Here is a 230686-nt window from a genome sequence, read left to right as displayed (position 1 = left end):
GATCGGCACCGCTACGGTGGGCGCCAACGGCACCTTCGTCATCGAGCTGGATAACCCAGTGTTGCCCGGCGAGAACCTCAGCCTGACCCAGACCGACCCAAGCGGCAACGTCTCACCCGTGCTGGAGTACGAAGTCCCGCTGACTACCGCGCCAGCAAGCCCAAGCGACCTGCTGATTTCTGCTGACGGTTCCTCTATCAGCGGCACAGCACCCGCCGGCAGCGAAGTGGAAATTCGCGACGCCAACGGCAACGTGATCGGCTCCGTGGTGGTCGGCGACGACGGCACCTTCGTCGTCGCGCTCAACCCGCCACAGGCCAACGGTGAGCTACTCGACGTCGTCGCTGTCGATGCCGACGGCAACAGCTCGCTGCCTGTGCAGCTGACTGCACCTGACATCACCGCCCCGGCGATCCCTACCGAATTGGCCGTCAGCGCCGACGGCAGCGTCCTGACTGGCCGCGCCGAACCTGGTAGCACCGTACGTGTGGTCGGTGCAGATGGCGCCGAACTGGGCAGCGTGCTGGTCGGCCCGACCGGCATCTTCAGCATTGCCTTCGCGCCGCCGCTGATCGACGGCGAGGCACTGCAAGTGTCAGCCACGGACGCCCAAGGCAATACTTCTGGCTTCGCTGCGGTCAATGCGCCGGACATCGATAACCCCGTCGACACCACGGCGCCGCTGCAACCCACCGACGTGCTGGTCAGCGGTGACGGCCGCACCGTCAGTGGCCGAGGTGAAGCCGGCACCACCGTGAAAGTCCTGGACGCCGACGGCAACGTCCTGGCCAGCGCCACGGTCCTGCCCGATGGCACCTTCAGCGTGCAACTACCGAACGAGGTAATCGATGGCTCGGCACTGCAAGTCACCCTTACCGATGCCGCGGGCAACGTATCGACGCCGGCGACGGTCGCTAGCCCAGACCTGCTGGCGCCTGAGCAGCCTACCGAGCTGGTCCTGACCGATGGCACCAGCCTTACCGGTAGCGCAGAAGCCAACGCCCGGGTTGAAGTCCGTGATGCCGCCGGCAATGTAATCGGCAGCGGCACCGTTGGTGCTGACGGCAGCTTCACCCTCACCCTCGACCCTGCTCAAGCCAATGGCGAAGCGCTGGACATTCGCGTCATTGATGCGGCCGGCAATGTCTCCGTGCCGCTGGCCTACACTGCGCCGGATATCACTGCGCCGACCGCTATTACCGACGTTACCGTCGGTGCCGGCGGCCTGACGATCGCCGGGCGTGGTGAAGCGGGTGCCACCGTGGAAGTGCGCGATGCCGATGGCAATGTGATCGGTAGCGGTACCGTGGGTGCCAACGGCACCTTCCTGATCGACCTGGATAGCGCCGTAACCCCGGGTGAAACGATCGCACTGGTGCAGACTGATGCCGCCGGCAACGTTTCCCCTGAACTGTCATTCGACGTGCCGAATACCCCCGTGCCGGCAAGCCCAAGCGACCTGCTGATTTCTGCTGACGGTTCCTCTATCAGCGGCACAGCACCCGCCGGCAGCGAAGTGGAAGTTCGCGACGCCAACGGTAACGTGATCGGCTCGGTGGTAGTCGGCGACGACGGCACCTTCGTCGTCGCGCTCAATCCGCCACAGGCCAACGGTGAACTGCTCGACGTCGTCGCTATCGATGCCGACGGCAATAGCTCGCTGCCTGTGCAACTGACTGCGCCTGACATTACCGCCCCGGCGATCCCGACTGAACTGGCGGTCAACGCTGACGGCAGCGTGCTGACTGGCCGCGCCGAGCCTGGCAGCACCGTACGTGTGGTCGGTGCCGATGGCGCCGAACTCGGCAACGTGCTGGTCGGGCCGACCGGCATCTTCAGCATCGCACTCGACCCGCCACTGATCGACGGCGAAGCACTGCAAGTTTCGGCCACTGATGCCCAGGGCAATACCTCTGGCGTCGGCACAGTCAACGCACCCGATATCGACAACCCGATCGACACCACCGCGCCGCTGGCGCCGACCGATCTGCTCTTTAGCAGTGACGGTCGCACGGTCAGTGGTCGCGGTGAAGCCGGCACCAGCGTGAAACTGCTGGACGCCGATGGCAACCTCTTGGCTGAAGGCACAGTGCTACCTGACGGCACTTTCAGCGTGCAACTGCCAAGCGGGGTGACCGATGGCTCGGCCCTGCAAGTCACCCTCACCGATGCCGCAGGCAATGTCTCGCAGCCTGGCTCTGTCACCTCCCCTGACTTGCAAGCGCCTGGCCAGCCTGCCGACTTGACCCTGACTGATGGCACCAGCCTCACCGGTAGCGCAGAAGCCAACGCCCGGGTTGAAGTACGCGATGCCGCCGGCAATGTGATCGGCAGCGGCACCGTTGGTGCTGACGGCAGCTTCACCCTCACCCTCGACCCTGCTCAAGCCAATGGCGAAGCCTTGGACATCCGCGTCATCGATGCAGCCGGCAACGTCTCCGTGCCGCTGGCCTACACCGCGCCGGATATCACTCCGCCCACCATCATCAGCAATGTCACCGTAGGTGCTGGCGGCCTGGTTATCGCCGGGCGCGGTGAAGCCGGTGCCAGCGTGGAAGTGCGCGACGCCGATGGCAATGTGATCGGTAGCGGTACTGTCGGTGCCAACGGCACCTTCCTGATTGACCTGGATGCTGCCGTTGCCCCAGGCGACTCCATCGTGCTGGTGCAAACCGATGCCGCCGGCAACGTCTCGCCTGAACTCTCGTTCGACGTGCCGAATACCCCTGTCCCAGCAAGCCCAAGCGATCTGGTGGTGGCCGCTGACGGTTCCTCGGTCAGCGGTACCGCGCCCGCCGGCAGCGAAGTGGAAGTTCGCGACGCCAACGGCAACGTGATCGGCTCCGTAGTGGTCGGCGACGACGGCACCTTCGTCGTCGCGCTCAACCCGCCACAGGCCAACGGTGAATTGCTCGACGTCGTCGCTATTGATGCCGACGGCAACAGCTCGCTGCCTGTGCAACTGACTGCACCAGACATCACCGCTCCTGCGATCCCTACCGAACTGGCCGTTACCGCCGACGGCAGCGTCCTCACCGGCCGCGCCGAACCTGGCAGCACCGTACGTGTGGTCGGTGCAGATGGCGCCGAGCTCGGCAGCGTGCTGGTCGGCCCGACCGGCATATTCAGCATTGCACTCGACCCGCCACTGATCGACGGCGAGGCACTGCAAGTTTCGGCCACTGATGCCCAGGGCAATACCTCTGGCGCAGGGACGGTCAACGCACCCGATATCGACAACCCGATCGACACCACCGCGCCGCTGGCGCCGACCGATCTGCTCTTTAGCAGTGACGGTCGCACGGTCAGTGGTCGCGGTGAAGCCGGCACCAGCGTGAAAGTGCTGGACGCCGATGGCAACGTCTTGGCTGAAGGCACAGTGCTTCCTGACGGCACCTTCAGCGTGCAACTGCCAAGCGGGGTGACCGATGGCTCGGCACTGCAAGTCACCCTCACCGATGCCGCGGGCAATGTCTCGCAGCCTGGCTCTGTCACCTCCCCTGACTTGCAAGCGCCTGCCCAGCCTGCCGACCTGACCTTGACCGATGGCACCAGCCTCACCGGTAGCGCAGAGGCCAACGCCCGTGTGGAAGTACGCGATGCCGCCGGCAATGTGATCGGCAGCGGCACCGTTGGTGCTGACGGCAGCTTCACGCTCACCCTCGACCCCGCTCAAGCCAACGGCGAAGCCTTGGACATCCGCGTCATCGATGCAGCCGGCAACGTTTCCGTGCCGCTGGCCTACACCGCGCCGGATATCACCCCACCGACCGTTATTACCAATGTCACCGTCGGTGCTGGCGGCCTGGTCATCGCCGGGCGCGGTGAAGCAGGCGCGACCGTGGAAGTGCGCGACGCCGATGGCAATGTGATCGGTAGCGGTACTGTCGGTGCCAACGGCACCTTCCTGATTGACCTCGATGCTGCCGTTGCCCCAGGCGACGCCATCGTGCTGGTGCAAACCGATGCCGCTGGCAACGTCTCGCCTGAACTCTCGTTCGACGTGCCGAATACCCCTGTCCCAGCAAGCCCAAGTGATCTGGTGGTGGCCGCTGACGGTTCCTCTATCAGCGGCACAGCACCCGCCGGCAGCGAAGTGGAAGTTCGCGATGCCAACGGCAACGTGATCGGCTCCGTGGTGGTCGGCGACGACGGCACCTTCGTCGTCGCGCTCAATCCGCCACAGGCCAACGGTGAGCTGCTCGACGTCGTCGCTATTGATGCCGACGGCAACAGCTCGCTGCCTGTGCAACTGACTGCGCCTGACATCACCGCTCCAGCGATCCCGACTGAACTGGCCGTCAGCGCCGACGGCAGCGTGCTGACTGGCCGCGCCGAACCTGGCAGCACCGTACGCGTAGTCGGTGCCGATGGCGCCGAACTCGGCAGCGTGCTGGTCGGCCCGACCGGCATCTTCAGCATCGCACTCGACCCGCCATTGATCGACGGCGAGGCACTGCAAGTTTCGGCCACTGATGCCCAGGGCAATACCTCTGGCGCAGGGACGGTCAACGCACCCGATATCGACAACCCGATCGACACCACCGCGCCGCTGGCGCCGACCGATCTGCTCTTTAGCAGTGACGGCCGCACGGTCAGTGGTCGCGGTGAAGCCGGCACCAGCGTGAAAGTGCTGGACGCCGATGGCAACGTCTTGGCTGAAGGCACAGTGCTTCCTGACGGCACCTTCAGCGTGCAACTGCCAAGCGGGGTGACCGATGGCTCGGCCCTGCAAGTCACCCTCACCGATGCCGCAGGCAATGTCTCGCAGCCTGGCTCTGTCACCTCCCCTGACCTGCAAGCGCCTGGCCAGCCTGCCGACCTGACCTTGACCGATGGGACCAGCCTCACCGGTAGCGCAGAAGCCAACGCCCAGATTGAAGTACGCGATGCCGCCGGCAATGTGATCGGCAGCGGCACCGTTGGTCCTGACGGCAGCTTCACCCTCACCCTCGACCCTGCTCAAGCCAACGGCGAAGCGCTGGACATCCGCGTCATTGATGCGGCCGGCAATGTCTCCGTGCCGCTGGCCTACACCGCACCGGATATCACCCCACCGACCGTTATTACCGATGTCACCGTCGGTGCTGGCGGCCTGGTTCTCGCCGGGCGTGGTGAAGCCGGTGCCAGTGTGGAAGTGCGCGACGCCGATGGCAATGTGATTGGTAGCGGCACTGTCGGTGCCAACGGTACCTTCCTGATCGACCTCGATGCTGCCGTTGCCCCAGGCGACGCCATCGTGCTGGTGCAGACCGATGCCGCCGGCAATGCTTCCCCTGAACTGTCCTTCGACGTACCCAACACCCCGGTACCGGAAAGCCCAAGCGACCTGGTGGTGGCGCCTAACGGCGCCTCGATCAGCGGCACGGCGCCAATTGGCAGCGAGGTTGAAGTTCGCGACGCCAACGGCAACGTGATCGGCTCTGTCGTAGTCGGCGCCGATGGCACCTTCGTCGTCGCACTCACCCCGCCGCAGGCGAACGGCGAGCAACTGGACGTAGTAGCCATCGATGCGGACGGCAACAGCTCGCTGCCAGTACAACTGACTGCACCTGACATCACCGCTCCGGCGATCCCTACCGAACTGGCCGTCAGCGCCGACGGCAGCGTCCTCACCGGCCGCGCCGAACCTGGTAGCACCGTACGTGTGGTCGGTGCCGATGGCGCCGAACTCGGCAACGTATTGGTCGGGCCGACTGGCATCTTCAGCATCGCACTCGACCCGCCACTGATCGACGGCGAGGCTCTGCAAGTTTCAGCCACTGATGCTCAGGGCAACACCTCTGGCGTGGGTACCGTCAATGCTCCGGACATCGACAACCCGATCGACACCACTGCCCCCGTGGCACCAACCAATCTGCTGATCACCAGTGATGGCCGCACGGTCAGTGGCCGCGGTGAAGCCGGCACCACCGTAAAAGTGCTGGACGCCGATGGCAACGTCTTGGCTGAAGGCACAGTGCTTCCTGACGGCACCTTCAGCGTACAACTGCCAAGCGGGGTAACCGATGGCTCGGCCCTGCAAGTCATCCTCACCGATGCCGCAGGCAATGTCTCGCAGCCTGGCTCTGTCACCTCCCCTGACTTGCAAGCGCCTGCCCAGCCTGCCGACCTGACCTTGACCGATGGCACCAGCCTCACCGGTAGCGCAGAGGCCAACGCCCGTGTGGAAGTACGCGATGCCGCCGGCAATGTGATCGGCAGCGGCACCGTTGGTCCTGACGGCAGCTTCACCCTCTCCCTCGACCCTGCTCAAGCCAACGGCGAAGCGCTGGACATTCGCGTCATTGATGCGGCCGGCAATGTCTCCGTGCCGCTGGCCTACACCGCACCGGATATCACCCCACCGACCGTTATTACCGATGTCACCGTCGGTGCTGGCGGCCTGGTTCTCGCCGGGCGTGGTGAAGCCGGTGCCAGTGTGGAAGTGCGCGACGCCGATGGCAATGTGATTGGTAGCGGCACTGTCGGTGCCAACGGTACCTTCCTGATCGACCTCGATGCTGCCGTTGCCCCAGGCGACGCCATCGTGCTGGTGCAGACCGATGCCGCCGGCAATGCTTCCCCAGAACTGTCCTTCGACGTACCCAACACCCCGGTACCGGAAAGCCCAAGCGACCTGGTGGTGGCGCCTAACGGCGCCTCGATCAGCGGCACGGCGCCAATTGGCAGCGAGGTTGAAGTTCGCGACGCCGACGGCAACGTGATCGGCTCTGTCGTGGTCGGCGCCGATGGCACCTTCGTCGTCGCACTCACCCCGCCACAGGCGAACGGCGAGCAACTGGACGTGGTCGCCATCGATGCCGACGGCAACAGCTCGTTGCCAACCCTGATCACCGCCCCCGATTTCACCGCACCAGAAGTCCCGACCGACTTAGTGGTCAGCGCCGATGGCAGCACTCTGAGCGGCCGTGCTGAGCCCGGCAGCACCGTACGCGTAATCGGCGTCGGCGGAACTGAGCTGGGTAGCGTACTGGTCGGCCCGACTGGCGCCTTCAGCGTCGCCTTCGCGCCGCCGCTGGTCAACGGCGAGGCGCTGCAGGTCTCGGCCACTGATGTTCAAGGCAACATCTCCGGCTTCGGTACGGTCAATGCACCGGATATCGACAGCCCGATCGACACCACCGCGCCGCTGGCGCCGAGCAACCTGCTGATCAGCAGTGACGGCCGCACCCTCAGCGGTCGCGGTGAAGCCGGCACCACGGTGAAAGTGCTGAATGCCGACGGCACGGTCCTGGTCAGTGCCACAGTACTGGCCGATGGCAGCTTCAGCCTGCAACTGCCTACAGCCATCACCGATGGCTCGGCACGGCAAGTTACCCTCACCGATGCGGCAGGCAATGTGTCGCCGTCGGCCTCGGTCACCAGCCCTGACTTGCAAGCACCTGAGCAACCTAGCGACCTGACCCTGACCGATGGCAACAGCCTCACCGGTAGCGCCGAGGTCGGTGCCCGAGTGGAAGTACGCGATGCCGCCGGTGAGCTGATCGGCAGCGGTACCGTCGGCGAAGACGGGACCTTTACCCTGATCCTCGACCCACCTCAGGCCAACGGCGAAGCGCTGGCCGTCAGCGTGATCGACGCGACCGGCAATGCCTCGGCCCCGCTCGCCTTCGACGCACCGGACATTACCCCGCCGGGCATCATCAGCAACGTCACTGTCGGCACCGGTGGCCTGGCGATTGCCGGGCGCGGTGAAGCCGGCGCCCAGGTACAGATACGCGACGCCGACGGCAATCTGATCGGCGAAGGCACGGTAGGCGCCAACGGCTCCTTCCTGATCAACCTGGACGCCGCGGTAGCGCCGGGTGAACCGATCGTTCTGGTGCAAACCGATGCCGCTGGCAACGCCTCGCCTGAACTGTCGTACAACGTGCCGAACACCCCGGTTCCGGCTAGCCCGAGCGACCTCAGCGTGGCGCCGGACGGCTCCTCGATCAGTGGCACAGCGCCTGCTGGCAGCGAGGTACAGGTACGTGACGCCGACGGCAACGTGATCGGCTCCGTAGCGGTCGGTGACGATGGCACCTTCGTACTGCCGCTCAGCCCGGCACAGGCCAACGGCGAGCTGCTCGACGTCGTTACCGTCGACGCTGACGGCAACAGCTCACTGCCGACTGCCATCACCGCGCCAGATATCACCGCCCCGGACATCCCGACCGCCCTGGCGGTCAGCGCCGACGGCACGCAAGTCACCGGTCGCGCCGAACCCGGCAGTACCGTGCGCGTCGTCGGCGCCAACGGCAGCGAACTGGGCAGCGCCCAGGCCGGCGCCAATGGCGTATTCACCATCACGCTTGACCCCGCGCAGGTCGGCGGCGAGGCACTGCAGGTCTCGGCCAGCGATGCCAAGGGCAACACCTCTGGCTTCGCCAGCGTCAACGCACCCGACATCGACAACCCGATCGACACCACTGCACCGCAACCGGCCAGCAACCTGCTGTTCAGCGGTGACGGCCGGACCATTACCGGTCGCGGTGAAGCGGGCGCTACCGTCAAGGTGCTGAATGCCGATGGCACGGTCCTGGCGAGCAGCGTGGTGCTGGCTGACGGCAGCTTCAGCGTGCAGTTGCCCGCGTCGGTAACCGATGGTTCGACACGGCAAGTCACCCTCACCGATGCCGCCGGCAATGTGTCGCAGCCTGCCACCGCCACCTCCCCTGACCTGGAGGCGCCTGCGCAGCCGACCGGGCTGAGCCTGACCGATGGCGACAGCCTGAGCGGTTCCGCAGAGGCCAACGCCCAGGTAGAAGTGCGCGATGCCGCTGGCACCGTGATCGGCAGCGGTACCGTCGGCCCTGACGGCACCTTCACCCTGACCCTCGACCCACCGCAGGCCAATGGCGAAGTGCTGGACATTCGCGTGATTGATGCCAAAGGCAACACCTCGGTACCACTGGCCTTCGACGCACCGGACATCACCCCGCCGACCGTCATCAGCGACGTCACCGTTGGCGCCGGTGGCCTCACCTTGGCCGGGCGCGGCGAAGCGGGCGCCCAGGTACAAGTGCGCGACGCCGACGGCAATCTCATCGGCGAAGGCACGGTGGCCGACAACGGCACCTTCCTGATCGACCTGGAAGCCGCCGTCGCCCCAGGCGATGCCATCGTGCTGGTACAGACCGATGCCGCTGGCAATATCTCTCCTGAACTGTCGTTCGACGTGCCGAACACGCCAGTACCGGCCACGCCCAGCGAGCTGGTCCCCGCTGCCGACGGCACGTCGATCAGCGGCACCGCGCCGGCCGGCACCCGCGTGGAAGTGCGCGACGTCGACGACAACGTGGTCGGCACCGTGGTGGTCGGCGCCGAAGGCACCTTCGTCGTTGTCCTCACCCCGCCACAGGCCAACGGCGAACAGCTGGACGTGGTCGCCATCGATGGCGACGGCAACAGCTCGCTGCCTGCGCAAGTGACGGCGCCGGACATCACCGCGCCAGCGATCCCGACCGAACTGGCGGTCAGCGCTGACGGCACGCAACTGACGGGTCGCGCCGAGCCCGGCAGCACCGTGCGGGTGGTGGATGCTGACGGCACCGATCTGGGCAGCGCCGAGGCCGGCACCAATGGCGTGTTCACCCTCACCCTCGATCCGCCTCAGGTAGACGGCGAAACACTCCTGGTCACGGCCAGCGACGCTCAGGGCAATGAGTCTGACACCGCCACCGTCACTGCACCCTTCATCGACACGCCGATCGACAACACGCCACCCGAGCAGGCCAGCAATGTGCTGATCAGCCCAGACGGGCGCACCATCAGTGGCCGCGGTGAAGTCGGCGCCATCGTCAAGGTTGTCGATGATCAAGGCCAGGAGCTGGTCAGCGGCACGGTACAGCCCGATGGCAGCTTCAGCGTGCAGCTGCCAACTGCGGTAACCGATGGCTCGGACCTGCAAATCACCCTGACCGATGCCGCTGGCAACGTGTCGCCTCCCGCTACGGTTACCTCACCTGACCTGACCGCACCCGAACAGCCGACCGGGCTGACCCTGATCGACGGCAACAGCCTGAGCGGCAGCGCAGAGCCCGCTGCCAGGGTAGAAGTTCGCGACGCCTCGGGTGATCTGATCGGCTCGGCTGAGGTGGCGCCTGACGGCACCTTCAGCCTGATCCTCGAGCCCGCCCAGGCCAATGGCGAAGTGCTGGACATCCGCGTCATCGATGCCGATGGCAATACTTCCATTCCGCTGGCGTACGACGCCCCGGATATCACCCCACCCGCTCCCGCTACCGACATCACCGTCGGCAGCGGTGGCCTGGCCGTGTCCGGGCGCGGGGAAGCCGGCGCCAGCGTGCAAGTGCGCAACGTTGACGGCGATGTGATCGGCAACGGCGTGGTAGGCCCCAATGGCACCTTCCTGGTTGACCTCGACCCTGCCGTTGCCCCGGGTGATACGATCGTCGTGTTCCAGAGCGATGCCGCTGGCAACCTCTCCGTTGGGCAGTCGTTCAACGTGCCAAACACGCCGGTCCCGGACAGCCCGAGCGAGCTGGTCCCTGCCGCTGACGGCTCGTCGATCGGCGGTACGGCGCCCGCCGGAACCGAGGTGCAGGTACGCGATGCCGACGGCAATGTGATCGGCTCTGTAGTGGTCGGTGACGACGGCACCTTCGTGGTGCCCCTCACCCCTGCGCAGGCCAATGGTGAAGTGCTGGATGTGGTGGCCATCGACCCGGACGGCAACAGCTCGTTGCCAACCCAGGTCACTGCGCCCGACATCACTGCGCCAGACCCTGCAACCAACCTGCAACTGAGCGCCGACGGCGTGACCCTGGTCGGCAACGGCGAGCCCGGTGCCAACGTCGAGGTCACCGATGCCGACGGCACGGTGATCGCCAGCGGGGTGGTCGGCCCGAACGGGGTGTTCACCCTGACCCTGTCGCCTGCCCAGGACGATGGCCAGGCGCTGGAAGTGCGCCTCAGCGATGCCGAGGGCAACACCTCGGCCGCCACCGCCATCACCGCGCCTGATCTGGATGGGCCACTGCTGCCGTCCGGGTTTGCCATCGACGCCAGCGGCACCCTGCTTACCGGCGTCGGCCAGGCGGGTTCTACCGTTACCGTGCGCAGCGCGGCCGGTGACCTGCTCGGTACCGCCATCGTGGCTGCCGACGGCCGTTTCAGCGTGACCCTCGGCCAGCCGCAACGTGACGGCGAGAGCCTGGCGATCAGCGCCGACGACCCGCGTGGCAACACCGCCGGGCCGGTCAACTTCAACGTACCGGACACGCTGGCGCTGCCGGTCACCGATGAGGCGATCAGCCCTGACGGTAGCCTGGTCAGCGGCCAGGGCGAGCCGGGCGCGACGATCACCGTGCGCGGTCCTGCGGGCGAGTTCCTCGGCAGCGGCGTGGTCGGCCCGCTGGGTGATTTCGAAGTCACCCTGATCCCGGCGCAAACCAATGGTCAGGCACTGACCATCGACCAACGCGACCTGGCCGGCAACCTGTCCACCGCCGTGGCCGTCACCGCCCCCGACACTGAAACGCCAGACGCGCCGACCGGCCTGGGCCTGTCTGCCGACGGCAGCGTGCTCAGCGGCTCCGGCGAACCGGGCGCCACCGTTACCGTGACCGGCACCAATGGCGTCGAGCTGGGTAGTGCCGTGGTGCAAAGCGATGGCAGCTTCCAGGTCACCCTGGATCCGCCACAACTCAACGGCCAGACCTTGTCCGCCACGCAGGCTGATGCCGCAGGCAATGTCTCTGAAGCCTCTGACCCGCTCAATGCGCCCGACCTGCAAGCCCCAGCGCCTGCACAGGGCGTGGTACGGGACGACAGCGGCAGTGTGATCAGCGGCCAGGGCGAGCCGGGCACTACTGTTGAAGTCCGCGACCCCAATGGTGGACTGATTGGTAGCGACGTGGTCGGCCCCGACGGCACCTTCAGCGTCACCCTCAACCCTGTGCCGAACAATGGCGAAACCTTGTCGGTGGTGCTCGTCGATGACGCAGGCCTGATTTCCGGCAGCGTTCCCGTGACCGCTATCGACACCACGCCACCTGCCTTGCCCACCGGCCTGCAGGTGAACAACGACGGCACCCTGGTCTGGGGTACCGGCGAGGTGGGGACTACCGTAGAGGTACGCAACGCCGATGGCGATGTACTGGGTACGGTCACCGTACCGGCAGGCGGCACCTTCGCCGTGCCGCTGGACCCAGCCCAGCGCGACGGCGAGACGCTCGACGTGGTGCTGATCGATGCCTCTGGCAATGAGACTGTGCCTGTCGCCACCACCGCACCTGATCTCACCGCACCGGCGCAGCCTACCGATGTGACCGTTAGGGTTGATGGCACCGTTACCGGCAATGCGCCGGGTGCCACTGAAGTGATCATTCGCGATGGCAACGGAGATGTGCTGGTCAGCGCACCTGTAAGCCCTGACGGCAGCTTCACCGTTACCCTGCCAACCGACCAGGACAACGGCCAGTCGCTGACCCTGGAAGCCATCGACGCCGCGACCAATAGCAGCCCGCTGGTGCCGATCACTGCACCCGATACCACCCCACCCGCAGCAGCCACCGACATCACTGTCAGCCCTGGCGGTGACACCGTTGGCGGTACTGCCGAACCTGGCAGCACGGTGATCGTGCGCGATGGCAACGACGAGCTGGGCAGCGTGGTAGCAGGCCCGGACGGTACCTTCGTGATACCGCTCGACCCACCCTTGAGCAACGGCGACACCGTCCAGGTAGTGGTTCGTGACCCTGCCGGCAATGAAACGTCAGTCGACATCAGTGGCCCGGACGGCACCGAAGTGGCGGCACCGTCGGACCTTGCAATCAGCGCCGACGGCTTCCTTCTCACCGGCCAAGGCACCGTCGGTGCACTGATCACCGTTACCTCGGGCGGCACCACGCTGGGCACCGCGATCGTAGGCACCGATGGCGTGTTCCGGGTGTTCTTCACCAATGCCCAACTTGACGCGCAGACCTTGCAAGTCAATGCGCGCCTGGGTGCTGGTGGCAAACCTTCGATACCGGTCACTATCGTGGCCGACGACAGCACCGCGCCGGATGCACCAACCCAACTGCAGGTCGACCGCAGTGGCAGCACCCTGACCGGTCGAGGCGAAGTCGGCGCCACCGTGACGGTGGTCAACGCCGCCGGAACGCAAGTAGGCACCGGCACGGTCGGCAGCAATGGCCTGTTCAGCATCACCTTCGACACGCCGCAGGCCAACGGTCAGACCTTGACCGTGACCCAGGCCGATGCCGCGGGCAATGTCTCGCTGGCCAACACCGTGCCGACGGTTGATCTGCAGGCGCCAATTGCCGCCACAGAGGTCACCCTCAACACCGCTGCCACAGTAGTAAGTGGCAGCGGTGAGGCCGGCGCGCAGGTCACTGTGCGTGATGCCAACGGTAACGTGCTGGCCACCGGCAACGTCAATGCCAGCGGTCAGTTCCAGATCACCCTGCCTAGCGCACAGACCACCGGCGCACCGCTGCAGGTCACCCTCAGTGATAGCGCAGGCAATAGTTCGCCGCCAACCAGTGTCGCCACGCCAGACCGCACGCCTCCGGCAGCGGTCAGCGACACGCTGCTCAGCGCCGATGGCCGGCAACTCGCCGGTAGCGGTGAAGTCGGCGCCACGGTACAGGTGCGCAACGCCGCCGGGACCCTGCTGGGCTCGGCCACGGTCGGCGCCGACGGCCGCTTCACGGTGGTCTTCGACACGCCGCAAGCCAGCGGCCAGCCGATTGGCGTGACCCAGGTGGATGCGGCCGGCAATACCTCGCCAGCCATCTCGGTCACCACCAGCGACCTGACCCCGCCAGCGCCGCTGACCAACCTGGTGCTCAACAACAACGGCCTGACCCTCACCGGCCTCGGTGAAGCCGGCGCCAGCGTTACCGTCCGCGGGCCAGACGGCACCATCATCGGTACCGGCCAAGTCGCCGCCAACGGCAGCTTCAGCTTGACTCTCGACACTGCGCAGCTCAATGCACAGCGCCTGAGCGTGACCCAGGCCGACGCGGGCAACAATACCTCGACCGCGGTGAACGTCACCGCGCCAGACCTGACCCCACCCGCCGCGCCAAGCAACCTGGCCCTGGCCCCTAGTGGCGTGCAACTGACCGGCAGCGCCGAAGCGGGCAGCACGGTGTTAGTTCGTGACAGCCTTGGCAACGTCATAGGCACCACCGTGGCCGCCAGCAATGGCACCTTCCAGGTCGACCTGAGCAGCGTTCAGGCCAACGGTGAGACCCTGCGCGTCACTGCCACCGATGCCGCCGGCAACGTCTCCCCAGCCGGCTCGTTCACCGCACCGGACACCACGCCGCCGGCAGCCGTCGGCAACCTGGCGGTGTCCGCCGACGGCAACAGCCTGGCAGGTGTCGGCGAAGCCGGCGCCACGGTAACCGTCAGCGCTGCCGATGGCACTCCGCTGGGCACCACCACCGTGGCCGCCGATGGCAGCTTCACAGTACCGTTGAACCCCGCCGCCACCCCTGGCGAAAGCCTCAGCGTGGTGCAGACCGACACCAGCGACAACCCATCGCCGGCACAGACCATCACCGCGCCGGGCAACCTCGCGCCTGATGTGCCAAGCAACCTGGAGCTGGCCGACGACGGGCTCAGCGTCACCGGCTCGGGCACCATTGGCAGTACTGTCAGCGTCTACGGCCCGGGCGGCGTCCTGCTCGGCAGTGGCGTGGTCGGCAACGACGGTACCTTCAACATCGCCCTGGGCAGCGTCCAGGCCAATGGCGAAGTGTTGCAGGTCAGTGCAGTCGGCACCGACAACAGCGCCTCCCTGCCAGCCACCCTGCAGGCGCCGGATACCACCGCCCCGCAACCGCTCAGCGACCTGCAGTTGTCCACTGATGGCCTGACCCTCACCGGTCGTGGCGAAGTGGGCGCCCGCGTGACCATCATCGGCCAGGGCGGTGTCGACCTGGGCGAAGGGATCGTGGCTGCCGATGGCACCTTCAGCATTGACCTGGCTGTCGCGCAGATAAACGGCGAGACGATCACCGGCAGCCAGTTCGACGCGGCCGGTAACGAGTCCAACAGCATCAACCTGACCGCGCCTGACCGGGTTGCCCCTGATGCGCCGGAGAACCTGGCCTTTGCCGGCAGCGGGACGCTGCTCAACGGTACCGGCGAGGCCGGCGCCAAGGTCAATGTACTGGCCGCCGATGGCACTTCACTGGGCAATGGCACGGTGCGCGCCGACGGCAGCTTCCAGGTCACCTTGACGCCGCCACAAACCAATGGCCAGACCGTCAATGTGGTGCTGACCGACGCCGCTGGCAACCAGTCAGCGGCCAGCAGCCTCGGCGCGGCGGATACCACCGCGCCTGACCCGGTCACGACGCTGGCAGTCAGCAGCGATGGTGCGCTGTTGACCGGTCGTGGCGAAGCGGGTGCAACTGTAACGGTGACCGGCCCGAACGGGCTGAGCGAGTCGATACAGGTCGACCCTAATGGCTACTTCGCCATCACCCTTGATCCGCCGCTGGGCAACGCACAGCTGCTGAGCCTCACCCAGGCGGATGCCGCTGGCAACGTATCGGCGCCAGCCACCGTGCTCTCGCCGGACTTCACCCCGCCGGCCCTGCTCACTGAAGTCGCGCGCAATGACGACGGCAGCGTGGTCACCGGGCGCGGCGAGGTAGGGGCCACGGTCACCGTGACCAATGCCGCAGGCACCGAGCTGGGCAAAACCACAGTGCTCGCCGACGGCAGCTTCCGGGTAGAACTGACTCCGGCCCAGATCAACGGTGAAGCCCTGTCGGTGCAACAGGCCGACCCACCCGGCAACATCAGCCTGCCGGTGGTGATCAATGCGCCAGACCTGACCCCGCCGGAGGCACCGACGGAGCTGCGCCTCAATGCAGCGGGTGACCAGCTGTCCGGCGTCGGCGAGCCCGGCACGACCGTAACGGTCTACCTGGGCCTCGGCCAGACCAAGACCACCGTGGTCGGCGACGACGGCACCTTCCAGGTTGCTCTGGACGCCCCTCAACTCAACGGCCAGCAGTTGCTGGTAACCCTCACCGATATCGCCGGCAACGTTTCGCCGTTCGGTACCTACACCGCTCCCGATATCACCCCGCCGCAAGCCGTCGTAGCGGCGATCAATGACAGCGGCACCCAGCTCAGAGGCACCGGTGAAGCGGGCGCGAAGCTAACAGTCATCAACGACAAAGGCGAACAGGTCGGCACGGGTTCGATCGATGCCGACGGCACCTTCGTGGTCAACCTGTCGCCCTCGCAGGTCAATGGTGAGGTGCTGAGCATCATTGCCCAGGACGCTACGGGCAATCCGTCCGCGCCCACCTTTGTCGATGCAAGCGATCTGACCCCGCCCGAACAGCCCATCGACCTGATTCTGAGTAACGCGGGTGCCACGCTGAGCGGCACCGCCGAAGCGGGTAGCACGATCACCGTGCTCAGCCCCGACAACACGCAGATCGGCGTTATCCTGGTACCGGATAACGGCAGCTTCAGCGTTACCCTGAACCCTGCGCAGAGCAACGGCCAGACGCTGACCGTAATTGCCACCGATGAGGCCGGCAATGCCTCGGTGCCGGGTTCGGTGACGGCGCTGGACACCACCGCACCTGACCAGGCGACCAACATCACGATCAACACCGATCGCAGCGTGCTGAGCGGCCGTGGCGAGCCGGGGGCCGAGGTTTCGGTCAGCCGTGGCGGGAATGTTCTGGGCACTGGCCGCGTCGCTGCCAACGGCACCTTCGAGATCACGCTCGACCCACCCGCTACCGGTCTGCTTCCGGTACTCACCATTAAACAGACCGACGAAGCAGGCAACTCGTCGGACACCGGCTATACCGTTCCGCTGATTGCGGCCCCCGCAGCGCCGACCAATGTCGAATTGGCGGGCGATGGCCTGACCGTGACGGGTTCGGCAGCGGCCGGCTCGCAAATAAGGGTCTACGACTCCGCCAACCAGCTTATCGGTAGCGGCGTCACTTCCATCAACGGCGGCTTCAATTTCCAACTGGATACGCCACAACTCAACGGTGAAACAATCTCGGTGGTGGTCTTCATCGCCTTGGGCAATGAATCGCCACCGGTCATCATCGACGCCGCCGACATCACCCCTCCGGCGGCACCGCTGGTCGCCAACCTGTCGACCAACGGCCTGGTGCTGACCGGTACCGGGGAGCCGGGTGCCAGCGTGACGGTACGTGATGCCAACGGCGACGTGCTCGGCACGGGTACGGTCAACGCCGGCGGTGCATTCAGCGTCAACCTCAATACGCCGCAATTGAATGGCCAGGTCCTGGCGGTCACTCAGGCTGACGCGGCCGGCAACGTCTCTGACGACACCAGCTACACCGCACGGGACGTACAGGCCCCCGGCGCGCCGACCGAGCTGGCCGTCGATGGCACCGGCACCGTACTGACCGGCAAGGGTGAACCGGGCGCGACCATCAGCATCGTCGGCCAGGCAGGCACGGCCATTGTCGGCAGCGATGGCAACTTCACCTTCACGCTCAGCCCGGCCCAGCTCGACGGTCAGTCGCTCACCGTGCGTCAGGCGGATGCCGCCGGCAACCTCTCGGGTGCCGGCAGCGTCACCGCGCCCGACAGCACGGCGCCAGCAGCACCGATCGCTACCATCAACACAACCGGTGCAGTGGTTTCAGGTTCGGGGGTAGCCGGCAACACCATCACCGTGCGCAACAGCAGCGGTACCGTGCTGGGCAGCGCGGTGGTCGCCGCCACCGGCGCCTACGCCATCACCCTCAACCCACCGCAGACCGACTTCCAGGCACTCAGCGTCACCCAGAGCGACCCGACCGGCAACACCTCCGCCGGTACCGCGCTGACCGCACCGGACTTCACTCCACCGGCGGCAGCCACTGCTCTGGTGATCAATGCCGACGGCAGCGTGCTCACTGGCCGCGGTGAACCGGGGGCGACGGTTACCGTACGTGGACCGACCGGCACCGTGCTGACAACGGCGCCGGTTGAAGCCGACGGCACCTTCCGGGTGGTCCTGAACCCTGCCCAGGACAACGGCCAGTCGCTGTCGGTCACCGTTACCGATCCGCGCAACAACACCTCGGCCAGCGCCAGCATCACCGCGCCGGACGTGGACGCCAACACCCCCGTGGTGGCCAGCGACAACCTGGCAACCGCCACGGTCGAACTCGCCGCGGTGAGCAGCAGCAAAACCTACGCCGACAGTTTCACCACCGTACTTGCCGGCTTCCAGAAAACCTACACCTGGACCGTCGCTGCCGGGACCACAGCCGATCCGACGTTGACCCTCAACACCGACAGCGTGGTGGCGCTGCTGGATAACACCACCTTCACATTGCAAGTGAAAGACGCCAGCGGCGCCTGGGTGACTTTGGCCAGCGGTACCAGCCAAGGCTTGCTCGACCTGATCCTGCTGCCACTGGGCCAGGGTCTCCAGGTCGACATCGGCACACTGCAGGCGGGTGACTACCGCCTGACCGTGGGCAGCGGCGGCATCGGCGTGCTGACGACGGTCACCACCACCCTGGACATCACCAGCACTTCGCTGACCGAGTTCACCGGCACCGGCACAGCGGCCACCGGCAACGTGATCACCGACCCAGGCATCGACGGCACCACCGACGTGCGCGGGCCAGACAGCGCGGCCGTGCTCCAGGTGCTGAAAAACGGCGTGTATGTCGACGCCGGTGCCGGCACCACCGTGCAAGGCCTGTACGGCACGCTGGTGATCCGCGCAGATGGCAGCTACACCTACACCCCGAGCGGCAGCCCGTCGAGTGTCGGTAAAGTCGACGTGTTCAGCTACCAACTGGCCACTGACGGCGGCCTGAAGGACACCGCCAACCTGTATGTGCGGATCGATAGCCCACAAGCTACTGAAATCTGGAGCGACACCAACTACAGCGCACCGGCAACCGTGGTCGACGCTGTCAACGATGTCGACAACACCGGCATCAGCCTGATCAACCGCGAAACCACCAGCACTGCCAACCTGGCGACGCTGAACTTGCCGGTGCTCGGTAGCCGCTCGATCACGTCGGCGGCCAATATGGTCGCGCTCGACACCACGGCGGACCTGCAAGTAGTGCTCAACTCGAACAACCTGCTCGGCCTGCTCAACGGGACCAAGATCGAACTGCTCAAGGCCAACGCTTCCGGCACCTTCGTGGTGGTCGACACCGTCAATGGCGGGTCACTGATCAGCCTGCTCGGCGGTGGTGCAGCGCATACCTTCCAGGATCAAGGACCGGGTAGCTACCAGATCAAGGTTACGGCGGGGGGCATCGGCCTGCTTAGCTCGATCAACACCACCATCAACACCACCACCACCTACAACAAGGAGTTCATGGTAAGCGGCTACACCCCAGTGAGCGGCAACCTGATCAACGACACCAGCGGCACCGGCAGCGACACCCTCGGTTCGACCCTGACCGTGCTCAGCGTGCTGGTTGCAGCCAACACCTACTCGATCCCGGGTTACAACGGGGTCAGCGTGACCGGTACCTACGGCACGCTGCTGGTGCATGAGGACGGCAGCTACACCTACACCTTGAAGTCGGGCCTGACCTCGGCAGTGATTGGCCAGCACGACACCTTCACCTACCAGCTGACCCACCCCAACGGCACCAGCGACACCGCGCAGTTGACCGTCAACCTGACGGAAGCCGGAACGGTGACGGCGTTCTCCTCGTTGCTCGCCGATACCAGCGGCGACGATGGCGCAGCGCAGATGGCCAGCCTCGCCGCAGTATCGTCCAGCGACCTGATCCAGGGCAGCGAGGGCAATGACCATCTGGACGGCAGTCAAGGTGGGGCGATCAGCCTGCAGGGCGGTGCCGGTGACGACACCCTGGTGATCGTCGACCAGCAGTTCACCAACGTCGACGGCGGCAGCGGTACCGACACACTGCTGTGGGCCGGTGGCGATGCCAGCATCGACCTGGGCAACCTGGTCGGCCGTGTACACGACATCGAGATCATCGACCTCAACGACACCAGTGCGGTCACCCTGAGCCTCAACCTGGCGGATGTGATCGCGGTCACAGAAACCGGCAATGACACCCTGTTGATCAAGGGTGGCAGCGAGGATTCGGTGCAGTTGACGGATAACTGGACCGTAAATGGTAACCAGACTGCCGACGGAATCGACTATACCCAATACACAGCCCAGGAGGATCCGAGCCACCACTTGTGGGTGCAGAACGGCATCCATGTCGTCTGAGGCTGATGCACACCGCCGGGATTCGTCCCGGCGGCAAGGACGAACAAGCAGTAAGGGAATGATGTGAAGCGATGCTGTCCGCTGTCACCGCTGTTGCTTGGAGCCCTCGGGCTCCTGGCCTTCCAACTTCACCCGGCCGCCCTCGCGGCCGATGACATCGAACCCCAACTGCGCACAATCGGGCCATCGCTGTTACGCGATGCGCCCGACGCCGTGCCTGCGCGGGCGCCGCTCGGGCAGTCCGCCGAGGTTGGCGACCGGCTCGGCCTCGACGAGGCAGTACTGGTCGCGGCGCAGTGGCACCCAAGCCTTGCCGAAGCAGTCGGCAACCTCTACAAGCAGGGCGAAGGAATCAATGTCGCCCGTGCCGGTTATTACCCTCAGATTTCAGGCGGCGTGCGCGCCGGCTACGACACCGGCAACGGTGCCGACCGTGGCAGCCAGGCCTTCAACCTGTCGCTCAAACAGATGCTGTACGACTTTGGCAAAGTCGACTACGCCGTCAATGCTGCGCGCGCCGCCGCCGCACGCGCCCAGGCCAACATTTTGCTGGTACTCGACGAACTGGCCCGCGACACGGCCTACGCCTGGATCGAGACACGCCGCTACGAACAGCTGATGGTCATCGCCCGCGATCAGATCCGCGGCGTCGGCGACATCGTCGGGCTGGCCCGCCAGCGCAGCGACATGGGCGCCAGTGCCCGCTCCGACACGGTCCAGGCCGAGTCGCGGGTAGAAGGCGCCAGGGCGACCTTCGAGGAATACCAGGCGCAGTATCAGCGCTGGCGTTCGACACTCGCAGCGTTGCTCGGGCGCATCTCGCCGCCGGCCTTGGCCGAGGAACCACCGGCGCAGCTATCAGGCGCCTGCACGCGCTCGATGGAAGGCGATGATCGCTTGCCCGCGGTATTGATGGCCCTGGCCCAGCGTGCGCAGTCCCAGGCCGAACTGGCTCAGGCCAAGGCCGAAGCCTACCCGACCCTGTCGTTGCAGCCACAACTCACCCACTACCTGGACAACGAGTACGACCGCGACAACTCGCGGCTCGACCGCACCCAGGCCGGCATTTACCTGAACCTTGAAGTACCGATCTATCAAGGCGGGGCGATCAGCGCACGCACGCGCGCCGCCGGCCATGCACTGACCTCCGCCGATGCCGCCGAAGACGCCGCGCGCCTGCAGGCACGCCGCGGCCTGGCCGAAGCCAAGGCGCAGACCGCGGGCCTCGGCCGACGCCTGCGCTCGCTCGAGGCACGCCAGGTCAGCATCCAGGAAGCGCGCATGCTCTATGGCCGGCAATACCTGGACTTGGGTACCCGGCCCCTGCTCGACCTGCTCAATGCCGAACAGGAGATCTACCAGTCGCGCTTCGAGCTCGCTGGCACCCGCTCCGACCTGCTGCGACTCGACATCGATTGCCTGTACAACAGCAGTGCGCTGCGCTCGGCCTTTGGCCTTGAGGGTCGCAGCCTGCAAGGCGTGGAGATTCAACCATGACTGATGCCGTCAACCTGACCCAGCAACCGCAACAGGCCGCAGCCGCACCACCGCCGCCGCGCGCCGATCTCGGGCCGTGGCTGGAGGTAATGCTGCAAGTCGCCCACCACTACCGCCTGGACGTCTCGCCGCAGCGCATTCGCCTGGCGGCGGTCGAGGACGCCCGGCCGCTGGATGAGATCCTCCGGCACATGGCACGCCAAGCCGGCCTGACCCTGCGTTTCGTGCGTTTCGATGCCAAGGGCCTGCGCCAATGGCGCACACCGATGGTGCTCGAACTCGACGATGGGCAACTGGCCGTGGTCGAAGCGGTCACCGAGCAAAACGACCTGGCGGTGGTGTTCGCTGGCGACCAAGGGCTGACCTCACGCATTGAGCGCGAGGCCCTCACCGGGCGCATCGTGCGGGTTGCCCTGCTGCGCCCGGCACGACCACTGCGCGATGTGCGCACCGACGATTACACCGCGCCTTATGACCGCCACTGGTTTGCCCGCATCGTCCTGCGCGACCTGCGCCCCTACGGGCAGGTGATGGTCGCTTCGATGGTGGCCAACGTGCTGGCCTTGGCCGGCGTGCTGTTCTCCATGCAGGTGTATGACCGGGTGATCCCCGCCGAATCGATGCCTACGCTGTATGTGCTGTTCGGCGGTGTGGTACTGGCCCTGATATTCGATTTCAGCATGCGCCTGTTGCGCCTGAAGGTCACCGACCTGCTCGGCAAGCGGGCCGACCTGCGCATCTCGGACCTGGTCTTCGGCCACGCGCTGCGCCTGCGCAACTCGGTGCGGCCGAAATCCACCGGCTCGTTCATCTCGCAGTTGCGCGAGCTGGAACAGATTCGCGACCTGATCACCTCAAGCACCGCCACCGCCCTGGCCGACCTGCCGTTCTTCCTGCTGTTCCTGCTGGTGTTCTGGCTGATCGGCGGGGTGCTGGTGGTCATTCCGCTGGTGGCCCTGATCGCCATGATTCTGCCCGGCCTGCTCGCCCAGCGACGGCTGGCGCGGCTGGCCAACGCCTCGATGCGTGAGTCGGCGCTGCGCAACGCCATGCTGGTGGAGAGCATCCAGGGCCTGGATGAAATCAAGGCACTGCAGGCCGAAGCGCGCTTCGAGCGTCAGTGGAACCAGTACAACGCCGCCTGCGCCCATAGCAACCTGCGCCTGCGCACCCTCACCAACGGCCTGGTGACCTGGACCCAGAACGTCCAGGGCGCGGTGTTCGCCGTGGTGATCGTGGTCGGTGCGCCGATGGTCATCGCCGGCGACCTGACCACCGGTAGCCTGGTAGCCGCCTCGATGCTGGCTTCGCGGATGATGGCGCCGATGGCCCAGCTGACCCACGTGCTGACCCGCTGGCAACAAGCCAAGGTCGCCCTCGAAGGGCTGGACAAGCTCATGCAGTCGCCGGTGGACCACCCTGAAGGCGAAGCCCGCGTGCACCTGCCGGCCATCCGCGGCGAGTACCAGTTGCGCCAGGCCAACTTCCGCTACAGCGCGGAGGCGCCGCCGTCCTTGAGCATCAACCAGTTGAACATCCAGCCGGGTGAACGCATCGCCGTGCTGGGGCGCAACGGCGCCGGGAAATCCACCCTGCTGCAGGCCCTTGGCGGGGCGATGGACCTGGTCCAGGGCGAGATCACCCTGGACGGTATCGCCCTCGCCCACCTCGACCCGGCCGATCTGCGCCGCGACGTCGGCCTGCTGCCGCAATACGCCCGGCTGTTCCACGGCACCCTGCGCGAGAACCTCACCCTTGGCGCGGGGCAGGCCAGCGACCAGGAGCTGGTGGCCGCGCTGGCCGCGACCGGCGCGCTGGAGTTCGTCCGGCAACTGCCCAAGGGCATGGACCATCTGGTGCTTGAGGGCGGCACCGGGCTATCCGGTGGCCAACGCCAGGCGTTGGTGCTGACCCGCCTGCTGGTGCGCCAGCCGCAAGTGCTACTGCTCGATGAACCAACGGCCTCGCTGGATGACGTCACCGAGCGCAGGTTGCTCGACAACCTCGAGCGCTTCAGCCAGGGCCGCACCCTGGTGATCGCCACCCACCGCATGAGTGTGCTGCAGCGGGTCGACCGGATCATTGTGCTCGATGGCGGGCGGATCATCATCGACGACAGCCGCGACGCCGCTCTGGCGCGCTTGAGTCAAGGAGCCAAAGCATGAGTGCCGATCAACTTCCGGCTTCTTATCTGGATGGCCAGGATGACCACGCGGTGTTGCGCGCCGGTCGCCTGATCAGCGTGTGCGCAATCATGCTGGCGCTGTTTCTGGCCTGGGCTGCGTGGTTCGAGGTGGTCGAAGTGTCGACCGGCACCGGCAAGGTAATCCCCAGCTCGCGTGAGCAGGTGATCCAGTCGTTCGAAGGCGGCATCGTCGCCGCCATGAACGTTGCCGAAGGCGATCTGGTCGAGCGCGGGCAGATCCTCGCCCAGCTCGACCCGACCAAGACCTCCTCCAGCGTTGGCGAAAGCGAGGCCAAGTACCGCGCGGCGCTGGCCAGTGTCAGCCGGTTGCGCGCGGAGGTCACCGGCAAGCCCCTGACCTTCCCCGCCAGCCTGAACGATTCGCCTGACCTGATCGAGGCCGAGCAGGCGCTCTATCAGACCCGGCGGCGAGGCTTGGAGCAGACCCTGGCCGGGATCGAGGACTCGCTGCGGTTGGTCCGCAGCGAGCTGAAGATCACCGAGAACCTGGCCAAGATGGGCGCATCGAGCAGGGTCGAGGTGATTCGCCTCAACCGCCAGCGATCGGAGCTCGAGCTCAAGGCCAACGAGGCACGCTCGGATTATCTGGTGCGCGCCCGCGAAGACCTGGCCAAGGCCAGCGCCGAGGCCGACAGCCTGTCGCAGGTGATCCGTGGCCGCAACGATTCACTGACCCGGCTGACCCTGCGTTCGCCGGTGCGCGGTATCGTCAAGGACATCGAGGTCAATACCCTGGGCGGTGTCGTCCAACCTGGCGGACAGGTGATGAAGATCGTACCGATGGACGAGCGCCTGGTGATCGAGACCCGCATCGCGCCACGGGACATTGCCTTTATCCATCCTGACCAGGCAGCCAAGGTCAAGATCAGTGCCTATGACTACTCGGTGTATGGCGGGCTGGAGGGCAAGGTGGTCGGGATCTCGCCGGATACCTTGCAGGATGAGGTCAAGCCGGAGATCTACTACTACCGGGTGTTTATCCGCACCGAACAGGACAGCCTGCAGAACAAGGCCGGCAAACGCTTTGCGATTGTCCCTGGGATGATTGCCACGGTGGATATTCGCACGGGGCAGAAGACCATTCTCGATTACCTGATCAAGCCGCTGAATCGGGCCAAGGAGGCGCTGCGCGAGCGGTGATCGCCGGGGCTGGGTTTTGTCCTGCCAGTACTGGCCTCTTCGCGATCCGACGTGCCCCGCGAAGAGGCCGGTAGATCCACCCGACAATCCGCCTAAAGCCTCGCTCCAGCAGGCCGATAACCCTGGCATCCTCTCTTTTTCAAACAGACCCAAAGGTTGCCCATGGCCACGCAAAATGCCCGCGCGGACTCGTTGTCCCTGCTGCTCTTCACCTTGCGTAGCGGCAAGCTGATGGCTATCAACCTGCTCAAGGTCAGCGAGATTATCACCTGCCCGGCGCTGACCAAGCTGCCCGAGTCGCACCCCCACGTCAAAGGCGTGGCAACCCTGCGTGGCAACTCGCTGTCAGTCATCGACCTGTCGCGTGCCATCGGCGAGCGGCCACTGGCCGACCCCGACGGCGGCTGCCTGATCGTCACCGAGATCAGCCGCTCGCGCCAAGGCCTGCACGTGCAGGCGGTGAGCCGTATCGTCCATTGCCTGAGCACCGACATCAAGCCGCCACCGTTCGGCTCGGGCAACCGCTCGTTCATCACCGGCGTGACCCGGGTCGACAACGCCCTGGTGCAGGTGCTGGATATCGAAAAGGTCATCCACGCCATTGCACCACCGCCGCACGAGGCGCAGCCCGGCGCTCTCAGCGAGGAAGACGCCAGCTTGCTCGCCGCCGCCAATATTCTCGTGGTCGATGACAGCCACGTGGCCCTGCAACAGTCCGTGCATACCCTGCGCGGCCTGGGCATCGACTGCCACACCGCACGCAGTGCCAAAGACGCGATCAACGTCCTGCTGGAACTGCAAGGGACCGACAAGGAGATCAACATCATCGTTTCCGACATCGAGATGTCGGAAATGGACGGCTACGCGTTTACCCGCACCCTGCGCGAAACGCCGGACTTCCAGCACCTGTATGTGTTGCTGCACACCTCGCTGGACAGCGCCATGAGCAGCGAGAAAGCCAAGACTGCAGGGGCCAATGCGATCCTGACCAAGTTCTCTTCGCCAGACCTGACCGATTGCCTGGTGACGGCAGCGCGCAGCGTGGTATTCGCCGAGCACTGATGCTGGCTATGGGGCCCGATGGCTTTTGTCAGTAGGGACAATCTGACGACGCTGATATATTCAGCGACAAACTCCCAGACTTGATGCCTGGGATGTCTGGGGCATAATTCATGTCCTTCAGCTGTCTTTTGTCGGTACCGTGTATGAAGTTTTCCCGCTACCTCCTGATCGCCTGCGCCCTGTTCAGCGGGGTCGCGCAAGCCTCCAGCAGTCAGGCCTGGAACGAGTATCGCCAACAGATGCTCAAGGACTGCCTGGCCGCCAGCCAGCTCAAGGACGCCCACGCCCGTGGCAAGCCGGCCGAGTTCGATGACCGGGTCGGTTTCAGCGTCTTGCTGATCGAAGGCGTCTATCCGCAGAAGCACATGAAGCGAGCCACCGGCACCGAGCTGTGCCTTTACGATCGCCAGCACAAGCAGGCCTTCGTCAGCGAGTGGAAACCGGGCGCCTGAGTGAACGAGTCGATCCGTTTTGCCTGCACCGGCTGTGGCAAATGCTGCACCGGCCATCATGTCCCGCTGACCTTGGCTGAGTCGCGCCAGTGGGCCGCTGCGGGCGGCCAGGTGGTGGTGTTGATCGAAGGGTTCCTCGCCGATGGCCCGGGCATGCCGCCCGAGCAACGCGAGCATGTTCACGGCCGCTCGCACCCGGTCAGTTGCGGCGCCGCCGAACTGCGCGTGTCGGTGACGTTTGCGGCGTTCAACCCGGGGCGCTGTCGCAACCTCGACGAACACGACCTGTGCACGATCTACGACACGCGGCCGCTGGTCTGTCGTATCTATCCGGCAGAGATCAACCCGCACCTGCCGTTACGCCCGGAAAACAAGGATTGCCCGGCAGAAGCCTGGGGCCAGGGTCCGGAGCTGATCCATGGCCAGGTACTGGCCGATCCGCAGCTGGTCGCGCTGATCGCTGCCTCGCGTCAGGCAGACCGCGACGACATTGCGGCCAAGGTTGCGATCTGCCAGGCGCTGGGCATGACCACCAGTGCGCTCAAGGGCAAGGGCTTTACCGCGTATCTGCCCGACATGGGTGCTTTTGCCAGCGCACTGGCGCAGACGCTGGCTGAGCAGGGCAGTGCCTGGAGCCTGCATGTGGCGACTCCTGACCTGGCCGAAAGCCTTGCAGCGCATGGCCTTGACACGACCACCGAGACGCCGGTGTATTACGCCTACATCGGCTTCTAGGGCGGCATCACAATCCTGTAGGAGCGGGCTTGTCCCGCGAAGAGGCCAGCCCGGTCACAGTGGTGTATGGGATCGGCTAAATTGCCGAAACTGTCAGCGCTGTCAGCCAGGCGTCACCCTCCCGACCCGATCAAAGCGCTATAAGCTTGCATAGACCCCACTGTTTTCCCACCGGTGCCCGACCTGATGCGACGCTCCTCCCGCTCTGTAGTGTTTGCCGCCCTGGCGATTATTCTGCTGGTGGCCTTGGGCTGGTGGCTGACTCAGCGCCAGGCCGCACCCGTGGCCCGCAGCCAGAACGCAGTGCCGGTACGGGTGATCAGCGTCACCGAGCAAGACGTGCCGCGCTACGCCAGCGCCATCGGCTCGGTGCTGTCGCTGCACAGCGTCGAGATCCGCCCGCAGGTCGAAGGGGTGCTGACCCAGGTGCTGGTCAAGGAAGGCCAATGGGTCAAACAGGGCGACCTGCTCGCCACCCTCGATGACCGCTCGATCCGCGCCAGCCTCGACCAGGCCCGCGCCCTGCTCGGCCAGAGCCAGGCGCAGTTGCAAGTCGCCGCGGTCGACCTCAAGCGCTATCGCCTGCTCAGCAGCGACGACGGCGTCTCCAAGCAGACCCTCGACCAGCAGCAGGCGCTGGTCAAGCAATTGCAGGCCACCGGCAAGGGTAACCAGGCGGCCATCGCCAATGCCCAGGTGCAACTGTCATACACGCAGATTCGCTCACCGGTAACCGGCCGGGTCGGCATTCGCAATGTAGACCCCGGTAATCTGGTGCGTGCCAGCGATACCCAGGGCCTGTTCAGCGTGACTCAGATCGACCCGATCGGCATCGAGTTCGCCCTGCCGCAACAGATGCTGCCCACCCTGCAAAAACTGCTCACGGCTGCCACCCCGGCCGTCGTCCAGGCCTACCTCGATGCCGAAGGCGAAAGCCGCCTGCTCGGCGAAGGCTACCTGGCGTTGATCGACAACCAGATCTCAGCCACCACCGGCACCCTGCGGGTCAAGGCCGAGTTCGACAACAAGGACGGCCTGCTCTGGCCTGGCCAACTGGTGACCATCAAGCTGCAGACGGCGCTCGACCAGCGCGCATTGGTGGTTCCGCCACCGGTGGTCCAGCGCGGTGTCGACGGCCACTTCGTCTACCGCCTGGACGGCGACAAGGTTACCAGTGTGCCGGTCAAGGTTCTGTTCCAGGACAGCACCCTGAACATCATTGCCGGGGTCAAGGCCGGTGACACGCTGGTGCTCGACGGCCAGTCGCGGCTAAAGCCCGGGGCCAGGGTCGAAGTGCTCGGCGATGCCCCCGGCAGCGCCGAGATGGCCGACCACAAGGCGCAGCCATGAACAGTCGCAATGGCCTCTCGGCCTGGTGCATCGACCATCCGGTGGCCACCCTGCTATTGACCTTTGCCCTGGTCCTGCTGGGTGCCATCGCCTTCCCTCGCCTGCCGGTGGCGCCGTTGCCGGAGGCAGATTTCCCGACCATCCAGGTCACCGCGCAACTGCCTGGGGCCAGCCCCGAAACCATGGCCTCCTCGGTGGCAACACCGCTCGAGGTGCAGTTCAGCGCCATCCCCGGCATGACCCAGATGACCAGCAGCAGCGCGCTGGGTTCGACCAACCTGATCCTCCAGTTCAGCCTCGACAAGAATATCGACACCGCCGCGCAGGAAGTCCAAGCGGCGATCAATACCGCCACCTCGCGCCTGCCGCAGGACCTGCCCAACCCACCGACCTGGCGCAAGGTCAACCCGGCGGACAGCCCGGTGCTGGTGCTTACCGTCAGTTCTGCGCAAATGCCCGGGCACGAACTCAGCGACTACGCCGAGACCCTCCTCGCGCGCCAGCTGAGCCAGATCGACGGGGTCGGCCTGATCAACATCTCCGGGCAACTGCGCCCGGCCATCCGCGTTCAGGCCCAGCCGGAGAAACTCGCCGCCATCGGCCTGACCCTGGCCGACCTGCGCCTGGCCGTTCAGCAGACCAGCCTCAACCTGGCCAAGGGCGCGTTGTATGGCGAGCACAGCGTGTCGACGATTGCCGCCAACGACCAGTTGTTCCATCCCGAGGACTACGCTCGGCTGATTGTCTCCTACCGCGACGGTGCCCCGGTGCACCTGTCGGATGTCGCCAAGGTGATTCAGGGCGCCGAGAACGCCTACGTCAAGTCATGGTCCGGCGATCAGCCAGGGCTCAACCTGGTGGTGTTCCGCCAGCCAGGGGCGAACATCGTCGAGACCGTCGACCGCGTGCTCGAAGCGTTGCCACGGCTGCAAGAGATGCTGCCGGCCTCGGTCGAGGTGTCGGTGCTGCAGGACCGCACGCAGACCATCCGCGCCTCGCTGCACGAGGTCGAGCTGACCCTGCTGATCGCGGTGATCCTGGTCATCGGGGTGATGGCACTGTTTCTTCGCCAGTGGTCGGCGACCCTGGTGGTGTCGAGCGTGCTTGGCGTATCGCTGATCGCCACTTGCGCCCTGATGTACATTTTCGGTTTCAGCCTGAACAACCTGACCCTGGTGGCCATCGTCATCTCGGTGGGCTTCGTGGTCGATGACGCCATCGTGGTGGTGGAAAACATCCACCGTCACCTGGAGGCCGGCGACGACAGCCGCACCGCGGCGATCAAGGGCGCGGGTGAAATCGGCTTCACGGTAATCTCGATCAGTTTCTCGCTGATCGCCGCCTTTATTCCGCTGCTGTTCATGGGCGGGGTGGTTGGCCGGCTGTTCAAGGAGTTTGCCCTGACCGCCACCTCGACCATCCTGATTTCGGTGGTGGTGTCGCTGACCCTGGCGCCGACACTCTGTGCGCTGTTCATGCGCCAGGCGCCCAAGGCGCATCAGGATGGCTTCGGCGAGCGCCTGGTGCGCTGGTACGAGAAAGGCCTGAACCGCGCCCTCGCCCATCAGCGCCTGACCCTCACCGTGTTCGGCCTGACCCTGGCGCTGGCCGTGGTCGGTTACGTAGCGATCCCCAAGGGCTTCTTCCCGCTGCAAGACACCGGTTTCATCCTTGGTACCAGTGAGGCTGCGGCCGACGTCTCGTACCCGGCGATGATCGACAAACACCAGGCACTGGCCAAGGTCATCGGCGCCGACCCCGCGGTACGCGCTTTCTCGCATGCCGTGGGGGTGACCGGCAACAACCAGACCATCGCCAACGGCCGCTTCTGGATCGCGCTGAAACCGCGCGGCGAGCGCGACGTCTCGGCCAGTGAGCTGATCGATCGGCTACGGCCCAAGCTGGCCCAGATCCCCGGGGTGGTGCTGTACATGCGTGCTGGCCAGGACATCAACCTCAGCTCCGGCCCGTCGCGCACCCAGTACCAGTACGTGCTCAAGAGCAACGACGGTGTCGCGCTCAACCTGTGGACCCAGCGCCTGACCGAGCGCCTGCGCGAAAACCCGGCCCTGCGCGACCTGTCCAACGACCTGCAGCTGGGGGCCAGCGTCACCCGGATCGACATCGACCGCCAGGCCGCCGCGCGTTTCGGCTTGACCACCAACGACATCGACCAAGCGCTGTACGACGCCTTCGGCCAACGCCAGATCAGCGAATTCCAGACCGAGACCAACCAGTACAAAGTGATTCTCGAACTGGACGCGCGCCAGCGCGGCAAGGCCGAGAGCCTCAACTACTTCTACCTGCGCTCGCCGCTGAGCAACGACATGGTGCCGCTGTCGGCCGTGGCCCACGTTGCCGCGCCCAGTACCGGGCCGCTGTCGATCGCCCATGACGGGCTGTTCCCGGCGGCCAACCTGTCGTTCAACCTGGCCCCAGGCGTGGCCCTCGGGGATGCCGTGCGCATCCTTGAACAGACCCAACGCGAACTGGGCATGCCCGACTCGATCAGTGGCAACTTCCAGGGCGCAGCGCAGGCGTTCCAGAGTTCGCTGTCGAGCCAGCCGTGGCTGATCCTCGCTGCACTGGTAGCGGTGTACATCATCCTTGGCGTGCTCTACGAGAGCTTCGTCCACCCCCTGACGATCATCTCCACCCTGCCCTCGGCCGGGCTCGGGGCGCTGATCCTGCTCTGGGCGATGGGCCAGGATTTCAGCATCATGGGCCTGATCGGCGTGGTGCTGCTGATCGGCATCGTCAAGAAGAACGGCATCCTGCTCATCGACTTTGCCCTGGACGCCCAGCGCCAGCATGGCTTGACCCCCGAGCAGGCGATTCACCAGGCCTGCCTGACCCGCTTCAGGCCGATCATCATGACTACCCTGGCCGCCCTGCTCGGCGCGGTGCCGCTGATGTTCGGCTTTGGTACCGGCGCCGAACTGCGCCAGCCGCTGGGCATCGCGGTGGTCGGCGGATTATTGGTGAGCCAGGCGCTGACGCTGTTCACGACGCCGGTCATATACTTGGCCCTGGAGCGTCTGTTCCATCGCCGCCAGCCCGCCGTTGCGGCCGCGCCGAACGCCAGTTGAGACAAAAGCATGCGTGTACTGATCATCGAAGACGAAGAAAAAACCGCCGACTACCTGCACCGTGGCCTGAGTGAACAAGGCTTTGCCGTCGACCTCGCCCGCGATGGTATCGACGGCCTGCACATGGCCCTCGAAGGCGACTACGCGGTGATCGTCCTCGACGTCATGCTGCCGGGCCTGGACGGCTATGGCGTGCTGCGTGCGCTGCGCGCGCGCAAGCAGACGCCGGTGATCATGCTGACCGCCCGTGAGCGGGTCGAAGACCGCATCCGCGGCCTGCGCGAAGGCGCCGACGACTACCTCGGCAAGCCGTTCTCGTTTCTCGAACTGGTCGCCCGCCTGCAGGCCCTGACCCGCCGCAGCAGCAGCCACGAGCCGTTGCAGGTGCAGGTCGGCGATTTGTGGATCGACCTGATCAGCCGCAAGGCCAGCCGCGCCGGCCTGCGCCTGGAGCTGACCGCCAAGGAATTCTCGCTGCTCAGCGTGCTGGCGCGGCGCCAAGGCGAGATCCTGTCCAAGACGGCCATCGCCGAGCTGGTCTGGGACATCAATTTCGACAGCGACGCGAACGTCGTCGAGGTCGCCATAAAACGCCTGCGCGCCAAGCTCGACGGGCCGTTTGAAAACAAGCTGCTGCATACCATTCGAGGCATGGGCTATGTTCTGGAAAACCGTGCCGGCTAACTCCATCGCGCTGCGCCTGGCGGCGCTGTTCATGCTGGTGGCGATGGCGGTATTTTTGCTGATCGGCGCGGCGCTGTACCGCCAGGTCGACCGCAGCCTCGACCTGCTGCCGGCCGCCGAACTGGACGCGCGCTACAGCGTGCTCGAGTCGACCCTCAACCGCTTCGGTAACGCCGAGCACTGGGCCAAGATCCACAACAAGCTGAACCTGCTCGCTGAAGAAGACCGGCGCATCCGCTTCTGGGTGGTCAGCAGCGACCCGACCTTCGAGTACGGCCAGCCCACCGAGCAGCTGCGTCAGCTCGCCGAAGGCCCACAGGGCATGCGCGACCTGCGTCTGGCCGACAGCCCCTACCCGTACAAAGTGCTGGTCAGCGAGCTGCCCGCGCTGGGGGAGCGGCCGGCACTGCACTTCATGATCGGCATCGATACCGAGACGTTCTGGCAGGCCCAGCACAGCCTGCTGGTGGCCATCGTCGGCCTGGCGGTGCTCGGCGTGCTGCTGGCGGCTGTGCTGGGTTATTGGGTCGCGCGGATCGGCCTGCGACCGTTGCTGGCGTTGTCCAACGAAGCCCAGGCCCTGGCTCCGCCTCGCCTGGACGGGCGGCTGCAAACCCAGGCGCTGGCACCGGAGCTGGCGCAGTTTGCCAACGCCTTCAATGCCGCGCTGGATCGGGTCAGCCTGGCCTATTCGCGGCTCGAGGCGTTCAACGCCGATGTCGCCCACGAGCTGCGTTCTCCGCTGACCAATCTGATTGGTCAGACCCAGGTGGCCCTGACCCGCGGCCGCAGTGCCGAGCACTACTTCGAGGTCTTGCAATCGAACCTGGAAGAGCTCGAGCGCCTGCGCAGCATCATCAACGACATGCTGTTCCTGGCCAGCGCCGATCAAGGCAGCAAGGCCACTGCATTGACCCAGGCTTCGCTGGCCGAAGAAGTCGCCACCACCCTCGACTACCTCGACTACATCCTCGAAGACGCGCAGGTGCAAGTCACGGTCTGCGGTGATGCCCTGGCACCGATCGAGAAAGCCCAATTGCGCCGGGCGCTGATCAACCTGCTGAACAACGCCGTGCAGCACACCGCGCCCCACCAGGTCATCGCGGTGCACATCGAGGCCGGGCCCGAGCAGGTCAGCATCGCCGTGAGCAACCCCGGCCCGACCATTGCCGACGAGCACCTGGCCCTGCTGTTCGAACGCTTCTACCGGGTCGACGCTGCGCGCAGCAACCACGGCGGCAGTAACCACGGCCTGGGCCTGGCGATCGTCAAAGCCATCGCGCTGATGCACGGCGGCAGTGTCTTCGTGCGTAGCACGGGTGGCGCCAACACGTTCGGTATTTGCCTGCCAAACGCTCAAACACGCGGGTTTGCGGGCAAACTCTGAACTTTTCGACGCGTATCCTTACCTTTTGCGCAACAGTGCTTATCCCGCCAAGCGCTGTTTCTGCGATGTTATTGGGACTAACTTAGCCCTGTCTCCACTAACACTTGCCCCGCAAGAAGGTTGTTGCAAATGTCCAACAGTATGGGTGTTGCCAGCGTATTCGTTCTGTCTTCCCTGTTGTTGTCGCCCCTGGCCATGGCTGAAGAATCGCCGGCCTTTGTCGCTCGAAACGCAGCACTTGCCGCTGTTCACCAAGATGCACGTGAAGGCTATGCCGCACAGCAGGCAGAATCCGCAAAAGACGCACAGCAGACCGCTGCAAAGGTCGTCAAAGACGACAGTGCCGATAGCTGATCGGCGTTATCCCGAGGTTTACTTCGCCTTGGGACATGGCATGGGCGCATCCCCTGCCAATATGTTAGCCTCTAAAAGCCGCTGCCGATCAGCGGCTTTTTTTTATGTGTCGAAAGGTTCAGCCTGACTGTTACGAATCCCTCTAAAAAGATTTGCAATTCCGACAATAAAAACTGCACCACCGTCAGATAAAGGAGCTCTTACCGGTGACTTCCGCTTTTCGTTTCTCCCCGCTTTTCATTGCATTCGCCGCAACGATGCCACTCAGCGCACACGCCGATGAAGCCAAGGCTGAAGGCTTTGTTGAAGGCTCGTCGCTGAACCTGCATTTCCGCAATGCCTACTTCAACCGCAACAACCTCAATACCGGCGTACGTGACAACCGCGAGTGGGGCCAGGGCTTCCTCGCCCGCTTCGAGTCCGGTTACACCCCCGGCACACTAGGTTTCGGCCTCGACGCCCACGCCATGCTCGGCCTCAAGCTCGACGGCGGTGGCGGTTATGCCGGCACCAGCATCCTGCCTGAACACGTCAAGGATGATGGCGAGCTGGGCGCTGCGCCGCACTCGTTCTCCACTGCGGGGGCAGCGATCAAGCTCAAGGCGTTCGACACCGAACTCAAGGCCGGCGACCTGTTTCTGACCAACCCGGTGATCGCCGGTGGTGAGACGCGCATGTTGCCGCAGACCTTCCGCGGCGTCAGCCTGACCAACACCAGCGTGGACGGCCTGCTGCTCGAGGGCGGCCAGGTGAGCTTCACCAAGCCGTACAACCAGAGCGGTCATCGGCGCATCGATACCTACTATGGCGCGCTGCAAGACAATCGCGACAGCGACCACCTGAGCTGGGCGGGCGCGTCGTGGAGCGGCAGCGAGAACATCACCAGCAACCTGTATGCCGCCGAGCTGAAGGACATCTGGAATCAGTACTACGCCGACTTTGACTACACCTACGTGGTCAACGACCTGGTCAGCCTGAATCCGGGCGTGCACTTCTACCACACTCAGGACACCGGCCAGGCGCTGCTCGGCAGCATCGACAACAACACCTTCAGCCTGCACTTCACGGTCAATGCCGGTTATCACAGCATCACCGCCGCTTACCAGCGGGTGAATGGCGACACGCCGTTCGACTACATCAACCTGGGTGACAGCATTTACCTGGACAACTCGCGGATGTACTCGGACTTCAACGCCCCCAACGAGCGGTCGTGGAAGCTGCAGTATGGCTATGACTTCGCCGGTGTCGGTGTGCCGGGCCTGAGCTCGTCGCTGTCGTACTCGCGCGGTGAGGCCGACCTGACCAAGGCCGACCAGAACACCACCTACTACGACTACTACAACCCGCAAGGCAAGCACGCAACCCACTGGGAACGTGACCTGGATGTGAAGTACGTGTTCCAGCAAGGTCAGCTCAAAGACCTGTCGGTACTGCTGCGCTACGCCAGCCACCGCGCCAACCAGGCCTATGGCTCGGGGCAGGACAACGATGAACTGCGGGTGATCGTGGATTATCCACTGAACGTGTTCTGACCGATTGCCCTAGCGCCACTGGGGCCGCTGCGCGGCCCCAGCATTCTTGAATGTCTGCGCCAAGCGCTGCACCATCAGCTCATTCCGTCGGACAACCTGATTAAATCTTGTCCGACAATACCCGCTTCCCTACACTACCGCCGCCGCGAATCCGCCCTACCCTCAGGGACATGGAGGGACTTATGCAGTTGCGAGCATGACGTTACCCAATCGAGCACCGCGTTACGCCCTGTACAAGTCACACCCTGAACTGTTCCTCAACCTGGGCAGTTGTTTCGCCGTGCTCGCCATCCTCGCTATCGTCAGCTACCTGCTGGCCCGCGAGCGTGACAGCGTCGAGCAGTCGGCCATTCGCTCGTCGAGCAACATCGTCCAGCTGATCGAGAGCGATATCCTGCGCAACGTCGAACTCTACGATCAGTCGCTGCAAGGGCTGATCTGGGCGGTCGGGCGCAAGGAACTGCCAGAAGTGCCCAGCCAGCTGCGCCAGCGCCTGCTGTTCAATGAAGCCTTCGTCGATCGGCGCAAGGGCGATGTACTTTGGCTCGACCGCCAGGGCAACGTGGTCGGTGACTCGGCCAACAGCGTGCCGCGCCAGGCCAACTTCGGCGAAACCGGGGTGTTCAAGGCGCACATGCACAACCCCGACCTGGGCCTGCTGATCGGTCCGCCGTTCAGGGCCCAATTCGGTGACATGGAATGGTCGATCAGCTTCAGCCGGCGGATCAACGATGCGCAAGGCGCGTTTGCCGGCCTGGCTGCCGGGGCGTTGCGCCTGAGCTACTTCAGCGAGCTGTTCCAACGCCTGGACATCGGCAAGGACAGCAGCATCAATCTGTTCAATACCCAAGGGCAACTGCTGGCCCGCCAGCCCTCGCGTGCCGATGACCCGTTGATCGGTTCCGACTACAGCAAACGAGTGAACTTCCAGCGCATCCTCAGCGAGCACAGCGGTAATTTCACTGCCAAGTCAGGCGTCTCGGACGAACAACGCATGTTCACCTTCTCGCGGGTTGCCGACCTGCCGCTGATCGTACTGGTCGTGCATGGCAGCGATGAGGTGTTCGAGTCGTGGCGGCGCACGGCGATCGTGGTCAGCTTGGCCACCGGCGTACTGTGCATCGGTATCCTCTGGCTGACGCTGCTGCTTGGCCGCGAGCTGCGCCGTCGGCACGATGCCGAGCAAGGCTTGGCGACCCTGGCCGCGACCGATAGCCTGACCGGCCTGGCCAACCGGCGCCGACTCGACCAGGTGCTGCGCCAGGAATGGGCACGCGCCCAGCGCAATCGCAGGCCATTGGCGGTGCTCATGGTGGATGTCGACTACTTCAAGGCATTCAATCAGCGCCATGGCCATGCCGGTGGCGATCATGCCCTGCGCGAAGTAGCAAAGACCATCGAGCGCTGTATCCGCCGGCCGTCGGACCTGGCAGCGCGCTACGGGGGAGAGGAATTTCAGGTGGTGCTGCCGGAGACAGAATTGCCCGGCGCCTTGATGCTTGCAGAACGGATCAGGGCGGATGTGGCGGCGCTGGCGCCATTCGGTGCGGATACGCAACCGGTGACAGTCAGTATCGGTATCGGCCTGTACATGCCCGGCACCCAGCAAGACCTGACCGGACTGCTGGGTGAGGCGGATGAAGCCCTCTATCGGGCCAAGGCCGAAGGCCGTAACCGGATAGAGGGGCCGCTCGCTTAAGAGCGTGCGCGTGCGGCGTCACGCAGGGCTTTTACCTGGTCGTGATTACGCTGAACGCCTTGCAGCTGCTTTTCAACCAAGGTGTAGGTCGGATCACTCACGCTACGACCCAGCTTGACCAGCTTCTCACGAGCGTCCTTGTAGGCTTTGAGGGCATGGTCTTCGCCACGCTCAACTTCGTTGAGCACCGCCTCCTCGTCCTTGCCGGTGACCAGCGACTTGAGGTTGACCCAGCCACGGTGCAGGTCGCCGCTGAGGCTGGTAGAGGTTTCTGGATCGCCACCCAGACGACGCACTTCGCCTTGCAGCTCGGCGGCGGCGCTGGAGCACTCAGTGCCACGTTGGGCGAAGAACGCCTTCAGCTCTGGGTTTTTCACATCACCGGCAGACTCTTTGAAGCCTTTCTCGCCATCCTTGCTGAATTCGATGAGGTCGTTGAGAACGTCAATCACGTCTTTGTTTGGATTACTCATGGCTCAAACTCCTTGGCAGATGATAGTCCTAATGAATAGAGCAGCCTTCGTGCCAAGCCGCCGATAAAAAATAAAACTAATAAAATCAATGAGTTGAGTTTATGCGAGACAGAGGCCTAACCGGCGTTCTGCATGATCGCCGCTTGGGCGCTCGTGCAGTTTGCAGTATGGTCGCGGCTTTCCCTTCAGACGGGCATGACGATGAATCCCGAATCGCTGCAACTGCTGGTCACGCGGACCATGCCCTTCGGCAAATACCAGGGCCGGCTGATCGCCGACCTGCCCGGCGACTACCTGGGCTGGTTTGCCCGCAAGGGCTTTCCGCCAGGGGAGCTGGGGGCGTTGCTGGCATTGATGCACGAGATCGATCACAACGGGTTGGGGGAGTTGCTGGTGCCGTTGCGGCACAAGCAGCGGCGCTAGATGCGTATAGATCAGTCGACTGCGCCGGCTATCGTGGTGTATGGCACCGGCTTCGCCGGTTTCGCGGGGCAAGCCCGCTCCTACAGGATTTGCAGCACGCCACAATCCTGTAGGAGCGGGCTTGCCCCGCGAAGAGGCCGGTATAGCAACTGCCTCAGGCTTTGGCGGGCGCAACCGCCAGCTCGACCTGCTCCGGGCGCTTGATCAGCGCATACACCAGCGCCGTCACCAGGCTCCCGGCAACAATCGCCAGCAAGTACAGCAAGGCATGGTTGATGGCATTCGGGATCAGCAGCACAAACAGCCCGCCATGCGGCGCCATCAGCTTGCAGCCAAAGTACATCGACAACGCACCGGTCAGCGCGCCACCGGCAATACTCGCCGGAATCACCCGCAGCGGGTCCTTGGCCGCAAACGGAATTGCCCCCTCGGAGATGAAGCACAAGCCCAGCGCCAGCGCCGCCTTGCCAGCCTCGCGCTCACTCTGAGCGAACTTGCTGCGGGCAATGAAGGTAGCGATGCCCAGGCCAATCGGCGGCACCATGCCCGCCGCCATGGTCGCCGCCATCGGTGCATAACTGTGGGTCGACAGCAGGCCCACCGAGAAGGCATAGGCGGCCTTGTTGATCGGCCCACCCAGGTCAACGCACATCATGCCGCCAAGCAGCAGCCCGAGCAGGATGGCATTGGTGGTGCCCATGCTGTCGAGAAACTGGGTCAAGCCGGCGAGCATGGCCGCCACGGGCTGGCCGACCACGTAGATCATCACCAGGCCGGTAAACAGGCTGGCCAGCAGCGGAATGATCAGGATCGGCTTGAGCGCATCGAGGCTGCTCGGCAAATTTACCCAGCGGCTGATGGCCTTGGCGCTGTAGCCGGCGAGAAAGCCTGCGACGATGCCGCCAATGAAACCCGCGCCAAGGGTGGTCGCGAGCATCCCGCCAATCATGCCCGGGGCCAGCCCGGGACGATCAGCGATCGACCAGGCGATATAGCCCGCCAGCAGCGGCACCATCAATTTGAACGCGGCACCGTCACCAATCTGCATCAGCGCTGCCGCCAGGGTGCCGGGCACTTCGTGGGCATTGATGCCAAACACATAGGACAACGCGATCAGCAGGCCGCCCGCCACCACCATCGGCAACATGAACGAAACGCCGGTCAGCAGGTGTTTGTAGACGCCGGCCTTCTCGCCTGTATTCGACGCTTCGCCAGTGGCCTCGGCCGCGCTCTCCAGCTTGCCTTCGAGCAGGGCCTTGTCGAGGGTGGCCTTGGCCTGCTTGAGGGCGATGCTGGTGCCGCAGCGGTAGATACGCTTGCCGGCGAAGCGCGCGGTCGGCACTTCAATGTCGGCCGCCAGCAGCACCACGTCAGCCTCGGCGATCGCCGCTGCCGACAACGGATTGCGCGCGCCGACCGAGCCCTGGGTTTCCACGATCAATTCGTAGCCCAGCTGCTGCGCAGCCTGTTGCAGGGCTTCGGCGGCCATGAAGGTGTGCGCGACGCCGGTCGGGCAGGCCGTGACCGCAACCAAACGCGGCACGCCGAGCGTAGCCGGGGTCTCGGCCGCAGTGCTGGCGACGTGCAGCTGGGCATTCGCTGCCGCCTCGTCGAGGAAGCCTTCTCGGTCTGCCAGGGCCTGGGCCGGTGTGCTCTGGAACAGGCGCTTGCCGACAAACCGCGACAGTTCGACCGGCCCGGTGCTGATCACCAGCACCCAGTCGGCTTCGGCGATCTGCGCCGCGCTCAGGCGTCGTTCTGGATGCTCGGCATCCTGTACTTCGACGCTGGTGCTCCAACCCCGCCGCTGCGCGGCAGCCGCCAACAGGCGTGCACTGAGCACACTCGACACTTGGCCATTCGGGCAGGCAGTAACGATGGCAATGTTCATCAGCAACCCTCTTGTTGTTCTGTCAGCTGCACGGCGGCCTCAAGGCGCGCCAGATGATCGCGATCGCGAATGCCAAAGCCGACCTGCGTCACTGCCTGAGCTGCAATAGCCGTGGCGCGGCGCAGGGTCAATCCAGCGTCTTCGCCCAGCAGCAGGCCGTGGAGCATGCCGGCCACCAGCGAGTCGCCAGCGCCGACAGTACTCGCCACGCTGACCTTGGGCGGCTGCGCGTGCAACCGCCGGCCCGGGCTGAACCAGCTCACGCCCTGCTCGCCCTGGGATACCACCACGTGCTCGACACCGCTGGCCAGCAGGCGCTCGGCGGCGGCCTGCTGCTCAGCTGCGGTGTGCACGGCAAGACCGAGCGCTTCGCCGAGCTCTTCAGTGTTCGGCTTGACCAGCCAGGGCGCTGCTTGCAGACCGGCGCGCAGTGCTTCACCACTGCTGTCCAGTACCACTTTCAAGCCTTGGCCCTTCAGTTGCAGGAGCAACTGGCAGAACCATTCGGGGTCGATCCCGCGCGGCAGGCTGCCGGCCACGACCACCGCATCATGGCCCGCGGCGACCTGCTCCAGGTCGCGCATCAGGGCGATGCGCGCGGCCTCGTCGACCTGCGGACCCTTGCCGTTGATATCGGTCACCTGGCCATCGGCCTCGACCAGCTTGATGTTGCTGCGGGTTTCGCCCGGCACCCGCACAAAGCAGTCGGTGAAACCGCGCCACTCGATCAGCGCCTCGAACGGCTGCAGGTTGTCGCGCCCAAGAAAGCCCGCGACGGTGACGCTGTGGCCAAGGTCAGCCAGCACCTGGGCGACGTTGAGGCCCTTGCCGGCGGCGTGGCTATGCTGGGCCTGACTGCGGTTGACATGCCCCGGGCGCAGCCTGTCGAGGCTGACGGTAATGTCCAGCGCCGGGTTGAGGGTCAGGGTGAGAATCTTGGCCATCAGTAACGCTCCACCAGCGCCCGCACTGCGGCGGCGCTGTCCTGTTGCAGGGCTTCGCACGCCAGGGCGCGAGCCGTACGATATTCGGCCTGGCGAACCAGTGCCTTGACTTCGGCCACGCTGCGCGCGGCAACACTCAGCTCGTCGACCTCCAGGCCGAGCAGCACGGCCACCGCCTGCGGGTCAGCGGCCAACTCGCCACAGACGCCGACCCACTTGCCCTCGGCATGGGCGGCGCGCACGGTCATGTCGATCAGGCGCAGTACGGCCGGATGGAGGCCGTCGGCCTGGGCCGAGAGGCTCGGGTGGCCGCGGTCGATCGCCAAGGTGTACTGGGTCAGGTCATTGGTGCCGATGCTGAAGAAGTCCACCTCGCGGGCCAGCTGTGGCGCCAGCAAGGCCGCCGAAGGCACCTCGACCATGATTCCCAGCTGCAGGTCATCAACGGGGATTTCTGCGCGCAGGCGCTCGACCATGGCCTTTGCTTCACGCCACTCGTGAACCTGCCCGACCATGGGGAACATGATCCGCAGCGGGCGGCCATCGGCCGAGCGCAGCAGCGCACGCAACTGGTCTTCCATGAGCTGTGGCCGTTGCAGGGTCAGGCGAATGCCGCGCACGCCGAGGAAGGGATTGTCTTCGGCGGCGATCGGCCAGTACGGCAAGGGTTTGTCGCCACCGACGTCCAGGGTGCGCACCACCAACGGCCGGCCGCCAAGACCATCGAGCACACGGCGGTACTCAGCCTCTTGGGTGGCGACATCGGGCGCTTGCGTATGGCCCATGAAAATCAGTTCGGTGCGCAGCAGGCCGATGCCTTCGGCGCCCTGCTCGACCACCTTGTCGATGCCGCTGCTGTCGCCGATGTTGGCGAACACTTCGACGGCATGGCCATCGCCGGTCACTGCCGGCTCATGGCGCTGGGCCCAGGCAGCCTGCAGGCGCTGCTCGCGCGCGTCGCGTTCGGCCAGGGCACGTTGCAACTCGTCGGCCGGCGGTGCAACGCTGACACGACCGCGCTGGCCATCGAGCAACAACGGCGTACCGGCTTCAAGCATGAGGATCGCCGCGCCGGCGCCGACCACCGCCGGGATGCCCAAGGCACGGGCGACGATGGCACTGTGGGCAGTAGCGCCGCCATGCGCGGTAACGATGCCGGCGACCCGTGCAGGGTCCAGCCGGGCCACGTCGGAGGGGCCGACTTCGGCCATCACCAGCACGTAGGGCTCGGCAGGCTCGGGGGTGTCTTGTACGCCACACAGCTGGGCCAGCACACGCCGACCAATGTCGCGCAGGTCCGCGGCGCGCTCGGCGAGCAGCGCGTCGTGCAGGGCCTCCTGCTGACGCGCGGCGGCCTCGATCACCGCCATCCAGGCCGCCGCCGCGCTTTCTCCCTGGGCCAGGCGCTGTTCAACATCATCGGTCAGGGCCGGGTCAGCGAGCATCTCCTGGTGGGTGATGAAAATTTCGCCGATGGCCTTGGCACTGCGCTGGACCAAGATGTGCAACTCGTTATTGACCGCCTCCAGCGCGGACCGCAGCTTGCTCCGCTCCTGGGCCGGCGACTCACCGCGCAAGGGGTAGTCGATCTCACGCTCGACACACACGTGGGCCGGGCCACTGGCGATCCCCGGCGCCGCCGCAACGCCCTGAATCAGGCTACCCGGCAGCGGCGCAACGACTGCCAGCGGGGCCTCCTGGACGACAGCCTGCTCAGCTTCCGGCAACGGCTCGACCTCTTCGCCCAGGCCTTGCTCGATGGCCGCCAGCAGTACCGGCAAGGCATCGGCCGCGATGCTCGGTTCAGCGATCAGCTCCAGGGTCTGCCCACGCCGCGCGCCGAGGCCGAGCAGCTTGCTCAGGCTTTTGACCGACACCGCCGGCTGGACGCTGTCGAGCAGGCGAATGCGGATCTCACCCTCGAAGCCTTTGGCCAACTGCGCCAGCACCTTGGCCGGGCGCGCATGCAAACCATGCGGGTTGGCCAGCACGATGCGCGCGCTGGGCCAATCGGCGGGCACTTCCCCGCCCAGCACTTCCAGCACGGTGCGGCTGCTGGTCGCCTGGTAGAGCATCTGCCCGCGGCCTTCGATCAGTACTTCGCACAGGCGCTCGAGCAGGACCTGGTGGGCCGCGCCCAAGCTGGCCAGGCAGAACAGGCCGTTGAGCGGTTGGTCACGATAGCGCAGCGGTTGCTGTGGCGTCATGAAAGCCAAGCCCGGTTGGCGCACCTGGCGCTCGCTGTGCAGCCACCACAAGCCCTCGCCCAACGGCAGCGGCTCGGCCTGTTGCAATACCGCGGCGAAGCCGCTGTCGACGCAACCGGCACGTTGCAACAGTCGGGCACCGCGCCAGGCCAACTCGTCAAAGTCTTCTGCCGGCAAGTTGAGCCCGACCAGTTGCGCATCCAGCGCCAGCGCCTGTGGCGCGCCCTGCAGCAGCTTGAGCAAGGCCTCGGCGGAGCTGGCGCGGCGCAAGGCCTGGGCAAGGTCGGTCTCGCCCAGGGCGCGGGTCAGCAATTGCAGCAGGCGCAGGTGTTCATCAGAGCGGGCGGCAATGGCGATGGCCAGGTACACCATCTGCCCATCGCCCCAGTCGACCCCCTCGGGAAACTGCATCAGGCGCACACCGGTGGCGAACACCTGGTCGCGGGTCTGCGGCGTGCCATGGGGGATGGCGATACCTTGACCAAGGAAGGTCGATCCTTGCGCCTCGCGGGCTTGCAGTCCCTCCAGATAGCCTTCGGCAACCAGGCCGTCGGCTACCAGACAGCCCGCCAGCAGGCGCAATGCCTCGCCTTTGTCGGCAGCCGTCTGGCCCATGGCTATCTGCTCAATGGCGAGCTCTAGCATGACCTTCTCCTTTTGCAGTACGCGATGAGGTACTGAGGTATTGTTGTGAAATTCACGGAAACCACCAGTTCAATGGCCAGACGCTGGCGGCAACACGGCAGTAAATTAGCTAGCTGAAACGATTAATCTGACCAGGCGGCCACGTTACTCGATAATCTGCCGTCGAAACAGCCCCATCCTGTCGGACAATTGCGACAATGGTCGTCTGCGCGCGGCCTTGAACATGGGTGAAACTAACCGATCAAGCCCGCGGCCAGTCCCGGAAATAACAAGGAAAATTCGGTGAAACTCAGCGATATTGCCCGTCTGGCCGGTGTGTCAGTCACCACCGCCAGCTACGTCATCAATGGCAAGGCCGAACAGCAACGCATCAGCAACAGCACAGTCGAGCGTGTGCGTGCTGTGGTCGAAGCCCATGGCTTCACGCCCAACCCGCAGGCTGCAGGCCTGCGCAGCCGGCACACGCGCACGCTGGGCTTCATCCTTCCGGACCTGGAGAACCCCAGCTATGCGCGCATTGCCAAGCAGCTCGAACAAGGCGCGCGCGCCCGGGGTTACCAGCTGCTGATCGCCAGCAGCGATGATCGCCCCGACATCGAGCGGCAGTTGCAGCAGTTGTTCCGTGCCCGGCGCTGCGATGCGTTGTTTGTGGCCAGTTGCCTGCCGCCGGAAGACGACAGCTATCGCCAATTGCAGGACAAAGGCCTGCCGGTGATCGCCATCGACCGTCGGCTGGACCCAGAGCACTTCTGCTCGGTGATCAGCGACGACCGCAACGCCAGCCAGCAATTGGCCAAGAGCCTGTTGAGCATGCGTCCGCGCAGCATCGCCCTGATCGGCGCGCGCCCTGAGCTGTCGGTCAGCCAGGCCCGTGCGGGCGGTTTCGAGCAAGCCTTGCAAGGCTATGCCGGCGATGTCCGGCGTTACCAGGGCGAGGCGTTCAGCCGCGAGTGCGGCCAGCGCTTGATGCAGCAGCTGATCAGCGATCTGGGCGGCCTGCCCGATGCCTTGGTCACTACCTCTTATGTGCTTCTGCAAGGGGTGTTCGACACGCTGCAGGCGCGTCCTGCCGATTCGCGCCAGTTGCAGCTGGGAACCTTTGGCGACAACCAACTGCTGGACTTCCTGCCGTTGCCGGTCAACGCCATGGCCCAGCAACATGGGCTGATTGCCGCCACCGCGCTGGAGCTGGCCCTGGCGGCCATCGAAGACAAACGCTACGAGCCAGGCGTGCATGCCGTGGCGCGTACCTTCAAGCAACGTATCCAGCCGGCCTGAGCATGCGCCTGATCGACACCCACACCCACCTGGACTTTCCCGAGTTCGACGCCGACCGCCAGCGCCTGCTGGACCGCGCGACGGCGCGGGGAGTGGAGCGTGTGGTGGTGCTGGGGGTGCATGCCGAGAACCTCCAACGGGTGTGGGATCTGGCCTGTGCCGAGCAACGCGTGCACGCCGCGCTGGGCTTGCATCCGGTGTACCTGGAGCAGCATCGGCCAGAGCACCTGCTTGAGCTGCGCGGCTGGCTCGAACGCTTGCAGGGTGATCCGCGGCTGTGTGCGGTTGGCGAGTACGGCCTGGATTACTACTTGCCTGAACTCGACCCGCAGCGCCAGCAGGCGCTGTTCGAGGCGCAGTTGCAAATGGCCTGCGACTTCGATTTGCCGTCCCTGCTGCACGTGCGTCGCAGCCATGCCCAGGTGATCGCCACGCTCAAGCGCTTCAAGCCTGCACGGGCAGGCATCATCCATGCGTTCGCCGGCAGTTTCGAGGAGGCCCGGGAATACCTCAAGCTCGGTTTCAAGCTCGGACTGGGCGGCGCGGCGACCTGGCCGCAGGCGTTGCGTCTACGCAAGACAGTTGCCCGTTTGCCGCTGGAGAGCGTAGTGCTGGAGACCGACTCACCGGACATGGCCCCGGCAATGTATGCCGGGCTGCGCAACAGCCCGGAGCACTTGCCGGAGATTGCCGTGGCGCTGGCTGAGTTGATCGGCATCGAGGCAGTGGCGTTGGCTGAAATCAGCAGCCGCAACGCCTGTGAGCTCTTTGGCTGGTGACACCCTGGCTAACGGCCACAGGCCTGATCAGACCAGCACCGTCCACAAGGCAAACCCCGCATACCACAGCACGGCCGACCTCAGCAGCAGCTCCCACAGGCTATCGAGCCGCGCCAGGCCGCGCTGGGGGTCTTCACCCTCGGTAATGTCATCTGCCACTCGCCCGACCCGCGCCACCAGGTGCCCAGCGCTGATGCGAACGTTGAGCAACTCATGCAGCATCACCCGCATGACCGCGACAAAGTTGCCGACCAGGGCGAAACTCAAGGTCAACACCCGTACCGGCAGCCAGTCCATGACATGGCGCAATTGCTCGGCCTTCTCTTTCAGTAGCGGCTGGCCGCTGTGCTCGCCACACAGGGCCAACAGGCGATAGGCCAGGGCCGCAGCGGGGCCCAGCAGGAAGTACCAGAAGATCACCGCGAAGAAGCTCTGGTAGGCCTGCCACAACAGATACCCCTGAACCCGGATCAGCAGACTTTGCGCATCATCGGCGGCCAACCCCAGGTCCCGCTCGGCAACATGCACGGCGGCCTGTTCATCGCCACGGCGCCAGGCATCGCGAAACGGCCCGAGCGCGGCTTTGGCATCGCCGCGACCCAGGCTGTAGATCAGCACCAGCAAGTGGATCGGCAGCGCCAGCAGGCCATAGGCGACCGGCTCCAATACATGCAGCAACAGCACCAGCACGGCAACCGGCGCCAGCACCAGAATGGCCAGGCTCCACCACGGATGGGCCTTGCCGCTACGCTCCAGGCGCACTAGCTCGGCAATAAAGAAACCGTCACGCTGCAACCGCTGGCGCAACGCCGAGAACTTCTCGACCCAAAGCACCAGTACCAACACCAGAAAACTCATGCCTGTACCTCGTTATCCTGCAGATCGGCGCGGTAGCGATTCCAATCGAACGCAGGGCCCGGATCGGTCTTGCGCCCTGGGGCGATATGGTCGTGACCACGGATGCGCTGCGCATCGATCACTGGCCAAGCGCCGCGGATCTCTTGGGTGAGCCGCGCCAGCGTGGCGTATTGCGCATCGCTGTAGGGCTGGTCATCGGTGCCCTCCAGTTCGATACCAATGGAGAAGTCGTTACAGCCCTCACGACCCTCGAAGCGCGAAACCCCGGCATGCCAGGCGCGATCGAGCAACGACACGAACTGGGTCACGGCGCCGTCGCGCTCGACGAACAGGTGGGCCGAGACGGTCAGGTGGCAGATGTCCTGAAAATACGGGTGCTCGGCAGGGTCGAGCTGATTCTGAAAAAACTGCTGAACCTTGCCGGTCCCGAAACAGGCGGGGGGCAGGCTGATATTGTGGATCACCAGCAGGCAGATAGCCTCGCCCTCAGGGCGGCTGTTGAAGTTTGGCGAGGGGCAGTGGGTAACGCCGGAAAACCAGCCTGTCGCACGGTCCAATTGCATCGAGCAGATCCTGAGTATCACCAGGGACGGGAGATCAGTATGCCCCTTGGCCTTGTGGGTTGCATGTAAATCATTGTGCCTGGTTGCGCAGGCGCTCCAGCACCGAATCCAGCGCCCGCTCGAACAGCAGGCGATCATCGAGCAGGCGCACCTCACCGCGGCGCAACGCCTGGGCCAGGCCGGCACTGCTCCACTCGCGCACCTTGATCCCGCCGCGGTTGGCGAATACCAGGCGGTCGCTGCCATCAATGCGCGCCACCAGCTTGCAACGCAGCCGCACCTGCGCACCGGTTACTTCGAGCCAGCTGCCGAGCCGCAGGCGCTGGACCGGTTGCGCCAGCACAGACTGCTCGTCGAGCAATCCGGGGCAGGCGGACTCATCGGCAATGGTGAGCACGATCTCGTCGGCCACCAGCACCTCGCGAGGAGGCGCCTGCTGATCATTGCCGGCCGCGCAGGCGCGCAGGTGCAGTTGCTCAAGCTGGAGGAAAAACTCGCGGGTAGCAGCAGACTCGAGGGCGATGCTGGCCAGGCCATCACGCAACGCCTTGAGCAACCCTGGTACCTGCTCCAACAGGTGCTGGCAGGCCTGCGCCCCGCAGGGCGGGACAATGCTGGCCAACAGTGCATCCATGGTCGCCAGGCCGTCGGACCACGCCACCGAGCCTTCACCCTGCTTGAGCCAGGCCAGCAACAGCACCTGGCTCCAGGACTGCACCAGCATCTGCACCACCGCCTCAGGCAAGACCCGCCCGCGCAAACGCTGATTGAGCGCCTGCTGTACCTGCTGGCGAGCCTCCAAGGTGCGGGCGCGGCCCTCCTCGGCATCGCGGGTGCGCTGCTCAAGCAGATCGTTGCGCCGCCGCTCCTCCTGATTGAACGCCTGAAACTCTGCAAGCAGCTCGGCGAACAGCTGCGGATCATCGGTAAAGTCATTCAGCAGGCGCTGCACGATCCGCTCGACGCGCAGTTGCAGACTGTCGCGCGGGCCGTGGTCATCATCCTGCCAGCCGATCGCAGCAGCGCCGATCTCGTTGAGCAGACGCCGTGCCGGGTGGTTGGCGCGGCTGAGCAGGCTTTTGTCGAGCAAGGCCACCTTGAGCATCGGGATGTGCAATCGGCCGAGCAACGCGCGCAGATTCTTCGACAGGTTGCCATCGGCCTGGATGAAGTCGAACACCAGGCCGAGCAAGTTGATCAGGTCTTCGTCGGCGTCACTGATGTGCCGGTGAGTACCACTGCGTACGCTCACGCGCCGGAGCAGCTGCTGCAGTTGCTGGCCCAGGTGAAAATCGTCCGGCTCATCGGTAGCCGGCACGTAGTTCTGCAGGTGCGAGAGCAGCCGCAGCAGGTCAGCGGTACTGATGGGCTGGGCAACCGCGACGCTGTGCAAACGCGGGGAAAATCGCCCTCGGGCGGGGGCCAACAGCGCCTGCAGGGTGGTGAAGAAAGCGTGCGCGGCATGGTCTGCGTCCGGCTCATTGGCAGTCGCACGGCGCTCTGGAGCGCGTCGCTCTGCCAGCCGTCGATCATCGGCCCGGCGCCTAGGCGCGGGCTTGAGGGCTGGCAACACACCCGCAGCGGCAAGCAACTGGTTGGCCTCGCCATACAGCAGGTCGAGGTCACGCAGTACATAGCGCTCGAACAGCTTGAGCAGGATCAGCTTGACCCGCGGCCCCACGCCCAGGCTGCGACCGGCGTCGAGGAAGTATCCGCACAGGCGTTCCGGGCCGAGCGGGTTGCGCCGCAGCTCCAGCTCCTGCCCCAGCAACGCCTGGAAACGCAAGCCCAATTGATCGAGGGCGAAGCCATCGCGGGACTGCACCCGCGCGAGCATGGCGTTGAGCACTGCGGCGCGTTCGCCTTGCGCTGCCTGACCAAACGCAGGGCAGGGCAACAATTCAGCCTGACCAAGCCGGGCAAAGGCGGCATGGAAGGTATCAATAAAGCTTCGTTCGATGCTCTTGCGCTTGAGCCGCAGGTCACGCATGGCCTCGAAATAGAGACTTTGATCGACCCGTTCGACAGCCCGATCGGCCATCTCGAACAGCCCGTCGTCGGCATTGTCGAAGAGTGCCTGCAAGCCTTGGCGCAGCTGCAGCCCCGCCTTGTCTCGTACCTGCAGGAGCAGGATCGGAAGGCTTGGCAAGTGCGCGCGCGCACTTCTGTCGATGGCAGCCGCCAAGGGCACCACCTTGCCTTCTTTACCCATTCCCAACTCCTTGCAGGAAAATCGTCAAAGCCATGACGTCAAATACTGGACGCATTATCGGCAAAAAATCTGACAGCTACCAGCCCGCTGTTCACAGGCCTGGTGAAAAGACCGCGATTTGCCGCAAATGCTCAGCCGCCCTGACCGAAGGTCAAGGTTGCCATGGCTGTACACACCCGTCCCCTGCCCTATAATCGCCGGCATCTAGCTTGTGGAGCCGACCATGCCGAACCTACGCCTCGCCGACCTGACCGCCGAAATCGAAGCCAACGTGCGCCGCGCGCTGCTCGAAGACATCGGCAGCGGCGACATCACCGCCCAGCTGATCCCTGCCGAGCGCCTGGCCAAGGCGACCATCATTACCCGCGAAGATTGCGTGATCGCCGGCACGGCTTGGGTGGATGCGGTGTTTCGCCAGCTCGACCCGCGCGTGGCGGTGCACTGGCAGGTCAGCGACGGTGACCAGGCCAAGGCTGACCAGCCGTTGTTTCACCTTGAGGGCCCAGCGCGCTCGCTGCTCAGCGGTGAGCGTTCGGCGTTGAATTTTCTGCAGATGCTTTCGGGCGTGGCCACTCGTGCGCGTTTTCTCGCCGATCTGGTGGACGGCACTCAGGTGCGCCTGCTCGACACCCGCAAGACCCTGCCCGGCCTGCGTCTGGCACAGAAGTACGCGGTTACCTGCGGAGGCTGCGACAACCACCGCATCGGTCTGTATGACGCATTTCTGATCAAGGAAAACCATATCGCCGCGAGCGGTGGGGTGGCTGAGGCGGTGACCGCCGCACACCGCATTGCGCCGGGCAAGCCGGTCGAGATCGAGGTGGAAAGCCTGGATGAGCTGCGCCAGGCGCTGGCGGCGGGTGCCAACATCATCATGCTTGATGAGCTGACGCTGGATGAGATGCGTGAAGCGGTCCGGATCAATGCCGGCAAGGCCAAGCTGGAGGCCAGCGGGGGGGTCAACGAGAGCACCCTGCGGGTGATTGCCGAGACGGGGGTGGATTACATTTCGATTGGGGCGATGACCAAGGATGTGAAGGCGGTGGACTTGTCGATGCGGCTTAGTCTGTGAGCTGAGCTGGGGCTTGGCCTTGGCTTGGCCTTGGCCTGGCCTTGGCCTTGGCCTTGGCTGGCTGGCTGGCTGGCTGGCTTAGGAATTGTGGGCTTATCCATTTGATGTGGTGCTGCTACTGGCCCCTTCCGCCCTTACGGCGGGTCACTTTTTTTCTTGGAAAAAAGTAACCAAAAACCGCCTGCTCCTGCATCCGGCCCTGCGCTGCGCTCCGGGTCCCCTCGCTCCGGTCTTGCTCCGGGAGGACCGCGCTGTACGGCCCCTCCTGGGCCTCAGCGCTTTCCGGCCATCCATGGCCTCCACCTCCCTGCGCAAGACCTCCACTCGGCCTCCTGACGTCGCGAAGTTACGGGCGGCGTCTGGGCTGGCGTTGTTTTTGATAGTGGCATGGGTGGTGGATATTCGGGCCTCTTCGCGGGGCAAGCCCGCTCCTACAGGATTTGCGCCGAACTCAAAATTTGCGCAATACCTGTAGGAGCGGGCTTGTCCCGCGAAGAGGCCGGTACTGCCAATGCAAATCGCAGGGCGCAGCCCTGCCGGCCACCCCACAAATCCTCTGGTAAATAAACAAAGCGAGAGCGCAGCGATTCGCCTGCCGTTGCCCTGGCTGTTGATCCTGATCTACCAGCGACTGCACTCGGCCTCCTGAAGTCGCGAGGTTACCGGTGGCGTCTGGGTTGGCGTTGTTTTTGATAGTGGCATGGGTGGTGGATATTCGGGCCTCTTCGCGGGGCAAGTCGGATCGCCGCACCGCCGCTCCTACAGGTATTGCGCGAATTTTGAATTCGGCGCTGTACCTGTAGGAGCGGGCTTGCCCCGCGAAGAGGCCGGTATGCCAACGCAAATCGCAGGGCGCAGCCCTGCCGGCCACACCACAAATCCGCTGGTAAATAAACAAAGCGAGAGCGCAGCGATTCGCCAGCCGTTGCCTTGGCTGTTGCTCTTGATCTGGCTCTAGATCTACCAGCGACTTCAGGAGGCCGAGTGGAGGGCTTGCGCAGGGAGGTGGAGGCCATGGATGGCCGGAAAGCGCTGAGGCCCAGGATGGGCCGTACAGCGCGGTCCTCCCGGAGCAAGACCGGAGCGAGGGAACCCCGTAGCGCAGCGTAGGGGCCGGATGCAGGAGCAGGCGGTTTTTGGTTACTTTTTTCCAAGAAAAAATCGGCATAGGGGGCAGCCCTCTAGCCGCGCCCCTGCCACACCACCCGGCATGCGGGTCCGCACCGGGCGGTTCGAGAACTCCAGATCAGATCAGGCGGGGTAACCCCATCCGGTCAAACCAGGCAACCGTCAGTACGCCATGAATCAGGCCGGCACTGTTATGCCATACCCTATGGCTCTGCGCCGCAGTCTGTGCAGCCAACTTGGGGCTGGCGCCCATCTTGCGCACTTCACGATAGATCGTTCTGCCGGTTCTCCATTGCTTGAGCTGGATCGCCCTGAGCCTTCGTCGTATCCACCCGTCCAAACGCCTCCACATCGCGGTGGTTTGCGACAAGCCGAAGTACGCTTTCCAGCCCAGTAGGTAAGGTCTCAACCCCTCAATCACCTGCTCCAGACTTCGACCACCATTACGTTTGGTCAACCCCCGGATCCGTTGTTTGAAGGTCTGTAACGCCTTGGTTGTTGCCCAGCGTCTGATCTTGCCTTGCGCTGACAGCCAGAAGCCGTACCCCAGAAACTTTCGACCAAACGCACTGCCAACCGCGCTTTTGCCTTCGTTCACCCGCAGCCCAAGACGACCGTAAAGGCGTCGGAGCAGTGCCATCACCCGCAAGCCGGCTTTGGGGCTTCGAACGTAAACGTTGGCATCATCCGCATACCTGACGAAGCGATGACCCCGTCGCTCCAGCTCCTTGTCCACCTCATCCAGCACCACGTTCGCCAACAGGGGTGAAAGCGGACCGCCTTGCGGCGTCCCCTGTCGGTCCACCACTATGTCCTGGCCGATCAGCGTCCCGCAGTTCAGGTAGGCACGGATCAGGCGCAGTACGCCACGATCAGTCACCGTCCTGCTCAGCCGGGCGATCAGCAAGTCATGCTGGACGCAGTCGAAAAACTGCTCAAGGTCCACGTCCACCACGATTCCACACCCCGAATGGATGTGTTGCTGCGCGGCCAAAACAGCTTGGTGCGCGTTGCGACCGGGGCGAAAACCATAGCTGTGCTCACTGAAACCAGGATCCAGCAAAGGCTGGAGGACCTGCAGCAGCGCCTGCTGGATGACCCTGTCCGTGACCGTCGGTATACCGAGCTTACGCTCGCCACCGCCCGGCTTTGGGATCAATACCCTACGCACCGGCGCTGGCCGGTATTCACCCGCCAGCAGTTGCCGACGGATCAGCGGCCACGCCGTTTTCAGGTGCTCTACGGTTTCGTCGATCGTGAGACCGTCTACACCTGCAACACCTTTGTTCGAACGCACCCGCTTGAGTGCAAGCAATAGATTTTCTCTGGTCAGGGCTGCTTGCAGCAGCCCTCCATCTGTGGGGTTTGGATCATGTCGCGGACAGCCAGCTTCAACGCTGGAGCCGCGCGCCAGGGATTCACCCCTCTTCGTCGACTCCCGCCCCGAGTTACCAGGCATCTGTTGCACGGCCGGCTGTATCTTCATGTCAAACCACTTTCCTTCTCGTTCGGCCCTTCGCTGTTAAACAGCTACTACGACCTCTGCTGACTTCTCGCTCCGGCTCACACCGTCGTCCTTTCGGACACAAGGCGAGATCTCCCCGGGTAAGAACGCCATCCTTCACCTCACAACCGCCGCATTTACGTATCCGGCCTTTAGGCCACAAGAGCTTCGCAGGCACTTGGCTGCTCGCCCTGACCGAATACGCCTCAGATGCGATTCGTGTACCTCGGCTCAAGGTTTATGCTCCACGCTTCCTCCCCACAGTCGGTCGCCCTTCTGCAGTTGCGCTTCGCTTCGCTCGCTGTGGCCAGCTCGCGGGAGGACTTGCACCTCCAGGATGGCGCCCATGCCGGGCGCACATCGGCATAGGGGGCAGCCCTCTAGCCGCGCCCCTGCCACACCACCCGGCATGCGGGTCCGCACCGGGCGGTTCGAGAACTCCAGATCAGATCAGGCGGGGTAACCCCATCCGGTCAAACCAGGCAACCGTCAGTACGCCATGAATCAGGCCGGCACTGTTATGCCATACCCTATGGCTCTGCGCCGCAGTCTGTGCAGCCAACTTGGGGCTGGCGCCCATCTTGCGCACTTCACGATAGATCGTTCTGCCGGTTCTCCATTGCTTGAGCTGGATCGCCCTGAGCCTTCGTCGTATCCACCCGTCCAAACGCCTCCACATCGCGGTGGTTTGCGACAAGCCGAAGTACGCTTTCCAGCCCAGTAGGTAAGGTCTCAACCCCTCAATCACCTGCTCCAGACTTCGACCACCATTACGTTTGGTCAACCCCCGGATCCGTTGTTTGAAGGTCTGTAACGCCTTGGTTGTTGCCCAGCGTCTGATCTTGCCTTGCGCTGACAGCCAGAAGCCGTACCCCAGAAACTTTCGACCAAACGCACTGCCAACCGCGCTTTTGCCTTCGTTCACCCGCAGCCCAAGACGACCGTAAAGGCGTCGGAGCAGTGCCATCACCCGCAAGCCGGCTTTGGGGCTTCGAACGTAAACGTTGGCATCATCCGCATACCTGACGAAGCGATGACCCCGTCGCTCCAGCTCCTTGTCCACCTCATCCAGCACCACGTTCGCCAACAGGGGTGAAAGCGGACCGCCTTGCGGCGTCCCCTGTCGGTCCACCACTATGTCCTGGCCGATCAGCGTCCCGCAGTTCAGGTAGGCACGGATCAGGCGCAGTACGCCACGATCAGTCACCGTCCTGCTCAGCCGGGCGATCAGCAAGTCATGCTGGACGCAGTCGAAAAACTGCTCAAGGTCCACGTCCACCACGATTCCACACCCCGAATGGATGTGTTGCTGCGCGGCCAAAACAGCTTGGTGCGCGTTGCGACCGGGGCGAAAACCATAGCTGTGCTCACTGAAACCAGGATCCAGCAAAGGCTGGAGGACCTGCAGCAGCGCCTGCTGGATGACCCTGTCCGTGACCGTCGGTATACCGAGCTTACGCTCGCCACCGCCCGGCTTTGGGATCAATACCCTACGCACCGGCGCTGGCCGGTATTCACCCGCCAGCAGTTGCCGACGGATCAGCGGCCACGCCGTTTTCAGGTGCTCTACGGTTTCGTCGATCGTGAGACCGTCTACACCTGCAACACCTTTGTTCGAACGCACCCGCTTGAGTGCAAGCAATAGATTTTCTCTGGTCAGGGCTGCTTGCAGCAGCCCTCCATCTGTGGGGTTTGGATCATGTCGCGGACAGCCAGCTTCAACGCTGGAGCCGCGCGCCAGGGATTCACCCCTCTTCGTCGACTCCCGCCCCGAGTTACCAGGCATCTGTTGCACGGCCGGCTGTATCTTCATGTCAAACCACTTTCCTTCTCGTTCGGCCCTTCGCTGTTAAACAGCTACTACGACCTCTGCTGACTTCTCGCTCCGGCTCACACCGTCGTCCTTTCGGACACAAGGCGAGATCTCCCCGGGTAAGAACGCCATCCTTCACCTCACAACCGCCGCATTTACGTATCCGGCCTTTAGGCCACAAGAGCTTCGCAGGCACTTGGCTGCTCGCCCTGACCGAATACGCCTCAGATGCGATTCGTGTACCTCGGCTCAAGGTTTATGCTCCACGCTTCCTCCCCACAGTCGGTCGCCCTTCTGCAGTTGCGCTTCGCTTCGCTCGCTGTGGCCAGCTCGCGGGAGGACTTGCACCTCCAGGATGGCGCCCATGCCGGGCGCACAAGTGACCCGCCGTAAGGGCGGAAGGGGCCAGTGACGCCACCACATCAAATGGATCAGCCCCCAACCTACAAGCCCCAGACCCAGCCCCAGACCCAGCCCCAGCCCCAGCCCCAGCCCCAGCCCCAGCCCCAGCCCCAACCTATCCGCCCCCGCCTCAAAAAGTCATAAAAAAACCGGCCTCAGGCCGGTTTTTTAGAAGCAATTCCTGCAACCTCAGAACGAAGCGTCGGCCAAGCCATCCAGATAACGCTCAACATCCAGCGCAGCCATGCAGCCCGCACCCGCCGAGGTAATCGCCTGACGATAAACGTGGTCAGCCACGTCACCCGCAGCAAACACACCTTCAACGTTGGTAGCAGTGGCGTTACCTTCACGGCCACCATGAACCACCAGGTATCCGTCTTTCAAAGTCAGCTGACCTTCGAACAACGAGGTGTTCGGCGTGTGGCCGATCGCGATGAACACACCATCAACGGTGATCTCATCGCTGCTACCATCGTTGTTCTTCAGACGCGCACCAGTAACGCCCATGTTGTCACCCAGCACTTCGTCCAGCGTGGCATTGAGCTTGAGCTCAATCTTGCCCTCAGCAACGCGAGCATTGAGCTTGTCGACCAGAATCTTCTCGGCACGGAAAGTCTCACGGCGGTGCACCAGAGTCACTTTGCTGGCGATGTTGGCCAGGTACAGAGCCTCTTCGACAGCAGTGTTACCACCACCGACAACGGCAACCGGCTTGTTGCGATAGAAGAACCCGTCGCACGTTGCGCAGGCGGAAACACCCTTGCCCATGAACGCCTCTTCCGACGGCAGGCCCAGGTAGCGCGCGCTGGCACCAGTGGCGACGATCAGTGCGTCACAGGTGTAGGTACCGCTGTCACCTTGCAGGGTGAACGGCTTGCTGGCCAGATCGACGGCATTGATATGGTCGAAGACGATTTCGGTCTCGAACCGCTCGGCGTGCTCCTGCATGCGCTGCATCAGGGCCGGGCCGGTCAGGCCATGCGGGTCGCCCGGCCAGTTGTCGACTTCGGTGGTGGTGGTCAGCTGACCACCCGCCTGCATGCCGGTGATCAGCAGCGGCTTGAGGTTGGCGCGGGCGGCGTACACTGCGGCGCTGTAACCGGCAGGGCCGGAACCCAGAATGATCACCCGCGAATGACGTACTTCAGACATGTCGAACTCCTGTCGAGCGCACCGCACGGGGGTCGGCTGTGGAGGGCCGGCGGCGGCAGCAGCTGAAAAAAAAGGACCCACGCAGCACTTGGGGAAGGCTAAAACGCACGGGTCCGGAAACCTTTAAGTTGAACGAACTGTAACGAGGACGCAGAGATTAAGGAAATACCCTTCGACAATCCACCTTATAGACAGGCTCTATCCATGTAGAAAACCGATAGAAAATACCCACGCGCTTTTGTTACAGCCCGTTTCCCGGCATCTGCCTGCCTTTCGTCGAGGCGGCAAACTCGGTAAGGTCAGCGCGTTTTCCTTCTTCGGAGCATATTGATGCAAGCCCCCGTCCTTTCTGGCCCCCAGTACCTGCGCGAAGGGCTGAAGCTGATCATGAGCCCAAACCTGCGGATGTTCGTCCTGCTGCCGCTGGCGATCAACCTGCTGTTGTTCGGCGGCCTGGTGTATTTCGCCGGTCATCAGTTCAGCCTGTGGGTCGATACGCTGATGCCGACCCTGCCGGACTGGCTGAGCTTCCTTACCTACATCATCTGGCCGCTGTTCGTCGCCTTGGTGATCCTGATGGTGTTCTTCACCTTCACGCTGGTCGCCAATATCATCGCAGCGCCGTTCAACGGCTTCCTGGCGGAAAAGGTCGAGGTGGTGGTACGCGGTGAAGACACCTTCCCGGCGTTCAGTTGGGGCGAACTGGTGGCGATGGTGCCGCGCACCTTTGGCCGAGAAATGCGCAAGCTGGGTTACTTCCTGCCGCGTGCGATCGGCTTGTTCATCCTGTCGTTCATTCCCGTGGTGAACGTGGTCGCCGCGCCGCTGTGGCTGATCTTCGGCGTGTGGATGATGGCCATCCAGTACATCGACTACCCGGCGGACAACAACAAGATGAGCTGGCAGGACATGCTCGCCTGGCTGCGCCAGAAACGCTGGCAGAGCATGGGCTTTGGCGGCATCACCTACCTGGCGTTGCTGATTCCGTTCGTCAACATCGTGATGATGCCGGCGGCGGTGGCCGGGGCGACCTTGTTCTGGGTGCGTGAGCGAAGCTGAAATCGCCGGGGCCGCCTGGCGGCCCCGGCCTTCTTCGATCAGATACTCAACTGATTGGAAAACTGCCCGACCACTTCCACCACCCGTTTCGCCCCATCCTGAATCTCGACGATCACGCTGCCAGTCTCCCCGGCCAGGCTCAAACCCTGCTCGGCCTGGCGCTTGCTGGTGTCGATGATGTCCACTGCCGCCTGGGCCAATTGTTCGTTCTGCTGCACCACGCGGGCAATTTCCTCGGTGGCGGTACTGGTCCGTGAGGCCAACTGGCGCACTTCATCAGCGACCACCGCAAAGCCGCGACCCTGCTCACCGGCCCGCGCAGCCTCGATCGCCGCGTTGAGCGCCAGCAGGTTGGTCTGCCCGGCAATGTCGCTGATGGTCTTGATGATCGAGCCAATTACCCGCGACTGGGTGTCGAGCGCCTGAATGCCTTCAGCCGCCTGCTGCATGGAGGCTTCCAGGCCACGCATCACGCTGACGGTCTGGGTCACCACATCGGTGGCCTTGCGCGCACTGGCGTCGGTCCCCAGCGAGGTGCTGTAGGCAATGTCCGCCGCCTGCGCCACGGCTTGCTCCTGGTTGACCTGGTCAGTGATGACCGTGGCGAACTTGACCACCTTGTACAGCACATCATGGGCATCGATGATCGGGTTATAGGAAGCCTCAAGCCAGACCACACGGCCATGGGCATCGATGCGCTTGAAGCGCTCGGCAACGTACTCGCCACGGCGCAGCTTGTCCCAGAACGCCTGGTAGGCCATCGAACCGGCCTCCTCGGGTTCGCAGAACATGCGGTGGTGCTTGCCACGCACCTGCTCAAGGCGGTAGCCCATGGTCTGCAGGAAGCGCTCGTTGGCGGTCAGCACCTGGCCGTCGAGGCTGAACTCGATAACCGCGGTGGAACGCATCAAGGCGTTGATCAGGCTCTCGTGCTCACGGGAGGCTTCGATGGTGCGGGTCAGGTCGCTTGAGTGCAAGGTGAAGTACTTGATGCGCCCGTCGCTGCCCTTGACCGGTTGCAGGATCGAACGCAACCACGCCTCCTCGCCATTGCCGCGCAGCAGGCGAAACGCGCCATTGAGGTGCTCGCCACGGTTGATCGCGGATTTCATCCGTTGATAGAAGTCGAGTTTCTTCACATGCGGCGGGACGATATCTTCGATGTTGCGGCCGATGAGCTGCTCGGCGCGGTAGGACATTTCTTTCTCGAAGTTGCCGTTGACCGTTTCGATACGCCCCTGGGGATCGAGCTGCAGCACCAGCATCTCGCTGTCGAGGCTGTTCTTGACCTGCTCCATCGACATCAGGTCTTCGCGCAACTGCTGGATTTCTTTCTTGAGCTTGCTGTTGAACATTACCGCACTCCTGGAGCGCAACGACCCTTCGAATGCATCTGCATCGGCTGCCCCATCTACCTTCTTGAGTGCTCCCAAGGGAAATATTCAAGCCGCTGCCACCAACTCACCCTGACTGTCACCTGCTGGTCATGCGCCAGTCACATTCCCGCAACCGCGCAGGCGGACACTTTTCTCATGAATACACCCCGCCTGCGCATCACCTTGGTCAGCGAAACCTTCCCACCCGAAATCAACGGCGTGGCCACTACGCTCGGTCGGCTCAGCGACGACTTGCGTCAACGTGGGCATCAGCTGGAAATCATCCGCCCGCGCCAAGCGGATGACGCGGGAACGATCAACAGCGACGACCTGCTGCTGTGCAAGGGCTGGGCATTGCCCGGCTATCCTGGGCTGCAATGGGGTGGGATTTCCGTGCACAAGCTCTGCCGACGCTGGCGCCGGCAGCGGCCAGACGTGCTGTACATCGCCACCGAGGGGCCTCTGGGCTTGAGCGCCTTGCGCGCCGCGCGGCGACTGAAGATTGCCGTAGTCAGCGGTTTTCACACCAACTTCCCACAGTACTGCGGCCAATATGGCCTGGGTTTGCTGGCGCGTGCGCTGACCCACTACCTGCGCTGGTTCCACCGGCGCACAGCGATGACCCTGGTGCCCAGTGCCAGCCAGCGCCTGGAACTGGAGCGCCGCGGGTTCGAGGGGCTAGCCTTGCTGGCGCGAGGCGTCGATGCCTGCCTGTACAACCCCGCCCGCCGCAGCCATGCGCTGCGCGAACACTGGGGCTTGGCGGCAGACGATCTCGCAGTGCTGCACGTCGGCCGGCTGGCAGCGGAAAAGAACCTGGGCCTGCTGCGACCCTGCCTGGAGGCGCTGCAGCAGACTTATCCACAGCGGCGCCTGCGCCTGATCATCGTCGGCGACGGGCCGCAGCGGGCCAGCCTCGAACAGCAGCTACCCGATGCGGTGTTCTGTGGAACGCAACGGGGTGAAGTGCTTGCCGAACACTATGCCAGCGGTGACCTGTTCCTGTTCCCGAGCCTGACCGAGACGTTCGGCAACGTGGTACTTGAAGCCATGGCTTCAGGGCTGGCCGTGGTTGCCTACGATGAAGCAGCAGCGGCCCAGCACATCCGTCACGGCCACAGCGGCGCCTTGGCCATGCCTGGCGACCAGGCGGGATTTATCGATGCGGCATGCTGGCTGCTCGAAGACAGCGAAACCCTGCGACGGGCCCGCCTCAATGCCCGCCAGCATGCAAGCCGCCAGGGCTGGCCGGCGATTGTCGAGCAGTTTGAAGGGTATCTGGAGAGCGCTTGCCATCAGGCCAGTGTGCAGGGCAGTCACAGCGCGGATGTACTGCTGGGGGTCAAGCCGGGGTCGTCAACGCCGCGCGTCTGAGCAGTGTCAGTGATGGCCTCTTCGCCGGGCAAGCCCGCTCCTGCAGGACATGCGGTGCACCCGATCCTGCAGGAGCGGGCTCGCCCCGCGAAGAAGCCATCACTGACAGCCAATCAGCGGCCCGGTCAGGCCAGCGCCTTCTCGATCGCCTGCACCACCGTCGGATCATCCGGCGCGGTACGCGGTGCAAAACGGGCCAGCACACGGCCATCCTTGCCGACCAGGAACTTCTCGAAGTTCCAGCTGATATCCCCCGGATACTCGGCGCCCTCACCCGCCAGCAGCCGATACAACGAATGACGCTGTGGGCCATTGACCTCGAGCTTGGCGCTCAACGGAAAGCTCACCCCGTAATTGAGGCTGCAGAACTCCTGGATGTCTTTCTCGCTGCCGGGCTCCTGACCTGCAAACTGGTTGCAGGGCAGGCCGAGCACACTGAATCCCTTACCCTTGAACTGCTGATACAGCGATTCGAGCGGAGCATACTGCGGCGTCAGGCCACACTTGGAGGCGACATTGACCACCAGCACCACCTGCCCCTTGAACGGAGCAAGGGGTAGGTCCTCGCCGTTCAACGCCTTCAACGTCAGGTCGTGAAATATACTCATGATGACTTCCCCTCTCAGGTTCCCGGTTGTCGCTGGGGCGAAATCCGCCCACTAAAAAGGCGCGCGGGCAAGCCGTCAACCCTCCCATGGAGAGCCAGTACGGCTTGCCCGAGCGCCTGGCGACTTTCTGAGCTTAGCGCAGAAAATCAGTGGTGATGGCCACCTTCGCCATGGACGTGGCGGTGAGCGATTTCTTCTTCGCTGGCATCACGCACGTCGACAACCTTGACCTGGAAGGTCAGGCGCTGGCCGGCCAGCGGGTGGTTGCCGTCGACAGTCACGTCGTCGCCGTCGAGGTCACGGATGGTGACGATCTGCATTTGGCCATCTGGCGCGGAAGCATGGAACTGCATGCCGACTTCCAGTTCGTCGACACCTTCGAACATGCTGCGGTTGAGGGTGCTGACCAGCTCGGCCAGGTACTCGCCGTAGGCATCTTCCGGCTCGATGGTAACGTTCAGTTCGTCACCAGCCTGCTTGCCTTCCAGGGCTTTTTCCAGGCCTGGGATGATGTTGCCAGCACCGTGCAGGTAAACCAGCGGCGCGCCGCCGGCGGAGCTGTCAATGACCTCCCCGGCGTCGTTAGTCAGGGTATAGTCGATGGAGACAGCCTTGTTGGCGGCGATCAGCATGGGGCGAGACCTTTTGCAAAAGAATGTAGAGCGGACAAGTGTAACCAACGCATCGCCCGATTGCGAACGCACGGCGGACGATGGGCGATCCGTCAGTCGGGTCACGGGCTTCCACCAGGATGAACACGGCCACTGGGTGGTCGAGCTGTCCTGCGCTCACACCCAGCACCTGCGCCACCAGCCGCCCTGGCAGGCGCGGCCGTGGGTGCTCGATGCGCACCAGCGCGAACAGCGGATCGGCCAGATTTTCGCTTGCGGTTGGTGCGCACAGGGGCGCGATTAGCGATATCCTTGGCGATTGATTCCTTGCACCGCTTTATCTCGAGAAGCACGCATGCAGACTTTTTTCATTGCACCGACCGATTTTGGCGTCGGCCTGACGTCCATCAGCCTGGGCCTGGTTCGCGCCCTTGAACGCGGAGGGCTGAAGGTCGGCTTCTTCAAGCCGATCGCCCAACCCCATCCCGGCGACACCGGGCCTGAGCGCTCGACCGAACTGATCGCCCGCACCCATGGCCTGAAACCGCCAACGCCACTGAGCCTGTCCCAGGTCGAGCGGATGCTCGGCGATGGCCAGCTGGACGAGTTGCTCGAAGCGATCATCCGCCTCTACCAGCAGGCTTGTGTCGGCAACGACGTGGTGGTGGTCGAAGGCATGGTGCCGACCCGGCATGCCAGCTATGCAGCGCGGGTCAACCTGCACCTGGCGAAGAGCCTGGACGCTGAAGTGATCCTGGTTTCCGCACCGGAAAACGAAGTGCTCAGCGAGCTGTCCGGGCGCGTTGAACTGCAGGCGCAGCTGTTCGGCGGGCCGCGCGACCCGAAGGTGCTGGGGGTGATCCTCAACAAGGTACGTACCGACGAAAGCATGGCCGCCTTTGCCAGTCGCCTGCGCGAGCATTCGCCGCTGTTGCGTGGCGACGACTTCCGCCTGCTCGGCTGCATTCCCTATCAACCCGAGCTGAATGCCCCGCGCACCCGTGACGTGGCCGAGCTGCTCGGCGCGCAGGTGCTCAATGCCGGTGACTACGAACAGCGGCGGATGAACACTATCATCATCTGCGCACGCACCGTGGCCAACACCGTGCCGCTGCTCAAGCCCGGAACCTTGGTGGTGACCCCGGGCGATCGCGACGACATCATCCTCGCCGTGAGCCTGGCTGCGATCAATGGCGTGCCCCTGGCCGGGTTGCTGCTGACCAGCGACAGCAAGCCTGACCCACGCATTCTCGAACTGTGCCGTGGCGCCTTGCAGGCCGGCTTGCCGATCCTGTCGGTGAGCACCGGCTCGTATGACACGGCCAACCAGCTCAACTCGCTCAACCGCGAGATCCCGGTGGATGACCGCGAGCGTGCCGAGTTCATCACCGACTTCGTTGCCAGCCAGCTCGACGCCGTCTGGCTGCACCAGCGCTGCGGTACACCGCGCGAAATGCGCCTGTCGCCAGCGGTGTTCCGCTACCAGCTGATCCAGCGCGCCCAGCAGGCCAACAAGCGCATCGTCCTGCCAGAGGGTGCCGAGCCGTTGCTGGTGCAGGCCGCGGCCATTTGCCAGGCGCGTGGCATTGCCCGCTGCGTGCTGCTGGCCAAACCCGAGGACGTCCAGGCGGTAGCCCGTGCCCAAGGCATCACCTTACCGCCCGACCTGGAGATCCTTGACCCCGATGTGATCCGTGGGCGCTATGTCGAGCCGATGGTCGATCTGCGCAAGAGCAAGAACCTCAACGCGCCGATGGCAGAACAGCAGCTTGAAGACCCAGTGGTGATCGGCACCATGATGCTGGCCCTGGACGAAGTCGATGGCCTGGTGTCTGGCCTGGTGCACTCCACCGCCAACACCATTCGCCCGGCCTTGCAACTGATCAAGACCGCGCCGGGCAGCAGCCTGGTGTCGTCGGTGTTCTTCATGCTGTTCCCTGAGCAGGTGCTGGTGTATGGCGACTGCGTAATGAATCCGCACCCCAGCGCAGCCGAGCTGGCCGAGATTGCCCGGCAGAGCGCCGAGTCGGCCGAAGCCTTCGGAATCGCGCCACGGGTGGCGATGATCAGCTACTCAAGCGATTCGGCGAGTGACGAGGAAGTGGAGAAAGTCCGCGAGGCTACGCGACTGGCGCAACGCGCCGAGCATGACCTGGTGATTGACGGGCCGCTGCAATACGACGCCGCCGCCAACCCTGAGATTGCCCGCCAGTTGGCACCGCAAAGCCCGGTTGCCGGGCGTGCCACGGTGTTTGTCTTCCCCGACCTGAACACCGGCAACACGACCCACAAGGCCGTCCAGCGCAGTACTGACGGGGTGAGCCTCGGGCCGATGCTGCAGGGGCTGCGCAAGCCGGTCAACGACCTGCCACGCGGGGCGCAGGTGGACGATATCGTCCACACCATCGCGCTGACGGCGATTCAGGCCAGCAGGGTCGAGTGATCCGTGGGGCTGCTTTGCAGCCCTATCACGACACAAGGCCGCTCCCACAGGACCGCGCCATGTTCATCCATGCGCGGTATCTGCAGGAGCGGCCTTGTGTCGCGATAGGGCCGCAACGCGGCCCCAGAACGATCAGGCGTTATGGGTACTGCTGAACCTGCCCTTGCTGCTCATACTGCTGGCCAGGAATAGGCTTCAGATTTACCTCTACCCGGCGATTCTGCGCCCGGCCATTGGCATCGGCGTTGCTCGCGATCGGCTGGTCCGGGCCCAGGCCACGCACCGAAACCCGCGACGCATCGACACCCTGCGAAGTCAGGTAAGTGCTGACCGCCTGCGCACGACGCTGGGACAGGTCCATGTTGTGCTGGCGGCTGCCGGTGCTGTCGGTGAAGCCAATCACTTCGATGGTGTTCTGGTTGAACTGCTTGAACGAACCGGCGAGGTTGTTCAGTGGCGAGTAGAAGCTTGGCGAGATGTTCGCCGAGTCGGTTGCGAAGGTAATGTTGCCCGGCATGATCAGCTTGATCTGGTCGCCCTCGCGCTGCACTTCGACACCGGTATTGGCCATGCTCTCGCGCAAGGCTTTTTCCTGGCGGTCGGCGTAGTAGCCATAACCTGCGGCGGCGGCACCCACCGCAGCGGCGCCAATCAACGCGCCCTTGCCACGGTTGTTGTGGTCGATTGCGGCACCGGCAACAGCGCCGGCCAGTGCGCCCAGGCCGCCGTACTTGGCGGTTTTGCTCATCCCTGTGGAGCCTTGCGCCTGACCCTGGTTGTCGTAAGGGTTCTGGCTGGCGCAACCCGACATCAGGGCAGCGGCGGTAGCGACGATAATCAGACGACGCATGGTGAACATGGAAAGCTCCTACTGAAATTCAAGTGTGCAGTAATCATGCTTGGATCTATGCCAGGCTTGGATCTCGGCGAAGCGGAAAAATTCCATCATGCATCAGGCACGTACAAACGGATTCTCGCGCATCTCTTCGCCGAGGAGGGTGTCGGGACCGTGCCCGGTCACCACAACAGCCTCTTCATCCAGCCGGTACAAGCGATCCTTGATGGAACGAACGATAGCGCGCTGATCGCCACCCCACAAATCGGTGCGGCCAACGCCCCGTCGAAACAAGGTATCGCCGGCAATCAGCAGTTTTGCGTCAGCGAACCAGAAACTCATCGAACCGGGCGTGTGTCCAGGCGTGTGCAGCGCCACGCCGCAGCCGCAGGCAAGCGCTTCGTCATCACCGAGCCAGCGGTCCGGCGGCGGCACCGGCGTGTAGGGCACACCAAACATCTGGCACTGCATTTCGAGGTTGTCCCACAGCGGCTGATCGTCCTTGTGCAGGTGCAGGGTCGCACCGGTCAGCTCCTTGAGCTTGCCAGAGGCCAGGAAATGGTCGAAGTGAGCATGGGTGTGGATGATGCTCACCAGCGTCAGGCCGTGGGCCTGCAGGCGTGCGAGGATCATCTCCGGGTCACCGCCAGGGTCGACCACGAGGGCTTTCTTGCTGACCGGGTCGCCGATCAGGGTGCAGTTGCAGCGCAGCGGGCCGACGGGGAAGGTTTCGCGGATGAGGGAAACGGGGGTGCCATTCATCAGTGTCTATACCACAGTAATTTCAAGCGTAATCGAAGAGGGTTTGCACACGTGCGAGAGCCTCTTCGACGACCATTTCAGGCGCGGATTCGATACGTTCGGCACTCCGCGCTTCGAGATCAACTGTGCGCAGTTGGTTGCACAGAATCACGCCTTGAACCTGGGTTCCGGCACCACTTAGCGTGACAGCAAACCCCGCATGTCGTGCGTAATCACCCCCTTGAGTAATCGGTACGATCACTGCGAGGCCCGAGGTATTGTACGCCGCAGGCGTCAATACCAACGCCGGCCGCGCTGAGCCTTGCTGCTCCCGGCCAAGGGTGGGATCAAGGTTGATCCGCACGATATCGCCTCTGGCGAACCTGCCACGCCTCACACTTCACGCCCCACAGGCCGCATATTGTTCCACGCTGCCAACTCTTCGGGCTCAGCTGCGTTCAAGTCGCACTGAGCCATGAGGTCTTCCAGCTTGTACTTGGGCTTGGGTCTGACGGGCTTGAGCACCATGGATTCGCCTGCTGTATCCAGGCTCATGATCGAGCCGATACTCAAGCGCATCTGTTTAAGCACGGTGGCTGGCAAACGGATAGCCGCGCTATTGCCCCACTGTTGAATCTTGACTTCCATAAGTATCTCCAAAGGTAGATACAGAATAGAAACCCTCCGAATGAATGCAAGCAATTTATAGATACACCGTATCTACATTGTCATTCTTGAGGGTTATTTTGAAGCCCACCAATCAGCAATAGGAGGCTTCCTATAAGCTGCTAGGAAACACTACCGGTTATGTCACTAACTCTAACCCGACAATGGCAGCGCCTCAGGGCAGATAAAGCCTGAACAACCCGCCCCCAAGCGCCCCGCCGTTGGAAATCTCGATCCGTCCATTTACCCCATCGAGCTCATGCAGCGCGGCAATCCGTGCAGCAAAATACAGCCCCAGGCCTGTGCTGCCAGTCAGCGGGTCGATACCCTGGACGTAGTCTTCCTGACGCTCGAGCATGCGCTGTGGATAACCCGGGCCGTCGTCATTGACGCTGATGACCAACTGCTCGCCCTCCTCTTCGATGCTGATCAGCAAGGCATGGCAGGCAAACCGTATCGCGTTGGTCAGCACATTGGAGATCACCGAGCCGACCAGTTCGCGGTCGAAGAAGCCCAGCGGGTTGTCGATGTCGATCCGCCAGGTAGCCAGGATGTCGCGGTGCTTGAGAACGTCCTGATGGATCGCCAACTGCGCTTCGATGAAGTCATCCAGCTCGTGGTAGTCAGGGCAGATCGGCAATTGGTTGACGCCCAGCTTGTACAGCCCCAGCAGTTGCACCAGCATGCCGTTGAGGTGGCTGAACTCATGCTCGATCACCCCTTGCTCATCGCCTGTGCGATGCGCTTCGGGCAAGCTCGCGACCCATTGGCCGTGGGCCTGGATCAATGCCGAGAGGGTGTTCTTCATGTCATGCACGGTGGAGGCGATCACCGTAGAAAAATCCAGCCCCTCATTATCTTGATTCATGCGCCGAAGACTCGGATATGCAGTTTGCGGTAACGGTCATAACGACTGTCGCTGGGCGGAATACCGGCCACACTCTGCAAGCAGCTGCGACATTCCTGGATAAAGGCTGGCGAAGGGTTTTCGCCGGCAATACGCAACACCGCCTGGGCAGTATTGAGGGCAATGCTGATGTTTCTCGGCTGCAGTGACAGTGCTCGGCGAAACTTCTCCAGCGCCTCGTTGAGCTGGCCGGCCTGATAGCTGCGCACACCTTGGCGATTGACGTCGACGGCCTCGGTGATTGCATTGAGCACGAGCGGATCGTCGGTCAACTTGGCCACGTTCTGCATCACTTTCGGGTCGTCGCCGTAGGTTTCCACGCAGCTCTTGAGAATGCCGATGGCGGCCGCTTCCTGGCCCATCTGCTGGAGCTGCCGGGCCACGGTCAAGGCGGCATCCACCGAGAAGAACTGATCCATCTTGTCCAGCCGCAGTATGGCCTGTTCGGTCAGCTTGACCGCAGTATCGGGGTCACCGGCCTGCTGCAGGCTGGCGGCCTTCATCATCCGCGCACGCACCTGCAGCCCTTGGTTGTCAGCATTATCCTTGGCCACTTCGCTGAGCACTGTGTTGATCTCGACCCGGGTCCGCGCATCGAGGCCGAAGCCTGCGTTCCTGCTCATCAACGCCTGGGCCAGGCCCAGGTTGGATTCAGGGTCTTTGTAACGCGAACTCTGGCCCTGGTTGACCGCATGCCGGTAGGCCTTGGAGGCGCAGTCGAAATCTTCGTTACCCATGGCCAGCTTGCCCAGCGCCGCTTGCCGGCGAACCGACAAAGGTGACAGGCGCACTGCCTCTTCGAGCATGTTCTGGGCACGCTTGGATTCGCCTTGGGCGACCAGCACCTCGGCCATGCCGTCATACAGACCTGGCATGATCGGGAAGGCCTTCAGCGCCTGTTCATAGACACCTTGCGCCTGGGCGTTCTGGCCGCGCTTGTGCAGCACGCTGCCGAGCATCGTGTAGACCCACGGTTGCGGGCGGTTGGCGAGGATCGCCTTGAGGAACTTCTCCAGCTCTTCAAAACGGGCCAGGTTGCGCAGTGCATCGGCCCGATAGCGCAGGCACAAAGGTGCAAACCGGGGGTCTTTCTTGCACATCTCGGCACAGGCCACCAGCACCTCGGCCGGACGCCCGCGGTCAAGCGCCTGCAGAATGGGTTTGAGCAAGGTCTTGCGCTGCACCAGTTTTTCCAGGCGCTGGGCCAGGCCGACGCGGTTGAACGGCTTGGTCAGGTAGGCATCCGGCTCGTGCTCGATCGCACTGAGGACGATCGCCTGGCTGCTCTCGGCGGTGACCATGATGAACACACATTCGTGGCTGATCAGCTTGTCGAGAATCATGTCCTCGAGCACTTGCTGACCGTTCTTCTTGCCGTCGCCGAGGTGGAAGTCCTGCAGCACGAAGTCATAGCGCTTCTGCGCGCACATGCGCAGGGCCTGTTCGCCGCTGTCGGCAGTATCTACGTCGCGCACGCCCAGCTCACGGAGCATGGAACGGGTCGAGGTGCGAAAGTCGGTGAAATCGTCGACGATCAGAAAGCTTTTTTGCCCATACTGCAGCATCAACACGACCCTTATTGGGAGTGGTTGGAGAATGGCGTGCGGCGATGCATGCCGCCGAGTCTTGTATCGGCAGGGCGGCGAAAAAGATGAGCCCCATGAAGATATGTGCACAACCATGGCTATAAGCCACCCTTGTAGCATGACGCCGCCAGGGTTAAACCAGCAAGCCCAGTGATTTGGCCTTGGCCACCGCTTGGGTACGCCGCTCGACGCCAAGTTTGCTGTTGATGTGACTGGCGTGGGTCTTGACGGTGTGCAGGGAGATGAACAAGCGCTCGCTGATCTGCTGGTTCGAGCAGCCCTGGGCGATCAGGTCGAGCACCGCCAACTCCCGCCCACTCAAGGCCTCGCCACTACCGCTGGTGCTGGCTTGCGGCTGTGGCAGACGCGCCAGCAGTTCAGTCTGAACCGGGCAACTGCTGCGCTGCGACAACTGTTCGCGCAACCACACCGGCTGCTCTTCGATCAGCTTTTGAAAGGCTTGCAGGGCGCCGCCTTGCGCTGCTTGCAAGGCCTTGGGCAGCAGGCCGGCGGCGAGTTGCTCACGCCCCTCGCCAAGCAACAGGGTAATCCACTGGCAAGCAGCGCTGACCACCAGCATCTGCCCACCGCTGGCCTGGCCGCGCTCGACCAGGTCTTGCAGACGTGCGGTGGCCTCCTGCGTGCGCCCGAGCACCTGATCAAGCAGTGCCTGCTGCAGCTCGATGTGCAACGCCAGCAAGGGATGAAACTCCGGCGCCGCCGCAGGCTGAGCGCCACCGTAGGTTTGCCCCAGACGCAACAGCCAGGACTCGGCGAGGTCAGTGCGGCCTTGCGCCAGCCACAGCTCGCACTTCACCAAGGTGATCATGGCCAGGTAGAAGATCGGCGGGACATCCCAGATGTGCATCAAGCGCTCGGCTTCGGCGAGCTCTGCAAAGGCTTCGGCAAACTGCCCTTCACGGCCGTCGAGCGAGGCGATTACGCAGTGGCCGATCAGCACGCTGATGTCGCGGCAGGCACGCGCCTCACTGAGTCCGGCGCGCAAGCGTGCACGCCCTTGGCCAGGTTGCAGCTGCGCAGCCAGCAGGTAGCCTTCATACAGTGTCAGCCGGGCGCGCACAGCATAGAGGCGCTGCGCCGAAAGCCCCTGCAAGCGCTGCAGGCCCTGGCGCACCTCGTCGAGCGCACGCTGAATTTCGCCACGGGCATGCAGCACGCGCGCCCGGTCGTAATGAGCCAAGGCTTCGAACAGCGGATTGCCGACCCGCTGCGCCAGCTCGAGGGCCTCGCGGTTCCAACCGCGCGCACGCCAGAAATCGGCATCGGCAACGGCCAGGTTGGACAAGGTCGACAGGCATACCAGACGCTGGCCGTAGCGCTTGTTCGGCAGGCTCTGCAGGGCCTCGATGCAGTAGTTGAGGGTCTTCTGGCGATCGCCTCGGCCGCGTGCAATCACCCCACTCAAGGCCAGCCACTGGGCCAGCATGGATTTTTGCGCGGTGGCCGACGGCGCCGGCAGGAAGCGGCTGAGATGAGCCGCCAGCTCTTCGGCCGCATCCAGCTGGCAGGCCAGGCCCAAGGCCCAGCTGTACAGCACGATCAGGCGCGGGGTGCTGATCAGCAGGCTGTCGGGCAGGTCCATCTTCCAGCGCAGCAACATGCCGACGTTCTGCTCGGCGAGCAACTGCTCCTCTGACAGGCTCTGCACCAGGTCGGCTGCAACGTTCAGGTGTCCGGCGCGCAGGGCCTGCTCCACCGCTTCGTCGAGCAGGCCCTGGCGTTCGAACCAGCGGCAGGCACGCAGGTGCAGGCCCGCCAGGGGCTCGCTGGCCTGGCGACTGCGTAGCAGGTCGGAAAACAGATGGTGATAGCGGTACCAGTGGCCGTGCTCGTCGAGCGGTACCAGGAAGACCTGATGGGCTTGCAGGTAACGCAGGATTGCGGCGCTGTCCTGACGCGCGCGCAGGGCGTCGCACAGATCGGCACAGAAGCGCTCCTGGCAGGCGGTATCGAACAGAAACGCCTGCACCTCGGCCGGCAGGATATCGATGACTTCTTCCAGCAGGTAATCACGGATGAGGCCTTCGCCACCGTGTAGCGCCTGCGGCAAGGCATGCTCGTCACCCGACTCGCTGGCGGCCAGTTGCCAGAAGCGCAAGCCGGCGACCCAACCGTCGCTGCGCTGGATCAGGTTGTCCAGCGCCTGACCGCGCAAACCGGTCGGCTGCCGACCAATCACGGCCAGCGCTTCATCGGCGGTGAGGCGCAGGTCCTGTTCGTTGAGTTCGCTCAGCTGGCGCGACAGACGCAGTCGCGCCAGATGCCAGTCAGGGCGCTGGCGGCTGGTGATCATCAGCACGATGCCAGGCGGCAAGTGGTTGAGGAAGAATTGCAGGCAACGGTCAAGCACCGCGCCTTGGGCCAGGTGGTAATCGTCGAGTATCAGCAGCAAGGGTGTGTCGGCTTGCAGGTAGAGGGCGAGCTCGTCGAGCAAGCCATCGATCCACTCTTCGAAAGCGAACGGTTGATGACGCTGACGCATCTTCAACAGCCCCATGGCCTGCCCACCCAAGGCCGGGCAGTACTGCTGCAGCCCTTCCAGCAGGCGCTCGAGGAAACGTCCGGGATCAGCATCGCGTTGGCTCAGGCCGAGCCAGAGGCTGCGCCAGTGATCAGGTAGCGACTCACAGAATTCGATGGCCAAGGAGCTTTTGCCGAAGCCTGCCGGCGCGTTGACCAGTAACAGCCGGCCTCCCAGGCCAGCCTGCAGTCGCTGGCACAAACGCGGGCGCGCGACATGACCGTCCGGCAAAGGTGGCCGAAAGAAACGCCCGTCCAGCAGGCCGAGGGCCTGACTGGCGAATCCATGCATACGGGACAGATCTGTCATGGCCGGCTCGTTCTAAGGGGAAGACTTCGGCGGTACGGATGACTTCCGAGACTAGCGGGTATCTCGGCGCATTTGAAGATGATGGGCGCGTTAATCGTGAAAAAGACTACGACAAAAAGAAACAGCACTGATTGACGGGAGTGAGACGAATCGCGCCGTTTCAGGGACGCCCTCTTCGCGGGGCAAGCCCGCTCCTACAGGGTCTGCGGGGGCCACAGTTGAAACTGTAGGAGCGGGCTTGCCCCGCGAACACCGGCACAGCCGGTGCCATGCACCGCCGTAACGAAAACGCCCCGGCTAACCGGGGCGTCTCGGGAGTCACACGAGTTTCACATCTGTCAGATCAGCGCACACCGTCCTGGCGCAGCGCAGCGGGCTGGAAATCGCTCTTGGTGGCCGTGAAGCCGAAGTCGTAGGCACGCTTCTCCTCGTTCTTCATGCCCAGGGCGAGGTAACGACCGGACTGCAGGTCGTAGATCGCTTCCAGGGTGTACCACGGCACCTGGTTGTTGTAGTAGTCCTGCGCATGCGCCTCGGACACGCGCCACAGTTGCCCGCGACCGTCGTACTGGTCGATCACGGAAGCCTGCCAGGTGTCCTCGTCGATGTAGAAGTCACGCTTGGCGTAGATGTGCCGCTGCCCAGGCTTGAGGGTCGCGACCACATGCCATACACGGCGCAGCTCGTAGCGGGTCAGGTCCTGGTTGATGTGGCCGGCCTTGAGGATGTCGGCATATTTCAGCGAAGGTGAATCGAGCTTGTAGCTGTTGGACGCGATGAACAGCTCCTTCTTGCCTTCCAGCTTCCAGTCGTAACGGTCTGGCGCGCCGTTGTACATGTCCAGGTTGTCCGAGGTCCGCAGGCCGTCGGCTGCGGTACCCGGGCCATCGTAGGACACCTGTGGCGCTTGGCGCACCCGACGCTGGCCAGCGTTATAGATCCACGCCTTGCGCGGCTCCTTGACCTGGTCGAGGGTCTCGTGCACCAGCAGGACGGTGCCGGCCAGACGCGCTGGCGCGGTGACCTTCTGCTTGAAGTAGAACAGGACGTTGCCCGGGTTGGCGGGGTCGAAGTCCTTCATCCGGTCACGGAAGACGAACTGGTCCTGGAAGTTGACCAGGCTGTAGGAGCCGTTCTGTTGCGGTGTGGCCTGGGTCACCAGGCGGGTCACACTGCCGCCACGGTAGCGGGTGATGTGGTTCCAGATCACCTCGACGCCGCTCTTGGGAATCGGGAACGGGATCGCAGTCTGGAAGTCGTTCAGGCCGTTGCCGCCTTCGACCAGGGTGGTCTTGGTGGCGTTCTGCTTGATCGCGGCAAACACCGAATCAGGCACGGTCGAACCCCGATGGGTCGGGTACACCGGGATCTTGTAGGTCTCCGGATAGCGCTTGAACATCGCCAACTGCCCGGGCGAGAGTTTGTCCTTGTACTGCTCGACGTTCTGCGCGGTGATGGTGAACTTCGGTTTCTCACTGCCATACGGATCGGAGAGAAAACCTTTGCCGTCGACGCTGCCAGCGGTTTTCGACAGCGGCTGCCACGCCGTGATCGAGCCATCGGCGTTACCGGCCTTCTCCGCGCCCATCGGTGTCAGGGTACTGCCCAGCTTGGCCGCCTCGTCAGCGGAAACCGCAGCCATGACGCTGGTCGCCAGCAGGGACATGCCCAATACACCGGCCTTCAGCAGACTTCTGGTCTTGTTCATTCTGATGTCGTCCTGGATCAAAGTGCTTAGAAGTTCACGCCGAAGCTGAGCGCAACGAAGTCGCGATCATCCACCGTGGTGTACTTGCCATCGAAGAAGTTGGTGTACGACAGGCTCGCCGTATAGGTGTTCTGGTACTCGGCGTCGAGGCCCAGGCTGATTGCCTTGCGGCCTTCCTCGAAGTTGCCGCCAGGGCCTGGCGAATAACCTGAGACGTCATGCGACCAGGCCACGTTGGGCTTGAGGTTGACCCCGGCGAACACATCCGGATAGTCCCAGATCACCCGGGTGCGATAGCCCCAGGAAGTGCTGGTGGTGTAACCGTCGTTTTCGCAGTTGCGGCTGAGGTTGGCAGTGGAAGCACCGGCACCGGCGCCGTTGATCGTGCTGTTGTTGAGCGCCATGCAGGTATCCGCACCGCCAGTAGCCGGCAACGGCCCAGGACCATAGACCGGGTCACGGCCATAGCGAACATCACGGGCGCTTTCCAGGCCGCCCACGTGGGTTACGCCCAGTTCACCTACCACGGTGACGCGGCTGGCGCCCATCACTTGGTCGAAGAAGTGCGTCAAGGTGGTCTGGAACTGGGTGATTTCCTTGCGCCGGTAACCGTGCAGGTCCTGCCCTGGGGTACCGGTCAGCAACGAGGCGTTGGTCAATGCGCCGCCGATCGGGCGGACACCGGCGAACAGGATGTCGGTAGAGTTCAGCTGTACCGGCGCATTGGGCCGGTAGCTGATCTCACCGCTCCACGCGGTACCGGTGGGCAGCGTGGTGGAGAAACTCAAGCCATACAGACGGATGTCTTCGGGGTATTCCACGAAGTACTCCGAGTTGCCTGCCACGATCAGTGGCGCCAGCCCCTGCAGCGCGGGCGGCAAGCCAGCCAGGCCGCCGAACACCGATGGCGCAGCACCGGTGGCGCTGAAGATCGGCGCACGGCTGTGGTAGTTCATGAAGTAGGCACCGAATTCGGTGTCCAGTGGTTCGAACATGTAGCGCAAGGCAACCCCGAACTGGCCACTGTCGCGGGCATCGCGGTCTGCCCCGCGGCGCACCAGCACGCCTTCCTCGTTGTAGTCCACGCCGCGTGCGGCCAGCACGCCCTGGGCGACTGGCGGCAATGCGTTGAGGGTGCGGCTGCTGTTGAGTACGCGCAGGTTGTCGGTGCAACCGTCGGCGATGATGTCCGGCTGGGAGAAGAACGTGCCGCAGTTGTCGACGACCGTCTGGTCCCACTCGATCTGGTAGAAGGCCTCGGCCGACAGATTGTCCGTCAGGCTTTGCGAGATGTAGAACATGTTGACCGGGATCAGGCCTTCCTTGATCTCGGCGCCAGGCCGGCGGAACGCGGCCACGTCGATCGGGTTGACCGAGTTGATGCCACCACCGATGAAGGTACTTTCACCCCAGCTGATCACTTGCTTGCCCAGGCGCACGGTGCCCGGCATGTCCGCAATGTTGTAGTTGTGGTAGACGAATGCATCGAGCAGTTCTGCACCCGACGACTGCGCACCTTCCTTGCGGTTGGAGTCGCTGATGTCCTTGAACTGGCGGCTTTCGTCCTTGAGTTCGAAGTCGTACCAGTACTTGCCCCGGACAAACACGCCGGTGTCGCCGTACTTCAGTTCAAGGTCGTGGATGCCCTTGAAGATCTTCGAGAAGGTTTCACCTTTCTTGAAGTTCAGGTGACCATCGTCGGAGGTCTGTGACAGCCCCTTGCCGCCGTTGTTGACCCCGATCAGGTTCTTGTTGGGGCTGGCCGTCGACCAACTGGCGCCCACCGAGAGCGACGAATCGAACTGACCTTCGATTTCCCCGATGTTGAAGCTGACGGCAAACGCGGGACTTGCAAGCGTGGAAGCAAGACTGACGGCAAGGGGCAGTTTTGCCCGGCGCCAGAAGGGGTTTGCAGATTTCATCGACGCTACTCCATGTACTTTTTTGTTATGGCAGTGAGTCCTTTCAAGAACGGCCCGAGCGACCGGCATACAGGCTTGCGCCCGCGACGATGCGAGTTGCACGCATCGCCCTCCCCCATTCCTGAAAATCCCCTGGCCCCGACTATAGCCAGCAGGCACAGGCGCATGATCCCTCTAAAGTGTGATTTGCGTTCCGTGCCTGCCGCCCGCCCCGATCCTGTCCGGTGTGCGAGCTGACAGTGCTCAAGCATGGCGCAATTTTGCCGTTTGACAAGGCGCCGTCCTCTCTGCAACGCGGGTCACGCCGCTCACGCAGGTGACCCGACGGATTATTACAGGGTCGACAGGAAGGCGCTGTTGCTTGCCTGCCACTCGACGATGTCGACACGGATGCGCTTCTTGTCCAGCTTGCCGACACTGGTCTTGGGAATTTCAGTAACAACGGCGATCTGGCTGGGAATGGCCCACTTATTGATGTGACCTTCTTCGACAAACGGCTTGAGGTGATCCTTGAGCGTGCGTGCATCAAGGCTCTGTCCTTCGCGGATCACCAGCAGGGCAAACGGCCGCTCGCCCCACTGTGGGTCGGCGACGCCAACCACCGCCACTTCGCGCACGGCCGGGTGGCGGCTGATCAGGTCTTCGAGGTCGAGCGAAGAAATCCACTCACCGCCGGTCTTGATCACATCCTTGATACGGTCGCGGATATCGATGTAACCCATGCCGTCAAGCGTGGCGACATCGCCGGTGTGCAGCCAGCCGCCGGCCCACAGCTCTTCGCTCTTCTCCGGCTCCTTGAAATAGCCCATCGACAACCAGGGTGCGCGCAACACCAGTTCGCCCTGGGTCTCGCCATCGGCGGGGAGGAAGCGGCCCTCGCCATCGACGATCGCCGCTTCGACCAGCGGTACCGGCACACCGGCCTTGATCCGGTAGGTGACGCGCTCGTCGTCGCTGCCGGCCTGCAGTTCCTCGTTGATGTGCGCGGCCGAGATCAGCGGGCAGGTCTCGGACATGCCATAGGCTGCCGTCAGCTGAATGCCTCGCGCCAGCGCCGCCTCGTAGAGGCCACGGTTGAGCGCGCTGCCGCCGATGATCACCTTCCAGCCGCCGAAGTCCTGGCCTTGCGCTGTCGGGCAGTTGAGCAGCATCTGCAGGATGGTCGGCACGCAGTGGGAGAAGGTCACCTTCTCTTCACGCCACAGCTTGACCAGCATGTCGGGCTCGTAGCGACCCGGGTAGACCTGCTTCATGCCCATCATGGTGGCGGCGTAGGGAATGCCCCAGGCATGCACGTGGAACATGGGCGTGATCGGCATGTACACGTCGTTGCTGCCCAACAGGCGCACGCTGTCGATGCTGCCCAGCACCGACGACTCGGCCAGGGTGTGCAGGACCAGTTGGCGATGGGTGAAGTACACGCCCTTGGGGTTGCCGGTGGTGCCGGTGGTGTAGAAGGTGGTCGCCACCGAATTCTCGTCGAAATCGGGGAAGTCGTAATGCGCGCTGGCAGCGGCCAGCAGTTGCTCGTACTCGCCAACCAGGTTGGGCAGTTCGGCGGATTTTTCCGGGCCGTCGGTGATCAGCAAGGTCTTCTCGACCGTGGTCAGTTGCCCGGCGATGGCCTGGTAAAGCCCGACGAAATCACTGTTGACCAGCACCAGGCGATCCTCAGCGTGGTTCATGGTGTAGAGGATCTGCTCGGGAGACAGACGCACGTTGATGGTGTGCACTACCGCGCCGATCATCGGGATGGCGAACATGCATTCCAGGTAGCGATGGCTGTCCCAGTCCATGACCGCGACGGTATCGCCTGGCTTGACGCCGGCCTCGGTCAGCACGTTGGCCAAGCGCGCGATGCGTTCGAGCAGTTGGGGATAAGTGAGCCGGACCTGGTCGCGATAGACGATCTCGCGGGTTTTCTCATAGCGGCTGCCCGACAACAGCAGGCGCTTGATCAGCAGCGGGAACTGGTAGGCACCTTCGGCGGGCTTGATGATGCGGGTCTGCAACATGGGTAGGCCTTTTCTCGAGTACGGTGGGGTCAGGCGCCTACTCTAGAGCGCTGATGTGACAGCCAAATCAGCCGAAGGAATGATTTGCTTGGGCGAGGTATGAGTGCGTCGGCGACATTGACTGAGCGGGTGATTGGCTACAACACTGCGCCACTGTCAGCGGACCCCACAACACTGCCCCAGCCACCGGAGCCCCAAATGCCCAGCTCGCGCCGCGCCGTCTTTCTCGATCATCAATCGCTCGACCTCGGTGACCTCGACCTGTCGCCCTTGCAAGCCCCATTCGACCACCTGCAACTGTACGCCTCGACACATCCCGAACAGGTGGTCGAGCGGCTGCAGGGCGCGACTGCGGTGATCAGCAACAAGGTCCAGCTGGATGCCGCGACCCTGGCCGCCAACCCGCAACTCAAGCTGATCCTGGTCGCCGCCACCGGCACCAATAATGTCGATCTGCAGGCCGCCCGCGCCCAAGGCATCACCGTGTGCAACTGCCAGGGCTACGGCACGCCGTCGGTGGCCCAGCACACCTTGGCCTTGCTGCTGGCCCTGGCCACACGCCTGTGTGACTACAACCAGGCAGTGGCTGCCGGGCAGTGGGCCAAGGCCAGCCAGTTCTGCCTGCTGGATTTCCCCATCGTCGAACTGGAGGGCAAGACGCTCGGTCTGCTCGGCCATGGCGAACTGGGCGGGGCCGTGGCGCGCCTGGCCGAGGCGTTCGGCATGCGCGTGCTGAGCGGGCAGATCCCGGGTCGCCCGGCGCGCGCCGGACGCCTGCCGCTGGACGAATTGCTGCCGCAGGTCGATGCACTGACCCTGCACTGCCCGCTCACCGAACAGACCCGACACATGCTCAGCCACCGCGAACTGGCACTGCTCAAACCCGGCGCCCTGGTGGTCAACACTGCCCGCGGCGGGCTGATCGATGAGCAAGCGCTGGCCGATGCCTTGCGCAGTGGCCATCTCGGCGGCGCCGCCACCGATGTGCTCAGCGTCGAGCCCCCGGTCAACGGCAACCCCTTGCTGGCCGCCGACATCCCGCGCCTGATCATCACCCCGCACAGCGCCTGGGGCGCGGTGGAGTCGCGCCAGCGCATCGTCGGCCAGCTCAGCGAGAACGCCCAGGCGTTCTTTGCCGGACAGCCGCGCCGCGTGGTCAGCTGAGCAGCGCCAGCCTCTGCTACACTGCGCGACTTTTTTCAGGAGGCGTCGTCCATGGACCCGCGCAGTGAAGTGTTGCTCCGTCAGGCGGAGCTGTTCCAGGGCTCGGTACTGCTCGCCGGCCTGCCCGCCGACGATCTGCTCGGGCAACTGCCCCAGTCCCATGGCTGGACCTGGCACGCGGGCGACCAGGGCATGCTCGAGAGCCGCTTTGCCGGGCGCAGCCAACATGGCGTCAACGTGCCTGAGGTGGCCTTCGATGCGGCAGTGCTGTTCTTGCCCAAGTCACGCGACCTGGCCGCCTACCTGCTCAATGCGCTGGCTTCGCGCCTGGCCGGGCGCGAGCTGTACCTGGTGGGTGAAAAACGCGGAGGCATCGAGGGTGCGGCCAAGCAGCTGCAGGCCTTCGGCAAACCGCGCAAGCTCGACAGCGCACGCCACTGCCAGCTGTGGCAGGTGACCATCGACAACGCCCCCGACGCCACGCCGCTGGAAAGCCTGGCAGAGCGCTTCGATCTGCCGCTGGCCGACGGCCCGCTGCACATTGTCAGCCTGCCCGGGGTCTTCAGTCACGGCCGTCTGGACCGTGGTACGGCGCTGTTGCTGGAACACCTCGACGGCCTGCAAAGCGGTCACGTTCTGGACTTCGGCTGCGGCGCCGGGGTGATCGGCTCGATCATCAAGCGTCGCTACCCGCAGAGCCAGGTCACGCTGCTCGACGTCGATGCCTTTGCGGTCGCCAGCAGCCGCCTGACCCTGGCAGCCAATGGCCTGGAAGCGGAGGTCATCAGTGGTGACGGGATCGATGCCGCGCCACGCGAGCTGAACGTGATATTGAGCAATCCGCCGTTCCACAGCGGGGTGCACACCAACTATCAGGCCTCGGAAAACCTGCTGAAAAAATCAGCCGAACATCTGCGATCGGGTGGCGAACTACGGCTGGTTGCGAACACCTTCCTGCGCTATCAGCCGTACATCCAGGCAGCGCTGGGCAACTGCCGAACGCTCATCGAGGAACAAGGCTTTCGCATCTATCAGGCAAAACGCGGTTAACAAAATAGGGCTTGCCGAAACCAATTCGCCTAGGCAGAATCCGCTCCGTCCTAGGGGAGTAGTCTCCCGCAAGCACCCTCGCTTGCCCGGTACGCGTCAACATACTTGGTCCTCAGACCATGGCGCGTACGACCTACGGTCCGCAGCAGACGGATCCAGGGTTTGACAAGACCTATGACACGCACACCTTACCCGGGGCGGGAAGGCTGTACGTGTCATAGCCGTGTCGACCCGCCCCCGTAGGTAGCCTGATGCTGGAATCCTTGTTAGTCCCCACCGCAATCGTCGCCCTCGCCGAAATTGGCGACAAGACGCAATTACTCGCGCTCATCCTCGCCGCTCGCTTTCGCAAGCCTTGGCCAATCATCGCCGGCATCGTCGCCGCCACCCTGGCCAACCATGCCGCAGCCGGTGCAGTCGGAGCCTGGGTGAGTGGGTTTTTCAGCGAAACGGTCCTGCACTGGATCCTTGCCGCAAGCTTTACCGCCACAGCGTTGTGGACACTGGTGCCGGACAAGATGGATGACGACGAGAGCACCGCGCGCCGCTTCGGTCCGTTCCTGACCACTCTGATCGCGTTCTTCCTGGCAGAAATCGGCGACAAGACTCAGGTAGCCACGGTCATGCTGGCCGCGCAGTATCCGCACCTGATCATGGTCATCATCGGCACCACGCTGGGCATGCTGATCGCCAACGTGCCGGTCGTATTGGCGGGTAACTTCGCCGCGGACAAACTGCCGCTTACGCTGATCCGCCGCCTGGCTGCAGCTGCGTTCGTGGTCCTGGCGATCGTCGCGGTGTATTCGGCGATGAAGAGCAGTGGCTGGGTAGGCTGATAGCTCAAAGCGGCAAGCTTCAAGCCACAAGAAAAAGCAGCCGCGTTCGCAGGCTGCTCAGCTTGGAGCGTGCAGCTCGACTACTTCTTGGCAGCCTGATACAGCGGCATCACCTTGGGAATAGCAGCCTGCAGCGACGCAATGCGGCTGCTCGACGCCGGGTGAGTGCTCATGAATTCAGGCGGAGCGCCTTCAGAGGCTTTGGTCATCTTGTTCCACAGGGTGATCGCGGCATTCGGGTCATAGCCGGCACGCGCCGACAGCTCCAGGCCAATCAGGTCGGCCTCGTTTTCATTGGCGCGGCTGTTGGGCAGGGTCATGGCATAGTTCACGACCGTATCGGCCATGGCCATGCTGCCTTCACCCAAGCCGAACAAGGCGCCAGCGCCGGAACGCGCCATCTGCACACCGTAGGCCTTGGACATGGCTTCACGGCCATGCTCGCGCAGGGCGTGGGCAATCTCATGGCCCATGACCGCCGCGATTTCGGCATCGGTCAACTTCAGCTGATCGATCAGGCCGGTGTATACGATGATCTTGCCGCCAGGGCCGCAGTTGGCGTTGAGCTCGTCACTCTTGATGACGTTGACTTCCCACTTCCACTGCGCCGAGTCCGGACGAAATTGTGGGGCCTGAGCGATCAAACGGTCGGCGATGGCCTGAACACGTTTGGCCTCGGCGCTGTTCTTGTCCAGAACACCCTTGCTCGATGCCTCGGAGAGGGTCTGCTGGTACGACTGGGCGTACATCTGGTTGACCTCATCGGTCGAGAGCATGCTGAACATGTACTGCTTGCGCTCGACGCCCACGGCACCACCACTGGTGGTATTCACCGCCTGGCAGCCACCCAGCAGGACGCCGGCACTCAACAGGCTGACAACTAATGACTTACGCATACAACACTCCCTATTTACGTGCCGCGTATCCTAGGGCTTGAAGGCGGGGGCCGCTAGAGCCGTAGGGAAGTTTTCTGACGCCTGTGCCGGCCTCTTCGCGGGGCAAGCCCGCCCCTACAAGGGTCTGCACATTCCCTGTAGGAGTTCAGCTTGCCCCGCGAAAAGGCCGGCACAGTCCCCCCATCAGGCCGGGGTCAGGCACTCCGGCGCATCCAGCCGTGGATCATTGACGAAGTTCGCCAACGCCCGCTCACGCAACGCCGCCGGCGGGCTGGCCAGCAACTCCTGCAGGCGCGCCAGCGGCGTATCCGGATCGAGCCATGCCGCCTGCCCGGCCTCGTCAAGAATCAGCGGTCGACGCTGGTTGACCGCCGCCTGGGTGACCACCGCGCAACTCAACCAGACCTGCTCCTGCACCGGGTAGGCCTCCCAGATGCCTGCAAAGTACAGCGCAGCGCCCTCCCCCGGCGTCAGCCAATAGGGACGCTTGCGCACACTGCCACGCCATTCATAAAAGCCATTGGCCGGCATCAGGCAGCGGCGCTGGCGAAACGCTTCACGGAACATCGGTTGCTCGACAAGCGTTTCGGCACGCGCTTGCGCGGGGGTGCGGGAGAGGTCGGTCAGCCATGGCGGGGTCAAGCCCCAGCGGGCCCGGGCCAGTTGTGACTGGCCGTCGACCTGGCGCTGGATGATCACCGATGCGCCCGGCGAGATGTTCCATTGCGCCTGCTGGTCAGCCGGATAGCCCGGCAAGGCAGCGAAGGCCGGGGACCAGCGAAACAGGGCGTAGCGTCCACACATGGCGATAAATAACCTAGCAAATCAGGGTGCCGGGGAAACTCTCCGGTTCGTCGCCAGCAACTGGCTGGGCATCATTGTACGCATCGATCAACTGCCGTGCGTACCCGGCCTGTTCATCGGCCACCGCCAGACCGAGCAACCCCTGCATGGGAAGTTCGCCGGCCGCACCGACCAGGTCACGCCCCACCACATGCACGCGGACGCCTTCGCTGGCGAGCATGGCAACCAGCAATTCGGCTTCGAGCAGGTTTTCCGGTTCGTAGATTCGCTGCATCAGGCGTCATCCTCGCGTCTTACATCCAGCATCCATTCTTCACCATGCACCTGCAGGATGAAGATGATCGGGCGACAGCAGACCTGGCAATCCTCGATATAGGTCTGGTCACCACCCGACAGATCGATGGCGGTCTCGACCTGCTCGCCACAGTAGGGACAATCGTAGAGTGCAGATTCCAGCATCGCGGCCTCCGCGGTGACTTATGCGTATAATTGCCGGTCTATTTACAGGGCTTGCGCGTGTCCGAGCCGTTTTTCGGACCCGACCCCTATCTATTACCCTAGCCGTTTCCAACAAGAGAGCATGATGGGCGAATTCGATGCCATCCGACCGTACAACGACGCTGAGGTCCCTGCCGTGCTGGCACGCCTGCTCAGCGACCCGGCATTCCTCGATATCCTCACCCACTTCCGCTTCCCGCGTGCCGCCGGTGCTTTCGGCTGGCTGCTGAAACCGCTGATCGCCCGTCGCCTGCGCAAGGAGTTCGCCGGCGTCAGCTGCGTATCGACCCTGCAGGACAAAGTCGAATACTACGTCGACCAGACCATCGAACATGCTACCGATGGCGTGACCTACTCTGGCGTCGAGCAGCTCAAGTCGGGGACAGCGTACCTGTTTCTGGCCAACCATCGCGACATCGTGATGGACCCGGCCTTCGTCAACTATGCGGTGTACCACGCGGGCCTGCCGACGCCGCGCATCGCCATTGGCGACAATCTGCTGCAGAAGCCGTTTGTCAGCGACATGATGCGCCTGAACAAGAGCTTCATCGTGCACCGCTCGCTGACGGGGCGGCGGGAAAAGCTGGCGGCGTACCAGATGCTTTCGGCGTACATCAATCATTCGATCCGCAATGACGGCGCTTCTATCTGGATTGCCCAGGCTGAGGGCCGCGCCAAGGACGGTGATGACCGGACCGATTCGGCGATCCTGAAGATGTTCCACATGAGCCGCAAGGACGAGCCCTTCGGCGCGGTGATCCAGGGCTTGAACCTGACCCCGGTGTCGATCAGCTACGAGTACGATCCTTGCGACCAGGCCAAGGCCCGCGAGCTGTACATCCGCGCGACCACCGGCACTTACAGCAAGGCGCCCGGTGAGGACGACAACAGTATCGCCAAGGGCATCACCGGCTATAAAGGCCGGGTGCACATCAACTTCGCCGCGCCGGTGAGCGAGTTCTTCGACGATACCAAGCAATTGGCCCAGGAAATCGACCGGCAGATTCTCGGCGGCTACCGGCTGTTCCCGGTGCATTACCTGGCCTATGCGATGTGGAGCGAGGCCGACCCTGCACTGCAGGTGCCTGCAGCGGACAAGCTGTTCCCTGGGGAAGAGCTGGCGCGGGCCAAGGAAGAATGGCAGCGGCGCCTGGATGCGTGCCCGGTCGAGCATCAGCCGTACCTGGTGCTGCAGTACGCGACGCCGGTGCGCAACCAGTATCAGGTCAAGGCGCAAAGCCCGGTTGCGTGATCCTGATGGGGCCGCGTTGCGGCCCTTGCCAACCGCTCGGGCAAGGCCTGCCTAGCAGGCTCGGGGCTTCAGACCCAGGTGCTGAACCAAGACAACAGTAGCGACATCGCCAGGCAAGAGAAGCCGAGGATGTAGTAGTAACGCGGCACGCGCCGGTCAATCGCATCCACCTGGCCTTCATCGACCGCGAGGTTTTCGCGGGTTATCACCGCACGTCGCCGCGCACTGTGCACCAGCAGCCCGCCTGGACAGGTAATGAGCAGCGCGAACAGATTGATCAGCTTGGCCGGGTGGGCAGCCAGCAGGCCCCAGAGCACTTGCAACGACATCGCATGGCCTCGCAGTAGCGACAATAAAGCCGGGCATTCTACCCAAGCCGACCCCGCTCGCCGGTCTTTTACGACCAACTGTCACTAAATTTCATCTGTCACTAGCTCGTCATGAGAACAGGCCACGCTGTCGGCCTTTTCCTCTCAGGGAGCTTGCCATGCTGCATGCCGAAAACCAGGACCGGTTGTACCTCGTTGTCCAGAGCGATGAACAAGAGGCGCTGATTGATGGTTTGTCGATCAATGTGCAGGATCGTCGGTGGTTGGTTTACTGCGCTCTCGGTGGGCATGCACACGAGTGTCTGCCGGAGGTTGACGTGCAGACGGGCTTCAGCGTGCTCGACTTTCATATAGAGGCGGCCTGAGGCTGGTGTTTCGCCAGTTGGCTTGGCTTGGCTTGGCTTGGCTTAGGAATTGTGGGCTTATCCATTTGATGTGGTGGCTTTTCGGGCCCCTTCCGCCCTTACGGCGGGTCACTTTTTTTCTTGGAAAAAAGTAACCAAAAACCGCCTGCTCCTGCATCCGGCCCTTCGCTGCGCTACGGGTTCCCTCGCTCCGGTCTTGCTCCGGGAGGACCGCGCTGTACGGCCCATCCTGGGCCTCAGCGCTTTCCGGCCATCCATGGCCTCCACCTCCCTGCGCAAGACCTCCACTCGGCCTCCTGAAGTCGCGAAGTTACGGGCGGCGTCTGGGCTGGCGTTGTTTTTGATAGTGACATGGGTGGTGGTTATTCGGGCCTCTTCGCGGGGCAAGCCCGCTCCTACAGGATCTGCGCAATTTTTGAATTCGGCGCAATACCTGTAGGAGCGGGCTTGCCCCGCGAAGAGGCCGGTACTGGCAACGCAAATCGCAGGGCGCAGCCCTGCCAGCCACACCACAAATCCGCTGGTAAATAAACAAAGCGAGAGCGCAGCGATTCGCCTGCCCCCCCGTTGCCCTGGCTGTTGATCTTGATCTTGCTCTTGATCTACAGCGACTTCAGGAGGCCGAGTGGAGGTCTCCTGAAGTCGCGAAGTTACGGGCGGCGTCTGGGCTGGCGTTATTTTTGATAGTGGCATGGGTGGTGGATATTCGGGCCTCTTCGCGGGGCAAGCCCGCTACAGGATCTGCGCAATTTTTGAATTCGGCGCAATACCTGTAGGAGCGGACTTGTCCCGCGAAGAGGCCGGTACTGGCAACGCAAATCACAGGGCGCAGCCCTGCCAGCCACCCCACAAATCCGCTGGTAAATAAACAAAGCGAGAGCGCAGCGATTCGCCTGCCCCCCGTTGCCCTGGCTGTTGATCTTGATCTTGCTCTTGATCTACAGCGACTTCAGGAGGCCGAGTGGAGGTCTTGCGCAGGGAGGTGGAGGCCATGGATGGCCGGAAAGCGCTGAGGCCCAGGATGGGCCGTACAGCGCGGTCCTCCCGGAGCAAGACCGGAGCGAGGGAACCCGTAGCGCAGCGAAGGGCCGTATGATGGAGCAAGCGGTTTTTGGTTACTTTTTTCCAAGAAAAAAAGTGACCCGCCGTAAGGGCCATCCCTTTCAAGGTCTTTGCATTTTTCTGAATTTTTCTTTGGCTTGAGCTCGCCAGGGGCGCGCAGCGGCCCCGGCGAGCTCACGCCAAGCGCAATTTCAGAGCACCTTGAAAGGGATGGCCGTAAGGGCGGAAGGGGCCAGTGGCGTCACCACACCAAATGGATAAGCCCACAACCCGCCCTCAGATCCACCCCAAACATCAGCGACACACCGTAAAAAACCCAAAAAAAACCCGCTGCCGGATCACCCAAGGCAGCGGGCTTTTTAATGTCAGCTCAGCCTTACTCGCCAAGCACCTGACCAATGGTCGGATCCTTGAACAAGCGGGTCAGCGCATCACTCAACACATCACTAACCAGCTTGGTGTTGGTTTCCTGATTCGGCGCCATCCCAAAACGCTGGTCCAGCGAAGCACCATAGCGACCACTGTAACGACGATTGGCATTGGCTACGTCAGCACGGAAGGTCGCACCAATGGTTGCCTCGGTCACATACATCTTGTCCTTGGGCGACTGGTACTTCAGCTCGGCCAAGGTCACGGTCAGCTGCGGCGCATTGTTGGCATTGGCGGTCGGCGTAAAGCCAAGCAGGCGCACTGCGGCTTCAGCCTGGGCCTGCAGCTTGGGCAGCACATCGTTGCCGGTGACGCTGATGGTGCTGGTCTCCGGGTACATGCCACCGCGGGTACCAAGCGACTGCGAAGCACGACCATCAACCACCTTGACCACCACCGGCTGGCCACGGCCGACCGGGTTGAGCTGGGCGGTGAGCTTGGGTTGCGGGCTGAGTTGTTGCGGGCTGTGGGCACAACCGACCAGGCTCAGGCTGGCCACCGCGATCAAACCGAACAGCAGACGTTGCAACATGCGCGTTTCTCCAGAAAATGCGTCTAAGTCCCACAGTATAACTAGCCCCAAGCCCCAAGCGGCAAGTGGCTGTCACACAGGTTTCATGAGCTGACCGTTATGCTTGCGCCAGCCCACTCGAAACAGGACATCACTACTATGCGCTCGCTCTGGAACCTGCTCTGGCAACGCTCACGCCCGCGTACTTATGCCCGTCTCGATTACGACGGCAAATGCCTGGCCTTCAAGCACTGCGCACAGCCTCCAGGCGGCAGCGGCTGGGTTCAGGTCAGCGAAGCCTACCTCGGCTGGCTGGGCCAGCCACTGCCTTCCAGCGCCCGAGTTTGCGCCCGTGCAACCCGCCGTTGGCAGCAGCGCAGCCTGCCAGCCTGACAAACGCTGCAATAAAAACTCCGAATAACGACCTTTCTGCCCGCGACATCGCTATAATCTCCCCCCGATTATAAGGACGTCTCCTGATCGGGCCCCGCACCTGCCGCTTGACCCCGGCACCTTCACCGCCTCGCCCACAGAGAGCCTTCCACTTCAGGTCTTGCATCGGCTGTCGTGCCTGCTTTTTCTGGCCTTCTGCTTTGCATGAACCTGTGGGTTGCCATCGCGCAGTCCCTTTTTGAGGTTCACGTCTCCAAAAGAGCGTGAAAAAACGGGTTTTCACAACTTCACAAGAGTGTGGCGAGCAAAATGAACAGTCTGGCATGTGCAAAAGCAGCAGATGTGTCCCGAACGGCCCCTAATGGCCGGCAATTGCGCTCATCCTCGATGAGTCACTGAGGCCGGTCCATAACGCACGTCGGGCACCTTGACCATAAGTCGAATTGCCGCACCCGCGGCAAACAGCGTTCAATAGACGAACCCTGAGACTGATTGGCGGTGTCCGCGGAAGTTGCAAGAACTGCGAAGAGTCGGCCATGGCGATCCTGGCAACCCCAGAGATCCTATGCTGTCAATTAGGTGCTGTAGATTGTGGAGACGCGTTAATGGCGCAGAACGAATCGGTTGATGTAGTACTGGTAGGCGCGGGCATCATGAGTGCCACCCTGGCCGTACTGCTCAAAGAGCTCGACCCGACCCTCAAGCTGGAGGTCGTCGAAGCGATGGACTCCGGGGCTGCGGAAAGCTCCAACCCCTGGAACAACGCTGGTACCGGCCACGCTGGCCTGTGCGAGCTGAACTACACGCCCCAGGCCGCCGATGGCAGCATCGACATCAAGAAGGCCGTGCACATCAACACTCAGTTCGAGGTTTCGCGCCAGTTCTGGGCGTACCTGAGCAAGAAAGGCGGCCTCGGCTCGCCACGTGCATACATCAACCCCGTGCCGCACCTGAGCTACGTCGAAGGTGACAAAGGTGTGTCCTTCCTCAAGAAGCGTTTCGAGCTGCTCAAGCAGCATCACGCCTTCGCCGAGATGGAGTACACCGAAGACAAGGCGGTGATGAACGAGTGGATGCCGCTGATGATGCCCGGCCGTCCGGCCGACCAGCAGATTGCTGCAACCCGCGTGATGAAAGGCACCGATGTCAACTTCGGCGCCCTCACCAACAAACTGCTGAAGCTGCTGGGCAATACCCCGCAAACGCAGGTCAAGTACAGCAAGAAAGTCGTCGGCCTGCGCCGCAACGGCAGCGGCTGGACGGTCAGCATCAAGGACGTCAACAGCGGCGGCAGCCGTGAAGTCGACGCCCGCTTCGTCTTCCTTGGCGCTGGTGGTGCCGCCCTGCCCCTGCTGCAGGCCTCCGGCATCCCCGAAAGCAAAGGCTTCGGTGGCTTCCCGGTCAGCGGCCAATGGCTGCGTTGCGACAACCCGGAGATCGTCAAGCAGCACCAGGCCAAGGTTTACAGCCAGGCCGCTGTCGGCGCCCCACCGATGTCCGTGCCGCACCTGGATACCCGCGTGGTCGATGGCAAGAAATCGCTGCTGTTCGGGCCGTACGCTGGGTTCACTACCAAGTTCCTCAAGCATGGTTCGTTCTTCGACCTGCCGCTGTCGGTACGCATGGGCAACATCGGCCCGATGCTGGCCGTAGCCCGCGACAACATGGACCTGACCAAGTACCTGGTCAGCGAAGTGATGCAGTCGATGGAGCAGCGCCTGGATTCCCTGCGCCGCTTCTACCCCGAAGCCAAGGCTGAGGACTGGCGCCTGGAAGTGGCCGGTCAGCGCGTGCAGATCATCAAGAAGGACCCGAAGAAGGGCGGCATCTTGCAGTTCGGTACCGAATTGGTATCGGCCGCAGACGGCAGCCTGGCGGCCCTGCTGGGTGCCTCGCCGGGTGCCTCGGTGACGGTTTCGATCATGCTCGAGCTGATCGAACGCTGCTTCCCCGAGCAGACCAAGGGTGCCTGGGCTGCCAAGCTCAAGGAAATCTTCCCCGCTCGCGAGAAGGTCCTGGCCACCGATGCAGCGCTGTATCGCAAGATCAGCGACTACAACGACGAGGCGCTGGAAATGGTCGAAAGCAGCCCGGCTCAGCATTACGCCTGAGTCAGCTGAAACAAAAAACGCCCCTCGGGGCGTTTTTTTTTGGCTGCGTCAGGCGCGGCCTGTGCGCGAGTCTAACCGGCGCCTGCAGGCTGTGAAGCGATCAACCACGGGCCTTGTCGATGATCTCGATGTACTCAGGCGCCTGGCGCTGATCGCCGATCTGCTGGGCAAACGTCTGCCCGTGTTCATCCTTGCCATCCAGGTCGTAGCCAGCCTCGACGAAGAAACCGACAAAACGCTCGAAGTCGTCAATGCGCAGGCCACGGTAGGCCTTGACCAGCTTGTGCAGCGACGGCGAGGTCACGCCATCGGCCGGGTCATACTGAAGGAACGACTTGATGTAGTCGTCGCTGATCTCGTCACCAATCACTTGCTTCTTGTCTTTACGCATTGCCGACTCCAACTGGGCCATCACGGAATTTCAAAGGCCGGCAGTTTACCCCCCGCAGCGCACAGCCCTCAACGCGTACGTACAGTGCCGGTGTGCAAGTCGGCCCAGATGTGGCCGTTGGCGTAACTGAGAAACTGCACATAGAGGGTCTCGTTGCGCAGCAGGTCCATGATCACCCGGTAATCGGCCATCGGATAGTTCAGGGCGAGGGTGCGGGTCTTCTCGTCGTAAACCGGCTTTTTCAGGCTCTTGCCGGCTTCGCCATCAAACGTGAGCAGGACCTGGCTGATGGTCGCGCCCTTGCTCAGCGGCTTGCCCTTGAGACGCATCTGCAACGAGGCGGTGATCGGGATCGGCTGTTGGTCGGATTGACGCTGGGTGCCGACCACTACCGAATAATCGGTGACCTGCAGCAGCTGCTGGCCGGTTGGTACTTCCTGGCGCAGGGACTGGTCATCAGGCGGGAGGAACTGGCTGTGCAAGGGTGCCGCAGACAGCGGCAGACTCACCGCCAGCAAGAGGGGGATAAACGCACGCATGAAAGGCTCCTTGGCATGAAGGGGCACTCTAGCATGGCACCGGCTATGCCGGTGTTCGCGGGGCAAGCCCGCTCCTACAGGTGTAGCGATAATCTCGTAGGAGCGGCCGATGCGGTTACAGGCCTTTTACGGCAAAGATGCCATTGGCGTTGCGCCAGTAGCCTTTGTAGTCCATGCCATAACCAAAGATGTAACGATCGACACACGGCAGGCCAACAAAATTGGCTTTCAGGTCCGGGCTCGCCTTGCGGTCGTGGTCCTTGTCGATCAGCACGGCGGTGTATACCGCACGGGCGCCAGCGTGCTTGCAGAACTCGATGATGGCACTGAGGGTATGGCCTTCGTCGAGGATGTCATCGACGATCAGCACGTCGCGATCGATGAACGACACTTCCGGCTTGGCCTTCCAGAACAGTTCACCGCCGCTGGTCTGGTTGCGGTAGCGGGTAGCGTGCAGGTACGAGGCTTCGAGCGGGAACTGCAGGTGCGTCAACAGCTTGCCGGCAAAGATCAGGCCGCCGTTCATCACGCAGAACACCACCGGGTTCTTGTCGTGAAGTTCCTGGCAGATGTGCGCACCCACCTTGGCGATGGCCGCTTCGACCTCGGCTTCGTTGTACAGGCAGTCAGCCTCGCGCATGACTTGACGGATGTGCTCGAGATCGGCGGACATGGCGCTCTCCAAGGGGGTCGGAATCGGAAAAGCGGGCAAAGGTACGCATCCCCTCGTCCCAGATCAAGCGTTTATGGACTAACGTGCTCAATGACGAAGCGACAGCTCAGGCTGAATAGATTAATCTAGCGCGGTTTTTTTGCCCGCCTTCCGGAGCCCTCCCCCTATGCCCACTCGTGAGATCCGCCATCCGCTGATCCGCCACAAGCTCGGCCTGATGCGCCGTGCCGATATCAGCACCAAGAATTTTCGCGAACTCGCCCAGGAAGTCGGCGCGCTCCTGACCTACGAAGCAACCCAGGACCTGCCGCTGGAGTCCTACGAGATCGACGGCTGGAGCGGTAAAGTCCAGGTCGAGAAAATCGCCGGCAAGAAGATCACTGTAGTGCCGATCCTGCGCGCGGGCATCGGCATGCTCGACGGCGTGCTCAGCCTGATCCCAGGCGCCAAGGTCAGCGCCGTGGGCGTGGCGCGTAACGAGGAAACCCTCGAAGCGCACACCTACCTGGAAAAGCTCGCCCCGGACATCAACCAGCGCCTGGCGCTGATCATCGACCCGATGCTGGCCACTGGCGCCTCGATGGTTGCCACCATCGACCTGCTGAAAAAAGCCGGCTGCAAGGAAATCCGTGCGATGGTCCTGGTCGCCGCACCAGAAGGCATTGGCACGGTCGAGAACGCGCACCCAGACGTCCAGATCTACACCGCGTCGATCGACCAGCGCCTCAATGAACATGGCTACATCATCCCTGGCCTGGGCGATGCCGGCGACAAGATCTTCGGCACCAAGCAGAAGGACGCCTGATCATGCAGGACGGCTTCAACGACCCGCTTTGGCGCCAGGTCGTCTCGGGCGCGCAGATGCTCTTCGTGGCATTCGGCGCGCTGGTATTGATGCCGCTGATCACCGGCCTCGACCCTAACGTGGCGCTGTTCACCGCTGGTATCGGCACCCTGCTGTTCCAGCTGGTGACCGGCCGCCAGGTGCCGGTGTTCCTCGCTTCGAGCTTCGCCTTCATTACCCCGATCATCCTTGCCAAAGGCCAGTTCGGCCTGGCCGAGACCATGGGCGGGGTAATGGCGGCAGGCTTCGTCTACACCTTCATGGGCTTGATGGTGAAGATCAAGGGCACGGGTTTTATCGATCGCATGCTGCCACCGGTGGTCATTGGCCCGGTGATCATTTCCATCGGCCTGGCCATGGCGCCGATTGCCGCCAATATGGCCATGGGCAAGGGCGGGGACGGCGCGACGCTGATCCCGTACCAGACCGCCATGCTGATTTCCATGCCGGCCCTGCTCACCACGCTGATCGTGGCGGTGTTCGGCAAGGGCATCTTCCGCCTGGTGCCGATCATTTCCGGGGTGCTGGTAGGGTTTGCCCTGTCGTTCGCCTTTGGCGTGGTCGATACCGCCAAGATCGCCGCGGCGCCCTGGCTTGCGCTGCCGCACTTCACGGCGCCCGCGTTCAACTGGCAGGCGATCCTGTTCATCGTTCCGGTCGCCTTGGCGCCCGCGATCGAACACATCGGTGGGGTCATTGCGGTGGGTAGCGTGACCGGTCGCGACTACCTGAAAAAACCCGGCCTGCACCGCACCCTGCTCGGTGATGGCCTGGCCACCACGGCTGCCGGCCTGTTTGGCGGCCCGCCCAATACCACCTACGCCGAAGTGACCGGCGCGGTGATGCTGACCAAGAACTACAACCCGAAGATCATGACCTGGGCGGCGGTATTCGCCATCACCCTGGCCTTCATCGGCAAGTTCGGCGCGCTGCTGCAGAGCATTCCAGTTCCGGTGATGGGCGGTATCCTCTGCCTGCTGTTCGGTTCGATCGCTGCGGTGGGCATGAACACCATGATCCGCCACAAGATAGACCTGAGCGAAGCGCGCAACCTGGTGATCGTTTCGGTGACGCTGGTGTTTGGTATCGGCGGCGTGCTGATTGGCAGCGGTGACGGCCCGGATGACTGGGGCCTGAAAGGAATTTCGCTGTGCGCTGTAGTGGCGATCGCCTTGAACCTGCTTCTGCCAGGCAATGACAGCTGGAAAAACAAGAAGCTGGATGATCAGTTGCCCTGATTGCTGGCATTGGATTGAGCGGGCCGTGCTGGCCTCTTCGCGGGTCAAGCCCGCTCCTACAGAATTTACACAGCCCTGTAGGAGCGGGCTTGACCCGCGAAGAGGCCAGCACGGCCCCTCAGATCAAGCGGTCTCGCACATCCCGGCCAATGCCTTCACCCACTCCGGGTGATCATTCATACACGGCACCAGCACCAGCTCTTCGCCCCCCGCCTCGATAAACTGCTCGCGCCCGCGGTCGCCAATCTCCTCCAGCGTTTCGATACAGTCGGCCACAAACGCCGGACACATCACCAACAGCTTTTTCACCCCAGCCTTGGCCAACTCGTCCAGGCGCGTCTCGGTGTACGGCTCGATCCACTTGTCCCGGCCTAAGCGCGACTGGAACGACACCGACCACTTGCCTTCGGCAATGCCCATCTGCTGCGCAAAAGACTTGGCCGTGGCCATGCACTGGCCGCGATAGCACACCGCGCGCATCTCGGCACTGGCATCCAGGCAACAATCGGCCGCCCGGAAGTCGTGCTTGCCGGTCGGGTCGAGCTTTTTCAGATGGCGCTCGGGCAAACCATGGAAACTCAGCAGCAGGTGATCGTAGTCCTGCTGCAGGTGCGGCCGGGCGCTGGCCACCAAGGCATCGATGTACCTCGGCTGGTCATAGAACGGCTGCAGTACGCGCATCTGCAGCGGCAACTGGCGCTCGCTGATGGTCTGTCGCGCCTGTTCGATCACGGTGGTCACCGTGCTATCGGCAAACTGCGGATACAGTGGCGCCAGGGTCACCTTGCGCACCCCTTGTGCGGCCAGACGGTCCAGCACATCAGGTAATGCCGGCTGGCCATAGCGCATGGCCATTTCCACCGGGCCATGCGGCCAGTGCTCGACCATCGCCGCCTGCAGACGGCGGGTCAATACCACCAGTGGCGAACCTTCATCCCACCAGATCGAGGCATAGGCGTGGGCCGACTGCTCGGGGCGCTTGATCAGGATCAGCGACACCAGCAAGCGGCGTACCGGCCACGGCAGATCGATCACGTAGGGGTCCATGAGGAACTGATTGAGGTAACGGCGCACATCGGCCACCGAAGTGGAGGCTGGCGAACCCAGGTTGACCAGCAGCAGGGCATGATCGGTCATGCAGCGTCCTATGTCAGAGGCGGCTGGACAGGTCGTCCAGCGCCGATTGCAGATCGTTGAAGCGGAACGTGAAGCCCGCAGCCAGCAGCCGTACCGGGCGGGCACGCTGCCCACCCAGGAGCAGGACCGACAGCTCGCCGAGCCCGGCCCTGAGCAACAAGGCCGGCACCGGTAGCAGGGCCGGGCGATGCAGCGTCTTGCCCAGGCGCTTGGCGAACTCGCGGTTGCGCACCGGCTCCGGCGCGCAGGCATTATAGGGACCGCTGGCGTCAGTGTGATGCACGAGAAAATCTATCAAGGCGACCTCATCCTCTATATGGACCCAGGGCATCCATTGTCGGCCGTTGCCCAGAGGCCCACCCAGGCCCAGCTTGAACGGCAGGCGCAAGCGCGCCAGGAAGCCGCCATCGCTGGCGAGTACCAAGCCGGTGCGCAGCAAAACCACACGGATGCCAAGGGCCTGCGCACGCTGTGCGGTTTCTTCCCAGGCGATGCACAACTGGCTGGCGAAATCTGCCTTCACCGGTGGCGAGGCTTCACTCAGCTCACGCTCGCCGCCGTCGCCATACCAGCCCACCGCTGAGCCTGAAATCAGCACCTCGGGGCGCTGCTGACGTTGCTCCAGCCAGGCCAGCAACTGCTCGGTCAGCGCGATTCGGCTGGCCCACAGCAAGTTGCGCCGGGCGCCCGTCCACGGCCGGTCGGCAATCGGCGCACCGGCAAGGTTGACCACCGCATCCACGGTTTCCCCGGGATCGAGGTCTTCCAAGCGGGCAATACCGCGCACGCTGGCACCACACAATCGGGGCACCTGTTCAGCGCGTCTGCTCCAGACGGTCAGGCGATGGCCTTGGCCAATCCAGAACTGGCAAAGGTGCTGGCCTATCAAGCCAGTACCGCCGGTCAGCAATATATGCATGGCTGTGTCCTCGCAGAGGGCGGCCGTGGTCTATTTTTAAGATCAAGGCACTTTTTTGACCGAACGCTCTCGGATAAACATAGGCCAAGCTGACCTATCGAGCGGAATAACCTTATACAAACATTGTGCATTGTACAGGTTTGCCTGACCGCGTAATCTGCTTATAGCTAGGTTCAAATGAGGCCATCATGACAGTACCTATTGCCATCATCGGTGCCGGTATCGCCGGCCTTTCCGCAGCCCAGGCCCTACAGAAGGCCGGGCAGACCGTTCACTTGTTCGACAAGGGCCACGGCAGCGGCGGCCGCATGGCCAGCAAACGCAGCGATGCCGGCGCGCTTGATCTGGGTGCGCAGTACTTTACCGCGCGTGATCGACGCTTCGTCGAACAGGTCCAGCACTGGGTCGCCTCCGGTTGGGCCGAGCAATGGAAGCCGCAGCTCTACAACTATCGCGAGGGCGTGCTGACCCCCTCCCCGGACGAGCAGATCCGTTGGGTGGGCGTACCGCGCATGAGCGCCATCACTCGCGGCTTGCTCAAGGATGTCACGGTCAATTTCGGTTGCCGCATTGCCGAAGTGTTTCGCGGCAAGCAGTACTGGCATCTGCAGGACACCGAAGGCAACAGTCACGGGCCGTTCAGCCGGGTGGTGATTGCCGTGCCCGCGCCCCAGGCCACCCCGCTTTTGGCGGCCACGCCGAAGCTGGCTGCGGTTGCCGCAGGTGTGCAGATGGAGCCGACCTGGGCCATCGCCCTGGGCTTCGAAACCCCGCTCGACACGCCGATGCAAGGCTGCTTCGTGCAAGGTAATTCGCTCGACTGGCTGGCACGCAACCGGAGCAAGCCTGGCCGCGACGAGCACCTCGACACCTGGGTGCTGCACGCCACCTCGGAATGGAGCAAGCAGCACATCGATCTGACCAAGGAAGCAGTCATCGAACAGCTGTGGGGCGAGTTCGCCGAACTGGTCGGCTGTGTGATCCCTGCTCCCACCTTTGCCCTGGCTCATCGTTGGCTGTATGCACGGCCTGCCGGCAGCCATGAATGGGGCGCGCTGGCGGATGCTGACCTGGGTTTGTACGCGTGCGGCGACTGGTGCCTGTCTGGCCGCGTCGAGGGTGCCTGGCTCAGTGGCCAGGAAGCCGCGAGGCGCTTGCTTGAGCATCTCGACTGATGGTCGGTAAAGCTATACAGAAATAAAGGTTTGCATAACTTTAAGGCTGTGCTGGAATAGACTTGTACATAAGCGACATGCCTGTACAAGTTTTTCTGGAGACAGCGATGAACGCCACGTCGAAACCCCGCCTCGGCATCAGTGCCTGCCTGCTCGGCCACAGCGTGCGCTACAACGCAGGCCACAAGGCTTCCGATCTCTGCCTCTCGACCTTTGAAGCTCATTTTGAATGGGTGCCGCTGTGCCCTGAGGTTGCCATCGGCCTGGGTATCCCGCGCGACCCGATTCGCCTGGTGGGTGACCCGCAGCGACCCGAAGTGGTCGCAACGCGTAATCCCGGCATGGACCTGTCGGGCCCGCTGCGCGCCTATGGTGAGCAAATGGCCCATGAGATCGGCGATGTCTGCGGCTACATCTTCATGCAGAAGTCGCCGTCATGCGGTCTGGAGCGGGTCAAGGTTTATCAGGACAACGGTTATCCGGCCGCCCAAGGGGGGCGCGGAGCCTATGCCGACGCCTTTTGCGCGCGCCGTCCCGACCTGCCCGTTGAAGAGGAAGGCCGCCTGCATGACCCGGTACTGCGAGAAAACTTCATCAGCCGCGTGTACGCCTATGCCGACTGGCAGCAGCAGCTTGCCGCCGGGCTCAGCCGCGGCGCCTTGATGCGCTTCCATGCGCGCTACAAATACATGCTGATGGCCAACAATCCCAAGGCCTATCGCGAGCTCGGTCGCCTGCTGGGCACCCTGCGCAAGGACGACGACCCGCAGGAAGTCGGCCCACGCTACTTCAGCCAGCTGATGCAGGCACTGCGCCGTTGTGCCAGTCGAGGTACTCACAGCAATGTCCTGCAGCACCTGAGCGGCTACCTGCGCGACGCACTCGACCAGGATGATCGAGCAGAACTGCAGCAGCTGATCGGTCAATACCAGCAAGGTATCGTGCCACTGGTAGTGCCGCTGACCTTGCTCAAGCATCACCTGCGCAACCACCCCGACCCGTACCTGAATGAGCAGGCCTACCTGCAGCCCCACCCCGAGAGCCTAGGTTTACGCAATGCAGTCTGAAACTCTCCTGCCCATCGGCGAACTGGCGCGCCGCACCGGGGTCAACCCGGTCACCTTGCGTGCCTGGGAGCGTCGCTATGGCCTGCTCAAGCCTCAGCGCACGCCAAAAGGGCACCGTTTGTATCCACTGGAACAGGTAGAGCGGGTCCAGGCCATTCTCAGTTGGCTGGAGCGCGGTGCGTCGGTGGGCCAGGTGCGCGAGCTGCTGGAGCGGGCACCGAGCAACGCCCCCAAAGGCGATTGGCAGCCCCGTGAGCACGCCCTTGTCGACGCGATCGGCAGCCTGTCCCAGCGCGCCCTCGACCAGCAGCTCAATCAGGCGATGGCGCTGTATCCGGCGATCACCCTCTGCGAGCAACTGCTGCTGCCGTTGCTGCAGAGTCTTGCGCGGCGCTGGCAGAGCCACTTCAACGCACGCCTGGAACAGGCGTTTTTCCACGCCTGGCTACGCAGCAAGCTCGGTGCCCGGGTCTACCACGATAACCAGCAACTGCAGGGCGCTGCCGTGCTGCTGGCGGTCGACAGCGAACGCAGCTTCGATGCCCAGCTGTGGCTCTGCGCCTGGCTACTGACCAGCAGCGGCTACCCGGTCGAGATCCTCGAGCAGCCGGTCAGCGGCGCGCAGTTGATCCGCGCCGTCAACCAGCTGCAACCACGCGCGCTGTTACTGCAACTGGGCCCCCGCATCGACGCGCCGCAGCTGGAGCGCACCCTGCAAGGCATTCCGGGGTTGAAACTGCTGGGCGGCGAGACGGTTTCCTTGCATGAAGCCCAGCTGCACGCCTTCGGATTGGCCGAGCTGTACGTGTTCGATACCCCCCAGGCTGCCTTGCGCCTTCTGCAGCAATGACAGTGACACCTGTAGAGATGAAATCTTCATGCAATTGATCTGGCTGCGCAGCGACCTGCGCATCGATGACAACACCGCCTTGAGCGCCGCGTGCGAACGTGGCCCGACCCTGGCCATCTGGATCGCCAGCCCGGGACAATGGCTGAGCCATGACGATGCGCCGTGCAAAGTCGACTTCTGGCTGCGCAACCTGCGCGAGCTGCGCCAGTCACTGGAGCAGCTGAACATACCGTTGCTGATCCGCGAAACAGACACTTGGCACGACGTGCCGCAGGTACTGCTGGAGGTCTGCCGCACGCATCAGGTCCAGGCGGTGCACTGGAACGAGGAATACGGCATCAACGAACAGCGCCGTGATGACGCGACCGTTGCCCTGCTTGAGCAATCCTCGATCAGCACCCATAGCTACCTCGACCAGCTGTTGCTGCCGCCGGGTAGCGTGCTGACACGCAGTGGCCAGTACTTCCAGGTGTTCGGCCAATTCAAGCGCGCCTGCCTCGATCGGCTGCACCACGGTTTGCCGGGCTTGGCGCCCAAGGTCAAAGCGCAGGCGGCGCAGCCCATTGCCAGCGACCCCATTCCTCAGCGCATCGACGGTTTCGAGCAACCACCACGCGCCTTGCGTGACCACTGGCCCGCAGGCGAAGCCGAGGCACAGCGGCGGCTGGCTGTTTTCATCGATGATGCGATCGACGACTACCTGCAATTACGCGACCTGCCGGCCGAGCCCGGTACCAGCCAGCTTTCGGCTTACCTGGCTGCCGGGGTGATCTCCCCGCGTCAGTGCCTGCACGCTGCACTGTCGGCCAACCGCGGCGAGTTCGACAGCGGCAGCGTCGGCGTTCAGACCTGGATCAACGAGCTGCTCTGGCGCGAGTTCTACAAGCACATTCTGGTGGGTTATCCACAGGTGTCCCGCCATCGCCCGTTCCGTGCACACACCGATGCCCTGCCCTGGCGCGACGCACCGCAGGACTTCAAAGCCTGGCAAGAAGGCCGCACCGGCTTCCCCCTGATCGATGCCGCCATGCGCCAGCTGCTCGAAACCGGCTGGATGCATAATCGCCTGCGGATGATCGTTGCGATGTTCCTGAGCAAGAATCTATTGATCGACTGGCGTCTCGGCGAGCGGCACTTCATGCGGCATCTGATCGACGGTGATCTGGCTGCCAATAACGGCGGCTGGCAATGGAGTGCCTCTACCGGAACCGATTCAGTGCCCTATTTCAGGATATTTAACCCCGTCACGCAGTCACAGCGCTTTGACCCCAAGGGTCGCTTCATTCGTCATTGGTTACCGGAATTGAAGGCGCTTGATGAAAAATCTATTCATCTACCGGTGAAATCTGCCGATCTTTTTGCTACATATTCATACCCGAGCCCGATCGTCGATCTCGCACGTAGTCGCCAGCGCGCCTTGGCAGCCTTCAAAGGGCTGTCCGACTGGCAGGAGCAGAAGGATGCACCTTGCAAAACTCACGTAGGTTCTGGATCACAGGAGCGACCAATGGATTAGGTCTTGCGCTCGTGGCCGGATTACTCGAACAGGGCCACCAAGTGGCTGCCAGTGGCAGGGACAGCCCACAACTCGCGCAATTGGCCCATCAGCATGGCGAGCGCTTGCTACGCCTGGCGTGGCGGCTGAATGAGCAGAATCAGGCAGCCGTGGCCGCCGAGCAACTGCAGGCTGCCTGGGCCGGGCTGGACGGTTTGATCATCAATGCCGGCACCTGCGATTACCTGGCAGACGACGTGCCCGCCACAGACGTGTTCCAAGCGATTGTCACCAGCAACCTGCAGGCCAGCGCGCACTGCCTCGCTGCGGCGTTGCCGTTGCTGGCCGAGGGCAACATGCCGCAGGTGCTGGCGATCCTCAGTCGGCATTCGGCGATGCAGTTGCATGAGCCGAACCAGCCTTTGAGTGGGGCCAACAGCCCACCGCACTGGTTCCGCGAGCAGCGTCCGGTGCTACAGGCGCTAGGTATCGATCTGACGCTGGTGGCGCCGCAGTCACTGAAAGCGCCGGTCACGCTGGCCCAGGCGATACCTGAACCGTGGACGCCGCAGAGTGCCGCCCATGAACTGCTGAGCAGCTTGGCCCAACGCGAACCGGAGCTGGTGCTGGAGGCCTTGAGCCTGAACAGCCTCTGGCCGCTGCCACGCTGAGCCAGCAGACCCTGCGTTCAAGCGGTGCGGCGATCCGACTTGGCCCGCGAAGAGGCCAGCCCAGCCACCGTGGGGGATGGCACCGGCTTCGCCGGTTTCGCGGGACAAGCCCGCTCCTACAGGGTATGCGCCGCATTCAAGGCAGACGCGAAGTACTTGCGGGAGCGGCCTCGCCGGGACACCGGACCGGTCGGAAAGGGCCGCAAAGCGGCCCCAGCAGGCTCAAGCCAACAGTAACTTCACAGCACTGTGAAGGCTGGTATCAGCGGCGATCGCCTCAAAGCGCCATGCGGTAATGCAGGGAGTAGCTCTCTACACCGTCATTAGGCTGCTTGATGCCCGCATTGGAATAGTGGATAGCCCGTACGCCTAGCTCATGCCCGCCGGCAAAGCGCAGGCCGAAGCCGATGCGGTCCTCGAACTGGAACGACGAGCCCAGCTCATTGCTCTCAAGCTCGGTACTGGAGAACGCAGCAACGCCGATACCCGCTTCGATATAGGGTTTGACCGAGTCCCCGGCAAACTCATAGACGAACACCGGTGCAAACGACAAGCTGTGATTGCTCGCGGTCTGATCTCCATCCCAGTAGGTGTAGGCGCCATCCCAGTAACCGGTGAGACGGCCGACACTGGTCTGCCACCAACTGGCATCCCAATTCGATTGCAGACCCAGCCGGTAGACCATGGTGGAGTCACCGGTCTGCCCCACGGATAACGAAACATCTGCCGCGTGCGCCGCACTGAGTTGCCCCACGGATAAGGCGGCAGCCGCCACCAAGCCAAGCAGTTTCTTCATGAGAAACGTCCTTTTTCCTAATGCTGTTGTTAGTTGTTGTTGCCCTCACAGGCAAATCAATAGAAATCGGCAGTAGTACGATAGTTCAGCTTCACGCGTAGAATTTCACGATTTTTTTACACTTTGAAGCTTTGCACACTGTCGGACATCTTCCACAGCAAAGGTAGGATTTTTCTCAGATTTTCCGGATCAGCACTGCTCCAGAATGCGCTCTCGCGGGCCGGACCATCCGCCAGCAAGTTGCGCTCGGCCAGCAACCGTTGCAGTTGCCGCGCCACCGCCGCACCGGTATCGATGATTGCCACGTCGGCAGGCACCATTTCAGCCAACAGCGGACGCAAGAACGGATAGTGCGTGCAGCCAAGGATCAGCGTGTCACAGCCAGCGCTCAGCAGCGGCTGAACGTAGCCGGCCAGCAGCTGACGCAACTGCGGGCTGACCAGGTCGCCGGCCTCGATGCGCTCGACCAGGCCGGGGCACGGCTGGGTGATCACCCGCACATCGTTGGCGAAGCGATCGAGCAAGGCGGCGAACTTGGCGCTCTGCAAGGTGCCGGTAGTGGCCAGTACACCGACCACACCCGAACGGGTCGCGGCCGCAGCCGGTTTGACCGCCGGCTCCATGCCCACCAGTGGCCACTGCGGGTAGCGCTCGCGCAGATCGGCGACTGCCGCCACGGTGGCGGTATTGCAGGCCAGCACCATGGCCTTGGCGCCCTGCTGCTGGAAGAACTCGGCAATATGCCGCAAGCGCTGACGAATGTAGTCAGGGGACTTCTCGCCGTAAGGCACATGACCGCTGTCGGCCACGTACAGCAACGACTCGTTGGGCAGCAGGCGCTGGATTTCGGCAAGTACCGACAAACCGCCGACCCCCGAATCCATCACGCCTATCGGCGCCGAACGATCAGCCATGGCGATGGCTGCATACCGGGCAGGCAGGGTCGCGCTTGACCCGCAGTTCGCGCATGCGTGTGGTCAAGGCATCAATCAACAACAACCGCCCCACCAGCGGCTCGCCGAAGCCGGCCAGCAGCTTCAAGGCTTCCAGCGCTTGCAGGCTGCCCACCAGGCCGACCAGCGGGCCGATCACCCCTGCCTCGCTGCAGGTCAGCTCGGCCTCGCTGCCATGGCCATACAGGCAGTGGTAGCAGGGGCTGCTGTCGCGCCGAGGGTCGAACACCGACAGCTGACCCTCGAGGCGAATCGCCGCACCACTGACCAGCGGCTTGCCGTTGGCAAAGCAAGCAGCGTTGACCGCCTCACGGGTGCTGAAGTTGTCCGAGCAGTCCAGCACCAGATCGACCGCTGCCACCGCAGCAGCCAACGAATCTTCGTCCAGTGCCTGGCGATGGGCGACCAGGCTGATCTCGGGATTGATCGCCTGCAGACGCTTGATCGCCGAGTCGACCTTGGCCAGGCCGACGCTGTCGCTGTCATGAATGATCTGCCGTTGCAGGTTGGTCAGGTCGACCGTGTCGAAGTCAGCCAGGTGCAACTCGCCGACACCGGCCGCTGCCAGGTAGAGGGCCACTGGCGAACCCAGCCCGCCGACCCCGACCACCAGCGCCTTGCTCTGCTTGAGCCGCAACTGGCCGTCGATGTCCACCTGCGACAGCAGCACCTGGCGGCTGTAGCGCAACAGCTCCTGATCACTCAGCATGCCAGGCGCCCCAGCGAAATCCGTTGATGACCGCCGAGGTCGATGCGGCTCGAGACCGCGCTGAAACCGCGCTGGCTGAGCAGTTCGCGCACCGCTGGCGCCTGGTCATAACCGTGCTCCAGCAGCAGCCAGCCGCCGGGCAACAGGTGTTGCGGCGCCTGGGCGATGATGACCCGCAAATCGTCCAGGCCATCTGCGCCGGCCACCAGCGCACTGCTCGGTTCAAAGCGCACGTCGCCGGCGACCAGATGCGGGTCTTCACTACGGATGTACGGCGGGTTACTCAGGATCATGTCAAAGCGCTCGCCGACCAGGCTGTCATACCAATGGCTGACGCGCACCTGGACATTGCCCAACTGCAGGCGCAGGCGATTGCGCTCGGCCAGGGCCACGGCCTCCTCGATGCGGTCCACCGCCAGGACCTGCCAGGCCGGCCGCTCGCTGGCCAGGGCCAGGGCGATGGCGCCGGTGCCGGTACCCAGGTCGAGCAAGCGTGCCGGGGTCGCCGCTTGCAGTTCAAGCGCGGTTTCCACCAGCAGTTCGGTATCTGGCCGCGGGATCAAGGTGTGCGGTGCCACTTCCAGGTCGAGCTTCCAGAACCCCTGCTGACCAAGAATGTAGGCGACCGGTTCGCCGGCACGGCGGCGCGCCAGGAAATCGGCGAAGCACTGCGCAGCCTCGCTGCTGACGATCCGCTCGGGCCAGGTGTGCAGGTAGCTGCGCGACTTGCCAAGGGCCGCAGCCAGGAGCAATTCGGCGTCCAGCCGTTCAGTCGGCGAATCCGGCAACTGCGCATTGCGCAGCAGGCTGGCGATGATGGTCATTAATCCCCCAGGGCCGCCAGTTGGTCGGCCTGATATTCAGCCAGCAAAGGTTCGATCACGGCATCGACGCCACCGGCGAGGATATCGTCGAGGGAGTACAGAGTCAGGTTGACCCGGTGGTCGGTGACCCGCCCCTGTGGATAGTTGTAGGTGCGGATGCGCTCGGAACGATCGCCCGAGCCGACCAGCAGCTTGCGTTCGCTGGCGATGGCGTTCTGCGCGGCGCTGGTCTGGATGTCATTGAGCTTGGCCGACAGCCAGGACATGGCGCGAGCACGGTTCTTGTGCTGCGAGCGCTCTTCCTGGCACTCGACGACGATACCGGTCGGCAAGTGCGTGATGCGGATCGCCGAGTCGGTCTTGTTGATGTGCTGACCGCCCGCGCCGGATGCGCGGTAGGTGTCGACGCGCAGGTCGGCCGGATTGATCTCGATCGCCACCTGTTCATCAGGCTCGGGCAGCACCGCCACGGTGCATGCCGAGGTATGGATGCGGCCCTGCGATTCAGTCTCCGGCACGCGCTGGACACGGTGCGCGCCCGACTCGAACTTGAGCTTGGCGTAGACATTGTCGCCTTCGACGCGGGCGATGATCTCTTTGTAGCCGCCGTGTTCGCCTTCGTTCTCGGAGAGGATCTCGAGCCGCCAGCCACGTTTCTCGGCATAGCGCGAATACATGCGGAACAGGTCGCCGGAGAAGATCGCCGCTTCGTCGCCGCCGGTCCCGGCGCGGATTTCGAGGAACACGTTGCGGCCGTCGTTGGGGTCCTTGGGCAGCAGCATGCGCTGCAACTGCGACTCCAGCACCAGCAGTTGCTCTTTGGCTTCGCGGACTTCCTCGACGGCCATTTCACGCATGTCCGGATCGCTGTCCTTGAGCAGCGCCTGGGCCCCCTCGAGGTCGCCCTGCACCTTGCGCCACTCTTGATAGGCAGTCATCACCGGCTCGACTTCGGCGTATTCACGCGAATAGGCGCGAAAACGCGTCTGGTCGGAAATGACCTCGGCATCGCCCAGCAGGGCGGTGAGTTCCTCGAAGCGGTCCTGGAGCGTGTCCAGTTTGTTCAGCAGCGACGCTTTCATTGCGGGGGTTTGTCCGTGGAGCCCTCGTTGAGGGCAAAGAGTTCCTGGGCCATGGCCAGCGCATCGACGCGGCCCTCGGCCGAGAGCTTTTTCAATTGCACGCTGGGCGCATGCAGGAGTTTATTGGTCAGCCCGCGAGCCAACTGGGCCAGCACCTCTTCCGGGTTGCCGCCGTTGGCCAGCAGACGCTGGGCCTTTTGCAGTTCTTCGTCGCGCAGGCGCTCGCTTTGCTGGCGATAGGCCTTGAGCACATCCACCGCAGCCAGCTCGCGCAGGCGCACCATGAAATCCTCGGCGCCCACCGATACCAGCTCTTCGGCAGCCTGAGCCGCGCCTTGGCGGCTCTTGAGGTTTTCTGCGACGACATCGTGCAGATCATCGACGGTGTACAGGTAGACATCGTCCAGCTCGCCGACTTCCGGCTCGATGTCGCGCGGCACGGCGATGTCGACCATGAAGATCGGCTTGTGCCGACGCTGCTTCAGCGCGCTTTCGACCGCGCCCTTGCCGAGGATCGGCAACTGGCTGGCGGTGGAACTGATGACGATATCGCTGCTGGCCAGCTCCTGGGGGATGTCGGCCAGCAGCACCGCATGCGCGCCAAACTGCGCGGCAAGGGTGCTCGCCCGCTCCAGGGTCCGGTTGGCCACGACGATGCGCCGCACGCCTTGTTCATGCAAGTGGCGAGCGACCAGGGTGATGGTCTCGCCGGCACCGATCAACAACGCCTGGCTGCGGCCCAGGTCACTGAAGATCTGCTTGGCCAGGCTGACCGCAGCAAACGCCACCGAAACCGGGTTCTCACCGATGGCGGTGTCGGTACGCACCTGCTTGGCCGCACTGAAGGTGGCCTGGAACAGGCGCCCGAGCAGAGGCCCGATGGTTCCGGCCTCGCGGGCCACGGCGTAGGCCGATTTCATCTGGCCGAGAATCTGCGGCTCGCCGAGCACCAGCGAGTCGAGCCCGGAGGCAACCCGCATCATGTGCCGCACCGCATCATGCTCTTCGTGCACATAGGCACTGGCGCGCAGTTCATCGACACTCAACTGATGATACGCGGCCAGCCACTGCAACACGGCGTCGGCGCCCAGTTCGTCCTGCTCTATATAAAGCTCGCTGCGGTTGCAGGTGGACAGGATCGCCGCCTCACGGCTGGCGGTCAGTCGACACAGCTGCTGCAGGGCATCGACCAGCTGCTCGGGCGTAAACGCCACGCGCTCGCGTACGTCTACCGAGGCAGTCTTATGGTTGATACCAAGTGCAAGAAAGGCCATGCAAGGTCGCTGGTTGTGACGTGAAGCCGATAATTGTCCTACTTCGCAGGATTCAGAACAACCACCGTTCGCTATTGTCGTAATAGATCAGCGCAATCCACACCGGCCTGCCGCGCGGGCCCTTGATAAACAGCATGGCTGCGCAGGTGGGTTTGCCACTGCGCTTGTGTCATCATGCTCCGACCGTCGGTTAGCACTTCTATACCTCATTTATGAATAGACCCTACGCACTGCTGCTTACCCTCGCCCTGCTCCAGGGCTGCCAGAGCCTGGCCCCGAAGAGCGAGGCCCAGACGCCCGTTGCCGACGCGGCCAAGGCCGAGCAGGACAAGCCCGTGGTGTACGGATCATTCAAGCAGGACACCTTCTACAGCTTGTTGGTGGCAGAGCTGGCCGGCCAGCGCAACCGCTTCGATATCGCCCTGGCCAACTATGTCGACCAGGCCGAGAAAACCCAGGACCCTGCCGTCTCCGAGCGGGCCTACCGGATCGCTGAGTATCTGGGCGCCGACGAGCCCGCGCTCGACACCGCCCTGATCTGGGCCCGCAACGATCCGGACAATCTCGATGCCCAGCGCGCTGCGGCCATCCAGCTGGCCCGCGCCGAACGCTACGACGACTCCATGGCCTACATGGAAAAGGTCCTGCAGGGCCAGGGCGACACCCACTTCGATTTCCTCGCGCTGTCCGCCGCCGAAACCGACCAGAGCACCCGCGACGGCTTGCTGCAAAGTTTCGAGCGGCTGCTGGTGAAGTATCCAGACAACAGCCAACTGGTGTTCGGCAAAGCGCTGCTGCTGAATCAGGACGGCAAGGCCGAAGAGGCATTGAGCCTGCTCGAGGCACATCCGCCTGAAAACGGTGAGATCGCCCCGACATTGCTCCGCGCTCGCTTGCTGCAAGCCCTGGACCGTGGTCCGGAGGCGCTGCCATTGCTGCGCGGGGCTATCCGTGACAACCCGGAAGACAAGCGCTTGCGCCTGACCTACGCGCGTACCCTGGTTGAACAGGACAAGATCGCCGAGGCCAAGGCCGAGTTCGAAAGCATGCTTCAGCAATACCCCGAGGACGACGAACTGCGTTACTCGCTGGCGCTGGTATGCCTGGAGAGCAAGGCCTGGGAGGAAGCCGAGGGCTATCTGCAGGAGCTGATCGAGCGTGACAGCAACGTCGACGCCGCGCACCTGAACCTGGGGCGCCTGCACGAAGAGCGCAACGACCCCGAAGCGGCGCTGCGTGAATATGCCCTGGTCGGCACCGGCCCCGATTACCTGCCGGCGCAGCTGCGCCAGGCCGACATCCTGATCGCCAACGGCCGCGGCAGCGAGGCCTCGCGACTGCTCGCCGAAGCCCGCGAAGCGCAACCGGACTACGCCATCCAGCTGTACCTGATCGAAGCCGAGACCTACGGCAACAATGGCAAGGAAGCCCAGGCTGACCAGGTCCTGCAGCAAGCCATCAAGCGCTATCCGGACGACCTCAACCTGCTCTACACCCGTGCCATGCTGGCCGAGAAGCGTAACGACCTCGGCCAGATGGAAAAGGACTTGCGCGCGATCATCGCCAAAGAGCCCGACAACGCCATGGCAATCAATGCCCTCGGCTATACGTTGGCCGATCGCACCAGCCGCTATGCCGAAGCCAAGTCACTGATCGACAAGGCACACCAGTTGACCCCGGATGACCCGGCCGTGCTCGACAGCCTGGGCTGGGTCAACTATCGCCTGGGTAATCTGGACGAAGCCGAACGCTTGCTACGCCAGGCACTGGAACGTTTCCCCGACCATGAAGTAGCCGCTCACCTGGGCGAAGTGCTCTGGGCCAACGGCAAGCGCCGTGAAGCCCGCCAGGTCTGGGCCAAGGCCTTCCAGGCCCAGCCCGACAGCCCTATCCTGCGCAAGACTGTGTTGCGCCTGACCGGATCCGAGACCCTTTAAGCCATGTTCTTGCGTCATTGCATTACCTTTACCCTGATTGCCCTGCTGACCGGCTGTGCCGGATTTGGCAGCCGCGAGGCCCTGCAAGGCAAGGGCGACCCGCAGTTGTGGCGTCAGCACAAGGCTCAACTGAGCACCCTCGACGGCTGGCAGATCAACGGCAAGGTCGGCATCCGCGCACCGAAAGATTCGGGCAGCGGCACGCTGTTCTGGCTGCAGCGCCAGGACTACTACGACATTCGCCTGGCCGGCCCTCTCGGCCGCGGTGCCGCACGCCTGACCGGTCGCCCCGGCGGCGTGGTGCTCGAAGTGGCCAATCAAGGCCGCTATGAGGCGCCAAGCCCAGAAGCTCTGCTCGAAGAACAGCTTGGCTGGGAGTTGCCGGTGTCGCACCTGGTCTGGTGGGTACGCGGCCTGCCAGCGCCTGACAGCAAGAGCCAGCTGACCCTCGACGATGACAGCCGCCTTGCCAGCCTGAACCAGGATGGCTGGCAGGTCGAATACCTGAGCTACACCGAGCAGAACGGCTACTGGCTACCCGAGCGTCTCAAGCTGCACGGCAAGAACCTCGACGTGACCCTGGTGGTCAAGGACTGGCAGCCGCGCCAGCTGGGACACTGATCAATGCGCACGTTGACCCTGCCGGCCCCGGCCAAGCTCAACCTGTGGCTGCATATCATTGGTCGCCGCGACGACGGTTACCACCAGCTTGAAACCGTGTTCCAGTTTCTCGAACACGCCGATGAACTGCGCTTTGCCCTGCGCGACGATGGCCAGGTACGCCTGCAGAGCGAGATCGCCGGCGTCGACCACGACAGCAACCTGATCGTGCGTGCCGCGCGCCAGTTGCAGCAACAGGCTGGCTGCACGCTCGGCGTGGATATCTGGCTGGACAAGGTCCTGCCCATGGGCGGCGGTATTGGCGGCGGTAGCTCGGATGCCGCGACCACCCTGCTCGGCCTGAACCATCTGTGGCAGCTAGGGTGGGATCACGACCGCCTGGCCACCCTGGGTTTGGCTCTCGGTGCCGACGTACCGGTTTTCGTCCGCGGTCATGCGGCGTTTGCCCAGGGTGTCGGCGAACAGCTGACCCCGGTCGATCCGGAAGAACCCTGGTATGTCGTGCTGGTGCCGCAAGTGTCTGTCAGCACAGCGGAAATTTTTTCACATCCACAGTTGACACGTGATTCCCTCCCCCTTAAGATGCGCCCCGTTCCCGAGGGAAACAGTCGAAATGACTGCCAAGCGGTGGTAGAGCAAAGTTATCCTGAAGTTCGCAATGCGTTGAATCTTCTGGGTAAATATACTGAAGCTCGATTAACCGGTACTGGAAGTTGCGTGTTTGGGGCCTTCCCAAGCAAAGCCGAAGCTGATAAAGTTCTGGCCCTTCTTTCAGAGACACAAACAGGGTTTGTGGCAAAGGGAAGCAACGTTTCGATGTTGCATCGCACGCTACAGAGTCTGCTCTAGAAGTCGAGTGTTAAGCACTCGCAGCAACAGATACAGGGGCGTCGCCAAGCGGTAAGGCAGCAGGTTTTGATCCTGCCATGCGTTGGTTCGAATCCAGCCGCCCCTGCCATTTTCCTATACTCATCCAGGTATACCCTCAGCCTTCAGGTACTGCGCGTGTCCAAGATGATGGTCTTTACGGGGAACGCTAACCCCGATCTGGCTCGGCGTGTCGTACGTCAGCTGCATATCCCTCTCGGTGACGTCTCTGTCGGTAAATTCTCCGACGGTGAGATCAGCACTGAGATCAATGAAAATGTCCGCGGTAAAGACGTCTTCATTATTCAGCCGACCTGCGCTCCGACCAACGATAATCTGATGGAACTGGTAGTGATGGCAGATGCCTTCCGCCGCTCCTCAGCTTCCCGAATCACTGCCGTGATTCCTTACTTCGGATACGCCCGCCAGGACCGCCGTCCGCGTTCGGCACGTGTAGCCATCAGCGCCAAAGTTGTCGCTGACATGCTCACTGTCGTGGGTATCGACCGTGTTCTCACCGTCGACCTGCACGCTGACCAGATCCAGGGTTTCTTCGATATTCCTGTCGACAACATCTACGGCTCGCCCGTACTGGTCGACGATATCGAAGACCAGCGTTTCGAGAACCTGATGATTGTCTCCCCAGACATTGGTGGCGTCGTGCGTGCACGTGCTGTTGCCAAGTCGCTGGGTGTCGATCTGGGTATCATCGACAAACGCCGTGAAAAGGCCAATCACTCCGAAGTGATGCATATCATCGGCGACGTCGAAGGACGCACTTGCATCCTGGTAGACGACATGGTCGACACCGCCGGCACCCTGTGCCACGCGGCCAAGGCCCTGAAAGAACACGGCGCTGCCAAGGTTTACGCCTACTGCACGCACCCTGTTCTCTCTGGCCGAGCGATCGAGAACATCGAGAAGTCGGTACTGGACGAACTGGTGGTGACCAACACCATCCCGCTGTCCGCCGCTGCTCAAGCCTGTGACCGTATCCGCCAGTTGGATATCGCACCGGTTGTCGCTGAAGCGGTCCGCCGCATCAGCAACGAAGAATCGATCAGCGCGATGTTCCGCTAAGCGGCACACCGTTGACGAAAAGCGCCCCGCCCCGACCCCGTTGTCGGGGCGGGGCTTTTTTGCCCACCCCGTTTGGCGCTGGTCGCAAACGCCTGCGGGAGATGGCTATTTTGGAGAAGCAAAATGACTGATTTCATCCTGAACGCCCAAAAGCGTACTGACCTGGGGAAAGGTGCGAGCCGCCGCCTGCGTCACTCGCTGAGCATCCCTGCCGTTGTCTACGGTGGCGGTAAAGACGCTGAATCCCTGACCATCGTGTCGAAGGAAATCGCCAAACTGTTCGAAAATGAAGCTGCCTACAGCCACGTTATCGAGCTGAACGTTGACGGCACCAAGCAAAACGTCATCGTCAAGGCCATGCAGCGTCACCCAGCCAAGCAATTCATCATGCACGCTGACTTCATTCGCGTCGTTGCTGGCCAGAAGCTGACCGCTCAGGTTCCAGTGCACTTCATCAACGAAGAAGCACCGATCAAGAAAGGCGGCGAGATCTCGCACGTTGAAGCTCAGATCGAAGTTTCCTGCGAAGCCAAGGATCTGCCAGAGTTCATCGAAGTCGACCTGGCTAACGCTGAAATCGGCACCATCATCCACCTGTCGGACCTGAAAGCTCCGAAAGGCGTAGAGTTCGTAGCTCTGGCCCACGGTGATGACAAAGCTGTTGCCAACGTTCACGCTCCGCGTGTTGCGCCGGAAGCTGAAGAAGGCGCTGCTGAGTAATCTACTCGGCACGCCGGTGTTGACCGGGTTACAGTGCCCAGCACTGTAACCTACCAACTCCAAGGAAGAGCCCCTACGTGACCGCCATCCAGTTGATCGTCGGCTTGGGTAACCCCGGCCCCGAATACGAACAGACCCGGCATAACGCAGGGGCTCTTTTCGTTGAACGCATTGCCAGCGCCCAGCGTGTCTCCTTGACTGCTGACCGCAAATATTTCGGCCTGACGGCTAAATTCAGCCATCAGGGCAACGACGTCCGTCTGTTGATTCCCACCACCTACATGAACCGCAGCGGCCAGTCCGTAGCGGCCTTGGCCAATTTCTTCAGGATCCCACCTGCGGCAATTCTGGTGGCTCACGACGAACTCGACTTGCCTCCCGGCGTCGCCAAGCTCAAGAAGGGCGGCGGACACGGCGGGCACAACGGCCTGCGCGACATTATCGCGCAGCTCGGTAACCAGAACGACTTCCATCGCCTGCGGCTTGGCATAGGCCACCCGGGTGACGCCAAGCTGGTCTCCAACTTTGTCCTGGGCCGCGCACCGCGTGCCGAACAGGAAAAGCTCGACGCCAGCATCGACTTTGCCCTCGGCGTGCTGCCGGACGTGCTCGCCGGCGACTTCGCCAAGGCCATGCGCGAGCTGCACGGCCAGAAGGCCTGATATCACCTAGAGGGGAATTTCCATGGGTTTCAATTGCGGCATCGTCGGCCTGCCCAACGTCGGCAAGTCCACCCTGTTCAACGCGCTGACCAAGTCCGGCATCGCGGCTGAGAACTTCCCCTTCTGCACCATCGAGCCGAACAGCGGCATCGTGCCGATGCCAGATGCGCGCCTGGCGGCGCTGGCCGAGATCGTCAAGCCGAACCGCATCCTGCCAACCACCATGGAGTTCGTCGACATCGCCGGCCTGGTGGCGGGTGCTTCGAAAGGTGAAGGCCTGGGCAACAAGTTTTTGGCCAACATCCGTGAAACCGACGCCATCGCCCACGTGGTGCGCTGCTTTGAAGACGAGAACGTGATTCACGTCTCGAACAGCGTCGACCCCAAGCGCGACATCGAGATCATCGACCTCGAGCTGATCTTCGCCGACCTCGACAGCTGCGAGAAGCAACTGCAGAAAGTCACCCGCAACGCCAAGGGCGGCGACAAGGAAGCCCTGGCGCAAAAGGCGATCCTGGAAAAGCTGATCCCGCACTTCACCGAAGGCAAGCCGGCGCGCAGCCTGATGAAGAACATGGCTGACGACGAAAAAGCCGTCATCCGTAGCTTCCACCTGCTGACCAGCAAGCCGGTCATGTACATCGCCAACGTTGCTGAAGACGGCTTCGACAACAACCCGCACCTGGACGTAGTCCGCGCCATCGCCGAAGAAGAAGGCGCGGTCGTGGTGCCAGTGTGCAACAAGATCGAGGCCGAGATCGCCGAGCTCGACGATGGCGAAGAAAAGGACATGTTCCTCGAGGCCCTGGGCCTGGAAGAGCCCGGCCTGAACCGTGTGATCCGCGCCGGTTACGAGCTGCTCAACCTGCAGACCTACTTCACTGCCGGCGTGCAGGAAGTCCGCGCCTGGACCGTACGCATCGGCGCCACCGCCCCGCAGGCCGCCGGCGTGATCCACACCGACTTCGAAAAAGGCTTCATTCGCGCCGAAGTGGTCGCCTATGACGACTTCATCCAGTTCAAGGGTGAAGGCGGTGCCAAGGAAGCCGGCAAATGGCGCCTGGAAGGCAAGGACTACATCGTCAAGGATGGCGATGTGATGCACTTCCGCTTTAACGTCTGATGGTTGCCGTGGAGTTCCACGGCGTCTGAAGAACCACAAGCCCCCGTGATCGCCTGGCGACACGGGGGTTTTGCGTTAAGGCCCAGCCCTTTCAAGGTCTTTGAGATTTAGTCAGCCTCAAGTAAGCCGGGGCTATTGAGATACTCAGCTCAGAAGCTGTATTTCACGTTGAACATCACGTTGCGCGGCGCTCCCCAGAACACGGTGCCGTAATTGCCGATGCCGCTGTAGTAGTGCTTGTCGAACAGGTTGTTGACGTTGACGGTGGCCTTGAGGTGCTGAGTGAAGTCATAGCCGCCAACCAGCCCCACCAGCGTGTAGGACTTCTGCTCAAACTTGGCAGTCGGATCGTCGATTTCGTACCAGTCCTCGTCGCTCGGCTTGAAAAACGTCGAGCTCTGCCAGTAGACGTTGCCGCCTACCGTCACCTTGTGCCAGTCGCCCGGTAGGCGGTAGTTGGTGGCGAGCTTGAACAGATGCTGCGGCTGGTTGGTGGCCTCGCGTTTGCCATCAGCGTCATGCGACTCGGCAAAGGTATAGCCGGCCATCAGTTGCAGATCTTTCATAACCTCACCGGCGACCTCAAGCTCCACGCCACGGGTGGTGACACCTTGCGCCGCTCTGTAGGCACTGCGGCCCTCAGGCGTCAGCCCGCCGCTGAGGATGGCCAGGTTGTCCTGTTTCAGTTCGAAAAGCGCCAGACTGGCATTCAGGCGCTCCTGAAAGTAGGCCCCCTTGAGGCCAATCTCGTAGCTTTCGCCAGTCAGTGGGTCGATGGGGGTGCCATTGCTACCAAGGCTGTAAGCCTGTGGCTTGAAGATGTCGGTGTAGCTGGCGTAAACCGTGTGGAATTGATCCAGATCGTAGGTGACGCCCACGTAAGGGACAATTTCGCTGGAATTGGTCGCGCTGGCCGGAGCCCTTCGACCAATGGCGTTGATCGTGTCGATATCCCATTTGTAGTCGACGATTCGTGCCCCCAGAATCACCGAGAAGGCGTCAGTCGGTTTGAGGACGGTTGCCGCAAAACCTACTCGTTGCCGAACCTCGAAGTCGAACGTCGACCACCATTCGAAGTTGGTCGGCACGTCGCCATACCCGTTCCACTGGAACACATCGTCGATCACGCCATTGGTAAGGCCGTCGTCGCGCTTGGACGTGGATTCGGTTCGGGCGATGCTGTAACCGAACACCGCCTCATGTACGCGCCCACCCAGGCTGAAGGGGCCGCGAGCGTAAAGATCAAGGCCCTGCTCCTTGCTGGTAGTGTTGAACTTCGATGCGGTGCCGGCCAGATTGTCTGGGTCGGGCGGGGTGATATTGCCGCCAATGAAACCATGGGAAATCCTCCCATCGGCCTGGATGGCCTCACTGCTGATCCCCGAGATCAACTCGCGCGAGCGGTAGTCGCGACTGCTCAGCACACCTTTGAGCACCCACTCGTTATCGAAGGTATGCGCAAGCTCGGCGAAGGCACGTTGGGTTTCCTGATTACGCCAGGTCCAGCGATCAGCCGCGTTAGTGCTGCGGTCGAACTCGACTGTTCTGCCATCTTTGTAGAATGCAGGCAATGAGCCGGTGGTACTGCCGTTGTCATAGTTCTTCTGCACGTCATAGCCGACCGTGACCAGCGTGCTGTCGCTCAGGTCAGCTTCGATCACGCCATAGAACGTGTTCTGCTCGCCCGTCAGGTAATCGACGTAGCTGTGTTGTGACTGGGTGCCGGCGACCATCCGCCCACGGATATGACCGCTGTTGGTCAGCGGCCCGGAGAGGTCGACGTCGGCAGTGTACTTGTCCCACGAGCCTGCGCCAGCGCCAACACGGCCTTGGAACTTCTCGGTCGGGCGCTTGCGCACCAAGTTGATCACCCCCGATGGGTTACCCGAACCATTGACCAGGCCAGTCGCGCCCTTGAGCACCTCAACCCGGTCATACACAAGGCTGTTACCAATACTGTAGTTATCGCGCAACGAGCCACCATCCGATGACAGGCTGGGCACGCCGTCGAACTGATAGTTCTCCAGTTTGAAACCGCGTGAGTAGTAAGTGAATGCCTCAGAGCTCTCCTGGTTGACGGTAATACCGGGAGTTTGCTTCATCACTTCCGAGACGCTTTGCAGATTCTGGTCGTCCATCTGCTGACGAGTCACCACGGTGAGCGACTGCGGGGTCTGGCGCAGGCTCAGGTTCATGCGGGTAGCCGCAGCGGTTTCGCCAGTGGTGTACGAACCCGATCCTTCGGTGGTGCTCCCCAGCACGCTTGCGGAAACGGTAGTTGCTTCAACTTCAAGCGCCCCGGCATCGCCAGGGACGCCGTGCACGACGTAGCCGTCGGCGCTGCTGCGCACGCTCAAACCAGTGCCGCGCAAGACCTGGGCAAAGCCTTCGATAACGCTGTAACTGCCCTTTATGCCAAGGCTGGTCAAGCCTGCCACCTGATAGCTCTGCACTGAGATCGGTGCGCCCGCGGCTTGGGCGTAGCGCCCCAGCACCTGCTCCAGTGGCCCTGCCGGGATGTCGTAAGGTTGAACTTGCGCCTGGGCGTGGGCCAGTACCGGCAACGCCAGCGGCAAAACGCCCAAGGCCAGACGGGTTGCCAGAAGCAGGCCGCCTGGCGACGGCAGGGTCGTCTTGCAGGAGGGTGAAGTCATGGTTGCGAATCTCCGTTCATTGTTGGCCATGGAAAGGACGACCGAATGCGGAAAACACGCAATGGGAATGCAAATTATTTCATGGCACTGTCTGCCTTGACCGATACCAGCGTCAGCCATGGGGTGTACTGACGCACTTGGATGGGCAACGTGCGCGCCAGTAAGCGCAACGCCCGATCACTGTCATCGCTGGGCAGCATTACCGTCACCCGCAACGCCGCCATTGCCTGTTTGTCGAACAGCACCAGGCCTTTGCGATGCCGCGCCAGGCGCTCCAGCACTTCGCTCAGCGGCTGGTCATAGGCCAGCAACTGATGGGCATTCCAGGCGTTCTGCAAGGCGAGGCTGTCGACCTTCTGCACAGTGCCAGGCCCGCTGGCGTCGAAGCGCAGCCGCTCACCGGCATTCAGGGTCTGGCTGTGACCTGCGCTGTCGATCCGGGTAACGGACTCGAGCATGGTCACCAGCGTAGCGTCGTCGAGGCGCTCGACGATAAAACGCGTACCCAGCGCGCGAATGCTTCCTTGAGGCGTGGTCACGTAGAAAGGCCGCAGTGGATCCTTGGCCACATCCACCAGAATCTCCCCCTGCAACAGGTTCACCCGACGTTGATGCGGATCGAACTGCAGATCCACCACCGAGCTGGCGTCCAGATCGATCATGCTGCCATCGGCAAGGCGTTCGCTGTGACGTTCGCCGCTGGCCGTACTCAAGTCGGACAGCGCAAAGCCTTGCTGCAGATACAAGGAGCCAAGTAGCGTGGTCGCGCCGATCAGTGCCACGATCGCCAGCGACGTCAGACTCCGGCCTGGACGCCCTGCCTGGCGTAACGCTGCACGTGCCGGCTGCGCCGGGAGCGCTTGCAGGGATGCGAGATGACCCTGCAGGCGGGCAATCGCCTCGGCATGTTGCGGATCCAGCGCCAGCCAGTCGGCGAATGCCTGTTGGGTTTCGGCGTCGGCCTGGTGATCGAGGCGCACCAGCCATTCGGCGGCCTGGCGACGTACTGCAGGCGGAAAAGGCTGAGTCATCAGTGCATTCCTGCCACGTCATCGCACGCTTCCAATGCAGACACCAAGTCCATTTGCACGGTCCTCAGCGAAATACCCAGGCGCACCGCAATATCGTTTTGGCTCAACCCCTCCAGGTGCCGCAGCATGAACGCTTCTCGGACCCGCGGCGCCAGGCGCGACAGGGCCCGGTCGATGCTTTCAAGCACCTGCACCGCCTGCAGGATCTGCTCCGGTGACGGTGCCTGATCGAGCGAGCACGCCCACAGTTCCAGCTCATCCCGATAGGCTTGTTCCAGACGCTTGCGCCTTCCGTTGTCGATCAACAACCGACGGGCTACCGTGGCAAGGAATGCGCGCGGTTGGCTAGGCGCCACATAGGGGCCTGCGCAAAGCACGCGTATGAACGTATCTTGAGCCACGTCCGCCGCGTTATGCGGGCAGTGCAAGCGACGACGCAGCCAGCCGAGCAACCAGCCGTGGTGGCCTTGGTAGAGTGCCTCGAGCGTTTCGGCCGGTGCGAGCGGAGTGGGCTTCATCACGAATACTTGCTAATAAGAATTATTTGATGTTAATCGAACTGCTGATCGCCTCGCAATGACGCATCCTCTGCCTCGCTAGCCGACCAGCGACCCAGTTTGTCGGCATGCAGTTGGACTTGCGCTGACTACACTGCCAGCCGCCAAAAGACTACACTGGCCACTTGATAGAAGCGGGATAACCGAAGCGCTGCCTCGAAACCCGATGGTCTGACCTTTGCCGGTCAACCGTCTGGTCTGCAGGTCCGGACCATGGCCGGCTTGCACCTCGGAGCACACATGAGCGCACGAATCTGGCTTCTCGCCCTGGCGACTTTCGTCACGGGCATGGCAGAAAACATCACCATCGGCATCTTGCCGGCACTGGTCGACGGACTCGACGTCCCCCTCGGGATTGCCGGGCAACTGACCACGGTGTTCTCTCTGGCGTTCGCCGCTGCCGCCCCCTTCTCACCCCTGCTGACCCGACGCTTTCCATTGCGTGGCCTGTTGTGCACAGCGCTGGGGCTGTTCGCCCTGTGCAATCTGTTCGCAGCGCTGGCGCCCGGCTACGGCGCCTTGCTCGCCGCGCGCATCGGCATGGCCGCGACCAGCGCGCTGACGTGCCTGACCTGCACGCTGATGGCCACGCGCATGGTCCCGGATGCATTGCGCGGGCGCGCTATCGGGGTGATCTTCATGGGCATCAGTGGCTCGCTGGTACTCGGCGTGCCGGTGGGCATGCTGTTCTGCGATGCACTTGGCTGGCGGGGCGTATTCGTCGGTTTGGCCCTGCTGGCGCTCGCGGTGTTACTGGTGGCCTGGCGGGCATTGCCAGCGCTGCACGGCAGCGAGCGGATTGCTGCGGGCAGCTACTGGCGACACCTGCGTGACGGACGCCTGACTGCCGCGCAGTGGGTTTCACTGTTGATGATCGCCGGACACTTCACAGTGTTCGCCTACCTGGCACCCTATGCCTTGCAGATCGGGCAGATCCCTGAGCCGTGGTTGGCGGCGGTATTTGCCGCGTTTGGCATCGCGGGTGTCTCGGGCGGTTATGTCGGAGGCTGGATGGCTGACCGACTCGGGACCACCCGGGCTATCGTCTTGACGCCTTTGCTGTACCTGGCAAGCCTGCTGATGCTGCCGCTGGGCGCAGGCACGCCGTGGCTGTTCCTGCCGCTGATGATGCTCTGGGGTGGCGTCAGCTGGATGGTCTCGCCCGTGGTGCAGAGTTACCTGGCTGCCCGTGGCCCGGATACCTTCCAGGCCGGCATGAGCCTGAACCTTTCTGCCATGCACCTTGGCGTGGGCGTGGGGACCGCTGTGGGTGCAGTGGTCATCGCCCATTCGACGCTGGCCGCCACACCGTGGGCGGGCGGCGGGCTGACAGCGATCGCGCTGATGCTGGCCGCGTACTGCGCCGGTAAGCCCAGACGGCGTATACCGAACGCCGGCGCATGTACTGCGGGCCAGGCCCCTCGCAGGAGGTGAAACTCACGGGCCCGGGCTGCTGCTCTTCTCAGGGCACCTAGACACGTCGATATCGCTGGCCCGGACTGCGAGGAGATGCCGGATCGGTCATTTCTACCAAACCGGCTTCCAGTGCAGGCTTGAGATAGTTCTTGTTGAAGGACGGTCGATGCACAAGCTGCAGGAGGCTCATCAATTCACTCGTTTTCAACGCAACACCGGGCGGTAGAACCGCCAACAAACGTGCAACCTGGACGCTTACTTGATCGCTTACTTGATCGCTCTGGGCAGCCTCAATGAGTGCAATATGCAACGCTTCCAACATGAACTCCACAAACGGGGTTGCCTCTGCTGCCTGATCTGCAGCCGCCAGCGCCGCATAGTAAGTATCCTGCTGCGCGCGAATCACAGTCTCCACCGGCAAGTACGCCATGACCGGACGCCAGTGGCTCAACATCAAGGTTTGCCATAAACGCCCCATCCGCCCGTTACCATCAGTGAAAGGATGAATGAATTCGAATTCGTAGTGAAAGACGCAACTGGCGATAAGTGGGTGCCAGGTACATCTCGCAAGCCAGTACAGGAGATCGTGGACCAACGTCGGCACTCGGCTTGCCGGTGGGGCCATCTGCAGTAAACGCTGTCCCCGGTAAATGCCGACGCCGCCTCGTCGGTAATGGCCTGCGTCGTCGATCAAACCCTGCATCAACAGCGTATGCGCCTGCAGCAAATCGGCCTGACGATTCGGTCTCCATCCTGGCATGGCATCGTAGGCAGAAAATGCGTTGCGCACTTCCTGGATCTCTCGGGGCAGGCCCAGCACCCGCTTGCCCTCCAACACAGCGGTTACCTGCTCCACACTCAGCGTGTTGTTCTCGATTGCGAGTGAAGCCTGGATGGTGCGGATGCGGTTGCCCCGACGCAATTGCGGCGCTAGAGCATCTTCTCGCCGGGCCGTCAGCATCCCCACCTGCTCACTGATGTCAGCAACCAGGCCCAGCATGGCCGGAGTCAGAGTGAGCGGCGGTTCATACCTTTTCATGCACAGAATTCTCAGGTGGGCGCCCGTCACGATATCCAGTGACCACACAGGGGTAAAGCCCACTGCACGGATTGTTAACTTGGCGCTGTGCAGCTAATCGACATGGAGTGCTTTCGTTCAGAAATTCCTGAACTGATTATTTGCCCCCAGCGATTTTTCGCGACCCATTCCCTCATCAGAATCCAATGCCCCTGCTCAACCTGTTCCCTGAACCTGCTGGCGTGTATGGCCCGAACGGCCCGCGCTGGGTGCGCTGCAAAAGCACCTTGCGCATGCCGGTAACCCCCACCGCTGAAATCGCCTGACCGGAATCCGACCATGACCACACCTCACTACATCGACGGCCGCTGGGTCGAAGGCCAAGGCAACGACTGCATCACCGTGCATGAGCCGGCGCTGGGCCTGCCGTTTGCCGAACTGATGTCGGCCAGCACCGCGCAGGTCGACCAGGCGGTCGCCGCTGCGCGCCGTGCGCTGCCCGCCTGGAAGCAGACATCGGCTGGCGAGCGCGCCGCGCTCCTGCGCGGTTTCGCCGAGCAACTGGGCGCACGCCGCGAAGACCTTATCGCCCTGCAGATGCGCAACAACGGCAAGCCTCGTCATGAAGCCGAGATCGACCTGGACGATGCCGTGGCGACCTTCACCTACTACGCAGACCTGGCCGAGCAACTGCCCGAGAAAAACCGCGACGTGCCGCTGGCGGTACCTGGCTTCAGCGCCCGCACCCGGCTGGAACCGGTCGGCGTGGTCGGCCTGATCGTGCCGTGGAACTTCCCCTTGGTCACCAGTGCCTGGAAGCTGGCCCCGGCCCTCGCCGCCGGCTGCACGGTGGTGCTCAAGCCTTCGGAAGTCACTCCGCTGATCGAACAGGCTTACGGCCAGATCGCCGAACAGCTTGGCCTGCCTGCGGGCGTGTTGAACATTGTCAACGGCAAGGCCGAGACCGGTGCTGCGCTGAGCGGCCATAGTGGCCTGGACAAGCTGTCGTTCACCGGCAGCAACGGTGTCGGCAGCCAGGTCATGCGCGCTTCGGCGGTGCAGTGCCGGCCGCTGACGCTGGAGTTGGGCGGCAAGTCGGCGATCGTCGTGTTCGACGACTGTGATGTTGATCAGGCGGTGGAGTGGATTGTCGCCGGGTTTACCTGGAACGCCGGGCAGATGTGCTCGGCGACCTCGCGCCTGTTGGTTCAGGACGGTATCGCCGATGCATTGTTGCCACGCCTGCAGGAGGCGCTGGAGAAGCTGCGCGTGGGCAACCCGCTCACCGAAGAAGTCGACATGGGGCCACTGACCAGCCAGGCGCAATGGCTGAAAGTCGCTGGCTACTTTGCCACCGCCCGGGACGAGGGTTTGCAATGCCTGGCCGGCGGCAAGGCACTGGACCGTGAGGGCTGGTTCGTCAGCCCGACGCTGTATGTGGATGTGCCGCAGAGCAGCCGCTTGTGGTCGGAAGAGATCTTTGGCCCGGTGCTCTGCGCCCGCCGCTTCTCGACCGAGCAGCAAGCCATCGCTCAGGCCAACGACAGCCGCTTCGGCCTGGTTGCCACCGTGTGCTCGGCCGACCTGCAACGTGCCGAGCGTGTCGCCGATGCGCTGGAAGTTGGCCATGTGTGGATCAACTCGGTGCAGGCGGTATTCGTCGAGACGTCGTGGGGCGGCACCAAGGGCAGCGGGATCGGCCGCGAGCTCGGGCCTTGGGGCTTGTCCGCGTATCAGTCGGTAAAGCATGTGACGCGCTGCCTGGGTTAACCACCGGATGCGCTGAAAAGCCCCTTGATGGCAGCTGCCACAAGGGGCTTTCACGTTCGGCCGCCTGAGGTCGGCTCGTGACCGGCAGCGCTTGGGCTGTCGTTGTCTTCGACAGTGGAATGGGGGGTGGATTTTCGGGCCTCTTCGCGGGGCAAGCCCGCTCCTACAGGGAGGGTGCCAATCTGCAGGCCACAGAACACCTGTAGGAGCGGGCTTGCCCCGCGAAGAGGCCGACACTGCCAACCCAAACATCAACTGGGTGACTTTCCTCCCTTCTCGCGAAGTCCCACTACCTGGTACCCCCACAATCACAACACCAGGCCGGACCAACCATGCACCCTCAACGCACCGCCTTGCACAACGAACTGCACGCCCGCCCGTCGCTGTACTTCGACGGCCCGGCGCACGTCTTCCATCTGGCCCTGCTCGGCGGCAACGCGGCCTGCACGGCGCTACTGCAACGCTGCTGCGCACAGGCCTGCGACCTCGAAGCGGCCCAGGGCATCACTAACCTGGACGGCCACCCGTTCAAATGGGAACGGCACACCGAGTTCTTCACCCTGACCCTGGTCGTGCCCTGCGCCGCCACCGCCACCGACTGGCAAGCGTTGCCGGCGGTACTGGCCGACGCCATAGCGCCGCAGTCGGCCGAGGTGATCAACGCGGTGCAGGTGCTGGTGCGCGACGAACAGGACCTGGACCTCAGCCGCCACGGTTTCAAGGACCCCTGCGGGTCCTGCGTCGGCGGCGGCGATGCCGTGGTGTGGAGCGACTTTCGCCTCACCGAGGACGGCACCAACCGCTTCCTGTTCATCAACCGCCGGCTCAACGCCTATCGCCAGGGCCGGATGATCCGGCGCCTGCTGGAGATCGAGACGTACCGCATGATGGCTTCGCTGGCATTGACCACGGCGAAAGCACTGGGCCAGGAGCTGGACGTTTTCGACAAGACCCTGGTGAGCCTCTCCGAACGCAGTGCCAGCGTCGCTGGCCACGACTCCAAGGCTCTGCTCGAAGCCATCGCCCACCTGTCGCGGCAGGTGGTCAGCCGCACCGTGAAGACGCGCCACCGCTTCGGCGCCAGCCAGGCCTACGCGCAGCTGGTGTTCGAGCGCCTGGGCGAGTTGCGCGAGAGCCATGTCGGCGATTGCCAGCGGCTGGGGGTATTCATCGAGCGGCGTTTCAAGCCGACCGTGCGCTATTGCTCGGCCACCGAGCAACGGCTGGAGCAACTGGCAAAGAACGTGGCCAACCTGGGCGACCTGCTACAGGCACGGGTTCAGGTCGAGATGGAAGAGCAGAACGCGCAGATCCTCGGCAGCCTGAATGCGAGGGCCGATGCGCAGGTGAAGATCCAGCGGGCGGTGGAGGGGCTGTCGATCATTGCCATCACCTATTACCTGCTGAACCTGTTCAAGCTGCTGTATGGCGGGCTGAACGTGCTCGGCGCAGGCCTGGCGGCGCGCGATGCGCTGTTGGCGATGACGCCAGCGGTGATGCTCGTGTTGCTGGTGATCCTGCTGCGGATCAGGCAGGCCAAGCAGCATTGATTGAGGCAGGGAGGCCACGGGTGCTGGGGGCGCTGCGCGCCCCTTTCGCGACACAAGGCCGCTCCTGCAGGGACCGCATCGGCGCTTTTGCAGGAGCGACCTCGCCGGGGCGCCGGACCGGTCGCAAAGGGCTGCAAAGCAGCCCCAGCGTATTCAGACCAGACGCAATTTCACAACCTCGCCTCAGGCCGGCTCGTCAGCCGGGCGCTGAGCTTCCTGCACCAGCACCATGCTCTGTGGCGACGACAGGGCAATCCCGGCATCGCGCAACCGCGCCAGCACCGTGAACAGCAGGTCGCTGCGGGTCGCCGACACTTGCCGCGGCCCGGCCACATAGCCACTGGCACTCAACACCATGCCACTGGCGGTGAGGTCCTTGAAGGTCACCGAAGGCGTCGGCGCATCGAGGATCGCCTCGTGCTCGGCATACGCCGCCAACAGCAGTTCACGTACCTGGTTCGGGTCGGTCTCGAGCGGCAGGGTCAGGCTGATGCCGACCACGCCCAAGGCATTGCCCATGGTCACGTTGCGCACGTTCTGCGAAATGAACTGCGAGTTGGGCACGATCACCGTGGAGCGGTCGGACATCTGGATCTCGGTGGCGCGCACGTTGATCCGGCGAATGTCACCCTCGACCCCAGCCAGGCTGACCCAGTCACCCACCTTGACCGGACGCTCGGTGAGCAGGATCAGGCCGGAGATGAAGTTCTGCACGATCTGCTGCAAACCGAAACCGATACCCACCGACAGCGCACTGACCACCCAGGTCAGGCTGGTCAGGTTGATGCGCAGGGTCGACATCACCAGCATGGCCAGGAACAGGAAGCCCAGGTAACCGACCAATGTCACCAGCGACGCGCGCATGCCGGCGTCCATGTCAGTCTCGGGCAGCAGGCGCTCGCTCAGCCAGCGCTTGACCACGCGAATGGCGAACAGGCCACCGAAGAACATCGCCAGGGCAATGAAGATGTCCTGCGGAACGATGTTCAGGTTACCCAGGACCTTGCCACCGCTGCCGTCCCAATCCGCCAGGCTCAGCAGCAGCTCACCCGGGCTGGTGCCCGACGGCATGAACGCCAGCAAGGCCGCAGCAAACAGCAGTAGGGTGCGACCGATGCCCGCCAGGATGGTGCTGGCCTGGGCCTGGTGCCGCTGGGCCAGGCCCAGTGCCGAGGCCAACGCCAGGCCGCCAGGCTGGCGCGGCGACAGCAGGGCTTCGCACAAGTCGCCGAACACCGTCACCAGCAGGTAGGCGCAGGTGGCGACCACGCTGATCCAGAGCAGCTTGGCCGTCAGGAAGTAGGCCAGGGTCAGGTAGCCGGTGAGCAGCGTCAGCACGATGAGCGCCAGCCACGTCACCACCACGAACGGGATCAGCCCAGCCAGTCCGGTAGGCCGCTCCAGGCCGTGATGACGCCGGGCACGGCGGTAGCACACCAGCGCAGCGGCGAACAGCGACGCCACCACCAGGGCGGTCACGCCGTTGGTGGCAAGGGTCAACGCCAGGCTGGTGCCGATCACACTGTTGATCCGCTCCTGGGTCAACAGCACCATCAGCGCCAGCGCGAGCAACTTGGGGAACCAGCCAAGGGCGCTGGCCACTTCGTCCGGGATCGGCGGCAGGCGCCAGGACGGCCGCTGCAACATCAGCATGGCGCGGCCCAAACCGGTAATGAAGGCGCTGAAAATCACCAGGGTAAGTACATGGTTGATCAGGCTGGCGATATCGGCACTCAGCTCGGCACTGGTTTCCAGGCCCCAGCGCACCAGCGATACCGAGCCGGAGATGGTCGCCAGGGTGGCCAGGCTGACGCTCAAGGCCAGGGCGCTGCGGCGCAGGCGGCCCTCCGGCAGCCAGCGGATCATCGCGTCGGCCAGCAGCCGCTCGAACACCAGCCGGACCAAGGTCCAGACCAGCAGTGCAGCGACCAGGCTGGTGATGAACAACCAGCGGTGTTCGGCGCTGAAGGCGCTCGCCACGGCATCGGCGGCTTCACCGCGCAGGGCACGCAAGCGGGCGACATCATCGTCGGTGGGGCGAATGAAGCTCGACCAGAAGGCCGGGCTCAACGGGCTCGCGGCGCGGCTGGTGATCTGTGAGTTGAACTGGCTGCGGCGCAGGTTGACGATCTGCGTCGACAGATCACGCGCTGACTGGGTCAGTTGGGTGGCGGTCTGTTGCTGGGCCAGCAACGATTTTTTCTCGCTGGTCAGTTGCTGACGCTGACGGGTGATGCTGTCGGCTTCATCCGGTAGCACCGGGCCAAGCACGTTGAGCTGATCGTCCAAACGCTGCAGATCAGTGGTGCGCAGTGCGACCAAGGCATCCGCCTGGCGCTGCACGACCATGGCCGCCTGCCGCAATTGCGAGAGCTGATCGTCATTGGCCTTGCTGCTGACGCCTTGGCGAATCTGGTCGAGCCGGTCACTCAACTGCTCCAGGCTGGCATTTTCATCCAACGCAGGCAGCTCACCGGCCAGCAACTGCGAAACGGGGGTAGCCCCTGCCGACCAGGCCGGCGTGGCTACCCACAAGAGCAGGGCAAGAATCCCCACACACAAACGGTCAAGGCTGATACGCCTCATTGCATTCCCCTATTTACAAGCGCAACTGGCGGAGAATTCTACGCGGCTTCAGGGCTCAGGTGAGCGCCGTTTCTCGGTCGAGCAGCTGCCGTTTGCGTTCCACGCCCCAGCGATAGCCGCTGATGTCACCATCCCGGCGCACCACCCGATGGCAGGGGATGGCCACCGCGATGCGGTTGGCCGCGCACGCCAGCGCCACCGCCCGTACAGCCTTGGGTGCACCGATGCGCTCGGCGATATCGCTGTAACTGACCCGGCAGCCCGCCGGGACCTCGCGCAGGGCCTGCCAGACGCGCTCCTGAAAGGCTGTGCCCTGGACGTCCAAAGGCAGTTCGAGGCCCAGCGCGGGCTGCTCGACGAAGCCCACGACTTGGGCAACCAGGCGCTCGAAGCTGGCGTCCCCGCCGATCAGGTCCGCCTTGGGGAACTGATCCTGCAGCGCATTGAGCAGGGCTTCGGGTTCATCACCCAGAAGAATCGCGCAGATGCCACGTTCGCTCTGCGCCACCAGAATGGCGCCGAGCGAACACTGGCCCACCGCGAAACGGATCGTCACACCCTGGCCACCGGCGCGATATTGCCGGGGGCGCATGCCCAGGCGCTGGCCTGCACTTTGGTAAAAGCGGCTGTTGGAGTTGTAGCCCGCATCGTAGATGGCGTCGGTGACCGTCGCGGCCTGATTGCCGAGGCCCTCGCGCAGTCGCTGGGCGCGGAACGCCGAGGCATAGGCTTTGGGGGTGAGGCCGGTCGCGGCCTTGAACAGGCGCTGCAGATGGAAAGGGCTGACGCCGAGTTCGCTGCCCAGTTGCTCGAGGCTCGGCGCGCTGTCACCGGCTTCGATCAGACGGCAGGCGCGGGCAATCAGCTCGGTGCGCCGGGCGCTACCGGTACACCGCTGGCAGGCACGGTAGCCCGCGGCTTGGGCAGTGGCCGGGTCGGGGTAGAAAGTGACGTTGGCGCGCTTGGCCAAGCGCGATTTGCAGCCGGGCTGGCAATAGATGCCGGTGGTGCGTACGGCGTAGACGAAGTGCCCGGCGGCAGCGCTGTCGCGAGTTTGCACGGCGAGCCAGCGGTCGGCGTCGGTGACGTAGGCAGGCTTCATCGGTTGTTTCCTTTTGAGCAGAGTATTCAGCCTGACAGGCCCGGGCCTGCCAATTCACTCTCAATCTTGCGCGTGTAATCAACGATCCTGACCGCTGCGCGTCCCATCAACCTACAGCACGCCACAGATACCAGGCCGCTGCCGTTCGGTGAGGGCTCCACAGCACGGCCAGCGCACGGATCTGCGCCGGGGTCGGCGCCTTGTCCAGGCCCTTGATCCTGCGGTACCCCTCGCGCACTCCAAAGTCATCCACCGGCAAAATGTCCGAGCGTTCCAGGCAGTAGATCAACAACATCTCCACCGTCCAGCGCCCTACCCCACGCAAGGTCACCAGTCGCTCGATCAACGCATCATCCTGCAAGCCAAGCGCCTCCTCGCGGCTGGGCACCACACCGTCCAGGCGGGCCTGGGCAATCCCCTGCACCGTCGCCAGCTTGCTAGCGGAGAAGCCACACCCGCGCAACGCTTCAGGGCTGGTCGCCAGCAATTGCTCCGGAGTGGGAAACGCAACGCCGGGAAACAACCCCAGCATACGCCCCAGAATCGCCTCGGCCGCACGCGCATGCAGTTGCTGATGGGCAATCGCCCGCACCAGCGCCTCATACGGCTCACGCCCCGGCGTCGCCTGATGCAGACACGGCCCGGTCGCGGCGATATGGCGCGACCAGTCTGCGTCCAAGCCTGCCAGATAGGTTGTGGCCTCGCGCAAGGCGGCGGGCGAGAGATCAGCGAGGATCATTGACGAATACCAGGGTAAGCGTAAAAGCCCTCATTCTAGACCAGCCGCTCATCACTAAAACGCCAGATCATGCGCGACAATTTCGCGGCATACCATTGCTCTGCGCCGTCCACCACCCATAGAATTGAGAAGTATTAACAAACGCACTTCCATCCAGGGTCAGGGCAATTGCAACGATGCAGATGAACGACACGCTCAAACCGGCCGAGGTCAATCTGCTCTATCAATCCCACCATGCCTGGCTGAGCGGTTGGCTGCGGGCGCGGGTCGGTTGCCGGGAAAACGCCGCCGACCTTGCCCAGGACACTTTTGTCAGGTTACTGCGCGCACGCCAGGTATCCGCCCTGAAAGAACCCCGCGCCTACCTCAGCAGCATCGCCCGGGGCCTGATGATCGACCAGTTTCGCCGACGCGCCCTCGAGCGCGCCTATCAGGAAAGCCTGGCCAACTTGCCCGAAGGCGAAGCGCCCAGCGAAGAGCATCGACTGGTCATCCTCGACACCCTCGAACGCCTCGACCGTGCCCTGCACCAGCTCAAGCCACGGGCGCGTCAGGCCTTTCTGCTGGCGCAGCTCGACGGCCTGAGCATCGTCCAGATCGCCAAACAGCTGGACGTCTCCCGCGCCACCATCGAACGCGACCTGGCCAAGGCCCTGGGCGTCTGCTATCGGCTGCGCTATGCCGACGCCTGAACTCAACCCCGCCCAGACGCAAGTCGACCAGGCCATCGACTGGCTGGTGAAGCTGCGTTTCGACGAGCCCAGCGCGCGCACTGAGCGCCAGTTCCAGCAGTGGCTGGCCAGCCATCCGCAGAATGCCCAGGCCTGGCAGCGGGTGAGCACTCTCAGTGACGAACTGGCGGGCCTGCCGGGCGACCTCAGCCGACGCACGCTTGAGGGTAGCCAGCGCCAGCGGATCAGCCGCCGCGACCACCTCAAGGTGCTCACGCTGCTGGCGGTGGGCGGCAGTTTTGCCTGGGCCGCGCGCGAGCCGCTGGGCCTGCCGGCGATGCTCGCCGACAGTCGCACCGGCACCGGTGAACGCAGCGACCTGCGCGGCAGCGACGGCAGCCGCATCCAGCTCAACACCAACACTGCCATCGACCTGCGCTACAGCGTCGATCAACGCCTGCTGACCCTCGTCGAAGGCGAAATGACCCTGGACAGCAACGCCGACGACAACCGGCCGTTCGTGGTCAAGACCGGTATCGGCGCCTTGACCACCCAGAACGGCCTACTGTTGCTGCGCGAGAATGACCAGGGCCTGTTGCTGGCGGTTCGTCGGGGCGAAGTCACGCTGTCGGCCAACGCTGCGCCATTGCGCCAGGTACATGCGGGCGAAGTGCTGCAAGTGTCCGCCGCTGGCACCTTCCAGCCTGCCGTACTACAGGCTGATCCCTGGGGTTGGACCGATGGCGTGCTCAGCGTGCAGCAGATGCCCTTGGGAGACTTCGTCACCGAGCTCTCACGCTACCGACCCGGCCTGCTGCGCTGTGCGCCGGAGGTGGCCGAGCTGAAGGTATCCGGCACCTACCAACTGGCCGATACCGAGCAGATCCTGCTGCTGCTCGCGCGCAGTCTGCCGGTGCGCATCGACTACCGCACGCGTTATTGGGTGAGCATCGGCGCCGCCTGAAAAAATTCGAAAATAAATGAGGTGGATGCTCACCTTCGCTCGGCCTGAAGGAACAAAGCCCGAAAAGTGGTCTACGCAGCCTTCAGGAGCGCTTCATGATTCACCCCGGTTCCCCTCGCAACGACAACCTGCGCCATGCCGTGCGCGCCGCCCTGCTCGGCCTCAGCCTGGCAGGCGCCTGCGCCCTTCCCTTGCAGGCCCAGGCCGCAGCCGTCAGCCAGCGCCAGCAGATCGACTGGAACATTGCGCCTGGCCCATTGGCCCCCGCACTGGACCAGATGGCCCGCCAAGGCGGCCTGAACCTGTCGTTCGATGCGAACAGCCTGCAAGGCAAGACCACCCGTGGCGTGCAGGGCCGGCATGACAGCGCTCAGGCGTTATCGATCCTGCTACAGGGCAGCGATGTACAGGTCCAGGAAGAGAGCGATACCAGCTTTCTGTTGATCCCGGCGGTGGACATTGGCAGTGCGATGGAGCTGGGGGCGACAAGTGTCTCCAGCAATCGCTTGGGCGAGACCACTGAGCATTCCGGCTCCTACACCACTGGCGCAGTGACTATCGGCAAGATGCCGCAAACCCTGCGTCACACGCCGCAGTCGGTGACCGTCGTCAGCCGTCAGCGGATCGAAGACCAGAACATCACCAACCTCACCAGCCTGCTTGAGCAGACCCCCGGCGTAGTGGTCAATTACACCGACAGTGAGCGCGTACAGTATTACTCCCGCGGCTACGCAATCGACGCCATCCAGTACGACGGCGCGACCGTCGTCCAGAGCAGTGGCGGCGGCTCATTCATCCAGAGTGATTCAGCGTTCATTGACCGCGCAGAAGTACTCCGCGGCGCTACCGGAATGTTACGTGGCGCTGGCAACCCATCGGGAACAGTCAATCTGGTGCGCAAGCGGCCGACTCACGAGTTCCAGGCCGAAGGCTTGGTCACTCTTGGTTCGTGGAATGCGCAACGTTACGTCGCTGATATCTCCGGACCGCTGACCGAGACGGGCAACGTGCGCGGCCGGGTGATCGCCGTGCACGATGATCGCGACCTGTTCCAGGACTCGCGCATGGAGCGCAAGGAGGCGTTTTCCGGACAACTGGCATTCGACCTCAGCGACAGCACGACCCTGACCACCGGCGTCGAGTGGACCAAGCTGGACGCTACCGGCGCCTGGGGCAACCTGCCTGCCGACTTCGACGGTTCACCGCTGCCGCTTGGCCGCAGCACATACCTGGGCGCTGAATGGAATCGTTGGGACCGGAGCAACCTGCAGACCTTCGCCGAACTGGAGCATCGCTTCGATAATGACTGGACGCTCAAGTTGATGGCACTGCGAACTCACTTCGAGCTGGATAATAACGGTTTCAAACAGACCTACATGAGCCGCGCCAGCAATACCAATCCCTACTTGATGACGTATCAGGTCACCGAGGGCGATGGTGGCGAGAGCCTGCAGAACAACCTCAGCGCAACCGTCAATGGACCATTCGACCTGTTTGGTCGGACCCATGAACTGATGCTCGGCGTCGAGCGGATACGCAACGACTCCTATGCGTCGGGCACTAACCGGGTGGTGTATTCGAACATCGTCGATATCCGCAACTGGGACCCGAAGACCAGTCTGGCCGAACCGACCATCAGCGACATCCCCCACCCGGTGCGCACTCGCACCACTCAGGAGGCCGCACACGCCACCTGGCGAATTTCCCTGGCCGATCCACTGACTGCGGTGATCGGTGCACGCGCCAACTGGTATGACTACGAGCAGGAAAACAACGTCGGCGCCAACGGCAAATTCAGCGTCGATGAAAAGATCGTGCCTTACGCGGCATTGATCTATGACCTCAATGACAACTTCAGTGTCTACGCCAGTTACACCGAGATCTTCAACCCACAGACCGTGGTCGACAAGAGCAATTCAGTACTCGATCCGGTCGTCGGCGAAGCCTATGAAACCGGGATCAAAGGGGAATTCTATGAGGGGCGCCTGAATGCCTCCCTGGCCTACTTTCGCATCAACCAGGTCGGTACACCGGTCGATGACCTTTCCAGCCAGCTCGGCTGTAATGGCGGTACCGGCTACTGCAAGATCGCCTCAGGCAAGAGCCGCAGCGAAGGCATAGACCTGGAGCTTTCTGGTGAAGTGCTGCCTGGTTGGCAGGTCAGCGGTGGCTATACCTACAACACCACCGAGTACGTAAAGAACACCGCGGCGACCAACGGCAATGCGATCCGCACCACCGACCCTGAGCACCTGCTCAGGCTGTTCACCAGCTATCGCCTGCCCGGCGCGCTGGATGCCTGGACGGTTGGCGGTGGCGTGCAGGCGCAGAGCAACATCTATTCCGAAAGCGGCACGGCCAAGGCCACACAGTCGGGCTATGCCGTCTACAACGCGCTGCTCAAATATCGCTTCAACGACAACTACTCGGTGCAGTTGAACGCCAATAACCTCTTCGACAAGAAGTACTACCGGCAGATCGGCACCACTGCCACTGGCTACTACTGGGGTGATCCGCGCAACGTCTCGGTAACCCTGCGCGGGACCTTCTGACCCAGGCGAGGGCTCTGCCAAGCCCTCACTCCACCGCAGCCTTGAGCTTGCCCGCCCGGCGGTACGACTGGCGGGCGAAGCACACGAACAACCCGGCCATCAGCGCCAACGCCATCGGCAACCCATGCGGTGCCACTTCCATTGCCGCGCCGCTGACCAATGGCCCGACCAGGCTACCGATCCCCCACAGCAGCCCAACGCTGGCATTCGCAGTGACCAGGTCGCGGCCCTTGAAACGCTGCCCGATCAACACCAGCGCCAAGGTGTAGATCCCCCCCGCCACCGCGCCCAACAGCACCAGCATCGGCCACAACAGCCAGGTCATCTGCAGCAGCCACGGCAGGGCAACTCCGATCACCATCGCCAGCAAGCCGCACACCAGGTGCAGGCCGGTCCGCTCGACCCGGTCGGCCAACCAGCCCAAGGGCAACTGGAACAGCATGTCGCCGGCAAACACTACCGTCACCATCAGCGCTGCCACGGCCACGGCGAAGCCATGGCTACTGGCATACACCGGCAACAGCGACAGCACCACCGCATCGAAGAAGGAAAAGAACAGCACCGCTACACACAGCGCCGGGGCGACCCGCAGGAAGCCACCCAAGGTGAAGCTCTTGTCGTCTTCCTCGCCGTGTTCGACATGATCGTTGGGCACCGTCAGCACGATGCACAGCAACGCAAGGCCATAGCAGCCGGTGACCACCCCGGTCACCCACGGGCTATGCGCGCCGACCAGCGCCAGCATGGCCGGGCCGAGCACCTGGAAGCCGGTGAAACTGGTGGCGTACAGCGCCATGATCTTGCCGCGGTTGTGCTCGGGGCAGAGTTCGTTGACCCAGGACTCACCGAGAATGATCGCGATCCCCATGCCCAGGCCCAAGCCCAGGCGCAGCAGCGCCAGCAGCCAGATAGACGAAAACGCCCACTCCAGCAGACCGACGCTCACGGTGCACAGGCTGAAGCACAGCAGGTAGATGGTGCGTCGGGTCAGGTGCCGGCAGCAGGCATCGACGAGAAACGCCGAGAGCATCATGCCCGCGGCCGGAATGGCCGAGACGATGCCGATCTCGAAGGTGCTTGCGCCGGCTTCATGCAGACGCAACGACACCAGTGGCAGGCTCGCCCCCAGGCTGAAGCCCACTACCGACACGGCGAACAGAAGGCCCGCCAACAAACGCATGTTCATTACCCACTCCTTGCAAGCCGGCACCACCGCAGGCGCGGCCGTAGTCGGCTGAAAACCCTGAAAGATGTTCGAGCGCAGGCGCCCTGGGTCAGGCCGGGACGGCGATGAGCACAGGGACGCGGATCAGTTCAGGGCAAGGTGTGGCGAGAAGGTAAAGGCAAACAGCACGCTGCGCCGACGCTTGAGCACTGTGTCGCTCGGCCACGCACGACGACAGGCCTGGGCTGCAGGCTGACGGGCTTGGAGGAGACGCTGGCTACGGCGCATTGCATCGACTACGCAGGTTGAAGAGGAGGCGGCACTCTAGGCCAAGGCGGCTTGCAGCGTCAATCGCTGGGGCCGCCTCGCGCCCCTTTCGCGACACAAGGCCGCTCCCACAGGATCAGCGCTCGTCCCGTAAATATGGGCATCACGCGGTCCTGTGGGAGCGGCCTTGTGTCGCGAAAGGGTCGCAACGCGGCCCCGACGGTTTCAACGTTTGCCCGTCGACGGCAGCAATACCGCCAACACGCCAAACAGCGGCAGGTACGAGCACAGCCCATACACATACTCAATGCCGCGCAGGTCAGCCACATAGCCCAGCAGCGCCGCGCCAATCCCGCCAAAGCCGAACATCAGGCCAAAGAAGATCCCGGCAATCATGCCGACATTGCCCGGCACCAGTTCCTGGGCATAGACGACGATGGCAGAGAACGCCGAGGCCAGGATAAAGCCGATCACCACGCTGAGCACGGTGGTCCAGAACAAGTCGGCATACGGCAGGGCCAAGGTAAACGGCGCCACACCGAGGATCGAGAACCAGATCACCGCCTTGCGCCCGATCCGATCACCGATCGGCCCACCAAAAAAGGTCCCTGCCGCCACCGCCCCGAGGAACAGGAACAGGTGCAACTGTGAACTCGCCACCGACAGGTCGAACTTCTCGATCAGGTAGAAGGTGAAGTAGCTGGTGAAGCTGGCCATGTAGAAGTACTTGGAGAACACCAGCAGGCCCAGCACGGCCAAGGCGGCGATCACGCGCTGTCGCGACAAGCCATGGGTGGCCTGTACAGCCTTGCGTGCCTTGGCCTGATTCAGATGCTCCTTGTACCAGCGGCGCAGCAGCAAGGTCACGCCAAAGAAGAACAGCGCCGCCAGGCCGAACCAGGCGACATGGCTCTGGCCGAAGGGAATGACGATTGCCGCCGCCAGCAACGGACCGAACGCCGAGCCCGCGTTACCGCCCACCTGGAAGGTCGACTGGGCCAGGCCAAAGCGCCCACCCGAGGCCAACCGCGCGATCCGCGAGGTCTCCGGGTGAAAGGTCGAAGAGCCAATGCCGACCAGCGCCGAGGCCAGCAGGATCATCGGAAAACTGCCCACGAACGCCAGCATGACGATGCCCACCAGCGTGCACAGGGTGCCCAGCGGCAACAGGTTCGGCGTCGGCCGCTTGTCGGTGTAGAAACCGACCCACGGCTGCAGCAACGACGCAGTGATCTGGAAGGTCAGGGTGATCATGCCGATCTGGGTGAAGCTCAGGTCATAGTTGGCCTTGAGCATCGGATAGATGGCCGGCAGTACCGACTGGATCAGGTCGTTGATCAGGTGCGCCAGGGCGCAGAAGCCGATGATGCGCATCACCAATGGGTTGGCGCCTTGGGCTGCCGACGCACTGGTGGTGCTCTGGGTACTACTGATGGCCATGGGCTGGATATCCGTCCGCGGGTTTGGGATCCGATTATCGGGAAACAAATAGATACATAGCTAGCTTTTTTGCCACCTGTCCGCCACGCACTTGTAAATGGTTCTCAATATATTTAGCATCCATGGCACATTGCCCCCGTCCACATTGGGCACCTCTGCCCTCTTTCGCGAGCAACCGATCCATGAGCCCGATGCCCGCCCTGCAGCGCCAGCCCGACCCCGAACGCGAGGCGCTGGAGTGGTTTTCCTTGCTGCGCCAGCCCGGTTGCGACGAGCAGCAGCGCCGCGCATTTGCCGACTGGTCACAGGCCCCTGACAACGCCCGTGCATTCGCCGAGCTCGAAACCTATTGGCAGCAGCTCAAGCCGCCAACGGCAAGGCCCCGCCCGCGCGTGCTGAAGGCCCGCCGCAGCCATCTGGGCAAGGTGCTGGCCGCGTTGTTCCTGCTGGTGCTGGCGGCCCTTGCCTACCTTTACTGGCCGCTGATGCAGCGCCTGGCCAGTGAACTGCACACCGCCAGCGGCGAGCGCCGCAGCGTGCGCCTGGCCGATGGCTCGACGATGCACCTGGACAGCGCTAGCGCGATGAACGTCGATCTGCGCGGCCGCACCCGCCAGTTGCATCTGGTCCAGGGCCAGGTCTACCTGGAGGTGATGCTCGATGGTCGCGCCATGGAGGTGCAGGTCGACAGCGCACGTATCCAGGTGTTCGGCACTCGCCTGATGATCGCCCGCTCGGCCGACCATGACGAACTGGTCGTGCTCAACGGCAAGGCGATGATCATCCAGGGCGGTGACCAGCGCATGGTCTCGGCCGGGGAACGGGTGACCTTCTCCGAACAGCGCATCGACCCGGTACAGAAGATCGATGTAAAAACGGCCGATGCCTGGCGCAACGGCCGCCTGCTGGCCAAGGAGCAACCCTTGGGCCAAGTGCTGGAGCGTTTGGGCGGCTATCAAGGTCAACGGGTATGGCTGATGGATGAGCAAACCGCCTACCGGCGTGTCAGCGGTGAGTTCAATCTTGACCGTCCGGCAGAGAGCCTGCACACGCTTGCCGCCGAGCAGCAATTGCGGCTGTATGACCTGTTCGGCCAGTGGCTGATCGTGCGCTGAGCAGGGCGTTGCCGGCTAAGCGTTTGAAAGCGTGTAAATTTTTTTTGAATTGAGTGTTGACAGGGGGGCGTTTCAAGCGAATAATGCGCGCCAGTTGGCTACATAGCTCAGTTGGTTAGAGCATAGCATTCATAATGCTGGGGTCCGGGGTTCAAGTCCCTGTGTAGCCACCAACTTCTAAAAGGGCTTACCGAAAGGTAAGCCCTTTTTCTTTGCCTGCAATAAACCCCAGCCACAAATAACCGCATCGCGCCTGCCCTCCTGCCAGCGAACCTATCGCCGACAGGAGGCTACACCATCACCAGTTATAGGTGAGATCGGTGGTCAGGGTGCGCCCTTCGCCGTAGTAGCAGTCCCACTCGCTGGTGCAACTGCTGACGTACTTGCGGTCTGCCAGGTTGTGCACGTTCAGCTTCAAGCGCAAACCACGCACCTGTAACGCAGACTCACTGAAGTCATACGACAGCATGGCGTCGTACACCGTGTACGACGGGATCATGAAGTGCTCGTCCGCGGTTTGCGTACCATCGCTACCGCGCACATAGCGCGCGCCGACACCAGCGCCCAGCCCACGCCAAGCGCTGTCACCGTGCAGCTGGTAGTCCAGCCACAGCGATGCGGTCAACGGCGACGTCCCGGCCATCCGCCGCCCTTCACGGCCATCGTTGTCCTTGACGTACTTGACCTGGTTACGCGCCACCGACGCGATCAGGTTCAGGTCCTGAGCCAAAGCCGCCTTGCCTTCGAGCTCGACCCCCCGCGAACGCACTGCGCCGGACTGGTTACTGTAGGGCGACTGCGGGCCGACCGAGGTCAGCACGTTGGTCTGGTCGATCTGATAGACCGATAGCTGGATGAAGCTCTCTTGCCCACTCGGCTGGTATTTGACGCCTGCCTCATACTGCTTGCCGATCGACGGCTCGAAAGGCTTCTGCTCGGCATTGGTCCCGCTGAGGGGCAGGAACGATTCGGAATAGCTCAGGTAAGGGGTGACGCCGCTGTCGAACTTGTAGCCCAATCCGGCACGGCCACTGAACTGCTCGTCGCGGCTACCACTGCTGTCACTGCTCGGCGGCACTCGGTTGTCGGTCTTGGCCCAGTCATAGCGGCCCCCCAGGGTCAGGAACCAACGCCCCCAATCGAGCTGGTCCTGCAGGTACACACCGGTCTGGTCAACGGTGTTGTCCCAACGGGTCGGGTTGACGTAGTTCAGCGACTGGCCGTAGACCGGGTCATACATGTCGATGATCGGCGGGTTGAAGTCATAGCGGCCAAGGAACTTCGAGTTCGAGTGATAACGGTCCAGGCCGATCAGCACGGTGTGCTGGACCTCACCCGTGGCGAAGCGGGCCTGGGCCATGTTGTCGATGCCCAGCACCTTGTTCTTCTGTGCCCAGTCCACGCCATAGCGGGTCATGTAACGCTGGTCGTTGGCGCCCGTTTGCGGGTTGGTGACGAAGCGATAGCCATGCAGCGGCGCCACGTATCGGTCATCGACCGAGGCGTAGCGGGTGTTCTGACGCAAGGTCCAGATGTCGTTGAGGGCATAGCTCAGTTCATAGCCGACACTGAACTGCTCACGGTCATAGCTGTTGAGATCTGGCTCGCCGATAAACGTGCTGCGCTTGATCCGCCCTTGCGGGCTGGAGAACACCGTGCCCACCGAAGGCAGGCCCTGGGCCTCGGGTACATCGTTGTCTTTCTGGAAATGCCCGTAGACCGTCAGGCTCAACTGGTCGTTGGGGATCCAGGTCAGGCTCGGCGCGAGCATGTAGCGCTTCTGCTCGGTGTAGTCGATCTCGCCGTTCTTGTCGGTGACGGTGCCGGTCAGGCGGTACAGCCACTCACCCTGCTGATCCAGCGGCCCGCCGAAGTCGAAGGCGCCGTAGCGACGGTCCTGACTGCCGCCACCGAACACGATCTCATGCAATGGCGTCGCGGTCGGGCGCTTGGAAACCATGTTGATGATACCGCCAGGCTGGTTCTGGCCATACAGCACCGAGGCCGGCCCCTTGAGCACTTCAATGCGTTCGAGGGTGTAGGGGTCGATCTGCAGGGCACCGCCGGTGCTGCCATTGCCATACGGCAGGTGCAGGCCATCCAGGTAGAGAGGCGTCGGCAAGAAGCCACGCGAGGTGACTTCGTCGAACAGGCCGACCCGATCAGGAAAACCCCCGCCGGTGATCCCCGGGGTGTAACGCAAGGCCTCGGTGACCGTCTGCGCGCCCTGCGCGGTGATCTGTCGGGCAGTGACGATGTTGATGGTCTGCGGCACTTCCAGTAGCGAGGTGTCGGTCTTGGTCGCGGTGCCGGTGCGCCGCGCCACGTAGCCTTGCACCGGGCCCCAGGCACTCTCCAGCGTACGGCTGTCGACCTGGGTCGGCGCCAGCTCCAAGGCGTCACCGCTGGCCTGCGGCTGCAGGCTCCAACTACCGCTGGCGGTGATCCGCAGGGCCAGGCCACTGCCGGCCAGGGCACGCTCGGCGGCCTCGCGGGCGCTCATCCGGCCGACCACGGCGGGTGCTTGCCGGCCCTGGACCAGGCCCGGCTCGGCGGACAGCACCTGGCCACTGTCGCGGGCGATACGCGCCAGGCTATCGGCGAGCGGGCCTGCGGCGATGTTGTAGCTGTGCACGGTATTGATCGCGTCGCTAGCCACGGCCGGGGAGATCAGGCCATGGCTGCTACCCATGGCGATAGCCAAGGCCAGCAGGCTGGGGCGAAGGGCAAGGTTGGACATGGGTGTCGCTCGAAGTGAGTGGATGTTGCATACAGGACACGCCAGCGCGGCAATCCCCTCACCCGTTGTGCACTTCAATCCGCGTCAGCCAGAAACCACTGCGTTGCAAGGTGATCGGCAAGGTCTCGGCCAACGCTTGCAGGGTACGGTCCACCTCGCCCAACGGGAAGCTGCCATACACCCGCAACCGCGCCGCCTGCGGGCTGATACGCAGCAGGCCAGGGTGGTAGGCACGCAACGCCTCGACCACGTCACCCAGCGGCTCGTCACGCACATCCAGATGGCCTTCGGTCCAGGTACTGCGCGACCACAGCGACACTGCTTGCGCAGCTACACCCTGCCTATCGAAGCGCACGACCTGACCGGCCTGCACCTCAAAACTGGCACCTTGGCCGGCAGCGAGCAGGACTCTCCCCCGCTGCACGCTGAGCAGCGTCGCCGCAGCCTGCTGACGCAACAGCAGCGTGGCACCGTTGCACTGCAACAGGCCATCGCGGCAGCGCACGCGCATGGGCTGAGCGGGCGCGTCGGCAGCCTCCAGGAGCATGGCCCCGGTGAGCAGCTTCAACTGCCGGGAGCTGGCGTCCAGGTGCACATCGAGCGCACTGCGCGCGTCCAGCTGCACCCGGCTGCCGTCCGCCAGGGTAAAGCGCCGGCGCTCACCGGTACCCGTGCGCAGGTCAGCAAAGGCGTGCTCCAGCGGCATCAGGCGATTGACCCAGGCGGCACTGCCGAGCGTGAGTAACACCGCCGCCAAGCCACCACCCAGGACCCTGCGCCGTGACAGTTGAGCGCTCTGACGTAGCGCCCGCCCGGCCAGGTGCAGTTGGCCGGTGGTCTGCAGGTCAGCCAGCGGCGCCGCCATCAGACCGTTGACCCGCTGCCATGCAGCCTGGTGCACCGGCGCCTGGGCCAACCACTGACGAAATCCGGCATGCGCGGCGTCTTCCGCTGGCAACCGTTCGAGCAGCAACAACCAGTCGACGGCATCGCGGGTGGCTTGCTCGAGTGCACTCATGGCGAGACGCTCAAGCAATGCAGGAAGGCCCGGCGCAAGTCTCGTTCGACCGTCGCCAAGGACACCCCCAACTGTTCGGCGATGTCCGGCTGGCTCAGGCCTTCGAGGCGATGCAGGATGAACGCATGGCGGGCCCGGGCCGGCAGGCCATCGAGCAGGCGGTCGATTTCGGCCAGCGCTTCGCGCACCAGCGCCAGCTCTTCGGGCGAGGGGTGACACTGCTCAGGCAAGTGCGCCAGCTCTTCCAGGTACACCTGCTCCAGCGCCCGGCGTCGATACAGGTTGCTCAGCAGACGGCGGGCGATGGTTGCCAGAAAGGCCTTGGGCTGGTCGAGGCTGGCCAGTTGCGGCGCATGCAGGGCGCGCACGAAGGTGTCCTGGGCCAGGTCGGCCGCATCATGCGGGCAGTTCAGCCGTCGATGCAGCCAGGCGCAAAGCCAACGGTGATTGGCGTGGTAGAGATCAGCAGCGGGATCGGACACGGAGCAAGCCAGGCGTAAATAGTAATACCTATCATTAGCATGGCGTTGGGCCATAGCACAATCCCTTGGCCCAGGCTTGCTGCCGCGACCCCCTTTCCGCTCAGCGCACGCCCGAGACCATCACGGCCAGACCCAGCCCGATCAACGCGACGCCAATCAGACGATCGACCATCAGTTGCCGCTCGATCATCGCCTGGCGCAGCGCAACGCTGGAGAAAAATACCGCGACCAGACTGAACCAGAGCCAATGGGCGAACGACATGAACGCGCCGTAGGCGAAGTCCAGTGCCAGCGGGCTATGCGCCTCGACTACCTGGGTATAGGCGCTGATCACGAAGAGCATGGTCTTGGGGTTCAGTGCATTGGTCAGAAACCCTGTGCGCAGCGCTGCCAGCAGGCCGCTACGTGGTAATTCGCCGCCGTCGTCGAGGCGGATCGGCGTGATATTGGTCAGCGACTTGTAGCCCAGGTAGATCAGGTAACCGGCGCCGAGGACTTTCATCGCCAGAAACAACGACGGGCTCTGACTGATGATCACGGCAATGCCGAGCACGGTGTACAGCACATGCACCTGCACACCGAGGGCGATGCCGATCGCTGCTGCCAGACCGGCCTTGCGCCCCTGTGCATAACTGCTCCGGGTAACCATGGCGAAGTCCGCCCCAGGGCTGATCACGGCTAGCAGGGTGAACAGGGCGACGGCGATCAATTCATTCATGGAAGCTTCTCGATAGGCGATGAAAATGCACAGAGCGCTGATTATCGATGGCTTATCCACAGGGCAAAATCGATTTATAGTGTGATGAATACGCTAGTTTTTCTCACAAATTGGTTTTGCCTGTGGCGGCCTCTTCGCGGGGCAAGCCCGCTCCTACAGGGGGCGTGTCGATCATTGAATCTGGACATCCCCCAATCCTGTACCCGCGAAGAGGCCGGCGCATACAAGCGAGAACCCGATGAAACTGCCCCCGCTCAATGCCTTGCGCTACTTCGACATCGCCGCCGATACCGAGAGTTTCGTGCGCGCCGCCGAGCGCCTGCACGTCACCCACGGCGCCGTCAGCCGCCAGGTTCGCTTGCTCGAAGAGCACCTGGGGATCGAGCTGTTCGAACGGCGTAACCGGGCCATCTTTCTCACGGCGGCAGGCCGCGAACTGCATGGCACAACCCAAGCGCTGTTCGATCAGCTTGAAAGCACCCTACAGCGCCTGCAGCAGCAACAGCCAGACAAGGTGCTGGTGCTGTCCTGTGAGCCAACCATCGCCATGCGCTGGCTGATCCCACGCTTGCCGGGCTTCCACACTGCTCACCCGGACATCCAGCTGCATCTGGTGGCCGCTGGCGGGCCAGTGGACTTTGCCCGCGGCGGGATCGACCTGGCGCTACGCCGAGACGACTTCCAGTGGGGCCGGCACCTGCACAGCCGCAAGATCTGCGACGAATGGGTCGGGCCAGTCTGTCGCCTGGGCCTTGAGCGCGCGCTGGATGGCCAACGCCTGCTGCACAGCCGCACCCGCCTCGAGGCCTGGCCCAGCTGGCTGCGCTTGAGCGGTAGAGCCACCCCGCAAGCGACGCGCAGCGAGTACGAGCATTTCTACCTGTCGATCCAGGCCGCCAGCGCAGGTCTTGGCCTGGCCATCGCCTCAGCGCTGATGGTCCGCGACGAACTGGCCAGCGGCCAGTTACAGGCGCCTTTCGGCTTTCTTCGGGATGGCTCTGCCTATCACCTGCTCAGTCCATGGCCGCTGGATGACGGCAGCCCTTGCCAACGCTTCGCCGAATGGGTGAGCCGTGAAGGCCAGCAATGCCTGGCTCAGCTGGGCTTGATACAGAACGATGAACCGGCACTGCCGTCACCACCCCAGGTGCGATAACCCGCGGTGTCGAGGTGGATGCGTCCGGACGGGTAGCGCCCAAGGCCCATGTTCCAGGCCTGGCCATGCTGCTGCCAGAAATGGCACAGCGGATTGGGATCGGCCCAGGCGGGCAACAACAGGTCGACGGCAAAGGCGCGGGTATGAGCGCTATCCCGAGCGCCACCCGCACAAGCATTCAGGCGCGGCTCGCGATAGGCCGACACCACTTCGAACTGACGCAGGATTCCTTGTTCATCAAGGCGCTGGATCAGTGCCAGGGTCGAGCGCACGCTGGGCCACTGGCTGGCCGGTGGTACGGCAAAAGGTGCGGCGTGGCATAGCCGCCAGTCGGAGGCAGAGCGCAGCAGTTGATGGATCGGCACGACGCCATACAGGCGCGCATCCACCAGCATTTCGCGAAAGGGCCGGGTCTGATGATCACCGGCCCACTGGGCGAACATCCACAGGTCACGCTCATCGGCCTGCGCCCCGCCCGCAACAAGCAGGCCTACTGCCAATGCCACTTTCCTTGCGTGTTTCATCCCCTACCTCGCGATCAAATCAAAGCCCGTTTGTCAGCGCAGCACTGCAAGGCAGTAAAACAGGCAAACCCTGGCTAATACGCAGCAACACTCTATCCCCGCAGAATGAGCATCGTCGTGCGTAAATCTGAGCCATCATTGTCAAGTGCCAATGCCCCTGATACGTAAAGCACGTTGACTGCATCGTCCACGGTGGCATAATCAGTCCCACTACTCAGCCCCGTACGCGATGATTCAGTTCATCGGCTGTTGGGGTGAAGAAACCGGCCTAGCGCCGGTTTTTTCGTTTTCAAGGAATGAAAGCATTGCGTACTGCGTGTTTCATCGACGGATACAACGTGTTCTACGGCCTGGTCGCTGGCACGCGCTATAAATGGCTGGATCTGCCAGCTTTGTTAGCCCACATCCTGCACGTCGAGCAGCCCCAAAGCCAGGTCAGCTCAATCAGCTTCTTCACCTCAGGCGTAAAGCCGGCCCTCGCAAGCCGCGGTTCGGAGTCCAAGGAAGCCCAAGACAGCTATCTACGCGCATTGATCGCCCGCGATGTGGCTGTATTTCATGGCCGCCACCAGCTCGAACCTCGCTGCGCCCCCCGCTTTATCATCAAGCAGACCCCACCCTGCAGGCGAGATCAGGTCGCGATATGGAAGCTTGAAGAGAAGGAAACGGATGTCCACATTGCGATCAGTATGTATCGGCTCGCTGCCCGTCAGGCCAGTCTCCAGGCAGATGCACGCATTCAGCAGATTGTCTTGGTTTCTGCCGATACCGACATGACGCCTGCCCTGAAGGCACTGCGCGAAGACTTTCCAGAGTTGAGGCTAGGCGTAGTCCTGCCTCATCGGGAAGGCATGAAGCGAACCCCTCCGGGATCCCTCAAAAACTACGCGCACTGGATGCGTCATGTGGTGACGACCGAGGAACTTGCTACCCACCAGTTGCCTGACAGGGTGCCAACCCGCAAGCGGCCGGCAATTCAACCCGGCTATTGGTAGCAGCCTTCGATGAACGCGCATTCACGCAGCACTTATAGGCAGTGCTGCGACTGCGTGATTACTCCAAAGCCCGCAGGCGATACTGCGGCGGCAGTTGGGCAAAGCCGCTGATGGTGGTGTCCAGGCTCTTCCAGCGGCCGTCCTTGATGCCATAGATGCAACCATGGACCGACAGCTCCTGGCCGCGATGCCAGGCGTTCTGGACGATGCTGGTGTGGGCGACGTTGGCGACCTGCTGGATCACGTTCAGCTCGCACAGACGGTCGACCCGCGCTTCTTCGCTGTCGAGCTTGGCCAGTTCGCCACGCTTCTCGTAATAGAGGTCGCGAATCGAACGCAGCCAGCCGTCGATCAGGCCGAGCTGGCGGTCCTGCATGGCCGCGCGCACGCCGCCACAGCCATAGTGGCCGGTGACGAGGATGTGTTTGACCTTGAGCACTTCGACCGCGTACTGGATCACCGACAGGCAGTTGAGGTCGGTGTGCAGCACCACGTTGGCGACATTGCGATGGACGAACAGGTCGCCCGGCAACATGCCGACGATCTCGTTGGCCGGCACGCGGGCATCGGAGCAGCCGATCCAGAGAAACTCCGGCGTTTGCTGGCGGGCCAGCTTGGCGAAGAAATCAGGGTCGCGCTGGGTGATGGCATCGGCCCAGCGCTCGTTGTTGTCGATCAGTTCCTGCAGGTCATGCATGGTCTTGCCTCATCAGGTTATGCCTGTGTGACTGGACCTGCCCCGCCGGGGTCACTCCTCGAACAGAGTACAGGCCATCACCAGGGCGTCTTCGCGCCCACCGGCCATGGGGTAATAGTCGCGGCGCCGGCCGACTTCGTTGAATCCGTAGCGTTCGTACAAGCGGTAGGCCGACTGGTTGCTGGCACGGACCTCCAGAAAACACTCGCGCCCGTTGAGCTGGTAGGCGCGCGCCATGAGTTGCTCGAGCAGGCGCAGGCCGAGGCCACGGCCCTGGTTCTCTGGCTTGACGGTGATATTGAGCAGGTGCGCCTCGTCGATGATCACGTTGATCACGCCATGGCCGACCTGCTGGTGGCCGTCGAACATCAACCAGACTTCATAGGACTTGAGCGCATCCTGGAAGATCCCGCGGGTCCACGGATGACTGAACGCGGCATATTCGATCTTAAGCACGGCATCCAGATCCGCCTCGTTCATCGGGCGGAAACTGATCGAATCACTCATTCATCGCTCTTCCAGCGCGCCATCAGCCGGCGCATCGCTTGCCAGACGTCCGCTTTGCGCTGCGGCTCGTCCATCAACAGTTCAAGGCCAGGCAAGGCCCAGGCGTCGCCCAGGCCCTCGACCTTCAGTTCTTGGTAATAGGCGTCTGCCTGGGCCTCACCGGCGAAGCGCAGGGCGGGCAGGCCGATCAGCCACAGGCAGGTACAGGGGCTTTCTTCAAGGCGTGCCTGGATAAAGCCCTGAACGAAATCGCGTGCGGCTTCGGGGCCCTGGTCCATGTTGCCGCGCACCAGCAACGGCCAGCGCACGGGCTCTCCGATGATCTGCGGGGCATCCGGCAGGCCGGCGGCGCGCAGCATGTCCTTGAGCAGCAGGTAGGATGGGTCGCGGCTCTGGAACGGCTGGCCGGTGGCCAGTTCGACCAGCAACAGGCAACTGCCTGCGCGCAGCAACTGCAGGGCGAAGCGTGGCGGCGCTACCGGCGCGGGGCGGGCGACGGGCGCCGCCGCTTCAGCCTCGACCGGCTTGCTGGCTGGCTTGGCGAGGCTGGCAGGACGCGGGATTTCGATCTTCGGCCGCTCGACCGAGCGCGCCTGAGGCGTCACGGCTGCAGACGCGGGTGCAACAGGACGGACCTCGAACTCGGGCTCATCGACCGGTGCCAGCGGCAGCAGCAGCTCAGGGCGCGACGGCGCGGCGAACGGCAGTTCGGCGCGCGGCAACCAATGCACCACTTGCATGGCACTCAGGTAGGCGCGGCGGCGGGACTCGATCAGCACAGCACGGTCATCCGGGAAAAATTCAGTCGGCCATTCTACCGCCCTTGGCCCGCTTGCGCCGCTACTGGCTGGCGGAAATTTGTCGCCTGCAGCGGCCTCTTCGCGGAGCAAGCCCGCTCCTGCAGGATATGTGGCGCATTTACGGGCTCGCAAAACCTTGACTCATACGCATTACGGACCAAGGGGTGAAATCCTCCCCCCCGGATGCAGTACAATCGCCAACTTTTAACTTGGCAACGAGTTGACCCGCCGATGATCGAACCCAAGCGCGTCCTGCGCGCCCTCGCCGAACACTGGGCATTGATTGAGCCGCTGTGCGAGCGCTTCGACCAGGGCACCCTGAGCCTGATCGAACTGCGCCAGCAACTGGGCCGCCAACAGGTGGAAAGCACCCCGCAGGACATCACCCAGCTGCTTGATGTGTGGATTCGCCTGGATATCCTGGTGCCGGTCGCCAAGAGCCCGAACCGCTTCGAGCTCAACGCCCAGATCCACGATTTCCTGGCCTACCTGCGCCGCGAGCACCGACTGGGCTTGTGCCTGGAGATCGAGGCCTACCTGCGCCACCTGGAGCGTTTGGCCGGGCATATCCAGGACGCCTTCGACAACCGCGACAGCGACGACCTGGCACGCCAACTGCGCTTGCTCGACATGCGCGTACGCGACGTGCTGAAGAAGCTCGACAACGACGAACAGGCACTGGTTGCGGTGGCCGAACGGGCCAAGACCAGCAACCGCCAGATCCCGCTGCGCCAGCGCTATGCCGAGGTTCTGGCGACCTGGGACGAGTACGTCGAGCCGATGATCCAGCTGGTCAACGCCGATGGCGCCTTCGAGCAGGGCGTACGCAAGGTCGAGACGGTGCTGCTGCGCCTGCTCGGCGAGCAGGCCCGGCTCGGCCACCTGGTCGACGACGACATGCTGCTGCGTACCCACGCGCGCATCCTCGAGATGCAGACCAGCGCCCAGTTGACCTTGCGTCATGCCCGCGAACTGCTGTTGCCGCTGCGCGAAGAAGCGCGCCGGCACAATGCTGTGACCCGTGGCGCCGCGCTGGCCCTGTCGGTGATCCGGCGCAAGGGCATCGACGCCGTGCCGCACGCGGCCATGCCGCTGTTCACCCGGCCGCAGAGCACCTTCCTCGGCAGCGCCAGCCAGGTCGAGGCCTATGTCTACGCGCTGGCCCGCTTCGAGCCGAAGCCGGCGCGCTTCCCCAAGGCGCACAGGACCGACAAGGGCCCGACCCCGGCCGCGCCGCGCACGGTCAAGGAAATGCTGCAGCGCTGCCAGGCCGCCCTGCCCCTGCCCGACCTCATGGTCTGGCTGCTCGAGCAGGAGCCCGAAGGCGCCACCGACGAACTGCTGTACTGGTTCTCACGCCTGTCACGGGAAAAGCGCTTTGCCCGCGAACGCCTCGAGCGCCGCGACTACTGCACGCTCGAACACCGGGTAAGCCTGCGCTCCTTCGCCCTGACCGCCCCATCGCCAGACACCACCGCGAGCCCAGCCAATGCATCTTGATCTTTCCGAACTGTCCCAGCTGGCACCGATCTTCCGCGAGCTGTTCAAGGGCTTCCACGTCAGCCGCCGCGACCCGGAGCTGTACGCCCAACTGTCGAACTTCCAGGATCAGTACCGCACCCTGTTCAAGGCGCTCGGCTTCGAACTGGTGTGTGATACCCGCGGCTTCTACTACTTCGTCCCGGAGTTGGCCGCCGCGCAGGTCAACAAGACCGCCCAGCGCCTCTCGCTGTTCACCTTCATCCTGGTCGAGCACCTGGCCGACCAGGGCCGCGACCCGATTGCCGTGCTCGATGGCGGCAGTATCGGCCGCGACGAACTGCCGTCGTTGCTGGACAAGTACCGTGACCTGTTCATTCAGGCCGAGGTGCAGACCGTCGAAGAGCTGGAAGAAAAGATCCTGCGGCGCATGACCCAGCTGGGCTTCGCCCATGAAGAAGGCGGCATCTACCGCTTCCTGCCACCGATGCACCGCTTCCTCGATGTGTGCCTGTCGGTGCAGCAGGACCGCGACCTGGCCGCCACCCTGCACAGCGACCTGCCGCTGCCCACGCCGGTATTGCTCGAAGACGACAGCGCCGAACAACTCGACAACACCGCCGACCCGCTCGACCTGACCCCGTTCGACGGCGACGAGAGCGAAGAAGACGCCTTGGCCCGGGCCATCCGCGAAGAGCAACAGGAGATTGACGCATGAGCCAGGAACGCTACGGCATTCGCCGCTTCGCATTGCTCAACACCGCCGGCTACAGCCTCGGCCTGTTCCCCCTGGAGCACCCGCTGTCGGTCTACGGCGCGAACAACCTGGGCAAGTCGGCCTCGATCAACGCGCTGCAGTTCCCGATCCTGGCGCGCATGTCCGACATGAGCTTCGGCAAGTACAGCCTGGAGCAGTCGCGCCGGTTCTATTTCGCCAGCGACACCAGTTACATCCTCTGCGAGCTGAACCTGCCCCACGGTCCGCACGTGATCGGCGTGGTCGGGCGCGGCCCGGGCGGTGGTTTCGGTCACCAGTTCTTCGCCTACAAGGGCGAGCTGGACCTCGCCCACTACCAGAAGGACGACACCTGCCTGCGGCAAAAAGAGCTGTTCACCAACCTCGAGCGCAACGGCCTCAAGGCCTATGAGCTGAAGCCTGATGAACTGCGCCGGCTGCTGGTCGGTGGCCACACCTCGGTGCCGCTGGACCTGACCCTGATCCCGCTGCGCTCGACCAGCGAACAGAGCCTGAAGACCTTCCGCGCGCTGTTCATCAACCTGCTGCACATGCGCGAAATCACTGCCGCCAAACTCAAGCAACTGTTCCTCGACGCCTTCGAGCACAGCCTGCGTTCGGGCAGCGTCGACTACATTGCTGCCTGCGAAGAAGCCTTCCGCGACGTGCGCCGCATGGAGCAGGACTACAACGCGCTGGTTTCCGCCGGCCCACTGGTCGAGGCCCTCGCAGGCGGCGTTGCCCAGCGCAACATCCTGCGCGGCAAGCTGCACCGTATTTCGCCGCTGCTGGACAACCTGCTCGGCACCTGGCAGGACTACGCCATGGCGCGCAAGGAAGAGTTGGTAATCCAGGCCGAGCACTACCGTGGCGAGCAAGACCGGCTGCAGAACGACCAGCGTGGCGGCACCCAGGAACTGATGCGCCTGGAGCGCGAGATCACCGGCATCCAGCGCTGGCTTGGCGAGCTGTCGGTGCTCAAGCACCGCTTCGCCCTGGTTGATGACGTCAAAGTGCTGGAGCAGCAGTTGCTTGCCGCCAAGGACGCCCACGACGAGCTGGCCGGCGCCCTGGCCCAGTCGCGGCAGTTCTCCGCCGAAGACCTCGACGAGCGCGTGCGCGACCTGGAAAAACGCGTCAAAGCGGTCAAGCAGCAGCTCGACCACGCCGATAACAACAGCTACGCCCGACTGCGCGAGGAGTTCTCCCAAGGTGATGTCGACCGCCTGATGCGCCTGTTCAATGGCGCGCTGTTCAGCTTGCCGCTGGGCGAGCGTGGCATCGAGCTGGACGACAGCGATCTGTGGGTAAAGTCTCTCGAAGCGGTGCTGGACAGCTTCAAGGGCGAGCGCTTCGAGGTGCCGGGCCTGTCCATCGACCTCTCGCACATCGACCCGCCGGCGCTGCAAGCACTGGCCGACCGCGCTGCGCTACGCGACCAGAAAGACCGCCTGGAAAAAGAGCTCAAGCAACTGCGCACCCAGCAGGCCGTGGCCGCTGACCGCAGCGCCAGCAAGGCGCAAACCGAAACCCTGTACCAACAGGTGCTGGATGCGCAAAAAGCCCTGGAAGACTTCCGTCGCGCGGAAACCCTGGCCGCCGAAGAGCCGGAAAAGCTCGAACAGCTGTCCCAGCTCGAAGCGGCACAGGATGAACTGAAGCGCTCCAGTGACGCCTTCACCGAGCGCGTCCAGCAACTCTCGGCCAAGCTGCAACTGGTCGGCCGGCAGATCGCCGACCTCGAAGCCAAGCAGCGCACCCTCGAAGACGCCTTGCGCCGGCGCCAGTTGCTGCCCGCCGACCTGCCGTACGGCACACCGTTCATGGAGCCGGTCGACGACTCGATGGACAACCTGCTGCCATTGCTCAACGACTATCAGGACAGCTGGCAGGGCCTGCAGCGGGTCGACAACCAGATCGAGGCGCTGTACGCCCAGGTGCGCCTCAAGGGCGTGGCCAAGTTCGACAGCGAAGACGATATCGAGCGCCGCCTGCAACTGCTGATCAACGCCTATTCGCACCGCACCGAAGAAGCCCTGACCCTGGCCAAGGCGCGCCGTGCGGCGGTCACCGACATCGCCCGGACCTTGCGCAACATCCGCAGCGACTACGACAGCCTCGAGCACCAGCTGGCCCTGTTCAACCGCGAGATCAACAAGCGCCAGGTATCCAACCTGGAGAGCTTCCGCGTGGTCCTGGCGCCGAACAAGGAGGCGCTCAAGCACATCGACCAGATCATCCACAGCGCTGGCCAGTACGAGGAAGGCGAGACGCTGTCGGTGTTCGACCTGACCCAGAGCAGCGACCAGGATCACAAGAACGAAGAGGCCAAGGAGTACCTGGCGCGACTGGTAGCCGCCAACCACAACCAGCTGGGCCTGAAGGACCTGTTCGAACTGGCCTTCGAGATCACCAAGATCAACAGCCAGCCGGTGATCCACGCCGACATCGACGGCGCCGCCTCCAACGGCACGACGATGACCATCAAGGCGCTGACCAACATGTACCTGTTGCTGCACCTGATGGACCGCGACCTGGCCGGGCGCATTCGCCTGCCGTACTACCTCGACGAGGCGGCGGACATCGACGAACGCAACCAGGCCGCGCTGCTCGAGACCAGCCAGCAGCTGGGCTTCGTGCCGATTCTGGCGAGCGTGAAGCCGCAAGTATCGGCGCACGTGGCGATCGACCTGGAAGGTGGTAGCGGGCCGAATGGCATCTATATCGATGAGTCGGACTGGAAGTACATCAGCCGGATCGACGAGGTGAAGGCGGTTGTGCGTGAGGATCAGGCCGAAGAATTGGCCTGATAGCGGTGTATGGGGCCGCTGTGCGGCCCTTTCGCGACACTAGGCCGCTCCCACAAGATCAGCGCATGGCCGAGCCCTGCACTACCCCTGTAGGAGCGGCCTTGCGTCGCGAAAGGAGGCCGAAGGCCTCCCCGGGATCAACGCGGTATTACTGCGCCCACGGCACGATCGGAATCGCCGTCACCGCATTCTGCGGGCTGCCTTCGATCAGCCGGTCGCTGTACACCAGGTAGACCAGGGTATTGCGCTTCTTGTCGAGGAAGCGCACCACCTGCATGGTCTTGAACACCAGCGAGGTGCGCTCCTTGAACACCTCCTCGCCATCCTTGAGCTCACCCTTGAAGTTGATCGGCCCCACCTGACGGCAGGCAATCGATGCTTCGGCACGGTCCTCGGCCAGGCCCAGACCACCTTTCACGCCGCCGGTCTTGGCCCGCGACAGATAGCAGGTCACACCCTCGACCTTAGGGTCGTCAAAGGCCTCGACAACGATCCGGTCGTTCGGCCCGACAAACTTGAACACGGTGGACACCTGGCCAACTTCCTCGGCCCCGGCAAGCATCGGCAGCGTCAACGCGGCCACGGCAAACAGCTTTTTCAGCACGTTCATTCCCTCAGACCAGAACCAGGTTGTCACGGTGCACCAGCTCAGGCTCGGCGCTATAACCGAGCAGGCTTTCGATGGCGTCGGATGGCTGACCAATGATCTTCTGCGCCTCCAGGGCGCTGTAGTTGGCCAGGCCGCGGGCAACTTCGAGGCCATCCGGGCCGACGCAAACGACCATCTCGCCACGGCGGAAACTGCCCTGCACGGTCTTCACGCCGACCGGCAACAGGCTCTTGTTGGCGGCGCGCAGGGCCTGCACGGCACCGGCGTCGAGCACCAGCGTGCCGCGCGTCTGCAAGTGCCCGGCCAGCCACTGCTTGCGTGCCGCGAGCATGCCCCGCTCGGGCGAGAGCAAGGTACCCAGGCGTTCGCCGGCCTTGAGCCGATCCAGCACGCGCTCGATGCGCCCGCCGACAATAATCGTGTGCGCCCCGGAACGGGCCGCCAGACGCGCTGCGCGCAGCTTGGTCTGCATGCCGCCACGGCCCAGTGCACCGCCGGTGCTGCCGGCCACAGCATCGAGGGCCGGGTCATCGGCACGGGCCTCGAAGATCAGTTGCGCATCAGGGTTGTTACGCGGGTCGGCGTCGAACATGCCATCGCGGTCGGTGAGGATCACCAGCAGGTCAGCCTCGACCAGGTTGGCCACCAGCGCCGCCAGGGTGTCGTTGTCACCGAAACGGATCTCGTCGGTGACCACGGTATCGTTCTCGTTGATCACCGGCACCACACCCAGGTCGACCAGGGTGCGCAGGGTGCTGCGGGCATTGAGGTAACGCTTGCGGTCGGACAGGTCGTCGTGGGTCAGGAGGATCTGCGCAGTGTGCTTGCCATGCTCGCCGAAGCTCGACTCCCAGGCCTGCACCAGGCGCATCTGGCCGAGTGAGGCGGCCGCCTGCAGCTCGTTCATGGCACTCGGTCGCTTGGTCCAGCCAAGCTGGCTCATGCCCGCAGCGACAGCCCCGGAGGAGACCAGTACCAGCTCCACCCCTGCTTCGCGCAAGGCCACCATCTGCTCAACCCAAACACCCATGGCACCGCGGTCAAGGCCCTTGCCATCCGCGGTCAGCAGGGCGCTGCCGATCTTCACGACCCAGCGCTTCGCGCCCGTCACCTTGCTTCGCATCTTCATCCAACCCATGTCGATTCGTAGATACCAAAACGCCGCTCCTGAGAGCGGCGTTTAGTGTACTGCAACCGGTCAGTCGCGCACGTAAATGATTTCCGGGCCGTCTTCGTCGTCCTCGAAATCATCATCCCACGGATCATCGTCACCGATGTCGTGCACGCTCTTGACGCCAGTACGGCGCAAGGTGCGGGCATCGTCCAGGGCCTGCAGCTGGGCACGCGCCTCGTCTTCGATACGCTGATCGAGGTCGGCCAGCTCGGCGGCGAAGGCCGGGTCGGCAGCCAGGCGATCGGCGCGGTCTTCGAGGTAGCGCATGATGTCGCGGCTGAGAGCTTCGGTGCCCTGCTTGGAGATGGCCGAGATCACATAGACCGGACCTTTCCACTGCAGGCGCTCGACCACTTCCTTGACGCGCTCGTCACGCTCGTCGTCCATGAGCATGTCGCTCTTGTTCAACACCAGCCAACGCTCGCGCTCAGCCAGCGACGGGCTGAAGCGGGTCAGCTCGTTGACGATGACTTCGGCAGCATCGGCCGAGCTGCTCTCATCGAGCGGCGCCAGGTCGACCAGGTGCAGCAGGATGCGCGTACGGGCCAAGTGCTTGAGGAAGCGAATCCCCAGGCCGGCGCCTTCCGAAGCACCTTCGATCAGGCCAGGAATGTCGGCGATGACGAAGCTCTTCCAGCGGTCGACGCTGACCACGCCCAGGTTCGGCACCAGGGTGGTGAACGGGTAGTCGGCAACTTTCGGCTTGGCGGCCGAGACCGAACGGATGAAGGTACTCTTGCCAGCGTTGGGCAGACCGAGCAGGCCGACATCAGCGAGAACTTTCATTTCCAGCTTCAGGTCACGCTGATCACCCGGCTTGCCTGGGGTGGTCTGGCGTGGCGCACGGTTGGTGCTGGACTTGAAGCGGGTGTTGCCCAGGCCGTGCCAGCCGCCTTGGGCGACCATCAGCTTCTGGCCCGGGGTGATCAGGTCACCGATGATTTCCTGGGTGGTCGCATCGATCACCGTAGTGCCGACCGGCACGCGCAGGACCAGGTCTTCACCTTTCTTGCCGGTGCAGTCGGTGCTGCCGCCATTAGCGCCGCGCTGGGCGTCGAAGTGACGGGTGTAGCGATAGTCGACCAGGGTATTGAGGTTGTCGTCGGCCACCATGAACACCGAGCCACCGTCACCACCATCACCACCGTTGGGGCCACCGTTCTCGATGAATTTCTCGCGGCGGAAGCTCATGCAACCGTTACCGCCGTCACCGGCTTTGACCCGGATCGATACTTCGTCAACAAACTTCATAAAAACCGCCTCTCGTCACATGACGAGCTGAATTGACTCAAAAACATGAGGCTCTTGCAAAAATGAGCGCGGCGACCCCGATACGCAGAGACCAACGCCGGCAGCCCAGGCAAACAGCTTTGCAAGAGGCTCACCACAAACGAAAAAGCCCCGTCGCATGACGGGGCTTTTCCAGCGACAGCGCGATTAGCCCGCGACGACGCTCACGTAACGGCGGTTGAACTCGCCTTTCTTCTCGAACTTGATCACGCCTTCGATCTTGGCGAACAGGGTGTGATCCTTGCCCATGCCAACGCCGTAACCGGCGTGGAACTGGGTGCCGCGCTGACGCACGATGATGTTGCCGGCCTTGATGACCTGGCCGCCATACATCTTCACGCCAAGGCGTTTCGATTCTGAGTCGCGACCGTTACGAGTACTACCACCAGCCTTCTTGTGAGCCATGGTTCAATTCTCCAAATAAATTACGGGGATCTAGGAAATTAAGCCTGGATGCCGGTGATTTTGATCTCGGTGAACCACTGGCGGTGGCCCATACGCTTCATGTGGTGCTTACGACGACGGAACTTGATGATGCGAACCTTGTCGTGGCGGCCTTGCGAGATGACTTCAGCGACAACAGTGGCACCAGCAACAACTGGAGCACCGATGGTGACGTCGTCGCCGTTGGCGACCAGCAGGACGCGATCGAAAGTCACGGATTCGCCAGTGGCGATTTCCAGTTTCTCGATCTTGAGGTATTCACCTTCAGCGACTTTGTACTGCTTGCCGCCGGTAACGATTACTGCGTAAGACATGGTATTTCTCCGATAATCCTGCTCACCCAGCTCTTTATATGATGAGTATTGGCTGGCATGGCTGCACAGGGCTGGAACGGCCCGGCGCAATTGCGTAAGGCAGGTGCTGCCCAGGAAAGTTAGGGTGCGCGATTGTACGCAACCCAGGATGGCCTTGCAAGTACTGCCCCCGACCTACAGGCACCGTGCCTTGACACACCGGGACCCGCGACCTAGCATGCCGCGCAACCCCAATGGAGCAGCCGATGCAACCCCAAACCTTCTACCGCGCGGTAGCTGATGATTTCAGCGCCGTCGACGAGATCATCAAGAAGCAGCTGACCTCGCGCGTGCCGCTGGTATCGAAGATCGGCGACTATATCACTTCGGCCGGCGGCAAGCGCCTGCGCCCGCTGCTGGTGCTGCTCTGCGGCAAGGCGCTGGGGCGCGAAGGCGACGACCTGCGCCTGCTGGCCGCGACCATCGAGTTCCTGCACACCGCCACCCTGCTGCACGACGACGTGGTCGACATGTCCGGCATGCGCCGTGGCCGCTCCACGGCCAACGCGCTGTGGGGTAATGCACCGAGCGTGCTGGTCGGCGACTTCCTCTATTCGCGCTCGTTTGAAATGATGGTCGAGCTGGGCTCGATGTCGGTCATGCAGATCCTCTCCAAGGCCACCCGGGTCATCGCCGAGGGTGAAGTGCTGCAGTTGTCGCGAGTGCGCGACGCCAGCACCACTGAAGAGGTCTACATGGAAGTCATCCGCGGCAAGACCGCGATGCTGTTCGAAGCCTCGACCCACAGCGCCGCTGCCCTGGCTGGAGCCAGCGACGCCCAGCGCGAAGCCCTGCGCACCTTTGGCGACCACCTCGGGGTGGCGTTCCAGCTGGTCGACGATCTGCTCGACTACAAGGGTGATTCGCAGACCCTGGGCAAGAACGTGGGTGACGATCTGGCCGAGGGCAAACCGACCCTGCCCCTGATCTACACCATGCGCGAAGGCACCCCGGAGCAGGCCGCACTGGTGCGCAAGGCGATCCAGAAAGGCGGCCTCGAGGACCTCGAGCAGATCCGCACTGCGGTGGAAGCATCCGGCGCGCTCGACTACACCGCGCAGATGGCCCGCGACTATGTCGCTCGCGCCATTGCCTGCCTCGAGGTGCTGCCAGCCAGCGAGTACCGTGATGCGCTGGTCGAGTTGAGCGAATTCGCGGTCGCTCGTACGCACTGATTACACGCAACCTCTATCGCGGGGCCAGCCCGCTCCCACGCAGCCTTCAAGGGGTCGTGGGAGCGGACTTGCCCCGCGATTGCGTTGACACGCGCACTACACACCTGCCAGACAAAACCTTATACAATATGGGCCTTTACCGTCCGTCTGTTTAAGGAACCCCCGTGAGCACTTTGCCACCCTGCCCCCAATGCAACTCCGAATACACCTACGAGGATGGCGCGCAGCTGATCTGCCCCGAGTGCGCCCATGAGTGGTCGGCCAATGGCGAAGCCGAAGCCGCCAGCGATGACGTGGTGAAAAAGGACTCGGTCGGCAACGTCCTGCAGGATGGCGACACCGTTACCGTGATCAAGGACCTCAAGGTCAAGGGCTCGTCACTGGTGGTCAAGGTCGGCACCAAGGTCAAGAACATCCGCCTGTGCGATGGCGACCATGATATCGATTGCAAGATCGACGGCATCGGCGCAATGAAGCTCAAGTCCGAGTTCGTGCGCAAGGTCTGACCCGCGTTCACGGAGCTGCCCTCAGGGTGGCTCCGACAGATCCTGCAACAGGATTGCCTGGCCGTTCACGAAAAAACGCCACAAAACGCCAATAGTCACTTGCTATTTTGATAATAAGAATTATTCTCATTGGAAATTGTTATCCAAGGAGAATAGCCATGACTTATCTGATCGACGCCTGGCTGGACCGTCCCCACCCCTACCTGAGAATTCTCCATCGCGAGACGGGCGAAGTCTGCGCCGTGCTTGAACAAGAGGCGCTGGATGAACTGCGTGACCAGGGCGACCTGGACCTGAACGGGCTGAATTCGAGTGAACCGGTGGTGCTCAAGGAGCTGGTGCGCAATCTGTTTCTGTTCTGCTATGCGCGGGCGTTGCGCCCTGGGGCTGGGGGGACAGACTGGAATTGAGCCTGGCGGTGAATCAACAGCGTCCTCTTCGCGGGTCAAGCCCGCTCCTAGAGGGATAGCGCTGCTCTGACGTTCAGCGCCGGACCTGTAGGAGCGGGCTTGCCCCGCGAAGAGGCCAGACCAGGCTCCAGAGGACGCAGAGCAAGGTCTACGCCCAGCCGGTCTTACAGTACGTCGAGCAGCTCGACGTCGAACACCAGCACGCTGTGCGGCGGAATGCTACCAACGCCTTGGGCGCCGTAGGCCAGCTCGCTCGGCACGTACAGGCGCCATTTGCTACCGGCATTCATCAGCTGCAGGGCTTCGGTCCAGCCAGCGATCACGCCACCAACCGGGAATTCAGCCGGCTGGCCACGCTCGTAGGAGCTGTCGAACACAGTGCCGTCGATCAGGGTGCCGTGGTAGTGGGTACGCACGTTGTCTTCAGCGGTCGGCTTGGCGCCGTCACCCGCGGTCAGCACTTCGAACTGCAGGCCCGAAGCCAGGGTAGTGATGCCTTCACGCTTGGCGTTTTCAGCCAGGAATTCCAGGCCAACAGCAGCAGCGACTTCAGCCTTGGCAGCTGCTTCGGCCTGCATGATGTCGCGGATGGTCTTGAACGCGGCCGACAGGTCAGCCTCGCTGACGCGGCTCTCGGCACCGTTGAAGGCGTCGGTCAGGCCAAGCAGGATGGCGTCCAGGCTCACGCCCGGTGGCGGGTTGTCGCGCAGCTGGCCGCCCAGCTGACGGCCGATGCCGTAGCTGACGCGCGTTTCGTCGGTGGACAGATTGAGTTCGGACATTGGCTTGCTCCGCTGCAGGGCGCAGTGAAGCCGCGCCCTTGATCAAAAGGGCGAGCAGCCTAGCACACTGCGGTGCAGCTGTTCAGCTACCAGGCCGAGCGCGAAGAAATCGGCATCTTCAGGTCTTCTTCAGGGTGATTGCCCATGCCGCACATTTCATCCTGCACAGACCAATGAATCAGGTTCATCGACAGCAAGGGCAGCGGCTGCAGCAGTTGCCGCGCATCCTCTACCGAGTGCACCCGCAAGCGCTCGCCGCGGCTGTCGGCCAAGGGATGCGGCCGCCCATGAACGCGCGCCTCAAGCAGGTAATCGCCGCCTTCGATGGCGATCAGGTTGACCTCATCGACATGGCCCGCCCTGGCCTCACCGTTCAGTTCATGCAGGTTCATCAAGAGCACCTCGCTGTGGGAACCACGCGTGACTGTTCATCTTTTGTACAGGCGCAACAAAAGTACAAGGCTTAAGCACAACCGCCCGTCCGTTTCGCAACGGTCGGGCGGTTGAGTACTGCGTAGAGCGGGCCGGTCAGTGCTTGGTCAGCTTGTCCAGATAGCCCATCACGAATGCCGAGATGACAAACGTCATGTGGATGATCACGTACCACATCAATTTATCGGTGGAGATGTTCTGGGCATCCATGAACACCCGCAGCAGATGGATCGAGGAAATCGCCACGATAGAGGCGGCGACTTTCATCTTCAGCGAAGTGGAGTCCATCTTGCCGAGCCAGCTGAGCTTTTCTTTGCTGTCGTCGATGTCCAGTTGCGAGACGAAGTTCTCATAGCCGGAGATCATCACCATGACCAGCAGGCCGCCGACCAGCGACATGTCGATCAGCGACAGGATGACCAGGATCAGGTCGGCCTCGCTGAGGGCGAAGACGTTGGGCAGGACGTGGAAAACTTCCTGGAAGAACTTCAAGGCCAGGGCCAGCAGGCCGAGGGACAGGCCGAAGTAGATAGGGGCAAGCAACCAACGCGAGGCGTACATCGCGTTTTCGAGGATACGTTCCATGGAGGATAGAGACTCGTCAGGTGAGCGGAAAAGCGAGGGCGAGTATAGCCAGCCACCTGTGACAGCAAAAGCCTGCGGTGGGTTGCCGGAGGTATGGATACAGTTTGTGTCTGAACCGCACAGGGTCCGCAATTGACCAATCAGGTTTCCGGGTGGAACTGATAATCCCCCAGGTTGCGACAGCGTTCGCCATTGATCTTGCGCAACTGGCCCTGCAGGTGCAGGCACCAGATCTGCGGATCTTCCGACACCTGATAACCATGCAAGGTCAGGCTGTCAACGATGGCATTGAGCACCGATTCCGCCACCAGAGGGCCATGGAATGGCCCCTGCGCCTTGATTGCCGAGGGTTGTTCGCCCGCCATGCCGGCGGCAAACAGTAGCGTCCACATGCCGTTGTCGCCAGCCAGCGGACGGATGCTGCATTCGATGCGGGTCACCAGGCCCAGGCACTGGCGGGTGAGGCTGAGGTTGCGCATGGCGGCGTCCCCTCTGAAAAGCCCAGTTCAGCCCCGATTCAGCAGGCTGTTTCCATCCTGAACGGTGTAGCGATCCATAAGTTCCAGCATAGAGGATCAACGGAAAAAGATGGAAAACCGGCGCTGAACGGTAGCACATGGCCGCTAGCGCCGATTTATTGACTCAAGCCGGTTTGGCTTGGGCGATCATTTCCTCGAGCCGTTCCTTTTCGGCGTCCTTGATGTCTTCTTCGCTGATCATCTCGGCGATCTCACTGAGGCGCTCTACCACCCGAGCATTGACACTGCCTTCCGGGAATTCACCGTTTTCATCCGGCGTACCGGCGTCGGCGCCGACCAGCAGGCTCAGCGCTTCATCAGCCTGGCTGACTGCATAGACGTTGAACTGACCCGACTCCACTGCCTGCAGGACGCGCTCATCGAGCATCAGCGTGGCGACGTTGGCCTTGGGAATGATCACCCCTTGCTCGCCGGTCAGGCCACGCGCCTCGCACAGGCGGAAGAAGCCTTCGATCTTCTCGTTGACGCCCCCGACCGCTTGCACCTCGCCGAACTGGTTGATCGAACCGGTGATCGCAAAGCACTGCTTGAGTGGCGTGCGCGACAACGCCGAAATCAGCGTGCAGGCCTCGCCCAGCGATGCACTATCACCGTCTACGTAACCGTAGGACTGCTCCAGGGCGATGCTGGCAGAGATCGCCAGGGGGAATTCCTGGGCATAGCGGCTGCCGAGGTAACCGGTGAGGATCATCACCCCCTTGGAGTGGATCGGCTGGCCGAGGTTGACCTCACGCTCGATGTCGACGATGCCGCTGCCGCCCGGGTAGACCGTGGCCGAGATCCGCGCCGGCATGCCGAACGCCGAGTCACCCACCTCAAGCACGGTCAGGCCGTTGCACTTGCCGATCGCCGCACCCTCGGTGTCGATCAGGATGATCCCGGCGAGCATGTCGTCGAGTACCCGCTGCGAGACCCGCCCGGTACGGGTGGCCTTGGCCTTCAGCGCACGCTCGATGTGACCGGCGTCGGTCATCTCTTCGCTGGCCAGCTGGCGGATGAAATCGGCTTCGCTGACCAGTTGGAACAGGTCACCAATGCGCGCCGACAGGCGTGACTGGTTCTCGGCCAGACGGGCACTGTAAGTGGCCAGACGCGCCACCGCATCGCTGGTCAGCGGTGCCATGCCCTCTTCGTTGGTGCGGGTACGCAGCAACTGGGCAAACTGCTCCAGGTTCTCGTCGAGCATGGGCATGTCTTCGTCGAAGTCGACCAACACCCGGAACATCTCCTGGAAGTCCGAATCGTGGTCCTGCAACGCGTAGTACAGTTGGCGCGAGCCGATGATCACCAGTTTGACGTTGAGCGGGATCATCTGCGGCGTGAGGCTCACTGTCGCAACGCGGCCCAGTTCGCCCAGGGGCGACTCCATCTTCAACTTGCGCGACTGCAAGGCGCGTTTGAGGCCGTCCCAGACGAACGGCTCACCGAGCATCTTCTCGGCTTCAAGAATCAGGAAACCGCCGTTGGCGCGGTGTAGCGCACCTGGGCGCATCTGCTGGTAAGAGGTGTACAGCGCGCCCTGGTCGGTGCTGTATTCGATGCGGCCAAACAGGTTGTCGTAGGTCGGGTGCGGCTCGAACACCACCGGCGCACCGCCGCTGCTGTGGTGGCCGACCACCAGGCTCGGGGCGTACTGCTCTTCGAGCATCTTGCGCGCCACGGCGTCGGTCTTGCTGTCGTCGACCAGTTGCTCGACCACGGTGCGCAGCAGGTTCAACTGCACGGACTGCAAATAGGCGCAGACCGCCGCGTTTTCAGCGTACTTCTCCGACAACGGCGCCAACAGCGGCTGCAGGGCCAGGGTGATGGTTTCTTCGTTGAGCTGGCGCAACTGGTTGTTCGACTCGCGCTTCCACTGCGGCAGGCTGGCGAGCTCTTCGTTGAGGCGTTCTTCGAGGAAGGAGATGTCCTCATGGAACTGCTCGCGAACTTCTTCAGGCAACTGGGCGAACTCGGCCTCGTCCAGCGCCTTGCCGTCGCTCATCGGCGTGAAGGCGACGTTGCTGGCATCGCGGTAGAGGGCGACGTCCTTTTCCAGCGAGGCACGCTCGATGATGTCCAGGGCCTTGTCATAGCGCTGGTTGAAGGCGCGGTCGATGGCGCCCTTCTTCTGCTGGTAGGACGGGTGCTCGAACACCGCCGGGAAGGTCGCCAGCAAGTTATCGATCAGGCCGCCCATGTCGGCGATGAACGCACTGGCGGTACCCGAAGGCAGTTCCAGTGCACGCGGTTCGCGGGTGTCTTCGAAATTGTTGACGTAGACCCAGTCGGCCGGGGTCTGTTGACGCTTGCCCTCGGCCTTGAGGTAGCGCTTGACGAAGGAAAAGCGGCCGGTGCCCGGCTCGCCCATGACGTAGACGTTGTAACCAGGGCGCGGCATGGCCACGCCGAACTGCAGGGCCTCGACAGCGCGTTCCTGGCCCAGGACACCGCGAAACGGCTCCAGATCGTCGGTATGAGAGAAGGCAAACTGCTCAGGAGAAAAACGCCGGGTCAGGGCTTCAGGCGCAAGACGCAGGCGCGCAGCGACAGGATCGGGCATTGGGTTTCCTTACTTCGGCGGGGCGATGGAGGCATTCTTGCGCTCCCTGAGCACGCCTTGCAAGGCTCTGCGGGACTTTATGTCGCAGTACCCTTCAGCGATTACCTATGCAATTTTTCGCAATAAGCCACGCAACCTTTGGATCATGCCTAAACTCCAACCTTGCGCGGGTAGGCGTGTTTGCTTTCCCGACCTGGCAACGGCGTTGCCAGAACCCTGAACCTTGGTACGTCTACTGAGAAAGAGAACAAAGCTATGAAACGGATTCTTCTGGGTACTCTGTTCACCGCAATCTCGATCAATGCCATGGCCGAAGCGCCGGGTGGACCGAATTGCGGCTGGGGCAACATGCTGTTCGAAGGCCAGCGTGGCACTCCTGCTCACTTCCTGGCATCCACCACCAACGGCACTTCTGGGAACGCCACATTCGGCATGACCTCTGGCACCAACGGCTGCTCGACCAAGGCTTCGCTGACCTACGGCGGCAAATCCTGGTTCGCCATGAACGGCATGATGAACGAGCTTTCCGAAGACATGGCGCAGGGCCAGGGCGAAGCCTTGACCACCTATGCCGTGGTCCTCGGCGTAGCACCTGAAGATCGCGCGCATTTTGCTGCGGTCACCCATCAGCACTTCGGTGAGATCTTCAACAGCGCCGATGCCACCGCCGAGACCGTGCACAGCAACACCCTGGCGGTGCTCAAGAGCGATCCGCAACTGGCCAAGTACGCTACCGAGGCTTGAGTCCGGCCCTTCCCGCCCCCTCCCGGGGCGGGATTGGCACTCCACTATCGGCATCATCCAGACGTAGTTGCCCGACATGCTCAAACGCCTTGCCCTTTTGGCGCTGTTTGTCAGCGCTCAGCTTCATGCTGCGCCCCACGTTGACCCCGCACGCCTGCAACAGCTGGCGGCGACGCCCTACTGGATCGCCCTCGGTCATTACGAGACCGGCAAGCTCGGCGGCTGGCGAAGCTATGTCGACGATACCAACTTCTTCCTCTCCGAAGACGGCGGTCACCACCCAGACCGCGAGTTGGCAGCCACGCTGCAAGCGCTGTATGCGCCAGCAAGCCTGGGCGACAAACACGCCCAATGCGTGTTCCCGGCACGCACCCGCTGGCTGCGTGAGCAGCTCGCACTGACTGACCTGCCACAACCGGACTGCCCGGAGTACCGCCAGTGGTACCAATCGGTCGACCCGCACAGTGCGGTGCTGATCTTTCCGGCGGCCTACCTGAACAGCCCGTCGTCGATGTTCGGCCACACCCTGCTGCGCATCGACCAGGCCAAGACCCGCGACGACGACACCACGCTGCTCAGCTACGCGATCAATTTCGGCGCCTACATCGAAGGCAGCGACAACAGCATTCTGTACGCCTGGAAAGGCCTGATGGGCGGCTACCCGGGGCTGTTCGCGCTGATGCCCTATCAGGAAAAACTCTCCGAATACCGCAGTCTGGAAAACCGCGACCTGTGGGAATACCAGCTGGACCTGACCCCGCAGGAGACCGGGCGCATGGTCGAACATGTCTGGGAACTCAAGCAGATCCAGTTCGATTACTTCTTCTTTGACGAAAACTGCTCCTACCGCCTGCTCGAGTTGCTGCAGGTGGCGCGGCCAGGCCTGGACCTGACGTCGCAGTTTCCGCTGACCGCGATCCCCACCGACACGGTGAAGGCGGTCAAACAATCGGGGCTGGTCTCGGGTGTGCGCTACCGCCCCTCCCGCGAGCGCGAGTTGCTCGCCCGCGCCGACGCCCTGGACCATCAGGAAAAACAACAGGTGCTGGCTCTCAGTGCCGACACCGGACACCTGCAGAGCGCCGATTTCGGCGCCCTGCCCGCCCCACGCCAAGCCTTGGTGCAGGACGCCGCCTACCGCCTGGAGCGCTACCGCGCCAACGGCCAGGTGCGCGACCCGGCGCAGGCCAAGCGCAGTTTCGAGCTGCTCCGGGCGATCAACCGCAATCCGCCGCCGCCGCTGGAGATCGAACGCCCAGGGCTGCCGGAAAACGGCCATCAGTCGCGTACCTGGCAACTCGGGGTCGGCACCCGTGACGACCGCGCCTATGCCGAGTACGGCCTGCGCATGGCCTATCACGACCTCAACGACAACGCCTATGGTTTCCCGCTGGGGGCGCAGATCGAAATCCTTCAGCTCAAACTGCGCCAGTACGAAGGCAACGATTGGCAGGTGCAGCGCCTGGACCTGGCGACCATTCGCTCGCTGACACCGCGTAACGACCTGCTCAAGCCACTGTCGTGGCAAGTTGCAGGCGGGCTCGAGCGGGTGCCGGGCAAGCATGATGACGAGGTGCTGGTGAGCCATGTGAACGGCGGCGCCGGCGGCACCTGGCAGTTGGCCGATGGCTTGCTCGGGTTTGCCCTCGGCACCGTGCGGGTCGAACATCACAATGACTTCGCCCAGTTCGTCGCGCCAGCGGCGGGCTTCAATGGCGGGCTGTTGTGGCGCAATGGATTGGGCAACATGACCCTGGAGGCCAAGGGCGACTACTTCACCAATGGCGAGGTACGGCGCAGCGTCAGCCTGAATCAGCAGTGGGAGATCAGCCAGGACCTGGGCTTGCGGTTAAGTGCCAAGCGCGAGTTCAGCCATCTGGCGACGGCGCAGAATGAAGTGATGCTGGAGTTGAAGTGGTATCACTATTGAGCGTGCCTGGGCTGGCCTCTTCGCGGGGCAAGCCCGCTCCTACAGGGATAGCGCCGTTTTCAGGATCAGCGCTGTAACTGTAGGAGCGGGCTTGACCCGCGAAACCGGCAGAGCCGGTGCCATCCACCACGATGGCTGGGCTGGCCTCTTCGCGGGGCAAGCCCGCTCCTACAGGGATAGCGCCGTTTTCAGGATCAGCGCTGTACCTGTAGGAGCGGGCTTGACCCGCGAAACCGGCAAAGCCGGTGCCATCCACCACAAAGGCTGGGCTGGCCTCTTCGCGGGGCAAGCCCGCTCCTACAGGGATAGCGCCATTTTCAGGATCAGCGCTGTACCTGTAGGAGCGGGCTTGACCCGCGAAACCGGCAGAGCCGGTGCCATCCACCACGATGGCTGGGCTGGCCTCTTCGCGGGACAAGCCCGCTCCTACAGGGATAGCGCCGTTTCAGGATCAGCGCTGTACCTGTAGGAGCGGGCTTGACCCGCGAAACCGGCAGAGCCGGTGCCATCCACCACGATGGCTGGGCTGGCCTCTTCGCGGGACAAGCCCGCTCCTACAGGGATAGCGCCGTTTTCAAGATCAGCGCTGTACCTGTAGGAGCGGGCTTGACCCGCGAAACCGGCAAAGCCGGTGCCATCCACCACAAAGGCTGGGCTGGCCTCTTCGCGGGGCAAGCCCGCTCCTACAGGGATAGCGCCATTTTCAGGATCAGCGCTGTACCTGTAGCGGGCTTGACCCGCGAAACCGGCAAAGCCGGTGCCATCCATCACAATGGCTGGGCTGGCCTCTTCGCGGGGCAAGCCCGCTCCTACAGGGATAGCGCCGTTTTCAGGATCAGCACTGCAACTGTAGGCGCGGGCTTGACCCGCGAAACCGGCAGAGCCGGTGCCATCCACCACGATGGCTGGGCTGGCCTCTTCGCGGGGCAAGCCCGCTCCTACAGGGATAGCGCCGTTTTCAAGATCAGCGCTGTAACTGTAGGAGCGGGCTTGACCCGCGAAACCGGCAGAGCCGGTGCCATCCACCACAAAGGCTGGGCTGACCTCCGGGGGCGAGTGCCGCGAATGGGCTGCAGAGCAGCCCCAACCGGCTCAACCCCGCGCGTTAAACCACGCCTTGCGCCAGCATGGCATCGGCAACCTTGACGAAGCCGGCGATGTTCGCGCCCTTGACGTAGTTGACGCTGCCGTCGGCTTCTTCACCGTAGTGCACGCAGGCATGGTGGATCGACTGCATGATGTTGTGCAGCTTGCTGTCTACTTCACCGGCCGTCCACAGCAGGCGCATGGCGTTCTGCGACATCTCCAGACCACTGACCGCAACGCCACCGGCGTTGGAGGCCTTGCCCGGCGCGTAGAGGATGCCCGCGTCAATGAAGATATCCACAGCCTCGAGGGTGGTCGGCATGTTGGCGCCTTCGGCCACGCACAAGCAGCCATTGCGCAACAGGACGTGGGCGTCTTCAGCGTTCAGCTCGTTTTGCGTCGCGCATGGCAGGGCGATGTCGCAGGCCAGGGTCCATGGGGTCTGGCCCTTGCGGAACTCCAGGCCAAACTGCTCGGCCAACTCGCTGATGCGACCGCGCTTGACGTTCTTCAGCTCCATCAACGCATCCCACTGCGCATCGTTCAGGCCGGCTTCGCAGAACAACGTGCCTTCGGAGTCGGACAGCGAGATGACCTTGCCGCCCAGGTCCATGACCTTGCGCGCCGCATACTGGGCAACGTTGCCGGAGCCGGAGATCGCCACGCGGCGACCGTCGATGCGCAGGCCCTTGCGCTTGAGCATCTCTTCAGCGAAGTACACGCAGCCGTAGCCGGTGGCTTCCGGACGAATCAAGCTGCCGCCGTAGTTCATGCCCTTGCCGGTCAGCACCGAGGTGAACTGGTTGGCCAGGCGCTTGTACTGGCCGAACATGAAGCCGATCTCGCGCGCGCCCACGCCAATGTCACCAGCCGGGACGTCGACGTCGGCACCGATGTGGCGGTACAGCTCGCTCATGAACGCCTGGCAGAAACGCATGACTTCAGCGTCGCTCTTGCCCTTCGGATCGAAGTCCGAACCGCCCTTGCCGCCGCCCATGGGCAGCGAGGTCAGGGAGTTCTTGAAGGTCTGTTCGAAGGCGAGGAACTTCAGCACGCTGAGGTTCACCGAACGATGGAAACGCAAGCCGCCCTTGTACGGGCCGATGGCGCTGTTCATCTGAATCCGGTAGCCGCGGTTGACCTGCACCTTGCCCTGGTCATCGACCCAAGAGACGCGGAACAGGACGGCGCGTTCCGGCTCGACGATGCGCTCCAGAATACCGGCTTGCAGGTAATGAGGGTTGGCTTCGAGGAACGGCCACAGACTGCGCAGGACCTCTTCCACCGCCTGGTGGAATTCTGGTTGGACTGGGTCGCGTTGCTTAAGACGCGCGAGGAAATCGTCGACAGATTCGAACATAGACAGCTCACCAAGAGAGAGTTGGACTTATTGGTTTTTTTCGACTCTATCAAGAAGCACTCGCACTGGAACAGGGCAGAATGTCGTTTTTTTGAAATTATTTGGTGCGTTTTATATAAATGTATACAACTTGAACCGTTCTTTTCCCCGCGAAGAAGCCACAACTGCCTGATCACAGGCACAAAAATGGGGCCGCGAAGGGCCCCATTGTTGTGCAGCTAGTGGCGTATCACTGCGCCAGCTTCTTGTGCCGTACCCGGTGCGGTTGGGCAGCAGCATCGCCGAGGCGCTTCTTGCGATCGGCTTCGTACTCGGTGTAGTTACCCTCGAAGAACAGCACGTTGGAGTCGTCTTCGTAGGCCAGGATGTGGGTGGCCACACGGTCCAGGAACCACCTATCGTGAGAAATCACGATCGCGGCGCCCGGGAAGTCCAGCAGGGCTTCCTCCAGCGAACGCAGGGTTTCGACGTCGAGGTCGTTGGACGGTTCGTCGAGCAGCAGGACGTTGCCACCCTCCTTCAGGGTCAGCGCCAGGTGCAGACGGCCACGCTCACCACCGGAGAGGTCCTTGACGAACTTCTGCTGGTCGCCGCCCTTGAAGTTGAAGCGACCGACGTAGGTGCGCGCCGGGATTTCGTAGTTGCCGATACGGATCTGGTCGGAACCGTCGGAAATCTGCTGGAACACCGACTTGCTGCCATCGAGGTCTTCACGGCTCTGGTCGACGCAGGCCAACTGCACGGTTTCCCCGATTTCGATGCTGCCCGAATCCGGTTGCTCCTTGCCCATCAGCATGCGGAACAGGGTCGACTTACCGGCACCGTTACCGCCGATCACGCCGACGATGGCGCCCTTGGGCATGGCGAACGAGAGGTTCTCGATCAGCACGCGGTCGCCGTAGCTCTTGCTGACGTTCTTGAACTCGATGACCTTGTCGCCCAGGCGCGGACCGGCCGGGATGTAGATCTCGTTGGTTTCGCTGCGCTTCTGGAATTCCTGCGACTGCATTTCTTCGAAGCGGGCCAGACGTGCCTTGGATTTCGACTGGCGGGCTTTGGCGCCTTTGCGCACCCACTCCAGCTCTTCCTTCATGGCCTTCTCGTGGGCGCTCTGCTGCTTGGACTCTTGCGCCAGACGATCAGACTTGGCTTCCAGCCAACCCGAGTAGTTGCCTTCGTACGGGATACCGGCGCCGCGGTCCAGCTCGAGGATCCAGCCGGCCACGTTGTCGAGGAAGTAACGGTCGTGGGTAATCGCTACCACGGTGCCCGGGAAGTCGTGCAGGAAGCGCTCCAGCCACGCCACCGAATCCGCATCCAGGTGGTTGGTCGGTTCGTCGAGCAGGAGCATGTCAGGTGCGGACAGCAGCAGGCGGCACAGGGCCACGCGGCGCTTCTCGCCACCGGACAGGTGCTCGACCTTGGCATCCCAGGCCGGCAGACGCAGGGCATCGGCGGCAACTTCCAGTTGGCGCTCGAGGTTATGCCCGTCGGCAGCCTGCAGGATCGACTCGAGCTTGGCCTGTTCGGCGGCCAGTTTGTCGAAGTCGGCATCCGGCTCGGCGTAGGCGGCGTAGACCTCGTCCAGGCGGGCCTGGGCGTCCTTGATCACGCTGACCGCTTCCTCGACCACTTCACGCACGGTCTTGCTTGGATCGAGCTGCGGCTCCTGCGGCAGGTAGCCGACATTGAGCTCGGGCATCGGCCGGGCTTCGCCGTCGAACTCTTTGTCGACGCCGGCCATGATTTTCAGCAAGGTCGACTTGCCCGAACCGTTGAGGCCGAGCACGCCGATTTTGGCGCCTGGGAAGAACGACAGGGAAATGTTCTTCAGGATTTCCCGCTTCGGCGGCACGACCTTGCTCAGCCGATGCATGGTGTAGACGTATTGAGCCAAAACCAAGCCCTCTAATAGATAGGTAAAGACATCGACGTACGACCTGACTGGTGCCAGGGGGATGTGTTTACGGGGTGTTGAACAAAGTCGACCATTCTACGCCAAGTCGGGGCGTTATACAGATGGCCGGATGGCGGACCGGATCGATACCGGTCGGCAGGCTGACGTCTGGCCTCAGGCAAGCTGCCAGGCCCGCATCGCGGACCCTGTGCAGATGCTGACGTCATCAAGCGAACGCCTCAAACGCGGCGCTGTTTTGCTTGTTTGCCACGCGGCAGGCGATTGCCCGCCTGCTCGGCCAGGCGCGCAGCCCAGGCGGCCTTGGCATTGAAGCCAGCGACCTGGACGGGCTGGGCAGCAGGCGTGCTAACAGCAACCGCGCTCGGCGCAGGTTTGTCTGCGAACTTCACCGCCGGCCTGGCCGCAGGGGCCACAGCAGCAACGGCAACACGCTCGACAGGCCCTTTGGCCGACTTGCGCAGCTCGGCCAGCGACGGACTCTTGCGCACCGCGGCTGCAGCGTCCGGCTTGACCAGCGAGCGCTGGCAAGACTTGCAGGATACGTCATCGGCCACGACAGTGCTGACCAGGGTCTGACTGCTGCGCCCGCAGGCGGAATCGAGGCCATTGGTGGAATAGTGGGTAACCAAAACCGTACATCTCCAGAAGCGTTGACATTGAAGCGGCGCGCATTCTCGCACAGGTTGCAGGGGCTTGCCGAACCGCCCCCGACAGACACCCCAATCGCCCCTTGATATCCGGCACTGGCACTTAGCCATATTTGCAGGCATGCTAGCCGGCTTCATGTGCCCCGACTTATAGTGCGCGCCGTCCCAGGCACGGGCACAGCGCATGCATGCTCAACCCCTGCCATCGCCGCCCAATTGCAGGACCGACGCTTGACCAATCTCAACCAACCGCCTGCTTTGCGTCCGACTCCCTCAGTGGCAACCGCCTCCCTGCGCGGCTCGCTCAAGGGCGCGTTGGCCTTGCTTGCGCTGGTTTTGCTGGGGTTGCTGGTGTGGCAACTGTTCGCCCAGTTCCGTCATACCCAAGCCGAACTGCGCCAGCACAGCGTAGCGTCGAGCGCCGAACTGGCCGATCACCTCAACCTGAACATGGCCCTTAAAGCCCAGCAAACGCTCAACCTGGTCCAGCCTTACGCCAAAGCGCCGACACCCGAGGCGTTGCCCTCGCTGCTTACGACCTTGCAAGCGCGGCTGCCTAGCCTGAGTCATATCGCCTGGCTGGACAGCGAAGGGCAGCTCATCCGCGATAGCCTTGACGGTAGTCCTGACCGTCTGTTGATTGACGAGCTGCTGCAGCTGAATCAGGGGCGTAGCTACTTTTTCGCCAATGACACCGACAACAGCGGGGTCTACCTGCTCTTGCGCCAACCCGCTGAACAAGGCCGCGGCTATTGGCTACTGCGTTTATCCAACGACTACTACCGGGTACTGACCGCGCACCTGAACAGCCCTGACCACCCACTCTGGCTGCTGGAAAACAGCCGTAGCGGCGCCGTGCTGGAACGCCATGAACCGACCGAGCTGAGCACCGAACCACTGCAAAGCGTGATGCTCGCCTTCATCGACAACAGCAGTTGGCAACTACGCGGCCTGTACGACGAAGGCCTGGCGCGGCAACGCCTGCTGCCGGCCCTGATCGGCAAGTGCCTGCTGGTGCTGCTGTGCGCCCTGTTGCCGGTGATTGCGCTGGTCGGCATGCGCCGTCGCCAGCACGCGCTGCAGGAGGATCGCCGGCGCTACCAGGACATCTTCGAAGGCACCGGGGTGGCGCTGTGCGTACTCGACCTGACGACCCTGCCCGGTCAACTCGACCGCTATCACCTGCGCAACCATGCCGCGCTCAAGCAGAGCCTGGCGCTGGAGCCCAACCTGCGTCGCTCACTGCTGCAAGAATTGAAGATCACCGAGATCAACCAGGTCGCCCGCCAACTGCTCAATGTCGAGTGTAACGAAGGCGCCTGGCAACGCCTGATCGAAGGCAGCGGGCACGGTCGCGACAGCATCGGCATGCAGTTGATCGACGCGCTGATCGAGCAACGTACGCTGCTTGAGCTGGAAGTACGTCTGCCGGCGCCGTTGGGCGGCGACCTGCACCTGTGGCTGATGGCACGCCTGCCGCTGCAGCGCCGCGACTATCAGGCGGTGATCCTCAGCATCAGCGACATCACCAGCCGCAAGCAGGTCGAGCTGTCACTGCTGGAGCGCGAAAGTTTCTGGTCGGACGTGGTGCGCACGGTGCCCGATCAGTTGTACGTGCAGGACGTGGCCAGCCAGCGGATGATCTTCAGCAACCGCCACCTCGGCCAGACCCTGGGCTACGAGCGGGCGGAACTGGCACAGATGGGCGACCGTTTCTGGGAGCTGCTGCTGCACCCCGAAGACGCCGCGCACTATCGCGACTTGCGCCAACAGCAGCGCGACAGCGGGCACAGCCAGTCACTGCACTGCCAACTGCGCTTCCGCCACCGGGACGGCCGCTGGTGCTGCTACGACATCCGCGAGCAGGTGCTGACCCGCGATGCTGATGGCCAGGTCAGCCGGATCATCGGCGTCGGCAAGGATGTCACGGTGCAGATCGAGGCCAGTGAGTCGTTGCGCGACAGCGAACAGCGTTATCGCATGCTCGCCGAAAGCATCAGCGACGTGATCTTCTCCACCGACAGCCACTTGCAGCTCAACTACGTCAGCCCCTCGGTAATGACCGTGCTGGGCTACCAGGCCGATTGGATCTTTGAGCATGGCTGGCAATCGATCGTCGCCAACCCGGCCCAGTTGACCGGCGTCTACAGCCTGATGGACCGGGTCAGCAAAGTCCTCGAAGACCCTGAACAACTGGCGCAGTTGCGTAGCCAGCTGCCCACCCAGCTGTTCCTGTTCGACTGCCTGCGCGCCGATGGCCGCAAGATCCCCATCGAACTGCGCCTGGTGCTGGTCTGGGACGAACACGAGCGCTTCGAAGGCGTGCTGGGCGTAGGCCGTGACATCAGCCAGCAGCGCCGTGCCGAAAAAGACCTGCGCATGGCCGCGACGGTATTCGAGCACTCCACGTCGGCCATCCTCATCACCGACCCGGCTGGCTACATCGTCCAGGCCAACGAGGCGTTCAGCCGCGTCAGCGGCTATTCGGTCAGTGAAGTACTCGACCAGTTGCCCGGCATGCTGACCGTGGAAGAGCAGCAGGATGCACACCTGCGCTACGTGCTCAAGCAGCTGCACCTGCGCGGCAGCTGGGAAGGCGAGGTATGGCTCAAGCGTCGCGATGGCGAACACTATCCGGCCTGGGTCGGCATCACCGCCGTGCTCGATGACGAGGGCGACCTCGCCAGCTACGTGTGCTTCTTCACCGACATCAGTGAACGCAAGGCCAGTGAACAGCGTATTCACCGCCTGGCCTACTACGACGCACTGACCCACCTGCCCAACCGCACCTTGTTCCAGGACCGGCTGTATACCGCCCTGCAACAAGCCGAACGGCAGAAGTCGTGGGTGGTGCTGATGTTCCTCGACCTTGACCGCTTCAAGCCGATCAACGACTCGCTCGGCCACGCCGCTGGCGACCGCATGCTCAAGGACATGGCCCAGCGGCTGCTCGATTGTGTCGATGATGATGACACCGTGGCGCGCATGGGCGGCGACGAGTTCACCTTGCTGCTGCAACCCCGAGCCAGCCGCGAAATGGCCCTGAACCGCGCCATCCATGTGGCCGAGAACATCCTGGCGAGCCTGGTCCGGCCGTTTGTTCTGGAGAACCGCGAATTCTTCGTCACCGCCAGTATCGGTATCGCCCTGAGCCCGCAGGACGGCAGCGAACTCAGCCAATTGATGAAGAACGCCGACACTGCGATGTACCACGCCAAAGAGCGCGGCAAGAACAACTTCCAGTTCTACCAGACCGAAATGAACGCCAGCGCGCTGGAGCGCCTGGAGCTGGAAAGCGACCTGCGTCATGCCCTCGAGCAGGACGAGTTCATTCTCTATTACCAGCCGCAGTTCAGCGGCGACGGCAAACGCCTGACCGGCGCCGAAGCCTTGCTGCGCTGGCGCCATCCGCGCCGCGGCCTGGTGCCGCCGGGCGACTTCATCCCGGTAATCGAAGAACTTGGCCTGGTGGTGGATGTTGGCGACTGGGTGCTGCGCGAGGCCAGCCGTCAGCTCAAGGCCTGGCACCAGGCCAAGGTGCGCGTGCCCAAGGTGTCGGTGAACATCTCGGCACGGCAGTTCTCCGACGGCCAGCTGGGCACACGGATCGCCACCATTCTCGAAGAGACCGGCCTGCCGCCGGCGTGTCTGGAACTGGAGCTTACCGAGAGCATCCTGATGCGCGAGGTCAATGAGGCCATGCAGATCCTCGACAGCCTGAAGAACCTCGGCCTGAGCATCGCGGTCGATGACTTCGGCACCGGTTACTCGTCGCTCAACTACCTCAAGCAGTTCCCGATCGACGTGCTCAAGATCGACCGCACCTTCGTCGACGGCCTGCCCGAAGGCGAGCAGGATGCGCAGATCGCCCGTGCCATCATTGCCATGGCCCACAGCCTCAACCTGGCAGTGATCGCTGAGGGTGTCGAGACCCACGAGCAGCTTGAGTTCCTCCGCGAACACGGCTGTGACGAAGTCCAGGGCTACCTGTTCGGCCGACCGATGCCGGCCAACCAGTTCGAGGCGCAGTTCAGCAACGAGACGCTGTTCATGTTCCAGTGACAGCGCGGCGCAGACCCTTCCCAGCCGCCCTGAAAAACGGACCTGAAAGTCAACTCGAACGCCCGCCCAGCCCAGGCTGGGCGCGGCATGCGACATGAGCCCCATTGGTCCGCGACATGACGCCACTTCATATGCCATGTGCGGATCAATCGGTTAGAATGCCCACCCAATTAAGCCCCGATCCTTGAGGACCGCCATGTTCAGCCGTGATTTGACCATTGCCAAGTACGACGCCGATCTGTTTGCCGCCATGGAGCAAGAAGCTCAGCGTCAGGAAGAGCATATCGAGCTGATCGCTTCGGAAAACTACACCAGCCCCGCGGTCATGGAAGCCCAGGGTTCGGTACTGACCAACAAGTACGCCGAAGGCTACCCAGGCAAGCGCTACTACGGTGGCTGCGAATTCGTCGACGTGGTCGAGCAACTGGCCATCGACCGTGCCAAGGAGCTGTTCGGCGCCGACTACGCCAACGTCCAGCCACACGCCGGTTCCCAAGCTAACGCAGCGGTCTACCTGGCCCTGCTGTCGGCCGGTGACACCATCCTGGGCATGAGCCTGGCCCACGGCGGTCACCTGACCCACGGCGCCAGCGTCAGCTCGTCGGGCAAGCTGTACAACGCCATCCAGTACGGCATCGACGCCAACGGCCTGATCGACTACGACGAAGTCGAGCGTCTGGCTCTGGAGCACAAGCCGAAGATGGTCGTGGCCGGCTTCTCTGCCTACTCGCAGGTTCTGGACTTCGCCCGTTTCCGCGAAATCGCCGACAAGGTCGGTGCCTACCTGTTCGTCGACATGGCCCACGTGGCTGGCCTGGTTGCCGCGGGCGTCTACCCGAACCCGGTGCCGTTCGCCGACGTCGTTACCACCACGACGCACAAGACCCTGCGCGGTCCACGTGGCGGCCTGATCCTGGCCCGTGCCAACGCCGAGATCGAGAAGAAGCTCAATTCTGCGGTCTTCCCGGGCGCCCAAGGCGGCCCGCTGGAGCACGTCATTGCGGCCAAGGCCATCTGCTTCAAGGAAGCCCTGCAGCCTGAGTTCAAGGCTTACCAGCAGCAAGTGGTGAAGAACGCCCAGGCCATGGCCGAAGTGTTCATCGAGCGCGGTTTCGACGTGGTTTCCGGCGGTACTCAGAACCACCTGTTCCTGCTCTCGCTGATCAAGCAGGACATCTCCGGTAAAGACGCCGACGCTGCCCTGGGCAAAGCGTTCATCACCGTGAACAAGAACTCGGTACCGAACGACCCACGTTCGCCGTTCGTTACCTCGGGCCTGCGTTTCGGCACACCAGCCGTTACCACGCGTGGCTTCAAGGAAACCGAGTGCCGCGAGCTGGCGGGCTGGATCTGCGACATCCTCGCCGACCTGAACAACGACGCGGTGATCGACAGTGTTCGCGAGAAGGTCAAGGCTATCTGCAAGAAGCTGCCGGTGTACGGCAACTGATTGGCGATTGCCTGATGTGAAAAAGCCCGGCCTAGTGCCGGGCTTTTTCATGGATGAGGGAATTCTGCCAGGGATCCACTATGAAAAATAAGATGCCGCACTAAAATCAAGAAACTTCCTACAACTAAAAATTATAGGCTGTTCAACATCCTGGGTTCTTTCAAGAGGCGTGCTGGTGATCAATACAAGATATTTGCCATTTGCTTATACCGCTCGGGCAATGACGAATTGAATTCAAGAAATCGCTTGAAGGTTCCTTCAGTGGTTTCTTCCATCGCCTGCGCTTCCTGATTGATCTTTGCATACCCCTGCTTAGCGATGGCATTCAGTTCCTGAAAATAGATCATCGCCTCCTTCGTCACTAACTCTCCTGACACACTAAAACAAATAGCTTCCGGATCAGTTATATCGATGAGCGCACCGCCGAAGTCGGCCATGTAAGAATTCATGACACCCTCAGCATATCCTTCAGTATGCTGTGCATAACGCATGATATTGCCAATCTCATCCCGCCTTTCTACACTTTTAGTCTTCGGGGTTTGCATGCTTTCATTTAGCACGGCGGCAAAAGGCACTTGACCTTCCTTATCAACAGCCTGACTTGATTTTGCATTAGGTGCTGAAATCTTGGTTTCATCACTGACAATTCTCACCGCTTTCTCCCTATTGGATCACCTCATCCATGAGTTAAATAAAACTGATCAGACCGGTTAAATCAGGCCTATTATTCCCCAGGCACAGGCCAAGGCGGTGGTATCGAAGTCGAATGGCAAAGTGACTTTGGTTTCGGGCTGCTCAGCAGCATGGAATTATAAGAAGCACTAATAAATACTAGTATGTAATATTCGCCATCTGTTTGAAGCGTTCAGGTAGGGAAGAATTAAACTCAAGATACCTTTCAAAGGTCGTTTCAGTCGCTTCGCCACGCGCCTTACCATCATTATAAATCTCTAGACGACCCCGCTTGGCAATAGCGTCAATTTCACGATAATAAAGCATCGATTCTGGTGTCACTATCTCCCCAGACAGGCTGAACCTAACCACATCCGGATTTGACACATCAATCAAAGGTCCTCCGATGTCATCCAGGTACGCCAACATTGAGCCCTCAGCGTACCCCTCGGACTGTCGGGCGTATCTCAGGATACTTCCGATTTCATCCTGCCTTTCTTCTCCTTTGGGCTTAGAAGTTTGCATGCTGTCATTTAGCACGGTGGCGAAAGATATGTGGCTTTCCTGGCTAACAGCCCGAGTCGCTTTTACACTCGTGATTGACTCCTTGGTTTCATCACTGACAATTCTCACCGCTTTCTCCTTATTGGATCACCTCATCCATGAGTTAAATAAAACTGATCAGACCCGTTAAATCAGGCCCATTATTCCTCAAGCAAAAAGTACGCCACTCCTGCACAGCCCCGTGGGAGCGCGCGCTATCGCTAAGTTAAGATTCTCCAGCATCGGATAAGCGGCAAAAAATTGCCGCTGTATGGGAAAGGTAGCTGGGGAAAATAGTTGTAAGCGGGGAGCTTTTTAAAGGCTCTTCATGGATTGGCAGGGAAGATGGGGCTGGGCTTGGGTTTTGGTCTTGAAGGTTGGGGGCTTATCCATTTGATGTGGTGGGTTTTCTGGCCCCTTCCGCCCTTACGGCGGGTCACTTTTTTTCTTGGAAAAAAGTAACCAAAAACCGCTTGCTCCATCATACGGCCCTTCGCTGCGCTACGGGTTCCCTCGCTCCGGTCTTGCTCCGGGAGGACCGCGCTGTACGGCCCATCCTGGGCCTCAGCGCTTTCCGGCCATCCATGGCCTCCACCTCCCTACGCAAGACCTCCACTCGGCCTCCTGAAGTCGCTGGTAGATCAAGAGCAAGATCAAGATCAACAGCCAGGGCAACGGCAGGCGAATCGCTGCGCTCTCGCTTTGTTTATTTACCAGCGGATTTGTGGTGTGGCTGGCAGGGCTGCGCCCTGCGATTTGCATTGGCAGTATCGGCCTCTTCGCGGGACAAGCCCGCTCCTACAGGTTATGTGTCGTTCACACAGGCTGGGCATTCCCAGATCCTGTAGGAGCGGGCTTGTCCCGCGAAGAGGCCCGAATATCCACCACCCATGCCACTATCAAAAACAACGCCAGCCCAGACGCCACCGTAACTTCGCGACGTCAGGAGGCCGGATGCAGGAGTAGGCGGTTTTTGGTTACTTTTTTCCAAGAAAAAAAGTGACCCGCCGTAAGGGCGTAAGGGGCCAGAAAAGCCACCCTATCAAATGGATAAGCCCACGATTCCTAAGCCTAGCCAAACTGGGCTTTGAGAAGTGTGGGTTATCCGTTTGATGGTGTGTGGCAGAGGGTTCAGCCACCACCCTGCCCCGAGTGGGCCACACGGCCCGACAATCACTCGCCAGACAACGCCGCGAACCCCGCCCGGATCTTCTCCTCCGGCAGTTCATCACCAATGAACACCAACACACTCTCACGCGCGTCGCCTGGCTTCCACTCAGCATCCCAGTCAAAGCCGTACAGCTTGAGCACCCCCTGGAACACCAACCGCCGCTCATCACCGGCAATGCTCAACACGCCCTTGTAGCGCAGCAGCTGCTTGCCATGGCTTTCCAGCAACTCGTTCATGAAGTCGCTGAGCCGGTCGATGTCCAGCGGCGTGCCGGTACGCAACACCAGGGTCGAAATACGGTCCGGGCTCGCAGACTTGAGCACCGGGCGTAAGGTCGGCCGTAACGTCAAACCCAGATCGGTGTTGAGGTTGAAACCGCGCACGTCGAGCAATTCGGCCAGGTCAATGCGGCCATGCTCGACCACGCGAATGCCAGCCCGCCCATTGATCCGCGCCAACCGCTCGGTCAGCGCCTCGACCGCAGCAGGCTCGACCAGATCGGTCTTGCTCAGCAACAACCGATCAGCAAAGCCGACCTGCGCCTGGGCGATGGACTGGGTCAGGTGCTGGTCGGCATGGGCCGCGTCGACCAGGGTGATGATGCCGTCAAGGATGTAGCGCTCGCGCAGTTCCTCGTCGATGAAGAAGGTCTGCGCCACCGGCGCCGGGTCGGCCAGGCCGGTGCACTCGATGACCAGGCGGTCAAAGGCGATCTCACCGGCATCGAGGCGCTCGAGCAACAGGTACAGGGCCTTGGTCAGGTCGGTATGAATGGTACAGCAGACGCAGCCGTTGGCCAGGGTCATGACCTGCACCGGCTCATCGCCAAGCAGCTGGCTGTCGATGCCGGCCTCGCTGAATTCGTTTTCGATCACGGCGAGCTTCAGACCATGCTCGGCCTTGAGCATGTGCTTGAGCAGGGTGGTCTTGCCAGCACCGAGAAAGCCGGTCAGGACGGTTACGGGAATGGGCGTTTGCACGCAAAAAATCTCCTCGAGCCAGAAATGAAAATGGGAGCCCGGCTGCCCGGGCTCCCACAGGTTCACGCTTGCCGCTGGTTCAACAGCACTTCGGGCCAGACTTGCCACCGTAACGGGCTTCCTGGCGTTCTCGGAAGAACTCCTCGTAGCTCATCACCGGCTTGTCCGGGTGTTTGCCCTGCATGTGCTCGACATAGTTGTCGTAGTCGGGCATGCCGACCATCAGGCGGGCTGCCTGCCCCAGGTACTTACCCAGTCGACCCAGGTCGTTGAACATAGCTGCAGTCCTCTCGTTTACGCGTCAGGCAGTGCCTGGAACGGGGTTTCCTTGTCGCTGCGCTCCTTGCGGCCCAAGGCGCCATAGCCGACCTTGAGGGCGAAGAACAGAATGCTGAACACCACCACGAGGAACAGGATGGTCAGGCCAGCGTTGGTGTAGGCGTTGAAGATCACGTGCTGCATCTGGCCGATGTCCTTGGCCGGAGCCAGCACCTGACCGGCGTCCAGGGCCACGCTGTACTTGTTGGCCAGCGCCAGGAAGCCGACCGCCGGGTTCGGGTCGAACAGCTTGATGAAGCCGGCAGTGGTGGTGCAGATCAGCAGCCAGACCGCTGGCAGCAGCGTGACCCACATGTAGCGCTGACGCTTCATCTTGATCAGCACCACGGTGCCGAGCATCAGGGCGATACCCGCCAGCATCTGGTTGGAGATGCCGAACAACGGCCACAAGGTGTTGATGCCACCCAGCGGATCAATCACGCCCTGGTACAGCAGATAACCCCAAAGCGCTACGCAACCAGCGGTGGCAAGCAGGTTCGCGCCCCACGACTCAGTGCGTTTGAGCGCTGGGACGAAGCTGCCCAGCAGGTCTTGCAGCATGAAGCGCCCGGCACGCGTACCGGCGTCCACTGCGGTGAGGATGAACAACGCCTCGAACAGGATCGCGAAGTGGTACCAGAAGGCCATGGTGTTTTCACCCGGCAAGACCTGGTGAAGAATCTGCGCGATGCCCACGGCCAGGGTCGGTGCACCGCCGGCACGGGCCAGCACGGTGTGCTCGCCGATGTCACGGGCAACCGCTTCAAGTTGCTCAGGTGTGATCAGGAAGCCCCAGCTGCTGACCGTCTGCGCCACCGTCACCACGTCGGAGCCAACCACCGCTGCCGGGCTGTTCATGGCGAAGTATACGCCTGGCTCGATCACCGAAGCGGCGACCATGGCCATGATGGCGACGAACGACTCCATCAGCATGCCGCCGTAGCCGATATAGCGGGCGTTGGTTTCGTTGTCGAGCAGCTTGGGCGTGGTCCCCGAGGAGATCAGCGCATGGAAGCCGGACACTGCACCGCAAGCAATGGTGATGAACAGGAACGGGAACAGCGTGCCTTTCCAGACCGGACCGGTACCGTCGGTGAACTGGGTCAGGGCGGGCATCTTCAGTTCTGGCGCGAGCACCAGGATACCGATGGCCAGGGCAACGATGGTGCCGATCTTGAGGAAGGTCGACAGGTAGTCACGCGGCGCCAGCACCAGCCAGACCGGCAACACCGCAGCGACAAAGCCATAGCCGACCAGCATCCAGGTGATCTGCACACCGGTGAAGGTGAACGCCGGGCCCCAGACTGGATCCGCCGCAACCAGCCCACCGGCCCAGATCGACAGCAGCAGCAGGACCACGCCGATGATCGAGATCTCGCCAATCCGCCCCGGGCGGATATAGCGCATATAGATGCCCATGAACATCGCGATCGGGATGGTAGCCATCACCGTGAACATGCCCCACGGGCTCTCGGCCAGGGCCTTGACCACGATCAGCGCCAGCACCGCGAGGATGATGATCATGATCAGGAAGCAGCCGAACAGGGCGATGGTGCCCGGGATCCGGCCCATTTCTTCACGGACCATGTCGCCCAGCGAACGACCGTTGCGGCGGGTAGACATGAACAGGACCATGAAGTCCTGCACCGCACCAGCCAGCACCACCCCGGCGATCAGCCACAACGTACCGGGCAGATAGCCCATCTGCGCCGCGAGCACCGGACCGACCAGCGGCCCCGCGCCGGCAATGGCCGCGAAGTGGTGGCCGAATAGAATGTGCTTGTTGGTCGGGACGTAGTCCAGACCGTCATTATTGAGTACCGCAGGCGTGGCCCGACGGGGGTCGAGTTGCATCACCTTGGTGGCGATGAACAGGCTGTAGTAACGATAGGCGACCAGGTAGATGGCCACTGCCGCAACCACGATCCACAAGGCGTTGATGGCCTCGCCGCGACGCAGGGCGACCACACCCAGCGCACCGGCTCCCAGGAGTGCCACCACTAACCACGGAAGGTGGCGTAGCAGGCTATTATTGTTGTTCATGGTTTACTTCCAGCTGGTGGATTGGAAAGACCGCCCAGCGAGTCTAGGGCCAGTCAAGGCGCATTGCCACACTTGCTTTGATCTAGAGCCCTCGCTCCCCGATTGCTTGAGCTGATACGGCCACCCTTTCAACTATAGTCAGGATGTCTTGCGGAGGGTTTTTCCCATGAGCAATCACGACGAACGCCGGCGCTTCCAGCGCATCGACTTCGACGCCCCCACTGAATTGCGTCAAGGCGACCGGCGCTGGCCGGTGAAACTCCTCGATTTGTCGCTCAAAGGCTTGCTGGTGCAGCGACCGGCGGCATGGGATGCAGACGCGAGCCAGGACTTCGACGCTGTCATTCATCTGAATGACAAGCAGACCCAGGTCCGCATGCAAGTCGAACTGCGCCATGAGGAACCCGACCGGCTCGGCTTCATCTGCCTGTTCATCGACATCGATTCGATGAGTCATTTGCACCGTCTTGTGGAATTGAACGTCGCCGACAGCACCGAAATGATGCGTGAACTGCGACAACTCATCGAAGATTGATATCTCTTAGCTAGCTAAGATTCTCCCCACCATTTGTTTCCTGTCTACCCAGACAGCTTCTTACGGGGCGTCTGGGCACTTGTACACATCTCTCTGATACAGCTTTTGACGAGTTGGAACGCATTCTGCATTCAGCTAAAGCGCTGTTTGCGGGCACCCTTGTGCGCGCTCTGATCAAAATATTGTATACAATTCTTGTGGCCATCTATTGTGGTAAGTGTCTACAGTAGCCGCACAACAATAAACAGAGAGCCTGCTCTAATGACTACGTCCCCTAGCACGTCTCCCACCCAGCGCCCCGAGGACGAAAACCTCGGTTTGGGTGCCAACCTGGCTTATGGTCTGCAGCACGTGCTGACCATGTATGGAGGGATTGTCGCTGTACCCCTGATCCTGGGGCAGGCCGCGGGGCTCAACCCCGCCGAGATCGGTCTGCTGATCGCTGCCTCGCTGTTCGCCGGTGGCCTGGCGACGCTGCTGCAGACCCTCGGGCTGCCGTTCTTCGGTTGTCAGTTGCCGCTGGTGCAGGGTGTGTCGTTTGCGGGTGTTGCAACCATGGGGGCAATCCTCAGCAGCGAAGGCGGCGGCGGCCTGCAAGGTGTGCTCGGCGCGGTCATGGCGGCCTCGTTCATCGGTTTCCTGATCACCCCGGTATTCTCCCGGATTACCAAGTTCTTCCCACCGCTGGTGACCGGGATCGTCATCACCACCATCGGCCTGACCTTGATGCCGGTTGCCGCACGCTGGGTGATGGGCGGCAACAGTGCCTCACCGGAGTTTGGCAGCATGGCCAACATCGGCCTGGCCGCAGCGACCTTCGCCATCGTCCTGCTCCTGAGCAAGCTGGGCAACGCGGCGATTTCGCGGCTGTCGATCCTGCTGGCGATGGTCTTTGGCACACTGATCGCCTGGTCGCTGGGCATGGCCGACTTCGGCAAAGTCGCAGAAGGTCCGATGTTCGCCTTCCCTACCCCGTTCCACTTCGGCATGCCGACCTTCCACATCGCTGCGATCCTGTCGATGTGCATCGTGATCATGGTGACCCTGGTAGAAACCTCGGCTGACATCCTTGCCGTCGGCGACATCATCGATACAAAGGTCGACTCCAAGCGCCTCGGCGATGGCCTGCGCGCGGACATGGCCTCGAGCATCCTGGCGCCGATCTTCGGCTCCTTTACCCAGAGTGCCTTTGCCCAGAACGTGGGCCTGGTGGCCGTGACTGGGGTGAAGAGCCGCTACGTGGTGGCTACCGGCGGTGTGATTCTGGTGGTGCTTGGCCTGTTGCCGGTGATGGGACGGGTGATCGCTGCAGTGCCGACGCCGGTATTGGGTGGCGCGGGTATCGTGCTGTTCGGTACGGTGGCCGCTAGCGGTATTCGTACCCTGTCGAAGGTCAGCTACAAGAACAACGTCAACCTGATCATCGTCGCTGCCTCGCTGGGCTTTGGCATGATCCCGATTGCCGCGCCAAACTTCTATCACCACTTCCCGAACTGGTTCGAGACCATTTTCCACTCCGGCATCAGCTCGGCGGCGATCATGGCGATTCTGCTGAACCTGATCTTCAACCACTTCACCACGGGTAATTCCGATCAGCAGTCGGTGTTTGCCGCGGGCTATGAACGCACTATCCAGTATTCGGACATCTCGGCTCTGCGCGATGGCGACTACTTCAAGGATGGCAAACTGTTTGATGCTGAGGGCAACGAAGTGCCGTTACTCGAAGCGGATGAGCATGGAGGCGAGGCGCCCCGGCGCAAGGCTGTCGCCGAGCACTGACCGCTGATCGAGCGGTCATGAGGGGAGCCGATGCGCATCATCGGCTCCCCTTTTTTCATGGGTTTCTCAGGGTTTGTTGGGCGGATGGTCTGTTGGCTTGGCTGGCTGACTTAGGAATTGTGGGCTTACCCATTTGATGGTGTGGCGCCACTGGCCCCTTCCGCCCTTACGGCGGGTCACTTTTTTTCTTGGAGAAAAGTAACCAAAAACCGCCTGCTCCTGCATCCGGCCCTTCGCTGCGCTACGGGTTCCCTCGCTCCGGTCTCCTGAAGTCGCCAAGTTACGGGTGGCGTCTGGGCTGGCGTTGTTTTTGATAGTGACAGGTGGGGTGGATATTCGGGCCTCTTCGCGGGACAAGCCCGCTACAGGGGGGTTACGCCGAATTCAAAATCGGCGCAATACCTGTAATCGATGGACTCGCCCCCGCCGAGGCCGGTACTGCCAACGCAAATCGCAGGGCGCAGCCCTGCCCAGCCACACCACAAATCCGCTCGTAAACAAACAAAGCGAGAGCGCAGCGATTCGCCTGCCAGCAGTGGCTGTTGATCTTGATCTGCGCTCGGCCTCCTGAAGTCGCGAAGTTACGGGCGGCGTCTGGGCTGGCGTTGTTTTCGATAGTGACAGGTGGGGGTGGATATTCGGGCCTCTTCGCGGGGCAAGCCCGCTCCTACAGGGGTTACGCCGAATTCAAAATCGGCGCAATACCTGTAGGAGCGGGCTTGTCCCGCGAAGAGGCCGGTACTGCCAACGCAAATCGCAGGGCGCAGCCCTGCCCAGCCACACCAAAATTCCGCTCGTAAACAAACAAAGCGAGAGCGCAGCGATTCGCCTGCCGTTGCCCTGGCTGTTGATCTTGATCTTGCTCTTGATCTACAGCGACTTCAGGAGGCCGAGCGCAGGTCTTGCGCAGGGAGGTGGAGGCCATGGATGGCCGGAAAGCGCTGAGGCCCAGGATGGGCCGTACAGCGCGGTCCTCCCGGAGCAAGACCGGAGTGAGGGAACCCCGAAGCGCAGCGTAGGGGCCGGATGCAGGAGCAAGCGGTTTTTGGTTACTTTTTTCCAAGAAAAAAAGTGACCCGCCGTAAGGGCGGAAGGGGCCAGAAAAGTCACTACATCAAATGGATAAGCCCACAATTCCTAAACAAGCCACGGTCACTCAAACAAAGCGTCCAGCGCCTGCTCCAGACGAGTAACGGCGATCACCTGCAGACCAGCCGGCGACTCTTTCGGCGCATTGCCCTTGGGCACGATCGCCCGCTTGAAACCATGCTTGGCCGCCTCCTTCAAACGCTCCTGGCCACTAGGCACCGGCCGCACCTCGCCCGACAAACCAATCTCGCCGAACACCAGCAAACCATGCGCCAACGGCCGGTTACGCAGGCTCGACATCACTGCCGCCAGCAACGCCAGGTCAGACGCCGTCTCAAGCACCTTGACCCCGCCGACCACGTTGAGGAACACATCCTGGTCATGAGTGGGAATGCCACCATGCCGGTGCAACACCGCCAGCAGCATCGCCAGGCGGTTCTGGTCCAGGCCCAGGGTGACCCGCCGGGGGTTAGCCAGGTGACTGTCGTCAACCAGCGCCTGAACTTCGACCAGCATTGGCCGAGTCCCTTCCCAAGTAGCCATGACCACACTACCGGGGACTTCTTCCTGAGCGCGGTTGAGGAAGATCGCCGACGGGTTGGACACCTCTTTCAAGCCACGGTCAGTCATGCCGAACACGCCCAGTTCGTTGACCGCGCCGAAACGGTTTTTCACTGCACGCAGCAAGCGCAACCGGCCGTCCGATTCGCCTTCGAAATACAGCACGGTATCGACCATGTGCTCCAGCACCCTGGGCCCAGCCAGCGAGCCTTCCTTGGTCACGTGGCCAACCAGAAAGATCGCCGTGCCGCTCTGCTTGGCGTAGCGCACCAGCAGCGCCGCGCTTTCGCGTACCTGGGCAACGCCGCCAGGCGCTGACTGCAACTGCTCGGTGAAAATGGTCTGGATCGAGTCGATGACCATCACCCGCGGCTTTTCAATGCGCGCCGTGGCGATGATGGTCTCGATGCAGGTCTCGGTCATCACCTTGAGCTGGTCCTGCGGTAGCCCCAGGCGCCGCGAACGCATTGCTACTTGCTGCTGGGACTCTTCGCCAGTGACATACAGCGCCGGCATGCTGGTGGCGATATTGCACAAGGTCTGCAGGAGAATGGTCGACTTGCCGATGCCCGGATCGCCGCCGATCAACACCACCGAGCCGTCGACCAGACCGCCACCCAGCACCCGATCGAGCTCGGCGCTGCTGGTGGTGAAACGCGGGATCTCTTCGACGCTGACCTCGGCCAGGGTCTTGATCTGCGCCTGCTGGCCAGTCCAGCTGGCACGCCCGCTGGGCGCCGCTGCGCCGCCGCTTTCGATCATGGTCTCGACCAAGGTATTCCAGGCGCCGCACTCGCCGCACTGGCCGGCCCATTTGGGAAAGGTCGCGCCGCACTCGGTGCAGCCATACAAGCGCTTGGCCTTGGCCATAGGGGCAGTCTCCGGGCAAAAGTCGCCATGATAGCCGAGCCAGCGCTGTCTCGAACCCCAAGCGATGCGACAAAACTATTCGATCTAACCGAAGTCACTAACTGCAGGAATCACGCAGGCCGCGTTCAAGTGGCTTACACTGCGTTTACTTATCCATTTGTTACAAGGAACAGACCATGGGCATGATCAGTGAATTCAAGGCGTTTGCGGTAAAAGGCAATGTCGTCGACATGGCGGTCGGTATCATCATCGGCGCCGCCTTTGGCAAGATCGTCTCGTCGTTTGTCGGCGACGTGGTGATGCCGCCGCTAGGCCTGCTGATCGGCGGCGTGGACTTCAGTGACCTGGCTATTACCCTCAAGGCGGCCGAGGGCGATATTCCGGCGGTGATGCTGGCGTATGGCAAGTTCATTCAGACGGTCATCGACTTCGTCATCGTCGCCTTCGCCATCTTCATGGGTGTCAAGGTGATCAACCGGCTCAAGCGCGAAGAAGCCGTAGCGCCGAGCGTGCCGCCAGCGCCAACCCCGCAGGAAACCTTGCTGACCGAGATTCGTGACCTGCTGAAAACGCAGAATCAGAATCGCTTGCCCTGATAACTGAATGGGGGCGCGTAGCGCCCCTTTTGCGACACAATGCCGCTCCAACACGGTTCACTGCATCCCGTTCGATCGGCGCTGCAAGCGCTGTCCGTTACCAGTAGTTTTCTACCGCGACCTGCCCCGGGCGCTTGCTCAGGTTCAACTGCAGGTCTCGCGCCTTGAGCACCTTGCGCGTGTCATCGATCATCTGCGGGTTGCCGCAGAGCATGATGCGCGAATGCTCCGGGGAAAACTCAAGCCCCGCCGCACGCTCCAGCTCTCCATTTTCGATCAGCGTGGTAATCCGCGCATTGAGTGCGCCTGGGTGCGCCTCACGGGTGACCACCGGAATGAACTGCAGCTTGCCGGCGAACTCCGCCAAATATTCACGCTGCTCCAGACCGGCGATCTCGTCGAGGTAGGCCAGCTCGTTAGCCTCTCGCACCGAGTACACCAGCTTGATCGAGTCAAACCGCTCCCAGGCCTCAAAGTCCTGCAGGATCGACATGAACGGTGCGATGCCGGTACCCGTGGCCAGCAGCCACAAGTCGCGACCATCAGTGAAACGGTCCAGGGTCAGGTAGCCAAACGCCTGCCGATCAATCAGCAGGGTATCGCCCTCGCCAAGCCGACTGAGCTCGCTAGTGAACTCTCCGCCCGGGACCACAATCGAAAAGAAGTCCAGGTGTTCGTCATGCGGTGCGCTGACCATCGAGTAAGCCCGCCAGACCACACTGCCATCGGCCTTGGTTACGCCCAGCCGGGCAAACTGCCCGGAGCGAAAGCGAAACCCAGCGTCGCGGCTGACCCGCAGGGAGAACAGGCTTGGCGTCAACGGCTGGACGTCGAGCAGGGTCTGGCGGGTGAATTTGTCGGCGCTGGCGGTCATGACGGGCTCCATAAATCAGATGCGCCCAGTTTCGCCCAAAGCGACGGGGATGAACACCGACGGTTTGCAAGGGCAAGCCCGATGCATAGGTGCCCTAGCATGCTATTACAAAAATATCTGACAAATTCCAAGGACGTTTCCTACACTCTACCGGGCGAATCTGCCATCGGATCCAGCCAATTACTGGGAGCACGCAATGTCGCAATGGAGTTCTGACCAGCTGCAGGTGCTCTTGGCCCAGCGCGAGCCGCAGCAACTGTTCAGCCGCGCCCTGAGGCTCGTTGAAGACTTGGGGATGTCGTATCTGGGCCTCACCTTGCACATCCACATCGCCGCCAGCCGTCCGAAGATCATTCTTTACAACAACTATCCGCGCGCGTGGACCGCCTACTACACCAGCGACGAAGTGTTCAAACAGGACCCGGTCGCCAACCAGTGTCACCGCTCGACGCTGGCGGCGCTGTGGACCGACGACCTGTACAGCGAGGTCCCGGAATTTCGTGAAAAGGCCTGCAGCCATGGTTTGCGCCATGGCTGGACCCAGTCAGTCCATGATCAACGGCACAATGAGACTCAACTGAGCGTGGCCCGCCCCTTGGGTGCCATCGACATCTGCGAGTTCTACGAAAACAGCGCCCGCGTCCTCTGGCTCTGTCACAACCTGCATGCGCTGCTCAGTGAGCACCACCTGGCCGGCATGGCGCCAGTCCCCAAGCTCACAGAGCGCGAACTGGAAGTGCTCAAATGGTCCGCCGATGGCAAGACCGCTGCGGACATCGCGCGCATCCTGTCGCTGTCGACCAGCACCGTCAACTTCCACATCCGCAGCCTGATCAGCAAGACCAACGCCGCCAACAAGGCCGGTGCCATCGCTATCGCCGCCAGCCGTGGCCTGCTCTGACGCCGGACACCACCGCGTGTGCAAAGCCCTGTAGAATCCCGCCCCTGAAGCTCGTCGTGGTCTGCGGCGGGCAGATTCGTACCCGAGCCCCATGCCATGCCCCTGCTGACCAGCCCCTTCGCCGAACTTGACCTGATCCGCCAACCGGAACAGGCCGATGACCCCCTGCAAGCATTCGATGCCGCCGACCAGTACCTGCTCGAGCACCTGGCCAGCCAGGCGCTACCGGGCGATTGCCGGGTGTTGGTGCTCAATGACAGCTTTGGCGCCCTGGCCGCCAGCCTCTGCACGAAGCTGCAGGTGGTCAGCAGTGGTGATTCGCACCTGGCACGGATGGCCCTGGAAAAAAACCTGGCACGCAACCAGCAGCCGTTCGACAGCGTTCCGTTCATACCGGCCAATCAAGCCTGGCAGGGGCCGTTCGACCGCGTCCTGATACGCGTACCGAAGACCCTCGCCCTGCTCGAAGAACAACTGATCCGCCTGCAAGGCCACCTGGCACCCGGTGCCCAGGTGATCGCCGGAGCGATGATCAAGCACTTGCCACGGGCGGCAGGTGACCTGCTGGAAAAATACATTGGCCCGGTACAGGCCTCGCTGGCGCAGAAAAAAGCCCGCCTGCTGACCGCCAGCGTCGCCGAGCGCCCGCTGAGCGCCTCCCCCTACCCGACTCGCTATCACCTGGATGCGCCGGCGCTTGAACTGGTCAACCACGCCAACGTGTTCTGTCGTGAAGGGCTGGATATCGGCACCCGCGCGTTTCTCCCGCACCTGCCGCGCAACCTTGGCCAGGCGCGTGTTGCTGACCTGGGCTGTGGCAACGGCGTGCTAGGTATTGCCTGCGCCCTGCTCAACCCTGAGGCGCAGTTCACGCTGGTCGACGAGTCGTACATGGCGGTGCAGTCGGCGCTCGACAACTGGCAGGCGGCGCTCGGAGATCGGCTGGTAGAAGTGCAGGCCGCCGATGGGCTGGCGGGGCAGGACAAGCAGTCGCTGGACGTGGTGCTGTGCAACCCGCCGTTCCATCAGCAGCAGGTGGTGGGCGACTTCCTGGCGTGGCGAATGTTCCAGCAGGCGCGCGATGCGCTGGTGGTGGGTGGCGCGCTGTACATCGTCGGCAACCGCCACCTGGGTTATCACAGCAAGCTGGCGCGATTGTTCCGCGGCGTCGAGCAGGTGGCGGCAACGCCCAAGTTCGTGGTGCTCAAGGCGCGCAAGTAACAGTAAATACTTCTGTGCAAGTCAGTGGCGGCCTCTTCGCGGGGCAAGCCCGCTCCTACAAGGTGGAGGTGATCCTGTAGGTGCGGGCTTGCCCCGCGAAGAGGCCATCCTTGTCAGTGGGTGCTGAGCCCTGCCGCACTCATGAACAAGCGCATCAGCCACGCCACCACCCCCAGCGCCGCCACGCTGGCTGCCCAGATCAGTACCAGCCAGCCCAAACGCTGCCACAGCGGTTTCTTCTCTTCGACGCTTTGCTTACTGTTCATTGCGCCCGCCTCCTCAGTGGTAGCCGTCTTCATGGCTCACCTTGCCGCGGAATACGTAGTAGCTCCAGAAGGTGTAGCCGAGGATGAACGGCAGAATGAACAGCGTACCCACCAGCATGAAGCCCTGGCTCTGCGGCGGCGCAGCGGCCTCCCAGATGGAAATCGACGGCGGGATGATGTTTGGCCAGATGCTGATCCCCAGCCCGCTGTAACCGAGAAAGATCAGCACCAGGGTCAACAAGAACGGGGTGTAGTTGGCGTTGCGCGCCACGGCCTTGAGCAGCCCGTAGAAGGTCACCAGCACCAGGATCGGCACCGGCATGAACCAGAGCAGGTTGGGCATGCTGAACCAGCGATCGGCGATCTGCGGATAGGCCAGTGGCGTCCACAGGCTGACGATGCCGATCACCACCAGCAACACCAGCGCCAACGGCCGGGCGAGGTCGTGCATCTGCTTCTGCAACGGCCCCTCGGTCTTCATGATCAGCCAGGTGCAGCCGAGCAAGGTGTAGGCGACTATCAGCCCCAGCCCGGAATACAGGCTGAACGGCGTCAGCCAGTCCAGCGAGCCGCCCGCATAGTGGCGGTCGACTACCTTGAAGCCTTCGATGAACGCCCCCAGCGCCACGCCCTGGAAGAACGTCGCAACCAGTGAGCCACCAATGAACGCCTTGTCCCACAGGTGGCGCTTGTCATCCTTGGCCTTGAAGCGGAACTCGAACGCCACGCCGCGGAAGATCAACCCCACCAGCATCAGGATCAACGGCAGGTACAGCGCCTCCAGTACCACCGAGTAGGCCATCGGGAAGGCGCCGAACAAGCCGGCACCGCCCAGTACCAACCAGGTTTCGTTGCCATCCCACACCGGCGCGACGGTATTCATCATGACATCGCGGTCGCGCTCGGCTTTTACGAACGGGAAGAGCATGCCAATGCCCAGGTCGAAGCCGTCCATCACTACGTACATCATGACGCCGAAGATAATGATGACGGCCCAGATCAGCGGAAGATCGATACCCATGGCTCAGGCCTCCTTGTTCAGGCTGGCGGCGCCGGCAGTGGCGTCGGCGTTGTCATCGGCAGCAGACAGCGGCCGTGCCGGCGTACGTTGCTGACCGGGACCGCCCGGTGGCTGGGTGTTGCCCTCGCCAGTGTGCGGGCCTTTGCGCACCAGGCGCATCATGTAGCCAAGGCCAGTACCAAACAGGGCGAAATAGACCACCACGAAGATCACCAGGGTCAGGCTGAGCTGCAGGGTGCTGTGATTGGAAACGCCTTCGGAGGTGCGCATCAGGCCATACACCACCCACGGCTGGCGGCCGATCTCGGTGGTGAACCAGCCCGCGAGGATCGCAATCAGCCCGGACGGCCCCATCCACAGCGCCAGGTAGAGGAACGGCTTGCAGCTGTACAGCTTGTCGCCTTTGCGCAGCCACAGGCTCCACAGACCGACGAAGATCATCAGCAAACCAAGGCCGACCATTACCCGGAACGACCAGAACACGATGGTCGAGTTGGGCCGGTCTGCCGCGGGGAATTCCTTCATTGCCGGCACTTGCTTGTCGAGACTGTGGGTCAGGATCAGACTGCCCAACGCCGGTATCTCCACCTTGTAGCGAGTGGTCTCGGCCTGCATGTCCGGGATACCAAACAGAATCAGCGGGGTCGGCTCGCCGGGGACGTTCTCCCAGTGGCCTTCGATGGCAGCGATCTTCACCGGCTGGTGCTTGAGGGTGTTGAGGCCATGGAAATCGCCGATCACCGCCTGTACGGGAGCGACGATCAAGGCCATCCACATGGCCATCGAGAGCATCTTGCGCACCGCAGGGTTGTCCCGCCCGCGCAGCAGGTGCCAGGCGGCGGACGCACCCACGAAGAAGGCCGTGGCGACGAACGCGGCAGTAGCCATGTGCATCAGTCGATAAGGGAACGACGGATTGAAGATGATCATCAGCCAGTCGACTGGCACCACGCGGCCGTCGATGATTTCGTGACCCTGCGGCGTCTGCATCCAGCTGTTGGAGGCGAGGATCCAGAAGGTCGAAACCAACGTCCCCAGCGCCACCATCAGGGTCGAGAAGAAGTGCAGGCCACGCCCTACGCGGTTCCAGCCAAACAGCATGACGCCGAGGAATCCGGCCTCGAGGAAGAACGCGGTAAGCACCTCGTAGGTGAGCAAGGGGCCGGTGACTGCCCCGGCGAAATCCGAGAAGCGGCTCCAGTTGGTCCCGAACTGGTAGGCCATGACCAGGCCCGAGACCACGCCCATGCCGAAGTTGACGGCGAAGATCTTCGACCAGAAATGGTAGAGGTCTTTATAGACACTCTCGTGGGTCTTCAGCCACAAACCCTCGAGGACCGCAAGATAGCTCGCCAAGCCAATGGTGATGGCCGGGAACAGGATGTGAAACGACACGGTAAAGGCAAACTGGATTCGGGCGAGCTCTAGGGCTTCTAAGCCGAACATGGTGCTTCCTCTTCAGATAATCCGGCATCCGGGCTGGTGGCCCGTCGCCCACTGCCCCCACGGTTATCGAGTGCGGCGCGTTGGAATTGTTCTGTTCGATCGCAGGGATTCTGGCCTTGTGGCCAACTCGTTGCTTTTGGAACGATTGATCCAAATCAACGGCTGTGTTCAAGCATAGTCCCGAATGGGCGGAGCAGGCGTGTGGTGGAATGCCGCGTGACCGCTTGTCTCACCCGCTTTACCAAGACGTGAAAAGGTGCTCACTTCGCGCCATAGCAACCATTTGTTACAAACAGGTGGTACGCTCAGCACCCCAAGGATCGCCGAGGCTGCAGGTTTCACGATGTCCGACGCCACCCCGCAGTTACTACGTCACCATCGCCCCTTTCTCGCCTTCTGGCTGGCCCGTGTGTTCACCGCCAGTGGCTTCCAGATGCTCACGGTGGCCATCGGCTGGCAGCTCTACCAACTGACCGGCAACGTGCTCGACCTGGGCTTGGTTGGCCTGGTCGAATTTGCCCCGCGTGTGCTGTTCATGCTGCATACCGGGCATGTTGCCGACCGCTACGACCGGCGCAAGGTCGCCGCTCTGTGTCAGAGCCTGCAGGGGCTGATCGCCATGGCGCTGGTGGTGGGCAGCGCGACTGACAACGTCAGCCGCGAGTTGATCTTCATCCTGGCCTTCCTGCTGGGGGCCACCCGCTCGTTCGAAATGCCCGCGACCCAGGCGTTGCTGCCCAACGTGGTGCCACCGGGCCTGTTTCCCCGCGCGGTAGCGGCGTCGGCGTCGGCGACCCAGGCCGCGACCATCGTCGCCCCGGCAATTGGCGGCTTGCTGTATGCCTTCGGCAGTATCTGGGTGTACGGCCCGACCGTGGCGCTGTACGCGATTGCCTGCGCGCTGACGCTGAGCCTGGATGCCCGCCAACAGGTCGCGCAGCGCGGCCGCGCCAGCCTGGAGTCACTGCTGGCCGGAATCCGCTTCATCCGCAGCCGCCCGGACATTCTCGGCGCCATCTCGCTGGACCTGTTCGCGGTGCTGCTCGGCGGCGCCACCGCGCTGTTGCCCGTATTCGCCAAGGACATCCTGCTTACCGGCCCGTGGGGCTTGGGCCTGTTGCGCTCGGCACCGGCGGTCGGCGCCTTGCTGATGTCAGTGTGGCTGGCGCGCTTCCCGTTCGAACGCAAGGTTGGCCGGACCATGTTCACTGCCGTCGGGGTGTTTGGCGTGGCCACCATCGCCTTTGGCCTGTCGACCTCGTTCTGGTTCTCGCTGGCGGTGCTGGTGGTACTGGGCGCGGCCGACATGATCAGCATGGTCATCCGCAGCTCGTTCGTGCAGTTGGAGACGCCGGATGAGATGCGCGGCCGAGTCAGCGCAGTGAACGGCTTGTTCATCGGCGCCTCGAATCAGCTCGGCGAGTTCGAATCCGGGGTCACCGCGCACTGGTTTGGCACAGTGCCGGCGGTAGTGCTCGGCGGGGTCGGCACGCTGGTGGTGACCGGGGTGTGGATAAAACTGTTCCCGACATTGGCCGGGCGCGATCAACTGCACAGCAAACCTGTCGAGCACGCGCCAGCCGCGGGCCACTCATAGCAGCAGGGTCAGGCACTGCTCGTAACCGCTGCGGGCGCGGTAACCGTGTCCGCTGTCCACCCAGCCGGTGGTTCGGTACAAGCCCAGCGCGGCGTGATTGCCAGGGTCGACCGACAACTGCAGGCGAGCGACATCCGGCCACATGGCGCGGACCCGCCCCGGCAAGGCCTGCATGCACGAACGCCCAACGCCGCGCCCTTGAACCCGCTTGTCGACCTGAAGCGCCGTCATCACCGCTGCGTCAGCCTGGGCCCAAGCGGGCAAAAATGCGCCACGCTGGAGCAACAGCAACGCCTGTGGCACGCCCTCGACCACCAGCACCAGCGCGCGCCGCTGATCGCTCGGGCTGCTCAGCAGCAGGTACAACGCACTGGCCACATCCCCGGCGTACTGCTGTTGCTCGGGGTGCAGCTGGATATCCTCCAGTTGCTCGCGCTGAACCGGGGTCAAGTCACGGTAATCGATCAGTTGCACAAGGGTGCTCTCAAGATGGCCGCCGACGGCGCGCGGCACAGAATCTGCAGTGTATCGCGACATTGATTACCGCTCACCGAGCATGCTGGTATGATGCGCGGCTTTTTTCTGCCCCACATAAACCACGGCATCCGGTACGGTCTGTGCTTTGCTGATGGGGTCGATACATTCACGGCGCCGGGGGCGCCAGGGGAGCGGGCATGCTGGAAAGGCTGTTTCAACTAAAAGCACACAACACCAATGTGCGCACCGAAATACTCGCGGGCGTCACGACCTTCCTGGCCATGGCCTATATCCTGTTCGTCAACCCGAGCATCCTCGGCGAGACCGGCATGGACAAGGGAGCGATCTTCGTCGCCACCTGCCTGGCTGCAGCCATCGGCTCGGTGACCATGGGCCTGATCGCCAACTACCCGATCGCCCTGGCGCCGGGCATGGGCCTCAACGCCTTCTTCACCTACACCGTGGTGCTGCACCTGGGGCACACCTGGCAAGTGGCACTGGGGGCGGTGTTCCTGTCGGCGGTGCTGTTCTTCCTGCTGTCGATCTTCCGCATTCGCGAGTGGATCGTGAACAGCATTCCGCTGCCCCTGCGCTCGGCGATTGCCGCGGGTATTGGCCTGTTCCTGGCGCTGATCGCGCTGAATAACGCCGGTATCGTCGTCGATAACCCGGCCACACTGGTCGGCCTTGGCGATCTCAAGCAACCGGCGCCGGTCCTGGCCACGCTGGGCTTCTTCCTGATCGTCGCGCTCGAGGCGATGAAGGTCCGAGGCGCCGTGCTGATCGGTATCCTGGCGGTCACCGTGGCGTCGATCCTGATGGGCGTGACGCCATTCGCCGGAGTGGTCTCGATGCCGCCTTCGTTGGCACCGACCTTCCTCCAGCTGGATATCGCCGGCGCCCTCGACGTGGGCCTGGTCAGCGTGATCTTCGCCTTCCTGTTCGTCGACCTGTTCGACAATTCCGGCACCCTCATCGGCGTCGCCAAGCGTGCCGGTCTGATGGGCAAGGACGGCCACATGCCGAAGATGGGCCGCGCGCTGATCGCCGACAGTACCGCTGCAATGGCCGGCTCACTGCTGGGCACCTCGACCACCACCAGCTACATCGAATCAGCTGCGGGCGTGAGTGCCGGTGGCCGCACCGGCCTGACCGCCATCGTCGTCGCGGTGCTGTTCCTGCTGGCGCTGTTCTTTGCCCCGCTGGCCGGCAGCGTGCCCGCCTTTGCCACCGCACCGGCGCTGCTGTTCGTCGCGGTGCTGATGGCCTCGGGCCTGGCCGAAATAAACTGGGATGACGTCACCGAGGCCGCACCGGTAGTGGTGACCGCCCTGGCCATGCCGCTGACCTATTCGATCGCCAATGGCATCGCTTTCGGCTTCATTACCTGGACAGCCATCAAGCTGATCTCGGGTCGCCGCCAGGACCTCAATCCGGCGCTGGTGATCCTCTCTATTCTGTTCGTCATCAAGCTGGGCTGGTTCAACGCATGAGTGCTGTCTTCGATCCGTCTTCCTATGAAACCCTGCTGACGCCCAAGGTCGAGCGCCTGCGTGATCTGCTCGCGCCGTTCGATGCGCCGGAGCCGGCGGTATTCGACTCGCCGCGTGCACACTATCGCCTGCGCGCCGAGTTTCGCCTGTGGCGCGAGGAAGGCCAGCGTCACTATGCGATGTTCGCCCCGGGTGAGAAGCACAAGGCGATCCTGATCGACGACTTCCCTATCGCCAGCGAACGTATCAATGCGCTGATGCCGCGCTTGAAAGCGGCGTGGCAGGCCAGCGAAGCGCTGAGCAACCGGCTGTTCCAGGTGGAGTTCCTGACCACCTTGGCGGGCGATGCGATGATTACCCTGTGCTATCACCGGCCGCTGGACGAAGCCTGGGAAGTGGCCGCTCGGCAGTTGGCTGAAGACCTCGGTGTGAGCCTGATCGGTCGCTCCAAGGGCAAGCGCCTGGTGATCGGCCGCGACTATGCGGTAGAGAAACTGGACATCGCCGGGCGCACCTTCAGTTACCGCCAACCCGAAGGCGCCTTCACCCAGCCGAACGGCGCGGTGAACCAGAAGATGCTCAACTGGGCCTTCGAGGCTATCGGCGAACGTGACGACGACCTGCTCGAGTTGTACTGCGGCAACGGCAACTTCACCCTGCCGCTGGCCACCCGCGTGCGCCAGGTGCTGGCCACCGAGATCAGCAAGACCTCGGTCAACGCTGCCCTGCACAACCTCGACGAGAACGCCGTGGGCAACGTGCGCCTGGTGCGCCTGTCGGCGGAAGAGCTGACCCAGGCCCTCAACGAGGTGCGGCCGTTCCGTCGCCTGGAAGGCATCGACCTGAAAAGCTACGACTTCGGCACGGTGTTCGTCGACCCGCCCCGCGCCGGCATGGACCCGGACACCTGCGAGCTGACCCGCCGCTTCGAACGCATCCTGTACATCTCTTGTAACCCGGAAACCCTGGCGGCAAACATCGCCCAGCTGCACGATACCCACCGTATCGAACGCTGCGCGCTGTTCGACCAGTTCCCCTACACCCATCACATGGAAAGCGGGGTGTTGCTGGTTCGCCGCTGAGCTGAAACGCAATCGCGGGGCAATCCCGCTCTCACGCAGTGATCAGCGTGGGAGCGGGTTTGCCCCGCGATGCGTTTGCCGATCAGAAGTCGAAGAACACCGTTTCGCCTTCCCCCTGAATGCGGATATCGAAACGGTATGCCGTCTTCCCATCCACTTCGCAGCGCTTGGCAATCAAGGTTTCACGTCGTTGCGGCTGCTCGATCAGGTTGAGCACCGGGCATTTGGCATTGGCCTCGGCTTCGTCATCGAAATACAGCCGGGTGTGCAGCTGGATATTGATCCCGCGGGCAAACAGGCTGATGTTGATGTGCGGTGCCATCGGCACGCCTGCAGCATTGTTGACCACACCCGGCTTGACCGTGTGCAGGGTCCAATCACCGGAGTCGAAGGTGGTAGCGGTACGACCAAAGCTGTTGAAGGCGTTTTCCAGGTTGTAGTCATCCTGGTAGTCGCCATTGGCGTCGGCCTGCCAGATCTCCAGGAACGAGTCGCGCACCAGATGGCCGTTGCCATCGTAGACCTGGCCAAGCAACAGGATGTGCTCGCCCGAGGCCTCGGGACGGGCCAGGCGGTTCCAGATTTCCTGGTCGCGGACCGGGTTACCGGCCGCTTCCAGGGCCAGGCCGATGTGAACGTAGGGGCCGGCAGTCTGCGAGGGGGTTTCCGGCAGCAGTTCGATGGGCATGACGGAGCTCCTCAGCGGTTTTCGAAGTGGGTCTGGCGCTGGCCGCGCAGAACGATGTCAAAGCGGTAGGCCAGGCAATCCATCGGGTTGGCGTTGCTCATGTCGAGCTTGGCGATCAACTGCTGGACCGCTTGCGGGTTGGCGATGGACTTGACGATCGGGCACAGCGGGATGAGCGGGTCACCCTCGAAGTACAGCTGGGTGATCAGTTTGGTCGAGATCGACGGGCCGCTGACCGAGACGTGGATGTGCGCCGGCCGCCAGTCATTGGGGCCATTGCGCCATGGGTAAGGGCCCGGCTTGATGGTACGGAAGCTGTAGTAGCCGTCGCTGTCGGTCAGGCTGCGGCCGACGCCACCAAAGTTGGGGTCGAGCGGGGCCAGGTAGCGGTCGTTCTTGTGCCGGTAGCGGCCACCAGCGTTGGCCTGCCACATTTCCACCAGGGTGTTGGGCACTGGCTTGCCGTACTGGTCGATCACGCGGCCGGCAACGATGATCCGCTCACCAATCGGCAAGCCACCGTTGTTGAAGTTCAGCAGCAGGTCGTTGTCATGCTGGCCGAAGCGCAGGTGGGTGAAGTCCGGCCCTGTGCTTTCGCTGATCGACTGCGGAATGCTCACCAGCGCCTGGCGCGGGGAGCGAGCAATCGACGTCTTGTAGTCAGGCGTAAAGGCTTTGGGGTGCCAATTGCGATCACGGATCACGAAGCGGCTGTTGTCCTGGGCGGGCATGCCGTTTTCCTCTTATTGGAATGATACAAACGCCTGGGCGTGGCAGGCGGACTTGCAGTTTCCGACAGGTCGGACGTGATGAACACTGAAATCAGCGGTTTTAGGCATAACCTTTTGGTTATGGGTGTACGCTTCCGTTCACAGAGCGGGTGTGACTGAACTAATCTTTATCCTCATGTTTCAAGGTCCGGAGAGCGCATCATGGAATGGCGAAAAGGCCGACGTAGCGACAATGTCGTCGATGCCCGTGGCGGGGGCGGTGGTGGCGGGATGCGCTTTGGCGGTGGCAAGGGCCTCGGCCTCGGCGCAATCCTGCTGATTGTGGGTATCGGCTGGCTGACCGGCCAGGACCCGATGCAGATCCTCGGCCAACTGGCCGGCCAGATGGAGCAGCAGCAAACCGCTCCCGCCGGTGTCGAGGGCAAGGCGCCACCGGCCAATGACGAGCAGGCCGCGTTTGTCGCGTCGATTCTCGGCGACACCGAAGACACCTGGAAGGCCCTGTTCGCCCAGTCCGGCAAGCAGTACCGCGACCCCAAACTGGTGCTGTTCAGCGGCCAGGTCAGCTCGGCCTGCGGCTTTGCTTCGTCGGCGGTCGGGCCGTTCTACTGCCCGGGCGACCAGCGGGTGTACCTGGACATGAGCTTCTTCCGAGAAATGGAAAGCCGCTTTGCCGCAGCGGGCGACTTCGCCCAGGCCTACGTGATTGCCCACGAGATCGGCCACCATGTGCAGACCCTGCTAGGCGTGTCCGCACAGGTCCAGGCCGCGCGCCAGCGCGGGCAGAAGATGGAAGGCGACAATGGCTTGCTGGTGCGCCAGGAACTACAGGCGGACTGCTTCGCCGGGGTCTGGGCGTATCAGGCGCAAAAACGCCTGAACTGGCTGGAGCCGGGCGACGTCGAGGAGGCGTTGAATGCCGCCAATGCGATCGGCGATGACCGGCTACAGCAACAGGGCCAGGGCCGCGTGGTACCCGACTCGTTCACCCACGGTACCTCGGCGCAGCGCGTGCGCTGGTTCAAGACCGGCTTCGCCAATGGCGATGTGAACCGCTGCGATACCTTCAACGCGCGTAGCCTGTAATTCCTCCAACGCATCTACGCGGATGACACCGCGTAGATGCGTCTGAAAAACCAAGCATTTTCAGTCGGTTACAAATCCCTTGAAAAAGCGTTTCAGCTCCCGGCCAGCTGGCCGATAACTCGTGCACGAATCAGCGGGCACTCAGGAAGAATAACGCCCAGCGATTTAGATCAAGTGAGCGAACAATTTTCTGGAGAGCGTGCATGAACAGCTGGTTTGCCAACATCAGCGTCAACCTCAAACTGGGACTGGGCTTCGGCCTGGTCCTGCTTCTGACCGGCCTGCTGGCCCTGACTGGCTGGACCAGCCTGGGCAGCCTGATCGATCGCAGTAACTGGATGGGCGACATCGGTCAGCTCAACAAAGACCTGACTGACCTGCGCGTCGCGCGCCTGCAATACATGCTGGCCAACGGCGACGACACGGCAGCGGCCAATACCCAGGCCAAGCTGGACACCTTCAGCGCGCAACAGCAGCGCCTGGTCGTCAGCTTCAAGAGCCCGGAAAACGTCAAGCTGCTGAATGAACTGGGCAGCATCATCGACGACTACAAGCAGTCGCTGGCCAAGATGCGTGCGGGCTTCAAGACGACAATGGCCAACCGCGACAACATGAACGTCACGGCGGCCCGGGCCGACGAGATCCTCGATGCAATCAGCCGCGACGTGCTCGCCCAGGCCCAAGTGGACAGCGTACGCCTCGCGCAATACCAGGCCATCAGCAAAACCCGTCAGCAGTTGCTGCAAGTGCGGGTTGACGTGCGCGGCTACATTGCCGACAACAGTGCCGCCAGCGAACAAGCTGCGCTGCGCCAACTCGACGCCGCCCTGGTCGAAGTCGACAACCTCAAGCGCCAGCTGCCCAGCGAAAGTGCTCGCCTGCAGCAGTTTGACCAGAGCGTGCAAGCCTACCGTGACGCCGTGCGGGCGTTCCGCGATGCAGTCGCGGCGATCGCCGTGGCCCGTGCCGAGATGACCGTGCAAGGCGCCGACATCGTCAAACGCAGTGACGCCCTGTACAAGATCCAGATCGAACGCCGCGACATCGAAAGTGAGCAGGCGCGCAACCTGCAGATCATCTCGACGCTGCTGGCGCTGCTGGTCGGCATCTGCGCCGCGATCATCATCACCCGCCAGATCACCCGCCCCCTGCGCGAGACCATGACCGCGGTGGAGCGGATCGCCGCCGGTGACCTCACCCACGACTTGCGCGTGACCCGTCGCGACGAGTTGGGGGTTCTGCAGCAGAGCATCGGCCGTATGGGCACGACCCTGCGCGAGTTGATTGGCGGTATTCGCGACGGCGTCACGCAGATCGCCAGCGCCGCCGAAGAGCTGTCAGCCGTCACCGAGCAGACCAGCGCCGGTGCCAACAGCCAGAAGGTCGAGACCGATCAGGTGGCGACGGCGATGCACGAGATGGCGGCGACCGTTCAGGAAGTGGCACGCAACGCCGAACAGGCTTCGCGCGCGGCGACCGGTGCCGATGACGAGGCGCGTGCCGGTGATCGGGTGGTCGGCGAGGCGATCAGCCAGATCGAGCGCCTGGCCGAGGAAGTCCAGCGCTCTACTGAAGCGATGAACCTGCTCCAGCAGGAAAGCCAGAAGATCGGTAGCGTCATGGACGTGATCAAGTCGGTGGCCGACCAGACCAACCTGCTGGCGCTCAATGCGGCCATCGAAGCGGCCCGTGCCGGCGAGGCCGGTCGCGGCTTTGCCGTGGTGGCCGATGAGGTGCGTGGCTTGGCCCAGCGCACACAGAAGTCTACCGAGGAAATCGAAGAGCTGGTTGCCAGCCTGCAGAACGGCACCCAACAGGTGGCCAACGCCATGCTGGGCAGCAGCAACCTGACTCAGAGCAGCGTCGAACTGGCACGCAAGGCTGGCGGCTCGCTGGAGAGCATTACCCGTACGGTGTCGAGCATTCAGTCGATGAACCAGCAGATCGCCGCGGCGGCCGAGCAGCAGAGCGCCGTGGCGGAAGAGATCAGCCGGAGCATCCTCAACGTGCGCGATGTGTCGGAGCAGACCGCTTCGGCCAGTGATGAGACGGCGGCGTCCAGCGTCGAGCTGGCGCGCTTGGGTGGGCATCTGCAGATGCTGGTAAGCCGGTTCCGCGTCTGACCTTCAGGAGACCGGGGGCCGCCTTGCGGCCCCAGCGGTTTATTTGACGACCCTGCCCTCCCCGCGCCCACGCGGATCAGACGCCGTCTCGATCTTTTCGCCATTGACCCGAATCGCCTGGATATCGCCCATCTCCCAGCCCTGATCCTCGAGCACATAACCCATCTTCTTCAACTCCTCGGCCACCGCCCCGGTCAACGGCGCATAGCTGTCGAAATAGATGGTGTCCTTGGGCAGCAACTGATGATGGACGCGCTGCGCCGCCACCGCCTTTTCCAACGGCATGCCGTAGTCATACAAGTTGTTCATGACCTGGAAGATCGAGGTGAAGATCCGCGAACCGCCCGGCGTGCCGAGCACCAGCGTCACCTTGCCATCGCGGGTCACCAGGCTCGGGCTCATCGACGACAGCATGCGCTTGCCCGGGGCAATCGCGTTGGCATCACCGCCGACCACGCCAAAGGCATTGGCAGTACCCGGCTTGGCACTGAAGTCGTCCATCTCGTCATTGAGCAGGAAGCCCGCCCCCTTGACCACCACGCCGCTGCCGTAATCGAGGTTCAGGGTATAAGTGTTGCTGACCGCGTTGCCCTGGTTGTCGACGATCGAGAAGTGCGTGGTCTGGTGCGGCTCCAGCCCTGGACGGACCTTGTCGGTTGCCGAGATGGCTTCGGGGTTGACCTGCTTGGCCCGCTCGGCGAGGTAATCCTTGGCGATCAACTTATCCACAGGCACATCGGTGAACGCCGGGTCACCGAGGTAGTCGGCACGGTCGGCGAACACCCGTTTCTCGATCTCGGCCAACAGGTGGATGTAGCGCGCAGAGTTCTGCTCGACGCCCTTGAAGTCCGCAGCGCGGTTCTCCTTGATGCCGAGCAACTGGGCCAGGGCGACCCCGCCAGAGCTCGGCGGCGGCGCGGTGTAGACCACATTGCCGCGCCAGTCGATGGCCATCGGCTCACGCCACAGCGCCTTGTAGTCCTTGAGGTCGTCTTTGCTGATCAGGCCCTTGTCGGCCTGCATCTGTGCCACCAGCAGGTCGGCGGTCTTGCCCTGGTAGAACTCGCTGACGCCTTTGTCGGCAATGCGCTCAAGGGTCTGCGCCAGCTCCGGCTGCCTGAACAGCTCACCCACCTTCATGCTGCCAAAGTAGTCATTGAAGTTGGTGGCGGTCTTGAACATGCCTTGGGCGTCGTCGCGGTACTGGTACTGCTTCTGGGCGACCTTGAAGCCATTCTTGGCGTAGCCGATGGCTGGAGTCAGCAGCTCGCTCCACGGCAGCTTGCCGAATTTCTGGTGGGCTTCCCACATGCCCATGACCGTGCCCGGCACGCCAGCGGCGCGCACGCCGACCAGACTGAGGTTCTCGATGACCTCGCCTTTCTCGTCCAAGTACATGTTGCGCGTAGCCGCTTTGGGTGCCACTTCGCGGTAGTCGAGGAAGTACGGCTTGCCGTCGACGTACAAGGTCATGAAACCGCCGCCGCCGATGTTGCCGGCCTCAGGGTAGGTCACTGCCAGGGTAAACGCCGTGGCTACCGCGGCATCTACCGCGTTGCCGCCCTTCTTGAGAATATCGGCGGCTACCTGTGCACCATATTGATCAGGCGCAGCCACCGCGCCGCCTTCCAGCGTGACGGCAAATGCCGACGAACAGCTCAGGATAGAGGCCCCGAGGGCCATGGCCTGGAACATGACAAGACGCATGCGCACATCCTTGGTGTTGTTTTTGTTGATCAGTCATTAAGGCCGAAGCCCTCCAACTAAGCAAACACCCGAACCGCAAGACGACGCCAATCAGTCAGACTTGTCGCGTTCAGAACACTCAGCAGGCATAAACCGCGAGCTTGTGCTGGATGAAGTCGAGGAAGCACTGGATGCGCAGGGCCAGCTGGGTGTTGCGGTAGTAGACCGCATGGATCGGCTGGCGATAACCGTTGTTGAGGTCGGCCAGCAGCACCTGCAGGCGCCCGGCGCGAATATCTTCGTGGGTCATGAAGTGCGACAGGCTGACGATACCCTCCCCGGCCAGCGCCAGCTGACGCAGGGTCTCGCCGCTGGAAGCAAGCAGGCTGGGACGAATACTCCAGCGGTCACCTTCGGCATGGCGCAAGGGCCACTGGTTGAGGGTTTCGGGCTGGCTGAAGCCGAGCAGACAGTGCTGGTCGAGGTCTTCGACCGTGTGCGGCATGCCTCGCCGCTGCAGATACGCCGGGCTCGCCAGAATCTGTACCGGGCTGCAGCCCAGCGAGCGCGCATGCAGGCTGGAGTCGGCCAGATCACCAATGCGAATGGCGACATCGGTGCGCTGTTCCAGCAGGTCGATGATCAGGTCATCGGTGTTCAGCTCCAGCTCGATGTCCGGGTATTGCTGACGAAACTCGCCGATCCACGGCACGATGGCGTGCAGCATGAACGGCGCCGCCGCATTGATCCGCAATCGCCCGGAAGGGGTTTGCCGGTTCATCGTCAGGCGCTCTTCCATCTCGTCCATCTGTTCGAGAATGGCCCGCGAACGCTCGAGAAAAAACCGCCCCTCCTCGGTCAGGTCCATGCGCCGGGTGGTGCGGTTGACCAGCGTGGTACCGAGCTTGGCCTCCAGCCGCGACAAGGTCCGGCTGACGGCCGAGGGCGTCTGGCCCATCTGCTCGGCGGCAGCCGAGATCGAACCACAGTCGATCACGCTGACGAATACCTGGAGTTCTTCGGAACGGGTTTTCACGCTGTGCGCCTGTCGTAGGGGGTGCGCTGATTGTCGACCGTTGATTGCCAGGCGAGCAAGCCTGATCGGCGCCCCGCCATGCTTCACTGGGCGCCAAAGACCTTAGCCAGGTGCGCCTCATACGCTGCCAGGGTGGCAGGCAGGTCCGGACGCTTCATCACATCCACTGCCAGGAACGTCGGCAAGCCAGTCATCCCCAGGAACTGATTGGCCTTGTGGAACGGGAAGTACACCGCATCCACGCCCTTGCCTTCAAAGAAATCGCTCGGATCATCAAACGCTTGCCGGGGTGCATTCCAGGTGGCCGAGATCATGTACTGCTTGCCTTGAATCAGCCCGCCGCTGCCGTACTTCTGCGACGCATCGGAACGGGTCCGCCCATCACTGGCGTACAGGCTGCCATGCCCTTCGGTGAACACTTCATCGATGTACTGCTTGACGGTATACGGCGCGCCCATCCACCAACCTGGCATCTGGTAGATGACGACGTCGGCCCACAGGTACTTCTCGACCTCTTCCTTGATGTCGTAGCCACCATCAATAAAGGTCTGTTTGACGTCATAGCCTGCGCGATCGAGGTAGGCAACCGCGAGCTCATGCAAGGTTTCATTCAAGCGGCCGTCAGAATGGGCAAACTGTTTACCGCCGTTGAGCAGGAGAATCTTTTTCATGCTGAGCCTCTGGGCATCTGTGTCGATCCGAAGACCGAAGCGAATTGGATGGCGGCAGATTAGAGGCTCGCGAGTGCGCGAAACAGCAGCGTCAGAGCAAAATACATTTGCGTTCAAATCACAAATTACAATTTGATTGTTGCTTTAGAATCGCTTCACCACCTTTATAGAGATCCCCTCATGAGCGAGCAATATGCCTTCATTCTGAAAGCCAAGACCCGTCCGGAAATGGCCGACGCCTTTGAACAGTTGTTCAGTGCCTATGTTGCGCCAAGCCGGCTGGAACCCGGCTGCATCGAGTACCACATGCTGCGCGACAAACAAGACCCAAGCCTGTTCGTGTTTTATGAGGTCTGGGCCAACAAGGCTGCGCTGGACGTACATTCGGCGCTGCCACACATGCAGCAGTTTTCTGCGCAGCGGATGGATTACCTGGAGCGTGACTTCGAAGTGCAACTGATCGACATGCTCAGCCCGTCCTCGGCTAGCCGTTGACCAGCAGGTGGGTGCCGAGCAACGCCAGGCCAATGAAGAAACAGCGTTTGAACAGCTGCGCACTGATGTGCTGGCGCAGCCATTGACCGGCGGACATGCCCAGCAGGGCTGGCGCCAGCATCAGCAGCGACGCGCCCAACGCCTGGCCGCCCAGCGCATCCTGGCCGGTCAGACCCAGCGCCAGGGCGAGGGTCGAGACCGTGAACGACAGGCCCAGGGCCTGGACCATTTCGTCACGCGATAGGCCCAAGCCCTGCAGATACGGCACCGCCGGCATCACGAAGACGCCGGTCGCCGCGGTAATCACCCCCGTCACCAGGCCGCACAATGGCCCCAGCCAGGGCTCCTGTCGTGGCGCCACGCGAAAGCCACGCCCGAACAGCCCGTACAGGGCGTACACCAGCAACGCCGCACCCAGCGCGTGCGCGGCCCACGGGCCGCTGTCGATGCCCAGCCAGATGCTGCCCAGCAAGGTGCCGACGAAGATCATCAGCAACATCCCCGCCAGCCGCCGCAACAGCGCCAGCAGATGCCCGCCGTTGGCCAGCTGCCACAGGTTGGTCAGGGTCGACGGCACGATCAACAACGCTGCCGCCTGCGCCGGTGGCATGGCCAGGCCGAGCAGGCCCATGGCGATGGTCGGCAGGCCCAGGCCGATGACGCCCTTGACCGTGCCGGCCAGGATGAACGTCAGTACCACCAGCAGCGACAGGGCCGGGCCTATGTCTTGATAGAAGGCGAGAACATGCGTCATGCGGGGCCTGTGTGCGCGTTTGCAGGATAGGTGGCGGCGCTGATTACGCGCCTGGAGCGCACGGCCTCTTCGCGGGGCAAGCCCGCTACAGGTTCTGCGCCAGCCGAATGACTACCTGTAGCGGGCTTGCCCCGCGAGAGGCCGTGACAGTCACGGTCCGAATTTAGCAGACCGACAAACGCCTTTGCCAACCACGCCAGGTTTTCACGCAAGATCCCGCTTGCCACCGGGCAAATGCAGTCCCCACAATCACCCGCCTAGACGCACCCGAAAAAGGAATTCCACGTGCCCTCCATCTATCAGCTCAAACCGCGCTTCCAGGCGCTGTTGCGCCCAGCAGTGCAGCGCCTGTACGACCGTGGCGTCACCGCCAACCAGGTCACCGTCGCCGCCGCCGTGGTTTCAGTGCTGCTTGGCCTGCTGCTGGCCGGGCTGCCCCAGGTCACCTGGCTGTTCATCCTGATCCCCGTGTGGATGCTGCTGCGCATGGCGCTCAACGCCGTGGACGGCATGCTCGCGCGGGAATTCGGCCAGCAGTCGCGCCTGGGTGCCTACCTCAACGAGTTGAGTGATGTGATCGCCGATGCGGCGCTGTACCTGCCGTTCGCGCTGCTGGCAGGGGTATCGCCGACGCTGGTGGTGCTGGTGGTGCTGAGTGCAGTCATCAGCGAGTATGCGGGGGTGATGGGGCCGCTGGCTGGCGCGTCGCGGCGTTACGACGGGCCGATGGGCAAGAGCGATCGGGCCTTTGCTTTCGGCGTGCTGGGTGCCGGGGTCGCCTTCGGCCTGCTCAATGCAAGCTGGATCAACGGCTTGTTGCTGGTCATTCTGCTGCTCTCGCTCTATACCCTCTACAACCGGGTGCGCCGAGGGCTGGCCGAAACCCGCTGACCCCTTCGCCGCCGGACAAGGACCTCTGCCATGCGCCAAGCGCAATCGCTGCATTTCTCTACCCATGATGGCGTGGAGCTGCACTACCGTTACTGGCCCGCCACCCGCAACGAGCACCAGCCACGCCGGGCTGTGGTGATGTTTCACCGCGGCCATGAACATGGCGGGCGCATGGCCCATCTGCTCGACGAACTGGACATGCCGGGCTACGACTTCTTTGCCTGGGACGCCCGCGGCCACGGTCAGTCGCCCGGGGCGCGCGGAGACAGCCCGGGGTTTGCCACCAGCGTGCGCGACGTGCAGACGTTCATCGAGCATATCCATGCCAGTCACGGCATCGCCGAGGCGGACATGGTGGTGCTGGCACAGAGTGTCGGGGCCGTGCTCATCGCCACCTGGGCGCATGACTACGCGCCCAAGGTCCGCTGCCTGGTGCTCGCCTCGCCTGCGTTCAAGGTCAAGCTCTACGTGCCCTTTGCCAGGCCCGGCCTCAAGTTGCTGAAGGCGCTACGCGGCAATTTCTTCGTCAACAGCTACGTCAAGCCACGCCTGCTGACCCACGACCCGGAGCGGGTGGCCTCCTATGTCGCCGACCCGCTGATCAGCCGGCCGATTTCGGTGACCATGCTGCTCGGCCTGTACGAGGCCGCCGATCGCGTGGTGGCAGATGCCCAGGCGATCCAGGTGCCCACGCAGATGCTGGTGTCCGGCTCGGACTTCGTCGTTGAGCGCGCCCCTCAAGAGCAGTTTTTCCAGCGCCTGGGCAGTGCTCGCAAAGAGCTGCATGTGTTGCCCGGATTTTTCCACGATACCCTGGGCGAACGTGAGCGCGGCCACGCTCTGGCGCGGATCAAGCGCTTCGTCGAGCATTGCTTCGAAGCCCCTGTGGCGGCGCCATCGCTACTCGACGCGGACAAATCCGGCGCCAGCTGCGCCGAAGCCGAAGGCCTCGCCGCGCCGCTCCCGCGCAACTCGCCGCGCGACCTCTACTGGCGCGCTACCCGGGCGGGCCTGCGTCTGGGCAAGGGCTTTTCCGAGGGGGTCAAGCTGGGCTTCGACACCGGCTTCGACTCCGGCAGCACGCTTGACTATGTCTACCGCAACCAGGCCAGCGGCAAGGGCAAACTTGGCGAGCTGATCGACCGCAACTACCTCGATGCGATCGGCTGGCGCGGCATCCGTCAGCGCAAGCTGCACGTCGAGGAGCTGTTGCGCCAGGCCATCCATACCCTGCGCGAGCAAGGACGCCCGGTGGACATCGTCGACATTGCCGCAGGCCATGGCCGCTACATCCTCGAGGCGCTGCACGAGCTGGAGCGCCTGCCCGACTCGATCCTGCTGCGTGACTACAGCGAACTAAACGTGCAGCAAGGCAGCGCCTTGATCGCCGAGAAGGGCCTGAGCGACATCGCGCGCTTCGTACAAGGCGATGCCTTTGACCGGCAGAGCCTGGCCGCACTCGATCCACGCCCGACACTGGCGGTGGTGTCCGGGCTCTACGAGCTGTTCGCCAGTAACGAGTTGGTCAGCAACTCTCTGGCGGGCCTGGCCGATGCCGTGCAAACCGGCGGTTATCTGGTCTACACCGGCCAACCCTGGCACCCGCAGCTGGAGATGATCGCCCGCGCCCTGACCAGCCACCGTGGCGGCCAGGCCTGGGTCATGCGCCGGCGCAGCCAGGCGGAGATGGACCAGTTGGTGGAGGCTGCGGGGTTCCGCAAGATCACGCAGCGTATCGATGAATGGGGCATCTTCAGTGTCAGCCTGGCGCAGCGGGTAGATTGATGACCCGCGAAGCTGGGCTGATCCGCAGGGGCATGCTGTGGCTGTTGCTGCTCGGCCCGTTTTTCTTCCTCAGTTATGGCCTGAGTAATACCCATACCGCGACCCGTGACGACGTCGGCAGCCTGGTCTTCGCCTGGGAAAGGCAGATGCCGCTGTGGCCGTGGACGATCATTCCGTACTGGTCCATCGACCTGCTGTATGGGCTGTCGTTTCTGCTGCCACGCAACCGCCGGGAGATGGACCGCCATGCCTTGGCGCTGCTCACGGCGCAACTGATCTGTGTGGCGTGCTTTCTGCTCTGGCCGCTGCGCTTCACCTTCGAGCGGCCGGAGCTGAGCGGCCTGTTCGGCTGGTTGTTCGATGTCTTGATGGGCTTCGACAAACCGTTCAACCAGGCCCCTTCGTTGCACATCGCGCTGCTGGTGATCATCTGGACGATGTTTGCCCGGCATGTACAGGGGCCGATTGGCCGCTGGCTGATGCACGCCTGGATGGGGCTTATCGGTGTGTCGGTATTGACCACCTGGCAGCATCACTTCATCGACGTGCCGACGGGGGCCTTGGTGGGCTTTGTCTGTGTCTGGCTGTGGCCGCGTGAGGGCCGCCTGCCGCTGCTGGCCATGCGCCCGGCAACGGATCCGAAGCGCTGGCGGCTTGGCGCGTATTACAGCCTCGGCGCGGCGCTGTGCGCGGGGCTGGCGCTCGGGTTCGGTGACGCTTGGCTGTGGTTACTGTGGCCGGCCGTGGCATTGCTGATAGTGGCGCTCAACTATGCGCTGCTGGGCGCCAGCGGCTTTCAAAAGGGCGCGGATGGACGCTTGTCGACGGCTGCGAGCGCGTTGCTCGCACCTTATCTGCTCGGAGCGTGGATCAACTCGCGGGGGTGGACGTGCAAGCACCCGCAAGCCGATGAGGTGTGCGATGGGGTATTTCTCGGGCGTATTCCCGGGCGCGGCGAGGCGGCAGGCTTTACCGCCATCGTTGACCTGTGTGCGGAGTTGCCGTGCGCTTATCGCCCTGGAAAGGACACGCCCGCTCCTGCAGGTTATGTCAGCGTCCCATCGCTAGACCTCGTGGTTGCCGAGCTGGACGTGCTCCGGCAGGCCGCCAACGCCATCGAACGCCTGCGGCGCAAAGGCCCGGTGCTGGTCTGTTGCGCCCTGGGTTTCTCGCGCAGCGCCAGCGCCGTCGCTGCCTGGTTGCTGGTCAGTGGCCGCTGCAGGCGTGCAGTGGAGGCCGAGGCACTGATACGCCTCGCCCGACCAGGCATCGTCCTGCGCGCCGCCCACCACCACCTGCTTACCCAACTGGAAACCCAGCCATGACCCTGCACCTGGTAGCCACCCTGCTCGGCCGCGGCCGACAGCTCGAGCGCCTCAGCGACGGCATCAGCCTGGTTGCCTTGGCCTACGGCCTGGCGCCACTGCTGGGCGCCGAGCTTCACCCGCTGGCCAGCGCCCTTTGCGCCTTGCTGCTGATGCTGGGCGCTGTGCACAAATACTGGGCTATCCGGGTGGCCCTGGATGCCGAACTGTTTGCCCGACTGGCCAGCCGTGACGACCTGCCAGCCGCCACTCAACAACTCGACCGCGCCCTGTTCGAGCTAAACCTCAAACCCAGCGCCAGCGATCCGCGCGACTGGCCAGCCCGCAGCCAGGCCGCACTCGGCCTGCTGCGTCGGCAGGCGCTGTGCCTGGGCCTGCAGATCGTGCTGACCCTGACTACGCTGCTGACACTCCCCTTCATCGGATAAGAACCGTGCCATGCTCGCCGCCCTGACCGCCTTCGTGATTACCTCCGCCGCTCGCCTGATCACCGGCGCCCGCGCCCTATGGCTCGGCTGCACGCCACAACCGGTGCAGCGCCTGTACTTCGCCAACCACAGCAGCCATGGCGACTTCGTCCTGCTCTGGGCCTCCCTGCCGGCGCCACTGCGCCGCAGAACCCGGCCGGTCGCCGGTGCCGATTACTGGGCCAAGCCCGGCCTGCGCGACTTCATCATCCGCAAGGTATTCAACGGGGTACTGATCGACCGCCAGCACAGCGAGGCCCAGCACAACCCGTTGCAGCCGGTGCTGGATGCGTTGGCCGGCGGCGACTCGCTGATCTTCTTCCCTGAGGGCACGCGTAACCTCAGCGACGAACCACTGCTGCCGTTCAAGAGTGGGCTGTTCCACCTGGCCTCGGCCAACCCTGCCATCGAAGTCGTGCCGGTGTGGATCGCCAACCTCAACCGGGTCATGCCCAAGGGCCGCGCCTTGCCGCTACCGCTGCTGTGCACGCTGAGCTTTGGCGAGCCGGTGCGGCTGGGCCCAGACGAAAACAAGCACGCATTTCTCGAGCGGGCCCGCCAGGCCCTGCTGAACCTGGCCCCCAAGGATGCCTGAGATGGACGACAACACCCTTTCCCTGTTCGCCGGCATCGGCGCCCTGCTCCTGCTCGCCAGCATCATCGGCCGCCTGCTCAAATGGCGCGCCGGTAGTGCGCCACACGCGGTCATCGACAACCTCAACGCACGCATCAATGCCTGGTGGGTGATGGTGCTGGTCATCGGCATCGCCTTCCTGTTCGGCAAGTACGGCGTGATCGTGCTGTTCTACTGTGTATCGTTCTATGCCTTGCGCGAGTTCATGACCCTCACCCCGACCCGGCGCGGCGATTATCCGGCATTGGTCGCGGCGTTCTATGTCGCGCTGCCGGTGCAGTACCTGTTGATCGCGATGGACTGGTACGGGCTGTTCAGCATCTTCATCCCGGTCTATCTGTTTTTGTTCCTGCCGATCCTGGCCAGCTTTGGCGGTGACACCACGCGCTTTCTCGAGCGTGCCTCCAAGGTGCAATGGGGGTTGATGATCGCGGTCTACTGCCTGTCGTCGGTGCCGGCATTGATGACCCTGGACATCCCCGGCTACGAGGGCCGCAACCTGCTGCTGATCGCCTGGCTGATCCTCGTGGTGCAGATCAGCGACGTGCTGCAGTACGTGTGTGGCAAGCTGTTTGGCAAGCGCAAGGTGGCGCCCAACCTGTCGCCGTCGAAGACCCTCGAAGGGCTGCTCGGTGGCGTGGCCCTGGCTACCCTGGTGGGTGCGCTGCTGTGCTGGATCACCCCGTTCAGCTTCTGGCAGGCGGCACTGATGGCCTTGACCGTAAACGTCATGGGCTTCTTCGGTGGCCTGGTGATGTCGGCGATCAAGCGTGATCGCGGGGTCAAGGACTGGGGGCACATGATCGAAGGGCATGGCGGCATGCTCGACCGGATGGATTCGGTGTGCTTCGCCGCGCCGGTGTTCTTCCACTTCGTGCGTTATTGGTGGGCGTGACCTGCGGCGATAGCGCGCTCAGGCAGGTGGACGTCGAGCCCAGGCAACTGCATGCGGGTCTATAGCCCTATGGTGGTGCGTCATTGAGCCATCCAAAAGGAAGCCCGTCATGTCCGATTTCATCACCGTCCTGCGCGAAACCTGCCCGACTCCGGTTGTCGACGCTACCAAGTGGAAGCGCATTGGCGGCGATCCGCACACGGTCAACCTCAATGCCTACCTCTCTGCCGATGGCAGCAAGATCATGGGCACCTGGATCTGCACGCCGGGCAAGTTCGAGGTCAACTACGACAAGTGGGAGTTCTGCCACTTCCTCGACGGCTACTGCATCGTTACCCCGGAAGGAGAGGAGCCCAAGCACCTTAAAGCGGGTGACGTGTTTGTCATCGAGCCGGGGATGAAAGGCACTTGGGAAGTGGTCGAGACCGTACGCAAGTATTTTGTCTTTGCCTGATAGATGTGAGCGGATTCAAGCCCTGCTGAGATGCCTGTGGCGTTTTCGCGGGGCAAGCCTGCTGCTACAGGGGCTGCGGCCAGTGCGGGCGAATCAGGTCTTTGCGTTACCTTCGGATTTCATCATGTAGGCCAGCGCCCCCGGCTCACTCAAGCCAGACCAAATCTCAAAGACCTTGAAAGGAATGGCCGTAAGGGCGGAAGGGGCCAGCAGCACCACCCCATCAAATGGATAAGCCCCCAACCTCCAAGACCCAAACCCAGCCCCATAGTCCCCACCAATCCGCGAAGAACCAAAAAAATCGCGAACCAGATACCCTCCCCCAGGTGCGCAGTTACAGGGGAAGAGCCATCTGACCCGCGATCAAGATAAAGCCCACCTCACGTCTCAATCGTGCTTGCGATAACCCTCAACGATCGCCGAAAAATCCTTGCCGCCTTCGCCGCGCAGGCTCATCGCCTGATACAGCTGCTGCGCCACGGCACCGAGAATCACCGGCTGGTGCGCCTGGCGTGCTGCTTCAGTGGCCAGGCCCAAGTCCTTGAGCATCAGCTCCGCACCAAAACCACCGGTGTACCCGCGCGAAGCCGGCGCGCTGTCGATGACGCCGGGCCACGGGTTGTAGGTATCCGAACTCCAGCAGCGCCCGGTCGAGCTATTGATGATGCCGGCCAGCACCTGCGTGTCGATGCCCAGCGCATTGCCCAAGGCCATGGCTTCGGACACGCCAATCATCGAGATACCCAGCAGCAGGTTGTTGCAGATCTTGGCGATCTGCCCGGTTCCCACCTCGCCACAATGAACGATGTTACGGCCCATCTGCTTGAGCACCGGCTCCAGGCTGGCGAACAGCTCGGCACTGGCACCGACCATGAAGGTCAACGTTCCGGCCGCAGCGCCGCCGGTGCCGCCGGACACCGGAGCATCGCCCATGTCGATACCCTTGGCAGCGGCAGCCTTGGACACGTCCCGCGCAGTCTGTGGGTCGATCGTGCTGCAATCGACCGTCGGCGTACCCGGGCGTATGCCTGCCAGTACCCCATCCTCGTTGAGGTAGACGCTGCGCACATGCGCGGCGGCCGGGAGCATGGTGATCACCAGCTCACTGTTGGCCGCGGCGTCCTTCGGCGAGGCGCTGATCTGCCCACCGAGTTCGGCAAGCTCGGCCAGCACGGCCTGGTTCAGGTCGAACAGGTTGAGCGTGTGCCCCGCCTTGATCAGGTTACGGGCCATGGGTGCACCCATGTTGCCCAAACCGATGAATGCAATGCGCATGACGGGCCTCCTTAGCGCAGGCTGATGGTGGTGTTGACGCCGTCGTTGACGCTGTCGTCATCGAACCAACGCGCCGTGACCGTCTTGGTCTGAGTGTAGAACTGCACCACCTGCTTGCCATACGGGCCGAGGTCACCGAGCTTGGAGCCACGCGAGCCGGTAAAGCTGAAGTACGGTACCGGCACCGGAATCGGGATATTGATGCCGACCTGGCCGACGTCGATCTCGCTCTGGAACTTGCGCGCTGCGGCGCCACTCTGGGTGAACAGGCCGGTGCCGTTGCCGAACGGGTTGCGATTGACCAGGGCAATGGCCTCGTCGAGGGTATCGACTTCAAGCGTCACCAGTACCGGACCGAAGATTTCCTGGGTGTATACCTGCATCTCTGTGGTCACGCCGGAGAATAGCGTCGGGCCAACGAAGTTGCCCTGCTCGTAGCCGGGCACGGTCACCTCGCGGCCGTCCAGCTCAAGCGTGGCGCCTTCCTTGATGCCGCTTTCGATCAGACCCAACACGCGCTCCTTGGCGCGTTTCGACACCACTGGGCCCACATCGGTACCCGGTTCGCAGCCGGCGTTGACCTTGAGCTGACTGGCCGCAGCCTTGATATCGGGCAGCCACTCACGGGCCTTGCCCACCAGCACCGCGACCGAGGTGGCCATGCAGCGCTGACCAGCCGCACCAAAGGCGGCGCCGACCAACGCGTTGACCGTCTGCGTGCGGTTGGCATCGGGCAGCACCACGGCGTGGTTCTTGGCGCCCATCATCGACTGCACCCGCTTGCCGTGCTGGCTGGCGAGGTTGTACACGTGGGTGCCAACCTCGGTGGAGCCGACGAACGAGATCGCCTTGATGTCCTGCTGGGTGCAGATCGCATCGACCACCTGCTTGCCGCCATGCACCACGTTGAGCACACCGGCCGGCACACCGGCTTCCAGCGCCAGCTCCACCAGCATCACGGTCGACAGCGGATCCTGCTCGGAAGGCTTGAGTACGAAGGTGTTGCCACAGACGATCGCCATGGGGAACATCCACAGCGGGATCATCGCCGGGAAGTTGAATGGGGTGATACCGGCGCAGACGCCGATTGGTTGGCGCAGAGTGTAGGTGTCGACCCCACCAGCGACGTTTTCGGCGAATTCACCCATCTGCAAGGTGCCGATCGAGGCGGCATGTTCGACCACCTCCAGGCCACGGAAGATGTCGCCTTCGGCATCGGCGATGGTCTTGCCCTGCTCGGCGCTGAGGGTCTGGGCAATACGCTTGCTGTGTTCGCGAATCAGCGCCTGCAGCTTGAGCATGATGCGCATGCGCGCGCCGATCGGGGTGTCGCGCCAGCTGGCAAAGGCGCGCTGGGCAGCGGCCACGGCGGCGTCGACTTCTTCAACGGTGGCAAATGGCACCCGTGCCAGCACTTGCTGGGTGGCCGGGTTGACGACATCGCGCCACTCAGTGGTCTTCGACTCGACCCACTGGCCGTCGATCAGCAGTTTGACCTGATCGACCTTGGCCTGGGCAGGATTGTGAGGTGCGTTCATCTGCGCTCTCCTTGGAATTATTGTGGGGACGAGATTGCCAACAGGCGCTGGCGTCTAGGCGCTGAATTCGAGTATAGATGTGCAAACATCCAACAAGAACGCACAAAAAAACCGGATCATCATGCAAAAAGACCTCACCTCCCTGAGCTCGCTGAACTGGGACGATTTGAAGTTTTTCCTCGAAGTGGCGCGTACTCGCAAGGCCAGCAGCGCGGCCAAACGGCTGGGTGTCGACTACACCACGGTGTCGCGGCGGATCACCTCGCTGGAGAGCGCGCTGGGTACCTTGCTGTTCGAGAAGTCGCGGACCAACGGCTTTGTGCTCACCAGCGAAGGCCAGCGCCTGCTGGGCTATGCCGAGGCAATCGAGAGCACCTTGCACATGGCCTGCGAGCAAGTCTCAGGCTCCGGCGTGGCGTTGTCGGGGCATGTGCGCATGGGCTGTACCGAGGGGTTTGGCAGTTTCTTCGTCACCCCGCAGCTGAGCCACTTCGTCGATGCCTGGCCAGCGATTTCGGTGGATATCCTGCCCTTGCCGCACTTCATCAGCCTGTCCAAGCGCGAAGCCGACATCGTCATCGCCCTCGAGCGCCCTGAGCATGGGCCGTATGTCTGCTGCAAGCTGTGCGACTACCGCCTACGCCTGTACGCGACCCAGGACTACCTCGAGCGCCACGAACCGATCCGCCAGGTCAGCGATCTGGCGCGCCACCCGTTCATCAGTTACGTCGATGACCTGGCCTTCAGCTCGGAGCTGCTGTACCTGGCCAACCTCATCCCCAATGCCCAGGCACACCTGCGCAGCACCAGCGTTATCGCCCAATACACCGCAGCGCTGCAGGGGCGTGGGCTGGCGATACTGCCGTGCTTTCTCGCGGCGCAGGACCCGCGGTTGGTTACCGTGTTGCCTGGGGAGGTGGAGATTACCCGGCAGTTCTGGATGTACTGCCGGGAAGACCTGCGCAAGCTCAAGCGGATTACCCTGTTGTGGGATTACATCCGCGAGGTGACCGAGGCGAATGCCCCGCTGTTGATGGGCGATTCGCGGGAGATGTGCTTTGCGCAGCAGTGAACAGACGCAGGGCTAGGCCGTTATTCAGGTAATGCCTGTTCGAGCATCAACCCGGAAATACGCCGGACTTTGCGCCCCACAGCCTCTTCAAATATGCCTGCCCTCGGCTCGATCAGACTGAAGCAGTGCTTGGCGCGGGTGATGCCGGTGTACACCAGTTCCTTGGTCAGCACCGGGTTGAGCGCATCCGGCAGCACCAGCGCGGTATGGCCGAACTCCGAGCCCTGCGATTTGTGCACGGTCATGGCAAAGACCGTCTCGACCTCGTTGAGTCGGCTGGGCAACACGAAGCGCACACCACCGCTGCCATCGTTGCGGGGGAAGGCCACTCGCAATACTGGCGTGCCCTGATCATCTGGCAGGCGCAGGGCGATACCGATATCGCCATTCATCAGGCCAAGGCCATAGTCGTTGCGGGTTACCAGCACCGGTCGGCCTTCGTACCAGGGTTGATGCGTGTCTATCAGACCGGCGCTATGCAGGACGCGCGCGACTCGCTCATTAAGGCCAGCGACGCCCCAGGGGCCTTTGCGCACCGCACACAGCAGCTGGAACGCTTCGAAGCTGTGCAGGACCGCACTGGCCCACTGCTCCCAGCGTGGATCACTGGCCGGGGTCGCCGCTTGCGGCCGCTGGCGGCCAATGGTGCGCAGGTAGTGCCGGTAGCCCTGCGGCCCGTCTTCATCACGGGCCAGACCATCGAGCAGCAGCCGGTCGAACCTGCGGTCATGTTCGCCTTGCAGCGACAGGCCATGCACATCGGCGAGTTTCTGCCCGAGCACATCGCGCGCCTGTTGCGCCTGCTGACGGTTGACCAGGCGGGCCAACTGGCCGATGCCACTGCCCTCGCCGAAGCGCCGCGAGTGACGCAGCATCACCACCTGCTGCGCCAATGGATTGCGCTGCGGGTCACCGGCGTCAAGACCGCTACTGTCCAGCGACTGGCCGCCGACCTGCTCCAGCCAGGCTTGAGTCGCCGGCGAATAACAGCCGTCCTCGGCGTCCCGGCAGAGGTCGCCGAGCACTGCGCCCGCTTCCACCGACGCCAATTGATCCTTGTCGCCAAGCAATATCAGGCGCGCGTTCGGTGGCAATGCATCAAGGAGGATTGCCATCATTTCCAGGTCGATCATCGACGCTTCGTCGATCACCAGCACATCCAGTGGCAGTGGATTACTCGCGTGATGGCGAAAGTGCCGCGAGCCGGGGCGGCTGCCCAGCAGGCGGTGCACGGTGCTGACATCGGTGGGAATCTGCGCGCGCACTGCGGCACTCACTTGCAGCAGTTCGACCTGCTGGCCGATCGACTCGGTCAGACGCGCAGCCGCCTTGCCGGTGGGCGCCGCCAGGCGAATTCGCAGCGGACGGCCCTGCTCCACGGCAGGCGCCTGCAACAGTGCCAGCAGGCGCACCACCGTCGTGGTCTTACCGGTACCGGGGCCGCCGGTAATGATGCTGAACGCAGCCCGGGTAGCGAGGGCGCAGGCGAGCTTCTGCCAATCTACCTGGCCCGCCAAGGCGCCACCGTCGAACAACTGCGCGAGACGCACGTTCAGGTCTGCCGGGATCGACTCGTCGGCAGCCAGGCGCTGACGCAGGGCGTCGTCGATCTGCCGCTCGTAACTCCAGTAACGGCGCAGATACAGGCGCTGGCCACTGAGTACCAATGGCCGCGACAGGTGGCCCGGCGTATTGCCTGCGGCCACCAGGGGGCTGGCAGCGATGCGCTGGCGCCAGGTGTCCTCGTCAAGGTTCGCCAGCAGTTGCGAGGGCAGCAGCAGAGGGCCGGCCAGCGCATCGCCTTCCGGTGGCAGCGACAAGGCAAAGTCGGGCTCGGCCAGCGTTTGACCGAGGTCCAGGCAGACATGCCCGTGCCCCAGCTGGTGGCTGGCCAGGGCTGCTGCCATCAGCAGCAGCGGATCACTGCCGGGCGCACGTTCTTCGAGAAAACCCACGAAGGCCCGGTCCAGGGCGCGCAACCAGCCCCGCTCGACCCAGCGATCAAGCAGGATCAACAGGTCGTGGCTGTCGCGCAGCGGCGCCAGCGACGCCAGTTGCTCGGCATGCAGGGGTGTTGGCAAAAGGTCAACAAGGCGTCGGCTCATGGCGCGGCTCCAGCAAACAGGTCCTGTTGTTCGGGTGCCTTGACGCCACGGAACAGGGCGTCGAGGGCTTCGATCAGCTCGCGTGGCGGCTTGACGAAATACAGGCCATGGCCTGTGCGGCTGGCACCGCGCAGGAAGATGAACAGGGCACCGCCGACATGACGGTCGTAGTCGTAATCGGTCAGGCGGGCACGCAACTGACGGTGCAAGGCCAGCAGGTAGAGCACGTACTGCAGGTCGTATCGATGATCGAGGATCGACTGCTCCATGGCCATGCTGTTGTAGGCTTGGGTGTCGGGCCCGAGCCAGTTGGACTTGTAGTCGGCGACGTAGTAACGACCGTCCAGTTCGAAGGCCAGGTCGATGAAGCCCTTGAACATGCCATTGAGCTGGCTGGCCTCGGCGGCCGGACGGGCCGAACCGACGTGGGTATACCGGGCCACCAGTTGGTCGAGCTGGAGCACATCGACCTGATGGCTGGCAAACCAGAATTCCATTTCGATCTGGTACTGGCGCAACTGTGCGAGTGACAGCGCTGGCCCTTCTGCCTGAAACGGCAGCGGCTCGTTGAGCAGTTGGATCAGCCATTGGCTCAAGCCGGGGATCCAGCCGGTCCAGTCGCGACGGTTGCAGCGCTGGCCAACCGTGCGCTCGATCAGGTCAGGGTTGCCGCTGATTTCGGCAAAGCCTTCGCGACCGACCCATTCCAGCAAACCATGCAAGAAAGTGCCTGGGTTCGGTCCACGCGGGAAGCGGTGGATGTCGCCGCTCTCGGCAGGGATTTCGCGCAGCTGCTGCGCATCGACGCGTTCGTCATCCATCAGTTGCTGGGCTTGAGAACTGTCGGCGCCGAGAGTCTGGTCGCCGACCCGCAGGGCGCTGTAGGAGGCGATCCACCAATTCTCGGCAGCGGCCCGGCGCGGCTTGCGCGCGGGCAGCAGCTCGCGCGAGTCTTGCGGGATCAGGTAGCGGCCTTCATCGGCTTCGGGCACAGCACCACAGGCGATGTCCTCACTCGCCGCCTGCAGGGCTTGCAGCCAATCAGCCAACTGGCTCGATGCTGCGAGCGGCTGGCCCCCTCCGAGCAGGTAGCCGAGTGCCGAACGGTGCAGTTGCGAGTGCTTCTGGCTGCCGCGCTTGAGGTCGGCAACGCCGAGCCAGCAGGCATGCTGGGCACGGGTCAGGGCGACGTAGAGCAGGCGCAGGTCTTCGGCAAGGCGTTCGTCGTCGGCGCGGGCGATCTGTTCTTCGTCCGGCGTCAGGGTCAGGTGGGCATGGCCCTCGCTGTCGTGCCAGGTCAGCGGCAGGCGCTGGCCATCGACGGGTTTGCTGGTGCAGATAAAGGGCAGGTAGACCAGTGGATACTCAAGGCCCTTGGACTTGTGGATGGTCACAACCTTGACCAACTGCTCGTCGCTCTCCAACCGCAGGATTTGCTCCTCTCCCGCCTGGCCGGCACCGGCGAGGTTTTCCGTGAGGTGACGAATCAGCGCCTGCTCGCCATCCAGCTCACCCGCAGCCTGTTGCAGCAGTTCGGCCAGGTGCAGCAGGTTGGTCAGCACCCGCTCGCCATCACTCCTGGCAATCAGCGTGCGCGGCAGCTTGAAGTCGTGCAACAGCCTGCGCAGCATTGGCAGCACGCCCTGGCGCTGCCAGGTATCACGGTATTGCCGAAAGCGCATGACCCAGTCTTCCCAGACACGCTCATCCTGGTTCAAGCGCTCAAGCTCAGCCAGCGATTGGTCAAGGGTCAGGCTGGCCAGCGCGGCCTTGAGCAGGCGCTCGGAATCGGGCTCCGCGCATGCCTTGAGCCAGGCCAGCAGATCATGCGCTTCCTGGGCGGCGAACACCGAATCCTTGTCGGAGAGATAGACACTGCGCACGTCCCGTGCAGCGAGCTCGGTACGGATCAACTGCGCTTCGCGGCCATCACGAACCAGAATGGCAATGTCCGACGGCAGGCACGGGCGCAACAGACCCTGGTCGTTGCTAAAACCGGTGACACCCTGCTGGCCGCCATTGAGCAATGCCACGATCTGGCTCGCGCAACTGGCAGCGAGCTGCTGGCGGTAGAGGGTGCTGGACACCGGCTCCTCGCTCTGCAGTTGCCAGCACTGTAACGCGGCACTGCGCTGGCCGTTGATCAGCAGTCGCTCGCCACGGCCCTTGGCGCGGACTTCGACGAAAGGCAGAGGGTTGTCTTGCGCTGCGCGGAACAAGAACGCACCACGCCCTTCGGCACGTGCCTCGGCCTGGAGGAATACCCGGTTGACCGCACTGACCATGGCCTGGCTGGAGCGATAGTTGGTGTCCAGGCTGTGCAGCCGGCCCATGGTCGCGCGACGCGCGGCCAGGTAGGTAAAGATGTCGGCGCCGCGGAAGGCATAAATCGCCTGTTTTGGATCACCGATCATGAACAGGCCGGTCTCCGGGCGGTTCTCGCTGATCCGGTAGATACGCTCGAAGATGCCGTACTGAACCGGGTCGGTGTCCTGGAATTCGTCGATCAGGGCGACCGGAAACTGCTCACGGATCAATCCGGCCAAGCGCTCGCCAGAGGCTTGGCTCAGGGCATGCTCCAGACGCAGGAGCATGTCGTCAAAACCCATTTCAGCACGGCGGCGCTTTTCTACTTCGAAACGCGCCGAGACCCAGCAGGCGGCATGCTCCAGCAGGCGCACCTCCGGGCTGGGCAAGCTGTTCAGTTGCTGGCGCAGATGCTCCATGGCATTCAGGGCCGGGTGCTGCGGCGGCTCGCCGGATTTCCACGCCTCGGCCATGCCAGCCGGGGTCAGGCGGGTAAACCCGGTGCCCAGGTCCAGTTCCACGATCTGCTCGTCACCGGCCCAGGCACGCAGCTTGTCGAACCAAGGCTCGAAGTAACGCGCCTGCATCTTGCGCCCATCGGCCTGCTTGGCAGCCACGGCCTCACGACAGATCTGCTGCAACTCATCTGCCCACTGCGTCCAAGGTGCCTTGAGCTGACGCAACTGGGCACTGCGCTCTTGCAGGGTGGCGTCGATAAGGGCCTGCGGCTCGGCAGCATCCAGCTCGCTGCCCAGCCGTCCGAAAAGGGGGCGGATGCGCGGCAGCAGCGCATCAGGGCTGACCCAGTTGCCGCGTACCCAGGCCAGTGCCTCGCCGCGCATGCCGTAGCAGAAACGTCGCCAGTAGTCGCGCATGACCTGGCCCAGCAGTTCGCTGTGGTCGGTCTCAAGGCTCTGGGTAAACAAGCTGCCGCTGTCGAACGCGTGCTCACGCAGCATGCGCTGGCACCAGCCGTGGATCGTCGATACCGCGGCCTCGTCCATCCACTGCACGGCCACTTCAAGGCGGCTGGCGCAGCGCGGCCAGAGCGCTTCAGGGTAATCGTCGCGCAGCAGTTGCAGCAGCGGGTCGGCGTCTGGCAGTTCACCCCGGAAGAAGCGTGCAGCTTCTGCCAGACGGGTGCGGATGCGTTCGCGCAGCTCTTTGGTTGCCGCGTCTGTGAAAGTCACCACGAGAATCTGCGGCGGCAACAGTTCGCGGCCAAAGCCCTGCTCTTCGCCATGCCCGAGGATCAGGCGCAGATACAGCGCGGAGATGGTAAAGGTCTTGCCGGTACCGGCGCTGGCTTCGATCAGTTGGCTGCCATGGAGCGGAAAGCTCAGGGCCAAGGGGCGGGCCTGGATCATGCGGCACTCTCCGGGTTGCTCAAGCTCTGCCATGGTGCGGCGAACAGGGGGCGGTACAGGGTTTCACACCAGCCTTCGAAGGTTTCGTCGGCACTGAGCGCGGCAAAATCACGGAATTGCCGGGCCAGGGCCAGGCTCTCGCTACGCTCGCCAAAGCTGTTCTGGCCGTCGCCTTCATAAGCGCGTGCGGCAGCAACCAGGGCCTTGTCTGCATCATCCTGGGCGAGCCAGGCGAAGGCGGTCTTGGCGGCGACGGGCAGCGGTGCATTCATTGCGGCCTGGCGCGATACCAGCAGATCGCCAAGCAGCTCGGCTGCCTGCATCTGCGGCAACGGCTCAAGCAGCAGGGTCAGGTCGCTGGCCACCAGCGCACTGTGCAGCGGGTAGCCGGCGGCACACGCGGCCAGGTGCATGACCCAGGTCGGAATCAGTCGATGCCGCTTGAGGTTGTTGCGCCCGGCACTGATGGTATTGGGTACCGTGGCGATACTCAGCAGGCTCTGGTCTGGTGCCTGATAGACACGCCCCAGCCAGCCCTGCAGACGATCGCCGCCGCGTTCGAAGTGGATAGGCAGTGCGCCTTCGACCAGGGTCGGCCAGCGCTGCAGCAATTGCCGATGGCGTTGCAGCAGATCGGGCAGCGGTTCGATCAGCTCGCTCTGGAGAATCTCTCCGAATCCGGCCAGCGGTAGCAGACCGCAGGCCTGCAGACGGCTCGCCTGACGCTGCAAGGCCTGTTCGGCGTTGCCCGGATCGGCCAAGGCAGCATCCAGCAGGCGCTCGCTGATGCCATAGCGTTGCAAGGCATCTAGTACGAAGGGCTCTTCGTCCGGGGTCGGCGCTTCGAGGGCCTCGAAGTAGACTTTCAGCCGTTGGCTGAAAAAATGACGAACAGGATGGCGGAGAAAATCCTGCAGCTGGGTCAGGTTCAGCGGCTCGTCGTTGGTATAGGGCGGCAAGGCTTCATATGCCGGTGGCGGCGACTCGTCCGCCTGGTGCAATACTTGCCACTCATGGGCATAGCTGAATAGAGCGCTGCCTTTCTGGAAGTAACGTTGACTGAACGGCTGCAACGGATGCTCCTGAGTCAAGGCATGCAGCAATTGCTGGCCGCCATCTTCGCGCAAGTCTTGCTTGGCATCGGCTAGCCGCCAGCCTGCGGCCAGGTGATCGCGCAACTGCCCGATCAATACCGATGCCGGACGCTCGCTGTTGTCACGAATGCTCCGGCCAACCCAGCTGACATACAGTTGGTCACGGGCAGACAACAGCGCTTCGAGCAACAGGTAACGATCGTCCTCACGGCGCGAGCGGTCGCCGGGCCGGTAATCGCTGGCCATCAGGTCGAAGTCGAGCGGCTGCTGGGCGCGGGGATAATCGCCGTCGTTCATGCCGAGCAGGCAAACCACTCGGAAAGGAATCGCACGCATCGGCATCAGCGTGCAAAAGTTCACCGAGCCGGCAAGAAAACGCTGGGACAGCTTGCCTTGGTCCAGGCCAGACAGCCACGCCTCGCGAACTACCGTCAGCGGTAGCGGATCCTGAAGGCCAACGGTCTCGCAAGTCTGTAACCAAGCATCGACAAGGTCCTGCAATTGCACCAGGAGAAACTCGTCGTGCTCTCCTTCGGCCAGGAAGAACACCTGTAGCAAGGCGTTCAGACGCTCGCCCCATTCGGTTGCGCTGGCAGGTTGCGACAGCGCTTGGCAGGCCACGTCCAACGCGTCGAGCAAGGCCACCAAGGGACCGATCAGTGCCGCATCGAGACCACCGATTTCGTCATACGGCTCGATACCATCACAGCCCTCGCCTACCCCAACTGCATAGCCGAGCAGCATGCGCCGCAAGCCAAACCGCCAGCTGTTCTGCTCCAGGCCTTCAGGCAGACCCAGCGTCGCCCGTTGCTCAGCGCTGAGCCCCCAGCGGATGCCAGCCCCTTCGATCCATCGATGCAGCGTCGACAGGTCGCTTTCCTTGATCGCGAAACGCGCGCGCAGTGCGGGTACATCGAGCAGGTCAAGCACTTCGCTGACAGCGAAGCGACTGTCAGGCAACTTGAGCAGGTGCTCGAGGGCGATCAGCAGCGGGTCGCGACCGCGTTGGCCTTGGTCGGTCAGGGTGAACGGAATGTAGCGCGGGTCGTAACGATCCAGTTGACCGAATACCGCGCGAATGTGCGGCGCATACGCATCGATTGCCGGCAGCATGACGATGACATCACGTGGTCGTAGCGTAGGATCGGCGCTGAAGCGAGCGAGCAACTGATCATGCAGGATCTCCACTTCACGCTGGGCACTGTGAGCGACATGGAAACGTACCGAGCGATCCTTGCTTGGGTCGACTGCCGGCCAGACTTCACGCGTCTCTGCCAATGGCCGCAACTCGAGAATGTCGTCCTGCAGCTGGTTGAGCAGGGTCGTTGGCTGGCCCTCGCTGAACAGATCGATGCGGCCATCGCTGAACACCCCTTGGTAGCTACCAGGGTCGTCGTAGCTGTCCAGCAGGTTGATGTAGTCACGACCTTGCTTGCCCCAGGCAGCCAGTAGCGGGTGAGCGTGCTGGTGCAGGGATTCGTCGTCCAATTGCAAGGGCATGCCTTGCTTGCGCTGCTGACGCTTGTACTGGTGCCTGAGCAGATCCTTGTCGGCGACGATATCGCCCCAGTGGTGGCGACATGGATTGTGCACACACAGCAGCACTTGGCTGAAACGGGCCAAACCGGCAAGGGCCTCGAGTGCTTGAGCTGGCAGGGAAGAGATGCCAAAGACGATTGCCCGCGGCGGCAGACCGCTGGGGATCTGTTCGAGGCTGTTCATGCGTTCGATGAAGCGCTGATGCACCCCCGCTCGACTCTGGGCCATGCCTTGCTCGCCAACATCCTCAAGCAAGGCTCGCCACAGCTCGGCCTGCCAACGATTGCCTGGAGGCAATGGCTTGCGCTCGCCGCGGGCGCTGTTGAGTACATGCTCCCCGGCCGCCCACTCCTTGAGCCAGTCGGCGCGATAGACCTGGTACTGGTCGAACAAGTCGGCCAGGCGCTCAGCCAATTGGTAGCGCTTGCGCAGATCACTGTCATCGGTAAGGAAGCGCCGCAGCGGCTCGAAATGGGGCCGCTCGATCAGTGCGGGAAGCAGGCGCATCAGACGCCAGGTCAGCGGTGCCTTGTCGAGCAGGGACACTTCGGGGATTTCGTCACGCCCCAGGACCTTGCGATACAACTGCCACATGAAGCTACCAGGAAGCTGCACGTCGATGGCGGCAGCGATGCCACAACCGCCCTGATCATCGTCTTGAGGGTCTTCTGCCAAGGCCAGCTTCAGCCATTGCGCGATGCCATTGCTCTGTACCAGGGCGACTTCATTGTCCAGCGGTGCAAGGGGGTAGCGCCGCATCCAACTTACCACCAGGCTGCGCAGGTCATCCAGGCGGTTGCCGTGGACGATCATGAAGCCGGGGTGTAAGCGGGTATTAGCCATTGCGTACTCTCTGGAGGGCAGTCGGTGGTGGGGAACCATATCACGGGGATCGGCCGCGAACTGAACACCACACGGCCACATTTCTTTTCAGCCAGAAAGACAAAACCCCTACCTGCTCACGCAGATAGGGGTTTTGCGAAATGAATCTTGACGATGACCTACTCTCACATGGGGAAACCCCACACTACCATCGGCGATGCATCGTTTCACTACTGAGTTCGGGATGGGATCAGGTGGTTCCAATGCTCTATGGTCGTCAAGAAATTCTGTAGCCAGAATGTCCAGATGGACAGCCCAGCGAATTCGGATATGTGATTTGTGATGGTGCGAATTTTCAGCTGTTTCGTCTTCACCACCGCAATTCGCGCTAGCAAATTGCTTGGGTGTTATATGGTCAAGCCTCACGGGCAATTAGTATTGGTTAGCTCAACGCCTCACAGCGCTTACACACCCAACCTATCAACGTCGTAGTCTTCGACGGCCCTTTAGGGGATTCTAGATCCCAGTGAGATCTCATCTTGAGGCAAGTTTCCCGCTTAGATGCTTTCAGCGGTTATCTCTTCCGAACATAGCTACCCGGCAATGCCACTGGCGTGACAACCGGAACACCAGAGGTTCGTCCACTCCGGTCCTCTCGTACTAGGAGCAGCCCCTCTCAAATCTCAAACGTCCACGGCAGATAGGGACCGAACTGTCTCACGACGTTCTAAACCCAGCTCGCGTACCACTTTAAATGGCGAACAGCCATACCCTTGGGACCGGCTTCAGCCCCAGGATGTGATGAGCCGACATCGAGGTGCCAAACACCGCCGTCGATATGAACTCTTGGGCGGTATCAGCCTGTTATCCCCGGAGTACCTTTTATCCGTTGAGCGATGGCCCTTCCATACAGAACCACCGGATCACTAAGACCTACTTTCGTACCTGCTCGACGTGTGGGTCTCGCAGTCAAGCGCGCTTTTGCCTTTATACTCTACGACCGATTTCCGACCGGTCTGAGCGCACCTTCGTACTCCTCCGTTACTCTTTGGGAGGAGACCGCCCCAGTCAAACTACCCACCATACACTGTCCTCGATCCGGATAACGGACCTGAGTTAGAACCTCAAAGTTGCCAGGGTGGTATTTCAAGGATGGCTCCATGAGAACTGGCGTCCCCACTTCAAAGCCTCCCACCTATCCTACACAAGCAAATTCAAAGTCCAGTGCAAAGCTATAGTAAAGGTTCACGGGGTCTTTCCGTCTAGCCGCGGATACACTGCATCTTCACAGCGATTTCAATTTCACTGAGTCTCGGGTGGAGACAGCGCCGCCATCGTTACGCCATTCGTGCAGGTCGGAACTTACCCGACAAGGAATTTCGCTACCTTAGGACCGTTATAGTTACGGCCGCCGTTTACCGGGGCTTCGATCAAGAGCTTCGCTTGCGCTAACCCCATCAATTAACCTTCCGGCACCGGGCAGGCGTCACACCCTATACGTCCACTTTCGTGTTTGCAGAGTGCTGTGTTTTTAATAAACAGTCGCAGCGGCCTGGTATCTTCGACCGGCAAAAGCTTACGGGGTAAACCCTTCACCTTCGCCGGCGCACCTTCTCCCGAAGTTACGGTGCCATTTTGCCTAGTTCCTTCACCCGAGTTCTCTCAAGCGCCTTGGTATTCTCTACCTAACCACCTGTGTCGGTTTGGGGTACGGTTCCCGATTGTCTGAAGCTTAGGAGCTTTTCTTGGAAGCATGGCATCAACCACTTCGTCGCCTAAAGGCAACTCGTCATCAGCTCTCGGCCTTGAGATCCCGGATTTGCCTAAGATCTCAGCCTACCACCTTAAACTTGGACTACCAACGCCAAGCTGGCCTAGCCTTCTCCGTCCCTCCATCGCAACAATCGGAAGTACAGGAATATTAACCTGTTTTCCATCGACTACGCTTTTCAGCCTCGCCTTAGGGACCGACTAACCCTGCGTCGATTAACGTTGCGCAGGAAACCTTGGTCTTTCGGCGTGGGAGTTTTTCACTCCCATTGTCGTTACTCATGTCAGCATTCGCACTTCTGATACCTCCAGCAAGCTTCTCAACTCACCTTCACAGGCTTACAGAACGCTCCTCTACCGCATCACCAAAAGGTGATACCCGTAGCTTCGGTGCATGGTTTGAGCCCCGTTACATCTTCCGCGCAGGCCGACTCGACTAGTGAGCTATTACGCTTTCTTTAAAGGGTGGCTGCTTCTAAGCCAACCTCCTAGCTGTCTAAGCCTTCCCACATCGTTTCCCACTTAACCATGACTTTGGGACCTTAGCTGACGGTCTGGGTTGTTTCCCTTTTCACGACGGACGTTAGCACCCGCCGTGTGTCTCCCATGCTCGGCACTTGTAGGTATTCGGAGTTTGCATCGGTTTGGTAAGTCGGGATGACCCCCTAGCCGAAACAGTGCTCTACCCCCTACAGTGATACATGAGGCGCTACCTAAATAGCTTTCGAGGAGAACCAGCTATCTCCGAGCTTGATTAGCCTTTCACTCCGATCCACAGGTCATCCGCTAACTTTTCAACGGTAGTCGGTTCGGTCCTCCAGTCAGTGTTACCTAACCTTCAACCTGCCCATGGATAGATCGCCCGGTTTCGGGTCTATACCCAGCGACTAAACGCCCTATTAAGACTCGCTTTCGCTACGCCTCCCCTATTCGGTTAAGCTCGCCACTGAATATAAGTCGCTGACCCATTATACAAAAGGTACGCAGTCACCTAACAAGTAGGCTCCCACTGCTTGTACGCATACGGTTTCAGGATCTATTTCACTCCCCTCTCCGGGGTTCTTTTCGCCTTTCCCTCACGGTACTGGTTCACTATCGGTCAGTCAGTAGTATTTAGCCTTGGAGGATGGTCCCCCCATGTTCAGACAAAGTTTCTCGTGCTCCGTCCTACTCGATTTCATTGATAAGAGATTTTCGTGTACGGGGCTATCACCCACTACGGCCGCACTTTCCAGAGCGTTCCACTAATCTCAAACCAACTTAAGGGCTGGTCCCCGTTCGCTCGCCACTACTAAGGGAATCTCGGTTGATTTCTTTTCCTCAGGGTACTTAGATGTTTCAGTTCCCCTGGTTCGCCTCTTGCACCTATGTATTCAGTACAAGATACTCAGCTTATGCTGAGTGGGTTCCCCCATTCAGAGATCTCTGGATCACAGTCTGTTTGCCGACTCCCCAAAGCTTATCGCAGGCTACCACGTCTTTCATCGCCTCTGACTGCCAAGGCATCCACCGTATGCGCTTCTTCACTTGACCATATAACCCCAAGCAATCTGGTTATACTGTGAAGACGACATTCGCCGAAAATTCGTACATGCTCAATTAAGAGCGCATCACAAATTTTACCTTAGCCTGATCCACTACCAGTGAAAGTAGTGTTCAGTCTATTTCTATCACATATCCGAATTTTTAAAGAACGATCTGACAAAAGTCAGAAATCAACATTCATCAACGAATGTTCATTTCTAAGTTCTGACAAGCGATTGCGTAATGCGAAAAGTGGTGGAGCCAAGCGGGATCGAACCGCTGACCTCCTGCGTGCAAGGCAGGCGCTCTCCCAGCTGAGCTATGGCCCCATTTGATCTAGGCTGCACCCTGTAATTGGTAGGTCTGGGCAGATTTGAACTGCCGACCTCACCCTTATCAGGGGTGCGCTCTAACCAACTGAGCTACAGACCTATAACAGGGTCGCGTTACAGCATCGTCTTTATACAAGTGAATCAAGCAATTCGTGTGGGAGCTCATCAGCAGGCTGATGTCTTCGATTAAGGAGGTGATCCAGCCGCAGGTTCCCCTACGGCTACCTTGTTACGACTTCACCCCAGTCATGAATCACACCGTGGTAACCGTCCTCCCGAGGGTTAGACTAGCTACTTCTGGTGCAACCCACTCCCATGGTGTGACGGGCGGTGTGTACAAGGCCCGGGAACGTATTCACCGCGACATTCTGATTCGCGATTACTAGCGATTCCGACTTCACGCAGTCGAGTTGCAGACTGCGATCCGGACTACGATCGGTTTTGTGAGATTAGCTCCACCTCGCGGCTTGGCGACCCTCTGTACCGACCATTGTAGCACGTGTGTAGCCCAGGCCGTAAGGGCCATGATGACTTGACGTCATCCCCACCTTCCTCCGGTTTGTCACCGGCAGTCTCCTTAGAGTGCCCACCATTACGTGCTGGTAACTAAGGACAAGGGTTGCGCTCGTTACGGGACTTAACCCAACATCTCACGACACGAGCTGACGACAGCCATGCAGCACCTGTGTCAGAGTTCCCGAAGGCACCAATCCATCTCTGGAAAGTTCTCTGCATGTCAAGGCCTGGTAAGGTTCTTCGCGTTGCTTCGAATTAAACCACATGCTCCACCGCTTGTGCGGGCCCCCGTCAATTCATTTGAGTTTTAACCTTGCGGCCGTACTCCCCAGGCGGTCAACTTAATGCGTTAGCTGCGCCACTAAAATCTCAAGGATTCCAACGGCTAGTTGACATCGTTTACGGCGTGGACTACCAGGGTATCTAATCCTGTTTGCTCCCCACGCTTTCGCACCTCAGTGTCAGTATCAGTCCAGGTGGTCGCCTTCGCCACTGGTGTTCCTTCCTATATCTACGCATTTCACCGCTACACAGGAAATTCCACCACCCTCTACTGTACTCTAGCTTGCCAGTTTTGGATGCAGTTCCCAGGTTGAGCCCGGGGCTTTCACATTCAACTTAACAAACCACCTACGCGCGCTTTACGCCCAGTAATTCCGATTAACGCTTGCACCCTCTGTATTACCGCGGCTGCTGGCACAGAGTTAGCCGGTGCTTATTCTGTCGGTAACGTCAAAACAGTAAGGTATTCGCTCACTGCCCTTCCTCCCAACTTAAAGTGCTTTACAATCCGAAGACCTTCTTCACACACGCGGCATGGCTGGATCAGGCTTTCGCCCATTGTCCAATATTCCCCACTGCTGCCTCCCGTAGGAGTCTGGACCGTGTCTCAGTTCCAGTGTGACTGATCATCCTCTCAGACCAGTTACGGATCGTCGCCTTGGTGAGCCATTACCTCACCAACTAGCTAATCCGACCTAGGCTCATCTGATAGCGCAAGGCCCGAAGGTCCCCTGCTTTCTCCCGTAGGACGTATGCGGTATTAGCGTTCCTTTCGAAACGTTGTCCCCCACTACCAGGCAGATTCCTAGGCATTACTCACCCGTCCGCCGCTGAATCGAAGAGCAAGCTCTTCTCATCCGCTCGACTTGCATGTGTTAGGCCTGCCGCCAGCGTTCAATCTGAGCCATGATCAAACTCTTCAGTTCAATACTGCTTGGGTTTTTAAGAAACCCTAAACTTGGCTCAGCAATCTCAAATGACTACTATGATTTCTCATGTGGCCACTTGTGATGCTGATAATCTTGGCGACTATCAAACCATACTCACAAGCACCCACACGAATTGCTTGATTCAATTTGTTAAAGAGCGGTTGGTTAAGAGCTTTTCATCTCAACCGAGGCGCGAATTCTACGCTTTCCTCTGTGTCTGTCAAGCGTTTATTTCGAAGTATTTTGCGAGAAACTCGTTCAACTTCAAACACTTCACAAAACAGGTGTTTCTACTTAAAGACAAAACCCCTACCTGCTCGCGCAGATAGGGGTTTTGCGAAATGAATCTTGACGATGACCTACTCTCACATGGGGAAACCCCACACTACCATCGGCGATGCATCGTTTCACTACTGAGTTCGGGATGGGATCAGGTGGTTCCAATGCTCTATGGTCGTCAAGAAATTCTGTAGCCAGAATGTCCAGATGGACAGCCCAGCAAATTCGGATATGTGATTTGTGATGGTACGAATTTTCAGCTGCTTCGTCTTCACCACCGCAATTCGCGCTAGCAAATTGCTTGGGTGTTATATGGTCAAGCCTCACGGGCAATTAGTATTGGTTAGCTCAACGCCTCACAGCGCTTACACACCCAACCTATCAACGTCGTAGTCTTCGACGGCCCTTTAGGGGATTCTAGATCCCAGTGAGATCTCATCTTGAGGCAAGTTTCCCGCTTAGATGCTTTCAGCGGTTATCTCTTCCGAACATAGCTACCCGGCAATGCCACTGGCGTGACAACCGGAACACCAGAGGTTCGTCCACTCCGGTCCTCTCGTACTAGGAGCAGCCCCTCTCAAATCTCAAACGTCCACGGCAGATAGGGACCGAA

The 230686-nt window shown here is 62.7% G+C and carries 174 protein-coding genes, 4 tRNA genes, 5 rRNA genes and 1 riboswitch (2 of these 184 only partly in view); of the genes, 83 read left to right on the top strand and 100 right to left on the bottom strand.

All coding sequences use genetic code 11. The features are described from left to right. The 14 genes from J3B00_RS06740 to J3B00_RS06675 form a co-directional block, all read left to right on the top strand. Positions 1-20188, top strand: partial view of a BapA/Bap/LapF family large adhesin gene (locus J3B00_RS06740; RefSeq protein WP_209865855.1) — the 3' portion only. Its footprint begins 1625 nt before the window's first position; only the last 20188 of its 21813 coding nucleotides appear in the window; its start codon lies off the left edge, out of view; it ends in the stop codon at positions 20186-20188. 63 nt (positions 20189-20251) lie between these two features. Next, complete coding sequence (locus tag J3B00_RS06735; RefSeq protein ID WP_209865852.1) at positions 20252-21685, top strand: TolC family outer membrane protein; 1434 nt, start codon at positions 20252-20254, stop codon at positions 21683-21685. Next, positions 21682-23850, top strand: a complete 2169-nt coding sequence (locus tag J3B00_RS06730; RefSeq protein WP_209865849.1) for a type I secretion system permease/ATPase — start codon at positions 21682-21684, stop codon at positions 23848-23850. Before J3B00_RS06735 ends, J3B00_RS06730 begins: the two co-directional genes overlap by 4 nt. Further along, the gene (locus J3B00_RS06725; RefSeq protein WP_209865846.1) at positions 23847-25031 is read left to right on the top strand and encodes an HlyD family type I secretion periplasmic adaptor subunit; all 1185 of its coding nucleotides are present in this window, start codon (positions 23847-23849) and stop codon (positions 25029-25031) included. The genes J3B00_RS06730 and J3B00_RS06725 overlap by 4 nt, the downstream gene beginning before the upstream one ends. A gap of 162 nt (positions 25032-25193) precedes the next feature. Beyond that, positions 25194-26093: a chemotaxis protein gene (locus J3B00_RS06720; RefSeq protein ID WP_209865843.1), complete on the top strand. Its 900-nt coding sequence runs from the start codon at positions 25194-25196 to the stop codon at positions 26091-26093. A 143-nt stretch (positions 26094-26236) separates the two neighbouring features. Further along, on the top strand, positions 26237-26545 hold the full coding sequence (locus tag J3B00_RS06715; protein ID WP_209865840.1) for a hypothetical protein: 309 nt from the start codon (positions 26237-26239) through the stop codon (positions 26543-26545). Continuing rightward, positions 26546-27280, top strand: a complete 735-nt coding sequence (locus tag J3B00_RS06710) for a YkgJ family cysteine cluster protein (protein WP_209865838.1) — start codon at positions 26546-26548, stop codon at positions 27278-27280. A 186-nt stretch (positions 27281-27466) separates the two neighbouring features. Next, complete coding sequence (locus J3B00_RS06705) at positions 27467-28630, top strand: efflux RND transporter periplasmic adaptor subunit (protein WP_209865835.1); 1164 nt, start codon at positions 27467-27469, stop codon at positions 28628-28630. Next, positions 28627-31719 (top strand): multidrug efflux RND transporter permease subunit, encoded by a 3093-nt coding sequence (locus J3B00_RS06700; protein ID WP_209865832.1) that lies wholly within the window; start codon positions 28627-28629, stop codon positions 31717-31719. Before J3B00_RS06705 ends, J3B00_RS06700 begins: the two co-directional genes overlap by 4 nt. A gap of 9 nt (positions 31720-31728) precedes the next feature. Continuing rightward, positions 31729-32403, top strand: a complete 675-nt coding sequence (locus J3B00_RS06695; protein WP_209865829.1) for a heavy metal response regulator transcription factor — start codon at positions 31729-31731, stop codon at positions 32401-32403. After that, the gene (locus tag J3B00_RS06690; protein WP_209865826.1) at positions 32378-33790 is read left to right on the top strand and encodes a heavy metal sensor histidine kinase; all 1413 of its coding nucleotides are present in this window, start codon (positions 32378-32380) and stop codon (positions 33788-33790) included. Before J3B00_RS06695 ends, J3B00_RS06690 begins: the two co-directional genes overlap by 26 nt. A gap of 129 nt (positions 33791-33919) precedes the next feature. Then, on the top strand, positions 33920-34144 hold the full coding sequence (locus J3B00_RS06685) for a hypothetical protein (RefSeq protein ID WP_209865823.1): 225 nt from the start codon (positions 33920-33922) through the stop codon (positions 34142-34144). Between the two features lie 206 nt (positions 34145-34350). Continuing rightward, positions 34351-35676, top strand: a complete 1326-nt coding sequence (locus tag J3B00_RS06680) for an OprD family porin (RefSeq protein ID WP_209865820.1) — start codon at positions 34351-34353, stop codon at positions 35674-35676. Between the two features lie 196 nt (positions 35677-35872). Then, positions 35873-37375 carry a GGDEF domain-containing protein gene (locus J3B00_RS06675; protein WP_209865817.1) on the top strand — a complete coding sequence of 501 codons (1503 nt, stop codon included), beginning with the start codon at positions 35873-35875 and terminating at the stop codon, positions 37373-37375. Here the strand turns inward: J3B00_RS06675 and J3B00_RS06670 are convergent. Beyond that, complete coding sequence (locus tag J3B00_RS06670) at positions 37372-37848, bottom strand: PA2169 family four-helix-bundle protein (protein WP_209865813.1); 477 nt, start codon at positions 37846-37848, stop codon at positions 37372-37374. The genes J3B00_RS06675 and J3B00_RS06670 overlap by 4 nt on opposite strands. Positions 37849-38049: 201 nt before the next feature. Here J3B00_RS06670 and J3B00_RS06665 point away from each other — a divergent pair, with 201 nt between their 5' ends. Beyond that, positions 38050-38271 carry a DUF3820 family protein gene (locus tag J3B00_RS06665; RefSeq protein ID WP_209874636.1) on the top strand — a complete coding sequence of 74 codons (222 nt, stop codon included), beginning with the start codon at positions 38050-38052 and terminating at the stop codon, positions 38269-38271. Positions 38272-38425: 154 nt separating this feature from the next. Here J3B00_RS06665 and J3B00_RS06660 read toward each other — a convergent pair whose 3' ends face one another. Genes J3B00_RS06660 through ptsP form a run of 3 tightly spaced genes read right to left on the bottom strand, consistent with a single transcriptional unit; the run spans position 38426 to position 43958 of the window. Continuing rightward, positions 38426-40162, bottom strand: coding sequence for a PTS fructose-like transporter subunit IIB (locus tag J3B00_RS06660; RefSeq protein WP_209865810.1), 1737 nt, complete (start codon positions 40160-40162; stop codon positions 38426-38428). Beyond that, positions 40162-41106 carry a 1-phosphofructokinase gene (gene pfkB / locus J3B00_RS06655; protein ID WP_209865807.1) on the bottom strand — a complete coding sequence of 315 codons (945 nt, stop codon included), beginning with the start codon at positions 41104-41106 and terminating at the stop codon, positions 40162-40164. Before pfkB ends, J3B00_RS06660 begins: the two co-directional genes overlap by 1 nt. Continuing rightward, positions 41106-43958, bottom strand: coding sequence for a phosphoenolpyruvate--protein phosphotransferase (gene ptsP / locus J3B00_RS06650; protein WP_209865804.1), 2853 nt, complete (start codon positions 43956-43958; stop codon positions 41106-41108). The genes pfkB and ptsP overlap by 1 nt, the downstream gene beginning before the upstream one ends. 282 nt (positions 43959-44240) lie before the next feature. Between ptsP and cra the strand changes: the two genes are divergently transcribed. Next, a complete protein-coding gene (gene cra, locus J3B00_RS06645) occupies positions 44241-45236 on the top strand; it encodes a catabolite repressor/activator (RefSeq protein ID WP_209865800.1) in 996 nt (331 codons plus the stop codon). Between the two features lie 2 nt (positions 45237-45238). Further along, entirely contained in the window at positions 45239-46015 is a 777-nt protein-coding gene (locus J3B00_RS06640; protein ID WP_209865798.1) for a TatD family hydrolase, read from the top strand. Positions 46016-46042: 27 nt separating this feature from the next. On the opposite strand, the gene ampE is transcribed toward J3B00_RS06640, so the two are convergent. The 3 genes from ampE to J3B00_RS06625 form a co-directional block, all read right to left on the bottom strand. After that, a complete protein-coding gene (gene ampE, locus J3B00_RS06635) occupies positions 46043-46873 on the bottom strand; it encodes a regulatory signaling modulator protein AmpE (RefSeq protein WP_209865795.1) in 831 nt (276 codons plus the stop codon). Then, positions 46870-47436 (bottom strand): 1,6-anhydro-N-acetylmuramyl-L-alanine amidase AmpD, encoded by a 567-nt coding sequence (gene ampD / locus J3B00_RS06630; RefSeq protein WP_209865792.1) that lies wholly within the window; start codon positions 47434-47436, stop codon positions 46870-46872. Before ampD ends, ampE begins: the two co-directional genes overlap by 4 nt. Positions 47437-47506: 70 nt before the next feature. Next, positions 47507-49648 (bottom strand): DUF1631 domain-containing protein, encoded by a 2142-nt coding sequence (locus tag J3B00_RS06625; RefSeq protein WP_209865790.1) that lies wholly within the window; start codon positions 49646-49648, stop codon positions 47507-47509. 223 nt (positions 49649-49871) lie between these two features. Here J3B00_RS06625 and nadC point away from each other — a divergent pair, with 223 nt between their 5' ends. Next, entirely contained in the window at positions 49872-50720 is an 849-nt protein-coding gene (gene nadC / locus J3B00_RS06620) for a carboxylating nicotinate-nucleotide diphosphorylase (protein WP_209865787.1), read from the top strand. A 1246-nt stretch (positions 50721-51966) separates the two neighbouring features. Here the strand turns inward: nadC and ltrA (J3B00_RS06615) are convergent. The 3 genes from ltrA (J3B00_RS06615) to trxB form a co-directional block, all read right to left on the bottom strand. Continuing rightward, entirely contained in the window at positions 51967-53334 is a 1368-nt protein-coding gene (ltrA, locus tag J3B00_RS06615) for a group II intron reverse transcriptase/maturase (protein WP_209864306.1), read from the bottom strand. Between the two features lie 463 nt (positions 53335-53797). After that, the gene (ltrA, locus tag J3B00_RS06610) at positions 53798-55165 is read right to left on the bottom strand and encodes a group II intron reverse transcriptase/maturase (protein WP_209864306.1); all 1368 of its coding nucleotides are present in this window, start codon (positions 55163-55165) and stop codon (positions 53798-53800) included. A gap of 591 nt (positions 55166-55756) precedes the next feature. Further along, the gene (trxB, locus tag J3B00_RS06605) at positions 55757-56719 is read right to left on the bottom strand and encodes a thioredoxin-disulfide reductase (protein ID WP_209865784.1); all 963 of its coding nucleotides are present in this window, start codon (positions 56717-56719) and stop codon (positions 55757-55759) included. Positions 56720-57049: 330 nt separating this feature from the next. Here trxB and cysZ point away from each other — a divergent pair, with 330 nt between their 5' ends. Then, positions 57050-57778, top strand: coding sequence for a sulfate transporter CysZ (cysZ, locus tag J3B00_RS06600; RefSeq protein ID WP_209865781.1), 729 nt, complete (start codon positions 57050-57052; stop codon positions 57776-57778). A gap of 38 nt (positions 57779-57816) precedes the next feature. Here cysZ and J3B00_RS06595 read toward each other — a convergent pair whose 3' ends face one another. Further along, a complete protein-coding gene (locus J3B00_RS06595) occupies positions 57817-59133 on the bottom strand; it encodes a PAS domain-containing methyl-accepting chemotaxis protein (protein ID WP_209865778.1) in 1317 nt (438 codons plus the stop codon). 177 nt (positions 59134-59310) lie between these two features. Here J3B00_RS06595 and J3B00_RS06590 point away from each other — a divergent pair, with 177 nt between their 5' ends. Next, a complete protein-coding gene (locus tag J3B00_RS06590; RefSeq protein ID WP_209865776.1) occupies positions 59311-60528 on the top strand; it encodes a glycosyltransferase family 1 protein in 1218 nt (405 codons plus the stop codon). 125 nt (positions 60529-60653) lie between these two features. Here J3B00_RS06590 and J3B00_RS06585 read toward each other — a convergent pair whose 3' ends face one another. Together J3B00_RS06585 and J3B00_RS06580 are read right to left on the bottom strand one after the other, a co-directional pair. Next, the gene (locus J3B00_RS06585) at positions 60654-61136 is read right to left on the bottom strand and encodes a glutathione peroxidase (protein WP_209865771.1); all 483 of its coding nucleotides are present in this window, start codon (positions 61134-61136) and stop codon (positions 60654-60656) included. A 146-nt stretch (positions 61137-61282) separates the two neighbouring features. After that, positions 61283-61768, bottom strand: coding sequence for a peptidylprolyl isomerase (locus J3B00_RS06580; protein ID WP_209865766.1), 486 nt, complete (start codon positions 61766-61768; stop codon positions 61283-61285). Here J3B00_RS06580 and J3B00_RS06575 point away from each other — a divergent pair. Together J3B00_RS06575 and pta are read left to right on the top strand one after the other, a co-directional pair. Next, positions 61767-62051 (top strand): DUF3565 domain-containing protein, encoded by a 285-nt coding sequence (locus J3B00_RS06575; protein ID WP_209865763.1) that lies wholly within the window; start codon positions 61767-61769, stop codon positions 62049-62051. The two genes, J3B00_RS06580 and J3B00_RS06575, sit on opposite strands and share 2 nt — an antisense overlap. A gap of 51 nt (positions 62052-62102) precedes the next feature. Continuing rightward, positions 62103-64190, top strand: coding sequence for a phosphate acetyltransferase (pta, locus tag J3B00_RS06570; protein WP_209865761.1), 2088 nt, complete (start codon positions 62103-62105; stop codon positions 64188-64190). A 139-nt stretch (positions 64191-64329) separates the two neighbouring features. Here the strand turns inward: pta and J3B00_RS06565 are convergent, their stop codons facing one another. The 10 genes from J3B00_RS06565 to J3B00_RS06520 all read right to left on the bottom strand — a co-directional run bounded on the left by J3B00_RS06565 (position 64330) and on the right by J3B00_RS06520 (position 77421). Beyond that, on the bottom strand, positions 64330-65049 hold the full coding sequence (locus J3B00_RS06565) for an OmpA family protein (RefSeq protein ID WP_209865758.1): 720 nt from the start codon (positions 65047-65049) through the stop codon (positions 64330-64332). A 93-nt stretch (positions 65050-65142) separates the two neighbouring features. After that, on the bottom strand, positions 65143-65787 hold the full coding sequence (locus J3B00_RS06560; protein ID WP_209865755.1) for an MBL fold metallo-hydrolase: 645 nt from the start codon (positions 65785-65787) through the stop codon (positions 65143-65145). 22 nt (positions 65788-65809) lie between these two features. Further along, positions 65810-66163 (bottom strand): type II toxin-antitoxin system ChpB family toxin, encoded by a 354-nt coding sequence (locus J3B00_RS06555; RefSeq protein WP_209865752.1) that lies wholly within the window; start codon positions 66161-66163, stop codon positions 65810-65812. Further along, complete coding sequence (locus J3B00_RS06550; RefSeq protein WP_209865749.1) at positions 66160-66414, bottom strand: AbrB/MazE/SpoVT family DNA-binding domain-containing protein; 255 nt, start codon at positions 66412-66414, stop codon at positions 66160-66162. The genes J3B00_RS06555 and J3B00_RS06550 overlap by 4 nt, the downstream gene beginning before the upstream one ends. Positions 66415-66607: 193 nt before the next feature. Further along, positions 66608-67300 carry a HAMP domain-containing sensor histidine kinase gene (locus tag J3B00_RS06545; protein WP_209865746.1) on the bottom strand — a complete coding sequence of 231 codons (693 nt, stop codon included), beginning with the start codon at positions 67298-67300 and terminating at the stop codon, positions 66608-66610. Continuing rightward, the gene (locus tag J3B00_RS06540; protein WP_209874634.1) at positions 67297-68904 is read right to left on the bottom strand and encodes a tetratricopeptide repeat-containing response regulator; all 1608 of its coding nucleotides are present in this window, start codon (positions 68902-68904) and stop codon (positions 67297-67299) included. Before J3B00_RS06540 ends, J3B00_RS06545 begins: the two co-directional genes overlap by 4 nt. A 154-nt stretch (positions 68905-69058) precedes the next feature. Further along, the gene (locus J3B00_RS06535; protein WP_209865744.1) at positions 69059-71776 is read right to left on the bottom strand and encodes a LuxR C-terminal-related transcriptional regulator; all 2718 of its coding nucleotides are present in this window, start codon (positions 71774-71776) and stop codon (positions 69059-69061) included. Between the two features lie 343 nt (positions 71777-72119). Further along, entirely contained in the window at positions 72120-73484 is a 1365-nt protein-coding gene (locus tag J3B00_RS06530; RefSeq protein WP_209865741.1) for a DUF1329 domain-containing protein, read from the bottom strand. Between the two features lie 26 nt (positions 73485-73510). Continuing rightward, positions 73511-75406 (bottom strand): DUF1302 domain-containing protein, encoded by a 1896-nt coding sequence (locus tag J3B00_RS06525; protein ID WP_209865738.1) that lies wholly within the window; start codon positions 75404-75406, stop codon positions 73511-73513. Between the two features lie 332 nt (positions 75407-75738). After that, the gene (locus J3B00_RS06520) at positions 75739-77421 is read right to left on the bottom strand and encodes a fatty acid--CoA ligase (RefSeq protein ID WP_209865735.1); all 1683 of its coding nucleotides are present in this window, start codon (positions 77419-77421) and stop codon (positions 75739-75741) included. Between the two features lie 198 nt (positions 77422-77619). Here J3B00_RS06520 and J3B00_RS06515 point away from each other — a divergent pair, with 198 nt between their 5' ends. From J3B00_RS06515 to J3B00_RS06505, 3 genes are all read left to right on the top strand, one after another. Further along, positions 77620-78585 carry a 2-hydroxyacid dehydrogenase gene (locus tag J3B00_RS06515; RefSeq protein WP_209865732.1) on the top strand — a complete coding sequence of 322 codons (966 nt, stop codon included), beginning with the start codon at positions 77620-77622 and terminating at the stop codon, positions 78583-78585. A 51-nt stretch (positions 78586-78636) separates the two neighbouring features. Beyond that, positions 78637-79635: a class I SAM-dependent methyltransferase gene (locus tag J3B00_RS06510; RefSeq protein WP_209865729.1), complete on the top strand. Its 999-nt coding sequence runs from the start codon at positions 78637-78639 to the stop codon at positions 79633-79635. Positions 79636-79676: 41 nt separating this feature from the next. After that, positions 79677-79790, top strand: a riboswitch (yybP-ykoY riboswitch). Positions 79791-79889: 99 nt separating this feature from the next. Further along, a complete protein-coding gene (locus tag J3B00_RS06505; protein WP_209874631.1) occupies positions 79890-80471 on the top strand; it encodes a TMEM165/GDT1 family protein in 582 nt (193 codons plus the stop codon). Between the two features lie 80 nt (positions 80472-80551). Here J3B00_RS06505 and J3B00_RS06500 read toward each other — a convergent pair whose 3' ends face one another. The 4 genes from J3B00_RS06500 to J3B00_RS06485 all read right to left on the bottom strand — a co-directional run bounded on the left by J3B00_RS06500 (position 80552) and on the right by J3B00_RS06485 (position 82630). Beyond that, positions 80552-81367, bottom strand: coding sequence for a M48 family metallopeptidase (locus tag J3B00_RS06500; protein ID WP_209865727.1), 816 nt, complete (start codon positions 81365-81367; stop codon positions 80552-80554). 183 nt (positions 81368-81550) lie between these two features. Then, entirely contained in the window at positions 81551-82171 is a 621-nt protein-coding gene (locus tag J3B00_RS06495) for an SOS response-associated peptidase (protein WP_209865724.1), read from the bottom strand. A gap of 13 nt (positions 82172-82184) precedes the next feature. Then, positions 82185-82445, bottom strand: coding sequence for a DUF2007 domain-containing protein (locus J3B00_RS06490; protein WP_209865721.1), 261 nt, complete (start codon positions 82443-82445; stop codon positions 82185-82187). Further along, positions 82445-82630, bottom strand: a complete 186-nt coding sequence (locus J3B00_RS06485) for a CPXCG motif-containing cysteine-rich protein (protein WP_209865718.1) — start codon at positions 82628-82630, stop codon at positions 82445-82447. Before J3B00_RS06485 ends, J3B00_RS06490 begins: the two co-directional genes overlap by 1 nt. Before the next feature lie 121 nt (positions 82631-82751). Between J3B00_RS06485 and J3B00_RS06480 the strand changes: the two genes are divergently transcribed. Continuing rightward, positions 82752-83921, top strand: a complete 1170-nt coding sequence (locus J3B00_RS06480) for a 1-acyl-sn-glycerol-3-phosphate acyltransferase (protein WP_209865715.1) — start codon at positions 82752-82754, stop codon at positions 83919-83921. 68 nt (positions 83922-83989) lie between these two features. Here J3B00_RS06480 and J3B00_RS06475 read toward each other — a convergent pair whose 3' ends face one another. Then, positions 83990-84250, bottom strand: coding sequence for a hypothetical protein (locus J3B00_RS06475; RefSeq protein ID WP_209865712.1), 261 nt, complete (start codon positions 84248-84250; stop codon positions 83990-83992). 158 nt (positions 84251-84408) lie between these two features. On the opposite strand from J3B00_RS06475, the gene J3B00_RS06470 reads away from it, so the two are divergent. Beyond that, positions 84409-84615 carry a hypothetical protein gene (locus J3B00_RS06470; RefSeq protein WP_209865710.1) on the top strand — a complete coding sequence of 69 codons (207 nt, stop codon included), beginning with the start codon at positions 84409-84411 and terminating at the stop codon, positions 84613-84615. A gap of 1438 nt (positions 84616-86053) precedes the next feature. Here the strand turns inward: J3B00_RS06470 and J3B00_RS06465 are convergent. Then, entirely contained in the window at positions 86054-86638 is a 585-nt protein-coding gene (locus J3B00_RS06465; RefSeq protein ID WP_209865707.1) for a YajG family lipoprotein, read from the bottom strand. 138 nt (positions 86639-86776) lie between these two features. Here J3B00_RS06465 and J3B00_RS06460 point away from each other — a divergent pair, with 138 nt between their 5' ends. Together J3B00_RS06460 and mqo are read left to right on the top strand one after the other, a co-directional pair. Beyond that, positions 86777-87010: a hypothetical protein gene (locus tag J3B00_RS06460; RefSeq protein ID WP_209865704.1), complete on the top strand. Its 234-nt coding sequence runs from the start codon at positions 86777-86779 to the stop codon at positions 87008-87010. Positions 87011-87615: 605 nt separating this feature from the next. Then, entirely contained in the window at positions 87616-89121 is a 1506-nt protein-coding gene (mqo, locus tag J3B00_RS06455; RefSeq protein WP_209865701.1) for a malate dehydrogenase (quinone), read from the top strand. Positions 89122-89221: 100 nt separating this feature from the next. Here mqo and J3B00_RS06450 read toward each other — a convergent pair whose 3' ends face one another. The 3 genes from J3B00_RS06450 to J3B00_RS06440 form a co-directional block, all read right to left on the bottom strand. After that, entirely contained in the window at positions 89222-89512 is a 291-nt protein-coding gene (locus J3B00_RS06450) for a PA4642 family protein (protein WP_209865699.1), read from the bottom strand. 68 nt (positions 89513-89580) lie between these two features. Beyond that, positions 89581-90051, bottom strand: coding sequence for a hypothetical protein (locus J3B00_RS06445; RefSeq protein WP_209865696.1), 471 nt, complete (start codon positions 90049-90051; stop codon positions 89581-89583). 115 nt (positions 90052-90166) lie between these two features. Then, positions 90167-90724: a hypoxanthine-guanine phosphoribosyltransferase gene (locus J3B00_RS06440; RefSeq protein WP_209865691.1), complete on the bottom strand. Its 558-nt coding sequence runs from the start codon at positions 90722-90724 to the stop codon at positions 90167-90169. Between the two features lie 166 nt (positions 90725-90890). On the opposite strand from J3B00_RS06440, the gene upp reads away from it, so the two are divergent. Beyond that, complete coding sequence (upp, locus tag J3B00_RS06435; protein ID WP_209865688.1) at positions 90891-91529, top strand: uracil phosphoribosyltransferase; 639 nt, start codon at positions 90891-90893, stop codon at positions 91527-91529. A 2-nt stretch (positions 91530-91531) separates the two neighbouring features. Beyond that, on the top strand, positions 91532-92806 hold the full coding sequence (locus J3B00_RS06430; RefSeq protein ID WP_119145749.1) for a uracil-xanthine permease family protein: 1275 nt from the start codon (positions 91532-91534) through the stop codon (positions 92804-92806). Between the two features lie 123 nt (positions 92807-92929). On the opposite strand, the gene hemH is transcribed toward J3B00_RS06430, so the two are convergent. Both hemH and J3B00_RS06420 read right to left on the bottom strand, forming a co-directional pair. Beyond that, positions 92930-93943, bottom strand: a complete 1014-nt coding sequence (gene hemH / locus J3B00_RS06425) for a ferrochelatase (protein ID WP_209865685.1) — start codon at positions 93941-93943, stop codon at positions 92930-92932. A gap of 13 nt (positions 93944-93956) precedes the next feature. Then, positions 93957-94862: a TIGR01777 family oxidoreductase gene (locus J3B00_RS06420; protein ID WP_209865680.1), complete on the bottom strand. Its 906-nt coding sequence runs from the start codon at positions 94860-94862 to the stop codon at positions 93957-93959. 188 nt (positions 94863-95050) lie between these two features. On the opposite strand from J3B00_RS06420, the gene J3B00_RS06415 reads away from it, so the two are divergent. The 5 genes from J3B00_RS06415 to J3B00_RS06395 all read left to right on the top strand — a co-directional run bounded on the left by J3B00_RS06415 (position 95051) and on the right by J3B00_RS06395 (position 100120). Then, entirely contained in the window at positions 95051-96037 is a 987-nt protein-coding gene (locus J3B00_RS06415) for an NAD(P)/FAD-dependent oxidoreductase (RefSeq protein WP_209865678.1), read from the top strand. A gap of 107 nt (positions 96038-96144) precedes the next feature. Further along, complete coding sequence (locus J3B00_RS06410; RefSeq protein ID WP_209865676.1) at positions 96145-97104, top strand: DUF523 and DUF1722 domain-containing protein; 960 nt, start codon at positions 96145-96147, stop codon at positions 97102-97104. Then, positions 97094-97954 (top strand): MerR family transcriptional regulator, encoded by an 861-nt coding sequence (locus tag J3B00_RS06405; RefSeq protein WP_209865674.1) that lies wholly within the window; start codon positions 97094-97096, stop codon positions 97952-97954. The genes J3B00_RS06410 and J3B00_RS06405 overlap by 11 nt, the downstream gene beginning before the upstream one ends. 28 nt (positions 97955-97982) lie before the next feature. Continuing rightward, positions 97983-99470, top strand: a complete 1488-nt coding sequence (gene phrB, locus J3B00_RS06400) for a deoxyribodipyrimidine photo-lyase (protein ID WP_209865671.1) — start codon at positions 97983-97985, stop codon at positions 99468-99470. Continuing rightward, positions 99422-100120: an SDR family NAD(P)-dependent oxidoreductase gene (locus J3B00_RS06395; protein WP_209865668.1), complete on the top strand. Its 699-nt coding sequence runs from the start codon at positions 99422-99424 to the stop codon at positions 100118-100120. Before phrB ends, J3B00_RS06395 begins: the two co-directional genes overlap by 49 nt. A 277-nt stretch (positions 100121-100397) precedes the next feature. On the opposite strand, the gene J3B00_RS06390 is transcribed toward J3B00_RS06395, so the two are convergent. The 6 genes from J3B00_RS06390 to hemA all read right to left on the bottom strand — a co-directional run bounded on the left by J3B00_RS06390 (position 100398) and on the right by hemA (position 105758). Beyond that, positions 100398-100916, bottom strand: coding sequence for an acyloxyacyl hydrolase (locus J3B00_RS06390; protein WP_209865665.1), 519 nt, complete (start codon positions 100914-100916; stop codon positions 100398-100400). Between the two features lie 116 nt (positions 100917-101032). Next, positions 101033-101830: a glutamate racemase gene (gene murI / locus J3B00_RS06385; protein WP_209865662.1), complete on the bottom strand. Its 798-nt coding sequence runs from the start codon at positions 101828-101830 to the stop codon at positions 101033-101035. Further along, complete coding sequence (locus tag J3B00_RS06380) at positions 101823-102578, bottom strand: molybdopterin-synthase adenylyltransferase MoeB (RefSeq protein WP_209865659.1); 756 nt, start codon at positions 102576-102578, stop codon at positions 101823-101825. Before J3B00_RS06380 ends, murI begins: the two co-directional genes overlap by 8 nt. Continuing rightward, a complete protein-coding gene (gene prmC, locus J3B00_RS06375) occupies positions 102572-103402 on the bottom strand; it encodes a peptide chain release factor N(5)-glutamine methyltransferase (RefSeq protein WP_209865656.1) in 831 nt (276 codons plus the stop codon). Before prmC ends, J3B00_RS06380 begins: the two co-directional genes overlap by 7 nt. After that, positions 103402-104484, bottom strand: a complete 1083-nt coding sequence (gene prfA / locus J3B00_RS06370) for a peptide chain release factor 1 (protein WP_209865654.1) — start codon at positions 104482-104484, stop codon at positions 103402-103404. The genes prmC and prfA overlap by 1 nt, the downstream gene beginning before the upstream one ends. Continuing rightward, on the bottom strand, positions 104481-105758 hold the full coding sequence (gene hemA, locus J3B00_RS06365) for a glutamyl-tRNA reductase (RefSeq protein ID WP_209865651.1): 1278 nt from the start codon (positions 105756-105758) through the stop codon (positions 104481-104483). Before hemA ends, prfA begins: the two co-directional genes overlap by 4 nt. Positions 105759-105970: 212 nt before the next feature. Here hemA and J3B00_RS06360 point away from each other — a divergent pair, with 212 nt between their 5' ends. The 8 genes from J3B00_RS06360 (at position 105971) to ychF (ending at position 112768) form a co-directional block, all read left to right on the top strand. After that, complete coding sequence (locus J3B00_RS06360) at positions 105971-107695, top strand: tetratricopeptide repeat protein (RefSeq protein ID WP_209865649.1); 1725 nt, start codon at positions 105971-105973, stop codon at positions 107693-107695. A 3-nt stretch (positions 107696-107698) separates the two neighbouring features. Next, positions 107699-108316 (top strand): lipoprotein insertase outer membrane protein LolB, encoded by a 618-nt coding sequence (gene lolB / locus J3B00_RS06355; protein ID WP_209865646.1) that lies wholly within the window; start codon positions 107699-107701, stop codon positions 108314-108316. Positions 108317-108319: 3 nt separating this feature from the next. Further along, the gene (ispE, locus tag J3B00_RS06350) at positions 108320-109165 is read left to right on the top strand and encodes a 4-(cytidine 5'-diphospho)-2-C-methyl-D-erythritol kinase (RefSeq protein ID WP_209865643.1); all 846 of its coding nucleotides are present in this window, start codon (positions 108320-108322) and stop codon (positions 109163-109165) included. 34 nt (positions 109166-109199) lie between these two features. Further along, a tRNA-Gln gene (locus J3B00_RS06345) sits at positions 109200-109274 on the top strand. Between the two features lie 47 nt (positions 109275-109321). Further along, entirely contained in the window at positions 109322-110263 is a 942-nt protein-coding gene (locus tag J3B00_RS06340; RefSeq protein WP_099773531.1) for a ribose-phosphate pyrophosphokinase, read from the top strand. A gap of 123 nt (positions 110264-110386) precedes the next feature. Then, positions 110387-110983, top strand: coding sequence for a 50S ribosomal protein L25/general stress protein Ctc (locus J3B00_RS06335; RefSeq protein ID WP_209865640.1), 597 nt, complete (start codon positions 110387-110389; stop codon positions 110981-110983). Between the two features lie 77 nt (positions 110984-111060). Then, the gene (gene pth, locus J3B00_RS06330; protein WP_209865636.1) at positions 111061-111645 is read left to right on the top strand and encodes an aminoacyl-tRNA hydrolase; all 585 of its coding nucleotides are present in this window, start codon (positions 111061-111063) and stop codon (positions 111643-111645) included. A gap of 22 nt (positions 111646-111667) precedes the next feature. Further along, positions 111668-112768, top strand: a complete 1101-nt coding sequence (gene ychF / locus J3B00_RS06325; protein ID WP_209865633.1) for a redox-regulated ATPase YchF — start codon at positions 111668-111670, stop codon at positions 112766-112768. Between the two features lie 149 nt (positions 112769-112917). Here the strand turns inward: ychF and J3B00_RS06320 are convergent, their stop codons facing one another. The 3 genes from J3B00_RS06320 to J3B00_RS06310 form a co-directional block, all read right to left on the bottom strand. Continuing rightward, positions 112918-115422, bottom strand: coding sequence for a TonB-dependent siderophore receptor (locus tag J3B00_RS06320; protein WP_209865630.1), 2505 nt, complete (start codon positions 115420-115422; stop codon positions 112918-112920). A gap of 74 nt (positions 115423-115496) precedes the next feature. Continuing rightward, positions 115497-116453 carry a FecR family protein gene (locus J3B00_RS06315; RefSeq protein ID WP_209865626.1) on the bottom strand — a complete coding sequence of 319 codons (957 nt, stop codon included), beginning with the start codon at positions 116451-116453 and terminating at the stop codon, positions 115497-115499. Next, positions 116453-116971, bottom strand: a complete 519-nt coding sequence (locus J3B00_RS06310) for a sigma-70 family RNA polymerase sigma factor (RefSeq protein WP_209865623.1) — start codon at positions 116969-116971, stop codon at positions 116453-116455. The genes J3B00_RS06315 and J3B00_RS06310 overlap by 1 nt, the downstream gene beginning before the upstream one ends. Before the next feature lie 279 nt (positions 116972-117250). Between J3B00_RS06310 and J3B00_RS06305 the strand changes: the two genes are divergently transcribed. After that, complete coding sequence (locus tag J3B00_RS06305) at positions 117251-118444, top strand: MFS transporter (RefSeq protein ID WP_209865620.1); 1194 nt, start codon at positions 117251-117253, stop codon at positions 118442-118444. A gap of 37 nt (positions 118445-118481) precedes the next feature. Here J3B00_RS06305 and J3B00_RS06300 read toward each other — a convergent pair whose 3' ends face one another. Beyond that, positions 118482-119465: a Fic family protein gene (locus J3B00_RS06300; protein ID WP_209865617.1), complete on the bottom strand. Its 984-nt coding sequence runs from the start codon at positions 119463-119465 to the stop codon at positions 118482-118484. Between the two features lie 318 nt (positions 119466-119783). On the opposite strand from J3B00_RS06300, the gene J3B00_RS06295 reads away from it, so the two are divergent. Both J3B00_RS06295 and J3B00_RS06290 read left to right on the top strand, forming a co-directional pair. Beyond that, positions 119784-121214: an aldehyde dehydrogenase family protein gene (locus tag J3B00_RS06295; RefSeq protein ID WP_209865614.1), complete on the top strand. Its 1431-nt coding sequence runs from the start codon at positions 119784-119786 to the stop codon at positions 121212-121214. Positions 121215-121546: 332 nt separating this feature from the next. Beyond that, positions 121547-122764: a DUF3422 domain-containing protein gene (locus J3B00_RS06290; RefSeq protein ID WP_209865611.1), complete on the top strand. Its 1218-nt coding sequence runs from the start codon at positions 121547-121549 to the stop codon at positions 122762-122764. A gap of 183 nt (positions 122765-122947) precedes the next feature. On the opposite strand, the gene J3B00_RS06285 is transcribed toward J3B00_RS06290, so the two are convergent. The 3 genes from J3B00_RS06285 to J3B00_RS06275 all read right to left on the bottom strand — a co-directional run bounded on the left by J3B00_RS06285 (position 122948) and on the right by J3B00_RS06275 (position 127191). Continuing rightward, positions 122948-125350, bottom strand: coding sequence for a DUF3772 domain-containing protein (locus J3B00_RS06285; protein ID WP_209865607.1), 2403 nt, complete (start codon positions 125348-125350; stop codon positions 122948-122950). 55 nt (positions 125351-125405) lie between these two features. After that, on the bottom strand, positions 125406-126452 hold the full coding sequence (gene ada, locus J3B00_RS06280; RefSeq protein ID WP_209865604.1) for a bifunctional DNA-binding transcriptional regulator/O6-methylguanine-DNA methyltransferase Ada: 1047 nt from the start codon (positions 126450-126452) through the stop codon (positions 125406-125408). Between the two features lie 106 nt (positions 126453-126558). Continuing rightward, a complete protein-coding gene (locus J3B00_RS06275) occupies positions 126559-127191 on the bottom strand; it encodes a DNA-3-methyladenine glycosylase (RefSeq protein WP_209865601.1) in 633 nt (210 codons plus the stop codon). A gap of 176 nt (positions 127192-127367) precedes the next feature. On the opposite strand from J3B00_RS06275, the gene J3B00_RS06270 reads away from it, so the two are divergent. From J3B00_RS06270 to J3B00_RS06260, 3 genes are all read left to right on the top strand, one after another. Then, the gene (locus tag J3B00_RS06270) at positions 127368-127883 is read left to right on the top strand and encodes a sigma-70 family RNA polymerase sigma factor (RefSeq protein ID WP_209865598.1); all 516 of its coding nucleotides are present in this window, start codon (positions 127368-127370) and stop codon (positions 127881-127883) included. Further along, entirely contained in the window at positions 127870-128826 is a 957-nt protein-coding gene (locus J3B00_RS06265) for a FecR domain-containing protein (protein WP_209865595.1), read from the top strand. Before J3B00_RS06270 ends, J3B00_RS06265 begins: the two co-directional genes overlap by 14 nt. Before the next feature lie 95 nt (positions 128827-128921). After that, positions 128922-131378 carry a TonB-dependent receptor gene (locus tag J3B00_RS06260; RefSeq protein ID WP_209865593.1) on the top strand — a complete coding sequence of 819 codons (2457 nt, stop codon included), beginning with the start codon at positions 128922-128924 and terminating at the stop codon, positions 131376-131378. A 25-nt stretch (positions 131379-131403) separates the two neighbouring features. Here J3B00_RS06260 and J3B00_RS06255 read toward each other — a convergent pair whose 3' ends face one another. Then, on the bottom strand, positions 131404-132564 hold the full coding sequence (locus J3B00_RS06255) for an MFS transporter (protein WP_209865590.1): 1161 nt from the start codon (positions 132562-132564) through the stop codon (positions 131404-131406). 471 nt (positions 132565-133035) lie between these two features. Beyond that, positions 133036-134250: an MFS transporter gene (locus J3B00_RS06250; RefSeq protein WP_209865587.1), complete on the bottom strand. Its 1215-nt coding sequence runs from the start codon at positions 134248-134250 to the stop codon at positions 133036-133038. Between the two features lie 182 nt (positions 134251-134432). Between J3B00_RS06250 and J3B00_RS06245 the strand changes: the two genes are divergently transcribed. Both J3B00_RS06245 and J3B00_RS06240 read left to right on the top strand, forming a co-directional pair. Next, positions 134433-135365, top strand: coding sequence for a FecR domain-containing protein (locus tag J3B00_RS06245; RefSeq protein WP_245362501.1), 933 nt, complete (start codon positions 134433-134435; stop codon positions 135363-135365). Positions 135366-135461: 96 nt separating this feature from the next. Beyond that, a tRNA-Met gene (locus J3B00_RS06240) sits at positions 135462-135538 on the top strand. A 125-nt stretch (positions 135539-135663) separates the two neighbouring features. Here the strand turns inward: J3B00_RS06240 and J3B00_RS06235 are convergent. The 4 genes from J3B00_RS06235 to J3B00_RS06220 form a co-directional block, all read right to left on the bottom strand. Continuing rightward, positions 135664-138105 (bottom strand): TonB-dependent siderophore receptor, encoded by a 2442-nt coding sequence (locus tag J3B00_RS06235; protein WP_209865584.1) that lies wholly within the window; start codon positions 138103-138105, stop codon positions 135664-135666. Between the two features lie 58 nt (positions 138106-138163). Then, positions 138164-139123, bottom strand: coding sequence for a FecR domain-containing protein (locus tag J3B00_RS06230; protein WP_209865581.1), 960 nt, complete (start codon positions 139121-139123; stop codon positions 138164-138166). Further along, positions 139120-139605 carry a sigma-70 family RNA polymerase sigma factor gene (locus J3B00_RS06225; protein WP_310195657.1) on the bottom strand — a complete coding sequence of 162 codons (486 nt, stop codon included), beginning with the start codon at positions 139603-139605 and terminating at the stop codon, positions 139120-139122. The genes J3B00_RS06230 and J3B00_RS06225 overlap by 4 nt, the downstream gene beginning before the upstream one ends. A 100-nt stretch (positions 139606-139705) precedes the next feature. Then, entirely contained in the window at positions 139706-140323 is a 618-nt protein-coding gene (locus J3B00_RS06220; RefSeq protein WP_209865572.1) for a LysE family translocator, read from the bottom strand. A gap of 238 nt (positions 140324-140561) precedes the next feature. On the opposite strand from J3B00_RS06220, the gene J3B00_RS06215 reads away from it, so the two are divergent. Next, positions 140562-141479, top strand: coding sequence for a LysR substrate-binding domain-containing protein (locus J3B00_RS06215; protein WP_209865568.1), 918 nt, complete (start codon positions 140562-140564; stop codon positions 141477-141479). On the opposite strand, the gene J3B00_RS06210 is transcribed toward J3B00_RS06215, so the two are convergent. Beyond that, the gene (locus tag J3B00_RS06210; RefSeq protein WP_209865564.1) at positions 141419-142003 is read right to left on the bottom strand and encodes a D-Ala-D-Ala carboxypeptidase family metallohydrolase; all 585 of its coding nucleotides are present in this window, start codon (positions 142001-142003) and stop codon (positions 141419-141421) included. The genes J3B00_RS06215 and J3B00_RS06210 overlap by 61 nt on opposite strands. Before the next feature lie 305 nt (positions 142004-142308). On the opposite strand from J3B00_RS06210, the gene J3B00_RS06205 reads away from it, so the two are divergent. After that, positions 142309-142998, top strand: coding sequence for an NYN domain-containing protein (locus tag J3B00_RS06205; RefSeq protein WP_209874627.1), 690 nt, complete (start codon positions 142309-142311; stop codon positions 142996-142998). Between the two features lie 58 nt (positions 142999-143056). Here J3B00_RS06205 and can read toward each other — a convergent pair whose 3' ends face one another. Genes can through J3B00_RS06190 form a run of 3 tightly spaced genes read right to left on the bottom strand, consistent with a single transcriptional unit; the run spans position 143057 to position 144981 of the window. Next, on the bottom strand, positions 143057-143695 hold the full coding sequence (gene can, locus J3B00_RS06200; RefSeq protein WP_209865560.1) for a carbonate dehydratase: 639 nt from the start codon (positions 143693-143695) through the stop codon (positions 143057-143059). A gap of 51 nt (positions 143696-143746) precedes the next feature. Then, a complete protein-coding gene (rimI, locus tag J3B00_RS06195) occupies positions 143747-144202 on the bottom strand; it encodes a ribosomal protein S18-alanine N-acetyltransferase (RefSeq protein WP_209865554.1) in 456 nt (151 codons plus the stop codon). Beyond that, positions 144199-144981, bottom strand: coding sequence for an energy transducer TonB (locus tag J3B00_RS06190; RefSeq protein ID WP_209874626.1), 783 nt, complete (start codon positions 144979-144981; stop codon positions 144199-144201). The genes rimI and J3B00_RS06190 overlap by 4 nt, the downstream gene beginning before the upstream one ends. Positions 144982-145233: 252 nt before the next feature. On the opposite strand from J3B00_RS06190, the gene mksB reads away from it, so the two are divergent. The 3 genes from mksB to mksF are packed head-to-tail and all read left to right on the top strand — an operon-like array spanning position 145234 to position 150027. After that, complete coding sequence (gene mksB, locus J3B00_RS06185) at positions 145234-146502, top strand: Mks condensin complex protein MksB (protein WP_209865551.1); 1269 nt, start codon at positions 145234-145236, stop codon at positions 146500-146502. Then, positions 146492-147199 (top strand): Mks condensin complex protein MksE, encoded by a 708-nt coding sequence (gene mksE, locus J3B00_RS06180; RefSeq protein ID WP_209865548.1) that lies wholly within the window; start codon positions 146492-146494, stop codon positions 147197-147199. The genes mksB and mksE overlap by 11 nt, the downstream gene beginning before the upstream one ends. Then, positions 147196-150027, top strand: coding sequence for an Mks condensin complex protein MksF (mksF, locus tag J3B00_RS06175; RefSeq protein ID WP_209865545.1), 2832 nt, complete (start codon positions 147196-147198; stop codon positions 150025-150027). Before mksE ends, mksF begins: the two co-directional genes overlap by 4 nt. A 148-nt stretch (positions 150028-150175) precedes the next feature. Here the strand turns inward: mksF and J3B00_RS06170 are convergent, their stop codons facing one another. The 5 genes from J3B00_RS06170 to rplU form a co-directional block, all read right to left on the bottom strand. Then, the gene (locus J3B00_RS06170; protein WP_209865542.1) at positions 150176-150637 is read right to left on the bottom strand and encodes a CreA family protein; all 462 of its coding nucleotides are present in this window, start codon (positions 150635-150637) and stop codon (positions 150176-150178) included. Positions 150638-150641: 4 nt separating this feature from the next. Beyond that, positions 150642-151760: a glutamate 5-kinase gene (gene proB, locus J3B00_RS06165; protein ID WP_209874624.1), complete on the bottom strand. Its 1119-nt coding sequence runs from the start codon at positions 151758-151760 to the stop codon at positions 150642-150644. A 75-nt stretch (positions 151761-151835) separates the two neighbouring features. Beyond that, positions 151836-153062, bottom strand: a complete 1227-nt coding sequence (gene cgtA / locus J3B00_RS06160; protein ID WP_209865539.1) for an Obg family GTPase CgtA — start codon at positions 153060-153062, stop codon at positions 151836-151838. 186 nt (positions 153063-153248) lie between these two features. Next, complete coding sequence (gene rpmA, locus J3B00_RS06155) at positions 153249-153506, bottom strand: 50S ribosomal protein L27 (protein ID WP_101316402.1); 258 nt, start codon at positions 153504-153506, stop codon at positions 153249-153251. A 38-nt stretch (positions 153507-153544) separates the two neighbouring features. Then, positions 153545-153859 (bottom strand): 50S ribosomal protein L21, encoded by a 315-nt coding sequence (gene rplU, locus J3B00_RS06150; RefSeq protein WP_209865536.1) that lies wholly within the window; start codon positions 153857-153859, stop codon positions 153545-153547. A gap of 245 nt (positions 153860-154104) precedes the next feature. Between rplU and J3B00_RS06145 the strand changes: the two genes are divergently transcribed. From J3B00_RS06145 to J3B00_RS06135, 3 genes are all read left to right on the top strand, one after another. After that, entirely contained in the window at positions 154105-155073 is a 969-nt protein-coding gene (locus J3B00_RS06145) for a polyprenyl synthetase family protein (protein WP_209865533.1), read from the top strand. Positions 155074-155237: 164 nt separating this feature from the next. Beyond that, complete coding sequence (locus tag J3B00_RS06140; protein ID WP_209865530.1) at positions 155238-155579, top strand: zinc ribbon domain-containing protein YjdM; 342 nt, start codon at positions 155238-155240, stop codon at positions 155577-155579. 158 nt (positions 155580-155737) lie between these two features. Next, the gene (locus tag J3B00_RS06135; RefSeq protein ID WP_209865527.1) at positions 155738-155989 is read left to right on the top strand and encodes a hypothetical protein; all 252 of its coding nucleotides are present in this window, start codon (positions 155738-155740) and stop codon (positions 155987-155989) included. 164 nt (positions 155990-156153) lie between these two features. Here J3B00_RS06135 and J3B00_RS06130 read toward each other — a convergent pair whose 3' ends face one another. From J3B00_RS06130 to J3B00_RS06110, 5 genes are all read right to left on the bottom strand, one after another. Further along, positions 156154-156771 carry an FKBP-type peptidyl-prolyl cis-trans isomerase gene (locus J3B00_RS06130; protein ID WP_209865523.1) on the bottom strand — a complete coding sequence of 206 codons (618 nt, stop codon included), beginning with the start codon at positions 156769-156771 and terminating at the stop codon, positions 156154-156156. Between the two features lie 86 nt (positions 156772-156857). Then, a complete protein-coding gene (locus J3B00_RS06125; RefSeq protein ID WP_209865520.1) occupies positions 156858-157163 on the bottom strand; it encodes a DUF6482 family protein in 306 nt (101 codons plus the stop codon). A gap of 136 nt (positions 157164-157299) precedes the next feature. After that, positions 157300-157788, bottom strand: a complete 489-nt coding sequence (locus J3B00_RS06120) for a TIGR00645 family protein (protein WP_119145866.1) — start codon at positions 157786-157788, stop codon at positions 157300-157302. A 140-nt stretch (positions 157789-157928) separates the two neighbouring features. Next, positions 157929-158267 carry a hypothetical protein gene (locus J3B00_RS06115; RefSeq protein WP_119145868.1) on the bottom strand — a complete coding sequence of 113 codons (339 nt, stop codon included), beginning with the start codon at positions 158265-158267 and terminating at the stop codon, positions 157929-157931. A gap of 163 nt (positions 158268-158430) precedes the next feature. Next, a complete protein-coding gene (locus J3B00_RS06110; protein WP_209865517.1) occupies positions 158431-160869 on the bottom strand; it encodes an ATP-binding protein in 2439 nt (812 codons plus the stop codon). A gap of 255 nt (positions 160870-161124) precedes the next feature. On the opposite strand from J3B00_RS06110, the gene J3B00_RS06105 reads away from it, so the two are divergent. Together J3B00_RS06105 and J3B00_RS06100 are read left to right on the top strand one after the other, a co-directional pair. Next, complete coding sequence (locus tag J3B00_RS06105; protein WP_209865514.1) at positions 161125-161613, top strand: DUF3015 domain-containing protein; 489 nt, start codon at positions 161125-161127, stop codon at positions 161611-161613. Positions 161614-161689: 76 nt separating this feature from the next. Next, complete coding sequence (locus J3B00_RS06100) at positions 161690-163543, top strand: DUF4105 domain-containing protein (protein ID WP_209865511.1); 1854 nt, start codon at positions 161690-161692, stop codon at positions 163541-163543. A 426-nt stretch (positions 163544-163969) separates the two neighbouring features. On the opposite strand, the gene J3B00_RS06095 is transcribed toward J3B00_RS06100, so the two are convergent. From J3B00_RS06095 to J3B00_RS06080, 4 genes are all read right to left on the bottom strand, one after another. Then, complete coding sequence (locus J3B00_RS06095) at positions 163970-164473, bottom strand: hypothetical protein (RefSeq protein ID WP_209865508.1); 504 nt, start codon at positions 164471-164473, stop codon at positions 163970-163972. A gap of 175 nt (positions 164474-164648) precedes the next feature. Then, a complete protein-coding gene (gdhA, locus tag J3B00_RS06090; protein WP_209865505.1) occupies positions 164649-165989 on the bottom strand; it encodes an NADP-specific glutamate dehydrogenase in 1341 nt (446 codons plus the stop codon). Between the two features lie 229 nt (positions 165990-166218). Beyond that, positions 166219-167886 (bottom strand): energy-dependent translational throttle protein EttA, encoded by a 1668-nt coding sequence (gene ettA / locus J3B00_RS06085; RefSeq protein ID WP_209865502.1) that lies wholly within the window; start codon positions 167884-167886, stop codon positions 166219-166221. A gap of 239 nt (positions 167887-168125) precedes the next feature. Next, entirely contained in the window at positions 168126-168536 is a 411-nt protein-coding gene (locus tag J3B00_RS06080) for a hypothetical protein (RefSeq protein ID WP_209865471.1), read from the bottom strand. Positions 168537-168785: 249 nt separating this feature from the next. On the opposite strand from J3B00_RS06080, the gene J3B00_RS06075 reads away from it, so the two are divergent. After that, on the top strand, positions 168786-172616 hold the full coding sequence (locus J3B00_RS06075) for an EAL domain-containing protein (protein ID WP_209865468.1): 3831 nt from the start codon (positions 168786-168788) through the stop codon (positions 172614-172616). A gap of 196 nt (positions 172617-172812) precedes the next feature. After that, a complete protein-coding gene (gene glyA / locus J3B00_RS06070; RefSeq protein ID WP_209865465.1) occupies positions 172813-174066 on the top strand; it encodes a serine hydroxymethyltransferase in 1254 nt (417 codons plus the stop codon). A 179-nt stretch (positions 174067-174245) separates the two neighbouring features. Here the strand turns inward: glyA and J3B00_RS06065 are convergent, their stop codons facing one another. From J3B00_RS06065 to J3B00_RS06045, 5 genes are all read right to left on the bottom strand, one after another. Then, positions 174246-174719 (bottom strand): hypothetical protein, encoded by a 474-nt coding sequence (locus J3B00_RS06065; protein WP_209865462.1) that lies wholly within the window; start codon positions 174717-174719, stop codon positions 174246-174248. A gap of 178 nt (positions 174720-174897) precedes the next feature. After that, positions 174898-175371 carry a hypothetical protein gene (locus J3B00_RS06060; protein WP_209865459.1) on the bottom strand — a complete coding sequence of 158 codons (474 nt, stop codon included), beginning with the start codon at positions 175369-175371 and terminating at the stop codon, positions 174898-174900. 1083 nt (positions 175372-176454) lie between these two features. Continuing rightward, positions 176455-177432 carry a GTPase gene (gene yjiA / locus J3B00_RS06055; protein WP_209865456.1) on the bottom strand — a complete coding sequence of 326 codons (978 nt, stop codon included), beginning with the start codon at positions 177430-177432 and terminating at the stop codon, positions 176455-176457. Positions 177433-177511: 79 nt separating this feature from the next. After that, on the bottom strand, positions 177512-177709 hold the full coding sequence (locus J3B00_RS06050) for a YbdD/YjiX family protein (RefSeq protein WP_119145888.1): 198 nt from the start codon (positions 177707-177709) through the stop codon (positions 177512-177514). A 17-nt stretch (positions 177710-177726) separates the two neighbouring features. Continuing rightward, positions 177727-179793, bottom strand: coding sequence for a carbon starvation CstA family protein (locus J3B00_RS06045; protein WP_209865453.1), 2067 nt, complete (start codon positions 179791-179793; stop codon positions 177727-177729). Positions 179794-179959: 166 nt separating this feature from the next. On the opposite strand from J3B00_RS06045, the gene J3B00_RS06040 reads away from it, so the two are divergent. Together J3B00_RS06040 and J3B00_RS06035 are read left to right on the top strand one after the other, a co-directional pair. After that, positions 179960-180328, top strand: a complete 369-nt coding sequence (locus J3B00_RS06040) for a PilZ domain-containing protein (protein ID WP_209865450.1) — start codon at positions 179960-179962, stop codon at positions 180326-180328. A gap of 261 nt (positions 180329-180589) precedes the next feature. Next, positions 180590-182107 carry a nucleobase:cation symporter-2 family protein gene (locus J3B00_RS06035; RefSeq protein ID WP_209865447.1) on the top strand — a complete coding sequence of 506 codons (1518 nt, stop codon included), beginning with the start codon at positions 180590-180592 and terminating at the stop codon, positions 182105-182107. Between the two features lie 1152 nt (positions 182108-183259). Here J3B00_RS06035 and radA read toward each other — a convergent pair. Next, positions 183260-184627 (bottom strand): DNA repair protein RadA, encoded by a 1368-nt coding sequence (radA, locus tag J3B00_RS06030; RefSeq protein WP_209865443.1) that lies wholly within the window; start codon positions 184625-184627, stop codon positions 183260-183262. 176 nt (positions 184628-184803) lie between these two features. Between radA and mscL the strand changes: the two genes are divergently transcribed. Continuing rightward, the gene (gene mscL, locus J3B00_RS06025; protein WP_209865440.1) at positions 184804-185223 is read left to right on the top strand and encodes a large-conductance mechanosensitive channel protein MscL; all 420 of its coding nucleotides are present in this window, start codon (positions 184804-184806) and stop codon (positions 185221-185223) included. Positions 185224-185320: 97 nt separating this feature from the next. On the opposite strand, the gene J3B00_RS06020 is transcribed toward mscL, so the two are convergent. Further along, entirely contained in the window at positions 185321-186097 is a 777-nt protein-coding gene (locus tag J3B00_RS06020; protein ID WP_209865437.1) for a ferredoxin--NADP reductase, read from the bottom strand. A gap of 196 nt (positions 186098-186293) precedes the next feature. Here J3B00_RS06020 and J3B00_RS06015 point away from each other — a divergent pair, with 196 nt between their 5' ends. Further along, entirely contained in the window at positions 186294-186998 is a 705-nt protein-coding gene (locus tag J3B00_RS06015; protein WP_209865434.1) for an autoinducer binding domain-containing protein, read from the top strand. Positions 186999-187094: 96 nt separating this feature from the next. After that, positions 187095-188219: a methyltransferase gene (locus J3B00_RS06010; protein WP_209865431.1), complete on the top strand. Its 1125-nt coding sequence runs from the start codon at positions 187095-187097 to the stop codon at positions 188217-188219. Positions 188220-188332: 113 nt separating this feature from the next. Here J3B00_RS06010 and J3B00_RS06005 read toward each other — a convergent pair whose 3' ends face one another. Genes J3B00_RS06005 through J3B00_RS05995 form a run of 3 tightly spaced genes read right to left on the bottom strand, consistent with a single transcriptional unit; the run spans position 188333 to position 190952 of the window. Continuing rightward, on the bottom strand, positions 188333-188485 hold the full coding sequence (locus J3B00_RS06005) for a DUF2474 domain-containing protein (RefSeq protein WP_209865428.1): 153 nt from the start codon (positions 188483-188485) through the stop codon (positions 188333-188335). A 13-nt stretch (positions 188486-188498) separates the two neighbouring features. Further along, positions 188499-189506 (bottom strand): cytochrome d ubiquinol oxidase subunit II, encoded by a 1008-nt coding sequence (cydB, locus tag J3B00_RS06000; RefSeq protein ID WP_209865424.1) that lies wholly within the window; start codon positions 189504-189506, stop codon positions 188499-188501. A 3-nt stretch (positions 189507-189509) separates the two neighbouring features. Beyond that, the gene (locus tag J3B00_RS05995; protein ID WP_209865421.1) at positions 189510-190952 is read right to left on the bottom strand and encodes a cytochrome ubiquinol oxidase subunit I; all 1443 of its coding nucleotides are present in this window, start codon (positions 190950-190952) and stop codon (positions 189510-189512) included. A gap of 343 nt (positions 190953-191295) precedes the next feature. Here J3B00_RS05995 and J3B00_RS05990 point away from each other — a divergent pair, with 343 nt between their 5' ends. After that, the gene (locus J3B00_RS05990; protein ID WP_209865418.1) at positions 191296-192549 is read left to right on the top strand and encodes an MFS transporter; all 1254 of its coding nucleotides are present in this window, start codon (positions 191296-191298) and stop codon (positions 192547-192549) included. On the opposite strand, the gene J3B00_RS05985 is transcribed toward J3B00_RS05990, so the two are convergent. Continuing rightward, on the bottom strand, positions 192544-193023 hold the full coding sequence (locus tag J3B00_RS05985) for a GNAT family N-acetyltransferase (protein ID WP_209865415.1): 480 nt from the start codon (positions 193021-193023) through the stop codon (positions 192544-192546). The genes J3B00_RS05990 and J3B00_RS05985 overlap by 6 nt on opposite strands. Before the next feature lie 200 nt (positions 193024-193223). Here J3B00_RS05985 and J3B00_RS05980 point away from each other — a divergent pair, with 200 nt between their 5' ends. Both J3B00_RS05980 and trmA read left to right on the top strand, forming a co-directional pair. Continuing rightward, entirely contained in the window at positions 193224-194519 is a 1296-nt protein-coding gene (locus J3B00_RS05980) for an NCS2 family permease (protein WP_209865412.1), read from the top strand. Next, entirely contained in the window at positions 194516-195601 is a 1086-nt protein-coding gene (gene trmA / locus J3B00_RS05975) for a tRNA (uridine(54)-C5)-methyltransferase TrmA (protein WP_209865409.1), read from the top strand. The genes J3B00_RS05980 and trmA overlap by 4 nt, the downstream gene beginning before the upstream one ends. An 82-nt stretch (positions 195602-195683) precedes the next feature. On the opposite strand, the gene pcaG is transcribed toward trmA, so the two are convergent. After that, positions 195684-196289, bottom strand: coding sequence for a protocatechuate 3,4-dioxygenase subunit alpha (gene pcaG / locus J3B00_RS05970; protein WP_209865406.1), 606 nt, complete (start codon positions 196287-196289; stop codon positions 195684-195686). Between the two features lie 11 nt (positions 196290-196300). Further along, positions 196301-197020 (bottom strand): protocatechuate 3,4-dioxygenase subunit beta, encoded by a 720-nt coding sequence (gene pcaH, locus J3B00_RS05965; protein ID WP_209865403.1) that lies wholly within the window; start codon positions 197018-197020, stop codon positions 196301-196303. Between the two features lie 201 nt (positions 197021-197221). Here pcaH and J3B00_RS05960 point away from each other — a divergent pair, with 201 nt between their 5' ends. Both J3B00_RS05960 and J3B00_RS05955 read left to right on the top strand, forming a co-directional pair. Beyond that, complete coding sequence (locus J3B00_RS05960; protein ID WP_209865400.1) at positions 197222-198106, top strand: neutral zinc metallopeptidase; 885 nt, start codon at positions 197222-197224, stop codon at positions 198104-198106. Between the two features lie 203 nt (positions 198107-198309). Further along, a complete protein-coding gene (locus J3B00_RS05955) occupies positions 198310-200229 on the top strand; it encodes a methyl-accepting chemotaxis protein (RefSeq protein WP_209865397.1) in 1920 nt (639 codons plus the stop codon). A gap of 39 nt (positions 200230-200268) precedes the next feature. Here J3B00_RS05955 and ggt read toward each other — a convergent pair whose 3' ends face one another. The 3 genes from ggt to J3B00_RS05940 all read right to left on the bottom strand — a co-directional run bounded on the left by ggt (position 200269) and on the right by J3B00_RS05940 (position 203622). Further along, positions 200269-201936, bottom strand: coding sequence for a gamma-glutamyltransferase (ggt, locus tag J3B00_RS05950; RefSeq protein ID WP_209865394.1), 1668 nt, complete (start codon positions 201934-201936; stop codon positions 200269-200271). 118 nt (positions 201937-202054) lie between these two features. Continuing rightward, the gene (locus tag J3B00_RS05945; protein WP_209865391.1) at positions 202055-202951 is read right to left on the bottom strand and encodes a LysR family transcriptional regulator; all 897 of its coding nucleotides are present in this window, start codon (positions 202949-202951) and stop codon (positions 202055-202057) included. Between the two features lie 83 nt (positions 202952-203034). Next, a complete protein-coding gene (locus J3B00_RS05940) occupies positions 203035-203622 on the bottom strand; it encodes an NAD(P)H-dependent oxidoreductase (protein WP_209865388.1) in 588 nt (195 codons plus the stop codon). A gap of 180 nt (positions 203623-203802) precedes the next feature. Between J3B00_RS05940 and J3B00_RS05935 the strand changes: the two genes are divergently transcribed. Continuing rightward, positions 203803-204117: a putative quinol monooxygenase gene (locus J3B00_RS05935; protein ID WP_209865385.1), complete on the top strand. Its 315-nt coding sequence runs from the start codon at positions 203803-203805 to the stop codon at positions 204115-204117. Here the strand turns inward: J3B00_RS05935 and J3B00_RS05930 are convergent. Beyond that, complete coding sequence (locus J3B00_RS05930; protein ID WP_209865382.1) at positions 204107-204871, bottom strand: sulfite exporter TauE/SafE family protein; 765 nt, start codon at positions 204869-204871, stop codon at positions 204107-204109. The two genes, J3B00_RS05935 and J3B00_RS05930, sit on opposite strands and share 11 nt — an antisense overlap. 285 nt (positions 204872-205156) lie before the next feature. Here J3B00_RS05930 and J3B00_RS05925 point away from each other — a divergent pair, with 285 nt between their 5' ends. The 7 genes from J3B00_RS05925 to J3B00_RS05895 all read left to right on the top strand — a co-directional run bounded on the left by J3B00_RS05925 (position 205157) and on the right by J3B00_RS05895 (position 211322). Then, positions 205157-205762 carry a CDP-alcohol phosphatidyltransferase family protein gene (locus J3B00_RS05925; protein ID WP_209865379.1) on the top strand — a complete coding sequence of 202 codons (606 nt, stop codon included), beginning with the start codon at positions 205157-205159 and terminating at the stop codon, positions 205760-205762. Positions 205763-205792: 30 nt separating this feature from the next. Continuing rightward, positions 205793-207547, top strand: coding sequence for a bifunctional alpha/beta hydrolase/class I SAM-dependent methyltransferase (locus tag J3B00_RS05920; protein WP_209865376.1), 1755 nt, complete (start codon positions 205793-205795; stop codon positions 207545-207547). Further along, positions 207547-208872, top strand: a complete 1326-nt coding sequence (locus J3B00_RS05915) for a phosphatase PAP2/dual specificity phosphatase family protein (RefSeq protein WP_209865372.1) — start codon at positions 207547-207549, stop codon at positions 208870-208872. The genes J3B00_RS05920 and J3B00_RS05915 overlap by 1 nt, the downstream gene beginning before the upstream one ends. Continuing rightward, complete coding sequence (locus tag J3B00_RS05910) at positions 208869-209300, top strand: hypothetical protein (RefSeq protein ID WP_209865369.1); 432 nt, start codon at positions 208869-208871, stop codon at positions 209298-209300. The genes J3B00_RS05915 and J3B00_RS05910 overlap by 4 nt, the downstream gene beginning before the upstream one ends. A gap of 10 nt (positions 209301-209310) precedes the next feature. Continuing rightward, on the top strand, positions 209311-209934 hold the full coding sequence (locus J3B00_RS05905) for a lysophospholipid acyltransferase family protein (RefSeq protein WP_209865366.1): 624 nt from the start codon (positions 209311-209313) through the stop codon (positions 209932-209934). Between the two features lies 1 nt (position 209935). Further along, positions 209936-210868 carry a phosphatidate cytidylyltransferase gene (locus tag J3B00_RS05900; protein WP_209865363.1) on the top strand — a complete coding sequence of 311 codons (933 nt, stop codon included), beginning with the start codon at positions 209936-209938 and terminating at the stop codon, positions 210866-210868. 109 nt (positions 210869-210977) lie between these two features. Continuing rightward, the gene (locus J3B00_RS05895; protein WP_209865360.1) at positions 210978-211322 is read left to right on the top strand and encodes a cupin domain-containing protein; all 345 of its coding nucleotides are present in this window, start codon (positions 210978-210980) and stop codon (positions 211320-211322) included. 387 nt (positions 211323-211709) lie between these two features. On the opposite strand, the gene mmsB is transcribed toward J3B00_RS05895, so the two are convergent. Together mmsB and J3B00_RS05885 are read right to left on the bottom strand one after the other, a co-directional pair. Further along, positions 211710-212597 (bottom strand): 3-hydroxyisobutyrate dehydrogenase, encoded by an 888-nt coding sequence (gene mmsB, locus J3B00_RS05890; RefSeq protein ID WP_209865357.1) that lies wholly within the window; start codon positions 212595-212597, stop codon positions 211710-211712. An 11-nt stretch (positions 212598-212608) separates the two neighbouring features. After that, entirely contained in the window at positions 212609-214135 is a 1527-nt protein-coding gene (locus J3B00_RS05885) for a CoA-acylating methylmalonate-semialdehyde dehydrogenase (protein WP_209865354.1), read from the bottom strand. A gap of 121 nt (positions 214136-214256) precedes the next feature. Between J3B00_RS05885 and J3B00_RS05880 the strand changes: the two genes are divergently transcribed. Next, the gene (locus J3B00_RS05880; RefSeq protein WP_209865351.1) at positions 214257-215207 is read left to right on the top strand and encodes a LysR family transcriptional regulator; all 951 of its coding nucleotides are present in this window, start codon (positions 214257-214259) and stop codon (positions 215205-215207) included. 20 nt (positions 215208-215227) lie between these two features. Here the strand turns inward: J3B00_RS05880 and recD are convergent, their stop codons facing one another. From recD to J3B00_RS05830, 10 genes are all read right to left on the bottom strand, one after another. Continuing rightward, positions 215228-217312, bottom strand: coding sequence for an exodeoxyribonuclease V subunit alpha (recD, locus tag J3B00_RS05875; RefSeq protein ID WP_209865349.1), 2085 nt, complete (start codon positions 217310-217312; stop codon positions 215228-215230). Then, positions 217309-220986: an exodeoxyribonuclease V subunit beta gene (gene recB / locus J3B00_RS05870; protein ID WP_209865346.1), complete on the bottom strand. Its 3678-nt coding sequence runs from the start codon at positions 220984-220986 to the stop codon at positions 217309-217311. Before recB ends, recD begins: the two co-directional genes overlap by 4 nt. Further along, on the bottom strand, positions 220983-224462 hold the full coding sequence (gene recC, locus J3B00_RS05865) for an exodeoxyribonuclease V subunit gamma (protein WP_209865342.1): 3480 nt from the start codon (positions 224460-224462) through the stop codon (positions 220983-220985). The genes recB and recC overlap by 4 nt, the downstream gene beginning before the upstream one ends. A 145-nt stretch (positions 224463-224607) precedes the next feature. After that, positions 224608-224723 (bottom strand): 5S ribosomal RNA (gene rrf / locus J3B00_RS05860). Between the two features lie 129 nt (positions 224724-224852). Then, positions 224853-227744 (bottom strand): 23S ribosomal RNA (locus J3B00_RS05855). Between the two features lie 244 nt (positions 227745-227988). After that, a tRNA-Ala gene (locus tag J3B00_RS05850) sits at positions 227989-228064 on the bottom strand. 26 nt (positions 228065-228090) lie between these two features. After that, positions 228091-228167, bottom strand: a tRNA-Ile gene (locus J3B00_RS05845). An 87-nt stretch (positions 228168-228254) separates the two neighbouring features. Then, positions 228255-229791: ribosomal RNA gene (locus J3B00_RS05840) — 16S ribosomal RNA — on the bottom strand. Positions 229792-230140: 349 nt separating this feature from the next. Next, positions 230141-230256 (bottom strand): 5S ribosomal RNA (rrf, locus tag J3B00_RS05835). 129 nt (positions 230257-230385) lie between these two features. Beyond that, positions 230386-230686: ribosomal RNA gene (locus J3B00_RS05830) — 23S ribosomal RNA — on the bottom strand; it runs 2592 nt beyond the window's last position. The 16S, 23S and 5S rRNA genes sit together here with 2 tRNA genes alongside, the layout of an rRNA operon.

It is taken from the genome of Pseudomonas sp. BP8 (assembly GCF_017875955.1).
In the GTDB taxonomy this organism is placed as follows: domain Bacteria; phylum Pseudomonadota; class Gammaproteobacteria; order Pseudomonadales; family Pseudomonadaceae; genus Aquipseudomonas.
The sequence above is the reverse complement of the archived record's forward strand: the minus strand, read 5'-3'. Positions and strand labels throughout refer to the sequence as shown.

Coding starts and splice junctions, on each gene's coding strand:
- J3B00_RS06730 (WP_209865849.1), top strand. CDS start 21,682: ATGACTGATGCCGTCAACCTGACCCAGCAACCGCAACAGGCCGCAGCC.
- J3B00_RS06725 (WP_209865846.1), top strand. CDS start 23,847: ATGAGTGCCGATCAACTTCCGGCTTCTTATCTGGATGGCCAGGATGAC.
- J3B00_RS06720 (WP_209865843.1), top strand. CDS start 25,194: ATGGCCACGCAAAATGCCCGCGCGGACTCGTTGTCCCTGCTGCTCTTC.
- J3B00_RS06715 (WP_209865840.1), top strand. CDS start 26,237: ATGAAGTTTTCCCGCTACCTCCTGATCGCCTGCGCCCTGTTCAGCGGG.
- J3B00_RS06705 (WP_209865835.1), top strand. CDS start 27,467: ATGCGACGCTCCTCCCGCTCTGTAGTGTTTGCCGCCCTGGCGATTATT.
- J3B00_RS06700 (WP_209865832.1), top strand. CDS start 28,627: ATGAACAGTCGCAATGGCCTCTCGGCCTGGTGCATCGACCATCCGGTG.
- J3B00_RS06695 (WP_209865829.1), top strand. CDS start 31,729: ATGCGTGTACTGATCATCGAAGACGAAGAAAAAACCGCCGACTACCTG.
- J3B00_RS06690 (WP_209865826.1), top strand. CDS start 32,378: ATGTTCTGGAAAACCGTGCCGGCTAACTCCATCGCGCTGCGCCTGGCG.
- J3B00_RS06685 (WP_209865823.1), top strand. CDS start 33,920: ATGTCCAACAGTATGGGTGTTGCCAGCGTATTCGTTCTGTCTTCCCTG.
- J3B00_RS06675 (WP_209865817.1), top strand. CDS start 35,873: ATGACGTTACCCAATCGAGCACCGCGTTACGCCCTGTACAAGTCACAC.
- J3B00_RS06670 (WP_209865813.1), bottom strand. CDS start 37,848: ATGAGTAATCCAAACAAAGACGTGATTGACGTTCTCAACGACCTCATC.
- J3B00_RS06665 (WP_209874636.1), top strand. CDS start 38,050: ATGAATCCCGAATCGCTGCAACTGCTGGTCACGCGGACCATGCCCTTC.
- J3B00_RS06660 (WP_209865810.1), bottom strand. CDS start 40,162: ATGAACATTGCCATCGTTACTGCCTGCCCGAATGGCCAAGTGTCGAGT.
- pfkB (WP_209865807.1), bottom strand. CDS start 41,106: ATGGCCAAGATTCTCACCCTGACCCTCAACCCGGCGCTGGACATTACC.
- ptsP (WP_209865804.1), bottom strand. CDS start 43,958: ATGCTAGAGCTCGCCATTGAGCAGATAGCCATGGGCCAGACGGCTGCC.
- J3B00_RS06640 (WP_209865798.1), top strand. CDS start 45,239: ATGCGCCTGATCGACACCCACACCCACCTGGACTTTCCCGAGTTCGAC.
- ampE (WP_209865795.1), bottom strand. CDS start 46,873: ATGAGTTTTCTGGTGTTGGTACTGGTGCTTTGGGTCGAGAAGTTCTCG.
- ampD (WP_209865792.1), bottom strand. CDS start 47,436: ATGCAATTGGACCGTGCGACAGGCTGGTTTTCCGGCGTTACCCACTGC.
- J3B00_RS06625 (WP_209865790.1), bottom strand. CDS start 49,648: ATGGGTAAAGAAGGCAAGGTGGTGCCCTTGGCGGCTGCCATCGACAGA.
- nadC (WP_209865787.1), top strand. CDS start 49,872: ATGCCGAACCTACGCCTCGCCGACCTGACCGCCGAAATCGAAGCCAAC.
- ltrA (WP_209864306.1), bottom strand. CDS start 53,334: ATGAAGATACAGCCGGCCGTGCAACAGATGCCTGGTAACTCGGGGCGG.
- ltrA (WP_209864306.1), bottom strand. CDS start 55,165: ATGAAGATACAGCCGGCCGTGCAACAGATGCCTGGTAACTCGGGGCGG.
- trxB (WP_209865784.1), bottom strand. CDS start 56,719: ATGTCTGAAGTACGTCATTCGCGGGTGATCATTCTGGGTTCCGGCCCT.
- cysZ (WP_209865781.1), top strand. CDS start 57,050: ATGCAAGCCCCCGTCCTTTCTGGCCCCCAGTACCTGCGCGAAGGGCTG.
- J3B00_RS06595 (WP_209865778.1), bottom strand. CDS start 59,133: ATGTTCAACAGCAAGCTCAAGAAAGAAATCCAGCAGTTGCGCGAAGAC.
- J3B00_RS06590 (WP_209865776.1), top strand. CDS start 59,311: ATGAATACACCCCGCCTGCGCATCACCTTGGTCAGCGAAACCTTCCCA.
- J3B00_RS06585 (WP_209865771.1), bottom strand. CDS start 61,136: ATGAGTATATTTCACGACCTGACGTTGAAGGCGTTGAACGGCGAGGAC.
- J3B00_RS06575 (WP_209865763.1), top strand. CDS start 61,767: ATGGGGCGAGACCTTTTGCAAAAGAATGTAGAGCGGACAAGTGTAACC.
- J3B00_RS06580 (WP_209865766.1), bottom strand. CDS start 61,768: ATGCTGATCGCCGCCAACAAGGCTGTCTCCATCGACTATACCCTGACT.
- pta (WP_209865761.1), top strand. CDS start 62,103: ATGCAGACTTTTTTCATTGCACCGACCGATTTTGGCGTCGGCCTGACG.
- J3B00_RS06565 (WP_209865758.1), bottom strand. CDS start 65,049: ATGTTCACCATGCGTCGTCTGATTATCGTCGCTACCGCCGCTGCCCTG.
- J3B00_RS06560 (WP_209865755.1), bottom strand. CDS start 65,787: ATGAATGGCACCCCCGTTTCCCTCATCCGCGAAACCTTCCCCGTCGGC.
- J3B00_RS06550 (WP_209865749.1), bottom strand. CDS start 66,414: ATGGAAGTCAAGATTCAACAGTGGGGCAATAGCGCGGCTATCCGTTTG.
- J3B00_RS06545 (WP_209865746.1), bottom strand. CDS start 67,300: ATGAATCAAGATAATGAGGGGCTGGATTTTTCTACGGTGATCGCCTCC.
- J3B00_RS06540 (WP_209874634.1), bottom strand. CDS start 68,904: ATGCTGCAGTATGGGCAAAAAAGCTTTCTGATCGTCGACGATTTCACC.
- J3B00_RS06535 (WP_209865744.1), bottom strand. CDS start 71,776: ATGACAGATCTGTCCCGTATGCATGGATTCGCCAGTCAGGCCCTCGGC.
- J3B00_RS06530 (WP_209865741.1), bottom strand. CDS start 73,484: ATGAACAAGACCAGAAGTCTGCTGAAGGCCGGTGTATTGGGCATGTCC.
- J3B00_RS06525 (WP_209865738.1), bottom strand. CDS start 75,406: ATGAAATCTGCAAACCCCTTCTGGCGCCGGGCAAAACTGCCCCTTGCC.
- J3B00_RS06520 (WP_209865735.1), bottom strand. CDS start 77,421: ATGTTGCAGACCCGCATCATCAAGCCCGCCGAAGGTGCCTACCAGTTC.
- J3B00_RS06515 (WP_209865732.1), top strand. CDS start 77,620: ATGCCCAGCTCGCGCCGCGCCGTCTTTCTCGATCATCAATCGCTCGAC.
- J3B00_RS06510 (WP_209865729.1), top strand. CDS start 78,637: ATGGACCCGCGCAGTGAAGTGTTGCTCCGTCAGGCGGAGCTGTTCCAG.
- J3B00_RS06500 (WP_209865727.1), bottom strand. CDS start 81,367: ATGCGTAAGTCATTAGTTGTCAGCCTGTTGAGTGCCGGCGTCCTGCTG.
- J3B00_RS06495 (WP_209865724.1), bottom strand. CDS start 82,171: ATGTGTGGACGCTACGCCCTGTTTCGCTGGTCCCCGGCCTTCGCTGCC.
- J3B00_RS06490 (WP_209865721.1), bottom strand. CDS start 82,445: ATGCAGCGAATCTACGAACCGGAAAACCTGCTCGAAGCCGAATTGCTG.
- J3B00_RS06485 (WP_209865718.1), bottom strand. CDS start 82,630: ATGCTGGAATCTGCACTCTACGATTGTCCCTACTGTGGCGAGCAGGTC.
- J3B00_RS06480 (WP_209865715.1), top strand. CDS start 82,752: ATGATGGGCGAATTCGATGCCATCCGACCGTACAACGACGCTGAGGTC.
- J3B00_RS06475 (WP_209865712.1), bottom strand. CDS start 84,250: ATGTCGTTGCAAGTGCTCTGGGGCCTGCTGGCTGCCCACCCGGCCAAG.
- J3B00_RS06470 (WP_209865710.1), top strand. CDS start 84,409: ATGCTGCATGCCGAAAACCAGGACCGGTTGTACCTCGTTGTCCAGAGC.
- J3B00_RS06465 (WP_209865707.1), bottom strand. CDS start 86,638: ATGTTGCAACGTCTGCTGTTCGGTTTGATCGCGGTGGCCAGCCTGAGC.
- J3B00_RS06460 (WP_209865704.1), top strand. CDS start 86,777: ATGCGCTCGCTCTGGAACCTGCTCTGGCAACGCTCACGCCCGCGTACT.
- mqo (WP_209865701.1), top strand. CDS start 87,616: ATGGCGCAGAACGAATCGGTTGATGTAGTACTGGTAGGCGCGGGCATC.
- J3B00_RS06450 (WP_209865699.1), bottom strand. CDS start 89,512: ATGCGTAAAGACAAGAAGCAAGTGATTGGTGACGAGATCAGCGACGAC.
- J3B00_RS06445 (WP_209865696.1), bottom strand. CDS start 90,051: ATGCGTGCGTTTATCCCCCTCTTGCTGGCGGTGAGTCTGCCGCTGTCT.
- J3B00_RS06440 (WP_209865691.1), bottom strand. CDS start 90,724: ATGTCCGCCGATCTCGAGCACATCCGTCAAGTCATGCGCGAGGCTGAC.
- upp (WP_209865688.1), top strand. CDS start 90,891: ATGCCCACTCGTGAGATCCGCCATCCGCTGATCCGCCACAAGCTCGGC.
- J3B00_RS06430 (WP_119145749.1), top strand. CDS start 91,532: ATGCAGGACGGCTTCAACGACCCGCTTTGGCGCCAGGTCGTCTCGGGC.
- hemH (WP_209865685.1), bottom strand. CDS start 93,943: ATGACCGATCATGCCCTGCTGCTGGTCAACCTGGGTTCGCCAGCCTCC.
- J3B00_RS06420 (WP_209865680.1), bottom strand. CDS start 94,862: ATGCATATATTGCTGACCGGCGGTACTGGCTTGATAGGCCAGCACCTT.
- J3B00_RS06415 (WP_209865678.1), top strand. CDS start 95,051: ATGACAGTACCTATTGCCATCATCGGTGCCGGTATCGCCGGCCTTTCC.
- J3B00_RS06410 (WP_209865676.1), top strand. CDS start 96,145: ATGAACGCCACGTCGAAACCCCGCCTCGGCATCAGTGCCTGCCTGCTC.
- J3B00_RS06405 (WP_209865674.1), top strand. CDS start 97,094: ATGCAGTCTGAAACTCTCCTGCCCATCGGCGAACTGGCGCGCCGCACC.
- phrB (WP_209865671.1), top strand. CDS start 97,983: ATGCAATTGATCTGGCTGCGCAGCGACCTGCGCATCGATGACAACACC.
- J3B00_RS06390 (WP_209865665.1), bottom strand. CDS start 100,916: ATGAAGAAACTGCTTGGCTTGGTGGCGGCTGCCGCCTTATCCGTGGGG.
- murI (WP_209865662.1), bottom strand. CDS start 101,830: ATGGCTGATCGTTCGGCGCCGATAGGCGTGATGGATTCGGGGGTCGGC.
- J3B00_RS06380 (WP_209865659.1), bottom strand. CDS start 102,578: ATGCTGAGTGATCAGGAGCTGTTGCGCTACAGCCGCCAGGTGCTGCTG.
- prmC (WP_209865656.1), bottom strand. CDS start 103,402: ATGACCATCATCGCCAGCCTGCTGCGCAATGCGCAGTTGCCGGATTCG.
- prfA (WP_209865654.1), bottom strand. CDS start 104,484: ATGAAAGCGTCGCTGCTGAACAAACTGGACACGCTCCAGGACCGCTTC.
- hemA (WP_209865651.1), bottom strand. CDS start 105,758: ATGGCCTTTCTTGCACTTGGTATCAACCATAAGACTGCCTCGGTAGAC.
- J3B00_RS06360 (WP_209865649.1), top strand. CDS start 105,971: ATGAATAGACCCTACGCACTGCTGCTTACCCTCGCCCTGCTCCAGGGC.
- lolB (WP_209865646.1), top strand. CDS start 107,699: ATGTTCTTGCGTCATTGCATTACCTTTACCCTGATTGCCCTGCTGACC.
- ispE (WP_209865643.1), top strand. CDS start 108,320: ATGCGCACGTTGACCCTGCCGGCCCCGGCCAAGCTCAACCTGTGGCTG.
- J3B00_RS06335 (WP_209865640.1), top strand. CDS start 110,387: ATGACTGATTTCATCCTGAACGCCCAAAAGCGTACTGACCTGGGGAAA.
- ychF (WP_209865633.1), top strand. CDS start 111,668: ATGGGTTTCAATTGCGGCATCGTCGGCCTGCCCAACGTCGGCAAGTCC.
- J3B00_RS06320 (WP_209865630.1), bottom strand. CDS start 115,422: ATGACTTCACCCTCCTGCAAGACGACCCTGCCGTCGCCAGGCGGCCTG.
- J3B00_RS06315 (WP_209865626.1), bottom strand. CDS start 116,453: ATGACTCAGCCTTTTCCGCCTGCAGTACGTCGCCAGGCCGCCGAATGG.
- J3B00_RS06310 (WP_209865623.1), bottom strand. CDS start 116,971: ATGAAGCCCACTCCGCTCGCACCGGCCGAAACGCTCGAGGCACTCTAC.
- J3B00_RS06305 (WP_209865620.1), top strand. CDS start 117,251: ATGAGCGCACGAATCTGGCTTCTCGCCCTGGCGACTTTCGTCACGGGC.
- J3B00_RS06300 (WP_209865617.1), bottom strand. CDS start 119,465: ATGAAAAGGTATGAACCGCCGCTCACTCTGACTCCGGCCATGCTGGGC.
- J3B00_RS06295 (WP_209865614.1), top strand. CDS start 119,784: ATGACCACACCTCACTACATCGACGGCCGCTGGGTCGAAGGCCAAGGC.
- J3B00_RS06290 (WP_209865611.1), top strand. CDS start 121,547: ATGCACCCTCAACGCACCGCCTTGCACAACGAACTGCACGCCCGCCCG.
- J3B00_RS06285 (WP_209865607.1), bottom strand. CDS start 125,350: ATGAGGCGTATCAGCCTTGACCGTTTGTGTGTGGGGATTCTTGCCCTG.
- ada (WP_209865604.1), bottom strand. CDS start 126,452: ATGAAGCCTGCCTACGTCACCGACGCCGACCGCTGGCTCGCCGTGCAA.
- J3B00_RS06275 (WP_209865601.1), bottom strand. CDS start 127,191: ATGATCCTCGCTGATCTCTCGCCCGCCGCCTTGCGCGAGGCCACAACC.
- J3B00_RS06270 (WP_209865598.1), top strand. CDS start 127,368: ATGCAGATGAACGACACGCTCAAACCGGCCGAGGTCAATCTGCTCTAT.
- J3B00_RS06265 (WP_209865595.1), top strand. CDS start 127,870: ATGCCGACGCCTGAACTCAACCCCGCCCAGACGCAAGTCGACCAGGCC.
- J3B00_RS06260 (WP_209865593.1), top strand. CDS start 128,922: ATGATTCACCCCGGTTCCCCTCGCAACGACAACCTGCGCCATGCCGTG.
- J3B00_RS06255 (WP_209865590.1), bottom strand. CDS start 132,564: ATGAACATGCGTTTGTTGGCGGGCCTTCTGTTCGCCGTGTCGGTAGTG.
- J3B00_RS06250 (WP_209865587.1), bottom strand. CDS start 134,250: ATGGCCATCAGTAGTACCCAGAGCACCACCAGTGCGTCGGCAGCCCAA.
- J3B00_RS06245 (WP_245362501.1), top strand. CDS start 134,433: ATGAGCCCGATGCCCGCCCTGCAGCGCCAGCCCGACCCCGAACGCGAG.
- J3B00_RS06235 (WP_209865584.1), bottom strand. CDS start 138,105: ATGTCCAACCTTGCCCTTCGCCCCAGCCTGCTGGCCTTGGCTATCGCC.
- J3B00_RS06230 (WP_209865581.1), bottom strand. CDS start 139,123: ATGAGTGCACTCGAGCAAGCCACCCGCGATGCCGTCGACTGGTTGTTG.
- J3B00_RS06220 (WP_209865572.1), bottom strand. CDS start 140,323: ATGAATGAATTGATCGCCGTCGCCCTGTTCACCCTGCTAGCCGTGATC.
- J3B00_RS06215 (WP_209865568.1), top strand. CDS start 140,562: ATGAAACTGCCCCCGCTCAATGCCTTGCGCTACTTCGACATCGCCGCC.
- J3B00_RS06210 (WP_209865564.1), bottom strand. CDS start 142,003: ATGAAACACGCAAGGAAAGTGGCATTGGCAGTAGGCCTGCTTGTTGCG.
- can (WP_209865560.1), bottom strand. CDS start 143,695: ATGCATGACCTGCAGGAACTGATCGACAACAACGAGCGCTGGGCCGAT.
- rimI (WP_209865554.1), bottom strand. CDS start 144,202: ATGAGTGATTCGATCAGTTTCCGCCCGATGAACGAGGCGGATCTGGAT.
- mksB (WP_209865551.1), top strand. CDS start 145,234: ATGATCGAACCCAAGCGCGTCCTGCGCGCCCTCGCCGAACACTGGGCA.
- mksE (WP_209865548.1), top strand. CDS start 146,492: ATGCATCTTGATCTTTCCGAACTGTCCCAGCTGGCACCGATCTTCCGC.
- mksF (WP_209865545.1), top strand. CDS start 147,196: ATGAGCCAGGAACGCTACGGCATTCGCCGCTTCGCATTGCTCAACACC.
- J3B00_RS06170 (WP_209865542.1), bottom strand. CDS start 150,637: ATGAACGTGCTGAAAAAGCTGTTTGCCGTGGCCGCGTTGACGCTGCCG.
- proB (WP_209874624.1), bottom strand. CDS start 151,760: ATGCGAAGCAAGGTGACGGGCGCGAAGCGCTGGGTCGTGAAGATCGGC.
- cgtA (WP_209865539.1), bottom strand. CDS start 153,062: ATGAAGTTTGTTGACGAAGTATCGATCCGGGTCAAAGCCGGTGACGGC.
- rpmA (WP_101316402.1), bottom strand. CDS start 153,506: ATGGCTCACAAGAAGGCTGGTGGTAGTACTCGTAACGGTCGCGACTCA.
- rplU (WP_209865536.1), bottom strand. CDS start 153,859: ATGTCTTACGCAGTAATCGTTACCGGCGGCAAGCAGTACAAAGTCGCT.
- J3B00_RS06145 (WP_209865533.1), top strand. CDS start 154,105: ATGCAACCCCAAACCTTCTACCGCGCGGTAGCTGATGATTTCAGCGCC.
- J3B00_RS06135 (WP_209865527.1), top strand. CDS start 155,738: ATGACTTATCTGATCGACGCCTGGCTGGACCGTCCCCACCCCTACCTG.
- J3B00_RS06130 (WP_209865523.1), bottom strand. CDS start 156,771: ATGTCCGAACTCAATCTGTCCACCGACGAAACGCGCGTCAGCTACGGC.
- J3B00_RS06125 (WP_209865520.1), bottom strand. CDS start 157,163: ATGAACCTGCATGAACTGAACGGTGAGGCCAGGGCGGGCCATGTCGAT.
- J3B00_RS06120 (WP_119145866.1), bottom strand. CDS start 157,788: ATGGAACGTATCCTCGAAAACGCGATGTACGCCTCGCGTTGGTTGCTT.
- J3B00_RS06115 (WP_119145868.1), bottom strand. CDS start 158,267: ATGCGCAACCTCAGCCTCACCCGCCAGTGCCTGGGCCTGGTGACCCGC.
- J3B00_RS06110 (WP_209865517.1), bottom strand. CDS start 160,869: ATGCCCGATCCTGTCGCTGCGCGCCTGCGTCTTGCGCCTGAAGCCCTG.
- J3B00_RS06105 (WP_209865514.1), top strand. CDS start 161,125: ATGAAACGGATTCTTCTGGGTACTCTGTTCACCGCAATCTCGATCAAT.
- J3B00_RS06100 (WP_209865511.1), top strand. CDS start 161,690: ATGCTCAAACGCCTTGCCCTTTTGGCGCTGTTTGTCAGCGCTCAGCTT.
- gdhA (WP_209865505.1), bottom strand. CDS start 165,989: ATGTTCGAATCTGTCGACGATTTCCTCGCGCGTCTTAAGCAACGCGAC.
- glyA (WP_209865465.1), top strand. CDS start 172,813: ATGTTCAGCCGTGATTTGACCATTGCCAAGTACGACGCCGATCTGTTT.
- J3B00_RS06050 (WP_119145888.1), bottom strand. CDS start 177,709: ATGTTCAACGACCTGGGTCGACTGGGTAAGTACCTGGGGCAGGCAGCC.
- J3B00_RS06045 (WP_209865453.1), bottom strand. CDS start 179,793: ATGAACAACAATAATAGCCTGCTACGCCACCTTCCGTGGTTAGTGGTG.
- J3B00_RS06040 (WP_209865450.1), top strand. CDS start 179,960: ATGAGCAATCACGACGAACGCCGGCGCTTCCAGCGCATCGACTTCGAC.
- J3B00_RS06035 (WP_209865447.1), top strand. CDS start 180,590: ATGACTACGTCCCCTAGCACGTCTCCCACCCAGCGCCCCGAGGACGAA.
- radA (WP_209865443.1), bottom strand. CDS start 184,627: ATGGCCAAGGCCAAGCGCTTGTATGGCTGCACCGAGTGCGGCGCGACC.
- mscL (WP_209865440.1), top strand. CDS start 184,804: ATGGGCATGATCAGTGAATTCAAGGCGTTTGCGGTAAAAGGCAATGTC.
- J3B00_RS06020 (WP_209865437.1), bottom strand. CDS start 186,097: ATGACCGCCAGCGCCGACAAATTCACCCGCCAGACCCTGCTCGACGTC.
- J3B00_RS06015 (WP_209865434.1), top strand. CDS start 186,294: ATGTCGCAATGGAGTTCTGACCAGCTGCAGGTGCTCTTGGCCCAGCGC.
- J3B00_RS06010 (WP_209865431.1), top strand. CDS start 187,095: ATGCCCCTGCTGACCAGCCCCTTCGCCGAACTTGACCTGATCCGCCAA.
- J3B00_RS06005 (WP_209865428.1), bottom strand. CDS start 188,485: ATGAACAGTAAGCAAAGCGTCGAAGAGAAGAAACCGCTGTGGCAGCGT.
- cydB (WP_209865424.1), bottom strand. CDS start 189,506: ATGGGTATCGATCTTCCGCTGATCTGGGCCGTCATCATTATCTTCGGC.
- J3B00_RS05995 (WP_209865421.1), bottom strand. CDS start 190,952: ATGTTCGGCTTAGAAGCCCTAGAGCTCGCCCGAATCCAGTTTGCCTTT.
- J3B00_RS05990 (WP_209865418.1), top strand. CDS start 191,296: ATGTCCGACGCCACCCCGCAGTTACTACGTCACCATCGCCCCTTTCTC.
- J3B00_RS05980 (WP_209865412.1), top strand. CDS start 193,224: ATGCTGGAAAGGCTGTTTCAACTAAAAGCACACAACACCAATGTGCGC.
- trmA (WP_209865409.1), top strand. CDS start 194,516: ATGAGTGCTGTCTTCGATCCGTCTTCCTATGAAACCCTGCTGACGCCC.
- pcaG (WP_209865406.1), bottom strand. CDS start 196,289: ATGCCCATCGAACTGCTGCCGGAAACCCCCTCGCAGACTGCCGGCCCC.
- pcaH (WP_209865403.1), bottom strand. CDS start 197,020: ATGCCCGCCCAGGACAACAGCCGCTTCGTGATCCGTGATCGCAATTGG.
- J3B00_RS05960 (WP_209865400.1), top strand. CDS start 197,222: ATGGAATGGCGAAAAGGCCGACGTAGCGACAATGTCGTCGATGCCCGT.
- J3B00_RS05955 (WP_209865397.1), top strand. CDS start 198,310: ATGAACAGCTGGTTTGCCAACATCAGCGTCAACCTCAAACTGGGACTG.
- ggt (WP_209865394.1), bottom strand. CDS start 201,936: ATGCGTCTTGTCATGTTCCAGGCCATGGCCCTCGGGGCCTCTATCCTG.
- J3B00_RS05940 (WP_209865388.1), bottom strand. CDS start 203,622: ATGAAAAAGATTCTCCTGCTCAACGGCGGTAAACAGTTTGCCCATTCT.
- J3B00_RS05935 (WP_209865385.1), top strand. CDS start 203,803: ATGAGCGAGCAATATGCCTTCATTCTGAAAGCCAAGACCCGTCCGGAA.
- J3B00_RS05930 (WP_209865382.1), bottom strand. CDS start 204,871: ATGACGCATGTTCTCGCCTTCTATCAAGACATAGGCCCGGCCCTGTCG.
- J3B00_RS05920 (WP_209865376.1), top strand. CDS start 205,793: ATGCGCCAAGCGCAATCGCTGCATTTCTCTACCCATGATGGCGTGGAG.
- J3B00_RS05915 (WP_209865372.1), top strand. CDS start 207,547: ATGACCCGCGAAGCTGGGCTGATCCGCAGGGGCATGCTGTGGCTGTTG.
- J3B00_RS05910 (WP_209865369.1), top strand. CDS start 208,869: ATGACCCTGCACCTGGTAGCCACCCTGCTCGGCCGCGGCCGACAGCTC.
- J3B00_RS05905 (WP_209865366.1), top strand. CDS start 209,311: ATGCTCGCCGCCCTGACCGCCTTCGTGATTACCTCCGCCGCTCGCCTG.
- J3B00_RS05900 (WP_209865363.1), top strand. CDS start 209,936: ATGGACGACAACACCCTTTCCCTGTTCGCCGGCATCGGCGCCCTGCTC.
- J3B00_RS05895 (WP_209865360.1), top strand. CDS start 210,978: ATGTCCGATTTCATCACCGTCCTGCGCGAAACCTGCCCGACTCCGGTT.
- mmsB (WP_209865357.1), bottom strand. CDS start 212,597: ATGCGCATTGCATTCATCGGTTTGGGCAACATGGGTGCACCCATGGCC.
- J3B00_RS05885 (WP_209865354.1), bottom strand. CDS start 214,135: ATGAACGCACCTCACAATCCTGCCCAGGCCAAGGTCGATCAGGTCAAA.
- J3B00_RS05880 (WP_209865351.1), top strand. CDS start 214,257: ATGCAAAAAGACCTCACCTCCCTGAGCTCGCTGAACTGGGACGATTTG.
- recD (WP_209865349.1), bottom strand. CDS start 217,312: ATGAGCCGACGCCTTGTTGACCTTTTGCCAACACCCCTGCATGCCGAG.
- recB (WP_209865346.1), bottom strand. CDS start 220,986: ATGATCCAGGCCCGCCCCTTGGCCCTGAGCTTTCCGCTCCATGGCAGC.
- recC (WP_209865342.1), bottom strand. CDS start 224,462: ATGGCTAATACCCGCTTACACCCCGGCTTCATGATCGTCCACGGCAAC.